The following is a 230,686-nucleotide window of genomic DNA, read 5'->3' as shown; positions in this document are numbered from 1 at the left end:
TATTAGAGACCTTTAAGCCATATTCAGTGAAAAAAGAATAGCTTGATACCGAAAACAGGCTGATGGAACAACATCAGCCTGTTTTTTTGATTTAAAAGTTGTATTTTTGACGTTTTATTTGCGATTTTTTTCGTTTTATTTGCGAATCCAGCGGATTTATTTGCGAATTTCATGATTCTATTTGCGAATCTAACTATCTTATTTGCGAATCGAATCTTTCCGCCCTGACATACTGAATTATTCGACTTTTTTCTAAAAAGCGATTTTCTTCAACTCCCAACTTTACTTATGATAAAATGAAAGATAGCCTGAATTTTCACAGCGGTCCAATCGATGTGGGTTCAATTAGGGAGAGAATACGATTGTATGAATTTATAAAAGGAAACGTTGAGTTTGTCGGACCTGAATACATTGTCATTGAAAATAATGGGATCGGATATCAAATCTCAACACCTAATCCGTTTATTTATACGGGTAAGATGGAAACAATGGTCACAGTATATACTTATCATTACGTGCGAGAAGATATTATCGCTTTATATGGATTCGAAACAAGAGAAGAGAAGCGATTGTTTACAAAATTATTAAATGTCTCTGGAATCGGTCCTAAAGGAGCTTTAGCGATCCTTGCTTCCGGTGAAGTACAACAAGTGGTCAATGCGATTGAAAATGAAGATGAGAGCTTTTTGGTGAAATTCCCTGGAGTCGGCAAAAAGACGGCCCGGCAAATGATCCTTGACCTTAAGGGGAAATTGCAGGATATCGTTCCAGATTTCTTTCCCAATCTATTCAATGCTGATCAACTTCCGCTGCATACACAAGCTGGCAATACAGCCCTTGAAGAAGCCATCTTGGCTTTAAAAGCGCTGGGTTATTCGGATAAAGAAATTAAAAAGATTTCCCCTGAATTACGAAAAGAACAGCTTTCAACGGACCAATATATTAAGAATGCACTTAAGCGGCTTTTAAAATAGGCGGTGATGATGGATGGAAGAGCGGATTATTTCAAGTGAAGTAAACGAAAGTGAGATTAGTATTGAACAAAGCCTGCGTCCGCAAACCTTAAAACAATACATTGGACAAAATCAGGTGAAAGAGAACCTTGAAATTTTTATACAGGCGGCAAGGCTTCGAAAGGAAACCCTCGACCATGTTCTTCTCTATGGTCCCCCTGGTTTGGGAAAGACGACGCTTGCTGTCATTATTGCCAATGAAATGGGTGTAAATATTCGTACTACCTCAGGTCCAGCGATTGAACGGCCTGGTGATTTAGCGGCTATTCTCACCGCTCTTGAGCCAGGGGATGTCTTATTTATTGATGAAATTCATCGTCTGCCGCGAACGATCGAAGAGGTATTGTATCCGGCAATGGAGGATTTCTGTCTTGATATCGTAATCGGGAAGGGGCCAAGTGCCAGGTCTGTCCGCCTCGACCTCCCGCCGTTTACACTTGTCGGTGCCACGACGAGAGCAGGCTCCTTATCCGCCCCGCTTCGGGACAGATTTGGTGTTTTAAGCAGGCTTGAGTATTATAAAGAAGATCAGTTGAAGAGCATAGTGATGAGGACCTCTGATTTGTTTGATACGGAAATTGATGAACCCTCAGCAGCAGAAATTGCAAGAAGAGCAAGGGGAACCCCTCGGGTAGCCAATCGGTTGCTTCGCAGGGTGAGAGATTTTGCACAAGTAAAGGGAAATGGTACAATTGACCTTAAACTTGCTAGAGAAGCATTAGAACTGTTACAGGTTGACCGTCTCGGGCTTGATCATATTGATCATAAGCTTCTAAAAGGAATTATTGAAAAATTCCGCGGCGGTCCGGTTGGTCTTGATACCATAGCTGCATCCATTGGTGAAGAGGCAGAGACAATCGAAGATGTATACGAACCCTATTTATTACAAATTGGCTTTTTGCAGCGAACCCCTCGTGGAAGGGTGGTAACGGGAGCGGTTTATCACCATTTTGGCATGGAGGTGCCGATGGAATAACCACTTTCCTATTTTTTATTTTAGTAAGATATCAATAAAGTAAGGTGTGTTTTAGATGAAAGTAGATTTATTTGATTTCCATTTACCAGAAGAATTAATTGCACAAGTTCCGCTTAAAAATCGGACAGACAGCCGGTTAATGGTTTTAGATAAACAAACTGGCGAAATTAAGCATGAAGTGTTTAAAAATATAACGGAATATTTGCGTGAAGGGGATTGCCTTGTATTAAACGATACAAAGGTATTGCCAGCACGCCTTTTTGGTGTCAAAAAAGAGACTGGTGCCAAAATTGAAGTCCTATTGTTAAAGCAGCTTGAAGGAGATCAGTGGGAAACACTTGTTAAACCGGCAAAACGAGTGAAGGAAGGAACCGAGCTTGATTTTGGCGACGGCCTTCTTACCGCTGTTTGCACAGGGACGTCCGATCATGGCGGCCGAGTCTTCGAATTTAAATATAAAGGGATATTCTACGAGGTGTTAGACCAGTTAGGGGAAATGCCGCTGCCGCCATACATAAAAGAGCAGTTAGAAGACAATGACCGTTACCAAACAGTCTATGCGCGTGAACCTGGATCAGCTGCAGCTCCAACGGCTGGACTTCACTTTACCGAAACTTTGTTAGATGAAATCCGAGCAAAAGGCGTCCATGTTGCGTTTATTACGCTTCATGTGGGGCTTGGTACGTTCCGCCCTGTAAGTGTGGATGACGTGTTAGAGCACGATATGCACGCTGAATTTTATATGGTAACGGAAGGAACGGCCCAATTATTAAATGATGTAAGAAGCAAGGGCGGCAGAATTATAACCGTTGGGACGACATCAACGCGGACCCTAGAGACCATCGCTTCCGCAAATGATGGGAAGTTTACGGAGGGAAGCGGCTGGACAAGTATATTTATCTATCCTGGTTACGAATTTAAAGCGATTGATGGAATGATTACCAATTTCCATCTGCCAAAATCAACCTTGATTATGCTCGTCAGCGCTTTGGCCGGAAGAGAACATATTTTAAACGCCTACAATACCGCTGTTGCTGAGCGCTATCGCTTTTTCAGCTTTGGCGATGCCATGTTTATTGTCTGAGTTAGTTAGGCTTTGCAGAAGGAAGGAGACAAAAATTTGACTGCGATTCGTTATGAATTAATTAAAACTTGTAAACAAACGGGGGCCAGGCTTGGCAGAGTCCACACTCCGCACGGATCATTTGATACACCTGCTTTTATGCCGGTTGGGACATTGGCAACCGTTAAAACGATGTCACCAGAAGATCTAAAGGAGATGGGTGCAGGTATTATTTTAAGTAATACCTACCACTTATGGCTTAGACCAGGACATGAAATTATCAAGGAGGCTGGCGGCCTTCATAAATTCATGAATTGGGACCGGGCTATCCTAACAGATTCCGGCGGTTTTCAGGTGTTCAGTTTAAGTGAATTCCGTAAAATTGAAGAAGAAGGGGTTCATTTCCGTAACCACATGAGCGGTGAGAAATTATTTTTATCACCAGAGAAGGCCATGGAAATTCAGAATGCCCTCGGTTCAGATATTATGATGGCGTTTGATGAGTGTCCGCCATATCCTGCAGAATTCGAATATATGAAGAAATCCGTTGAGCGGACTTCCAGATGGGCTGAACGTTGTTTAAACGCCCATCAACGTCCAGAGGATCAAGGTTTATTTGGGATTGTCCAAGGGGGAGAATACGAAGAACTTCGCAGACAAAGCGCTAACGACCTTGTATCCCTCGATTTTCCTGGTTATGCCGTTGGCGGATTATCTGTTGGTGAGCCAAAGGATGTCATGAATCGGATGCTTGAGTTTACAACACCATTATTACCAACCAATAAACCTAGATATTTAATGGGGGTTGGTTCTCCAGACTCGTTAATAGATGGCGCCATTCGCGGAATTGACATGTTTGACTGTGTGCTGCCAACAAGGATTGCAAGAAATGGTACATTGATGACTAGCACGGGTCGTCTTGTCGTGAAAAATGCCCAATATGCGCGGGATTTTGGACCGCTCGATCCAGATTGCGATTGCTACACTTGCCGAAATTACAGCAGAGCCTATATTCGTCACTTAATTAAATGTGATGAAACCTTTGGAATTCGTTTAACGTCTTATCATAATCTCTATTTTCTGTTAAGATTAATGGAGAAGGTCAGACAAGCCATTATGGAAGACCGGCTTGGTGATTTCCGTGAAGAGTTTTTTGAACGTTATGGTTTTAATAAACCTAACGCGAAAAATTTCTAATAGAACCATTTTGGAAAGGAGGGAAACAAGATGCAAGGTTTTGGTACAATCATTCCATTGATTTTAATGTTTGTGTTATTTTACTTCTTATTGATTCGCCCGCAGCAAAAACGTCAAAAGGCGGTTGCTAACATGCAAAGCGAATTAAAAAAAGGTGATAAGATTGTCACGATTGGCGGTCTTCATGGTTTCGTAGATTCCATTGACGAATCCAAAGTAGTGATTAAATGTGGTGACGGCAGCCGTCTCACCTATGATCGCTCTGCCATTCGTGAAGTGACTGAATCTAGCCCCAGCTCAAGCGCTAGTGAGGGAAGCGTAAACTTAACAAAATAATGCCAAAAGAGGAAGCCAGCAAAAAGGCTTCCTCTTTTTCGTAAGGTAAGAAGTTCCAGGGCGCTTCCGCTTTTCTAAGCAGATCTCCGTGAATTGTTGGTGGAAATATTCACCCCTAAAATACCACCCATCATTGCGATTAAGGTGTAACAGGTGTGATAAATGACTTGCTCTGCATCAAACAGACGGTCATATCCAAGGTATTGAAACAAAAAGACAACGATGGAATAAATGAGCCCTGTTAAGCCGCCGATAAGCCAGCCTCTTTCCTTTCGTTTTCCCCCAGAAAGAAAGCCTCCTCCAAATAGTCCAATAAATGATAAAGCTGTAATCACATATTGAAGTGATCCTTCCCGAGCGGCTGTGAATCTAAGAATAAATGCAAAAATTAAGCTGCATAGGACGGCAAAAACAAAGATGAATAGCAATCCATACAGAATGGATGTCCCAAAACTTTTCGATTCGATTTTAACTCTCCCCCTCCTGTGTCTTTAATACTGAACTTCTGTCCTTTTTTACATCTGAGACAGTTTGTTCCTAGTACAAGCGTATTCAAGGTTAGCGAAAGTTAGAATATAAATTTGCTTCCTTACCCATTTGAAAACCAGCTTGGATTTTTTTCCCTTTCATTAAAAGATCTCAAATGCAAATACTATTTTTGAATGCAAAAAAAGGGGCGACTAATAGTGGAGTTTGTATCGATTGTATTTCGGACCATATTCTTTTATATCCTCATCATAGTTATTTTCCGTATTATGGGGAAAAGAGAAATTGGCGAATTGAGTATCCTCGATCTAGTGGTGTTCATTATGATTGGTGAAATGGCGGTAGTCGCAATTGAAAATAATCGTACGCCCATGCTGCACACAATGGTCCCAATGTTGGTCTTAATGGCCATTCAAATTACCACAGCCATTATTTCATTAAAAAGTAAGAAGTTCCGTGATCTCATGGACGGGCAGCCGATCATCATTATTAATAGGGGGAAGATTGATGAAAATGCCATGCGAAAGCAGCGATATAATTTTGATGATTTAATGACTCAACTTAGAGAGAAGGATATACGTAGTATTGCCGACGTAGAATTTGCCATTTTAGAATCGTCAGGAAGTTTGTCAGTGATAGAAAAATTAGAGACAAGCCAGGATGAAGCAAAACAAGGTGATATTACGATACCTTTAATCATGGATGGAGAAATTAATGAGGAAAATCTAAAAAGAATAAATAAAACGAATCTATGGCTTCGGCAGGAACTGAAAAAAAAGGGATATCGAGATATTAAAAGAATTTCCTTCTGCAGCTATGAAAATGGGAAATTCTACATTGACCTATTGGACGAACATTAAGAAGAAGACACGCCATCAAGTGCATGTCTTCTTTTTCATTTCATGTGCATTTGGTCTTTAAAAAGCAAAAATATGACCTATCCATGGAATGCGTTTAAGCTCGTCTTTTTTTATCAGTCGGAATAAAATCAGCATAATGAAATAAGAAATGGTCATGGCTAATGTCGTGGTAATGACTCGGATGATTAAACTTTCGCTTAATAAGATGTGGTTATATACCCAATAACCGATCCAACCGGATGCCCCCATCACTAGAAACCCTTTGATATAATCCCGAATAATGAAGGAAAATGAAACCTTTTTTAACACGGTGGCAAAATGAAGTCCAGTCACCAACACAAAACCAACTATTATGCCTAACGCTACGCCAGTAATCCCGAAAGAGGCTTGGGAGGCTAGTAAAAAAATGACCGCTGTTTTCACAACCGCTCCAATCAGACTATTAATCATTGCCGCCCGGGCTAAATTTAAAGCTTGTAAAACAGCTTGTAAGGGACCTTGATAGTAATAGACAATAAAGAACGGAGCCATGAGGCGGATAAAGAAGGAGCCCTTTGTTGAGCCGTACATGAGCTGCATGAGTGGATCTGCCAATACATAAAGGACAATAACAGCAAGCCCGCCTGATAAAAATACAAATCGTAATGCCTGCTGGAGGCGGTATTCAATCAATTTAAAATTTCTTTGGGAATTAGCCTCACTGATTGCAGGAACAAGTGAGGTCGCCAGAGAAAAAGTAACAAACGATGGAAGCATTAACAGCGGCATGGCATATCCAGTTAGGGCACCGTATTGTTTTGTGGCATTCACGGCAATTACTCCTGCCAAGGCTAAACTGTGAGCTACTACAATCGGCTCAAAAAACCAAGAAATAGAACCAATCATTCTGCTTCCCATTGTAGGTAAGGCAATTTCCAATAGATCTTTGAGCGTCCGTTTTCCTTTATGAATGTGTTGAAAGAAATTTTTTCTGAGCCTAAAGCGCTTTTTTAATTTAAACATAGTTAATAGGTAAATGAGTGAGAGTAATTCCCCTAGGACAGATGCGCCCATTGCCGCTGCTGCACCATATTCCACCCCATAGGGAAGAAATGTTTTTGTGGCAGTTGCGATTAAGGTGATTCTCACAAATTGCTCTAGAACTTGCGATATCGCGGATGGTCGCATGTTTTGCCGCCCTTGGAAGTACCCTCGTAAAACAGACGAGATGGCGATAATCGGGATTGCCGGTGCAATCGCAATTAATGGGTAATAGGTCCGTGGGTCGGTAAAGAGTGTCGTGGATAGAATGGGTGCAAGTAAAATCAAGGCAGGTGTAATGATAATTGATAAGCCCACCGTGATGGAAAGGGAAACAACCAGTATTTTTTTAATTTCTGCATAATCCCCTTTGGCTTCTGCTTCGGCTATATTTTTAGAAATGGCGACTGGAAGACCTAACTGCATAATCGTTACCATTAGAATAAACGTTGGGTATGCCATCATATATAAGCCGACGCCTTCCTCACCAATGCTGCGGGCTAAAACGATTCGATAAATAAACCCTAGGACTCTCGTAATAAAGCCAGCCACTAACAGGATGAAAGTCCCTTTTAAAAACTTTGACATTTAGGTTCCCACCTTCTCAAATAAGAAGAATTCATATACAATTAACTATATGCCTTAAGGTGGACAAAGCATGACAAGTACTATTAGCTTTTTGGAAATGGCTCAATTAAAAGAGGACCTTATTGGGTTCTAGGAGGCAGAGAGATGGATTATAGTCACGTAAACGAACAATTTCGTACCCAAGTTCAACCTGCAATTGCGAGTAAACTTAGAGAATTTCGCCTGTTAGGGATTGATTCTGTGTCAGAAGGGGCTTTTTGGGAATTCTTAGTAAAGAAAAAGTGGAAAAAGGTAAAAAGTGAAATGAGACTTTACGAAATTATCCAGGATATTCTCTCGATAAAGGCAAGTGATTATGTGAGCTTTGCGACCATTGAGGCCTATAAAACGACGGAGTTTTCTTTTGATAATGAGGATGAATTAAAAGAACTTTTAAAATAAGTAAGAATATATTCATTTTTTGTAAATTGACAGCCTATCCAACTTATTTCATAATAATAACAGCGACTTTTTTTATTATTTATATATAATGCTTTTTACGTTAAGTGCTAAGGCACGTGCATTAAGGAGGAACATTACATAATGGTAAAGCGTAGTAGAATTATTGCTTTCTTTCTTATTGTCCTTATTATAGGAAGTACAATAGGAGCAACAACAAAGAACATCCTGAACAACATTAAGCTGGGATTAGATCTCCAGGGTGGTTTCGAAGTTTTATATGATGTAAAACCAGCCAAGAAAGGTCAAAAGATTGACAAAAATGTAATGGCAAGTACGGCTGAAGCGCTTGATAAGCGGATTAACGTCCTTGGGGTAAGTGAACCAAACATCCAGATTGAAGGAAATAAACGGATTCGTGTTCAACTTGCTGGTGTTACGGATCAAAATAAAGCGCGTGAGATATTGTCTACTCAGGCTAATTTAACTTTCCGTGATGCTAATGACCGTCTGATGATGGACGGTTCTGACTTGAAACAAGGCGGAGCAAAGCAAACTTTCGATGAAAGTGGTGCACCAAGTGTCTCATTAACATTAAAGAGTGCCGATAAATTCCGTAAAGTCTCCGAAGAAATTATGAATATGGCACCAAACAATGTCCTTGTCATTTGGCTGGATTTTGAAGAAGGCAAAGACTCCTTTAAGGAAGAGGTAACGAAACCAAATCCTAAATTCTTATCAGCTCCAACTGTAAAACAAATTTTTAATCAAGATACGGTCTCAATCGTTGGTAGTTTTAAGACAACTGAAGCCCAATCCTTGGCATCACTTTTAAATGCCGGTTCTTTACCAGTTAAGCTGGATGAAGTGTATTCAACTTCTGTTGGCGCTAAGTTTGGGGAACAGGCATTAACTGAAACTGTTACAGCAGGAATTATCGGCGTTGCCATCATTTTCTTGTTTATGATTTTCTACTACCGTTTCCCTGGGTTTATTGCAACGATTACGTTATCAATCTTTACTTATCTAGTTCTATTAATTTTCGATTGGATGAATGGATCCCTGACCTTGCCGGGTATCGCGGCGATTATCCTCGGGATTGGAATGGCCGTCGATGCCAACATCATCACCTATGAACGGATACGAGAAGAAATTAAGGTTGGGAAATCGATTAAATCAGCTTACCAAGCTGGTGAAAAAAATGCCTTTACATCGATTCTGGATTCTAACTTAACCACAATTCTTACAGCAGCTGTGCTCTTCTTCTATGGGACAAGCTCTGTAAAAGGATTTGCGACGATGTTAATTATTAGTATTCTGATGAGCTTTTTAACTTCAGTTTACGGTGCACGTCTACTGTTAGGCTTATGGGTTCACAGCAATCTCTTTAAAAATAAACCAAGTTGGTTTGGAGTGAAACAATCCGATATCCATGATATTGCTGAAAATTACGATACATTAGATCTGCCTACTCGCTTTGATAAATTGGATTTTGTCAAACCTAGAAAGAAATTTTTCCTTATTTCAGGTATATTGATTGCTGCAGGTTTAATTATTCTTATTGTCTTCCGTTTGAACCTTGCAATCGATTTTACAAGTGGAACGCGTGTTGAAGTATTATCTGATAAACCATTGACTACTGAAAAAGTACAAGCAGCTTTTGAGGACCACAATTTAAAAACCGATGACATTGTGATATCTGGGGATAACAAGGAACGTGGCTCGGCTCGTTTTGTTGGTGTTCTCAAAAAAGATGAAATCGCTAAGTTAAAATCGGATTTTAAAAAGGAATTTGGTTCCGAACCAAACGTAAGTACGGTTTCACCTGTGGTCGGAAAAGAATTAGCCAAAAACGCTTTTATCGCCTTATTACTTGCCTCAATTGGAATCATTATTTATGTCAGTGTTCGTTTTGAATTCTCGATGGCGATTGCAGCAATTGCTTCACTATTGCACGATGCTTTCTTCATGATTGCGTTCTTCAGTATTACAAGACTAGAAGTAGACTTGACCTTTATTGCGGCCGTTTTAACAATTGTCGGTTACTCGATTAACGATACCATCGTTACATTCGACCGGATGCGCGAAAATATGCATAAGAAAAAACGTCTTAAAACAGATTCTGATATTGCCGATGTGTTAAATACAAGTATCCGTCAAACCCTGACCCGTTCTGTTAATACTGTATTAACGGTTCTAATCACGACCGTGGCACTGATGATTTTTGGGAATGAATCCATTTTCAACTTCTCAATCGCCTTATTTATCGGCTTATTGGTTGGTGTCTACTCTTCCATTTGTATCGCTGGACCGCTTTGGTATGTGTTAAAAACCCGCGAGCTTAAAAAGAAAGGCACTATTAAAACGGTCAAAGAAAAGAAAAAATACTCTGACCAACCACAAGTCTAGAAAAGCGTAAGTGCCCGTTTAGCAGCGTATGGACTGGAGCGCTTCGACTGAGATAAAGGAAACACGGAGAGCGATAGCGATCCGATGTTGACTTATCGTAGGGAGAAGAGCGAAGTACACTAGCTGCTGGGCACTGGAGCTGGACATTTCTTAAAGTTGAATCTAATATTTTTATACTGTGAAAAAACCGCAGAAAGTCTGCGGTTTTTTCTTTTTATTGAATAGTGGAATCTGCTCCTGTATAATTAGAAAGTCTGAGGGGTGAACGTGCCAATGTTAAAATCAAAAACAAAATGGATTGTTCGCAGTTCTGATCACAACCTGGTAAAGAAATTTGCAAATGAATTAAATATTACACCTCTAGTTGCATCATTACTTGTTAACCGTGGATTGGATACCGTTGATACTGCACGGTATTTTTTATTTGGAAAAGGTGAATTCCATGACCCTTATTTGTTAAAAGGGATGGATCTTGCTGTTAATAGAATTCGCGATGCCATCGAAAAGCAGGAACCCATTCTCATTTATGGGGATTATGACGCGGATGGTGTCAGCAGTACGTCTGTGTTAATGATTACCCTTCGTGATTTGGGTGCGAATGTGCAATTTTATATTCCCAATCGATTTACAGAAGGATATGGTCCGAATGAACCTGCATTCCGTCAGGCGGCAGAATCAGGAATTAAATTAATCATTACGGTGGATACAGGAATAGCAGCGGTCCATGAAGCTGCGGTGGCGAAAGAACTTGGTTTGGACCTGATTATAACCGATCACCATGAACCAGGCCCTATCTTACCTGAAGCACTAGCTATTATCCATCCAAAACATCCTGAAAGTATTTATCCATTTCGGGAATTGGCAGGAGTTGGAGTTGCCTTTAAACTTGCCCATGCCTTATACGGGGAAGTTCCCGAGCATTTGTTTGAAATAGCGGTAATTGGTACTGTCGCTGACTTAGTATCATTAAAAGGGGAAAATCGTCTCATCGTCAAAAATGGCCTTGAAAAGCTGAAGATGACTAAGAACATTGGTCTTAAAGCTATTTTAAAACTAGCTGGTGTTGACCTGATGTCGATCAATGAAGAAACGATTGGATTTACCCTTGCTCCGAGAATTAATGCGGTGGGCAGATTAGAAGATGCTGATTTAGCAGTTCAACTGATCTTAACGGAAGACCCGGAGGAAGCTCGAACCTTAGCTGAGGAAATGGATCAATTAAATAAGACAAGACAAGCTATTGTCAATACGATTACAAAGGAAGCAATGGAAGAGGTTGAAAGAAACTTCCCGATTGACCGTAATAAGGTTCTCGTCATTGGCAAAGAGGGCTGGAATCCCGGCGTGATTGGAATCGTAGCTTCGAGACTGGTTGAAAAATATTATCGGCCAACGATTGTGTTAAATTTTGACCCAGAAAAAGGCCTTGCAAAGGGTTCAGCCAGGAGTATTGCGGGGTTTGATCTTTTTAAAAACTTATCAACCTGCCGAGAAATCCTTCCCCATTTTGGCGGGCATCCAATGGCTGCCGGAATGACGTTAAAGCTGGAAGATGTGGTGGAGCTTCGAACACGTTTAAATCATTTGGCAGAGGAACAGCTGACCGCTGACCATTTAATTCCGATTACCCATCTTGATGAGGAAATCCATCTTAACGAGATTAGTTTATCCACTTTAGATGAAATCAATCTGCTCGCTCCGTTTGGTATGGATAATCCAAAACCTAAAGTGTTAATTAATCAGGTGGAGATTGCCACGATGAGGAAAATTGGCAGTGAACAAAACCATATAAAGTTGGTAGTCAATGAAGATGGTGCCAATCTTGATGGAGTCGGCTTTGGATTGGGGTCATTAGTTGACCATATTTCACCAGCTTCGAAAATTTCATTAATAGGAGAATTATCTATTAATGAATGGAACAATATACGTAAACCACAAATTTTTATCCAGGATATCGCTGTTGATTCATGGCAATTATTTGATTATCGCGGCCAAAAACGGATCCATAATCTTAAACAAGCAGTCCCTGTTGAAAATAGAAAACTGGTTGTTTTTAATAAAGAACATCTAGATTTCCTAGCGCCTGACTTGCGAGCAGATGCCAATCTCATCCAAGAAATTGAGGAAGCAAAAGAATTTGATGGAGATCAAGCCAATATTGCTTTAATTGATATGCCGCCATCAAAGGAACTGCTTCAGGTTTTATTAGAAGGAAAACAACCATCAAGGATTTATGCTTATTTTTATAAAGAATCCAGTGATTTCTTTACTATGATACCGACTCGCGATCATTTTAAATGGTTCTATGCTTTTCTTTTGAAAAAAGGCCCTATTGACCTGAAACGCCATGGGGAGCAAATAGCTAAACATCGCGGCTGGTCAATGGAAACGATTATCTTTATTTCAAAGGTGTTTTCTGAACTGGATTTTGTTACAATAAACAATGGATTTATAACTTTAAAAACTGGAGCGCAAAAGCGTGATCTAACAGACTCAAGAACTTATCAATTAAAACAAGCTCAGTATGCACTCGAAAGAGATTTATTATTTTCATCCTTTCAGGAATTAAAAAGCTGGTTCGATCAAGTTATTCAAGAGTCGGTTAAAACTGAGGAGGCAATTGAAGAATGGATTTAAAAGAATTTATTACGATCGTACCTGATTATCCAAAGCCTGGAATTAAGTTTAAAGACATTACACCTTTAATGAATAATGGTGATGCCTATAAATATGCAACAGATCAAATCGTTTCCTATGCTCAAGAGAAACAAATTGATATTATTGTAGGACCTGAAGCACGCGGCTTCATTATCGGCTGTCCAGTTGCTTACGCATTGGGAGTAGGATTTGCTCCCGTTCGTAAAGAAGGCAAACTCCCACGGGAAACCATCAAAGTGGGCTACGGACTTGAATATGGGAAAGATGTCCTGACTATTCATAAAGATGCGATTCAACCAGGACAACGTGTTTTAATCACAGATGACTTGTTAGCAACAGGCGGCACGATCGACGCTACCATTCAATTGGTGGAACAGCTTGGCGGTGTAGTTGCTGGTATCGCTTTCTTAGTTGAGTTAAGCTACTTAGAAGGACGTAAAAAACTAGACGGCTACGATGTATTAACATTGATGCACTATTAAAAGGTAAAGAGGGCACTCAAAATAGAGTGCTCTCTTTCATATAAATAAATAGTCCTGAATTTGTTATTTTTGCGGTTAAATGTAGCCATAATAGATGGAAAAATCGACAAAATTATCGTAATTTCTAGAAAAAAGGCAGAATCTCTTTACATCTTCGTTATTTTTTTCGATAATAGTAACAATCATTCTAATTTAGGAACGATTTTTTAAACTATAACATTTATATCCTTATAGAGAATTCTATAAGTGGTTTACACAATAGAGGAAAAAATTTTGGTTTGATTTTGTTAAATAAAAATGAGATGAAAATAAAGGTGATTTCATGGCGAATGATCAAGTGTTAACAGCCGACCAAGTCATCGACAAGACGCGGAAATATTTAAATGAAGAGCATGTTGATTTAGTTAAGAAAGCATATGAATATGCCAAACATGCTCATCGTGAACAATATCGAAAATCGGGAGAGCCGTATATAATTCATCCGATACAGGTTGCAGGAATTCTTGCAGACCTCGAGATGGATCCAGCTACGGTCGCTGCAGGTTTTCTCCATGACGTTGTAGAAGATACGAATATATCCTTAAAGGATATTGAAGAGGCTTTTAACAGCGAAGTGGCCATGCTTGTCGATGGGGTTACAAAGTTAGGGAAAATTAAATATAAATCTCACGAGGAACAGCAGGCGGAGAATCACCGCAAAATGTTTGTGGCGATGGCTCAAGACATCCGTGTCATCTTAATTAAGCTTGCCGACCGTTTGCATAATATGCGGACACTTAAACATCTTCCGGTTGAGAAACAGCGTCGGATTTCAAATGAAACACTTGAAATTTTTGCACCTTTAGCTCATCGTCTTGGTATTTCTAAGATTAAATGGGAGTTGGAAGATACCGCATTAAGGTATTTAAATCCACAGCAATATTACCGGATTGTAAACCTTATGAAGAAAAAACGCGCGGAACGGGAGCAATATTTAGAAGACGTGATCGAAGAAGTGAAGCACCGAATGGGTGAAGTTTCGATTAAAGCGGAGCTTTCAGGCCGGCCTAAGCATATTTATAGTATTTATCGAAAAATGGCTCTGCAAAACAAGCAATTCAGTGAAATTTATGACTTGCTTGCGGTTCGTATTGTCGTGAACAGCATAAAAGATTGCTACGCTGTCCTTGGCATTATTCATACCTGCTGGAAGCCTATGCCTGGCCGTTTTAAGGATTACATTGCCATGCCTAAGCCCAATATGTATCAGTCCTTGCATACAACGGTGATTGGTCCTAAAGGGGACCCGCTCGAGGTCCAAATTCGAACGTATGATATGCACCGAATTGCTGAATTCGGGGTTGCGGCTCACTGGGCATACAAAGAAGGCAAAACGATTAGTGATACATCAACCTTCGAACAAAAATTAACCTGGTTTAGGGAAATTCTTGAGTTTCAAAACGATACAGCTAATGCCGAAGAGTTTATGGAATCTTTAAAAATTGATCTGTTCTCCGACATGGTGTTTGTGTTTACGCCAAAGGGTGAGGTTATTGAATTGCCGTCTGGTTCTGTCCCGATTGATTTTGCCTACCGAATTCACTCTGAAATAGGCAATAAAACGATCGGTGCAAAAGTGAACGGCAAAATGGTGACACTTGACTATAAACTGAAGACCGGGGATATTATTGAGATTCTCACATCGAAACATTCCTACGGTCCAAGTATGGATTGGTTAAAGCTCGCCCAAACCTCACAAGCGAAAAATAAAATTCGCGCCTTTTTCAAGAAACAACGTCGTGATGAAAATGTGATTAAAGGCAAAGAGCTAGTCGAAAAAGAAATCCGGAGCATGGAATTCGATATTAAAGAAATTTTAACTCTGGACAATCTGAAAAAAGTTGCCGAGAAATTTAATTTTTCAAACGAAGAAGATATGTATGCGGCCGTCGGTTATAATGGCGTCACAGCCTTGCAAGTGGCTAACCGCTTAACAGAAAAGTGGCGGAAGAAACGGGATAAGGAACAGGAGGCAAGCATTACCAATGCCATTACCGATCTTAAAACCTTCCCATCTGCTAAAAAGCGGGAATCCGGCGTACGTGTCCAAGGGATTGATAATTTATTAATCCGCTTATCACGTTGTTGTAACCCGGTTCCTGGCGATGAGATTGTTGGTTTTATTACCAAAGGCCGTGGTGTCTCTGTCCACCGTTCAGATTGTACGAATATTGATTCCAATGACGCTCAGAACAGATTGATTCCAGTTGAGTGGGAATCAGCCTTAAACGACCGTAAAGAATATAATGTTGATATCGAAATCAGCGGCTTTGACCGAAGAGGATTGTTGAATGAAGTTCTCCAGGCCGTTAATGAGACTAAAACAAATATTAATGCCGTTACGGGTAAAACGGATCGAAATAAAATGGCCACGATTAGTATGACCATTGCTATTCATAATGTTAATCACCTCCATAAAGTGGTGGAGCGGATTAAGCAAATCCCAGATATTTATTCGGTTCGCCGAATTATGAACTAAGGAGTCTCAGGGTATGAGGGTAGTAGTACAACGCAGTAAAGCGGCTAAGGTTACCGTTGACGGTGAAATAACCGGCAGTATTACCAAGGGTTTTGTCCTGCTGGTTGGTGTGACACATGAGGATACTGAAGCGGATGCTGCCTATTTAGCGGATAAAATTGTGAACCTTAGGGTCTTTGAAGATGACGCTGGAAAAATGAACTTGTCATTATTGGATGTGGGAGGGGAAATTCTTTCCGTCTCCCAATTTACCCTTTACGGAGATTGCCGAAAAGGAAGAAGACCTAACTTTATGGCTGCCGCAAGGCCCGAACAAGCTGTCGAGCTTTATGAAGCTTTTAATCAATTGCTTCGTGAAAAAGGGGTCCATGTGGAAACAGGTGTGTTCGGTGCGATGATGGACGTCGAATTGATTAATGACGGTCCGGTTACCCTAATTGTGGACAGTAAATAAGGTATATGGGGCTCAGCATCTTGTTTTGGATGCTGAGCCCTTTTTTAGTGCCTTTTTAGAGTGTAGGGAGTGTGGGGTCTATGAATTGTAGAATTAGTCTTGATTTTTGTAGAATAACTCTAAAAATTGTAGAATGCCTTTCAATGTTTGTAGAATAACTCTAAAAATTGTAGAATCCCACCTAATGTTTGTAGAATAACTCTAAAAATTGTAGAATCCACCTTAATGTTTGTAGAATCCAAACTTTGCACACGTAAAATCCACCATCACTTTTGCAAGAAACCGCATAAAAAAGCCCCAGAAGGTTGTACAAACCCTCTGGAGCTAGATGATATTAGTTGCTTTTAAAATAGCGTGCTAGACCATTATATAAACCTGACGCGGCATTTTCCTGATATAAACCGGAATTTAGAGTAATTTCCTCTTCCGGGTTACTTAAATATCCAAGTTCGATGAGGACTGCTTTTTGACTATTTTCTCGAATCACGTGAAAATCCCCCAATCGCACACCACGGTCATTCAATTTGGTTTGCGCGACTGCCGAAGTATAGACAGAATCAGCAAGGGATCTTTGATAATCATGATAATAATAGCCTGTCATCCCACGCACACTACGGTCTGTATTACTGTCGTAGTGAAGGCTTATAAAGGCATCGGCATCGTACGTACGAGCCGCATTTACACGGGACGGAAGCGTGATAAAGGAATCACTGGTCCGTGTAAGATAGACAGTGGCGCCGGCGGCTTTTAGTTTATCATACAATAGCCTTGCGGTTCGAAGTGTCAATTCCTTCTCCAATGTCCCATTTGCACCTGTTGTTCCGTTATCCCCGCCGCCATGGCCAGGGTCGAGTACAATCGTCTTATTTTTTAGATAGTCTTCTGCTCCCGCTTTTTGAATCTGCGGTTTTGTCCCATCAATTGAAACAATCCAGCCTGCAACATATCCAGTTTTTCCATTCTTAAGCTTTACTTCATACCAGTCATTGACAATTCGTATAACGGAAAGAGTTTCTCCTTCGTTAGCCAATTGTACGACATTCGATTGCACATTTGCCTCTTTACGGATGTTTGTCCCGTTATGTAAGATGGTAATCGTGTTTTCTTTCACTGCTTGTCCCGTCGGTGATTTAGCTTGCACTGCATTTTTTTCAAGATACCATCCCGAAACCCATCCAAATCTACCAGACTTAAACTCTATTTTTGCCCAATTATTCACTTCTTCCAAAATGACAAAATTCTCCCCATTTGAAACGGAGCCAATAATAGGGTAGTTTAACGATGACCCTGAGCGGACACTAAGACTGTTCGCGGTTACCGTTCCTTTCGTTCCTGACAATTCTTTTTTAACTGTTTCCTTTACTGTCCCGGTACCAATAAACTCCGAACTTACCCATCCTCTAAGGTTAGAAAAACCAATCTCCAGCCAATTATTTTGCTTTGAATAAATGGTTACGCTTGTTCCATTTGATAGTTTTCCAATAACTGCACTCTTAGTAGAAGGATCTTTCCTCACATTTATGGTATCAGCATTGACCATCCCTAATTCCGTTTGATTGGAAGACGTTGGAGCCTTTTTCTCTTGTTTACTTGCTGTAAGCTCTAAAAAATCTCGTATAACCCAGCCATCACCAAAAGCTGAGGTGATTTTATACCAATTTTCATTTTGTTCTAGGACGGTTACTGTTTGTCCCTTATTTAAGAATCCAATAATTTGAAAACTTGTCCCAGGTCCTGAGCGAACCCTTAATTGGTCGGTATTGGCCACAGCATTGGTATTATTACTGTTAGCCGATGATGAGGCAACAGCCTTCTTTGACTCGTTTTCTTTTGTCACAAGCCAGTTAACTACCCAGCCCGTTTTGTTCAATGAAAGCTTAATTTCTATCCATTCGCCTTTTTCCTTTACAATCGAATAGCCTTCGCCTCGTTTGGCAACTTTGACGAGGGGATAAGTTAATCCCGGTCCGCTGCGGACATTGGCCGTTTCACTAGAAATGGTTAGTGTGCCACTTGCAGCATTGCCTTTTTCTATTGGCAGAAAAGCTCCGAAAAATAGAATGATAGATAATAGCAGAAAACTATACTTTTTGAGCATTGTCACCCTCCTTCTCTTGTTGTCTATCAAAGTGCTGGGACAAGGCACTTCCATTTTTCTATTATATTTTAACGTAAATAGGAGAGAAATACATTCCTTAATTGTTAAAAAAGTCCAAGTGAATGTAAAAAGTCATGCAAGTTTTTTTGTCATAATGGAAATAATAGAAGAAAAGATAGAGGTGAATGGGTATGAGACTAAGCGAAAAAGGGATGAACATTCAATCAATGGAAGGACGCCTGTTTGGTGTGGATTTTCATGATTTTATTCAAAAAGAACAACATGCCACCACTTTTGAACTGGCATCTGAATTTGGTTTAACGATGGGCGATGTCAGAAAGTTAAAAAAACATTTAGAAAGGTCGTAAAACACTCTTGACATTGCCTTCAATGCTCCGTATCATTATATAAATATAAAACAATATCCATATAACCAATGATGGAGAATAGTAATTAAGCTACCCATGAAAAGAGAGGAAATGTCTTAGGCTGAAAACATTTCTACATGTGCCTTAATGAATGAACACTCCGTAGGCTTCACTCTGAAAAGGCTTAAGGCATTAGTAGGAGAAGAACGTGAGCAGGCGTTAACTGTTTAAGAGGAAGAGCATTCATGAATGATACATGCTTTTCAACTAGGGTGGCACCGCGGGAATATGAAAAACTCTCGTCCCTTGTATGAACATACAAGGGATGGGAGTTTTTTATTTGTAAAATAATAATTTTTTTACATAAAAGTACATTTTTTAAGAGGAGGTTTACCACTATGTCAATTAGCATTCCAAGAGGCACGCAAGACATTCTGCCTGGAGAGGTAGAGAAGTGGCAACTAATTGAAGCCAAAGCGCGGGAGCTTTGTGAGAAATATCAATATCAAGAAATTCGCACCCCAATTTTTGAACATACTGACCTTTTTTCAAGAGGTGTAGGTGATAGCACAGATATCGTGCAAAAAGAAATGTATACCTTTGAAGATCGTGGAAAACGCAGTATCACATTAAGACCAGAAGGTACAGCAGCAGTTGTTCGCTCCTTTGTGGAGAAAAAGATGTTCGGACTTGCCAATCAGCCCGTCAAGCTTTATTACATGGGACCGATGTTCCGTTATGAACGTCCGCAGGCAGGCAGGTTCCGTCAGTTTGTCCAATTTGGTGTAGAAGCTTTAGGCAGTAACGATCCAGCCATTGATGCTGAGGTCATTTCACTTGCGATGAACTTGTACAAAGAGATGGGCTTACAAAAACTAAAATTGATTGTAAACAGCCTTGGTGACAAGGAAAGTCGGACAGCTCATCGTGAAGCGCTAGTGAATCATTTTAAACCTCGGATTGGCGAGTTTTGCCATGATTGTCAAAATCGTCTGGAGAAAAATCCGCTTCGTATTCTAGATTGTAAGCAAGATCGGGATCATGAACTAATGAAATCAGCACCATCGATCCTTGATTATCTTAATGATTATTCCAAAGCGTATTTTGAAAAATTACAGCATTACTTAACGGTGCTCGATATTCCGTTTGAAGTGGATGCTAATTTAGTCCGCGGTTTGGATTATTATAATCACACGGCTTTTGAGATCATGAGTGATGCGGAAGGGTTTGGAGCGATCACCACTCTTTGCGGCGGCGGCCGGTATAATGGTTTAGCAGAAGAAATTGGTGGACCAGAGACACCAGGAATTGGCTTTGCCTTAAGTATTGAACGCTTTATCGCCGCACTGAACGCAGAAGGAATCGAGTTAGAAGTTAATCAGGGGATTGATTGCTATTTAGCTGCACTTGGTGAGGAAGCAAAAGATTACACGGTTGGACTATTACAGCAATTGCGAATGGCTGGTTTTTCAGCAGAGCGTGATTATTTGGATCGTAAAATTAAGGCTCAATTTAAAGCCGCAGACCGTTTAAAGGCCAAGTTTGTTGCGATTCTCGGTGAAGATGAGCTTAAAAATAATAAAATAAACGTGAAAAATATGGCATCAGGCGAACAAGTGGAGGTAGACCTAGCCACGTTCATTCAACAATTTCAGGAAATGCAATCTTAAGGGGGATTAATAATGTTTGGCAGATCGTATTTTTGTGGTGATGTTCCAGAATCAGCAGTAGGTGAAAAAGTTTCCTTAAAAGGATGGGTCCAGAAACGCCGTGACCTTGGCGGATTAATCTTTATTGATTTGCGCGACCGTTCGGGTATTATTCAAGTTGTGTTCAATCCGGATGTATCAAACGAAGCGTTACAAACAGCCGAGAAAATTCGTAATGAATTTGTTTTAGATGTAGTCGGAACAGTGGTTGCTCGTGAGCCAGGAACGGTCAACGACAACTTGAAAACAGGTAAAATTGAAGTCCAAGCAGAAAACGTAACGATTATCAATGAATCAAAGACACCACCGTTTATGATTTCTGATAAAACGGATGCGTCAGAAGACGTACGCTTAAAATACCGTTATTTAGATTTCCGCCGTCCCGTTATGTTTGAAACATTAAAAATGCGTCATCAAGTGACACAGTTTGTTAGAAATTTCCTTGATGGAGAAGGCTTCTTAGATATTGAAACCCCTATTTTAACAAAAAGCACTCCAGAAGGTGCCAGGGATTATCTAGTTCCAAGCCGTGTTCACCCAGGCGAATTTTATGCTCTTCCCCAATCACCACAATTGTTTAAACAATTACTTATGGTAGGCGGAATTGAACGGTATTATCAAATTGCCCGCTGTTTCCGTGATGAAGACCTACGTGCAGACCGGCAGCCTGAATTTACACAAATTGATATTGAAACCAGTTTTCTGGATCAAGATGACATTATCTCCATGATGGAAAGAATGTTGTCACAGCTGATGAAGGATGTAAAAGGCGTGGAAGTACCAAAAGTTTTCCCACGTATGACATATGATGAAGCAATGCGCCGCTATGGTTCGGATAAACCAGATACTCGATTTGGTTTAGAGCTTGTTGACCTGTCCGAAATCGTGAAAGACTCTGGCTTTAAAGTTTTTGCTGCAGCAATCGCAAATGGTGGTCAAGTAAAAGCCATTAATGTAAAAGGCGCAGCTGACAAGTATTCGCGTAAAGATATTGATGCATTAACTGAATTTGTTGCTGTATATGGTGCAAAGGGTCTTGCTTGGCTAAAGGTGGATGCAGAAGGCTTAAAAGGACCAATTGCAAAGTTCTTTGCTGAAGACGATGCCCAGGCACTTAAAACAACCCTTGAGGCAGCTGAAGGGGACTTACTCCTCTTTGTAGCCGATAAGAAGAGTGTTGTCGCAGATGCGCTTGGAGCCCTCCGCTTAAAGCTTGGTAAAGAATTAGGATTAATTGATCAAAGCTTGTTTAATTTCCTTTGGATCACAGATTGGCCGTTATTGGAGTATGATGAGGAGGAAGGCCGTTATTACGCTGCGCATCATCCATTTACGATGCCGTTCCGTGAAGATTTAGAATACCTTGATTCCGATCCTTCAAAAGTACGTGCCCAAGCATATGACATTGTCCTTAACGGGTATGAACTTGGCGGTGGATCACTCAGGATTTTTGAGCGTCCAATTCAAGAAAAAATGTTCAGTGTCTTAGGATTTACTCCTGAGCAGGCAAGGGAACAGTTTGGATTCCTATTAAATGCATTTGACTATGGAACACCGCCGCATGGCGGGATTGCGATTGGCCTTGACCGCTTAATTATGCTCCTTGCTGGCAGCTCTAACCTCCGTGATACGATTGCATTTCCAAAGACAGCTAGTGCTAGCTGCTTGTTAACGGACGCACCTGGGGAAGTTTCTGAAGCTCAATTGCAGGAATTAAATTTGTCATTAAATGTTAAAAAATAACAGGAATTCGCTTACATGATTTCTTGATGCGCTCTGCCAATTGTGTTATAATAAGAGCAAGTAAAGAAGAGTCCTGAAATGTTCGTTGTATTACCTAAAGTTTTGACCAACATTAATGATTCGGGAGTCTGGAGTTTTCTGATTGCGTAAATGCCTCGCCTTCAACGGTATGGGGACTTACAATATCGGGAATAGGACACCCACCTGCAAAAGTTGCGGGATCAAAACTAAGGATCTAAAGCGACGGCACCATTGGGACTCTTCGCTTTATTTTATTCTCAATAACCTTCGGCCTAAGGCTGGAGGTTTTATTTTGTTTTTAATAAGATAATTCCTATCATAATACTTGTTTTTATAAGCGTGTATGATATATTTTTATGGTGAAAATATAAATATAAATTGATTATAATATGGAGTGAATGTCATTGTTACACCAATTTTCCCGCAATGAGCTTGCAATCGGTAAAGATGGATTAACTATTATGAAGAACAGCACGGTCGCCGTTTTAGGTATTGGCGGTGTCGGCTCATTTGCTGCTGAGGCCTTAGCACGCTCTGGTGTTGGCCGCTTAATATTAATTGATAAAGATGATGTAGATATCACCAACATTAACCGCCAGTTAATTGCCCTATTATCAACCGTTGGAAGGCCAAAAGTAGACATCATGCAAGAGCGGATTAAAGATATTAATCCTGATTGTGAAGTTATCTCATTAAAGATGTTTTATACAGAAGAAACGTACGAAGAAATATTCAGTCATAAACTAGACTTTGTCGTTGATGCTTCTGATACAATCGTTTATAAAATTCATTTAATGAAAGAATGTCTAAAAAGAAACATACCCATTATTTCGAGCATGGGAGCAGCCAATAAAATGGATCCTACTCGCTTCCAAATCGCAGATATTTCCAAGACGCATACTGATCCGATTGCCAAGGTAATCCGTACACGGCTTCGCAAGGAACGAATTCATAAAGGAATTCCGGTTGTTTTTTCAGATGAAAGCCCCATTGTCATTCGCGAAGATATTAAAAAAGAAGTCGGAAACGAAAATGCACCCATTCGTAAAGCACAAATGCCGCCTGCATCCAATGCCTTCGTCCCATCTGCCGCAGGTTTAATAATGGCGAGCTACGTGGTAAGACAATTACTAAAAGATATTAAAATCCAGCGCGTTTCAGATGAAAAATAATTGGCAGAGCCCTTAACTTTTTCAAGTTGAGGGCTTTTTTAATCGGGAAACGAAAGGAATATTTTTCTAAAATAAGGTACACTTAAATGAGTAAGTTTGATTAAAAAAGGAGAGAGACTTTGGAAACGATTGTAGAATTAAAAGACGTAACGAAGGTCATCAAAGGAAGAACCATCATAGATCATATCAGCTTCCAAGTAAATAAAGGGGAAGTCTTTGGATTTTTAGGTCCCAATGGGGCGGGAAAAACAACGACGATTAGGATGATTGTTGGTTTGATGGGCATTACCTCTGGAGATATCATTGTTGGCGGCGCAAGTATCAAATCCCAGTTTGAAGAAGCAGTAGGTCATATTGGTGCCATCGTTGAAAATCCGGAAATGTATAAATTTTTAACAGGTTATCAAAACCTTGTTCATTATGCCCGAATGGCTAGAGGAATAACAAAGGAAAAAATTGCCGAAACGGTGGAATTGGTGGGATTAACGGAACGGATTCATGACAAAGTAAAAACCTACTCATTAGGGATGAGGCAAAGATTGGGACTAGCACAATGTCTCTTGCATGATCCGGATGTATTAATCCTTGATGAACCTACGAATGGCCTGGATCCTGCCGGAATTAGAGAAATTCGTGATTATGTCCGACGGCTGGCTCGAGAAAAGAATATGGCGGTGATTGTTTCCAGTCACTTGCTGTCGGAAATGGAAATGATGTGTGATAGAATCGGCATTATTCAAAATGGGCGATTAATTGATGTCCAGCTTGTCCAGGAATTTGTCCAAGACACTAAAGTATCATTTGAGCTGGAGGTCATTCCTAGTGAAAAGGCCATAGCCCTTGTCGAGATGAACTATCCTAATGTTAATGCAAACCATTCGAGAAATGGAATTACGGTTGAACTTACAAAAGAAGAAATACCAGCCTTAGTAAAAAGGTTCGTCGAAGCGGATATATCCGTTTTTGGGATTAAAGAAGTCGCGAAAACATTAGAGGACCGCTTCCTTGAAGTAACATCAGAAAAGGGGGCGGCAATTCGTGGGTAATTTAATTAAAAATGAATGGATGAAAATATTTAGAAGGCCTGGAACATTTGTGATGATTGCTATTCTACTAGTGGCTGTGACCCTAATGGGGATTATCATTAGGTCGGAACAAAATGATATGGATGTGGTTCAAGATAAAAATTGGAAGCAAGTTTTACAAGAGGAAAACAATGCCTTAAAGCATCAAATGGACCAGAGTCAATCAAACATGGAAAAACAATTTTTTAAAAAAGAAATCGCTATTAATGACTATCGAATGGCTCATGATATTCCGACCCGTGAAAAATATTCCATTTGGACCTTCGTGAAAGATACGTCTCAACTGATTATATTGGCGGGTTTATTTATCATAATCATTTCTGCTGGAATTGTGGCAAGTGAGTTTAACTGGGGAACGATCAAATTATTGTTGATCCGTCCTATTAACCGAAGCAAAATCTTATTATCTAAATATTTAACGGTGCTATTATTTGCCTTGTTCATGCTGGCCATCTTGTTTATCTTTTCAGCCCTCTTAGGCGTTATTCTATTTGGTATTCCTGATCAAGCCGTTCCATACTTAAATTATAATAATGGTCATGTCACTGAGCAGAATATGGGGGTCCATTTGTTGATTTATTATGCATTAAATTCAATTGACACGATTATGCTTGTGACAATGGCGTTCATGATTTCATCTGTTTTTCGAAATAGTTCCCTTGCCATCGGATTATCATTGTTTTTATTGTTTACAGGTGCCCAATTTACCGCCTTATTGTCCATGAAGTTTAGCTGGGCCAAATACATCTTATTTGCCAACACAGATTTAATGCAATATTTTGAAGGTACACCAATGGTGGAAGGGATGACGTTAGGTTTTTCCGTTATGATGCTATTGCTTTACTTTGCCCTATTCCAATTCTTAGCCTTTTCCGTCTTCAAAAAACGTGATGTTGCAGCATAGTAGAACCTCAAAAAAAATTGCTGGTCGAAACAGGCCAGCAATTTTTTTCATGCATATAGAGCCAATCCAAAGCGGAAATAAAAGGTTTGAAAAATATTCAGTTTATCGATAAACTGTCTACAAACCCCCAAAATATATGTAAATATCAGAATAAAAAGTTTACTGCCTGCGTTCTAAAAGGAGAAGGATTAAATGGAAAAAATCAAGCAAATCTCCAGTGAATTAATGGATTGGATTACCAATACTTTGAAAAGTGGGGTAAGCCCGGAAGCCATTGTAAAAGCCATGATCAAAAAGGGGTTTGATACAACCTTTGCATATAGCACGCTTTTACGTATTGTCGGAAATCAATCCATTACTACGAATAATCATCATAGTCATAGCCCCTATTACTATGAAGTTCCTGAAATGGGTCAAAAGGGTAATGAAATTGTGACGAATGATCGGAAAATTAAAGTCCTCTCTAGGGTAGATCAGCCATTTATCCTTCATTTAGATCATGTATTAAGTTACGAAGAATGTGATCAGCTAATCAGTCTATCAAAGGACAGGTTACAGCCTTCCCAAATTATAGATTCCCTTACTGGGGAGGAAAAGGCAGCATCCGGCAGAACGAGTAAAGGGATGTATTATCAACTCGGCGAGAATCATTTGGTATCAACCATTGAGAAAAGAATTGCTGAATTAACAAATTATCCAATCGAAAATGGCGAAGGACTACAAGTGTTGAACTATAAGGTGGGGGAAGAATATAAACCTCATTTTGATTATTTTCCGCCCGCAAAGGTGAGAGCAGACAAAGGTGGTCAGCGTATTGGTACACTATTAATCTATCTAAATGATGTACCTAGTGGAGGAGAGACCGTTTTCCCGAAAGCCGGAATATCGATCGTCCCGAAAAAAGGAACGGCCGTTTATTTTCACTATGGAAATAATAAAAGTCAAGTTGACCGCAAGTCCTTACATACCAGTCTGCCTATCCAGGCCGGGGAAAAATGGGTTGCAACCAAATGGATTAGGCAATGGGAGATATGTTAGCAAGGGTGTTTGTACTTTTTAAAGCTTCTTAGTGGAATAGGATCTAATGGCAATGGTATAGTATAGTTGTTTTCTAAATGTTATGCTTATTAAGTTGTTTTACATATACAAATTAGGTAAAAAGAAAGGTGAAGTAAATATGGAGAAAAATAACATAGAACTCTTTAAAGAAGTAATGGGCAATTACCCAACAGGTGTTACCGTTGTTACAACCGTTGAAGAGAACGAGCAGCCACTTGGTCTTACCGTCAATTCATTTGCATCCGTTTCCATTGACCCCTTATTAATTCTATGGTCGATTGACAAACGGGTTGGAACGTATCAGACGTTTACTGGAACTGAAAAATTTGCTGTCAATATATTAGCTGGAGATCAAAGTGATATTTGTTCTTTATTTGCTTCTAGAGGGATTGACCGGTTTAAGAATTGTGAATGGAGCCTTTCTGAACATAAACTGCCGATAATTGCTGGTGCAGCGGGTGTATTCCAGTGTAAAACCTATAAAACGATTGAAGCAGGGGATCATACGATTTTAATTGGAGAGGTCATTGACATACAGAGTGCAAACAGCGACCCTCTACTCTATCATCGTAGAAAATTCGGGAAAATCCCTGGAGAATTTTATCTATAGTCTTAAAAAAATATCCCTGCGTAAAGGCATTTACGCAGGGATATTTTATGTTATTTTTTAGTTAACCTTTCATACACAGATGCGAGTGCCTGTTCAAATTTTCCTGTTTTTTTCGGCTGATAGTATTTTTTGTTCTTTAATTTATTCGGTAAATACTGCTGCGGCACCCAGCCATTTTCATAGTCGTGGGGATACAAGTAACCAATTCCTCGGCCAAGATCCTTGGCTCCTTTATAATGGGCATCTTTAAGATGGTCGGGAACCTCGCCGACGATCCCTTTTTGAATATCCTCAAGTGCTGCTGAGATGGCTAAAACGGCTGAATTTGATTTTGGTGATAAGCATAGTTCAATTACAGCATTTGCAAGTGGAATCCTTGCTTCGGGAAAGCCAATTCTTTCAGCTGTTTCAATAGCTGCCAATGTCCGCGCACCTGCTTGTGGATTGGCCAGTCCGATATCCTCATAAGCAATGACAATTAATCGACGGGCAATACTCGGCAAATCGCCCGCTTCAATTAATCTGCCGAGATAATGTAGGGCTGCGTTAACATCACTGCCGCGAATTGATTTTTGAAAGGCCGATAGGACATCATAGTGGCCATCCCCGTCTTTATCCGCGACCAAGCTCTTCTTCTGTAAACATTCTTCCGCTGTTTTAACATCGATATGAATCGTACCCGTTTCATCTTGATCGGTTGAAAGAATCGCTAACTCTAGTGCGTTTAAGGAGCTCCTTACGTCACCATTGGCTCCCTGAGCAAAATGCATCAAGGCCTCTTCAGTTATATCAACCTTTATTTTTCCAAAGCCACGTTCGTCGTCTTCGAGAGCACGCAATAACGCCAGCTTTACCTCATCAGGGGAAAGCGGCTTTAGTTCAAAAATTTGACAGCGGCTGCGGATAGCTGGGTTAATAGCATGGTAGGGATTACTGGTTGTTGCCCCAATTAATACAATCATTCCATTTTCCAAAAAAGGAAGTAAAAAATCTTGCTTTGCTTTATCTAAACGGTGGACTTCATCAAGAAGCAGGATTACTTTTCCTGACATCTTTGCCTCGGCAGCGACAATTTCCATATCCTTTTTATTATTGGTGACTGCATTCAGTGTGCGAAAAGCATATTTAGTGCTGCCTGCTATTGCACTTGCAATAGAGGTTTTTCCAATGCCTGGAGGTCCATATAAAATCATCGATGCCAGCTGTTTGGCTTTCACCATTCTAGCTATAATTTTTCCGTCCCCAACCAGATGCTCCTGACCGACGATTTCGTCAATCGTTCTTGGCCGCATTCGATAGGCTAATGGTTTTTGCTGCATAATCATCTCTCCAAAAATGAACTGAACTTTGATTTTTTTATCAGTACCCAGTGGTTAATGAACACCTCAAAAGGGCGTTTCTTCTTTTAACAATACCATTTTCGCTTGAAAAAGCATATTAAAGAAGAATATGATATAATTTTAATGCCTATAAAATTACTAAGAATTTATTGTTTAAAAATAGATAGATCTATGAATAGGGGTGCAATAAATGAAAATCTCAACTAAAGGCCGTTATGGCCTTACCATTATGATTGAGCTTGCTAAGAAACACGGAGAGGGTCCTACCTCATTAAAGACTATTGCTCAGGCAAACGACTTATCAGAACATTATTTAGAACAGTTGATTGCCCCGCTTCGGAATGCTGGTCTAGTAAAAAGTATTCGGGGAGCATACGGCGGTTATATTTTAACAGATGAGCCTTCTAAAATTACGGCAGGCGACGTCATCCGTGTCCTAGAAGGTCCGATTACACCGGTAGAGGGAATTGAAGAAGAAGAGCCAGCTAAACGCGAACTATGGATTCGAATTCGCGATGCCATTAGAGACGTATTGGAAAATACAACGATTGAGGACCTGGCTAATCATAGTGATGATCAAGAAATAGAAGGTTATATGTATTATATTTAATGTTAAATGGAATAATAGAGAATTATTTTGATTGAAGGTGTAACAAATGGAACGAATTTATCTCGATCATGCAGCGACAACACCCATGCACCCTAAAGTGATTGATAAAATGATTAATGTTATGAATGCTACGTTCGGAAATCCCTCTAGCATTCATTCTTTTGGCAGGGAAGCCCGCCATCATATTGATTTAGCGCGGGCTGCCCTTGCACAAAGTATTGGTGCAAAGGAAAACGAAATTATTTTTACAGGCGGAGGAACGGAAGCTGACAATATGGCCTTATTTGGTGCAGCTGAAAGTTACCAGAAGAACGGTAAACATATTATTACAACCGAAGTGGAACATCATGCCGTACTTCACGCTTGCAAAAAGTTAGAAAAAATGGGCTTTGAGGTAACGTATTTGCCTGTTGATGAAACAGGGAGAATCTCCATCTCGGAACTCCAAGCGGCATTAAGAGACGACACGATTCTCGTATCTGTGATGTACGGAAACAATGAAGTAGGAACGCTTCAGCCTATTACAGAAATAGGGCAGCTATTGCAAAATCATCAAGCCCTTTTTCATACAGATGCTGTTCAAGCCTATGGAATTGAACAGATTGATGTTAATCAGAGCAACGTTGATTTATTATCTGTTTCAGCACACAAAATTAATGGCCCGAAAGGTATGGGCTTTCTTTATGTCCGATCAACAGTAAAAATAGTTCCGCGGTCTTTTGGCGGCGAGCAGGAAAGAAAAAGACGGGCAGGAACGGAAAATGTTTCGTCTATCGTTGGATTTCATGAAGCAGTCCTTATAGCGAGTGAAGAACGGGCAGTTAAAAGTGAACGGTATAAGGAATTCAAGGAAGTATTGATGCAAACACTTCGTGAACAGAATGTAGAATTTTTCCTAAACGGATCGCTTGAATATTCGCTGCCACATGTATTAAACTTAAGCTTTCCCGGGACAAGTGTGGAGGCGATGCTGGTCAATCTTGATTTAGCAGGTATTGCTGTTTCTAGCGGTTCTGCGTGCACGGCCGGCTCCATCGAACCATCCCATGTCCTTGTTGCAATGTTTGGTAAACAATCAGAGCGAATCTCCAATTCCATCCGATTTAGTTTTGGTCTCAACACGACAACAGAAGAAGTCATCAAGACAGCGGAGGAAATTGCGAAGGTGGTCTCGCGGCTGAAAAAATAAATCTTCTTATGATGCAGCAAGAAGAGAGAGGTGAAACAAATGGAAAGAAAAGACCCAAAAGATACGAGAGTTGTTGTTGGGATGTCTGGCGGCGTGGACTCCTCTGTTGCGGCGCTTTTATTAAAACAACAGGGTTATGACGTAATCGGCATATTTATGAAAAACTGGGATGATACCGATGATAACGGTGTTTGTACGGCAACAGAAGACTACGAAGATGTCATTCGTGTTTGCAATCAAATTGGCATCCCTTATTATGCCGTGAATTTTGAAAAACAATATTGGGATAAGGTATTTACCTACTTCCTTGATGAATATAAAGCTGGTCGTACCCCGAACCCAGATGTCATGTGTAATAAAGAAATAAAATTTAAAGCATTCCTCGAGCATGCCGTGAATTTAGGGGCGGATTACCTTGCCACAGGGCATTATGCGCGTGTCGAATACCGTGACGGCGAATATAAAATGCTTCGCGGACTGGATGAAAATAAAGACCAAACGTACTTCTTGAACCAGTTGTCTCAAGAACAGCTAAGTAAGGTCATGTTCCCAATCGGCGACCTTGAAAAACCTCGAGTACGGGAAATTGCCAAGGAAGCAAACCTAGCTACAGCTGCGAAAAAGGACAGCACCGGTATTTGCTTTATTGGAGAACGGAACTTTAAGGAATTCTTAGGTCAATATTTACCGGCTCAGCCTGGTAATATGGAAACCTTTGAAGGGGAAATTAAAGGTAAACACGAAGGGCTCATGTATCATACCATCGGACAGCGCCATGGCTTGGGCATTGGCGGTTCCGGTGAGCCGTGGTTTGCCATCGGTAAGGATCTAAAAAGAAACATCCTATATGTTGGTCAAGGTTTTCATCATGAAAAGCTATATTCTGATGCGATCACCGCTGTCAATGTAAGTTGGGTTTCAAATCGAGAAAAGCCTGCCGAGTTTGATTGTACGGCCAAATTTCGTTACCGTCAGGAGGATCATAAGGTGACAGTTCGTCTCTTGGAAGATGATAAAGTCCAAGTGATTTTCCATGATCCCATCCGGGCTATTACCCCAGGACAAGCAGCTGTTTTTTATCATGGCGACGAATGTCTTGGCGGCGGAACGATTGATGAAGTTTATAAAAATGGTGAACGGTTAACATATGTTGGTTAAGTGAGACCCTGATTCCTTCATTGGAGTCGGGGCTTTTTTCTGTTTGGCGGAATAAATGAAAAAGTGCGCGGGAATAACTGGGATTTACGCGGGAAAACCGAGAAAGTGCGCGGGAAAAGTCCAGATTCACGCGGGAAAACAACCAGCCCGCAATTCCCTCAAGATGCTAAGATAATTTCCAACAAAAATATGGTATACTTTCTGATAGGATTGGAGTTGGAAAAATGGATAAAAACCAATTAGGTGTACAATACATGCAAGAAGGCAACTGGGAAGAGGCCGCAAAAGCCTTTAATGAGGCCATTGAAGAAAATCCGAATGATCCAGTTGCATTCATTAATTTTGGCAATGTTCTATCTGCTGTCGGCGATGATGAAAAAGCCTTGAAATTTTACCAAAAGGCCATTGAAGTCGATGAAAACGCCGCTGCAGCTTTCTATAGTATAGGTAATGTCTTATTCAGTCACGATCGTTTCACTGAAGCACAAAAAATGTTTGAAACAGCGATGAAAAAAGGACTGCAATCTAGTGACAATTTCTTTATGTTAGGGTTAACACTTGTTCAACAAGATCAAGGCCGTTTTGCCCTTCCGTACTTACAAAGAAGTGTCGAATTAAACGAAAATGATGCAGAAGCCCGTTTTCAATATGGACTATGTCTGGCTCAGCTCGAACTGATTGACGAAGCTATTACTCAATTGCAAGCCTGTATTGAGCTAGACCCAGATCATTCCGATGCTTATTATAATTTAGGGGTTTCCTATGCGTTTAAAGAAGATGCACAAAAGGCCCTAGAAATGCTAAATAAAGCACTCGAGATTCAACCAGACCACCTGCTTGCCGGTCATGCTAAGAATTTACTTGAAAGTAACTTGTAATTATAAAATCTTTGTTGAAGGGAGGGAGCCAAATGGAAAAGCAAGACACGCTGGATCTATTTGCGGAACAAGGTAAGTTTGTTAAGGGAAGGCCGATTGTAACCATTTTTCACAATGAACAAAATCTATATACCGTTTTGCGCATCCGAGTGGATGAAACAAATGATCAATATGACGATAAAGAAGCCGTAGTAACTGGCTATTTTCCCAAAATCCATGATCAAGAAACCTATATCTTTTTTGGTGAATTTAAGGAGCATCCAAAGTTTGGAGTACAATTTCATACCAACCATTTTCGGAAAGATATGCCTCAAACCAAACAAGGGGTGATTGCCTATCTTTCTGGAGAAATGTTTAAAGGAATTGGGAAGAAAACAGCGGAGAGCATTGTTAATACCTTAGGGGATAATGCGATTTCAAAAATTCTTAATCAGCCTTCCTTACTCGACTCCATTCCTAAGCTTCCTCCTGAAAAAGCAAAAATGCTTTATGATACCTTGATGGAACATCAAGGGCTTGAACAAGTCATGGTCGCCTTAAACCAATATGGCTTTGGCCCCCAAATTTCGATGCGGATTTATCAAGCCTATAAAGAAACTACCCTTGATATCATTCAAAAAAATCCGTATAAACTCGTTGAAGATATTGAAGGAATCGGTTTTGGCCGCGCTGATGATCTTGGATACCAGCTTGGACTTTCCGGCAGCCATCCCGACCGAATAAAAGCTGCCTGCCTTTATACGCTCGAAAATGAAAGCATGCAAACAGGTCATGTATACATGCATGTGGAAGACTTGCTAGAACAGGTCAAATCACTTCTCGAGAATAACAAAAGCGAGGAAGTTCCTTTCGCGGATATCGCAAATGAGCTTGTTAAACTTGAAGAAGAGGGTAAATTAATTGGTGAGGAAAAACGAGTTTACCTGCCTTCCTTATTTTTTGCGGAAAAAGGACTTGTCACAAGTATCAGCCAGATCTTACAGCAAACAGAATATAAGGATCAATTTCCTGAATCGGAATTTCTCCTGGCTTTAGGTGGACTCGAAGAACGGCTCGGGGTTCAATATGCCCCCACACAGAGAGAAGCGATTCAAACGGCACTTATGTCGCCAATGCTGATTTTAACAGGTGGACCGGGTACTGGGAAAACAACTGTAATTAAAGGGATTGTCGAACTTTATGCAGAATTGCATGGGTGTTCACTGGAGATTAAGGACTATTACAAAAAGGATGAACCCTTCCCATTTTTACTTGCGGCACCAACCGGAAGGGCCGCCAAACGAATGACAGAATCGACAGGATTACCGGCGGTCACCATCCATCGTCTTCTTGGCTTTAATGGCTCAGAAGGTTTTGACCACGATGATGCCAGCCCGCTTGAAGGAAAAATCTTAATTGTCGACGAAACCTCAATGCTTGATATATGGCTTGCCAACCAATTGTTTAAAGCATTGCCAGAACATATTCAAGTCATCATGGTGGGGGATGAGGACCAGCTCCCCTCTGTCGGACCAGGTCAAGTCTTAAAAGACTTACTACAATCAGAGCGGATTCCAACTGTTCGTCTGACCGATATTTACCGTCAGGCACAAGGTTCTTCCATTATTGAACTAGCGCATGATATTAAAAAGGGGTATCTCCCTGCTAACGTTACGGCCAAACAAGCTGACCGCTCCTTTATTAAATGTTCAACCGCACAGGTAGCACAAGTGGTCGAAAAGGTGGCTCTAAATGCCAAAAATAAGGGCTATACGGCAAAAGATATACAAGTGTTAGCACCAATGTACCGTGGGCCAGCCGGTATTGATCGTTTAAATGTACTGCTGCAGGAAATTTTTAATCCCAACCCTGACGGCAAACGGAAGGAAATTGCTTTTGGTGATGTAAAATATCGCATTGGTGATAAAGTGCTTCAACTAGTGAATAAACCAGAAAACAATGTTTTTAACGGAGATATTGGTGAAATTATTTCGATTATTTATGCGAAGGAAAACACTGAAAAACAAGATATGATTTATCTTTCCTTTGAAGGAAATGAAGTGGAATATACGAAGCAGGACTTGAACCAAATCACGCATGCTTACTGTTGTTCGGTACATAAGTCGCAGGGCAGTGAATTTCCAATTGTTATTCTGCCGATTACAAGAAGCTATTACCGCATGCTGCAAAGAAATTTAATTTATACAGCCATCACAAGAAGTAAACAATCGTTGATTATTTGTGGTGAAGAAGATGCGCTTAGGATGGGGATTGAAAGGGCAGACGAATTGAGCAGACAGACGACACTCTGCTTAAAATTACAAGAGTCCTTGCCAAGTATAAACGAAAAAAAGGAAATTCCTGTACTGGAAACAAAAGCAACAGGTGAATTATCCTACGAGGAGGAATTGATGCTAGTGAATCCGATGGTAGGAATGGAAAACGTTACACCTTATGATTTCATGGTAAATGACTGAAACTATAAATGTTCACAGGAGGTGACACTCTTTGCGGACATTTTCTCTATTGAAAGGGCAGCCGGTCTTTGACACTAAAAGTGGAACGAAGATTGGTGAAATAAGTGATCTATGCATTTCTAGCACCGGCAAAGTTCAGGGCCTCTTAGTGAAAAAAGGCGTATTCTTTAAACAAACTTTTTTTCTGGACATTCAAAAAGTGGCCTCCTTTGGCTTGGATGGGGTGATGGTCGAGGATACCGACCATTTAAAAAAGTTAGCGGAGAGCCCTGAATTTACATTAAATCATCAACATTCGTTAGATGGAATGATGATGCTCTCAAAGAGCGGTGAGTCACTCGGATTGTTAAAAGATGTATATTTTCAGGAAGAATTGGGCACAATCGTAGGGTACGAAATCACGGATGGCTTCTTTTCGGATATATCGGAAGGTAAACAAGTCATTCAATCCGGGAAGCCCTTAGCGATCGGAAAGGATGCCATTATCGTAGATGTAGAAATACGTGAGGTGTCCTTTTATGTTAAAGTGTCCCAATTGTCAAAGTAAAGATATCGGTAAAATTGGTATCAGCCAATATTATTGTTGGAATTGTTTTATTGAACTCTCCGTAAATAAAGGTCTAATCAACACCCATCAGGTCGAAGAAGACGGGTCACTTAGTTCCTTAGATGATTTGTTTGAAGAAGAAGAACGTCGTTACACCCTATAAAAATTTTTATAAGAGGTGAGACGGATGAATAAAATGATGACGACAATGATCGCTTTTGGTGCTGGGATGGCAGCATATAATATTGCACAAAGAAATAATATGATGTCAGCCCGTCAAATGAAAAGAATGCAAAAAAAGGTAAAGCGAGCGATATTTTAAGGTTATCCCCCTCAAAAATGAGGGGGATTTTTGACTATCAGCCTGTATATTTCCAAGGTCAGTCTCGAACACTAACTGTCGAGGAGGCTGTGAAGTGGATATTCGATTGAAATGGTATTATCGGATTGGATTTTTGCTCCTTTTATTAATCGCGATTTTTGTATTTTTGAAAATAAATTCTTTATGGATGCCAATAGTAAAATTAGCAGCAACGATTATACTCCCTTTTTTTATCGCTGGGTTTATTACTTATTTACTCCATCCCATTGTGGAGGGATTACATGAAAAGGGTCTTCATAGAGGACTAGCTATTTTTCTCATTTATTTTATTTTTTTTGGCGGGTTAGGTTTTGTTTTATATAAAGGTATACCGGTTGTGATTGATCAAATAAAAGATTTATCAGAAAGTGCGCCTGTCTTTGCTGAGCAATATCGTAATTGGATTGACTCACTACAATCACATACAAGAGAATGGCCAGATGGACTTCAAGCAAGAATGGATGAAGGTATAGATGCCTTTGAAACGAAATTAGATTCACTATTGACCATTATTGTAAATATTTTAATTGGTTTTTTAAATTCAGCGTTACTGTTGATGATTATTCCGTTTATTACTTTTTATTTGCTAAAGGATTTTCCTTTAATAAAAAGGACGGCATGGTATCTAACCCCAAAGAAGTGGCGAAAAAAAGGAACGCTATTTTTAAGGGATGTAGATCAATCATTAGGGAGCTACATTCGAGGTCAACTCCTTGTATGTGTCATCATCGGTACGCTTTCGTCCCTTTTATTCTGGATTTTTCATTTGAAATATCCTTTACTCTTAGGGCTCATTGTTGGTGCTACCAATGTCATCCCATATTTTGGACCGATAATTGGAGCAGTTCCTGCTATCATTATTGCAGCCACCACTTCAACCAAATTAGTGATTGTCACAGTCATCATTGTCTTTGGTCTGCAATTTATCGAAGGAAATATATTATCGCCGTATATTGTCGGAAAAAGTTTGCATATGCATCCATTATTAATTATGGCGGCGTTAACAGCTGGTGGTGAAGTCGGAGGGGTTATTGGGCTAATCGTGGCAGTTCCTGTTTTGGCCGTCCTTAAAGTTGGTATTATTCATGCAAAAAATCATTTCATATCACAATAATATTAAATAGCCTCTGTCATTTAAACAAATCAAATTGACAAACGTTTTTTTGGTGGCTATAATTCGTCATATACTATATTTGTTTAAACATGTAGAAGGATCAAGTATGTTGTAGTCCATCTGTAACGCATTAAGGCGTATAAGAGAGGAGCTTTCAAGGCTGAAAAAAGCTCTAGATGAAGGATGACAGAAAGCTAATCCGGAGTGCAGCTAATCACTGCCGTCACAGCCGCGTTAAGGCGATGATTGAGAGATGGATATGCTTTTTGTATCCATAATCAGGGTGGTACCGCGAGATTAGCTCTCGTCCCTGTTTTTGGGATGAGGGCTTTTTTGTATGCTTTTTTAGTGTCTAGCTCCAGCACCCAGCGGCTAGTGTACTTCGCTTTTCTAATTAAAAGGAGGTTTTATAGATGAAAAACTTAACAGGATCACAAATCCGCTCGATGTTTCTACAGTTTTTTAAAGAGGAAAAAGGGCATACAATTGAACCAAGTGCCTCACTTGTTCCGCATGATGATCCATCATTATTGTGGATCAATAGTGGTGTAGCAACACTAAAGAAATACTTTGATGGCCGAGTTGTGCCAGAAAATCCACGGATTACAAATGCGCAAAAATCAATCCGGACTAATGACATTGAAAATGTTGGTAAAACAGCTCGCCATCATACATTTTTTGAGATGCTGGGGAACTTTTCAATCGGTGAATATTTCAAAGATGAAGCGATTGTTTGGGCATGGGAATTTCTTACCTCTGACAAATGGATTGGTTTTGAGCCTGAACTCTTAAGTGTTACTGTTCATCCGGAGGACCATGAAGCCTATGAAATTTGGAATAAAAAAATCGGCATCCCTGAAGAACGTATTATCCGGCTTGAGGGGAACTTCTGGGACATTGGGGAAGGCCCAAGTGGTCCAAATACGGAAATCTTCTATGACAGAGGACCAGAATATGGAAATGACCCTAGTGATCCTGAATTATATCCTGGCGGTGAGAATGAGCGTTACCTTGAAGTCTGGAACCTTGTGTTCTCTCAATTTAACCATAACCCGGATGGTACTTATACACCGCTGCCAAAGAAAAACATTGATACTGGCATGGGATTAGAGCGGATGGCATCAGTTGTTCAAAATGTCCCAACTAACTTTGATACTGATTTATTTATCCCTATTATTCGGGCAACAGAAGAAATTTCTGGCCAAAAATATGGAGTAGATAAAGAGATAGATGTAGCCTTTAAAGTAATCGCTGACCATATTCGTACGGTTGCCTTTGCGGTGGGTGATGGAGCATTGCCATCAAACGAAGGCCGTGGCTATGTGCTGCGCCGCTTACTTCGCCGAGCAGTTCGCTATGCAAAACAAATCGATATTAATCGGCCATTTATGTTTGAACTTGTTCCGGTTGTCGGCGAAATTATGCAGGATTTTTATCCGGAAGTAGTCAACAAGACAGAATTTATTCAAAAAGTTATTAAAAATGAAGAAGAGCGTTTCCATGAAACTCTTCATGAAGGCCTGGCAATTTTAGAAAGTGTCATTAAAAAGGAAAAGGAAAATGAAAGTGATACGATCACGGGCGCAGATGTTTTCCGTCTTTATGACACGTACGGATTTCCAGTAGAATTAACAGAAGAATATGCCGAAGAAGAAGGCATGAAGGTAGATCATGAAGGCTTTGAAGTGGAGATGGAGCAACAGCGTGAACGTGCACGGAAAGCCCGTCATGATGTTGATTCCATGCAAGTTCAAGGTGGTGTCCTTCGTGATGTCACGGTCAAAAGTAAATTCATTGGATATGACGAACTAAAGTCACAATCCACTGTAGCAGCTATAATTAAAAACGGTGAACTCGTAGACGAAGCGGTTAGTGGTGAAGAGGTACAGCTTATTCTTGATGTAACCCCATTTTATGCTGAAAGCGGCGGACAAATTGCTGACCGTGGCTTAATAGAAGGGGAAGGCGGAAGCGCAGCGGTTAAGGATGTACAAAAAGCACCGAATGGTCAAAACCTTCATAGTGTTGTAGTGAAGAGTGGCACCTTAAAGACGAATCAACAGGTAACCGCAACAGTTGACGCTAAAAGCCGCGTTAAAATTATTAAAAACCATACAGCAACCCATCTGCTTCAAAGAGCATTAAAAGATGTACTTGGAGAACATGTAAACCAAGCTGGCTCCCTTGTTGAACCAGATCGTCTTCGTTTTGACTTTTCTCATTTTGGACAAATAAAACCCGAAGAACTTGAACAAATCGAGAATATCGTAAACGAACAAATTTGGAAAAACATCGAAGTGGACATCAGCTTAAAACCAATCGCTGAAGCAAAAGCAATGGGGGCTATGGCGCTTTTTGGTGAAAAATATGGTGAAATTGTCCGTGTAGTAAAAGTTGGAGATTTTAGTCTTGAGCTTTGTGGCGGCTGCCATGTACCGAATACATCTGTTATTGGTTTATTTAAAATTGTTTCAGAAGGCGGAATTGGTGCTGGAACAAGAAGAATTGAGGCCGTAACAGGGGAGGCAGCTTATCGCTCATTAAATGAACAAGTTAGTTTGTTAAAGGATGCTGCAGAAAAATTAAAAACAAATCCTAAGGAGATTGTAAATCGGATTGAAGGTTTAATGGCTGAAATGAAGCAGCTTCAACGAGAGAATGAATCTCTAGCAGCCAAGCTTGGAAATATTGAGGCTGGTAATCTTGTATCCAATGTAAGGGATATTAACGGCATCAAGGTTTTAGCAGCAAGAGTTCAAGGTGCCGATATGAACAATTTAAGAAATATGGCCGATGATCTCAAACAAAAACTCGGCTCAGTTGTACTTGTTCTCGGTAGTGCTCATGAAGGAAAGGTAAATTTAATTGCTGCAGTAACGAAGGACTTAATTGAAAAAGGCTTCCATGCAGGCAAATTAATTAAAGAGGTGGCCACTCGTTGCGGCGGAGGCGGTGGAGGCCGTCCTGATATGGCTCAAGCCGGTGGTAAGGATCCTGAAAAATTAGATACTGCCCTGCAATTCGTGGAAGAATGGGTAAAATCAATTTGATAATGAGACAAAGTAGTGTAAAATATAGGTAACTAAACTAGAAAAGCTGCAGCAGCTTGCCTTGGGTGGCAGCAAGACAATATATTTCTCGTCAACAAATAAGCGAGGTGCATGAAATGAGCTCATTTGACAAAACAATGCGATTTAATTTTCCGGAAGAACCGTTTGAACATGATGTAACTGATGTTCTTTTGCAGGTCTATGAAGCGTTACAGGAGAAGGGCTATAACCCTATTAATCAAATAGTTGGATACCTTTTATCTGGAGATCCTGCCTATATCCCTCGTCATCGCGATGCCCGAAACATTATTCGCAAGCTTGAACGGGATGAAATTATTGAGGAACTAGTCAAATCATATCTTAAACAACAACGTGAGGTTAAGTAATGCGTGTAATGGGGTTAGATGTAGGCTCAAAAACTGTCGGCGTTGCCGTTAGTGATGAGTTAGGATGGACCGCACAAGGTCTGAAAACTCTCAAGATCAATGAAGAAAAACAGGAGTTTGGTTTTGAGGAAATTGGGCAATTAATAAAGGAGTATCAAATTGATACTGTTGTCATCGGCCTTCCTAAAAATATGAATGGGACGATTGGACCCCGCGGAGAAGCGAGTAAGCAATTTGCGTCTGAAATTGAAAGTAAATTTGCTGTCCCTACTGTTTTATGGGACGAGCGTCTTACAACAATGGCAGCTGAGCGTGTATTGCTTGAAGCAGATGTGAGCCGAAAAAAACGTAAAAAGGTCATTGATAAAATGGCAGCAGTGATGATACTTCAAGGATATCTTGATAGCAAAAATTAATGAGGTGTAGGAAATGACAAACGAACACGATCACAACCATAATCATCAACACGATGAAGAAGATCGCTATATCACACTTGTAGATGAAAATGGCGATGAGCAATTATTTGAAATACTTTTCACCTTTGACTCAGATGAGTTTGAAAAGTCCTATGTTTTCTTTTATCCAGTAGGTGCAAATGAAGATGAGGAAGAAGAAATTGATATTCTTACTTATGCGTATATTCCTACAGAAGATGGCGGTTTCGGAGAATTAATGGAAATCGAAACGGAAGAAGAATGGGATATGGTTGAAGAGGTATTTAATACGTTTAACGAAGAAGAAGAATAATAATCTGAAGGAACCGGTCAAATAATGGCTGGTTCCTTTTTTTGAAAAAAATGAGTATAATTGACATATTCGCTGATAAATTGACATTTTTCTTACTATATGCTGAAATTATTACAATGTCGATTTTTATATTATTTAAAAAGGTTGACCAAATTGGTTCCAACCTTGTTTTAGGGGAAAGGGGGAAAATGATGACAACAGATGATAAAGGTACAAAGAAAGATGTTATTCAAAAAAAAATGCTAGAACAACATAACGAAGCTAAACTTGTCCGTAAGATTGTTTTAATTATTTCTATTTTATTGCTATTATTCATCGTTATAGTTGGCGGTGGCGGTTATCTCTACATACAATCAGCACTTAACCCTTTAGATTCTAACAGTAAAAAGCAGAAGACAGTGGAAATTCCTTTAGGATCATCGGTAACGGGAATTGCTGAGACTTTAGAAGCAAAGGGAATTATTAAGAATGCAAAGGTATTTAAGTATTATGTTAAATTGAAAAATGAAGGCGGATTTATGGCGGGAGATTATCAACTGAGTCCGTCGATGGATGTTCCTGAAATTGTTACCCGTCTGAAAACAGGCAAGGTTTTAGCAAAAGCAAGTTTCAAAATAACTATTCCCGAAGGCAAACAGCTTATCGAAATAGCTGCTATTATGGCAAAAGCTACTAACCAAAACGAAGATCAAGTATTTGCAAAATTGAATGATAAAGAATTTATCAAATCACTTATGCTCAAATACCCAGACATCTTGACAGAAGAAATTATGCATTCCACTGTAAAATATCCATTGGAAGGATATCTATTTCCAGCAACTTATCCATTTTATAAACCAAATCCTTCTGTAGAGGAAATGGTCACGGCTATGCTAGATCAAACACGGACCGTCTTAGCAGAATATACAGATGAGAGTAAGGAAAAGAAACTGTCCGTTCATCAATTATTAACAATGGCATCTTTGGTAGAGGAAGAAGCGACCAACAAGGCTGACAGGAAAACGATTGCTAGTGTATTTTATAATCGGATGGATAAAGGAATGCCATTACAGACTGATCCGACTGTTTTATATGCACAAGGAAAACATAAAGATAAGGTCTTATATGAGGATTTAGAAGTCAATTCACCCTATAATACTTATAAAAATACGGGACTGCCTCCTGGACCGATAGCCAATTCTGGAAAAATTTCAATTGAAGCAGCTCTTGAGCCTAAGAAAACGGATTATTATTATTTTCTTGCAACGTCAGAAGGCGATGTTATTTTCACAAAGACACTGGAAGAACATAATCAACAAAAAGCAAAGCATATCACTAGTAAAAAATAATGTAAAATTCTCGGGGGAAGAGTTAGCATTCCCCTGTTTTTTATGGTAAAATAGTTCAGGTGTTTTAATAAGTATCTTATAGCGTAACACACAGTAAGGGACTTTTGCGGCTATGCCCAAAGGTGCACCAAGTTGAATTCTTCAGCTTGCTGAAGCTTTCCATATCTGTGAACGCTATTTTTTCATGTCTAAAGTTCGTTTATTTGTGAGAAAATAAATGTATTTGACTCTTTGGACGAATTTTATCAAACCATGCTTTATACAGGATAGAGGTGAGGGCAGCTTGTTAAACGAGAAGCTGCATTCTTATATTGAAGGCCTTATACCAGAGCGTAACCAACTGTTATCAGAAATGGAGCACTACGCACACGAGCATCAGGTTCCCATCATGGAACTAGCCGGTATCGAAACCATGCTCCAATTGTTACGGATCCAACGTTCAAAAAAAATCCTAGAGGTAGGAACAGCCATTGGCTATTCGGCACTGCGTATGGCTGTAGCAATTCCTGACGCGGCAATTGTCACTATTGAGCGGGATGTTGAACGAATTCTAGCAGCAAAAGAGTTTATTAATCGCTCTGAAAATGGTGCGCAAGTTACACTTATCGAAGGTGATGCCTTAGAGGTTGAGGAAATTGTTAGTGGACATGCCCCGTTTGATGCTATTTTTATTGATGCTGCGAAAGGGCAATATAAAAAGTTCTTTGAGATTTATGAAAAATACCTGAATCGTGACGGAATTATTATTACCGATAATGTCTTGTTTAAAGGTCTTGTTGCTGAACAAGAGATCGAGTCAAAAAGAACCCGTAATCTTGTTAAGAAAATTGCTGATTTTAACCAATGGCTGATGAACCATCCAGAATATAACACAGTTATACTTCCAGTCGGGGACGGGGTAGCCATCAGCAAAAGGAGAGGTGAAAGGAAATGAAGAAACCAGAATTGCTTGTCACTCCACTGACAGTTGACGATATATTGCCACTTGCCGAGGCTGGGGCGGATGCCTTTGTTGTTGGGGAACAACGCTACGGGTTACGGCTTGCAGGTGAATTTAATCGCGAAGACGTTCAAAAGGCTATTGAGCTAGCACATAGCAAGGGGAAAAAAGTATATGTGGCGATGAATGCTATTTTTCACAATGAAAAAATAGCAGAACTTGACAACTATATTCAATTTGCGGCAAAAGCAAAGGCGGATGCTATTATCTTCGGTGATCCTGCTGTTTTAATGACAGCACGAGAAGCAGCTCCGGAGATGAAGCAGCATTGGAATACAGAGACAACTGGAACCAACTGGTTCACATGTAACTATTGGGGTACAAAGGGTGCAAAAAGGTCTGTTTTAGCTCGAGAGATTAATATGGAGGCCATCGTAGAAATAAAGGAAAAGGCTGAAGTAGAAATCGAAGTTCAGGTCCATGGCATGAGCTGTATGTTCCAATCCAAGCGTTCGTTACTTGGTAACTATTACGAGCATCAAGGTAAAGTTATGGAAATTGAAAATCGCAAAATGGAAAAAAATATGTTTTTACACGATAAAGAGCGGGCTAATAAATACCCGATATTTGAGGATGAAAATGGAACGCATATTATGAGCCCTAACGATATTTGTATTATTGACGAGCTTCAGGATATGGTAGAAGCAGGTGTCGACTCCTTTAAAATCGATGGAATCTTAAAGAGCCGAGAATATATTCTTGCTGTTACAAAAGCATATCGTGAAGCCATTGATTTATGTGTGGAAGATCCAGATGAATATGAAGATAAAAAGGACGAATTATTATCGGCTATTGAAGACATTCAACCTGCCAATCGTCCGTTAGATACAGGGTTCTTTTTCAAAGAAACAGTTTACTAAGGGAGGGGTTCACTCGTGAATACAGTTAAAGACAAAATCTCAGAAATAATTGATGGGAAACGTGTCATTGTAAAGAAGCCGGAACTCCTTGCACCAGCAGGCAATCTTGAAAAATTAAAAATTGCTGTTCATTATGGCGCGGATGCGGTTTTTATTGGCGGGCAGGAATATGGCCTCCGTTCAAATGCCGATAACTTCACTTTCGAAGAAATGAAAGAAGGAGTGGAGTTTGCTAAGAAATATGGAGCTAAAATTTACGTGACCACCAATATTTTTGCTCATAATGAAAATATGGATGGTCTTGAAGAGTATATTCTTGGGTTGAAGGAGACAGGAATAGCTGGAATAATTGTCGCTGATCCACTCATTATTGAGACCTGTCGCCGACTTGCTCCTGAGATCGAAATTCATATTAGTACCCAGCAATCACTATCAAACTGGAAAGCGGCCGAGTTTTGGAGAGAGGCTGGGGCATCTCGTGTTGTTTTAGCACGTGAAGTTGGTGCGGAAGAAATTAGAGAAATGAAGGATAAAGTTGATATTGAAATTGAAACCTTTGTCCATGGTGCAATGTGTATTGCTTATTCTGGCCGCTGTACATTAAGTAATCATATGACCGCTCGGGATTCTAACCGCGGGGGCTGCTGTCAATCATGCCGCTGGGATTACGATCTTTACAAGCTTGAAGAGAGTGACCAGGAAACAGCTCTATTTGAAGACACGGATGCACCGTTTGCCATGAGTCCTAAAGATCTTAATTTAATTCAAGCGATTCCGAAAATGATTGAACTCGGCATTGATAGCTTGAAAATCGAGGGCCGAATGAAATCGATTCATTATATTGCGACTGTTGTCAGTGTTTATCGAAAAGTGATCGATGCCTATTGTGCTGATCCTGAGAACTTTGTCATTAAGAAAAGTTGGTTAGAGGAACTTGATAAATGTGCAAACCGGGAAACGGCACCAGCATTTTTCGAAGGTGTTCCTGGGTATAAAGAGCAAATGTTTGGTAATCATAGCAAGAAGACAAAGTTTGAATTTGTGGGTCTTGTGTTGGATTATAATGAAGAAACACAAATGGTAACATTACAGCAGCGAAATCATTTTAAACCAGGGGAAGAAGTAGAATTCTTCGGTCCAGAAATTCAAAACTTTACACATGTGGTTGATAAAATTTGGGATGAAAAAGGTAATGAATTGGATGCAGCCAGACATCCGCTTCAGATTGTGCAATTTAAATTGGACAAACCGGTATACCCTAACAACATGATGCGAAAGGAGAACGCATAATGCGCAAACCGGTTGTTATTGGAGTAACCGGCGGCTCCGGCTCCGGAAAAACCAGTGTAACGAAAGCCATTTATGAAAGCTTGAAGGATCATTCTATCTTAGTGATTGAACAAGATTATTATTATAAAGACCAGCATGAATTGCCATTTGAGGAACGATTAAAGACGAATTATGATCATCCGCTGGCTTTTGATAATGATTTATTGATTGAACATATTGGAAAGCTTTTACGCTATGAACCAATTGAGAAACCTGTATACGATTATTCTATCCATACTCGTTCAAACAAGGTAATCCCAGTTGACCCGAAAGATGTAATTATTTTAGAAGGAATACTTGTGCTAGAAGATGAACGTCTACGCAATCTAATGGACATTAAATTGTACGTTGATACCGATGCGGACTTAAGAATTATCCGCCGGCTTACACGTGACATTAGAGAACGGGGACGGACGTTTGATTCTGTCATTGATCAATATTTAAATGTGGTCCGCCCTATGCATAATCAATTTATTGAACCAACGAAACGTTATGCAGATATTATCATTCCAGAAGGCGGACAAAACCATGTTGCCATTGATTTAATGGTCACAAAAATTCAAACAATTCTTGAACAAAAGTCGTTTTTGTGACACAATAGCAAAAGAATAGCCTTAAATAAATAGTACTTGTGCGCGACCTTACAACCTAAGGCCGCGCAACTATATATTTAGCTGGTTTTATATCTACATACATTACATACACAATTCTAATGGGGGATTGTGAAGACTAGAAGGAGTGAGGATTTTGGCTACTGAAAAAGTATTTCCAATGACACAAGCAGGTAAAGAGAAATTAGTCCAAGAGCTAGAATACTTAAAATCAGTAAAACGTAAAGAAGTAGTAGAAAGAATTAAAACAGCTCGCAGCTTCGGAGATTTATCGGAGAACTCTGAGTATGATTCTGCGAAAGAAGAGCAAGCATTTGTGGAGGGTCGAATTACAACATTAGAAAATATGATCCGAAATGCTAAAATTATTGCTGAAAGTGAAATGGCTGGCGACTCTGTTACTTTGGGCAGTTCAGTTACTTTTGTTGAGCTTCCAGATGGTGAAGAAGAGACGTATTCCATTGTTGGTAGTGCTGAGGCTGATCCATTCGAGGGGAAAATCTCGAATGACTCTCCTATTGCAAGGAGTCTCTTAGGTAAAAAAGTTGGCGATCAAGTTTCCGTTCAAACACCAGGTGGGGAAATGAGCGTACGAATCGTCAGTATTAAATAATCAATTAAATATTGTTTGAAATGAAGAAACCTCGTCAAAACTTTTGACGAGGTGTTTTTTATGTGGAAAAAACGGGCTCTTGGCTGGCTTTTTATTTGTATAACAGGTTTCGTATTGCTATTGGTACGGTTAATGCAAATACAATTAATCGAAACAAAGACCTTTTCTAAGCATAATGTTAATTTACTTGAGGAAAGTGTTAAACAAAGAACACAAGAAATCGTCATTGATAATGGCCGCGGGAACTTTCTTGACCGGAACGGGCAGTTGCTTACACATAAGAAAGTATCAGTGCTAGTGCTGTTTCCATTTTTAAAAAAGATGGACTGGGATGCAGGTAAAGTTTCTTCCATTTCAGGAATACCAGTGAATGCACTTAAACTAGCTGTCGAAGCAGCCAAGAAGCCATTTGCCTATGGTAATTCACAGCCTGTTGAATTGACCACTTCCCAAATGGAGAGAATTAATCAGTTAAAAATTCCTGGTGTTTTTGCGATTGAAAGAAAGTTTGAACGTTCAGATGTGCCAGCGGAACAGCTAATAGGACTGACAGGGGAAAACGTAAAAGAATTAAAGAAGCGCTATCCGAATAAAGAGTTATCAGAGAAAACCTTGCTTGGCGTTTCAGGGCTTGAGGAAAGTTTTGACGAATTCTTGCTGCCTGAAGGTAAATCAAAGCTCGTTTATCATGTTGATGGGACTGGCTCCCCCTTGTTTGGCATAAACGTGAAATATGTAGATCCTGCGAACCCTTTTTACCCAGTTAATGTTCGAACGACTATCGACAAAAATCTTCAGCAAAAAGCCGAGGACTTAGTTGATCAGTACCAAATAAAAAAGGGCGGTTTAGTCCTATTGAATATTCAAGACAATAGTGTGCTGGCGATGGTTTCACGGCCAACGATTAATAAAAAAGACCCTTATAGTGGTGCAGGAATTACAAATATCATGCTTAAACAACAGATTATAGGTTCTGTATTTAAAACGGTGGTTGCTGCAGCTGCTATTGAAAATAATCTCGATGACCCCACCCGCCGATTTGATTGTAGTAAAAAAATCAATGGTCAGCCGGAAATAAAATATGATTATGGAATGCTCGATTTTACATCAAGCTTTGCAAGAAGTTGTAATCGAACTTTCGGGGAACTAGCCAAAGATCTGCAAAAAAAGAATCAACATGCTTTAGAGGATTATGCCACGAAGTTGTCGTTAACAGGTTCTGTTGGCTGGCAAGGGGATGTATACCACACAAGTGACTTTAAACAGCTTGTAGATGAAGATCATGGCCGAGTATTTGTAACCGATCAAGCAAGAAAAGATAGAAACTTTGTGGCCATGTCAGGAATTGGGCAGCATGAGGTTCGGGCTACACCTTTAGCCGTGGCCAATATGATGGCAACCATCGCTAGAGGGGGTCAAAAAGAAATGGTCAGGGCCGTCTCAAAAATTGAATACAAAAATGGAACGACCATGGTCGATTTTCCAGAGGAAAGTTTAAAAGGGGATCCGATTTCTCCTTATACTGCAATGAGGCTGCAAAAATTACTGAGAGAAGTTGTGTTAAATCCTAATGGTACTGGCAGGTGGTTTAAAGATTTACCATATGAAGTTGCTGGTAAATCGGGCACAGCTGAAACTGGGAAATATGCAGATGGCAAGCAGCTTCATAATAAATGGTTTGCGGGATATTTCCCCTATCAAAATCCCAAATATGCCTTGGTTGCCGTAAATTTAGATGTACTGGATTCTGAGGGCGGGGTCAACTTATTATTTGGCGATATGGTTAAAATGCTCTATGAAAATGATCATAGCAGTAAACAATGAAATTGTTTTTTCCTTCAAGTTCTCCTGAAATCATGTTAGAATATTGAGAGCCTGATTTATACGGAGGGATAAATTTGAGTAATGATTTCAAGCCGAATTCTCGTTCGGGTTACCGGGCGAAAAGGAAAAAAACAAATATTGTCTTAAATAGTTTAATTGTCATTGTCTTGTTATTAATTATTTTCGTGGCTTACAATATTTTTGCATCTGGGGATGACAATGCATCACCAAAGAAGGAAAGTCCAAAAACAGAACAAAAAGAAACAGTAAATAAAGACGCTAAGGCCAAAAAAGATCAACAAAAGAAAACCACTGACAAATCTTCATCTGAAACTAAAGATAATGCGGCAGAGGAAGAGCAAAAAAGTCAGGAAGCCTCTAGCTCTGAAACGGAAGCGGCAGATGAATCACAGGCAGTGGTATCTGATGGAGGCAGTTCTTCTAATGTAGTGAAAACCATTGAGAATCCTAGCTGGAAACCTGTTGGGACCACCCAAACAGGTGAGCATACGCCAACATTTGATGGAGTGGATTGGGATGAAATGCTTCAGGCCATTTCATATGCTACTGGTCTCGAACAAAGTAATATGAAGGTATATTGGCTGGGCAGTGATAAATCTACAACTAATGCAGCAATTGGCACTGTATATTCACCCGATCAACAACAAAAGTATAGAGTGTTCATTCAATGGGTAGATGGTGAAGGCTGGAAGCCGACAAAGGTAGAAGAATTAACACAACTTGAAAGATAAAGGCTGTGTTAATGATTAATGGTGATTTTAAAGCACGTTGATTGGAGCGGAAGGCACGAAGACTCCTGCGGGAGTACGGGACAGGGGAGACCCCGCAGGAGCGAAGCGACGAGGAGGCTCCACGTACCGCCCTAAGGTCCGCGAAGTGCCTGGAGCGGAAATCAATAAGAAAGTTTAAAAGAGCAAAAATAAAAGAAATAGGATGAGGCTAAAAGTAAATCGCCTCATCCTATTTCTTTTTAAAATGAACTACAGCAGAAAAATAGGTTTGTCCATTTTCGTTTACATGCATCTGGTGGGTAACAGAGTGCACTCCTAATAGGATGGCTCTATTCTCATCAATCTGCGATTCAATTTTCTTTTGCAATGTTTTTAAATCATTAGCTTCAAAAAACTCTACTTTATCCTCAATTAGTTCAAATTGAAAATTCATTTCAGCATCCTTCCTTTCACTAAATTCATTTTAATTAAATTCAATGAGGCTTACAATCTAAATGAAACAAAGTATGAATTATGATAACAGGACAGCTCAGTAAATCATACTATATTTCTAGGGATTCAAAGAAAACTAAATATTCATCCATGTGTGAGGAAATAAACCATGAGGCAGCATGGCAGGTACCACTTAAATGATGGTAGAATAGTGATTGCGGATATGAAGGTAGAATCCGAGGAAGAGTATAAAACATAAAAGGAAAACAAACAGAAAGAGGTTAAAGCATGAAGATCGCCATCATCGGAGCAATGGAAGAAGAAGTTACCTTACTAAGAGACAATATAGAGGACAGGACACAAGAAACAGTTGCAGGCTGCGAATTTACATTCGGCAGCATGCATGGTGCAGAGGTCATTTTGCTGCGTTCTGGAATTGGTAAAGTAAATGCAGCCATGTCTACTACGATTTTGCTTGAAAAATATAAACCAGATTGCATTATCAACACCGGTTCAGCAGGAGGCTATAACCCTTCTCTAAATGTCGGGGATGCAGTTATTTCTACGGAAGTTCGTCATCATGATGTTGATGTCACAGCATTTGGTTATGAATATGGTCAGGTTCCACAACTTCCTGCTGCATTTTTAGCAAATGAAAAATTGATTTCTACAGCAGAAGCAGCCGCAAAAGAACTGGATAATTTCCAAATAGTGAAGGGGCTTATTGTAACAGGTGATTCATTTATGGAAGACCCGGCACGTGTAGAGTTTGTTCGTTCCAAATTTCATGATTTGCAAGCTGTCGAAATGGAAGCGGCTGCGATTGCGCAAGTTGCTCACCGTTTCGGAGTGCCCTTTGTAATCATTCGTTCTCTTTCGGACATCGCTGGAAAAGAGTCTGAAATCTCATTTGATCAATTTATTGACAAGGCAGCAACTAATTCTGCCACGTTAGTCATGAAAATGGTAGCAGCCATTAAATAGTATGTAGAGGTGGAGTCATGCAAGTTTACAAAAATGTACATGCATTAATAGGGCAGACACCAATCGTTGAAATCACACAATTTTTTTTGCCTAAAGGCGTTCGTATTTTTGCAAAGCTTGAATTCATGAATCCGGGTGGCAGTGTCAAGGACCGGCTTGGAATAGAACTACTAAAAGAGGCATTTTCGAGCGGAAAACTAAAAAAAGGCGGTACAGTCATTGAGCCGACCGCTGGAAATACAGGAATTGGCTTGGCACTTGCTGCCATTAACACAGGTGTAGAGGTTATTTTATGTGTCCCCGAAAAGTTTAGTATTGAAAAACAGGAATTGATGAAAGCCCTAGGTGCAAGGGTAGTTCATACGCCAACAGAGCAAGGGATGAAAGGGGCGATCGCTAGGGCAGAGGAGCTTTTGCAAGAAATCCCTGAATCCTATTGCCCGCAACAATTTGGTAACCCAGCTAATCCTGAAACCTACTACAAAACACTTGGACCAGAAATTTGGGAGCAAATGGATGGAAAAGTGAATATCTTTATTGCTGGGGCGGGCACAGGTGGAACGTTCATGGGTACAGCCCGTTTTTTAAAGGAAAAAAGCCAATCCGTAAAAACAGTCATTGTTGAACCAGAAGGCTCCATTTTAAACGGTGGAGAATCAGGTCCTCATAAAACAGAAGGCATTGGAATGGAATTTTTACCAAATTATATGGATCGCTCCTATTTTGATGCCATTCATACGGTTTCGGATGAAAATGCTTTCGCACTCGTAAAAGAATTAGCGAGAAAAGAGGGTCTTCTAGTTGGAAGTTCTTCTGGGGCAGCATTTTATGCTGCATTAGAAGAGGCCAAAGCGGCTAAGCCAGACACCAATATCGTGGTTGTTTTTCCTGACGGGAGCGAACGTTATTTAAGCAAGAAGATCTTTGAAGGAGGTATTTAGGTTGAGAAGAAAAACCAAATTAATTCACGGTGGAATTAGTGAAGACCCCCTAACAGGTGCAGTTTCGTTCCCAATATATCAAGTCAGCACCTATAAACAAGAAGGTGTCGGCGGCCACAAGGGTTACGAGTATTCTCGAACAGGTAATCCCACCAGACATGCTCTAGAAGAGCTTATTAAAGATATTGAGGGTGGCAGTGCTGGTTTTGCATTCGGTTCCGGTATGGCGGCCATTACGGCGGTATTTATGTTATTTAATAGCGGTGATCATGTTATTCTAACAGATGATGTGTATGGTGGAACCTTCCGTATAATGACCAAGGTCCTAAATCGACTTGGCATCGATTCAACCTTCGTTGATACTACCAATTTAGAAAACATCAAAAAGGAAATCAGACCCAATACAAGAGCTATTTATATAGAAACACCGACCAATCCACTGTTAAAGATAACAGATATTGAAGCGGCAGCTAAGCTTGCTAAGGAACATGAACTGTTAACCATCGTCGATAACACTTTTTCCACACCGTACTGGCAAAATCCATTAGAGCTGGGTGCTGATATTGTACTGCATAGTGCAACAAAGTATATTGGTGGTCATAGCGATGTCGTGGCAGGTCTAGTGGCCGTTAATAATGACCAGCTGGCTAGTGACCTTCATTTCGTTCAAAACTCAACAGGAGGGGTTTTAGGACCGCAGGATTCATGGTTGCTCATCAGGGGAATCAAAACATTAGGGGTCAGGATGGAGGAAACAGAATCCAATACGAAGGCGATAATAGAATTTCTCCAAGGACATCCCCGTGTTAGAAAGGTGTTTTATCCAGGATTAGAAGACCATCCCAATCATGATATTGCAAAGAAGCAGGCTAGAGGGTATGGCGGCATGGTTTCCTTTGATGTTGGAAGTGCAGAAAATGCTGACCAATTGCTAAGTAAAATCCATTACTTTACCTTGGCTGAAAGTCTTGGCGCCGTTGAAAGCCTCATTTCCGTACCCGCTAGAATGACCCACGCATCAATTCCTGCTGAACGAAGAGCAGAATTAGGGATAACTGACGGGTTAATTCGGATCTCCGTCGGTCTCGAAGACATCGAAGATTTAATCGAAGATCTATCACAAGCATTACAATAGTGTTAGAGTGAAAAAGGGTGTCAGGCACCGAGATGGTGCCTGACACCCTTTTTCTAATATTTACATACTGTTTAGTCGTAAATATTATGATAAAGTAGGGGAGTAGATTTTTTAGAAGGTGCAGGTGATAAGATTGGAACAACAAATGAAAAATTTGTATGAAAAAATGGTTGATTTTAAACGGTTTGGAACTGTCTTATTAGCTGTAGGTGTATTTTTTTATTTAGGCGTGATTATCCCAATGAATGTAAAAAGTGAATGGGATACCAATATAATGGTGATTTCCTCAACGTCTTTTTTTGCCCTTTCAATCTTATTTTTTATTCAATCAAAGATATATCAAATAAAGCTCTCCAATATGGAAGATAGTGAAGATTATTTCATGAAAAAGTAAGCGCCCCGATTTTGTCGGGACGCTTATTTTTTTACCTTCTTGGCGGGCTTTTTAATTATTTATTATAAAATTTCAGTAAAAAGGTTTACAAAACATGATTGCGTGGATATAATTACCAGTGTAAACGAAAAATTCCAAAAAAGGAGGTCGAAGAACATGATGTTATTATTAATTGGAGCACCTGCATCCGTAACAGCTGGCATTGGTATGAATAATGTTTTGAAAACTGTATATGGGAATATCACGCATTCGACCAGACTGGAATGGATCGCTTAAATTAAGTGACAATACATATCCATGCCGCAAGGGAGAATGACGCCTTGCGGTATTTTTGTGCCTTCTTTTAGGTGTGCCGCAGGGAGCCTTCTTCTTGCGGCCTTTTTGTGCCCTTTTTACTCGCCATTTGGATATGTCTTGCATAAAGTGAAACTGCATGCAGTGATCGTACAACTTAATATTCACACTTAAGGAGGTGGTAAACCATGACCCTAAATATTTTGTTTCTTTCCATTACCATAAAAAAGCGCAAAATTAGCTTGCAGGAAGCAGCAGCACAAGAACGAGTTGAAAAGCTTTATGAAAAAAGCAAGGATCGGCAAATTAGTATGCACCGTCTCATGTAATAATGGTATTAATAAAAAAGGAAGTGAATGAAAGTGACCTTAAATATATTATTTTTCTCGATTACGATAAAAAAACGAAACATCAGTCTTCAGGAAGCAACAACACAAGAACGAGTGGAAAAGCTCTATGAACAAAGCAAAGATCGGCAAATTTCCATGCATCGACTCATGTAATCAGCTTTAAGTAAAGGAAGTGAAAACAACATGACCCTCAATATATTTTTTTTAACGATTACCATTCAGAAACGGAAAATGAGCCTTGAAGAAGCTGCCCATCAAGATATGGTCAAAAGGCTTTATGAAAAGAACAAGGATCGTCAAGCAAGTATGTATCGAATGATGTAAAGGGTTTTACTATTAACAATAAAGAAAGGTGGTTTTATTATGGTGTTTTTATTAATGCAAGGTCGAGGAGCTAGCTTATGGGATATGAAGGATACCACCTAGCCGGACTTTGAAAATAGGAGGAACCTAAATGCCGCTGCATATATTATTACTATCATTACTCTTTAAACCAAAGAAAACGATTAAGAATTAAGCATTTTATCTAAACATAAAATTATCTTTTTGAAAATAACTTTAACTTATTGTTAACAAAATGTTCATTTTTCCCTTAGATAGATACGGTGAAAATATGATAAATTCATAGTAGAAGATATCAGAATCTCTCTAAGGGGTGGAGAAAATGTTCATGGTTGTAATGGCTCTCGTTATTACTGGGGTTATAGGCTTTGTTATCTTAGCTGAATTAAGTGCAGAACAATGAAATGAGCATCGGCCATAAGTGGTCGATGCTCATTTGTATTAATAAAGATTATTTCTCTTCTGTAAGTGCAAGAAATTCATTAATATCCTCAAGACAAATGCCAACTGCTTTTTCCCAGAAGTCTTTTTGAGTTAAATCGACCTGCAAATGTTTCATCGCTAGCTCTTCAACAGACATCGAGGCGGTATCTCTTAACAAAGCCATATATTTTTCCTCATAGCCTTTCCCCTCTTCTAGTGCCCGGGCATAAATACCAAGGGAGAATAAGTAGCCAAAGGTATACGGGAAGTTGTAGAATGGAACACCAGTAATAAAGAAATGTAGTTTGGAAGCCCAAAATAATGGATGATATTCTTCTAAAGCATCTCCATAAGCCTCTTTTTGGGCGTCTAACATTAATTCATTTAATCTTTCAGGCGTGACCGTACCTTGTTTTCTCTCATCGTAAAACCGGGTTTCAAATAAGAAACGGGCATGAATATTCATAAGAAGGGCAACGGTCCGTTGAATTTTATCATCTAATAGAACAAGCTTTTCTTCTTCATTCGCAGCATTTTTAACAGCGGCATCGGCCACAATCATTTCAGCAAATGTTGAAGCCGTTTCAGCCACGTTCATCGCATAGTTACAATTAAGGAACGGAACTCCGTTCATCGCGTAAGAATGGAAGCCGTGGCCAAGCTCATGAGCAAGGGTTGAAACATTCGATGGTGTACCAGAATAGGTCATAAAGATGCGAGATTGTTCACTTTCGGGAAGATAAGTACAGAATCCGCCAGGTGCCTTTCCTGGGCGGTCCTCAGCTTCTATCCACTGTCCTTCAAATGCATTCTTTGCAAAAGCAGCTAATTTTTCACCAAACAGTCCAAAGTTCTTTTCGATAAACGCTGCACCTTCTTGATAGGATACCTTTGATTCTGTTTTCCCATATGGTGCATCAAGGTCAAACCAGCTTAACTTCTCTAGACCTGAAAGTTTGGCTTTTCGTGCTAGATAATCTACAAGTTTTTGTTTATTATCTGCAATAACCGCCCACATCGTATCGAGTGTTTCTTTTTTCATACGGTTTATACTAAGCGGTTCCTTTAATACATCTTCCCAGCCGCGTTTTTGGTACACATTTAAACGGAAGCCTGAAAGATGATTTAATGTTTTAGCAAGGAAATCAGCTTGGTTACCCCATGCTTTTTCCCAGCTTTTAAAAACTGCTGACCGGATTTCACGATTTGGACTTGAAAATTTATTGAAGGCCTGCCCAACAGATAATTGTTTCTCTTCACCGTTTTCGACAAATGGAACTTTAATTTTACTGACAATGACATCGTACAATTGCCCCCAGCTATGGTAACCATCGACTTCTAAAGCGCTGATTAACGCTTCTTCTTCCTTAGACAGTTTTTCCTTTGCTTTCTCTCGGCTTTCTGTCAATACAAAGGATAGCTCCTTTAATGATTCGGCCGCAACAATCTGTTGCCATACTACATCATCAAACGTGGTCAACAGATTATCAAATGAGCCAAGAGCGCTTTGGAAGACGGCGTTCAAACTGGTTATTCTTGCATCAAGGGAATAGGCTTTTTTATCATCAGTATTTTGTGCCAATAAACACCCAACAAAAGCTCCAGCTTGGATTAATTTTTTTGCAGCACTTTCTAAATCTGATAGCAATTCTTGCAAGACCGCGGAATCAGCAAGAGAATTAGCTGGTTTCCAGTTATTTACTTTTGATTCGAATTGTTTAATACTTTCCTCTGTTTGGGATAGATAATCCTGTAATTGTGGAGAATCACTGCCCCCAGGGAAAAATACGTCAAGATTCCATACTTCTGAATATGTAGTGGCTGTCATCCTTGAACCCCCTTTTATGTATCTATTAATTATAATCTATTTTTCGAAAAATTCTATATGTTACGCTTTTCGAAATAGAGAAAATGGAGTGTTGATCCCTGGAGTATGTAGTGGAGGAAAACGCAGGTTCATTACTACTTTAGTAAAAATTTTGAGTTCGCTCATTGTCGAATATTTGACATTTCCAGTGGGACTGGGTTATAAGTGGATGGGAAAGAATACGTAAAGTGAATCTCATCGACTGCAGATGTTATTCAGGAGGAGAAAAATGAAGGTAAATTTAAAAACGTTATTAGCACTTATTTTAGGAGTATTTCTTATAGTCTCTGGATGTACTAAAAAGGAACAAGATCAAAAAACCACTAATCGAGAAAATCACACGAAATCCGAAATCCCCTTTCAAATGGTTGAGGCAAAATCAATGAAGATGAAAAATATCCGTGGTATTGGCTACCCTGGCAATGACACGGGTTTGTATGTGGCAAGTAATAATGGCCTGAAAATATTTAAGGATTCCAAATGGTACGAAACAACCTCTCTTCAACATGATTATATTGGCTTTCAAGCAGTTGAGGCGGGTTTTATTGCGAGCGGCCACCCACAAAAAGGCTCCGGCTTAAAGGACCCATTGGGTCTTATCCAGAGCAATAATAAAGGCGAAACTATAAAAAAATTAGCTTTTTACGGAAAGGTAAACTTTCATTTCACTGCTGCCAGTTTTTCAGGAAATGGCCTTTATGTCATAAGTGAACAGCCCAATGAACAATTAAGCTTAGGCGTAAACTATACTACCGATGGTGGGGAAACTTGGAATAAAAGTGAGTTCAAGGAGTTTAATGCTGACTCCCTGGGGATGATTGCCGTGCACCCGATAAAAGGGGAAACGATCGCCATGTCAACAAGGTCAGGGATCTATTATTCTAATGATCACGGCAATACCATGAAGTTGACCACCAATCCCATAATGGTAACAGCCTTAACATTTAGAGGGGATTCCATTTTATACTCAAGTGTTGAAAATGAGAAAATAATGTTAAAGATACTAAACCCAGCAACAGGTGAACAAGCCAATCTTGCTTTCCCGTTTTTAGATTATGATAATCCCATTACGTACCTTGCTGTTAATCCAAAGAATATAAATCAAATAGCCTTTACGACCTATAAAAATGATGTATTTGAAACGGTAGATGGCGGAAAAAGCTGGAACAATCTTCTGAGCGAAGGAAAATAGTTAAGAGCGGGATGAAACTCCCGCTCTTTTTCAATTCTTTTTCTTTTTTTCCTTCTCAGCTCGATAAAATTCATGGAACATTTTCATCAGGGCCCGTTTTTCAATTCTTGAAACATAACTCCTCGAGATACCTAGTTCTTTGGCAATCTCCCGCTGTGTTTTTTCTTTTTGTAAATCAAGGCCAAATCTGCCTATAATGACTTCTTTTTCACGATCATCTAGGACTTCGATGTACTTTTTAATCTTCTCAAGTTCCATATTAAGCTGAATCGTATCGACTACATCTTCAGATTCGGATTTTAGTACATCAATAAGGGAAATCTCGTTTCCTTCCTTATCTTGACCAATCGGGTCGTGCAGTGAAACATCTTTTTTTGTCTTTTTTAGTGCTCTTAAGTGCATTAGGATCTCATTTTCAATACAGCGAGCGGCATATGTTGCCAGCTTTGTTCCTTTTCCTTCTGAGTAGCTTTCAATCGCTTTAATTAATCCAATGGTTCCAATCGAAATTAAATCTTCCGAATCCTCTCCGGTATTTTCAAATTTTTTGACGATATGCGCGACGAGACGTAAATTGTGTTCAATCAACATATTTCGTGCATGGGCATCTCCTTCAGCCATTAAACGTAAATATTTTCTTTCTTCGGCTGCAGATAAGGGCTGCGGAAATGCATTATTTTTTACATATGAAACGAGGAATAAAAACTCTTTCATTAAATATCCGAGAGCTGTTAAGATTCCAGACATCCACATCCACCCCCGTGTTTTCTTAGGACTATAACCTATTTACTAATTCCTATGTAGAAAACAAGAAATTGTGTCTGTCCTGTTAACTTTTAAAAAAAAATAAATAAAATGACCTCCCCTGCCGTAAAACCAGCTAGTAAGAAGGTCATTCGTTTTTTCATTTGAAAGAATTATACTTTTTTCAGTTTAAATGAACTAACCATTAGAAAGGATAGAATCAACATTATAAATATGAAGGTTTGAGCTGGAAAGTAGGGAATAGCTAAATAACTTAGCGTTGCTAAACAGCCTGCAGCTGTAATCGGCAGTCCGGTAAAGTACCCGTTGCTTTCAGTAATATTGAAACGAGCTAATCTAAATGCTCCACATCCAATGAAAAACACAGTAAAAAATGAGCCAGGTCCACCAAATTCAAATAAAATTCCTTGATATAGTAATAGTGCAGGAGCAACTCCAAATGATATAATATCACTCATGGAATCCAATTGTTTGCCAAGCTCGGATTCAATATTAAATTTTCGGGCGATCATTCCATCAAATCGGTCAGCTAAGGCGGCAATAAATATAAGCAGGAGACTTAAACGTAGATTTCCATGTATACCAAACACAATGGCAAATCCGCCTAATGATAAATTTGTTAAGGTGATGACATTTGCTGTTTGCGATTTTAGTTTTTTTATTGTTTGATCTAAAACTTCCAATAAAAACATTCTCCACATCACTCCTTTTTCAAAACAAGAAGGAAATCATTTTGTTAAGTTTATTCTATACTATTTAATTCTAAGGGTTTTATGCCATTCCGTAAAGAGTATTTTTACACTATTTGGGGGTCTTTCTATGATACAAGGGATATATCAACTAGTAATAGAGTTAACGAATGGGAGGTGGTCATCTGCCATTTTAAAAAGATTTGCACGTTCTCGTCTTAGCCGTTTTTTCGTACCGTCCTTCGCCAAGGTCTATCATTTAAATCAAGATGAAATGGAAAAGGAATTAACTGAATATCCAACCTTGCATGATTTGTTTATCAGGACATTAAAAATAGATGCCAGGGAAATTGATCGGAGTCAGGATTCTGTTGTCAGCCCTGTAGACGCTGTTATTGAAGATGTGGGGACAATTCGTGAGACTAGTGAGATTACCGTTAAAGGGAAAATATACTCAATTGAAGAGATGCTTGGCGATCGAGAGGTTTTAGACAAATATTTAAATGGCAGCTATATGATTCTATATTTGAGTCCCAGTCATTATCACCGGATCCACAGTCCTGTAGATGGGGTTGTTACTAAACAATGGACTCTAGGGACCAAATCATATCCAGTAAATAAGTGGGGATTAAAATACGGACGTCAAACCCTTTCAAAAAATTACCGGGTCATTACAGAAGTACGAACATCATACGGCCATGTCGCCATTGTAAAGGTCGGGGCGATGTTTGTGAATTCGATTGAAACCACACATAAAGGTTCAGAATTAGAAAAAGGTGGAGAAATGGCTTATTTTAGCTTCGGTTCGACTGTGGTTCTGTTATTTGAACAGAATATATTCCAAATTGATTCCACCATTTCTACACCTAAAGAGATAAAGGTAGGGGAGAAATTAGGGGTATTACGAAAGTAGTTCAAAGAGGGACTACTTGTTTCGTTCCAAAAAGAAAAGCCCTCAAGGGGCAGGATCCAATTTACGAAGATATTTTTATTTTATTGAATAAAGAGCGTCGGTGTATTTCGGACTCAATCAGACTGATAAATTCTGGGCTTAAGTTAAGTTCCCTTGCTTTATAGTATGATTCAATTAATAATTCATCTGACAGTTTTCGCATGACAGTGTCCTCCTTCTACTAAATAAAATTGTTCTATTTTATAGTTAAAATACATAAAATGGTATGTTCAATGGTGTACCCTAAATCTACCAAATTTATTCCTATAGAACAATCGTTCTATTTATCCACAGTCTCTAGTGGATAACTTGTGATTAAATTGTTTATAAAGGAGATAAATCTAAAGTCTTCAATGGGTAAAATGTTAATAAGGTTATCCACAACTGTTCGGAAAGAAGAAGTTTGTCGAAAAATATTTTTCATATTTCCTAAAACTGTCATATTTCTGATCCATTTTTATTTTTATAAATTGTTTCATTATAAAAATTTCATGGATTGTCAAGTTTTGAAGAACAATAAATGTATGGGATGAATGGATTAAGCCTTGGAATTACCTAACCTGTTTCGCTTTTCTTTTGAAACGAAGGGTAAAATTGGTTATGATGGTACAAGAAAAGATGTGTGATTGCTTTCATTGCTCCAAGCACCATTTTTATTTAGAAATTAATGAGGTGTAAGCTTAGTGTTAAAACAATTTTTACCAAATGAACATGTAAAAAGCATTCTGGATATATCTCCTGAAGAGTTAAAATCAAGAGGGATTAAAGGAATTATTACAGATCTTGATAATACTCTAGTGGAATGGGATCGCCCTTTGGCTACCCCTCAATTGATAAAATGGTTTGAAGAAATAAAAAAACATAATATCAAGGTAACGATCGTTTCTAATAATAATGAAAATCGGGTAAAGGCTTTTTCGGACCCGCTTCAAATTCCGTTTATTTTTAAGGCACGGAAACCTCTGGGGCCAGCATTTCGTCGAGCCATTGCGCAAATGGGCATAACAAAAGACGAGGCCGTAGTTATTGGTGATCAATTATTAACGGATGTGCTCGGTGGAAACCGAAGTGGCTTTCATACCATCCTTGTTGTGCCTGTCGCACAAACGGATGGATTTTGGACAAAGTTTAATCGCTTTGCCGAACGAAGAATTTTAAATTGGTTCCGTAAAAAGGGTATGCTTCAATGGGAGGATTAATCTGTGAGTGAACAACAATATATATGCATGGGCTGTGGTGTCACGGTTCAAACTGAAAACCCGAGTGAATTAGGCTATGCTCCTGCTTCTGCTTTAGAGAAGGAAGCTATTATCTGCCAGCGGTGTTTTCGCCTTAAACATTACAACGAAGTTCAAGATGTAAATTTAACAGATGATGATTTTTTAAAAATACTAAATGAAATAGGCAAGACTGATGCTCTCATTGTGATGATTGTCGATATCTTTGATTTCAACGGAAGCTGGCTTCCTGGATTACATCGATTTGTTGGCAGCAATAAAGTCGTCCTTGTTGGAAATAAGGTTGATCTATTGCCAAAGTCAGTCAAGCAGAACAAATTGATCAATTGGATGAAGCATGAGTCGAAGGAATTGGGATTAAGGGCGGAAGAAGTCTTCCTAGTTAGTGCAGCTAAAGGGATGAATATTAGAGAAACTGCCGCAGCCATTGATGAATTGCGGAATGGTAAAGATGTTTATGTGGTCGGGTGTACCAATGTTGGAAAATCTACATTCATTAATCGAATTATTAAAGAAGTAACGGGGGAAGAAGAAGTGATTACGACCTCCCACTTCCCAGGTACGACATTGGATATTATTAAAATTCCCCTAGATGATGAAAAATCTTTAATGGATTCACCAGGAATTATTAATCATCATCAAATGGCCCACTTTATTAATAAGAAAGACCTTAAAGTGATCACTCCTAAAAAAGAAATCAAGCCAAAGGTCTTTCAATTAAATGAAGGACAAACCTTGTTCTTTGGGGGACTGGCTCGCTTTGATTATATTAGCGGAGGCAGGAGATCGTTTGTTTGTTATGTTTCCAATGAATTGACGATTCATCGAACGAAGATGGAAAACGCTGACGACCTTTATGACAAGCATGTTGGGGAAATGTTAACACCCCCAGGACCTGATGAGCTAGAAACATTTCCAGAGCTTGTAAGACAAGAATTTACTGTGAAAGATGCGAAAACAGATATTGTTTTTTCAGGACTTGGCTGGATCACAGTAAATGAGCCAGGGGCAAAAGTGGCAGCCTATGTACCAAGGGGCGTTCAAACATTAATGCGTAAATCATTAATTTAAATAATAGAGAAGAATAGGGAATGGTGGGGAAAATAAATGAAAAAGTTATTTGGAGTTGTGGGGAACCCGATCGGGCACACGATGTCTCCGGTCATGCATAATAATTTGTTTTCATTTTATAACCTTGATGCCATATACCTTCCTTTTCAAGTCGAGGAAGATCATTTACAGGATGCAGTCAATGGTTTTAAAGCAATTGGGGTGGGGGGCTTTAATGTTACCGTTCCATATAAAAGTAAAATCATTCCCTTTCTTGATGAAATAGATGATCTTTCCGCTAGTATTGGTGCTGTAAATACAGTAGTGAACACTGGTGGGAGGTTGGTTGGCTATAATACGGACGGGCCGGGATTTTTAAGAGGACTTCCTCATAATTATGTATCAGAGGCTGCAGAAAAAAAGGTATTGGTAATTGGAGCAGGTGGTGCCGCTCGAGCAATCTATTTTACGATCGCTAAAGAAAATCCACAGGTAATCGATATTGCTAATCGTACTGTTGAGACGGCAGTTAGTTTAATTGAGGCATGTCCATATTCCACTTCTTCGAAGGCGTTGACGTTGGAAGAGGCGAGTAAAAGATTAGGTGATTATGATTTAATTGTGCAAACGACCATGGTAGGGATGTCACCGAAAACCATGGAAATCCCATTGGAGTTGAAAAATCTTAGCCAACATGCACTAGTATGTGATATTATATATAATCCACTTGAGACAAAGTTTCTACATGAAGCAAAAGCAAAAGGGGTAATGGTTCAAAACGGCATTGATATGTTTGTCTACCAGGGCGCACTTGCTTTTGAAAAATGGACGGGAATTTTTCCAGATGTGGAAAGAATGAAAGAAAATGTATTGGGACAATTAGGAGGAAATAAATAGATGTTAACAGGAAAACAAAAAAGATTTTTACGCTCAAAAGCACATCACCTGGACCCTATTTTTCAAGTGGGAAAGGGCGGCGTAAATGAGAATATGATTAAACAAATTGCGGAAGCCCTAGAAGCGAGGGAACTTTTTAAGGTCAGCATTCTGCAAAATTGTGAAGAAGATAAATCAGAAATTGCCGAACAGTTGGCAAACAGCACGGGTGCCGAAATTGTTCAAATCATCGGCAATACCATTGTCCTTTATAAAGAGTCTGTCGAAAAGAAAACGATCGTATTACCATAGCTAAAAAACATCAACATAGAAGGATGGCGAATGCATGAAGAAAGTTGGAATATTGGGAGGAACTTTTAATCCCCCGCATTATGGACATCTTTTGATTGCGAATGAAGTATTGTCCACACTTCAGCTTGATAAAATTTGGTTTATGCCAAACCATGAGCCGCCACATAAGAAAAAACCTGAATCGGTTATGGATGAGGAACGCCTGCACATGTTAGAGCTGGCCATTGAGGGGAATCCAGCTTTTTCTATCCAGCCTATTGAACTGCATCGGGAAGGTCCATCGTACACAGTAGATACGATCAAAATACTGAATAACCAATACCCTGACCACCAGTTTTTCTTTATTATCGGGGCAGATATGATTGAATATTTACCAAAATGGCATGATATTGATGTTCTCGTCAACCTTGTTCAATTTGTAGGAGTGGCGAGACCATCCTACAGTACAACTTCAAACTTTCCTGTCTTATCTGTCGATGTTCCTTCAATAGATGTATCATCAAGTATGATCAGGGAACGATTGAAAGGCAGGAGAACAGTTCGTTATTTATTACCCGATTCGGTAATTGAATATATTGAGGGGAAGCATTTATATGGAACGTGAAAAGGCTTTACAATTGGTTAAGCTACAATTAACGGAGCATCGTTATCAGCATACATTAGGTGTGATGGATACGGCGATTTCCTTAGCGAAACAATACGGTGCCGATCCAAAGAAGGCTGAAATTGCGGCGATTTTTCATGATTATGCAAAATTTCGTCCAAAAGAGGAAATGAAGGAAATTATTGCAAAGCAGGATTTTCCACAAGATTTGCTCAGCTTTAATGCGGAATTATGGCATGCACCTGTTGGAGCCTATTTGGTAGAAAAGGAAGCCGGCATAACCGATCGTGAAGTATTGGATGCAATCCGCTACCATACCTCGGGCAGACCGAATATGAGTGTGTTGGAAAAAGTCATCTATTTAGCTGATTATATAGAACCTGGAAGACATTTCCCAGGAGTCGAGGAAGTAAGAGAAATGGCAAAGGTAAATTTGGATCAAGCCCTAATTCAAGCAGTTCAAAATACCATCCTTTTCCTAATGAAAAAGAAGCAAACGATCTACCCAGAAACATTTTTTACCTACAATGACTTGATCGATAAACTGGAGGACTGATGAATGGATACTCAAGAACTGTTAAAAATCGCCGTAAAAGCGGCCGACGATAAACGAGCAGAAGATATTTTGGCCTTAAATATGAAGGGAATTTCTTTAATTGCGGATTATTTTATTATTTGCCATGGTAATTCTGATAAACAGGTACAGGCAATTGCACGGGAAATGAAAGAAAAAGCTCAGGAATTGGGTTATGATGTAAAAAGAATGGAAGGCTTTGATGAGGCAAGATGGATATTAATTGACTTAGGCGATGTGGTGGCCCATGTATTCCATCGTGATGAAAGAAGCTACTATAATTTGGAGCGCTTATGGGGCGATGCACCGCTTGAAGACCTTCGTAGTGAGCTGAATTCATGAGTTATCAGCAGTTTGCCTATTTGTATGATGAGCTGATGAAGGAAGCTCCATATGATCAGTGGGTTCAATTTGTTAATGAAATCCTTATAAAGTACGATGTGAAAGAAAAAAACATGTTGGATTTAGCGTGTGGCACAGGCGAGCTCTCGATTCGTTTTGCCAAAGAAGGATTTCACGTTACGGGTGTTGATTTATCAGAAGATATGTTAGCTGTTGCTCAAGCAAAGGCAGAAAATGAAGGGGTTAAAATTCCATTTTTTCAACAAGATATGGCGGATTTAGAAGGCCAAGATATTTTTGATGTTGTTGGCATCTTTTGTGATTCTTTAAACTATCTGCAAACAGAGCAGGAGGTCCAAGCTACTTTTTCAAACGTATTGGATCATTTACAACAAGATGGAATATTCATTTTTGATGTTCATTCTGTTTTTAAAATCAACGAAGTTTTTATAAATCAGACTTTCGCCTTAAATGAGGATGAGGTTTCCTATATTTGGAACAGCTTCCCTGGTGATTTTCCTGATAGTGTTGACCATGAACTAAGCTTTTTTGTTTTGGATAAACGGGCTGGGAAGTATGATCGGTTTGATGAATTTCATTATCAGCGTACCTATTCCATCCAACAATATACCGCATGGTTAGAAGCAGCTGGCTTTGATTTGTTGGAAGTTACCGCAGACTTCAAGCATTCTGCACCAGAACCACAGTCAGAACGAATCTTTTTTACAGCTAAGAAGAGAAAATAAAAACTGCCATCTTTTTTAAAAAAAGATGGCAGTTTTTTTATGATAGTATGAAGGAATTTGTCATAAAAAAGCGAATTATTGTTTAGAGAATTGAATTTCTACTTTTTCTAGGTCCTCTTTGAACTTTGCATGGGTTGCTTGAAATAAGTGTTCAAATACCTTGCCGAGTTCTTTGTCTAATACTTTAATCCCTTCTCCCGTAATTCCACCTTTCACAATCACTTTTTCTTGCAATGAAGGCAATGTGTAATGCCCTTGTTTAATTAATTCTCCGAGTCCAACCACCATTTCACTTGCAAAAATAGTAGCTGTCTCCTTGTCTATTTCTGTCTCTTTTACGGCGGCTTCAATAAAATTTTGGAGGAGATAACTAAAGAAGGCAGGCCCGCAACTAACGATATCAGAGGCAACCCGGGTTATCTTTTCATCGATACAAACAGGAACAGAGATTTTTGAAATTAACTTTCCTACTTTTGATCTCCAATGCTCAGTGCAATTTTCTCCATAGGTAATCAATGAAACCCCTGCGAGTGCCCGATTGGTAATACTAGGGATAACTCGGATTGTTGAACATGAAACCTTTTGTTCAATTTGACTGGTACTTACCGGACTGGTGATTGAAATCAGACATTTTTCGGGACCTAAATGTGGATTGATTTCATCAAGTATACTGATAATTTCTAACGGTTTCACACAGATGAAAATTAGATCAGATTGCGCAGCCACTTCCCCTGTATTTGCACCTATTCGTAGTTCTTTATATTTATCCTTGAGCAGCAGGGCTTTTGATTTAGTTCTATTAGTAATGATCATTGAAGAAGGGGAAGTGGCCTTTCCTTCAATCAAAGCCTCCACCAAGATTCTTCCCATATTCCCGGTACCAATGACCCCTATTTTCATTCTCCCGACCTCCTTCACATGCAAGATTCTTCTTTAACCATATGAAAATCGTTAGTGAAATATACCTTAAGAAAGGATGGATATGCTTGAAAAGCTGGATAATGGAATATAAAATTTATCTTCTTGTTACTATTTTTGTTGCTTTGGGCGGTGCATATTATTTTTATGGGCAAAAGGATGCGGAGCCTGCTCCCCTAAATGCAGTAAGTGAAGAAATTAAACCTCAAGGAGAGACCGACGAAGCAGGAACGAATAAACAATCCAAGCAGGCTTCTGAGCCAGAAAAGATCATGGTCGATGTGAAAGGACAGGTAAACCAACCAGGAGTTTATCAATCCAACACAGGGGAACGTGTTATGGATGTGATTGGTCGTGCGGGAGGATTAACGGAGCAAGCAGATCAAACGCAAGTGAATTTTGCTGAACATGTGCAGGATGAGATGGTGATTTACATCCCTGCCAAAGGGGAGGAAGGAATGGTTCCCTCAGGCACGTCAGGAGGCAGTGCAACGTCATCCAGCAGCGGGAGTAAGGGAGAGAAGCAAATTAATATTAATAAGGCAGACGAGCTTGAACTTCAAAATCTGCCAGGTATTGGTCCTGCTAAAGCTGCTGCCATTATAGAATATCGAAATACTAGTGGTCCTTTTAAAGCGATTGAAGACTTAAAAAATATTAGTGGAATCGGGGATAAAACATTTGATAAATTAAAAGATTTAATTGTTGTAAAATGAAACAGTTGTTGCTGAAATGGACAGACACAAGTAAACTAAAAAGAAAAGTTTGTTAGGGAGTGGTGAAGTGGAGAGGATATCTTGGGATCAATATTTTATGGCACAAAGCCATTTGCTTGCACTAAGAAGTACTTGTACTCGGTTAACAGTAGGGGCAACAATTGTTAGAGACAAACGAATGATTGCTGGCGGATACAATGGTTCCATTGCCGGTGGTGACCATTGTATTGATAAGGGATGTTACGTGATTGATCATCACTGTGTAAGGACCATCCATGCCGAAATGAATGCTCTCTTACAATGTGCCAAGTTTGGAGTTCCGACCTCTGAGGCTGAGATTTATGTTACACATTTTCCGTGTCTTCAATGCTGTAAGGCCTTAATCCAAGCAGGAATTAAATCAGTCTATTATGCTGAGGATTATAAGAATCATCCATACGCCATTGAACTTTTTGAACAGGCAAAGGTAAAGGTAGAAAAAGTGGAGTTAACTTCAACCTTTATTGATTTCAAACAGATGGATTAATATTAATATTTTTTACGGCGCCGGGCCTCAACCGGCGTCTCCCTCAATCGAATAAAATCCTCTGAAAATGATTTTTTTATAAATGGAGAAGAAAATATGAATGGAAAATATATTTACTTTGCATTTGCTGCCTTACTGGGTGTTCTTTGTGCTTTAGTAACTTTTCCCCCGTTTTTTATATTATCCCTTTTTTATTTTTTATTTTTAATGAAATTTAAAGAATTTAACCATAAAAAGCTTTTCATCATAGTGGTGATGGTTGTTACCTACTTTCTCATTGGATCCCAAACTGAATTAGGCCATCACTCTGTTATTCCGGCGACTCAAACTCATTTTAAAGTTGAATATACTCAAGATCCGAAAATCGATGGTGATTTGTTTCAAGTACAGGCCATTGAAACACAATCTAAGGAAAAACTTCTGATCCGTTATAAAATAAAGACTGAGGAAGAGAAAAAAGAATTACAAGGGAGAAGCTTTTATAATTATGTATGTGCAATTACAGGTGTGATGAAGCAGCCATCCATAGCTAAAAATCCAAATGGCTTTAATTACCACCGTTATCTGGCCAATAAACAAATTTATTGGTTAATTGAAATTCAAGAAAGTCCACTCCAATATTGTACCCCTACAAAATCTTCTCCACTCGTCTTTATTAAACAACTACGATTCTTTGGTATTAAGTATCTAGACCAACACTTTCCACGTGAAGTAGCCGCACTTTCCGCTGCGTTGATTTTTGGGGATAGAAGTATGATTGATCCAACTGTATTAGCCGATTATCAAAAAACAGGAATCGTTCATTTGTTAGCTATTTCCGGCCTGCATGTTTCCTTATTTATTGGAATGATTTTTTATCTGGGAATTCGAGCCGGTTTAACCAGGCAGTTTATGACGAATTTCCTGCTCATGTTGCTCCCTGTTTACGTGATCCTTACGGGAAGTTCACCATCTGTCATACGATCCGCTTTAATGATATTCCTTGTCCTGATAACTGAGAAGTGGAAGAATCAGCTTAAACTATCAACACTTGATGCGATTAGTTTGGCGATGATGTTTTTTTGCTCAGTTTCTCCATTGGTTATCTTTGATGTGGGATTTCAGCTCTCCTTTACAGTCAGTTTTGCTATTATCTTATCTTCTCCCAACATTTTGCAGGGAAAGGGAAATGGGGCTGCCATGTTGTTGACATCGCTGACGGCTCAGTTAGCTGCAATCCCCTTATTGCTTTATCATTATTTTGAAATTTCCTTGTTAGGCATTGCAGCCAATATGATTTATATCCCACTTTTTTCCTTTGTCTATCTTCCAGGTTTGTATTTCATTTTTCTTATCGAAATCATTTTTCGTAAAACTCCCCAACTCTTTATATTCCTTCTATTAAAAATTATTGAACTTTCCAATTCATTGATTAATTTTCTGGCTAATCTTTCGTTTGGCAAATTTACGCCTGGAAGGCCGGCAATTGGCCTGCTCCTCCTTTACATCGTTCTCATCATTATTATTTTTTACCAATGGGAGAGTATCAAGGCTAAGAAGGAGAAAGTCCATTTGCTGCTATCGGTGCTCATATTGTTTAGTTTTCAAACAGGTTGGAATTGGCTGGATCCCTATGGTGAGGTGACTATGATTGATGTTGGTCAAGGTGATAGTATTCTCATTCATCTTCCCCATCGAGAGGGAACCTACCTTATCGATACGGGAGGAACAGTCGGCTTTGGAGAGGAAAAGTGGCGGCAGCGGATGAAACCATACGAAGTGGGAAGGGACGTAGTGGTTCCCTATCTAAAGGGAAAAGGAATTACTCAAATAGATAAATTAATTCTTACTCATGGAGATATGGACCACATTGGCGGAACCATTGCTATTTTATCGAGTTTAGACGTGAAACAAATTCTGATGCCTTCGGTCGCTGAACCATCTGATACCGAATTGCATATACTCAAGGAGGCAATGAAGAGAAAAATTCCTGTCATAAAAGTATCAACCGGGGACCAATGGGAGATCAAGGGCAATGATTTCTTAATCTTATCTCCAGAAAGTAACTTTTCGGGTGAACGAAACAGTGGATCAATTGCCTTATATGCAAAAATAGGCGGCGTTAGCTGGTTTTTTGGAGGGGATCTTGATCAAGAAGGGGAAGAGAACATCTTAAAAAAATATCCTTATTTAACGATTGATGTACTAAAGGCCGGACATCATGGCAGTAAAACGTCGAGCTCAAATTTATTCATTAACCAAGTTCAACCAAAAGTCGCCTTGATATCTGTGGGTGAAAATAATCGCTTTGGCCATCCCCATTATGAAGTGCTTAATCGCTTAAAAGAAACCCATACTATTATTTACCGAACTGATTTGCAAGGGGCGATTACCTATCGTTTTTATCATGATAAAGGAACCTTTTCGACCTATTTACCATAAGATAAAGTACTTACCACATAAAGAAAACTCGCCGATGGGCGAGTTGTTAGGCGGTTCATGAGGCGTAGTTGCAAATTACGGAAAATAGAAAAGTTAATACTGTCCTATCTGCTAAAAAGACTGCACCAGTAGCTGCAGCCTCTTTGTTACCCATATGTAGCCATTCCTTAGGAACCAATTAACTTAATTACAGTAGCAATAATAAACATTGTTGCAAAAAATCCAAAGGAAACCATAAATCCTACTCCAGAATCAATCGCATCATTACGGTTGTCTCGCACTTCTTTTTCAAAATGATTCACAATATACCCCTCCTATTTTCAAGTATAGTATAAGCTATTTAATTGAAAAAATCCAGCATACCTTTCCGGACAGTTGTGGGTCTAAAAGGAGAATTTCTGGTGAACCAAATGGAAAAAGCTGAAAGGGCGTGAACCATTCTGGCAGAAAGGCTATTTCCGTTTCCTGTACTGACAAGAGTTGTCAAAATAGTTGTACTAGTGAAGGGCTACACTATACTTACAAAGGAACTCCGCCAGGCAATATAAGATCCTAGGGCTGATTATTGCTGGCGTTCATTATAGATCGGGAATTAGTGCTACTTAAATTAGTGATGCTAATTCCCTTTAAGTACTTGTCAAATCGTCCAAGCTTCATTACGATAAGATGTGAGTGAAAATGAAGGGGAGCGCAGGACAAGATGGTATTAGATATTTGGAAGAAAATCAAAAAAAAGCAATTTGCTCCTATTTATTTATTATATGGAACAGAAGCATTTTTAATTAATGAAACAAAACAATTACTTCTGGACCGTATTCTAGACGAAGAAGAGAAAGATTTTAATTTTGCTGCATATGATTTAGAGGAGACACCAATCGATGTAGCCCTTGAAGACGCTGAGACATTTCCTTTTTTAGGGGAGAAAAAAGTTGTTTTTTTACATAATCCTACTTTTTTAACAGCCGAAAAAACAAAAGATAAAATAGATCATAATTTAGTGAAGTTCGAAGCCTATCTTAAGGAACCAGCTCCATTTACCGTTTTGGTTATTTCCGCACCGTATGAGAAGCTGGACGAGCGAAAGAAAATAACAAAAGAATTAAAAAGAAATGCAGAAATCGTTGAGGCCAAAAAATTAAATGAGCATGAATTAAAGAATTGGATAAAGGAAAGGGCAACCAGCAATGGCATTGAATTTGAAACAAATGCAATTGACCAATTGCTTGCCCTAGTAGGAACTAATATGTTTATGCTTACAAGTGAAGTCGATAAATTGAGCTTGTACGCGGCTGAGCAAAAACGAATTGATCGTGACTTAGTGGAGAAATTGGTGGCCCGGTCATTGGAGCAAAATATTTTTGTTTTAATCGAAAAAGTGGTGCAGCGGAAATTAGCTGAGGCTCTTCGTATTTATTATGACTTGTTAAAGCAAAATGAAGAACCTATTAAAATTTTAGCATTACTTTCAGGACAATTTCGACTCATTTACCAAGTAAAGGAACTTTCCAGAAGAGGATATGGTCAGCAGCAAATTGCTGGATATTTAAAGGTACATCCATTTCGAATAAAACTAGCATTAGGTCAGTCTAATAATTTTACTGATGAAGAATTATCACACTTAATTGAACTCCTTGCTGAGGCAGATTATCAAATGAAAACAGGCGGAATGAATAAATCATTATTAATCGAGATGTTATTGTTTCGCTTAAACAAATAAAAAACGATTCCTTAAACGGGAATCGTTTTTTTTACTCTTATAGAGCGTTTGATTTTTTCATTAGACGTGATTTTTTACGAGCAGCAGCATTTTTATGGATAAGACCTTTTGCAGCAGCCTTGTCTAATTTACTAGCAGCAGCAACTAATGCTTCTTTTGCAGCAGCAGCGTCGTTAATAGTAACAGCAGCTTCTACTTTCTTAACAGCCGTACGCATTGCAGATTTAGCAGTTGTATTTTGAGCATTTTTAGCTTCAGTTGTTTTTACACGCTTAATAGCAGATTTAATGTTAGGCATTCTTTCACCTCCTACAAAGAATCGAGACTATATGAACTCGACTTTACATTCATCAATAATAATTCAGAACAAGAAGTATTTTATCAAACGATAAGCTATTTTGCAATACACAATTCTTTCACGGTAAGAAATTACGTGTATGTTTTACGGTTACCCGGGAAAAATAGGGAATAGTTTCTATCTTTGAGCTATTTTATCCAAGGGGTGATTAGGTATGGATCAGTCTATTGATTTAAGTAAATACTCGGTTCGAACAGATTTAGCAATTGAAGCGAGAGAAATGGTACTTGCAGGAAAGTCTGTCGGTCAAGAGGAGAACCTTTCGCAAATTGAAGGGGTCATTATAAAAGAAAAAGATGTTGATGATATAAAAGTATCTTTAGTTGAAGTAACAAAACAAGGTGAGGAGCAGCTAGGCAAAAAGGCGGGACGATATTTAACGATTGAAGTACAAGGGATTAGAGAACAAAACACAGAGGTCCAACAAAAAGTGGAAGAGATTTTTGCTCAGGAGTTTGCTTATTTTCTAGCCGGTACGGGAATTAAAAAAACAGACTCATGTCTTGTGGTTGGATTAGGCAACTGGAATGTTACACCGGATGCATTGGGACCAATGGTGTGTGAAAACCTCTTGGTGACCAGGCATTTGTTTGAACTTCAGCCGGAAAATGTCCAGGAAGGCTATCGTTCAGTGAGTGCTCTGGCGCCAGGCGTCATGGGACTGACCGGCATTGAGACTAGTGATATTATTTTTGGTGTTGTCGAACAATCTAAACCAGATTTTGTCATAGCGATAGATGCTTTAGCATCCAGGTCAATTGAAAGAGTCAATTCTACTATCCAAATTTCGGATACAGGTATCCATCCTGGTTCAGGAGTTGGTAATAAAAGGAAAGAGTTGAGTAAGGAAACACTAGGTATACCTGTTATTGCCATTGGGGTACCAACAGTCGTCGACGCAGTGTCGATCACGAGTGATACCATTGATTTTATTTTAAAACATTTTGGAAAAGAGCTTAGGGAAGGTGATCGTCCTTCACGAGCGCTGGCACCAGCTGGTATGACTTTTGGGGAAAAACGGAAGTTAACGGACGAGGACCTTCCTGAAGAACAGCAACGAAAGACATTTCTCGGTATTATTGGCACACTGCCTGAGGATGAAAAGAGAAAATTAATTTATGAAGTACTATCTCCGATTGGACATAATTTGATGGTCACACCAAAAGAAGTAGATGTCTTCATCGAGGACATGGCCAATCTCATTGCTAATGGGTTGAATTCTTCGCTTCATAACGCTATTGACCAAGAGAATGCTGGTTATTATACAAAATAAGTAATGGCAGGGGCGAAGCGCTGAAAAGGCGTTTCGCTTTTATCTTTTAGTTCTACCAATTCTAGTAATGTCATAAGATTTACTAGAATCGTTGATGCGGGGTGGAACTATGAAAAATGCTAGAACATCTGATACATTTTTAAGCATTCAAGGTACAAGCTTATTAAAAATTGTTGCGGCTCTATCACTTTTTATTATCTTAATTTTTTCAATAAGTGGGCTGTTAACCTCATTAAAACCACAATACCGACTAATGTCATCATCCGTCAATCAGGCAGCAACCAATGTGAATGGCGAATTGCTTTATCAATTAATGGGGTGGGAAAATCACCATTTTCTCAAGGTGAAGAAGGATTCGGATGCGGCTCCTAAGCTTACTAATATAGTGTTTAAACTATCTAGTAATATTAACTTGGATGATCCTAGAAGTCTTCTTGGGCGGGAACTGCCTGGCTTCTTTCAATTTGATGGAAAGATTCTTGTTGCGGGTGAAGGGACGAATTACACAAATATGCCAATTGAGTCATCACCGCCGATCGAAATTATGAAGGCTGAGCGCGAAGCTGCACTCCAGAATTTAGAGGGCTTAGATAAACCCTCTGAAGAAAATCACTCTCCGTCACCGGGCCAAACAACGGGTGATCGCAAGGTTGTCTATGTTTATTTCTCTCATAATCGGGAATCCTATTTACCATATTTGAAAGGTGTAACCAACCCGAATCTTGCTTACCATTCCCAAATCAATGTAACTAAAATTGGTGATCAACTAAAAACAAGCTTGGAAGATAGGGGTATTGGAACAGTTATTGATAAAACTGATGTAATGGGGAATTTAACGAAAAAAGGTTTAAAAATGCCAAGTGCTTACAAGGAATCTGGCAGTGTCGTCCAAGCGGCTATGACCTCGAACCGTGATTTGGCCTACCTTATTGATATTCATAGAGATGCAAAACGGAAGGATCAAACAACTGTCACCATTAATGGAAAACCTTATGCGAAACTTTCATTTATCATTGGCGGGAATAATCCGAATTATGAAAAGAATGCAGGGTTAGCTACCGATCTCCATAATCTTTTACAGAGTAAATATAAAGGTTTAAGCTGGGGGGTAAAAATCCAGAATGGAGCAGGTCATAATGGTGTGTACAATCAAAATCTATCGGATAAAGCCATTTTAATTGAATTTGGCGGGGTTGATAATACGTTTGAAGAACTAAATAATTCAGCTGATGCACTTGCAGATGTGTTTAGTGAATATTATTGGCAGGCAGAAAAGGTAAACCAGGATGAAGGGCAGCCTGCGGATAAACAATAGTAGTAAGGGGCATTTTTATGAAAATGTTTATGCTGAAAAGTCTTTGTTTAGCTGCTTTGTTGTTAATAACGGCACTAGCCGGAATGCAGCTGGCTTTTAATGGGATTCATAAAATGAAGGGTTATGACGATCCAAACTTTCAAACTGCTGTCAGTTTAGATGGAACCGACAAAGAAGTAAGAGCTTCGTTTCTAGGAAATGAAATTTCTAGTCACGACATTGAGGCAAAAAGGAAACGGCTCGAGGAAATAAATGCCTATAATTTCTTCTCGTCAATGGGAAAGAAATTGTCGGAAGGGATTACAGGTGTTTCAGAAAGAATCATTCATCTTCTTGCAGACTAATGTGGAAAACGGCACTCTTAAGGTGCCGTTATTTTTATGGTAGAAATTATCCAATTTACTTTTGATTGAATCTTGAAAGTGGTGCTGATATAATCAAAAATAGTGTACATGTGCGAGTATAGTAGGAGTGAAAGACCATGAACAGAGAAGAACGACTGAAACGACAATCAAAAATAAGAAATTTCTCGATTATTGCCCATATCGACCATGGAAAATCGACATTGGCAGACCGTATATTAGAAAAAACCAATGCTTTGACATCGCGTGAAATGAAGGACCAGCTTTTAGATTCGATGGACCTTGAAAGAGAACGCGGAATTACTATTAAGTTAAATGCCGTCCAATTAAAATACAAAGCAAAAGATGGGGAAGAATATATTTTCCATTTAATTGATACACCAGGACATGTTGATTTTACGTATGAGGTATCAAGAAGCCTCGCTGCTTGTGAAGGGGCTGTCTTGGTCGTGGATGCGGCGCAAGGAATTGAAGCACAGACACTAGCGAATGTTTACCTTGCCCTCGATAACGACCTTGAAATTTTACCTGTCATTAATAAAATTGACTTGCCAAGTGCGGATCCCGAACGCGTTCGGAATGAAATTGAGGAAGTCATTGGTTTGGATGCTTCAGAAGCTGTGTTAGCATCAGCCAAAGCTGGCATAGGGATTGAAGAGATTCTTGAACAAGTCGTTGAAAAAGTACCGGCACCTACTGGTGACCCTGAAGCGCCTTTAAAAGCCCTAATTTTCGATTCCATCTATGATGCCTATCGTGGAGTTGTAGCTTACATTCGTGTTGTTGAAGGAACTGTTAAAGTTGGCGACAAAGTAAGAATGATGGCAACTGGGAAAGAATTTGAAGTAAATGAAATTGGAGTCTTTACACCAAAAGCTACGATGATGGATGAGCTTACAGTTGGGGATGTTGGCTTTTTATCAGCATCTATTAAACATGTCGGCGACACCCGTGTCGGTGATACCATTACAAATGCAAAAAATGGGACAACTGAAGCACTTCCTGGTTACCGGAAGCTCAATCCTATGGTCTATTGTGGGGTATATCCAATCGATACAGCGAAATTTAATGACTTACGAGAAGCACTTGAAAAGCTTCAGTTAAATGATTCTTCCCTTCAATTTGAACCAGAAACATCCCAAGCACTTGGATTTGGATTCCGCTGTGGATTCTTAGGTCTTCTTCATATGGAAATCATTCAAGAGCGGATTGAGCGTGAATTCAAAATCGATTTAATTACAACTGCACCAAGTGTTATCTACCATGTTCATATGACTGATGGTTCAGAAGTAAAGGTAGATAACCCATCGGATTTACCAGAGCCGCAAAAAATAGAACGTGTGGAAGAACCATATGTAAAAGCAACAATGATGGCACCAAACGATTATGTGGGTACCATTATGGAGCTTTGCCAGCAAAAACGTGGTATTTTTGTTACAATGGAGTACCTGGCAGAAAATAGAGTGAGCATTATTTATGAAATGCCACTAGCAGAAATCGTGTATGATTTCTTTGATCAATTGAAATCAAGTACGAGGGGCTATGCGAGCTTCGATTACGAGTTAATTGGTTACAAACCATCCAAGCTGGTAAAAATGGATATATTGCTAAATGCTGAAAAAGTGGATGCCTTAAGCTTTATCGTTCATAATGATTTTGCCTATGAACGTGGAAAAATCATTGTGGAGAAGTTGAAGGAACTTATTCCAAGACAGCAGTTTGAGGTACCTATTCAGGCGGCGATTGGACAAAAAATAGTTGCTCGTTCTACGATAAAAGCAATGCGCAAAAACGTTTTGGCCAAATGTTACGGCGGAGATATTTCCCGTAAACGTAAGTTGTTGGAGAAACAAAAAGAAGGTAAGAAGCGGATGAAACAAGTTGGTTCTGTTGAAGTGCCGCAAGAAGCATTTATGGCAGTTCTAAAAATGGACGATAATAATTCAAAAAAATAAAAACAATTGGAGGTTAGGGATTGCCTGGCAACAGGCTTTTCTAGCCTCTTTTTGTTAAAGAATGGAGGGAGAAAATGATAAAAGCAGCCTATCTTCATATCCCATTTTGTGAGCATATCTGCCATTATTGTGATTTTAATAAAGTATTTCTAAAGGGTCAGCCAGTGGACGATTATTTAGTTGCGTTAGACAAAGAAATGAAAATGACACTAAGTGAATTTCCAACTAAGGAGCTAAATACAATATTTGTGGGAGGTGGTACCCCTACCTCATTAAATGAACAACAGCTCTATACTTTTTGTGAAAGTATTCGTCATAACTTACCGAGAAATGAGCAGCTGGAATTTACTTTTGAGGCCAATCCGGGTGATTTATCGAAGGAAAAATTACAAATATTAAAAGATGCTGGGGTAAACCGCCTAAGTCTAGGGGTGCAAACCTTTAACGAAGACCTACTAAAAAAAATCGGTCGTGTTCATAAAGCAAAGGATGTTTATCAAACAATAGAAAATGCTAGAAGGGTGGGTTTTGATAATATCAGTATTGATCTGATTTTCAGTCTGCCTACCCAAACAGTCCAAGATTTTAAAGAAACACTTACAGAGGCGTTTTCACTTGAATTGCCCCATTTCTCGGCCTACTCATTAATTATTGAGCCTAAAACGGTCTTTTATAATTTATTAAAAAAAGGCAAGCTTCCAACCCCAGGTGAGGACATCGAGGCCAATATGTATGAAATTTTAATGGAAGAAATGGAAAAACACGGGTACACACAATACGAAATTAGTAATTTCTCTAAACCTGGCTATGAGAGTAAGCATAACTTAATCTATTGGAATAATGAATACTATTATGGATTTGGAGCGGGGGCACACAGCTACCTTAACGGAATAAGGCGATCCAATATTGGACCCTTAAAAAAATACATGGATCAAATAAACGAACGGAAGCTGCCAATCCTTGAGGACCACATGGTGACGAAAGCTGAACAGATGGAGGAAGAAATGTTCCTCGGCCTTCGCAAAAACAAAGGAGTGTCTATTTCTCATTTTAACGAGAAATTTGGACTCGATCCGTTAAAATTGTTTGCTCAAGAGATAAACGATTTAATCGTAAAACAATGGATAGAAGTGAAGAATGATAATATATATTTAACTAAAAAGGGGCGTTTATTAGGGAATGAAGTTTTCCAAGCCTTCTTAGGCGTTGTTTAGTTCTTTTTGATTGACACCATCCCCCTTTTTTTGATAATTTATTAGTATAATTAGCACTCGGTAACCAGGAGTGCTAACAGAGGTGATGAAAGTTGCTAACAGATCGTCAATTGTTGATTCTTCAGGTTATTGTTGATGACTTTATTCGATCTGCCCAACCAGTCGGCTCAAGAAGTTTGTCGAAAAAAGAGGAGATTTCCTTTAGTTCAGCCACTATTCGGAATGAAATGGCTGACCTTGAAGAGTTGGGGTATATTGAAAAGACACATACCTCATCGGGGCGTGTGCCTTCTGAAAAAGGGTATCGGTATTATGTCGATCATTTACTGTCCCCGCAGGTTTTAAATCAGCGAGATGTCTCGATCATTCAATCAATTTTTGCTGAGAAAATTTTTGAGTTTGAAAAAATCATTCAAAGATCTGCAAAAATATTATCAGAACTGACCAATTACACATCCATTGTACTTGGGCCAGCTGTAAGTATTAATAAGCTAAAAAAAATTCAAATCATTCCGTTAAACAAGGAAACGGCTGTTGCTATTTTCGTGACAGATACCGGTCATGTGGAAAATCGAACTTTTTCATTACCACCAGCTGTCGATGCCGGTGACATTGAAAAAACGGTAAATATATTAAATGACCGTTTATCAGGGGTTCCTCTCGAAGATTTGAACGATAAGATTTACAAGGAAGTAGCCATGCTTTTACGTCAGCATATTCATAATTACGATTTTATGCTGCACACGATTGCAGACTCCTTAAAAATGCCGATTACAGAGAAATTATTTTTCGCTGGAAAAACAAATATGTTAAGTCAGCCAGAATTCCATGATATTACAAAAATTCGCAGTCTTTTAACCATGATTGATCATGAAGAATGGATTTACAATTTAATCCGAAATGATTCTGCCGGAATTCATGTCAAGATTGGCAGCGAAAACAAAAATAGTGCCATGGATAATTGCAGCTTAATTACGGCTACCTATTCTGTCGGTGTTGAGAATTTAGGGACTATCGCTATTTTAGGACCTACTAGAATGGAATATTCACGGGTGATAAGCTTGCTCCAATTTTTAAGCAGGGATCTTACTATGGTTTTAACAAAGCTGTATCAAAATAAGTAAGGCGGGTAATATTGAGTAAGGGTGAAATGTCTTAAAATGCTTCACCCCCTTTTCCTTGCAAATTGAATGTTTAAAATAAACAAATCCTTTAAGGGAGGTGAGTAAGTTGACAAATGAAAAAAACACAATAAATGAAGCAGTGGATATCGAAAGCACAGATCAAGTTGAACTTACCGAAGAAAATGCGGTTGAGGCTGAAACAGCTGAACAGGCTGACGTCAACCCTGTTGAGGAACAACAACTTCAAGAAATTCAACAGCTGAAGGAGAAATTAGAGGAAGCAGATAATCGCTATCTACGACTTCAAGCTGATTTTGATAATTTCCGCCGTCGCACTAGATTAGATCTAGAGGCGAGTGAAAAATATAGAGCTCAAAAATTAATAACGGATTTATTGCCGGCATTAGACAATTTTGAACGAGCTATGAAAGTTGAAACTTATAACGAACAGACCAAAGCCTTGCTGCAAGGTATGGATATGGTGTACCGTGGGTTGGTAGATGCCTTGAAAAAAGAAGGTGTTGAACCAATTGAAGCAATTGGTCAGGAGTTTGATCCGCATCGCCATCAGGCAGTCATGCAGGGTGAAGATGAGAATTATGGTTCAAACATTGTTACCGATGAATTTCAAAAAGGGTATATATTAAAGGACAGAGTAATTCGCCCTTCAATGGTGAAAGTAAATCAATAATTCTACATATAATTAGGAGGAAAAGGCAATGAGTAAAATAATTGGTATTGACCTTGGAACAACAAACTCTTGTGTGTCCGTACTTGAAGGCGGAGAACCAAAAGTAATTCCAAATCCAGAAGGAAATCGTACAACTCCATCTGTTATTGCATTTAAAAATGGAGAACGCCAAGTTGGGGAAGTGGCAAAGCGTCAAGCAATTACTAACCCTAATACAATTATCTCGATTAAACGTCATATGGGTACGAACCATAAAGAAAATATTGAAGGAAAGGATTATACTCCTCAAGAGCTTTCCGCTATTATCCTTCAATACCTAAAATCATATGCTGAAGATTATCTTGGTGAGCCAGTTACAAAGGCAGTTATCACTGTACCGGCATATTTTAATGATGCAGAGCGTCAAGCTACTAAGGATGCAGGAAAAATTGCTGGTCTTGAAGTAGAACGGATCATTAATGAGCCAACAGCTGCTGCTTTGGCATATGGCTTAGATAAGACAGACCAAGATCAAACGATTCTTGTTTATGACCTTGGTGGTGGTACTTTTGACGTTTCTATCCTTGAACTAGGTGACGGGGTGTTTGAAGTAAAAGCAACTGCTGGTGATAATCGCCTTGGTGGGGATGATTTCGACCAAGTTATTATTGATTATTTAGTAGAGCAATTTAAAAAAGAAAATGGCATTGACCTTTCTCAAGATAAAATGGCATTACAACGCTTAAAAGATGCTGCAGAAAAAGCGAAAAAAGATTTATCAGGAGTAGCTTCCACGCAGATTTCCTTGCCATTCATCACTGCAGGAGCAGCTGGACCGCTTCACCTTGAAGTATCACTAACTAGAGCAAAATTCGATGAAATCACTGCTCACCTTGTAGAACGGACGATGGGTCCTGTTCGTCAATCATTAAGCGATGCAGGATTAACACCATCTCAAATTGATAAAGTTATTCTTGTCGGTGGTTCAACAAGAATCCCAGCCGTACAAGAAGCTATTAAAAAAGCAACTGGTCAAGAACCACACCGTGGGGTTAATCCAGATGAGGTAGTAGCCATGGGAGCTGCCATTCAGGGCGGCGTTATCACAGGAGATGTAAAGGATGTCGTCCTACTTGACGTTACACCATTGTCCCTTGGTATTGAGACTATGGGTGGGGTATTTACGAAGTTAATTGATCGAAATACAACGATCCCAACCTCTAAATCACAAGTATTTTCAACTGCGGCTGATAACCAAACAGCTGTTGATATCCATGTTCTTCAAGGTGAACGTCCAATGGCTGCCAATAACAAAACGTTGGGCCGTTTCCAATTAACAGACATTCCACCAGCACCACGTGGAATTCCGCAAATTGAAGTTACTTTTGATATCGATAAAAACGGTATTGTAAATGTACGTGCAAAGGATCTTGGAACAAATAAAGAACAGCAAATTACGATTAAGTCATCTACTGGCCTTTCTGATGAAGAAATTCAAAAAATGGTTAGAGAAGCTGAAGAAAATGCTGAAGCAGATAAACAACGTAAGGAAGAAGTGGAGCTTCGTAATGAAGCAGACCAACTTGTCTTTACAACTGAAAAAACATTAAAAGACCTTGAAGGCAAGGTCGATGATGCAGAGGTTGCAAAAGCAAATGAAGCTAAAGATGCATTAAAACAAGCAATTGAAAGTAACGATTTAAATGAAATCCGTACTAAGAAAGATGCGCTTCAAGAAATTGTTCAGGCTTTAACTGTGAAGCTTTATGAACAAGCAGCTCAAGCTCAGCAAGCTCAACAGGGCGGTCAAGAAGGTGCTGCTCCTAAAGATGATGTAGTTGATGCAGAATTTGAAGAAGTAAAAGACGACAAATAATACCATCGGTTAAGCTTAGCGATACACTCATTATCTTACGGAAAAAGTCAAAGTCAGAGCTACGGGCTTTGGCTTTTTTCGCGAAAAAGAAAGAACTTAAACAAACAGCTTAGCCCTAATGCATATTATTTCCTAAGAAGTGAGCCAAACAATGATTCTTCTTTATTGCAAGAGTCCTATAATGGGTGGTACAATAATCTTTATGTGACAGATTCGGGAGTGGGTAATCATGAGTAAACGGGATTACTATGAGGTACTGGGTGTCAGTAAGAGTGCCTCAAAGGATGAAATTAAAAAAGCGTATCGTAAGTTATCTAAACAATATCATCCAGATATTAATAAAGAACCAGATGCCGCAGATAAATTTAAGGAAATAGCTGAAGCATATGAAGTGTTAAGTGACGACCAAAAGAGGGCTCAGTATGATCAATTCGGGCATACAGACCCTAACCAAGGTTTTGGCGGTGGAGATTTCGGTGGTGGTTTTGGCGGATTTGAGGATATCTTTAATACGTTCTTTGGCGGTGGCGGTGGAGCAAGACGGCGCGACCCTAACGCACCAAGGCAAGGAGCCGACCTGCAGTATACCATGACGGTATCGTTTGAAGAAGCAGCCTTTGGCAAAGAAACAGATATTGAAATCCCTCGTGAAGAAACATGTACAACATGTAATGGCTCTGGTGCAAAACCAGGTACTAAACCAGAGACATGTCAGCACTGTCATGGTACAGGACAGTTAAATGTTGAACAAAATACGCCGTTTGGCAGAATTGTAAACCGTCGTACATGTAATCACTGTAATGGAACAGGTAAAGAAATTAAACAAAAATGTTCAACCTGCGGTGGTAGAGGAAAAGTCCAAAAACGTAAAAAAATTCATGTTAAGATTCCAGCCGGTATTGATGACGGTCAACAGCTGCGTATGGCTGGACAAGGCGAAGCAGGTACAAACGGTGGTCCTGCAGGGGATCTTTATGTAGTATTCCATGTTCGCCCGCATGAATTCTTTGAACGAGATGGCGATGATATTTATTGTGAAATGCCAATTACGTTCGTCCAAGCCTCACTTGGTGATGAAATTGAGGTCCCTTCATTAAACGGAAAAGTTAAGTTGAAGATTCCTGCCGGTACTCAGACAGGTAAGAAGTTCCGTTTGAAAGGGAAAGGAATACCAAATGTACGTGGATATGGTGTAGGGGATCAATACATTATTGTTCGACTCATTACACCAACGAAGCTAACAGAAAAACAAAAGCAGCTGCTGAAAGAATTTGCAGAACTTAGTGGAAAATCACCCATTGGTGAACATGAAGAAGGCTTCTTCTCAAAAGTAAAACGAGCATTTAAAAGCGAGTAAGGATGGAGTTGGTAGTATGAAGTGGTCAGAAATTAGTATCCACACAACAAACGAAGCGATCGAACCTATTTCTAACATATTGCATGAAGCTGGGGCGAGCGGTGTAGTCATTGAAGATCCATTTGAATTGACAAAGATTAGGGAAGATCAATTCGGAGAAATCTACCAACTTAATCCAGACGATTATCCAGACGAAGGTGTCATCGTAAAAGCATATTTGCCAGTTAACAGTTTTTTAGGAGAAACGGTTGATGCTATTAAAGAATCAATTAATAACCTTATCATTTATGATATTGATTTAGGGTTAAACCATGTAACCATTAGTGAAGTGAACGAAGAAGAATGGGCCACAGCATGGAAAAAATATTATCATCCTGTTAAAATTTCAGAGAGGTTCACCATTGTTCCTACCTGGGAGATTTATGAACCGGTTAACAGTGATGAATTAATCATTGAATTAGACCCGGGGATGGCGTTTGGCACGGGGACACATCCAACAACCGTTATGTGTATCCAAGCCCTAGAACGGACGGTTAAGCCTGGTGATCGTGTGATTGATGTGGGAACGGGGTCTGGCGTACTCAGTATTGCTGCTGCAATGCTGGGTGCAGAAGATGTTAGAGCCTATGATCTTGATGAAGTGGCTGTTAAATCAGCAAGACTTAATATTAAGCTAAATAAGGTTAATAACTCAATATCTGTTTCCCAAAACAATCTTTTAGATGGTGTCGAAGAACAATCGGCTGATGTGGTTGTTGCCAATATTTTAGCTGAAGTCATTTTAAGATTTACCGACGACGTTTCCCGTGTTGTTAAACCTGGTGGAACCTTCATTGCATCCGGGATAATTCAGCCAAAGAAAGATCAGGTAAAAGAAGCCCTTATCGGAGTGGGCTTTGAAATTTCCGAAACTATTCAAATGGAAGATTGGGTTGCCCTAATTGCTAAAAAGAAATAGTGTTTTTTAAAAGGGGGATAAAAAACCCCTTTTTATTTTATGCAAGAAAAAAATATAGATATTTACTTTGAGAAATGTCCAGCCAGCGGCGCCTCGCTTTTCTCTTTTTTTAACTTTCTTTCATGACCTATCTTTAGTAAAATAAAGAGTAAAATATTTTTGAGAGGGTGCAGTCGTGTGCAACGTTACTTTGTGAACAAAAAAGCAAATGATAATCAGTTCATTATTAATGAAGAAGATCGCCATCATATTGTGAAGGTTATGCGGATGCAAATAGGCGATCAAATCATTTGCGTTGACCCGGACGGCAGTCAGGCTGTTTGCCGGCTTGCAGAAATTACCGATTCAAGTGTCGTTGTGCACGTTGTACAATGGAAAGATGAGGTTACTGAGCTGCCCATCTTCATTACGATTGCTAGTGGTCTTCCTAAGGGGGACAAGCTGGAGTGGATTATCCAAAAAGGTACGGAACTTGGGGCACATCAGTTTCTTCCGTTTACTGCCGCCCGTTCGGTTGTGAAATGGGACGAAAAGAAAAGTGCAAAAAAATTAGACCGATGGCAAAAAATTGCCAAAGAAGCTGCGGAACAATCCCATCGTGCCTATTTGCCTAGGATTATCAATCCCCTAAGCTTTAAAGCAATGCTGGCAGAAAGTAAGGTTTACGATTATAAATTAGCTGCCTTTGAGGATGAAAGTAGAAATGGTGAAACGTCTATTTTTTCCTCAACCCTTCAAAAAATAAAAAGTGGTGAATCACTATTATTGGTTTTTGGACCTGAAGGCGGGTTAGCAGAAGAGGAAGTACAGCTTTTAAAGGAACATGGTTTTGATTTATGTGGATTAGGACCAAGAATTTTAAGAACGGAAACGGCTCCATTGTATTCGCTTGCGGCCATTTCCTACCATTTTGAACTATTGAGGTGAGATTCCAATGGCAACAGTTGCGTTTCATACACTAGGATGTAAAGTGAACCATTATGAAACAGAGGCCATCTGGCAGTTGTTTAAACAAGAAGGTTACGAACGGGTTGATTTTGAATCAATTTCCGATGTTTATATTATTAATACTTGTACCGTTACAAATACAGGTGATAAGAAAAGCCGCCAAGTAATCCGGCGTGCGGTCAGGAAAAATCCTGATGCGGTTATATGTGTAACCGGCTGCTATGCGCAAACATCACCAGCAGAAATTATGGCTATTCCTGGTGTTGATATTGTTGTGGGCACGCAGGATCGGGTGAAAATGCTTGATTACATTGAACAATTTAAAGCTGAACGTCAACCAATAAATGGCGTCGGGAATATTATGAAAAACCGTGTTTACGAAGAGCTTGACGTACCATCCTTTACAGACAGAACACGGGCATCCTTGAAAATTCAAGAAGGATGTAATAATTTCTGTACCTTCTGTATCATTCCATGGGCTCGTGGATTAATGAGATCTCGTGATCCCAAAGAGGTCATTCACCAAGCCCAGCAACTCGTGGATGCAGGTTATAAGGAAATCGTACTAACTGGTATTCATACTGGCGGATATGGAGAAGACCTTAAGGAATATAATCTTGCCGCATTGCTTCGAGATTTGGAAGCAGGGGTAAAAGGTCTAGAACGCTTGCGTATTTCCTCGATTGAAGCTAGTCAAATAACAGATGAAGTTATTGGGGTTATAAACCAATCCAATATTGTAGTCCGTCATTTGCATATCCCGATTCAATCTGGTTCAAATACTGTGTTAAAAAGAATGCGTCGGAAATATACAATGGAATTCTTTGGGGAAAGATTAGAGCGTTTGAAGGAAGTCTTGCCAGGTCTAGCCGTTACTTCAGATGTAATTGTCGGGTTTCCTGGGGAAACAGAAGAAGAGTTTATGGAGACTTATAATTTTATTAAAAAGTATAAATTCTCTGAACTCCATGTCTTCCCGTATTCAAAACGTACTGGCACACCTGCCGCACGTATGGAAGATCAAGTAGACGAAGAAGTGAAGAATGAACGTGTTCACCGCTTGATTTCTCTTTCAGATCAGCTTGCGAAGGAATATGCTTCACTTTTTGAAGGGGATGTTTTAGAAGTCATTCCTGAAGAAGAATACAAAGAACAACCAGAGTCAGGGCTGTATATGGGTTATTCAGATAACTATTTGAAAGTAGTTTTCCCAGCTACGGAAGAAATGATTGGTAAAATTGTCAAAGTTAAAATTACTAAAGCAGGTTACCCATATAATGAAGGGGAATTTGTACGTGTAATTGAGGATTCAGCGTCAATTAAACAAGAAGTATTTTCAAAAGAAGAAGCTGCTATATAAGGAGAAAGGACCCAAAAAGGGTCCTTTTTATGTTATCGGTTTTTTTGGCTTTCGATCATGTAAAAATAAAATCATTTCCCCGAACTTTGTTGCAAAAGGTAAAATAAGTAAGGAGGTTGCTACATTAAAAATAACACTTATATGCGCTAACTGAACATCTGTTTTACTAGCAAGGAATCTGGCATTTTCCGTAAGGAACGGAATCAAAGGAATGAAAATCAATACCCCAAATACATTAAGCCATATATGGGCAAAGGCAGCTAGTCTGGATTCTTTTCCTCCACCGACCGAAGCGATAACAGCAGTAATGCAGGTGCCGATGTTCGCACCAAGGACGATGGCAATACCGGCATCAAGCTGAAGCAGACCAGCTGTTAAAAACCCCATAGCAATCCCAGTCATTGCTGTACTTGATTGAATAATCGATGTAATGATGGTTCCAGTTAAGAGACTTAAGACAATATTATCATTAATAGATAAAATGAATTTGTTAATGAAAGGCATTGTGGTTAATGGCTGAGCCAGCAATTCGAACCCTTTCATCGCAGTAAACACAGAGGCAATCCCGAATAGCAGCATGCCAATACTTCTTGCTTTTTTATTTTTAAATAAGATAAGCAACGCACCAGCAACAGCGAGGGGAACGAGAATGGCATCCAAATCAAACGTAATTAATTCGGTTTTAAAGGTTGTGCCAATATTGGTCCCAAGTATTATTCCGATGGACTGCGGGAAAGTCATGATTCTGGCTGAAATTAACCCTATTGTAATCACCATAACCGCAGAACTGCTCTGCAACAGAGCTGTGATAAACGTCCCCGTGACCATTCCTTTTAAGGGTGTACTTGTTAATTTAATTAGCCATGTCTTCAATTTATTAGCAGATAAATTAAATAGTCCAAATCTAATGATCGTCATTCCAAAAACAAATAATAATATGCAAAGTATAAATAATAATATGTAGAGCATTGAATTGTCCCCCCTCATTCATTGTATGGTCAAGGGAGCACGGACATGCTATTTATTTAAACAAGCATTAAATGAATAAATAATGGCTCGTTTCGTTAATCATGAAGAAATACAGTTGACCTTGTTTCAAGGTTATATTATAATTGCATGGTACATGGATTGAATGTTAGTGTGTTGTGTTTCGGAGGGAGGGAAAGAGAATGTCTAAAACCGTCGTTCGTAAAAACGAATCGCTTGAAGATGCTCTTCGTCGCTTCAAACGTACAGTATCAAAAACTGGTACTTTGCAAGAGGCAAGAAAGCGCGAATTTTATGAAAAACCAAGTGTAAAACGTAAGAAAAAGTCTGAAGCAGCTAGAAAACGTAAGTTTTAAGAGAGGGTGTATTACATGAGTCTTCTCGAGCGTTTGAACAATGATATGAAACAAGCGATGAAAAGTAAGGAAAAAGACAAACTTTCGGTTATTCGGATGGTGAAAGCTTCGTTGCAAAATGAAGCTATTAAGCTCGGTACAAAAGAGCTTTCCGATGATGCAGAGTTAACAGTCCTTTCTCGCGAAGTAAAACAACGCAAAGACTCCCTCCATGAATTTGATAAGGCTGGTCGTCAAGACCTAGTTGATAAATTGCGTACGGAACTCTCGATTGTAGAGCTATATTTACCGAAACAGCTTACCGAAGAGGAGCTTTCAGATATCGTGAAAGAAACGATTGAGGAAGTCGGCGCAAAATCAAAAGCAGATATGGGAAAAGTGATGGCTGCTATTATGCCTAAAGTAAAGGGTAAAGCAGATGGTTCGCTCGTAAATAAATTTGTACAACAACACCTTTCATAGTATTCTGACATAAAGACTATAGGTTTTATTACCTATAGTCTTTTTACATTTATTATGAGAAATGAAACCTTTTTGTCTGTTAGACGTAATACCTATAGTCAGATAGAATAGGAAGGGGGGCCTTTACATGATTCAATTTCTTACTGACCCAATTGTTGTAACCGTTCTTTTAACGATTGCGGGAGTTGGAATTGTTATTGAGCTTTTTTCGGCAAAGTTTGGTGTGGCAGGGTTTATTGGAATATTAGCGCTGATTGTTTTCTTTTATGCACATTTTCAAGCAGGGCTGGCAGGGTATGGAACCTTATTTTTGTTTGTGGCGGGACTTCTGTTGATTTTCTTGGAATTCTTTTTGCCTGGAGCTGTTTCAGGAACACTTGGGATAGCTGCCCTGATTCTTAGTCTCTTTTTAGCAGGAGAAAATGCCATCCAAATGAGTGTTTCAATCTTAATCGCGCTTTTCCTTTCAATTACGGTTTTCTTTATGATGATTAAGATATTTGGCAAAAAGCTTGTTCTTTTCAATAAAATGGTGTTATCAGATTCAGCTAGAAAAGAAGATGGGTATGTTTCAAATATTAATCGGACTGATCTTTTAGGAAAAGAAGGCATTGCCATTACCATTCTTCGTCCGGCTGGGACTATCATTATGAATAATGAGCGAGTTGACGCTGTAAGTGAAGGAGGCTTTATCAGCCAATATGCTAAAGTGAAGGTCATTAAGGTGGAAGGGGCTCGTATTGTCGTTAGAGAGGTTAAATAAATTCACTAGGAGGTTTGAGTAAATGGATATAGTATCTGGTGGAACTATTTTTATTATTGCAGTTGTGGTAATTGCCCTAATCTTTTTTGGTATTTTATTATCGTTTGTACCAGTCATGCTATGGATTTCTGCACTTGCTGCAGGAGTGCGCATAAGTATTTTTACATTAGTGGGTATGAGACTTAGAAGGGTAACACCAAGCAGAGTTGTTAATCCGCTTATTAAGGCACATAAAGCAGGCTTAAACGTTACGACTAATCAGCTCGAGAGCCATTACCTTGCAGGAGGAAATGTTGACAGGGTGGTTAATGCTCTAATTGCGGCACACCGCGCTAATATTGAATTATCCTTTGAACGCTGTGCTGCCATTGACCTTGCAGGCCGGGATGTTTTAGAAGCAGTCCAAATGAGTGTAAATCCAAAGGTTATTGAAACACCATTTATTGCAGGTGTTGCCATGAACGGTATTGAGGTAAAAGCAAAAGCAAGAATTACAGTCCGTGCCAATATAGAACGTCTCGTCGGTGGTGCAGGAGAAGAAACGGTTGTGGCTCGTGTAGGTGAGGGGGTCGTCTCAACGATTGGTTCATCGGACAGTCATAGTAAAGTATTGGAAAATCCGGATCTGATCTCACAAACAGTTCTTTCAAAGGGACTCGATGCCGGTACAGCCTTTGAAATTCTGTCGATTGATATAGCGGATGTGGACATTGGTAAAAACATAGGGGCAGAATTACAAACAGAGCAAGCAGAAGCTGATAAGAAGATTGCTCAGGCTAAAGCGGAGGAACGAAGAGCAATGGCCGTGGCTCTAGAACAAGAAATGAAAGCGAAGGTACAGGAAATGAGGGCAAAAGTTGTGGAATCAGAAGCAGAGGTTCCGCTTGCCATGGCTGAAGCACTTAAATCAGGTAATATTGGTGTAATGGACTATATGAATTTTAAAAACATTTCTGCTGATACAGAGATGAGAGGATCAATTGGTAAAATCACCGGTGACAAGAAGGATGAAAAGTAAAACCCACTTTGAAATAAAAAGGAGGGTATAAGTGTTTTGGAAACAATATTATTCTTGATTATTGCCGGCGTCCTTTCAACAATTTTTAGCAAAGGAAAGAGCAAAGGAACCACATCGGCAAAAAAACCATTTTCAACTAAAAGCATGAAGGAAATTCGAAACCTCTTTACAGAGTTTACTAATAATGAGATGAATAAAACAAGACCAATTAAATCAGATATAAAAGCAGATTCGCACATAAACAACTTAAAAACTCTTGAACAAGAATATCAGCAAGTTAGGCAAGAGTCTGAATCCAGCCGAATGGGAATCGCCGCTTCACGTCAACAAGCAGAAAAGACTAATGAGAGGTCAATCAAGAGTAAGCTCGAAGAAAATGAAGCAGTTAACTTAGAAAAACCAGATGCCAATACATTAGTGAATGGAATTATTTGGTCGGAAATTCTAGGGGAACCTCGCTCGAAAAATCCTTATAGGGCAAAAAGACGCTAATTTAATCAATAATTCAATTCCGAAAAGTGTGCTAGAACCCTCTTTCATTTCATAAATATGAGATGAAAGGGGGTTCTTTTTTTATGGCAAAAAAATGGAGCCAGCGCGTTCGAAACTGGATGGCTGTTAAAATGGATCTTCCTCAAGATGTCATGATGGATTTGCCGCGCATTACGATGATTGGTCAAATCCACATTTATGTTGAAAATCACCGAGGCCTGTTGGCATTTACTGATAAAGAACTCCGTTTATTGTTAAAGCAGGGACAACTATTAATTAAAGGCAAATCATTTGTCATCAAAACCATATTACCCGAGGAGATCTTACTGGAAGGAAAAATTGATCAGGTCATTTACATAAATGATAATGCGGGAGGAGCAAAATGAAGAACCAATGGATTGAATTTATATTTGGCAGGGTTACTGTTAAAGTATCAGGAAGGGGGATAGAGCGTTTTTTAAATGTTTTAACAAGAAACGGCCATCATATTTGGAATGTTAAACGGCATGGCACAGAAACGATTACATTTAAAATGCGACTTCAGGACGCTTTGAAGATCAGGCAGTATGCAAGAAAAAGTGAATGTTCTATTTCTTTTTTACAACGCAGTGGTGCACCGTTTTTAATAAAAAGACTATTGAAAAATAGTGGCTTTATGCTGGGAGCTGCCGCTTTTTTATGTACCATTTTAGTTTTATCAAATATGATTTGGGGGATTGAAATAAAAGGGGCAAAGCCTGATACAGAATACCAAATTCGCAAAGAATTGGACAAGATGGGTGTGAAAATTGGCAAAGTACAATTCTTTGTAGAAAATGTTGAGGGCATTCAAAGACGGTTAACCAATAACATTAATGCCTTAACATGGGTTGGGGTGGAATTAAAGGGGACAACCTACCATCTTCAAGTGGTAGAAAAGAATGAGCCTAAAAAGGCTGAGCAATTATCACCACAAAATCTAGTCGCGAAAAAGAAGGCCATCATTGTCAAAATGTTTGTTGAAACAGGGCAAAAGGTTGTTGATATTAATGACCATGTTGAACCTGGTCAATTATTGGTATCAGGTGCTTTTGGTCAAGAGGATAACCCAGAATTGACTGCAGCTAGGGGTGAGGTTTGGGGCGAAACTTGGTATAAAAGCCATGTCGAGCTCCCCTTGGTCACCAATTTTAAGGTTTATAACGGCAAAGAAGAACAAAAACAATCATTGTTAATAGGTAAACTGGAAATTCCCGTTTGGGGGTTTGGAAAAACTGATTTTAAGAAATTTGAAACGGAAGAGTACATTCATAAAATCCATTTTTTAAAGTGGGAATTGCCGATTTCTTACGTTAATAAAACAATTCGGGAGCGGGAAGAGTATCAACGTACTTATACAAATAAAGAAGCAGAAGAATTAGCAATAGAGCTAGCAAAAAAACAAATAAAAAACAACTTAGATGAAGATGCTATCATTAAAGATGAAAAAATTTTACACAAAGCAATTGAAAATGGTAAAGTTATACTAGATATCCATTTCAAAGTAATTGAAAATATTGCAGTCGGACGACCAATATCCAAGGAGACTCCTGAATGACAGAAAAATTAACTACCATAAATGTGCAACTAGAAAATCCGGCAGAGGCCATAAACCTGCTTGGGAATTCTGACCAAAACTTAAAGATCATTGAACAAGAACTTAGTGTTTCCATTATTACTAGAGGAGAATCTGTAAGTCTGTCAGGTGATGAAGAAAAGGTCACCATGGCCGAACAGATTATCGATCGATTAATCTTTGTCATCCGGAAAGGAATTAACATTGGACAAAGAGATGTGCTATATGCGATTCAAATGGCACAAAAAGGAATGCTTGATTATTTCGTGAATCTATATGATGAAGAAATCGCCAAAAATGTCAAAGGGAAAGCTATTCGTATTAAAACACTTGGTCAAAAACAATATGTAACGGCTATAAAGAAAAATGATTTAGTTTTCGGCATTGGACCTGCTGGGACAGGTAAAACCTATCTTGCCGTTGTAATGGCTGTAACGGCCCTTAAAGGTGGACAGGTAAATAAAATTATTTTAACAAGGCCTGCTGTAGAAGCTGGGGAAAGTTTAGGTTTTTTACCTGGCGATTTAAAAGAAAAGGTCGATCCTTATTTAAGACCCTTGTACGATGCTCTCAATGACGTTCTAGGGGCTGAGCATACCCAAAGGTTAATTGAACGTGGCACAATTGAAATCGCACCGCTTGCTTATATGAGGGGGCGTACATTGGATGATGCATTTGTTATCTTAGATGAGGCTCAAAATACAACACATGCACAGATGAAGATGTTTTTGACTAGGCTTGGCTTTGGCTCAAAAATGGTGATTACCGGAGATCAAACGCAGGTTGATTTACCTAAGGGTGCTAAATCTGGTTTAATAATGGCAGAAGAAATTTTGCAAAATGTTAATGGTATTTCATTCATCTTTTTAGAACAAAGCGACGTTGTCCGTCATCCGCTTGTCGGTAGAATTATTGCAGCCTATGAGAAAAGGGATAACCAACAAGGACACAAGGGGTAAACCTGAATGGTTTATCCCTTTTTTCCATATGTAAATGTCGTTTTTTTAAAAGATGAAACTTTTTATTAAAACTGTTATCATTTTACATAAAGTACTCTTTCAGTAATAATAGGAATATTTGCTGCATAGGGGTTTAAGGGCCGTGTTTGGAGGGATATAGTTGGATAAACTACAGCAGTACTTCATACGGATACGGAAGTTACTCGATATTATCTTTTTTCGAATACTTTTTTTTCTTGTATTAGGGATTGTTCTGTTTGGAGCCATGTACAGTAACGTAAAACCTGAAAAGTTGGAATTGAGTTTGTTTTCTGTTGCTGAAAAAACAATTCGCTCTCCTGGCACTGTGGAGGATAAAGAAAGTACTGAAAATAAGCGAAAAGATGCACTTGATCAAGTACAGGATGTTTATACCTTAAAAAAAGAATATACACAAAACAGAGTTGATTTAATCACTTCTATATTTCAATCAGCGATAGAGGTAAATGATGAGATTAAAGAAGAATTAAAGAAACAGGAAGAGCTGGCTGCTGAAGAAACCCATGTTAAATCGGAACCGAGCGCAACAGAAAAAGTAACAAGGTTAAAAGCAAAATTGACTTCAAGTGTTTCGAAAGACGTATCTGATCAGGTGTTTTCAGCTTTGGTCCAATCCAGTAATGATGAATTGTCGATTGCAAAGGATTTGACGGTTACAGCCATTAATAATGTAATGTCGTCAAGGATTTCTGCTGATGATGTTGAAAATGCCAAAAAAAAGGTCGAAGAAGAATTAAAATTTAACAGCTTAAATGATAATTTAAGATTGGCTGCCATTGATTTAGGCAGGTATGCAGTTATTCAAAATGAGTTTTATGATCCTAATGCAACAGAAGAGCTTAGGCAGCAGGCCTCAGAAAGTGTCGAGCCGGTAAAAATTCTCCAAGGTCAAATTATTGTTGAAGAAGGAGAATTAATTAATCAGGACATTTATCGACAATTAAAATTGGTCGGTCTGTTAAATAATAATAAATCTTATAAGCCATTTATCGGTTTAATCGCCATGATTACCATCTTACTTGCAGGGATCTATTATTACTTTTACCAAATGAAATCTCTTCCAGAGCAAAGGCAAACTTCCTTGCTGCTATTTGGGCTGATTTTCATTCTTTCAATCTTCATAATGAAAATCATTAGCATGTTACAAATTTTTAATTTTGCTGGTATTGGATACATATTTCCCGCGGCAATGGGAGGAATGCTGATTAAGATTTTGATTGATGAAAAACTTGCTATCCTTATGTCAATCGTCATGGCGGTTTGTGGGAGCATCCTATTCAATGAGGGGATAACCGGTACTTTCAACTTTTCAATCGGCATATACATTATCTTCAGCGCCCTAGCAGCGATCTTGTTTTTGAATAAACATAATCAACGTTCGAAAATTTTACAGGCTGGTACATTCGCGGCAATTGTAAATGTGTTGTCAATTGGTGCCTTGATTTTGTTGCCAAATGGACAGTTTACAGGGATTGAGTACGGTTACTATGTTATTACTGCGCTTGTATCGGGTATCGGGTCTGCTGTTTTAACGATTGGACTACTGCCATTTTTTGAGGCTAGTTTCGGAATTCTATCAACTATGAGGTTAATAGAGCTATCAAATCCTAACCATCCACTACTGAGAAAAATTTTAATGGAGTCTCCAGGTACGTATCATCATAGTGTTATGGTGGCAAATTTAGCTGAATCTGCCTGTGAAGCGATAGGGGCAAATGGTCTATTAGCAAGAGTTGGCAGTTATTATCATGATATTGGAAAAACGAAAAGACCAAACTTCTTTATTGAAAACCAAATGCACCATGATAATCCCCATGACCGCTTGCCGCCGGATAAAAGTGCTCATATCATTATTGCTCATGTCACAGATGGATCGGCTATATTAAAGAAATATCATATGCCAAAAGAAATTATTGATATTGCGGAGCAGCATCATGGGACAACATTGTTAAAATTCTTTTATCACAAAGCACTGCAAAATAATCCTGAAACAAAGGACGAAGATTTTCGTTATCCAGGACCAAAGGCGCAAACGAAGGAGTCGGCAGTCGTTGGAATTGCAGATAGTGTGGAAGCAGCAGTACGTTCCTTATCACAGCCTACCCCTGAATTAATTGAATCGCTAGTGAAGAAAATTGTGGCCGACCGACTTCAAGATGATCAATTAAATGAATGTGATATTACCATTAAAGAGATTGAAACAGTGTCTCACACATTATGTGAGACATTAAAGGGAATATTTCATTCAAGAATTGAATACCCAGAATTGACAAAAACAAAGAAGGTGAAGCAAGCATGACATTACTAATAGATTGTATCGATGAAACAAATGAAGTATCTGAACAACAAATGCTTGAAATTGAAAGGTTAATAAATTTTGCGGCAAAGAAATTAAACATTGAGGAACAAAGTGAAGTATCTGTCACCTTTGTTTCCAATGAAAGAATTCAGGAAATTAACCGAGAATATCGGGATAAAGATGCGCCAACAGATGTCATTTCATTTGCTATGGAAGAGCTTGGTGAAGGCGAAGTGGCCTTAACTGGGGTTGAAATGCCCCGTGTTTTGGGGGATATTATTATTTCTATCCCCAGAACAAAGGAACAGGCAGAGGAATATGGTCATTCTTTTGAGCGAGAATTGGGTTTTTTAGCGGTTCATGGTTTTCTCCACCTTTTAGGTTATGACCATATGACTCCTGAAGATGAGAAGGAAATGTTCACATTGCAAAAGGAAATTTTAAATGATTATGGACTCACAAGATAAACGTCCAATATTTTCGTTTATTCATTCATTTAAGTTTGCTTTAATGGGCATCTTAACGGCACTTAAAAAGGAACGAAACATGCGGTTCCACCTAGTATGTTCAATGCTTGTGCTGATGATTTCCTTTTATTTATCTATTACAAAAATAGAGTGGGTCCTCATCCTTTTCGCCATTGGAGGGATGTTTGTTCTGGAATTAATCAATACCGCTATTGAACGAGTGGTGGATCTCGTTACAAGCGAATATCATCCACTTGCCAAACAGGCTAAGGATATTGCAGCAGGAGCTGTATTGGTTTATGCTGTTATCTCAGTGGTAATTGGAATTATCATCTTTTTACCATATCTTCACCACTTGTTTTAAAGGAAATCCTAGGTCTAATTTGAAAAAGGAAATCAAATTAGATAAAATGACATAATTAACTTTTAGTTAAAGATGGTAATTATGAGAAAATTCTAATTTTTAAAAATTTTTATATTACTTTTTTGCTACAACTAATGATTTTCTCTTAATTATGCTGTAAAATAAAGAAACAGCAGAACCTTGCTGGAAGGGAAGAGTTTTTGTGAATATCGAAAGATTAATTGAAGAAGCAAAAAAAGCAAGAGAAAGAGCATATGTTCCATATTCAAGGTTTGGTGTTGGAGCAGCCCTTTTAACAACAGATGGAAAAGTATATCACGGCTGTAATATTGAAAATGCCGCATATAGTATGTGCAACTGCGCTGAGCGAACCGCCCTTTTTAAGGCATACTCAGAAGGTGATCGCGATTTTCAGATGCTAGCAGTTATTGCCGATACTGATCGCCCTTGTTCCCCTTGTGGTGCGTGCAGACAAGTAATTTCAGAATTATGCCCAAGTGACATGAAGGTCGTCCTAACAAACCTTAAAGGTGATACGAAAGAACTGACAGTAGCAGAGTTATTGCCAGGTGCCTTTGCACCGGAGGATTTACATGGTGAATAATGGGAATGGAAACGCATACAAGTCAGGATTTATTTCGATCATCGGACGGCCAAATGTGGGGAAATCCACCTTTTTAAATCGAGTAATTGGTCAAAAAATAGCCATTATGAGTGATAAACCGCAGACCACACGCAATAAAATTCAAGGTGTATTATCACAAACAGACGCTCAAATGATTTTCATTGATACACCTGGTATCCATAAACCAAAACATAAACTGGGCGATTTTATGATGAAGGTTGCACAAAATACACTAAAAGAAGTTGATTTAATTTTATTTATGGTAAATGCGGAAGAAGGATTTGGCCGTGGTGAAGAATTTATCTTAGAAAAATTTAAAACAGTAAACACACCAATCTTTCTTGTAATTAATAAAATTGATCAAATTCATCCAGATAATTTGTTGCCTATTATAGAATCGTATAAAGAAAAATATGATTTTAAAGAAATCGTTCCTATATCAGCCCTTGAAGGAAATAATGTGGATCGTCTTTTGGAGCAAATAAAAGGCTTTCTACCAGAGGGACCGCAATATTATCCCGCTGACCAGGTAACCGATCATCCAGAGCGATTCATTATTACAGAATTAATAAGGGAGAAAGCGCTGCACTTAACTAGGGAAGAAATCCCCCATTCATTAGCGGTTGTTCTTGATAAAATGGAGCGGCGAGAAGATAAAGATATTATTAATGTTATGGCAACAATTATTGTGGAGAGAGATTCACAAAAGGGTATCATAATTGGAAAGCAAGGCAGCATGCTGAAAGAAATCGGTAAGCGGGCCCGGACCGATATTGAAAATCTACTAGGGTCAAAAGTGTTTTTAGAACTATGGGTTAAAGTTCAAAAGGATTGGCGTAATAAGATGTCCCAACTCCGTGATTATGGCTTTAATGAAGATGAATATTAAAAATCAACCCTAATTACAATATTATCTGACAGATAAGATTATGCATGGACAACATTAACAATTATTTCGTCTTATGATTTTAGCTAAGGCAGGCTATGATATTAATAAGGTTTGGGAGTAACTTTAGGCTAGTCTAAATAATGAAAGGTGGGGTTTTCGATGATGGATTTTACGTGGAAAGTATTCCTTCAGACAGGTAATATTGACACATATCTTCTCTTCAAAGAACTTGAGAAGGAAAACCAAGAAATACCCGGAAATCAGAGTGAAGAGCTAGCACAAATAGATTTTCCCGTTTCATAAGTTTGTTTTTGCGTAATTTAAGAAGGTGACAATGATGCTTCAGAAATGTGAAGGCATCGTGATTAGAACGACAGATTATGGTGAAAATAATAAAATAGTGACCCTATATACAAGGGAATGGGGAAAGATTGGTGTAATGGCTCGTGGAGCCAAAAAGCCTAATAGCCGTCTTTCCGCCATTACCCAGCTTTTTACACATGGATATTTTCTATTGCAAAGAGGGTCTGGCCTAGGGAGTTTACAGCAAGGGGAAATTAATACTTCTATGCGTTCAATAGGGGAAGATATCTTTTTAACGGCGTATGCAAGTTATATTGTTGAATTAACCGATAAATGTACAGAAGATCATAAGCCCAATCCCTACCATTTTGAATTGCTTTTTCAAACATTACATTACATGAATGAAGGCTACGACCCGGATATTCTCATGAATATATATGAGATGAAAATGTTAAATGTAATGGGTATGCACCCTATTTTAAATCAGTGTTCCGTTTGTGGGAGTACAGACGGACATTTTTCTTTTTCGATTCGTGAAGGTGGATTAATTTGCCATCGTTGTCTAGGTAAGGATCCTTATCATTTTAAATTATCACCAGCTGCAGTAAAATTATTACGGCTCTTTTATCATATTGATCTTTCAAGGTTAGGAAATATTTCTGTTAAAGAAGAAACAAAGGCTGAATTAAAAAAAGTTATAACAGCCTATTATGAAGAATACTCAGGTCTTCATCTCAAAACAAAGAAGTTTTTAGATTCAATGGATCAATTTCGAAATCTCTTATAACCAACTTGTTGACAATGTTTGGAGTTTTCGTTACTATTTCTTTAATTAATAAAATAGTTGCTGTGACGGAAAGTAGTAATTGGTCCTCTCTATAGAAGCGAACCTAGGATGGTGTGAGCTAGGGTATAGAGTCCCAATGAAGGCGTTCCTGAGCGATAAGTTGTTGTTTTGACACAACACATTCAAGGAGGCTGCTTTTTTAGCAGCAAATAGGGTGGAACCGCGGGTAACTCTCGTCCCTATGCTTAAATTTAAGCATAGAGGCGAGAGTTTTTTATTTTTAATGAAAAGGAGCAAAAAAAATGAATGTAACAATGGATCAAATTGTTTCGCACGCCAAGCACAGAGGATTTATCTTTCCAGGTTCAGAGATATATGGAGGTCTTGCAAACACTTGGGATTACGGCCCTTTAGGCGTCGAATTTAAAAATAATATAAAGCAAGCTTGGTGGAAAAAATTTGTTCAAGAGTCCCCTTACAATGTGGGCTTAGATGCAAGTATCCTAATGAACCCAAGAACTTGGGAAGCATCTGGCCATATTGGTAACTTTAATGATCCGATGATTGATTGTAAAAATTGTAAAGCTCGTCACCGTGCAGATAAATTAATTGAAAATGCACTTGAAGCAAAAGGAATCGAAATGGTTGTTGATGGATTACCATTTGAAAAAATGGAAGAACTCATTAAAGAACATCAGATTGCCTGCCCTGATTGTGGCAGCCATGATTTTACAGGGATTCGTCAATTCAATTTAATGTTTAAAACTTTCCAAGGCGTAACAGAAACTAGTACAAACGAAATCTTCCTTCGCCCAGAAACGGCACAAGGTATTTTTGTTAATTTTAAAAATGTACAACGGACAATGAGAAAGAAATTACCATTTGGGATTGCACAAATAGGAAAAAGTTTCCGTAATGAAATAACTCCAGGTAATTTTACCTTCCGTACTAGAGAGTTTGAACAAATGGAACTTGAATTTTTCTGTAAACCAGGTGATGAGCTAAAATGGTTCGATTACTGGAAGCAATATGCAGAACAATGGTTACTGTCATTAGGACTGACAAAAGAGAATTTAAGACTTCGCGATCATTCCGAAGATGAACTTTCCCATTATAGTAACGCAACGACGGACTTTGAATTTAAATTCCCATTCGGCTGGGGAGAATTATGGGGTGTGGCATCAAGGACTGATTATGATTTAAAACAACATATGGAGTTTTCAGGTGAAGATTTCCATTACCTTGACCCAGAAACAAACGAAAAGTATGTCCCATTCTGTATTGAACCATCACTTGGTGCAGATCGCGTCACACTTGCATTTTTAATAGATGCCTACGATGAGGAGCAATTAGAGGATGGTACATCAAGAACTGTTATGCATTTCCACCCAGCCTTGGCGCCGTTTAAAGCAGCCATTCTTCCTTTATCAAAAAAATTGTCTGAGGAGGCAAAAGAGGTATTTGCCACTTTATCTAAGTATTTCACTGTGGATTATGATGAAGCGGGTTCAATTGGTAAACGGTACCGCCGCCATGATGAAATTGGCACACCATATTGTATTACGTATGACTTTGATTCAAAAGAAGACCATATGGTTACGATACGTGATCGGGACACGATGGAACAAAAACGGGTTGCCATTTCAGAGCTTGTAAACTTCCTTCAAGAGAAGATGGCTTTCTAAGAAGAGGCGCGGGTAACCGCGCCTTTTGTTTATAGTGAACAGGAAATAGATTTCAAATAGTTAGTAGTATATAATTACCCTATAGACAATTATATATTTATTTTGTTAAAAGGTATTTTAAGGTGGTGAGGACAATCGAACTGACTAAACGCCAAGAACATATATTGCAAATAGTTAAAGATAACGGTCCGATTACAGGGGAGCAAATTGCTGAACAATTGAGTTTAACTAGGGCGACCTTAAGGCCGGATCTTGCTATTTTAACGATGGCTGGATTTTTGGATGCAAGGCCGCGAGTTGGTTATTTCTATACGGGTAAGTCTGGTACTCAACTATTAACAGAAAATTTGCAAAAAATTTATGTGAAAGATTATCAGTCTATTCCTGTAGTAGTAAGTGAGAATGTATCTGTTTACGATGCGATTTGCACCATGTTTCTTGAGGATGTGGGAACATTATTTGTAGTTGATCAAAACTCCAGCCTTGTTGGTGTTTTATCAAGAAAGGATTTACTTCGTGCAAGCATTGGAAAACAAGAGCTTATAAGTATTCCTGTCAATATCATTATGACTAGGATGCCCAACATAGCAATGTGTGAACGGGAAGATTTATTAATTGATGTTGCCAAAAAGCTAATTGAAAAACAAATCGATGCCTTACCGATTGTTAAAAAGTCAGAAAATGGGTACGAAGTAATTGGCCGAGTAACCAAAACCAATATTACCAAAGCCTTTGTAGCTCTTGGCGATGAATAAAAAAATATCTTGATAGAGGAGCTGTTTTGGGAGAATGAGTTTGCCTATCATCTATGTTGTATCAGATTCAGTGGGGGAGACGGCTGAATTAGTGACAAAAGCTGCAATAAGCCAGTTTAATGGTTCAGGTATGACATTAAAAAGATTTCCCTATGTAGAGGACAAGGAACATATTGATGAAGTAGTGTCCCTTGTTTCAAATGATAAAGGCATGATTGCTTATACACTAGTCAAACCGGAAATTCGTACATATTTGAAGGAAAAAGCAGATGAAGAAGGTATCCAAGCAGTTGATTTAATTGGTCCTATCATCGATCAAATTCAAGTTTTTAGCGGGAAAACACCATTATGTGAACCAGGCTTGGTTAGAAAGCTGGATGAAGATTACTTTAAAAAAATCGAAGCAATTGAATTTGCGGTAAAATATGACGATGGACGTGACCCGAGAGGGCTTTTAAAGGCGGATATTGTTCTAATTGGAGTGTCAAGAACCTCCAAGACACCACTATCACAATACTTGGCCCATAAACGCTTAAAAGTGGCAAATGTTCCACTTGTCCCAGAAGTGGACCCACCTGAAGAACTTTATAAGATTCCAGTCAATAAATGTTTTGGATTGAAAATCAGTCCTGAAAAGTTAAACAATATCAGAAGAGAACGATTAATTTCATTAGGATTAAATGATCAAGCAAGCTATGCTAATATCGAAAGAATCAAAGAAGAGCTAACTTTTTTTGAAAAAGTGGTCAATAAGATTAATTGTCCAGTAATTGATGTAACAAATAAGGCGGTGGAAGAGACTGCCAATGTTATCTTAAATTATATTTATAAGGGCAGACCTTGACACATAATCTTGATTATGTGTCTTTTATGTTTGAAAAAAAGAAGAAAAAAATTATGGCAAAATGATAATAAATGTACTATAATAAAAAATTGTGATAAAAAAATATCTTTTTAGGTTTAGAGTTGCATTGGAACGAATAAACTATTTATTGTTAGATGTCAAGGCAGCCCTATAAAAAAAATTCGACATAAATCCTTTTATAAAAGTTATCTCTTTAAGAAGGAATATGCGGAGTGATGTAGAATTAATACTTATGTAAAAGGCAAATCGACTATTTTGTCGATACAGATTCTTGCCCGATTAAAAGAGGAGATTGTCGAAAGTTCTTCCGAGTTTCCCGTTGAAGTTTTTTTATTGCTTCCTATGATCACCATGTCAAAAATAAGACGACTACATATGCAACATGGAAATATGTTGATACTGGGAAGGAAGCAGCTGAATTGTTCATTTTGAACCATGCAAGTAAGGAGATATTGTCACTGAAAAGGCCCAAAATCTCTTTCACTCTAAAGATCGAGTAAGTTTTATGACAAAATTAACAAAAAATTTGTCGAAATTTGCAGGAATATAATGATTGCCTGCCGAATACGTGTAATACAAATGGAGATGTTTTCATGGCAGATCGTATTGCCGAAGAAAAGATTGACCAAATTCGTCAGGCTGTTGATATAGTTGAAGTTATCAGCGACTATGTTCAACTGAAGAAACAAGGGCGAAATTACTTCGGACTATGTCCTTTCCATGGAGAGAGTACACCATCCTTTTCAGTATCACCTGACAAACAGATTTTCCATTGCTTTGGATGCGGAGCTGGGGGGAATGTATTTTCTTTTTTGATGGAGCTAGAAGGAATATCATTTCAAGAGGCCGCCATCAAACTCGCTGAGAAGGTAAATATTGAACTTGAAATTAGTTTATCTTCAGCTGTTGGCGGGAAAAAGGTTTCCAAAGAGTATCAATCCATGCTGGACGCACATGAGCTGTTAAGGAAATTTTATCATCACCTTCTTGTAAATACAAAAGAAGGACAGCATGCTTTAGAGTATTTATTAGGAAGAGGCTTTACCCAGGAATCGATTGATAAGTTTCAAATTGGCTATTCCTTAAATTCATGGGATTTTGTCGTGAAGTTCCTAACTAAAAGGGATTTTTCACCAGAATGGATGGAGAAAGCTGGATTAATTATCAAACGAGAGAGGGACGAGACGTATTTTGATCGATTTAGGGATCGAATTATGTTTCCAATTTTTGACCGTCATGGTAATACGATTGCTTTTTCAGGGAGATCACTAGGGGCTGAAGAACCCAAATATTTAAATAGTCCCGAAACAGCAATCTTTAATAAAAGTAAAATTTTATATAATTATCACTTGGCTAAACCAAGTATAAAAAAAATGCAGCACGCTGTTTTATTTGAAGGTTTTGCTGATGTTATTGCTGCAGACCGGTCTGGCGTAGAAAATGGCATTGCAACAATGGGGACCTCCTTGACCGATGAACATATTGCCCTTTTACGGCAAAGCGTCCAATCCATAACGATTTGTTATGATTCCGATAAAGCCGGAATTGAGGCAGCCTATCGAGCGGGTAACCATCTTCATGATGCTGGTTTTCAAATAAAGGTTGCCATGATGGCGGATGGACAGGATCCTGATGAGTATATCAAAAAAAATGGTGCTGATAAATTCCGTAAAGAAGTGATGGATGCAAGTTTAACTTGGATGGCCTTCAAATTTCTATACTTTCGAAGAGGAAAAAATCTTCAATTTGAAGGAGAACGGCTTGCATACATCGAAAAGATAATTAAAGAAATCAGCAAACTAGATAAAGCTGTTGAAAGGGATCATTATTTACGACAGCTGGCTGCTGAATTTTCTCTTTCTTTAGAAGCATTACAGCAAACTTTACAACAACAGCAGAAACAAATGTTTTTTGAAGAAAAAAGAAAATCGAAGGGTAAAAATGACCCTGAGCCTAAACCGTTGGTGATTGTTAAGCGTGTGGATGAATTAAAACCTGCCTATTATACAGCGGAAAGATGTTTAATTGCCCATATGCTAAAAAATCGGGATGTGGCTTATAAGGTTCAGGATTTACTTGGAGAAAGCACGTTTAATAGCGATGAGCACCAAGCAATAATAACATATCTATTAGGGTTTTATGAAGACCACTTTGAACCAGATACTAGTGCGTTTTTAACCTATATTCAAGATGACAATCTTAGAAGAATGGTTGCCAACATCGAAATGATGTCGATCAATGATGAAGTAACAAATCAAGAATTAACTGATTATATCAAACAGGTGTTGAATTATCAAAAGATGTTAAAGATAAAAGAAAAAGAAGTGGAATTAAAAGAAGCAGAGCGACAAAATGATTTTCACAGGGCTGCTGCAATTGGTAATGAAATTAACCAATTGCGTAAGTTGTTATAAATTTATTTTAAGTTTCTTTAATGCTGGAAGGAGGGGGACATATGGCTGCTGAAAAATCAGCCCGTTCAAAAGAGGTTGAAAATGAATTAACCCTTGAACAAGTAAAAGACCAGTTAACTGAGCTGGGTAAAAAAATCGGTGTCCTTGCCTATGATGATATTGCTGAGAAGATGGCTATTTTTGAATTAGACTCGCACCAAATGGATGAATTTTACGAGTTCCTTGGAGACCAAGGAATTGAATTAGTCGGTGACGGTGATGAGGAAGACCCAGATATTAAAAAAATAGCCAAAGAAGAGGAAGAAGAATTTGATTTAAATGATCTTAGCGTTCCGCCTGGAGTAAAAATCAACGATCCAGTTCGTATGTACTTGAAAGAAATTGGCCGAGTAGATTTGTTATCGGCTGACGAAGAAAAGAATTTGGCGCTTCGTATTGAACAAGGTGACGAAGAAGCTAAACGGCGCCTTGCAGAGGCAAACCTAAGATTGGTTGTCAGTATCGCCAAACGTTATGTGGGCCGTGGCATGTTATTCCTTGATTTAATTCAAGAAGGAAATATGGGTTTAATTAAAGCCGTTGAGAAATTTGATTACCAAAAAGGCTTTAAATTTAGTACCTATGCAACGTGGTGGATTCGACAAGCGATTACACGTGCGATTGCTGACCAAGCAAGGACCATTCGAATTCCTGTACACATGGTTGAAACAATTAATAAACTTATCCGTGTTCAACGTCAGTTACTTCAAGATCTTGGCCGCGAACCAACACCAGAAGAAATTGGTGAGGATATGGATTTAACACCAGATAAGGTAAGAGAAATTTTAAAAATTGCTCAAGAACCTGTCTCACTTGAAACTCCAATAGGTGAAGAAGATGATTCCCACTTAGGAGATTTTATTGAAGATCAGGATGCCACATCTCCATCTGAACACGCTGCATATGAATTGTTAAAAGAGCAACTAGAGGATGTACTTGATACCTTAACAGATCGTGAAGAGAACGTGCTTAGGCTTCGTTTTGGACTGGATGATGGCCGAACCCGTACCCTTGAAGAGGTGGGGAAGGTCTTTGGTGTAACTCGTGAGCGTATTCGCCAAATTGAAGCGAAGGCATTGCGTAAATTACGTCATCCAAGCCGCAGTAAACGACTTAAGGACTTCTTAGAATAATGATGAATTTATAGTTTACTTCTTAACAGGGGTAGACTATTTTTTTTGTAAATTTCTTGCTTTTTCATTATTTTACTGAATTGTCTCTCATTTTGCAAATGCACATTTAAATCGTAGGTAATCTTCCACTCAAAATTATTTTTGCGGAAAAGAGAATTCTAAATGGATCGCTTTTGTTAAGAGTAGTAAAATGTTCTAATAAAAATATAAAACAAAAAATGGTAAATGGCCATCCCTATGTTTAAATAATAATTTATTTTTTAAAATTTTTTTAATCTTGAGAATTTATCATAAACCCTCGTATAATTAATAAAGAAAGCGTATACAGTGCTTCTTTAGGGGGGGATGGATATGAACTTTGATTTAACTTCAGAACAAGAAATGATCAAACGGACCATACACCAATTTGCGGATGAAGTAGTTGCACCAGGGGCAATCGAACGGGATCGGTTAAAGCAATTCCCTGTTGAAATATTTAAGGAACTAGCAGACATGGGAATAATGGGATTGCCTTTTCCAGAACAATATGGCGGCAGCGGTGCCGATACAATTAGCTTTGCAATTGTTGTAGAAGAGTTAAGCAGGGTGTGCGGCTCCACTGGCATCACCTACTCTGCTCATATTTCTTTAGGTGGAGCACCGCTTTATTTGTTTGGCACCGAAGAGCAAAAACAAAGATATTTAACGCCAATTTGTACAGGTGAATCGCTAGGGGCTTTTGGGTTAACAGAGCCAAATGCAGGCTCAGATGCTGGTGGTACAAAAACATATGCAACTGAGAAAAATGGGGAATTTTTGATTAATGGTAGTAAATGCTTTATTACGAATGCCAGCTATGCCAGCCATTTAGCCATAACTGCTGTGACAGGTGAAAAGGATGGAAAAAAAGAAATTAGCGCCATCATTGTCCCGACAAAGACGGCAGGTTTTACGGTCATTGATAACTATGAAAAGATGGGATTACATTCATCGAATACTACAGAACTAGTGTTAGAAGATGTCAGAGTCCCTGTTGAAAACCTTCTAGGAAAGCGTGGGGAGGGCTTTAGACAGTTTTTAATTACACTTGACGGCGGTCGTATTGGAATTGGTGCAATGGCTGTAGGGATTGCACAGGGAGCGTATGAGAAGGCACTAGCCTATGCAAAGGAACGAAAACAATTTGGTCGATCCATTTCTTCTTTCCAGGCAACTCAATTTAAGCTTGCAGATATGGCATTAAAAATTGAGTTAGCACGAAATATGGTACTTAAGGCTGCATGGTTAAAAGATAAGGGGAGACCATTCTCAAAGGAAGCAGCCATGTGTAAGCTATACGCCTCGGAAATTTGTATGGAAGTAACTAATCAAGCCGTGCAAATTCATGGCGGATACGGTTATATGAGGGAATACCATGTGGAAAGAATGATGCGGGATGCAAAGCTGCTTGAAATTGGTGAGGGAACCTCTGAAGTGCAAAGACTGGTAATTTCTCGTTTAATTGGATGTTAACAAAAAAATATGGGAAACTAATGTGAGGCTAAGGGGTCGTTATTACACCCAATTCGCCTCTTTTTTCTTTTTTATAAAGATTATAGTGATAAAATAAGTTTAGGGCTTTTCCTTCTGTTCATTTTAAAGTAAAATAATAGTTGTTTGTAAACATTTAATTTTGACTGTTCGTACATAAGGGAGGTTATTTCATGAATCGGAATCCGGTAATACCTTACATCCTAGTCATGGTTTTTGGAATCGTGTTAGTATTTATTCTATCTTTCAAAGGCGTTGGAGATATGAAAGAAGTGGCTAAGGAGAATGGTGAAGGTAAAGGTAGTGAAAAAACAGAGGTTGCTGCATCTAAACCAGAGGATATTTATAAAACTACATGTATTGGATGCCATGGTGATCAGTATCAAGGGGTAGTAGGACCTTCATTAAAAGGTGTTGGTGATAAGTATTCCAAGGAAGAAATTATGACCATTATCACAAAAGGTAAAGGCACAGGCATGCCAGCTGGTCTTGTTACGGATGAACAAGCAGGCGCTATGGCAGATTGGTTAGCAAAAATTAAATAAGCAGTATGGTCCTTTGCATCTGTGAAGGACTTTTTTTATACTATTTTTATACTATTTAAATACATAACTAAAAAGTGGTGGAATTTTTGAATACAGAAAAATTATCAGTTCGATTGATGAAAGTTGCAAAATATGTGCCGGAAGGGTCAAAAATGGCCGATATTGGCTCAGATCATGCCTATTTGCCATGTTACCTGGCAAAAAACTTAAAGATTTCTTTTGCGGTTGCGGGTGAAGTAGCAAAAGGACCCTACCAATCCGCAGAAAGAAATGTGAAGTCAGAAGGGTTAATAGAGACGATTTCTGTACGGATGGGGGATGGTCTTGAGGTGATTCAATCCGGTGAGGTAGATTGTATTACGATCGCAGGAATGGGTGGTGCCTTAATTTCCACTATTCTTGAAAATGGAAAAGAAAAGCTGACTTCAGTTCGGCGCCTTATTTTACAACCGAATATTAGTGCGATATCTGTCCGAAAATGGCTTTTGGTAAATAACTGGGAAATTATTGAGGAAGAAATTATTGAAGAAGACGGAAAAATTTATGAGATTGTTGTTGCTGAAAAAGGTAATCCTGATAAGCCCTATCAAACAAACAAGGACACGGGTCTTTTATTAGGTCCATTTCTTCTGCAAAGAAAAGAAGAAACATTTAAGAAAAAATGGACGGCTGAGAAGAAAAATTGGCAGCGGATCTACGAGGCTCTCGAAGATGCAACTGAAACAGCAGATACAATTGAAAAGAGAAAAGAACTTCTTGATAAAATTAGAATAGTGGAGGAGGCTTTAAAAGATGAAGAATCCTAATGGCCATGAAATCATCCAATTGTTTGAACAGTTCGCACCTAAAGGGTTAGCCATGGAAGGTGACAAGATTGGTTTGCAAATCGGCCGTTTAAATAAAAAGGTTGATCGTATGATGATAGCTCTAGATGTACTAGAAAATGTCGTTGATGAAGCGATAGAAAAAGATGTTCAGCTAATTATTGCTCATCACCCCATCATTTATCGTCCGCTGAAAAATTTGCTGACCGACACGACACAAGGGAAAATGATTGAAAAATTACTTAAACACGATATTGCCGTCTATGCTGCCCACACCAACCTTGATGTTGCAAAAGGCGGAGTGAATGATCTGCTGGCTGCTGCTTTAGGTCTTGAAGATGCTGAAGTGCTCGTACCTACGTTTGATACGAAGCTTAAGAAGTTAGTTGTTTATGTCCCTGCCAGCCATTCTAATGAGATTAGAACTGTCTTGGGAAAAGCAGGGGCAGGATTTATTGGTAATTATAGTCATTGTTCGTTCTCTGCAAATGGGACAGGGCGATTCATGCCAGGCGAAAATACAGATCCCTTTATTGGCCAAGCAGGACGATTGGAAGAGGTAGACGAAGTGAAAATTGAGACGATTGTACCTGAACCTCTTCTTAAGAAGACCGTCACAGCCATGATTAAAGCCCATCCATATGAAGAGGTGGCATATGATGTATATCCTCTAGAAAATAAAGGGGAAACGCTTGGTCTCGGCAGAATTGGCCGCGTCAACGAAATGACCTTAGGAGAATTTGCAGAAAAGGTAAAAACTGCGTTAGAGGTACCAACAGTGCGCGTGGTTGGTGATGTAACTGCCAAGATTAAAAAGGTTGCTGTTTTAGGCGGGGATGGGAATAAATATTTTATGAATGCTAAGTTTAGAGGGGCTGATGTGTATATTACGGGTGATATTTATTATCACACGGCACATGATGCTTTGATGCAAGGATTAAATATGATTGATCCAGGTCACAATGTAGAAAAAGTGATGAAAAAGGGATTATCAAAAGTATTAGAGAAGCTGTGTCAAGAAGCAGGCTTTGAAGTAGAGGTTTTTCCATCCGAAGTCAATACTGAGCCATTTCAATTTATTTAAAAGTTCATAAGCGGCCGTAGAGGAAATATTTCAAAAAAGAACGGTCGATTTTAAGGATTCTAAATTTGAAAACATCAATGAAAAGAACCGCTATACAAAATATAGCGGTTCTTTTCCATTTATACTTCAGTTTTTTTAACTTTAGGTAATATTTTACTTAACTGAACTTGTTTACGACGTTCCCATGTTGCTTCATTGTTCGGATCAAATTGTTCAAGGAAGGTAATAACTTCTTTGGTGATTGGAGTGGGTGTAGATGCTCCTGACGTTACAGCGACATTTTTAGCATCCTTAATCCATTCAATTTCCAATTCTGTTATATCAGCAATACGGTAGGCCTTGGTGCCGGCAATTTCCTGCGAAACCTGAGCTAGCCTGTTGGAGTTATTGCTTTTTGGGTCACCAACGACAATGGTCACATCTGCTTCAGTTGCTTGGTTCGCAACCGCTTCTTGACGAATTTGTGTGGCATGGCAAATTTCATTATACACTTCAACGTGTGGAAATTTTTCTTGCACTTTTTTCATAGTATCGGCAACGTCCCATTGGCTCATTGTGGTTTGATTGGTGACTAATAGTTTTTCACAGTCAATTGTTAATGCCTCTACGTCACTAGGAGTTTCCACAAGGTGAACCATACCTGGGGCGACCCCGATGGCACCTTCGGGCTCTGGATGTCCTTTTTTACCAATATAAATAACTTGATAACCCTGTTTTGTTTTTTCTTCGATTAGGACATGTGTTTTTGTTACATCAGGGCAAGTGGCATCAATCGTTACAAGACCACGCTCTTTGGCAAGCTCGCGAACTTCTGGAGAGATACCATGGGCAGTAAAAATTACAGTTCCAGATTTTACTTTATCAAGGATATCTTTGCGATTTTTACCATCAAGGGTAATAATACCTTCTTCTTCAAAAGCATCCGTAACGTGCTTATTATGGACGATCATTCCTAAAATGTAGATAGGCCGAGGTAATGTTTTATCTAAAGCGGCATTTCTCGCAATAACCATGGCATCGACAACACCATAGCAATAACCGCGTGGAGAAATTTTAATTACTTGCATATATTAAGTCCCCCTAAAAGACATGATTTAGTAGTCTATGTATTGATTATATAAAACTATGAGATATATTACAAAGATACATTTTTCCTGTTGAGTTTTCGAAAAATTAAAAAGAATGCTGTCTCCAGCATTCTCTAATCAAATATACATTTTAGGTACTGAACTCCCTCTCTGGTGTGAGCTGATCCGCTTGGAACCATCGGATTGAGTTTCTTTTCTTGAACTAACCTTTTGGCTTTTTTGCGCGGAGGTCGTTTTTTTTGAAGTTGACACATGTTTTGTTTCATTATTTGATGACTCTGCTGAATGATCGGATGAATCCGTGCTTTTTGATGCATTTTTAAAACCTCGATAGATTTTCCAGATAGCAGGAAGATTCTTGACCATTGGCCCATACTGTTGAATCATGGGTCCAATTGATTGAGCAGTCTTTAATACTTGTTGGGTATTATTTAAGACATTTGTAAGTCCGCCCGGATTGCTTAAAGACTGAAGTAAACCGCCTCCACCCCCTCCTGAAGCTCGAGCTGCCCCTGGCATTCCCATAATTCCACCTGTTTGGTTTCCTCTTCCAAGTATTTTTGAAAGTAAACCACCGCCTGCCCTGTTCATTTGTGGTGGTCCCATTCTTGAGCCCATCATCGGATTTCCTCCGCCAAAGGGACCTTGGGGCTGCCCCATCATCGGGTTCCTTCCGAAAAATGGATTTGTCCCAGAGCCCATCATCGGATTTCTCCCCGCAAACATACCTGGTCCCATTCCATTGTTCATGGGTACTCTTGGTCTTGGTAGCATTCTAAAACATCCTTCCAACATAACTTAATACAATAAAATATGCATTTTTCCTAATTTGGTTTAGGTATTCTACACAAGGAAAAAACTATATTTTGATTTTAAAAAGTGGATAAAAAGTAAAAGCTGAAATATAAGGACTTGTAAGCTGGTTATTTAAGAGGATTTTTACTATAATTACAGGATGGAAATAAAAGTGGAAACTCTTACTAAGGAAAGAAAACTACTCCATAAACAAAAGATTTTTTAAAATAAGGAGCCATTATATGAAAGTAAATCGATTTGAACGTTTTAAGTTTCAGCCTTTTATTATAGAATCTCTCAATCAGTTCGGTTTTTTTGAACCAACTGAAATACAGGAACGGATGATTCCGTTAGTTCTAAAAGGGGAAAGTGCCATTGGACAGTCGCAAACAGGAACAGGGAAAACATTTGCTTATGTATTGCCTATCCTCGAAAAGATTGATCCAAAGCGCCAAGAGGTACAAGCTGTAATTACTGCGCCAACACGAGAATTAGCATCACAAATTTACCATCAAATACTGAAGGTAATTGAGTATTGCAGTCCTGAGAGCCCAATTATGGCAAGATGTTATATTGGAGGAACGGACAAACAGCGAACAATTGAAAAACTTAAAGTACAGCCACAGATTGTGATTGGTACACCAGGAAGAATTAAAGATTTAATGGTGGATCAAGCGCTGTTTATTCATACATCTACCATGCTTGTGGTCGATGAAGCCGACATGATGCTTGATATGGGCTTTATTGAAGATGTTGACCAGATTGCAGCTAAAATGCCGGAAAAACTACAAATGCTCATCTTTTCAGCAACTATTCCAGAAAAATTAAAGCCATTTCTTAAAAAATATATGGAAAACCCTAAAACGGTACAAATTGAGTCAAAAAACAAAGCAGCTGAAAATTTACAACACTATCTTCTCCCTTCAAGACATAGAAGTAAAAAACAATTGGTTTACGATGCCCTTTTGGCTTACAATCCTTATTTAGCGATTGTGTTTACAAATACGAAAAAAATGGCGGAAGAGGTTGCTTACTTTTTAAATGAAAAAGGATTAAAGGTTGGCAGAGTACACGGCGATTTAAATCCGCGTGAACGAAAGAAAATGATGAAACAGATTCAAGATTTAGAGTATCAATATATCGTCGCGACCGATCTTGCATCGCGGGGCATTGATATTGAAGGAGTCAGCCACGTTATCAATTATGAGCTTCCATCTGACTTGGATTTTTATATCCACCGGGTTGGAAGAACAGCGCGAGCAGGAAATTCTGGAATTGCGCTTACCGTATATGAGAGTTCTGATGAGGATGCATTGAACCGTTTGGAAAAGATGGGAATTCAGTTTAAACATGTTGACCTGGGCAAAGAGGGATTTGTTGAGATTGATCCTCGAAATAAAAGGAAGACCCGTGTGAAAAAGGAAGATGAGGCAGCGAAAACCGCAAAATCCATGGTGAAAAAACCACAAAAGGTAAAGCCTGGCTATAAAAAGAAAATGCAATGGGAAATGGATAAAATAAAAAAACGGCAAAGAAAAATAGAAAATAGAAAAAACAAATAAGGTGAGAGGGGACAAAAGCGATGTTAAAAATAGGCTCACATGTCTCTATGAGCGGAAAGGATATGCTGCTGGCCGCTAGTGCGGAGGCTGTATCCTATGGTGCAAATACCTTTATGGTCTATACCGGTGCACCACAAAACACAAGAAGAAAGAAAATTGAAGACCTTAACATTGATGCAGGGCGACAACATATGGAGTTGAACGGAATCTCAGAAATTGTGGTCCATGCTCCCTACATTATTAATATTGGCAATACCACTAACCCTGACACCTTTGAATTAGGGGTTAGGTTCCTTCGCAGCGAGATTGAGAGAACTGAGGCAATTGGTGCTAAGCAAATTGTGCTTCATCCAGGAGCTCATGTTGGGGCAGGAACTGAGGAAGGAATCAAGAAAATTATCGAAGGTTTGAACGAAGTTTTAACAGGTAAGGAACAGGTGCAAATTGCCTTGGAAACAATGGCTGGGAAAGGCTCTGAGTGCGGAAAATCATTTGAAGAGCTTGCGATGATTATCGATGGGGTCACCTATAGTGATAAATTATCGGTATGCTTTGATACATGCCATACCCACGATGCCGGCTATAACATTGTGGACGATTTTGACGGGGTCTTAAATGAATTCGATAAAATTGTTGGATTAGATAAACTTAAAGTTCTGCATATTAACGACAGTAAAAATGAAATAGGGATGAGAAAAGACCGCCACGAGAATATCGGATTCGGCCATATTGGCTTTAAGGCAATTAACTATATTGTTCATCATCCACAATTGATGGATGTGCCCAAAATATTAGAAACTCCCTTTGTCGGTGAAGATAAGAAAAACAAAAAGGCGCCTTATAAATTCGAAATAAATATGCTTCGTGAACAAACGTTTAATGAAGACCTTTTAGATCAAATTATGCAATCATAAGATGAAAGCTGTGCCTTAGGCACAGCTTTGTTTTTATTTAGTTAACTCAAGAAATAATTTATTTACTTTCCGGGCCGTTTCAGGCCCAGCGGTCTTGGCAATTTTTTTTACTAGCTGTGAACGCTGTGTATCGTCGAAAATATTAACATTTTTTCCTCTTAAGTATTCAGCGATTTGCTGTGCTTGTTGTTGATTAACTGCTATATTAAACTGATTTGCATACTTTATCAGCTCTTCAGCTGTAATTGTATTGATTTTATGATTAATGACGCTTTCAAATATTTTCACCCTCATCACTCCTCCATGCTAATGTATGAAGAAGTGAAGGGAGTGTTACAACGATTTCAAATTGATCATGAACCGGTTAACTCTTTGATTGCTTTACAATCAGGATTTCCTATTGTATACTACTTGAAGTTAAATCGGAATGATTCTTATAATTAAGGGTGAGATTAAGACTATGCAATCAATAATTGAATTAAGAAATCTTTTCTATCGTTATGAACAGGATCTTGTCCTTGAGAATATTAATATGTCCGTGCCTGATGGTTCCTTTTTGGCAATTGTCGGACCAAATGGATCTGGTAAATCAACGATGCTCAAGTTGATTTTAGGTTTATTAAAGCTTCAAAAGGGTCAAATCTTGTTATTCGGTCAGGAAATTAATAAATTTAAGGACTGGGAACGAATTGGATATGTGTCGCAAAAGGCAAATTCCTTTAACACTGGTTTTCCAGCAACTGTATTTGAGGTAGTTTCAAGTGGGTTAACTAAAAAGTTAGGCCTGTTTACGTTTTTTAATAAAGAACATGAAAAAAGGGTTATCGAGGCATTGGATGCAGTTGGAATGAAGGCATTTAGTCATAGAAATATAGGCGAACTCTCTGGGGGTCAACAGCAGCGTGTGTTTATTGCTCGTGCCCTTGTAAGTGAACCAAAGTTGCTAATTTTAGACGAGCCAACTGTTGGTGTAGATGCTGAGAATGTTAATTCCTTTTACCAAATGCTTGTTGATTTAAATAAGAGCCGAGCGATTACTCTTTTATTGGTCACACATGATATCGGAACAATATCGGATAAGGTTACTCATGTTGCCTGTTTGAATAAACATTTGTATTTTCATGGAGAATCCAAGGATTTTGAACAGTTTAATTCTAGTGGTTTGTCTCAAGTTTATGGTCATGATGTTCACATGCTGGCACACCACCATAATACGGAGGAGTTATAAATGATTGAAGGGATTTTTCATTATGAATTTTTACAAAATGCGTTCTTAACAGGGATATTGATTGGAATTATTGCTCCGTTGCTCGGCGTTTTTGTTGTAGTAAGACGTCTATCGTTAATTGCCGATGCCCTCAGCCATGTTACATTAGCAGGAATTGCCGCAAGCCTCTTAATTGAGAGGAAACTTTCAATAATGTCAGGATTGAACCCACTTTATTTAGGAATGGTGTTTTCGGTTGGAGGATCGTTGTTTATTGAAAAATTAAGAGCGGTATATAAACACTATCAGGAATTAGCTATTCCCATTATTCTTTCTAGCGGGATAGGGTTATCAGTTATTTTTATTTCGCTTGCTGATGGTTTTAACCAAGACTTGTTTAGCTATCTTTTTGGCAGTGTATCTGCTGTTAGTCGAACGGATTTATGGGTTATTTTAATCACAAGTGTGCTTGTTATATTGGTTATTATCATGTTATATAAAGAACTTTTTTTACTTTCCTTCGATGAAGAATACGCAAAAGCTTCAGGTATTGCAGCCAAGAGTATCCATTTCATCTTTATTGTTATGGTTGCCCTTGTTATTGCTGCTTCCATGAGGATTGTTGGAATATTGTTAGTGTCTTCATTAATGACGTTACCCGTTGCAGCTAGTATTCGAATTGCAAAAGGTTTTAAACAGACGATTCTTTTATCAGTAATATTTGGTGAGGTCTCTGTATTAGGAGGGTTATTTTCTGCCTATTATTTGGACCTTGCACCAGGTGGAACTATTGTCATGCTAGCCGTTCTTATTTTAATCGTAACGATTTTTTATAAAAAAGTTAAGGTTGGCTATGGAGGTAATGCTCAGTGAATGTAAATGAAGCCATTCAATACTTAAAGGAAAATGGATTTAAACAGACTGGGAAAAGAGAAGATATGCTTCAATTATTTGCTGATAGTGATAAATATTTAACAGCAAAAGATGTACTTGATCAATTAAAGGATGATTATCCTGGGTTAAGTTTTGATACTATTTATCGAAATCTTTCCTTATTTGCCAACATGGGTATTTTAGAAATGACGGAATTATCTGGTGAAAAACACTTTCGCTTCGCTTGTTCTAGAAGCCATCATCACCATCATTTCATATGTTTAGAATGCGGAAAAACGAAAGAGATTGAAACATGTCCGATGGATGGATTAAGTGAAAATTTAAAGGGATACGAGATATCAGGGCATAAATTTGAGATTTACGGACGTTGTCCTAATTGCCATTAAAAAAACAGCTTGTGTATGCTTACACAAGCTGTTTTCTTATTCAAACCAATTTTCAACCCAATTATAGGCTTCGCGCCAATCTTTTACACGGATAACTCCATTAGGCAGAGGATCCTGATTATAGGGTGTATCAAATAATATCACTGGTATTTGGCACTCATTATGGATCATTACGGCATTATCATGTTTATCTTCAAAAAAGATGTCAATTCTTTGTTTTCTTACCGTCTCTACCTTATCATGGGAACCAACTAATTCAATTTGATGAGACGATAACCCTTGGCGTTGAAACCATTCCTCAGTAACATCAAGTAAATAAGGCTTGCGTGCACTAATAAAAATTAAATCATGTTTCTTTTTCCACATCGAAAGTATCTGTATGGCATCTTTTGCTGGTGGTGAATCTCTATAAATAACGGGTTCGCTTTCCACAAACCATTTGGCAAAATCAGCTTCGGGAACGTTAACAAAAGGTGTTAATTCATATCGATTAACGTCCTCATACAATAAGTTTAAGTTAAAAGCCTTATTAATAAAAGTAACCATTGAAGTAGGGCAGGTTACAGTTCCATCAATATCTATTCCTAATCTTTTTTTCATTATGCAGTCACCTTCATTTGAATATCTCTTTATATTTTACCAAATACAAAGGAACAAGAATGTAAATTTTTTAAAAGTATTTGAAATAGAAACCTATTAGTGACAAACATTAACATATTAAAAAACGGTAAGACGCAAACAATAATTAATGCTCCTATAACTGAAAGCGAGGGATTAGGATGGCAGATGAAAGAGACACAAAAGTACAAGAAGCTCTTCGAAGTTCAATTATTGGTGAGCAAATACCAAATTCTCCTTCACAATATAGGGAGGAAACAGCGTCAGAAGTTGCTTCACCAATAAAGACTTCTTATTCATTGAAAAAAGATGCGAATGTACCTCAGGTTGGTGCATCTGTTCCACTCAGAACTTCTCAATACCGGGAAGAGTCAGCGGCTGAGATCGCTGCACCTGTTTCTGTCTCACGTCCAAAGAGTCAAAACAATACGCAGGGAAATGCAACCGCTGGAACAGGTTTGGGAACACTTGCATTAGCATTATCCATTTTGTCGCTGTTTGTAATGCCTATTCTATTTGGTATCGCAGGTATTGTGTTAGGCTTCGTTGCCAGAAAAAGGGGTGCCACAGGCCTTGGTGCTTGGGCAATTGGAATTGGTGCGATATCGCTAATCGTCGGTATCTTTATTCTCCCGTTCTTTTAACATAACCTGCTTAGGAGCAGAATGTCAAAAGGGTCTGACTTCACGATATGTGAGTCAGACCCTTTGTTTTTTGCTGTTTATTTAGTTATCTTTTCTTCTTCAGCTTTTTTGCGAAAATATTCCTCTGCCACTTGATCAATTTCCTTTTTCAATTCTTCGACCATTTGTGCTTCAGGGACCTTACGGACGATTTCGCCTTTTCTAAATAATAATCCTTCCCCGCGTGCACCGGCAATACCGATATCGGCTTCGCGAGCTTCACCAGGACCATTTACTGCACACCCAAGAACTGAAACCTTGATAGGAGCTTTAATTTTTGAAATGTACTCTTCCACTTCATTTGCAATACTAATGAGGTCGATTTCAATTCTACCGCAGGTTGGACAAGAAATTAACGTTGCGGCATTGGAGGATAGTCCAAAAACCTTTAATAGTTCTTTTGCTACTTTAACTTCTTGTACGGGATCTGCACTTAGTGAGATTCGCAATGTGTTTCCAATACCTTTATTAATGATGGCTCCTAATCCTGCCGCACTTTTTACCGTACCTGAGAACAGTGTACCGGATTCGGTAATTCCCAAATGCAGTGGATAATCAAAAGCACGGGCAGCCTTGTCGTATGCTTCAATAGCTAGGTTAACATCCGATGCTTTCATGGAAACAATAATATCGTGAAAATCCAAATCTTCGAGAATTTTAATATGATGGAGGGCACTCTCAACCATTCCATCTGCTGTAGGGTAACCGTATTTCTCAAGAATCTTTTTCTCAAGTGATCCTGCATTTACCCCGATTCTAATCGGAATCCCCTTTGCTTTGGCTGCTTTCACAACAGCTTCAACCTTTTCACGTTTTCCAATGTTGCCCGGATTGATTCTGATTTTATCAGCTCCGCCTTCAATTGCTTTTAATGCTAATTTATAGTCAAAGTGGATATCAACTACAAGCGGAATATTGATTCTCTTTTTTATTTCTGGGATCGCATTCGCTGCACGTTCATCTGGACACGCGACTCGAACAATCTGACATCCAGCATCTTCAAGTCTTTTTATTTCAGCAACGGTTGCATCCACATCATGGGTTTTCGTTGTTGTCATGCTTTGTATAATAATTTCATTGCTCCCGCCAATTGTTAAATTACCCACTTTAATTGGACGGGTATTTGTGCGATGTATAATTTCACTCACGTGTAATTCGCTCTCCTTTAAAATGGATTCGAATAAAAGGTTCTAAAAGACAATCTGGTATAATTGTATCAGTCTTCTACTATTTTTGACAAGAATAAGTGTCTATCCTCTTTATTTTGAGTAATCTGGAAAATGATATGTAGCCCCAATTTGAATTTTTTCAGGAGACTTGCCAGGATTTAATTTTTGAAAGTCAGTAATTAAAGCAGATATGGAAACTGGTAAGGGTTTATCAATTTGATGTTCAACAATTGAAATGACGGTTTCACCAGGTTTCACCTTTGCTTCAAAAGAGGGAATGCTTGGTTCAGCTTGCGGCCTGACCGTCTCTATTTTTGCGTCAACTTGCTTTGAATTAGCGGAGGGAAGGGTGCCGACTGTGAGGTCGAAATAAATAACATATATGACTAAAATTGCAAATAGTAGACCAAATAGTTTTTTCATCGGAAAAGCCTCCAAATAGACGTTTGTACATTCGTATGCTTGTCCAACTTATTTTAGAACAAAAAAACCTACACCGTTTTCGGTGTAGGTTAGCTTGCCTTCTTAGGTTTAGGTACTTCCTTAATAGCGAGGGCTAATACAATAATAATGACAAACCAATTTAGCAGTGAACTTTGAGGTACAGAAGTTTTTAACGCAGTCATGATCGTAAAAAACAGAGTTGGTAATGTTTCGCAGTAAGCAGCCATTCGCCATAATTGCCCATATTTCAGCTTTCTTCCAAAAAGATTTTTCAATGCTAAGCCAAATAAGGCCAATATGGTTACCTCGATAAAACCCCAAGCACTTGAAAACAAATAAATAAACAAGGCCATCACAGGAATGATGATTCCTTTCATACCTTCAATTGTGTCGATAAACTGAAGCAACTCTGTGTTTGTTATATTCATGCCTTCTAACATAGAATAAGGGTATGTATCAATTCTACCGCCTGTAGATAAGGCAAATTCATCCTTCAATAAAGCTAATGTATTATCCGTTTCCTCAACATCTGTTTTAGAAATGGCACCTGTTGGGTCAATTATAATGGTAAAGTCATTTTTATTTATTGTAACCGGAACATCCGTATTTGCTGATAATTGTCCGTTCTGAATTGAAAATTCAGGCGCTTGATCTTTAATAAACGATTGTGCAGCATCTATCCCTGTAGAGAGGGCTGTACTAACATAATAAATAGAGGGTAAAATTGAAATGAAGGTAAGGAAAAAAACGTATAAAATTGTCTTTCCAATGCCCTGAAAACGAAATGTAGCAATATCCTTTGGAGAATAAATACTTCTGTAAAATTGTTTAAAAATATTCATAATGACCACCTTTATGTATAAAACAAAATATTACTTGAACTTTGAAACATTATGCATGGAGTTTCCTTTAAATAGGAGATCTTACATTTCAAGTTCCGCTATTCTATTGTAGCCTGTGGAAACTAGATATACAAGAAGGATGAAGAATGAAAACATGTTGATTATTAAATCGTAGGAAGGGTATATTTTCTGTAAAGGATGGGGATAGATGGAGATTTTGTATTGGCTGATCATTGGTATTCTATTTATTGTTGCGTTCGTTGGATTGGTGTACCCAATTATTCCAAGTGTATTATTTTTATTAGCAGGTTTTTTATTATATGGAATGTTTTTTAGTTTCGAACCATTTAACTGGCTGTTTTGGCTAGTCCAAGGATTATTTATCGTCCTTTTATTTATTGCAGATTACCTAGCCAATTTGTTTGGGATAAAAAAATATGGAGGTTCAAAGGCAGGTGTATGGGGAAGTACAATTGGTCTTTTAGTTGGCCCATTTGTCATCCCTATTTTAGGAATAGTAATTGGGCCTTTTATTGGGGCTGTTGTGGCGGAGTTAATTTTTAATAAAAGGAGTTTTACTGAGAGTCTTAAAGTCGGTTTTGGCTCTGTTCTTGGTTTTATTGGCAGCGTTTTTACAAAGACTGTGATCCAACTCATTATGATTGGTTACTTTTTGATCGTTGTTTTTTAACAGTCCGAAAAGCCGCCAAAAACGGCGGCTTCTTACTATTTAAGATTAATAAAGGAATGGAGAAGGGGACTATGGCTGTTCTAATTTAATCCGCAAATCTCTGATGAGCAGTTTTGGCAATCTACTTCTTCTTTTAAATAATTTATATCCTTCACGGTAAACATTTGGTTTTCATATAAGATAATATCCAATTCGCGCAGCTCCTTTAAAGCGCGCTGGATCACTTCTCTAGTCCCAAATGTTAAATTAGCTAACTCCTGATGTGTTAATGGCAAATCTATAAGAATACCGTTTTCTGTCTTTACGCCATACGAATTACATAAACGGATTAGGATCGAGTAGAGCCCGCCTTTTTTACCATTCATAATTAAGTCCTGGCATTTCATTTGTGCTTTTAAATAACCTGTGCTTAACCATGCGACCAGTGCATTCATGGCTTCAGGTTCTGCTGAAATAAACTCTTCAAAAAGTTCTTTTTTAACAAGCAGAAGTTCACAGTCCGTTAGAGCTTTGGCATAGAACTGATAATGAGGATTTGCTTTAAATAACTGGTATTCCATTATGAATTCCCGGTCGTTTAAAATTTTAAGAATAAAGTCTTTTCCACGTACATGAACCCTCCCAAGTGCGATACTGCCTTTGAGCAATAGGTATACATATTCTACTAGATCCTTTTCATGAAAAAGAACAGTACCAGCTTTGAATTTTTGTATGGGTTCATTTTTTTCAAAAAACTGAGCCATTAAATTATATATGGAAATGCTGCTAGTTTGCATGTTTTGTCACTCCCTTTATACCCTTACTTCTGATTTAAATGAAATAATAACTGCCTGTCAATATAGCGATTTTAATTTTTGGGATATATTCCATGGGGTTATGACATAAATCGTTGACAGAATGCTGGTTTGATGAAACATGACAATTTTTCGAAAAATGAAACTGTAAACAAATATTTATCCTATTAAGGATCAACAGGAATATAATTCATTGAAAAGGGAATTGTATTTATGTTGGATATAAGCATTTTAATTGAATCCACCATCCAACTTTGGTATCTTAAAAGTAAAGCTTTAGAAATATTCTTATAAATTAAGGTATAGCTAAGGCCTAAAAAAATAATACGTACATAGGAGGAATTATCATGGCATTTGAATTACCACAATTACCTTATGCAGAGGATGCACTAGAACCACATATTGACAAAGAAACAATGAATATTCACCACACTAGACACCACAACACATATGTAACAAACTTAAACAACGCTCTAGCAGGGAACGAAGAGTTACTATCTAAATCAGTAGAAGAAGTTATTTCTAATTTGGATGCTGTTCCAGAATCAGCTCGTACAGCTGTGAGAAACAACGGCGGCGGTCATGCAAACCACTCTTTATTCTGGCAAATTCTTTCTCCTAATGGCGGCGGCGCACCAACTGGTGAATTAGCAGACGCAATTAACAGCAAGTTTGGCAGCTTTGAAAGCTTTAAAGATGAGTTCGCTAAAGCAGCAACTACTCGTTTCGGCTCTGGCTGGGCTTGGTTATCTGTAAACAACGGAGAGTTAGAAGTTTCAAGCACTCCAAACCAAGATTCACCATTAATGGAAGGTAAAACTCCAATTCTTGGCCTTGATGTTTGGGAGCACGCTTACTATCTTAAATACCAAAACAAACGTCCAGATTATATTTCTTCTTTCTGGAATGTTGTTAACTGGGATGAAGTTTCTAAACGTTATAGCGCAGCAAAATAATTGAATGGAAAAAGACAGCTTTCAGAAGCTGTCTTTTTTTCATTTTTACTATATTGAATAATTCCTTTGCCCTTGTTAAAGACTACCCTTAAGAAAAAGGGGAGTTTTTAATGGCAAAAAAATTTAAACTTTTAGGTGATGTAGTATTAACCAAGGATTTATCACTATTGTTGATTATTGGCGGCTTATATTCTCTAAGCGTTGCCTTATCAAACACATTTGTGAATATTTATCTTTGGAAACAGACCGGCAGATATACAGATATTGCTCTTTTTAACCTCTCAATAGTGATCCTGCAACTAGTAACGTTCATATTAGCAGGACGTTGGGCAAAGAAAATCGACCGGGTAATTGTGCTTCGAATAGGTGTTATCTTTTTGGCGATATTTTATTTAGCCGTTTTGGTAACAGGTACAAACGCTTCTACTTTTTTGCTTGTATTGGGCAGCCTGCTTGGAATTGGTTATGGCTTTTATTGGCTGGCCTATAACGTATTAACCTTCGAGATTACTGAGCCTGAGACTAGGGATTTTTTTAACGGGTTTTTGGGGATTCTTTCCTCTGCTGGCGGAATGATTGGACCGATTGCAGCTGGATTCATCATCACGAGATTTGAAAAATTTACTGGATATACGTTTGTCTTTGGTTTGTCACTAGGATTATTCGCGCTTGCCGTTTTCATGAGTTTCTCTTTAAAACCAAGGCCAGCAACAGGAAGATATTGCTTTAAACGTATATTGGAGGAAAGAAAACAAAATGAGAATTGGCGTCTGGTTACAAACGCCCATTTTCTACAGGGCTTAAGAGAAGGGACTTTTGCCTTTGTCATATCTGTCTTTGTTTACATTTCAACGGGAAGTGAATTGTCTTTAGGGACATTTGGACTTATTAACTCGGGAATATCGTTTCTTGCTTATTATTTTGCATCTCGGTTAATTAAGAAAAATCATCGTAAAAAATCCATTCTTATTGGCGGGATTATTCTTTACGCTGCTGTCCTTCTTATTGTATGGGATGTGAATTTTATAAAATTGTTAATATATGCAGGAATGATTGCAATCGCTTATCCTCTTCTGTTAGTTCCCTATATGTCAACTACATACGATGTGATTGGATTAGGCTGGAAAGCAGCTGAAATGAGGATTGAATACATTGTGGTGCGCGAAATTTTCTTGAATTTCGGGAGAATTGTCTCCATTCTAGCCTTTATTGCTGCTATAACCTGGTTTAATGAGGACAAGAGTATTCCTTTTTTGCTGCTTGTTTTAGGTGCGGGTCATTTATTAATTTATTTCTCCATAAGGAAGGTCCAATTACCTGCATCATAATGCGATGAGATTAAACTCATCGCATTTATTTTTAAAATTGGTAAGTGTTATTCATAGATAAATAGAACATTTTCTTATAAAATAGAAAAGGTTATGTTATGCCTTGAAAAAAGGAAGTGTATAAATCTTGAATAACAAAAAGAAAAAGAAGAAGACACATGTCCCTTTTCGATTGAATATGGTATTTTTTGTTGTTTTTGTCCTATTTTCAGTTCTTATCCTCCGACTTGGAGAGCTGCAAATCGTTTTTGGCGATGATTTTAAACGTGAAATTGAACGGACAGAGGATATTACAGTAAATAACCCAGTTCCACGAGGGAAAATGTTTGATCGGAATGGAAAAACGATTGTAGATAATAGCCCGCTTAACGCAATTACGTACACAAAATACCAGAATGTTACCGCAGAGGAGATGCTCGATACTGCGGGAAAATTAGCAAAGTTAATCACTAAAGACACTTCTAAAGTACCTGAACGGGAAATAAAAGATTATTGGCTTACTAAACATCCAAAAGAAGCAAAAGCCAAGATTACGAAAAAAGAGTGGGATTTATATAAACAGAAAAAGCTAGATGATAAACAAATATATAAATTGCAGGTTGATCGTGTAACTGAGGGTGAAATGGCGAGTATTCAAGGAGAAGAGCTTGAAACAGTAGCCATTTATCATGAATTTAATAGTGGATACGCGTTAACTCCGCAAATTGTAAAAAATAAAGATGTAACTCCTGAGGAATTTGCAATAGTCAGTGAAAACTTAGAAAATCTTCCAGGTGTCGATACAACTACAGATTGGGAAAGAATGTATACGTATGGTGATACCTTGAAGTCGATATTGGGGGATGTTACTACATCAGAAGCAGGTATTCCAAAGGAACAACTTGAAAAATATCTTGCTCGCGATTACAGCCGAAATGACCGCGTCGGAAAAAGTTACCTTGAACTGAAATACGAGGATGTCCTTCATGGTCAGAAGGCAAAGGTTAAAAATGTTACAGACAAAGCAGGAAAAATTCTATCTACAGAAGTGGTTTCCGAAGGGAAACGGGGTAAGGATTTAGTCCTTACTATTGATATGGATTTGCAAAAACAGGTAGAAACGATAATTGAAGAAGAAATGCTTTCAGCTAAGAGTAAGCCAAACACTGGTATCATGGACCGTGCATTTGTCGTGCTGATGAATCCCAATACTGGAGAAATATTATCCATGGCCGGTAAGCAAATAGGCAAGGATAAGAATGGTAAAACCGTCATGAAGGATTTTGCGGGAGGAAATATTACGACCTCTTATAACGTGGGTTCTGCTGTCAAGGGAGCTACCATTCTCACAGGCTATCAAACTGGTGCTATTAGTCCGGGGCAAACCCTATTGGATGAACCTATTGTAATCAAAGATACACCTGTGAAAAAGTCATGGAAGACATTTGGCGCTATCAATGACCTTAGAGCGTTACAGGTTTCATCTAACGTATATATGTTTAAAACAGTAATAGCGATGGCAAATGGACACTATGTACGTAACGCACCGATTCACTTAGAAATTGATAAGACCTTTAATACTTTACGACAATCCTTTAGCCAATTTGGTCTTGGGACACGAACTGGGATTGACCTTCCAAATGAGATGAACGGTTTTCAAGGCACCGAAAAAATACCTGGTAAACTTATGGACTTTGCAATTGGGCAGTATGATACCTACACACCAATGCAGCTTGCACAATATGTCTCTACTATTGCCAATGGCGGAAACCGTGTGCAGCCGCATATTGTGAAAGAAATTCGGGAGCCCGTCATGGAAAATAATGAATTAGGACCGATCGTTGAAGAAATTCAACCGAAGGTGTTAAATCGGGTCGATATGAAAGAAGAATGGATCAAGCGGGTTCAAGAAGGGTTTAGAATGGTTATGCAGGTTGGTGACGGTACGGCAGTTGGTTCCTTTAAAGGGGCTGCTTATAATCCTGCTGGGAAAACAGGAACAGCCGAGGCCTTTTATGATGGTGGAGATAAATCAAAACGCGGCACAGATGTTATGAACTTAAGTCTTGTCAGCTTTGCTCCATTCGATAATCCAGAAGTGGCCATGGCTGTTGTGGTTCCATGGGCATATACCGGCAGTACTGGCCCAAGTATTAATAGTTTAATTGGAAAAAGGGTAATGGATGCCTATTTTGAGTTGAAAAAGACTCATCAAAATACTCCTGGAACAGCAGGAACTGAACAACCAGCAGAAAATGCTGAAACTACTCCGAGCAACTAAATAAAACAATGTAAAAGACCTGTCTCACTACTGAGGCAGGTCTTTTACATATGAATCAAAAGATAGGTGCATCATATTCCTAAGGATATTTTTCAGAAATTCATCAAAAATTATAAGGTGAAGATGTTTTGCAATTTACAATAATGCAACATAACTTTACAAAACCTTTACATTCCATTAAAACGTGGTTTACAGTCTTCCTTTATTCTTATTCATGTAAGGCAGACAAACATTCGTTATCTCAACCAATTTTCTTAGGGGGAATACAGGAAATGAAACAATTAAAGAAATTTAGCCTACTTACATTATTTGCAGCACTAATGGTGTTCACTGCAGCTTGTGGGGGCGGGGCATCTACAGATAAAAAAGATGATACTAATAAATCAACAAAAGAACTATCTGGCTCATTATCTATTTCTGGTTCCTCAGCAATGCAGCCATTAGTAGCTGCTGCTGCCGAAGAGTTTATGGCGGAAAATCCAAATGTGGATGTTCAAGTCCAAGCTGGTGGTTCCGGTACTGGATTATCTCAAGTTGCCGAAGGTTCAGTTCAAATTGGGAACTCAGACGTTTTCGCTGAAGAAAAAGAAGGGATTCCAGCTGATAAGCTTGTGGATCATAAAGTAGCGGTTGTCGGGATGACTGCAGCGATTAACCCTAAAGTTGGTATTAAAGATATTAAAAAAGATGATTTAATCAAAGTATTTACTGGAAAAATTACAAACTGGAAAGAACTTGGCGGTAAAGATCAAAAAATCGTACTTGTAAACCGTCCAGACTCTTCAGGTACTCGTGCAGTATTTAATAAATTTGCTCTTGATGGTGCAACACCAGCTGAAGGAATTACTGAAGATTCTTCAAACACCGTTAAAAAGATTATCAATGAAACGGAAGGTGCTGTAGGTTACCTCGCATTCTCATATTTCACTGATGATTCTGTAACACCACTATCAATCGATGGTGTAGAGCCAACAGAAAAAAATGTACAATCAGGTGAATTCCCAGTATGGGCGTACCAACATTCTTATACTAATGGTGAAGCTGATGGTTTAGCAAAAGCCTTCCTTGATTACTTAATGTCAGACGATATTCAAAATACCCTTTTAAAAGAACAAGGTTATCTTCCTGTTACAAAAATGAAGGTAGAACGTGACGCAGAGGGTAAGCAAAAAAATCTCTAGTAACAAGGTTCGATTAATAAACAGGGGTAAATGCCAATCTGCATTTACCCTATTATCACGTAATTTAGGAGTGATTGGTGCATTATGGAAAAGTTAGCTCCTGCAAAAGACAGGTTACTGAAATCAACCAAGAATCGAATGGATGGAGAATTACGAGGGAAAATTCTCGTTCTATTGTGTGCTGTGATTATGATATCCGCAACAATATCCATAACTATTTTCTTAGGAACAAAAGGATTGCAATCATTTATAAAAAATGGAGTAAGTATAATTGAGTTCATTACAAGTACACAATGGAATCCAACTAATAAAGCCAATCCTGAATATGGGGTTTTACCATTTATTTTTGGGTCATTTGCTGTCACCTTTCTTTCGGCACTTATTGCCGCACCGTTAGGAATTGGCGGGGCTATATTTATGACGGAGATTGCGCCGTCCTGGGGAAGAAAAATATTACAGCCGGTTATCGAACTTTTGGTTGGGATACCATCCGTCGTTTATGGATTCATCGGGTTGACAGTACTAGTTCCTTTTATTAGAGAACATGTTGGCGGATTAGGCTTTAGTTTACTCTCAGGTATGATTGTATTAGCCATTATGATATTGCCAACCATTACAACAATTGCAACTGATGCGATAAGCTCCCTTCCCAATAGTCTTAGAGAAGGTTCCTATGCTCTTGGGGCAACACGGTGGCAGACGATTAGAAAAGTACTTATTCCGGCTGCACTCCCATCCCTATTGACAGCAATTGTTTTAGGGATGGCTCGGGCATTTGGGGAAGCATTAGCTGTTCAAATGGTAATTGGAAATGTCAGGGACTTACCATCTAGTCTCTTGGATGCGTCAGCAACATTAACGACGATTATTACTTTGAATATGGGTCATACCACATATGGAAGTGTGGAAAATAATACGCTTTGGTCCATGGGATTAATTTTATTAGTTATGTCGTTTGCGTTTATTCTCCTCATTCGCTATCTTTCATCAAGGAGGAAATTATAATGAAAAGCAAAACGGCTGATCGAATTGCCACGGGAGTCTTTATTGCCATTGCCATTATCATTGTTGCCATTCTTATCGGTTTATTCTCCTATATTTTGGTGAATGGATTTAGATACATCTCATGGGATTTTCTTACTTCTCCGTCTAGTAATATTCGTGCTGGTGGAGGTATTAGAGACCAACTATTCAATTCATTATATATATTAGTTATTACCATGATCATCGCTATTCCTCTTGGGGTTGGCGGCGGTATTTATATGGCGGAGTATGCTAAGCCAGGAAAAGTAACGGATATCATTCGTTCCTGTGTTGAGGTTCTATCATCTTTGCCGTCTATCGTTATAGGCATGTTTGGACTATTGGTGTTTGTTAATACAACAGGTTGGGGGTATACCATTTTAGGTGGAGCTCTAGCGCTGACTGTATTTAATTTACCTGTAATCGTGCGTGTCAGTGAAGACGCCATCCTTGCAGTTCCACGTGATTTGAAAGAGGCTAGTCTTGCGTTAGGGATAACTCATTGGCATACGATAAAAACCGTTATCTTACCTAGTGCCTTTCCATCAATATTAACGGGTATTATCCTTGCTGCAGGCAGGGTGTTCGGTGAAGCAGCGGCACTATTATTTACAGCAGGCCTATCGACGCCACGTCTCGATTACGGAAACTGGAATCCATTTTCCGCTCAATCTCCTTTAAATATCTTTCGTCCGGCCGAAACACTTGCCGTTCACATTTGGTCCGTAAATACTCAAGGATTAATTCCAGACGTCGAAGAAGTATCAAATGGATCTGCAGCTGTGTTAGTGATATCAGTATTAATTTTCAACCTGTTAGCAAGATGGATTGGAAGACTTATTACTAAAAAAATTACTGCAACTAAATAAAGGGCAGGTGAGAACGGATGGTTACCACTTATATGGAAAAAGAAACTGTAGAACAAGTATTACAATCAACCGTCCAGTTGCAAATGGAAAATATCTTAAAAGTAAATGATTTGGAAATATTCTATGGAGATAAACGGGCTGTAAACGGAATTTCGATGGAGATAGAAAAAAATTCAATTACAGCATTGATTGGACCGTCAGGCTGCGGAAAATCTACTTTTCTACGTAGTATAAATAGGATGAATGATTTAATCCCAGGTGCAAGGGCTACAGGGGAAATCATATATGAAGATCTAAATATCTTGTCTGAAGAAATAAATGTAGTTGCCTTAAGAAAAGAAATTGGAATGGTTTTTCAAAAGCCAAACCCATTTCCAAAATCCATTTATGAAAATATTACACATGCACTTAAATTTGCTGGAATTAAAAAGAAAAGTCTCCTTGATGAAATTGTAGAGGAAAGCCTACGAAAAGCTGCCTTATGGGATGAGGTAAAAGATAGACTAAATAAATCTGCACTATCCCTATCTGGTGGTCAGCAACAACGGCTTTGTATTGCTAGGACGATTGCGATGAAGCCGGCCATCATGCTTCTTGATGAACCATCATCTGCATTGGATCCCATCTCAAATGCAAAGGTGGAAGAATTAATTGTCGATTTGAAGAAAGACTATTCGATCATTATCGTAACGCATAACATGCAACAGGCATCCAGGATTTCTGATAAAACTGCTTTCTTTTTTAAGGGAGATTTGATCGAGTATGATAAGACTGAAAAAATCTTTACAAACCCTTCGGTAAAAAAGACGGAAGAATATATTTCCGGACGGTTCGGATAAGGGGGAAATGGAATGTCAACTTCAGTATTAACCAGGCAAGTGTTTGACATCAATCATTTGAATTTATGGTATGGAGACCATCATGCATTAAAAGATATTAACTTTCCCATCAATAAAAGAGAGGTTACGGCTATGATCGGTCCGTCAGGCTGTGGTAAATCAACTTTTATCAAATCTCTAAATTTGATGATTAATATGGTACCAAATGTCAAGATGACAGGCGAAATTAACTATAATGGTCAAAATATTTTAGACGAAAAAATGGACTTAGTTGAACTTCGAAAAAACGTAGGAATGGTTTTCCAAAAGGGAAATCCTTTTCCACAAACCATCTATGATAATATTGCCTACGGCCCGAGAATTCATGGAATCAAAAAGAAGAAGCACCTTGATGAGATTGTCATTAAGTCATTAATGGATGTGGCTTTATGGGATGAAGTGAAGGATCGGTTAAATACTCCAGCCTTAGGATTATCCGGAGGACAGCAGCAAAGGGTTTGCATTGCGCGAGCACTTGCAACGAAGCCTGATGTGTTGTTAATGGACGAACCTACTTCTGCTTTAGATCCAATTTCTACCTTGAAAATTGAGGAATTGATATTAGAATTAAAAGAAAAATATACAATTGTCATTGTAACCCATAATATGCAGCAAGCATCTAGGGTTTCTGATAAAACAGCTTTCTTTTTAATGGGCGAATTAATTGAACTTGATTCAACTTCCAACATATTTTCAAACCCTACAGATTCACGTACTGAAGGGTATATTACTGGAAGATTCGGATGATGAGGTGACGTAGATGAGTACTAGAGCAAATTTCGATAATAACTTAAAAGAATTAAAAGATTTACTTCTAAACATGGCAAGTAAAGCAGAAACTGCCATTAAAAATTCAATGCTTGCTTTAATTAATCAAGATTTAGAATTGGCAAAACAAGTGGTTGATGGTGACAATGAGATTGATGATTTAGAATACGAAATAAATGATAAAGCGCTCTTATTGATTGCAAGGGAATCACCAGTAGCAACAGATCTCAGGAAAATTAGTGCAGCCTTAAAAGTATCCTCTGAAGTAGAGCGATTTGCAGACATCGCTGTAAATATCGCTAAATCGGCCATTCACATTGGTAAGGAAACGCATTTTAAAGAGATAATTGATATACCTAAAATGATGGAAATGGCTCTAGAAATGGTTTCAGAGTCGATCACTGCTTATTATTCAGAGGATATTAATTTGGCAAAGAAATGTGCTGAGAAAGACGATGAAGTGGACAAAATGTTTGGAAGGCTGATTCAGGAGCTTTTAAGCTACATCCCACAAAATCCAAATTCAACCAATCAAATTATTCAATTGGCATTTGTTTGCCGATTTATTGAAAGAATCGCAGACCATTCAACCAATATTGCTGAGGATGTTATTTACCTTGTAACAGGAAACCGTATCAATTTAAATGAATAAGAACGAAAAAAAGATGAAGTAATTCTGACTTCATCTTTTTTTATGTAGATATAGTGTCGAAAAAGAGTACAGAAGCTCATATGAATCATGATGTTTTTTGTAGAAAAAAGGGTTGCATTCATTTCCAAAAAAAATTCTCGTTCACTTCATCTAGCCGTTATATGGATATGCAAAATACGACAAAATGCGTTTATTGAATACATTCTAAACTGATGATACGATTAACATATCAATTTATAGGAATATTTAGTGATTTATTGCATATATTGATTGTTTGCAGAATGGAGGATGGAAATGATTGAGGAAATTATTAAGCTAAGAGGGGATGGATACTCATTTCGAAAAATCGCCTCGGAGCTCAATACCACAGTCGGTAAAGTACAATATCGCTGGAATAAATGGATGGAACTTGCGGAGAATGAACTTAAGGATTCTAATGAAAAAATAAGTACCATGGATAGATCCTCCTCGGATAATTCTTTTCCACAAGAACTTACCCCACTAAAAGGTGAACTGAAGGCAAAGCTTGTAACACCTCGAAAGGTACTTCTTTTCTGGGAAGTTTCAGAATTACCTAAAAAGATTATCGAAACCTTTTTTAATCTAAAATTTGAAGAACTCGTTACGGTTGCAAGAATTTATGATGTAACAGATCTAGTATTTAACGGAAAAAATGCACATCATTTTAATGAGATACCGGTACCCTACCAAAGTGGGCACTGGTTTATTAAAGGGCTTGCAGAAAATCGCAGCTATATTGCTGAATTAGGTATTTTTTCTTCAAAAAACAAGTTTTTCCCTATTTTTCGCTCCAATTGCATTCAAACACCGTCACCAGAAATTCCAACTGGACACATTTATCATCAAGACTTATTACAATTCCAACAGTATGAAGAACAGCCTCCAAAATGGATGGATCAGGTTAGCACGTACAGCTATTATTTGAAGGCAAACAACTTGGGGGAGCACGATGAATAGTAAAGGTTTAGAACATGTTGACTTGGATCGAAATCCTCTCGAGAAATGGCAATTAAATATTTTAATTCTCTGCTGGGAGTATCCACCTAATATTGTTGGCGGCCTTTCAAGACATGTGCATGGTCTTTCAAGCCATTTGGCAGATATGGGGCATGTGGTTCATGTATTAACAGCAGGAAATAATGAACTGCCTTCCTATGAAAAAATGAATGGGGTACATGTGCATCGAGTTAGACCTGTGAATGAAATGGATGACAATTTTCTTTCCTGGATTGCCGGTCTAAACTTAGCAATGGCATTCAAGGCTGAACAATTAAGCGAAGATAGTAAACTGGATTTGATCCATGCGCATGATTGGCTGGTCAGTGCAGCTTCTATCAGTTTAAAGGAGTTGCTCTCTCTGCCATTATTATCGACCATACATGCAACAGAGTACGGAAGGAATAATGGTATATATAATCAAATGCAACAATTTATACATGACAAAGAATCACAACTAGTTTCTGAATCAGATCAACTTATTGTCTGTAGTGATTACATGAAAGATGGGCTAATTTCTACTTTCCATGCCAATGCTGAAAAGATAGCTGTCATTCCTAATGGAATCGAGCCATTAACAGTAGATAGAAATATAGAGGAACTTTTTCCAGAATTGAAGTATAAAAGATACATTTTTTCGATTGGAAGAATTGTAAAAGAGAAAGGCTTTGAAACACTTATAGAAGCTGCAGCTATTGCTAAAGAAAAGGGGTTAGACTGCCATTTTATAGTGGCGGGAAAAGGTCCGATGCTTATAGCCTATCAGCAGCAAATTAGGGAAAGAAAGCTAACCAATTTTATAGCATTTATTGGCTATGTCACAGATGAACAAAGAAATGCATTGATTCAAGGAAGTGAATTGACAGTCTTTCCAAGTCTATATGAACCATTCGGAATTGTCGCTCTAGAAACAATGATACTCGGGAAAGCCACAGTTGTATCCAATACTGGTGGTATGAAAGGAATTGTAAAGCATTTCCAAACAGGAATGCTAATGGTTCCTGGAGATCCGGAGAGCCTGCTTAAACAAATAGATTATTTAATGAGTCATCCTGATGAAGCAGAAGAAATTGGCAACAAAGGACGGAAAATTGTTACAAGCTTATATGGTTGGAGACGCATTGCCTCAGAAACAAGCAGAGTCATGGCAGATACCATCTTAAATAAACGTGTAAATGAAGAAAAGCAAAAGGTAACACCAAAAAATAGTAAATTAGGTGTAAGCGATGATGAATCTATCTGAACAACAAAATTCAAGGTCAACAGTTGTACATCCATCGTGGATGGAGGTTCTCCAATTGGTTCCGGGGATTTGGGTAAACGGCAAATACTTTTGGCTGCAGAATACGATGGAAAAGGTACTTTACGATGATAAATTAATTCTCCAGGTAAAGCAGGAGCATCTCCATTCGAAAATTAGGTTGTCTAGTATGTATGTAGGAAATCATAGTAATCAGACCAAAGAAATTAAAATTTTAGCTATGCATCATTTTTCTAATGTAGATAAAGATCATTTAACATTTGTCTCCCCGATTGAAAATCATATTTTCCATCATGCAAATCAAAAGTTATTTCTGGTAAGCGGACAATTTAATCAATCGGGCATACATGAATATACAACCGTTCCTCTATGGCATGCATATACCGATCAAGTTTGGAATTCACTTGATAAAGGAACATTAAAGTATCAACCGCTAGCTAAAGGTGCTGCAGCAAGTATTATTGCCGTGAACCTGACTATACCACCTCGGGAGACCTGTAAAATAAATACTTGGATCATTATGGGTTCTACTAAAAGCGAGTTAATTACAATGGAAAAAGCACTTTACAAACATATAGAACACGTGTGAATATAAATATTATCCCTTCATCTCCATTGAGCAACGCTTTTCTGTAAAAACACTAGCATTTCTTTTTTAAAAATGATATTATAGAAAAGTCGTATGAACGAACTTGTTTAATCGTTTGGAGGGAAATAGACATGCGTGTAAATATTACGTTAGCTTGCACTGAGTGTGGAGATCGTAACTATATTTCAACAAAAAATAAACGTAACAACCCTGATCGTCTTGAGCTTAAGAAATATTGCCCAAGAGAAAAGCGTACAACAGCACACCGTGAAACAAAATAAGCAGTAGGGCTTCCTGCTGCTTTTTTTGTTGCCTAGAAACAAGCGCTTGCGCTTTTCTTATCTAGTTAGGAGGCTTATACATATGAAGAATAAACAAGAGGTCAGGAAACACGTTAAAGGATTGCTTTCGAACCTTTCCGAAACCCTTTATGAAGGTTATTCCGATAAAATTGCTAGCAGACTCTTTGAGGATGAAGACTGGTTTAATGCAGAAGTGATTGGAATAACGGTTTCAAGACAGCCCGAAGTGGATACATACCCAATAATACGAAAAGCATGGCAACAGGGAAAAAAAGTAGTTGTTCCAAAGTGTAATCCAAAAGAAAAAGCACTGACTTTTAGAACGCTAAAAGATTTTTCCCAGCTTGAAACTGTCTTTTATGGTTTATGTGAGCCGATTGAAGATTTAACCACCCAAGTGGAGGCCAACCAAATTGATTTAATGATTGTCCCTGGTTTGGCATATACTAGGGAGGGCTATCGCTTAGGTTTTGGCGGTGGATATTATGATCGGTTCTTAAAAAACTATACTGGTAAAACCATATCCCTTGCCTTTAGCGAGCAAATCATTTCGCAATTTCCAATAGAAGAACATGATATACCTGTTTCAAAAATCATTACATATTGTGAGACTATTAAATAAAATGATAAAAGTTTTAGTTATTATGATAGGAATCTTTGCTGCTGGAATTATGGGACACCATAACAAATCATTATCCAAGTCGGGAACTTTGGCTGCAATTTTTGTTGGTCTGGCTGTCTATACTGGTTTCGGTATAATGGGGTTGATTCTCCTAGGGACATTCTTTGTTTCGTCAAGTTATTGGTCAAAATATAAAAGTTCGTTTAAAATTAAGATGGAAGAAAAATTAGCAAAAGGTTCCAGAAGAGATTGGCGACAGGTGATGGCCAACGGGGGAGCAGCTGGTCTTTTCAGTATTGTTCATTATTTTCAACCAAGTACATCTTGGCTGCTGGGTTTTATGGTTTGTCTAGCCAGTGCCAATTCGGATACGTGGGCATCGGAAATTGGCAGTTTAAGCAAAAAGAATCCTATTTACATCCGAACATTTAAGCGAATTGAAAAAGGTACATCAGGTGCTATTAGTTTATTCGGAACGGTTGCAGCCATTTCAGGTACTCTTCTGATCTCCATAATCAGTTTTTGGCTTTTTCATTTAGATTTCTTTTTAACCTTCCTTGTTTTATTGTTTGGATTTGTTGGTAATATGATAGATACAATTATCGGTGCGTTTTACCAACAAGTGTATGTCTGTAGGAAATGTGGTATTACAACGGAAAAAAAGAATCATTGTCAATTATCAACCACTAGAATAAAAGGGATTACCTTTGTGGATAATGATATGGTCAATTTCCTTTCCGGCTCCATTGCTGCGGTATTAGCAATCATAACATTTCAATTTATTGGATAGCTTCTTATTTTAAAAGAAAAAAGCTATGTTTAACTATTAAGAATTCATTTTATAAGAAATTTTATTTTGTACTTTAGAGTGGAGGAATAGTCATGTTGAGACGTGTTAATCGAGTGGCGCTAATTGGAACTGGAGCTGTTGGTTCAAGTTATGCGTTTGCTTTATTAAATCAAGGGATTACTGAAGAGTTAGTATTAATTGATTTAAATAAGAACAAAGCAGAAGGCGATGCCATGGATTTGAATCATGGACTTCCCTTTGCACCATCACGGACTAAAATTTGGTTTGGCGATTACAAGGATTGCGGGGTCGCAGATCTTGTAGTAATCACTGCTGGTGCAAACCAAAAGCCTGGTGAAACTCGTCTAGATCTTTTGGAAAAAAACACAAAAATTTTCAAGGGGATTGTGGAAGAAATAATGGATAGCGGCTTTGATGGTATTTTCCTAGTTGCCACCAATCCAGTTGATATCCTCACTTATGCTGTTTGGAAATTTTCCGGCCTTCCAAAAGAACGGGTCATTGGCTCAGGGACCATATTGGACACTGCACGTTTTCGCTTTTTATTGGGTGATTATTTTGATGTTGATACTCGTAATGTCCATGCATATATTATTGGAGAACATGGTGACACCGAACTCCCAGTTTGGAGTCAAGCCGACATAGCTGGTACCTCGATATCTGACTGGACAAAGAACAAGCCTGAATACAAACCAGAAGATCTAAATCAAATTTTTATCAATGTCCGTGATGCTGCCTATCAAATTATTGACAAAAAAGGCGCTACTTATTATGGAATTGCAATGGGACTAGTAAGGTTAACCAAGGCTATACTTCAAAATGAAAACTCCGTCCTAACTGTTTCTGCCTACCTCGATGGGGAATATGATCAGAAGGATATTTATATTGGTGTTCCTGCTGTGGTCAATCGAAAAGGAGTTAGGAAAATAGTTGAATTGGATTTAAGTGAAGAAGAAAAAACAAAATTCACCCACTCTGTTAAAGTATTAAAAGATACGATGGAACCGGTATTTAAAAATCTTTAAATATAAGAGGGATGAATTTTTGAAAAAATTCATCCCTTTTTTAAGCCGATTTTATGATTCATGGATAAATCCCTTATAATTAGAACAGAATAGTAGCAGGAGGGATGATGATGTCTCGTATGTTAACATCCATATTTATGATTGGATCTATCGGTTATTTTATTTTTCGGTATAGGTATAGACTCATTAATGTTCTGCTTGGTTCCCGCTGGATTCGCCGGATGGCGGTAGGTTCTATTATGAGTTTTCCAGGGGTAAAACAAAAAATGATGAAATCGGTATTTGGAGGACCATCTGATTGGTGAAAACCACAGATGGTTTTTTTATTAAAATCATTTGTCTAAATGGTTAAATTTAAGCAATTCTGTATGCTTTTAATCAATGTAATAGAAACATTTCGTTTATAATGAAACAAACGAGTTATAAATTTATCAATACCTTGAAATAAGAAAGTAGGGGAGAAATGAATAATAGAGAGGGTTACATCTTTTGGAAGCTGGCATATTCTTTCATTTCCGAGCATGGATATCGAATAATTCAATTGTTTGAAAATCAGAAAGAACTATGGCTTGAAAAAGTAGAAAATAAAAAGGCTCCAGTCATTCGTATGCTGCTACATGATTTTGACTGGAGTAATGCAATGCAGCGTGATATCGAATTTACTGCTTCTAATGGTGAAAGAGTCCGCAATCAAATTGGAAGAAGTCAATTAAATGTGTTAAACATTTATATTAGTCAGTTCCTCCCCGTTGATGATTATGAGTACCGACTTTCAGAACCTTTTGTTTATCCAGAAGGAAATAAGACCACTGTTCGTTCGATCCTTTTGCCAAAAGAGGGGGTTGAACAAGGATTGGCACAGATCTCGGAGAGGCTCGGCAGTGTGGTTCACTTTACTTATAATGAATCCCATTCAGAACACGATGTGGAGGAAGCGAAGAAAACTACTCTAGAATATGTAAATAAAAAAATTAAAACAGAACAAGCAATCCTTTTTAACGGCAAACCATTTTTTACTTACGTGTTTATCTTCCTCCAGGCAGCTGTCTTTATTTGGCTGGAATTACATGGGGGCAGTACGAATAACGCCACACTTACTAAGTACGGTGCAAAAGTAAACTACCTAATCTATGAAGGTGAATGGTGGAGATTTATTACACCTGTCTTTCTTCATATCGGATTTTTGCATTTATTAATGAATACATTAGCTTTGTATTTTCTAGGGATGACTGTAGAACGTATATTTGGCAATGTCCGCTTTATTTTTATTTACCTGTTTGCTGGGGTAACAGGATTTATTGCGAGTTATCTTTTTAGTCCAACCTTGTCGGCGGGCGCAAGTGGTGCCATTTATGGCTGTTTCGGTGCCCTTTTATACTTTGGAATGATTTATCCAAAGTTATTTAAGCGGACAATGGGAATGAATTTATTTGTCGTTCTCGCAATTAATCTTGTATTTAGCTTTACTGCATCTGGAATTGATAATGCCGGCCACCTTGGGGGGTTAGCTGGAGGTTTTCTTGCTGCGGGGATTGTGCACTTTCCGAAAAAGAAAAAACTGTTATTGCAATTATTATTTTTGATAGCTTCTGCGGGTATTGTAGGTGGGGCATTATTTTATGGCTTCCATTCACCTACAAGAGGACTTGATGAGGAATCGCTTGTTATGACTGCTCAGGATTATATTAATCAAGGACAAAATGATCAAGCATATAAATTATTAAAGGATTTTGAGAAGAAGGCGGATCATCCGACTGAAAAAACCTATTTGATTTTAGCTTATGTGGAATATGATCAAAATCAGATTGCGGAAGCCAAAGCACATTTGAACAAAGCACTTAAATTTGATCCTAATTTGGCACCAGCATACTATCTTCTAGCATATGTAAATTTGAGCGAAAATGATGTGAAAGAAGCAAAAATAAATGCAGAAAAGGCTAATAAACTGAAACCAAATGATCAGGACTTTACCAATCTGCTTCGTGAGATTGATCAACGTCTTTCGAGTGGTCAAGGAGAATAATTTTACTCAAGTGATCCTATTTTATTTTGAGGAGAATGGATCGACGAGGTAGACTTTTTTAATAAAATCTATTACTCTAAATTTGAAACTATTATGAGGGGGAGGGTTCCCCAGATGAAAACGATTTATGATATTCAGCAATTTCTAAAACAATTTGGAACCTTTATTTATGTTGGCGATCGAGTTGGGGATCTTGAGTTAATGGAGTCTGAATTAAAAGAGTTGTATCAAGCTCAATTAATTGAACCAAGGGAATTTCAAACAGCACTATTAATTTTAAGGCATGAGATACAATTTGAAAAAGAGAAAAGTAAAAGATAGGTGAATTTAATGGAAAATCAATGGATAGCCGGAGTCGATCTAGGTGGCACCACGACAAAAATAGCCTTTATAACCTTGGATGGGAAAATGGTGGATAAGTGGGAAATCCCTACGGACAATTCCTCTCAAGGTCAACATATTACTTCTAATATTGCCAATGCAATTGATGAAAAGCTTATTGAACATAATGTATCAAAGGATAGGTTAGTTGGGATTGGTATGGGGGCACCAGGACCTGTAGATTATGAAACAGGTATTATTCTAAATGTCGTAAACTTAGGCTGGCAGGATAACTATCCTTTACAAGAAAGCCTTGAAGCAGCATCTTCACTTCCAGTTGCAGTAGAAAATGACGCAAACTGTGCAGCCTTAGGGGAGATGTGGCTGGGAGCTGGAAATGGTGCAAAGAATCTAGTTTGCGTCACTCTGGGAACCGGTGTTGGCGGTGGAGTGATTGCAAATGGGAATATTGTCCAGGGGGTAAATGGTGCAGCAGGAGAAATAGGTCATATTACTTCAATCCCCTCAGGTGGAGCTCCATGTAATTGTGGCAAGACGGGCTGCCTTGAAACCATTGCATCGGCAACAGGCATTGTACGTTTAGCCATGCAAGAGCTCAATCGTGAACAGTCTCCTGGAGAATTAAAAGCAATCTTTATAAAAAATGGAAAAATCACTGCTAAGGATGTTTTTGATACGGCTAGAAATGGTGATCCCTCGGCGAAAAAAGTTATAGATGAGGTTTCCTTCCATTTAGGTTTTGTGCTAGCAAATATCGGGAATACACTAAATCCAGAAAAAATTGTGTTAGGCGGTGGCGTATCAAAAGCAGGAGAGGTCCTATTGGATGCTGTAAGGGATAACTTCACACTATATGCCTTTTCAGCTGTAAAGGATTCCACTGAATTAGCCCTTGCGACATTAGGAAACGATGCTGGTGTCCTTGGGGCTGCTTGGCTGATAAAAAATAAATTAACAAAATAAAGATCAGATTAAAAAAGCCGATTATCTGCGGCTTTTTTCCTGTTTATGTAAAATGTTTTAAATTAGTGAAACATTTTTATTAAAAAAAACGTACTAACATTAGAAGGGAAAAAGGGGGAGGGAAATTGTTTACATCGAACGAGCACAAAATTATATTTCGAGTTTTGGTTATTTTCTTTATTTTTTTCTCCCTACTTTTAAGTGCTTGTGTAAATAAGGAAGTACCTAATCCTAAAACTCCTGAAAAAACTGAAATGCCAAAGGGTCCAACAAAACCTGCCTCGCAGGCATTAAAATGGAAGTTACCTATTGCTTTTCCAAACGGCTTAGGTGAATTTGATAAGGTGGTTGGCTGGGTTTCCGATTTTCAAATTATTTATGTAACAAATCTTGAACAAACTTCTAATGTCGTTTTATACAATCTTACTTCCGGAACGAATCAATTAATATATAAAACCGACCATCCTATTGTCAACGTACAAATAAGCCCATCAAAACATCATCTGTTAATTCATTCTGCGCCATCCTCCTACGAAGGTTTAGTGACAATTATTGATACAACAGGTAATGTGCAATGGAAGAAATCCTTTCCTTCCTACGAATTAGTGTTTGAATGGAATCCTTATAATGAATCAGAGGTTCTTGTATCAGCCTTTGAGGAGGATTGGAGTTATCAATTATTTTTAGTTGATATGAACCGAAATACAACGACCGATATTTCTTTGCCACAACCGTTTATCAAGTGGATCCATGAAGATGAGATTTCCTATTTAGCTTGGGACGAGGACACCCCTTCTTTAGTTGCGCCGCTTATTGTGAAAGGGTTAAAAAATGAAGTGGAAAAGACATTGTTGCCAGCAGCCATCCAATTTTCAACCTATCATGACTTGCTCATGACGGTCTCTGTTAATGAACAAGACAAATCGTTGGCTGATTATTCTTTTTATGATAATAAATTTAAGAGAATATTTAGTTTCTCTATACCGCAATTAACGAAGTTTTCGGATTGGTTAGTGCCTTTTTATGATTATAATCCAGAAAAGAAGCAGGTCATTACCTTTAGTCCTCATTCCAGCGGTGAGTTCGATACTTATACGGACGGTTTTCAGCTTCTATCCTTTGATTTAAAAAAGGGAAGCAAAAAACTTATTATGGATGGATTAGAGAATGAGCCAATAGCTTTTTCCCCTTCTGGGAATTTTATTCTCTATGGTAATCGATTTGAAAAAGTAATTGATCATAAGAATACCAAAATGTATGAATTGGTAAAAGAATGACCTGAATGAAAAAAGACTGTCTGATGATATTATCCCCTTTAAGTAGACAGTGTAAAAAGCCCGCTAATAACGTGGGAATGATACACTACTACTTGGAGGGGATTTTTTATGGCAAAAAAGGGGACGAAATTTCAATCCTATACAGAAGAATTTAAACGTTTAGCAATTGAAAGATATATTAATGGTGATGGTAGTTACCAAACTCTTTCTGAGGAGTTGGGATTACGTAGCCCAACCCAATTAAAAACTTGGGTAAGAAAGTTTGAGGAAGGCAATCAACTTACCGATCAAAGGGGAAAAACTTCTACTGATAACCCCCTTAAAGGGCGACAAAAAACAAAGTTCAAAAATGTAGAAGAAGAACGTGATTACTATAAGGCTCAGGTTGAATACTTAAAAAAGCAGTATCCAAATCTTCACGGGGAGGTGAAATCAGAAAATCAATAAGGTTTGAGATTATACATGAGCTAAAAGGTATATACCCCATTACCTGGTTAACTGAAATTGCTGAAGTGCAGAGATCTGGCTATTACAAATGGGTAAAAACCATTGAGATTCGTGAAAAGAAAAAGGAAAAGGATCAGGGGTTAATGGATCTAATGCTTTCCATCCACCTCAAACATAAGGAATATGGCTATCCTAGAATGGTAGTAGCCCTGAAGGAGGAAGGATTTGAGGTAAACCATAAGAAGGTTTACCGTTTAATGAAGGAGATGGAAATTCAGTCGGTAATAAGAAAGAAATGGAGATACTTTGGTAAAAAAGGTTCCAAAGTGTTCCCTAACTTGGTTAACAGGGAATTTAAAGAGAGAAAAGAAAATGAAGTCCTAGTAACAGACATAACTTACATACCTTTCCAAAACCGTTTTTATTACCTATCAGTTATTCAGGATCTATATAATAATGAAATTGTTTCTTGGAAGTTATCAGACAGGAATAACATGAAACTGGTATTGGATACTGTGGAGGACCTAAATAAAAAAAGAATCGTGCACGGAACCATTCTCCATTCGGATCAAGGATTCCAGTACACGTCTAAGAAATACAACAAACGATTAAATAAATATGGCATTAAGGGCAGCCACTCTCGCAAAGGAAACTGCCTAGATAACGCCTGTGTTGAATCGTTCTTTTCCCACTTTAAAACAGAAATGTTGTATCAAACCGATTGTAAAACAGAGGAAGAATTAATACAAGCAATAGAGACATTTATGTATGAGTACAATTATAAGAGATTCCAAAAACGACTAAACCACCGTGCTCCAGTTGAATATCGGATCACGATGGCTGCATAGTCTTTTTTAGAGCTGTCTACTTGACGGGTGTAAGTCCACTGATGACAGTCTTTTTGGTAGTTTAGGCACTAATCAAGTGTCCAATTCAGTTTTATTAATGGGCTGTAGGAAATCCAGATTCAATAAGCGTCATAACTGTAAACCAGCCAAAAACTAAGAATGACGCAACACCCCAAAATGCACCTAAGAAGTTCTTATTCTTTAATGCACTAAATCCACCATAACCAGCAAGTATGGCTACTAGAGCAAAGATAATAACTAATCCCATCATACATCCCCCTTTTCTAAGTATAAGCAGGCATAAGGCCTATCAAGGAAAAAATTATGTAACTATATTATATACATTCGTTTCCTATTTTATATTCTTTTTATCTATTTGTCGAGGACAAATATACATTGATTTCATTGACATTGCTTTCTCTGTTAGTGTGTAATAGTGTAAAATAATGATATCGTTAATGTGTACAGGAGGAATTATTTATGAAATGGCAGCAAATTCCCTTAGGGCCGATCCAAACTAATTGCTATATTGTTGAGAATCCGGATAGGACTTGTTTAATTTTTGATCCAGGGGAGGAAGGGAACAAACTAATCAACTTACTGAATCAAAGAAAGTTAAAACCAATTGCGATTCTTTTGACGCATGCGCATTTTGATCATATTGGTGCTTTAGATGTTGTAAGAGATACATATAAAATTCCTGTGTATATTCACAAACAGGAAGAAAAATGGCTTGGTGATCCCGCGTTAAATGGTTCACAGTTATTTATGCATGTAGAGCCAATCCGGGCGAATCCCGCTGAACATATCATTAATACGGAAGGTCCAATGGAAATTGGTGCATTTAAGTTTCACGTTTACCATACACCTGGTCATTCACCTGGCAGTCTTTCTTACTATTTCCAAAAGGAGGACGTTCTGATTTCGGGTGATGCTTTATTTCAAGGGAGTATTGGGCGTACTGACTTGCCTGGAGGCAATCAGGCCCAGTTATTAAAAAGCATTCATGATAAGCTGCTAATCTTACCTGAGGAGACCTATGTTTTGTCAGGTCATGGAGCGGTAACCACCATCGGAGAAGAAATGGATAGTAATCCGTTTTTAAATGGTTTTTAAAAAATAGTAATGCTCATAAATAATAGAAAGACCCATCTCAATAATGAGAAGGGTCTTTCTGGGGGATATTTCTTTTCATATAATGGGAGGGGATATTGTTAAGCTACTATCCTAACAATATAATAAAGTTAACACTATGTCAACAGTGTTAACCTGAAAAGGAGCAACAATGATTACCTATTTACAGCAGCTAATTTCCCATTCACCTAAAGAATTAATCTCCTATGCTGACTATATCGAAGCTGTCCTATATCACCCTCATTTTGGTTATTATATGAAGGATAAACAGAAAATAGGGAGACAAGGTGATTTTATTACAACCAGCAATATTTCGGATGTGTACGGCAGACTAGTAGCAAAATGGTTTTCCTACCTTTGTAAAATAAAAGGAGTTTCACCTGTTTTTTGTGAATTGGGTGCCGGTAATGGTCGATTTGCCCAAGCTTTTTTACAGGAGTGGAAGGGAATCAATCAATTTCCCATACAATACATGATTGTGGAAACGAGTCCTTACCATCGAAAATTACAAAATGAATTATTACAATCTGATTTTTCTGTTGTTCAAGTGGAAAGCATTCAAGAGCTCGAACCCTTTGAAGGGATGATTTTTTCAAATGAGCTTTTTGATGCCTTTCCAGTACATGTGATTGAAAAACGAAGTGACCGGCTTGTTGAAGTGATGATTGGGATGGATGACCACGGTAAATTATATGAACAAAATATACCGTTAACCAATCAAGATATCCTTTCCTTTATGGAAAAAAGTAACATTCAGTTACAAGAAAATCAGCGGATTGAAATTCCTTTAGCTATGACAGAGATGATTGAATCGATGGCTAAGGTTCTAAAAGAGGGCTTTGTAGTAACAGCGGATTATGGCTATTCAAATGCAGAATGGAGTGACCCTAGAAGGGCTTCAGGGAGTTTACGTGGGTATTATCAGCATAATATGATGGAGGATGTCCTGCAATATCCTGGTGAAATGGACATAACCTCACACATCCATTTTGATTCACTCATCCGAGAAGGGGAGCAGGCAGGTTTGCAAATGATAACAAAGCTAAGGCAAGATCAGTTTTTAGTAAAAGCAGGTATTTTAAAAGACTTAGAAAACCACTTTGATCCCAATCCCTTTTCAGAGGTAAGTAAACGGAATAGGGCGATTCGCAGCTTAATTATGCCGTCGGGAATTAGCTCCTATTTTCATATCATTGTACAGCAAAAAGGATTTTCCTTGGAAGAAAGAGACTTGTTTAACAGTTAAAAGAAAAAACGCCGGAAATCCGGCGTTTTTATCTTTAATACTCAGTGTCCTCCACCAAGCGGCATCATGAACGTGGTCCAATATGTGAAGCCAGCGAAGAAAACTGTTAAATATGCTCCGAACACATACATATACATACGTTCGGAAAGCTTTAAATAGCTAAGCAAAACAAAGAATCCTGTTTGTGCTAGGAATAGCATTGCTGTTTTATCCATGTCACCAAGATAAAGCATTACGGTAAAAATGCCGGTCCAAAAACCACAAACCCTGAACATGCGATCCATATGTATCCCTCCTTTTACCCTACGATACCATCATTATAATATTATAATGTAAAAGGAGGTCTAATGTAAATATTGGTTTCAAATTAGTTTTTTACAAGGACTTGATAGGAGCAATTTTCACAGCCAGAAAGCATGTTTTCCTTTTCAACTAGATCAACTGATTCAAACAATGCTCCAAACATACCTTTCAAAAATTCATGATGCATACTGCAAACTGTTTCGCTATGTTCTTCAGCCACTTCTTTGAATGGGCAGTTATAAATTTGAAAATAAATTTTTGTTTTATCGCCACTAGCTTCAAATTCTGGATAAAAGCCAGCAAGTGTCGCAGCACTTTTTAATATTGACAGCTTTTGGTCAAAATCAATTTGCTCGCCAAGCGACCTCTTAGCCATTTCTTGCTCAATCACTTCGGCACCAAAACGTTTACCTGTTAAATAAAGTGCTTCTCTGCCTGCCTCTCCAAGTGAAATCATTGTTTGAATGGCCACTTTTGATAAAAGCATATAATCACGGTATGGAAAATGAAGCTGTATTACATCTTCAGATAATCGGTATAATCGGCTAGGACGGCCGCCTTTACCAGTTTTCTTGGTTTCAGATGCTAACATATTCACATCTTCTAGTTTTGATAAGTGCAGTCTTGCTACGTTTGGATGGATATTAAAATTTTCAGCAACCTCTTGAACCGTTACTTCTTGATGACGTTTGGTAATGTATTGATAAATGTAATAACGTGTTGGATCTGACAAAACGTTTGTTATCTTTAATGTTTGTTCCATCACTGTTCACCTCGAACCCCCATAATTTATTCCATTATAATACAGCCAAAGTATCATGGGAATGAGGTTAACAATGTTAACACTATATGTTTAGAAAATGTTCACAATTACCGACTTTTTATTGTAACAATATAACATAAATGATGGGTTTGCTAGCACATTTTTAATTTTGTCAATACCCTATTAAAGGGTAATTTAGCAAAAAAAAGAAGCAACTGTTGGTTTAGCTGCTTCTTATGCTTTTCTTCTTTTCTTTATTTCAGAATATAATATATAAGGTAAAATTCCAAACCATCGATACCAGAAATCTGCTTTGGATTGTTTTCTCTCAATTCTAAGCCGTTTCCGTTCATCTTTTGGCTGGTCAACATATTTCACGATCGTTTGGGTCATGTACTTTACATAATCATTTGTTTTCATAGACACACCTGCCTTTTACTGCTACAAGTATGCCCAGTTATGATTATTTCCAATCAAGGTTAATAAAATTCCATCCATTTAATCATCTTTTTGGTCCTAGTATCAAAATAGCCTACACCAATGATTGGTTGGACTGATTTTATAGTGAGTAAAAAATTGACTTTTTGCACAGTTCCAGCAGGCGGATCTGCTTGATAGTTCATTGTCCCTTTTACATAAGTGATAGTCCCTTTTGCAGGTATGGTCCCACTTGTTAGCATTAATTGCTCAAGTTTCTTAACTGATGAAAGTATATAATACTCCTGTTGTTGTATGATGGCTGTTTCGTTTCCTAGACTTTTTTTGGAAAGTAATAGATTGATTTGCATGGAGAAGAATAAAAGGAAAAGAATAAGCAGGCACAATGTAAGAGGGTAGGTAAATCCTTGGTTTTGCTTCATCATGTGCCAGTATTCCAGTTCACTAATGAGTATGCAGTCACTGTAAATGTTTTTCCGAAAATATCTGTGATGGTAACCCTTACAGAATTATTTTCTATAGAAAAGGTATGGCTTACAACATTTTGAAGAATGATTTCATGCCCGGTTGAATTTACCCTTCTCCTTAAATTAGAATTATACTTTTCATATTGAATGGTTTCGTTGTCTTTTGTTAGTAATAAACGGCCAGAGGCAACTTCAGCATGTGTGGATAGCCGGATTTCTTTTTTAAATTGACTACAAAATACTTCCCATTCCATTGACTGTAATTCACCTTGAGTTCCTTTATGATTTAGGATGATGAAAAACATGGGTGACATAAAGTAAATAAGAGTTGAAAAAATGGAAAAGGCAATTAGGACTTCAATAAGGGTAAAAGCACGTTCATTCGAGGATACTGCAAACATTGATCTCCCTACGGTGTGAATCTTTTTCAACAGTCACACACACCTCCTTTTGTTCATTAGGACCATGGTTATTCCAGTTGATCTTATATTCAATCATATCCACTATTAGTGCATAGTTTGAAAATGGTTGGTTGTTGTTTATTAATTTTGCCTGCAGTTCTTCATACATTAGCCTTCGTGCAGTCTTTTCTATCTGGATTTGTTGTGATTGATCCCTAATTTCCATTACTAAAGGCAGCATATATAAGCAAAGTACTAAAAAAGCAGACAGCGACAGAAGTAATTCTAGCAAAAGGAATCCCTTATTGCTCCGTAACATAAAAGCGTCCCTTTCCAATCAAAACGGTAATCCGATAGCTCTTTTCCTTTGTTTGGACAAAGAATGTCCCGAACTTGTTCACATTTCCACTACTGAGAAATTTAAAATATAAGGGCATAGAACCCTCTTTAATAAAAAAGTTTGTTGAGTACGTTCTTTCGATAATTGGAGAGAACGCAGGATTTCCAAACATCCGATATTTATATTGATTGGGTAAAAAACCCACAGACACTTCTTGCTGGTGACTAATGGCATATTGCTGGGAATAAAATAGATCTGCTTGAAGCTGAGTAAGAAAGGCATTATCATCGAGGTTAGTGTACTGTGGCTGTAGGGTGAAAGCAGTGATCGTGGAAATAATCATAAAAATCGTGAGGACTAATAATGACTCAACTAATGTAAAGCCCTTTTGATTTGTTAGCATATCATTCGGTTGGAGTTACTTTTGCAGCAGCAGTGACGTTTCCCTCAGCGTCAATCGTAACATCTTGACCATTTGGACATCCTTTCGTATTTACATTTAGGTATTTTTCCGCTATAAGGTCTTCCATTTTCGGGATACTCCCTTTATCCATTTTGTATGCTTGGACTTGAGCTTCGACCATTTTTATATAAGCCTGGCAACCTTTATTATTGATATTGGAGTTATGTTTGGCAACGTTTGGAATGGTAATAATTAATAGAACCGAAATAACTAGCATAACAATCATCATTTCAATTAATGTAAACCCTTTTTCATTATTTTTCATTTCAAATACCTCCATTTTTATATGCCATCCAGAAGATGGAACATAGGTAATAAGATAGCTAAATACATGGAAACGACGAGAAATCCAATAAATAAGTAAAGGATAGGTTGAATCGTTTTTAAGTTTTTTTCAATGCTTTCCTCCATATTTATGACACAATGCTTACTAAAAAATAGTAGTTCTTGATCTAACCTTCCATTCTCTTGGCCGTGTTTCACAATCATTGGGAATTCCTTTTCGAAAAAAGTATAGTCTACTAATATGGTTTCTAACTTTTCACCGCTGACAAGCCTATTCTTTATTTCTTTCGCAATACAGCTGTAAAAAGGCTGCCTAAAATTTTCTTCAAATAGAAATAAGGCCTCAGAAATTGAAATACCACCAGATAAAAGGAAACTTAGTTGAATGGAAAAGTAGTGTGTAAACTGCAATTTGAGGAGTTTGCCGATTATAGGGATCTTAACTAGTTGTGACCTCTGCAGAAGAATGGAGAGCTTTCGAAAAACAAAATAGTAGTAGACTAACGTTAAGGAGAAAATAACCAACACGGCGCCCATTATGATTGGGAAATAGCCATCGAATGCATAAATGACATTCATGAAAAAATTAGCCTTTAAGCCGAGAGAAGAAAAGAGGGAAGTAAACCTAGGCAATAGTGTGCTCTCAATAAAAATAAACAATAAGCCAGTAATTAAAATTAACAGTACTGGATACTGTAGTAATTTGATAAGCTTTTGCCTGTCCCTATCTTTTAAAAGAGCTAGTTCACTTCCATCTAGCAGGGCATCCGCAAAGCTGCCATGTTGTTCAGCATAATAGACGTACCCAATTAAATCTTTGTTGAAGTCAAGATTGTACAAAACAACATGAAAAGGTGAGCCTTTTTTTAATTCTATTAAGCACTCATATAGTTCCTCCTTTCGCTTGGTTGATAATTGTAATGCTATGGATTCAATTGCTTCAGCAATTGCACTTATGAATACCAATTGATATAATGGTGTTACAATACTTTTATATAAATGGAGTGCTTAGTAGAAATGGAAAAACAATATCATGTTGCAATCTTTAATAGGAAATCACGTGCTGAAGGTGATACTGATGAAACACTAAGGAATCACCGACAAATCACTGAACGGTTATGTGCTGAACGTGGATTTACATTTGATTTTTATGAAGAAGTAATAAGCGGTGCATCCAAATTTGAAGAACGTAAAGAATTAATAAGGATGCTGAAAAATGTAAATAAAGGTATGTATGATGCAGTGGTTACAGTTGAATTATCACGACTTGCAAGAAGTGGGCATTATTCACAAATCATTGCCGATACACTTGCTGAAAACAATGTATTAATAATTACACCAAAAGAAGAAATTGATTTAACTATAAACTCTCAAAGGTTGCTTTATGATATACAATCAGCAGTAAATAGTAATGAGTATCGTGTAATTCGTCAAAGAATGAGAACGGGAATTATTGAAAAAGCGAAACGTGGTGAATATGTTTCAGCAAAGGCACCTTTTGGTTATAGTGCAATTATTAAGAATAAGATCCGCACACTGCAACCAAATGATGATGCTTCCACTGTAAAGCTGTGCTTTGATTTAGCAGAACAAGGTTATAGTATGAAACAGATTGTAAAAGAATTGAATCTTAAAGGATTAAAAAGCAGTAGCGGTGGTAAATTCAGCTTCAAATCAGTAAATAATATCCTTAAAAACAAACAATACACAGGTACGCTAGTATTCAGATTGTCCGATAAGAAAGGTAATGTTACTGACGAAATAGAAGTTCCTGAAGCTTTCCCTTCAATCATAACATTTGAACAATGGTTAAGGGTTCAGGATGCTATTCAGGAACGTACAAGCGGTGATAATGAGGTAAGAAATCGTTCTAGGGGTGAAGTACGAACAATCTTAAAAGACTTGGTTTATTGTTCATGCGGTGCAAAAATGGGTTTCCAGTGGAATCCAACTCGTGATCAACTAATTCTGAAAAAATGTAGGTGTGGTATGCGGGGAATGTTAGAAAGAAATCTACTATCCTACTTTTGGGAAGAATTTATAGATGTTGAAAAGCGTTTGAAAAGTGAATGGGAAAAAGCACTAGATACTTCTTCAAGTGAATCAAAAAATGATATTGAAAACCAAATTCAAGTTTTAACTTTATCAAAGGATAAGTTAAGCAAGAGACTAAAACGTGCAAGGGGTGAATATTTAGATGGTGTATTTACAAAAGAAGAATACCTATCTGATAAAGCTGATATTGAAAAAGACATAAAAGAAATTGATGCAAATATTGAAGAACTTACTAAACGATTATCAAAAGTTGATACAGCTGTTTTAAGTAAGAAGTACGAAGATAAACTAAACTGGATAGGTGAAGTGAAAAGACTTGCAACTATACGTGAAGGAAAGCTTATAAATCCAATTGGACAAATCAACATTCCAGTTATACCACCTGAAAATTATCCTGAAGTGAATCGTGTATTAAAGCTAGTAATAGATAAGATTCATTATAAACGTGATGATGAACATACATGGGTTGATGAAGCTGGAAATGTAGAAGTTGAAAAAGCTGTTTCCTTAAACGTTAGGATTACAATTCGATAAAAAACATTTTTTAAACCTTCTGTATGCTTTACAGGGGTTTTTTTGTGCCCAAGTCTGTATAATTGGTGTTTAATGATAATTTTAATTCTCAGGTTTAATTACAGCAATTTATATTTTATAATTAAAATTATGTCGAAATAAATAAAATTATGGGAAGTGTAAAAATGCAAAACTTGTATACGGAGTTATTATCTGTACTTGTACAAGACGAACGCTTATTAGTGGATGGAGAAGTTAATAAAAATAAATTAATGGAATTGGTGCTGAAATTTGATGAACAACTAATTGACCAATTAATTGCTATTGAACCAATAAAAAAACACTTTTTTGCTTCTGTTTCGAATACATTAGTTTTCGATAAATTAAAATTTGTTAATTTTATCAATAACAAAGAGTTTTTACCCGACTCATATACAACTTTCAAAAATTATGTTGGTTTAATTTCAGATAATACATATCTCAAAGGGAATAAAGATACAGTATTAGCTTGGCCGTATAAAGATTGTATCTTGGAAGGTGGACAAGATACAGAAGATAGTAAAAGAGAAGAAGTTTTTTATAATGAAATACTTGCACCAGATGATGTAGACAGACTTCTTGAACCAAAAGTATTCTCTAATATTAAAAAATATACTTCACAAGGACAAGTTGAGGTCACTGAAATTAATCCTAGTGACAATTTGATAATCAGGGGAAATAACTTAATTGCACTTCATTCACTTAAAGAAAAGTATGAAAATAGAATTAAACTAATTTACATTGATCCACCCTATAATACTGGCAGCGACAGTTTCGGGTACAATGATAAATTTAATCATTCTACATGGTTAACTTTTATGAAAAACAGACTAGAAGTTGCTAGAGAATTACTTCATGAAGAAGGTGCTATTTTTATTCATATAAGTGACCATGAACTTGCATATTTAAAGGTATTGTGTGACGAAGTTTTTAAAGGTAATTTCGTTAATCAAATAACAGTTAGAACAAAATCTCCTTCAGGATTTAAAGTTGTAAACCTTGGTGTATTTGAAACAGCCGAATATATTTTGGTTTATGCTAAAGATAAACAGAAGTGGGTTTATAATCCCCAATATGTAAAATCTCATTATGATGATAATTATAAAAATGTTGTAATAAATTTTTCCGATAACTTTGATTCATGGCAGTTTGCAAATATAAAGGATTTAGTTGTAAGGGAAAGCGGTTATGAAACTCAAAACCAATTGATTGCAGAACTTGGTGAACACATATTTAATCAATTGATTGAAAAATATGCTTTGGAAAATGCAGATAGAGTTTTTAGATTGACACAAATTAATAATGATGCTGGAAAAGAGACCGTTGAAGCAAGGGAAGTTTCAATTGTTGAACCTGAAAGGGTTTTTAAAGTGGAAAGAGAAGGAAAAGAAGATAGGTATGTAACTCGTGGGCAAGAAATGTCCTTTTATAGAAAAAAAGTAAGAGAAATTGATGGGGAACTTACTCCTTCTACATTACTAACAAATATCTGGATAGATATTGCTTGGGAAGGTATTGCTAATGAAGGCGGAGTAAGAATGAAAAAAGGTAAAAAACCTGAAAAATTGTTAAGAAGAATTATTGATATGAGTACCAATGAAGGCGATCTTGTCCTTGATTTCTTTTTAGGCAGTGGAACAACAGCAGCAGTTGCCCATAAAATGAAGAGAAAGTATATCGGTATTGAACAATTAAATTATCAGGAAAATGATAGTGTTGTTAGATTGCAAAATGTCATTAATAATGACCGAACTGGTGTTAGCAAGTTAGTTGATTGGCGTGGTGGTGGAAGTTTTGTATACGCTGAATTGCTTAAATGGAATGAAACATTTATTGAAATGATACAATCTGCTACAACCACTGATAGACTAAAGGAAATTTGGGAAAGCATGAAGGAGAAAGCGGTTCTATCATATAGAGTTGATATTCAAAAGTTCGATGATAAGATTGAGTCTTGGGAAGAATTAAATCTGGAACAACAAAGAGAATTTCTGATTGAATGCCTTGATAAAAATAGTATCTATGTTGATTTTTCTGATATAGATGATGAAGAGTATCAGATCCCCAAGAATGTTAAAGATACTAACAAGAAGTTTTATGGGGTGAATTAAATGTCTTCTTTATCTTTACTAGAAAAACTTAATGTATATGTTGAAGATGAAATTATAAAAAAGGAAATCCCCAATCATATTAGTAAAAATATAAATCAAAAATTCGATATTAGACCTTACCAAATAGAAGGTTTGGCAAGATTTATTTATTATTTGAATGGGTACCGTAATAAAATTACTCCTAGTCATTTATTATTTCACATGGCAACAGGTAGTGGAAAAACGCTAATGATGGCAGGTGCTATCCTTGAATTATACAAATTGGGATATAGAAATTTTATCTTCTTTGTTGACAGTACAAACATTATTGAAAAAACAAAAACAAACTTTTTAGACACATCATCATCTAAGTATTTGTTTGCGGACACAATAGAAATTGATGGAAAAAATATTAGTGTAAAAGAAGTAAACAACTTTGAAGTAACAAATGATGAAGAAATTAATATTTTATTTACAACTATTCAAGGATTGCATATAAAACTCAACAATCCAAGAGAAAATAGCATTACCTTTGAAGATTTTGAAGAAAAAAAAATAGTACTTATTTCAGATGAAGCCCATCATATTAATACCTTAACAAAGGCAAGGCTTAACAAAAAAGAACAAGCTGAAACAAACTCCTGGGAATTTACTGTCCAAAAGATTCTCAATTCAAATAGTGAAAATATCCTATTAGAATATACTGCTACACTTGAAGTACAGCATCCAGCAGTAAATGAAAAATATAAGGACAAAATAATTTTTGAATATACACTTAAGAATTTTAGGCTGGACAAATACTCGAAAGAAGTACAAGTGTTACAGGCTGATTTAAGTGCAAATGATAGGGTGCTTCAAGCAATATTACTAAGTCAATACAGAAAAAAAGTAGCACAGCGAAATAATATTTATCTGAAACCAGTTGTACTAATTAAGTCTAAAACAATTGATTCATCAAAAGAGTATTTTAATGAGTTCCAAAACCTAATCAATAATTTAACCATTGAAGCAATTAATGAGTTGCAACAGAAAACCAGCAGTTCTATATTAACAAAAGTATTAAACGATTTTTCTGCTAACGACATATCATTAGAAAACTTGATAATTGAATTAAAAGAAGATTTCAATGAAAGTAAATGTATTGCAGTAAATAGTCTTGAAGACAGTCAAGCGAAACAGTTAATTGTTAACTCCTTAGAAGACAAAGATAATCCAATAAGGGTTGTATTTGTTGTAGATAAGTTAAATGAAGGTTGGGATGTCCTTAATCTTTATGATATTGTTAGAATTGATGAATCTCGGGGTTCTGATGCTACGACTGTCTCAGAAGCACAATTAATTGGTAGGGGTGCAAGGTATTTCCCTTTCCAAGTTATGCCTACACAAGAAAAATATAAAAGGAAATATGATGAAGATATTACTAATGAATTAAGAATCCTTGAGGAGTTGTACTACCATAGTATAAATAATACTCGGTACATATCTGAATTGAGAAATGCACTGATACAAACAGGTATTTTGCCAACAACCCAAATTGAAGTTGATCTTATGGTTAAAGAATCATTTAAAGAATCACCTTTTTGGGGAAGTGGGTTATTGTATATCAATTCAAGAGTTTTAAATACAAGAGAATCTATCAGGAATTTCAATGACATAGAAGTGACTAGGTCTTTTGATTATGTAATCAAAACTGGATATACACAAATTACAACCATTTTGGAGAATACTGGACATATTACAGCACATGAAACAAAAGAAAAAACATACCGTCTTGGAAATTTTGGATTTAATATAATTAAAAAAGCTATAAACAAGAATCAATTTTTTAAATTTAATAACTTAAAGAAATACTTTCCATATTTAAAATCGGTTAAAGAGTTCATTACTTCAGATGAATTTTTAGCCCAAATCATTGTGGAAGTAAAAGGTGAAGAAGCATATATAAATTCTTTGCCCAATGAAGAAAAATTAAAAATTTGTTCTTTTATATTGAATAAATTAGCTTTTGAAATCGAATCAGCTACATCTGAATTTAAAGGGACTAATACATTTACTGCGGTAGCATTATCAGAAAAACTTAAGGATATGAAATTGAATATTACCCTTAATGATAATCCTAATTCAGATCAACAACGTGGTAAGTCTATGAAATACAACTCAGACCCAAACTTTGTACTAAACATTGATAACAAAGCTTGGTATGTTTACAATGATAACTTTGGTACATCAGAAGAAAAATATCTTGTAAAATACATTGACAGTATGATAAGTTCACTTGAAGAAAAATATAGTGAAATATACCTAATTAGAAATGAGAAGATGTTTCAATTATATAATTTTACTGACGGTACACCAATGGAACCAGACTATGTTATGTATTTAAAAGAGAACGATACAGATAACGAAAAGTATTACCAATTATTTATAGAACCTAAAGGTACTCAATTGTTAGAACATGATAAAAAGAAAGAAGAATTTTTATTATCAATTAAAGAAAACTATACAATTGAAACATTATTGGAAACAGAAAAATATAATATCATTGGTTTACCTTTCTATAATGAAAGCGAAAGAAAAAGGGAGTTTTCTGAGACTTTCTGCGAACAATTAAGTTTAGATATTTAAAAAAATAATGAAGAACCAACATATATTGTTGGTTCTTTTTCTTATAGTAATTACCAATTTTTTAATTTTAAACGTACCCTATCCAGTACCCGTTTTGCTTGTTGTGGGTGATTTAAATCTAGTTCTGCACATATATCTTTCAGTGTTACTTGTTCCACGTTATCAGCATTTAAATAAAGAAGGTACACTCTTAATTCTGCTTCATCAAAGGTATTTACTGCTTGTTGCAATGAATCACGCATTATAACTGATTCTTCAAGGCTGAAGGAATCAGGTTCTTCTTTGTAAGTAAGTGGTGCTGATTCATGAAAGATAGTATGCTTGTTTCCCTTCCTATCATTTGTTAAACCTTCCCTTCTCAATACATCTATGCAACTATGCTTAATATTTCGCTTCAGGTGATGGTACAACCAGTAATTACTTTGATAGTTGTAATTAATAATTGTTTTCCATGCTTTTTCATACGCACTCGATAGAAAATCATCAAGTGAAATACGTGAATGTTTTTTATGTTTGGTGTAAAAAGCATTTACCAAAGAGTCCAGTACTTCTTTCAATGGTTCAGATTGAAGTAAATCATCAATAGTAAGCTTCTTGTTGAAAAAATAAGTAATGTACAACTCTTCCAATTCAATTATCCGCTTTCTATTCTTGGAAAATATGATTCTATCAAGTTTGGAATTGTATGTTTCCTGAACTGCATCTTGAAGTGTTACTTCTTTAATTAGTGACATCTTTTCTTTCACCCTTCCATTAAAAATCTGTTATTTTTTTTTAATTTTTTTGTGATTCTTGTGAAAAATAGTAAATTTTGTCGTTCATATTATATGTAATTAATTAATCAGGGTTATATATACAGTACATACTGTAATAACTACACACACCCTGATATAGTTACACATACCAATAACAACGAAATGAATAAGAATAGACAAATATAAATGAAGGAGTATTACCTGTTTTATATTTTTTAAGTTCGTGCTGGTGAGATTGTTCAGGGGAATTAAATTTAATAGAATATGTCTGTTTTACCCTACCTTGTTGTTTATGGTTTGTAGCAGCTATTAACCAGTTGATGCAATTACAAAAAGGGAAGGGTGCAGCATGATACAGATTACAAATGATATTGATCTGGAAATTGCAACTGCTTTACTTATGAAAGAATGGGTGAAGCGATACAAGAAGGTATTTAAAATTGATTTTGATTTTAAAGCTGGTGATGAACCTAAAATTAAGGAAATGGTGAAGAAATGGGGGTATGTGAGAACCTTTATTTCAATGATGGGTGCAATACGTTTTTACCCTGATAAATGGAAGTGTAATGAATATAAATGGCTTACGATCAATCAAGTGTACACGTGGATAGGAAATTTAGTATGGGAAATGTATCAGAATAAAGAATTTAATGTAAAGATTGTTTATCCTAAAATTTAGCAATGATTTATAATTGAAATAGATATTGCTGAAGGGGATGGTGGGATAGAATGAAGGCTTTCTATTGGATATCCGGTATTTTAATTTTGATAAGCTTATTCGATTGGTTTGTTTGTAGTAAAATTCAGGTTGAAAAGAAAAAGTTTCGATTTAGAATGTTGTTATGGGGAATCACTCTTATCATTTTAATAATTTTAGATTTTCTAGGGGTATTTTAAGAATAAGAGATCAATTACTGTGGGCACTGGTGGAAGCTGGTGCTTTTCTTTATGTCTAGGTATTCTTTTGAATTTCTGTATAAGTGTGTCAAAAAGGTGAACGAAAACAGGGGAATAATTGAAAATGTACGTGTTTTGAACGGTGTAATTTACCAATGAAATGAAGCTTGTGCAAGGAAACTAAAATTATTCTCATTATTTTCTCAATTTGAATTTTGAACATTAATATTCAAGTGTATAGCATTTCCACCAGTAAATATAAAAAGAAGCCTGAACCAGCTTATTTAACCAGTTCCAGCTTCATTGTTATCTTCTAATAGGTAATTGTTTTTCATTTAGCTTCACTTGGAATAGCACTCTATAAACCTTTATACCATCTTCTATAGATTCTTTGGATGATATGTATTTTGCTTTGAAAATTCTCGCCTGACTATCCATAATATAAGTGCTTTCATCCCTTAATTCAACTGATTGTGGGTTTACCAATTTGTCAATTAATTCTTCAGCAATTTCTTTGTTCATTAGTTCATCACGAAGTATTTCTTGGGTGTACACATTCAAAAACTGCATTCTGCATTTCTTCAAAAACAACACCGCCTTCTATCAGATGAGTTAATCATAAAGTAAAAACTTTGGTTATTTTATGGTAATTATAGATATTTGGTGAACTGGAATATTTTTCTTTTCCACATGATGGATAAGGTAGAAAAGTGTTAAAGGTAAATTATCAGTTTATTCATTTTTACCCTTTTCAACTTACTTTTGAAGCACTTCACAAACTGCTGAAAACCTTGATAAATCAACAATGTATAAGAATTGTATAAACAGATAAAAAAACGTACTTATCTAATATTGTGGAAACGTTGATATAACAGCGTTTGTTAAAGGTGTATTTATTATAAAACTACGTATAATCTATATTTTACGCAGTTTTGTTTGCATACTATATTCATAATGATGTGTGTGATTAAGGGAGTACCCGTCACTTATTAAAGGGGATGGGGTTCATCTTTTTAATAGGGTGGTGGTACGGTTTAAATAATAGAAGTGTACCATGCATATGGTGTTGGGTGTACTTGGTAGGGTGTAGAGTTCACCATGGCTATCATAGAAAGTTATTAAGCTTCTCTTGGTGATTGTGTGTGGTGGCACAGTGGTGCTTACTTACATAATACCTTGATGCAGTCATACTTACTGACTTGATCCTGTTTATTTAATGCTATTATTCAGAAGCTTATGCTGGTTGTTGGCTGGTGTTGTTTGCTGAAGCTTAAAGGGAAATATTCAGAAGTAACTGGTGTGAAGTGTGCGGTCAATGGTTCGGTCTGAATCAAGGTAACAACTAAAGCTTATTAATAATGATGATTCACTGATTCAATCCAGTTTGTTCAGTGATATAAATAAACTTAATTGAATATTAATTTTCAAAAAGTCAATAGGGGGTAAAGGGTGGGGCGGTGTGCCGTTCCGTTATAGTTCGCTATTAAATAATCCGAACTGCAATTTTGCACCTGATACTTTTACAGTGGGGGCTGGTGCTTATGACCCCTATACAGCTTTTCACCTGTTACATTATCAGGAAGTGCCAAAAATAAACTTGGTAAAATTTTTTTAACTTGCTGCTTTTCCTGTTAAAGAATGTTTAATGGTACTTGTTAAAAATAACGTGTTGCTTCCGTTAAAGAATCTTTAACTTAACAATATCCATACAACAATAACCACTAATACAAGAAATATATTTAAAACTGATGCTGAACAATTACAAGTTGTCAGTGTAATAAAAAAATATGTACCTACGAGAAAATAATTCAAAATTCTTGACTTACTTTTTGTGTCTCTCAAGAACCTATATACAGGAAAGTTATACAGTGTTGTTTTTAATGTAATCACTTAAGCAACTAGATTTACTGCCTATAAAATTCCTTTTTTTGTTTGATTGTGTTCAGGGTGTGTTGGATCAAAACCAGCATACCTGTTTTTTTATTCTATTAATCAAGAAAATTGAACTTACATGAAATTACCAAAATGCAAAACTGAAAAAAGGAAGGTGTTTAACTATGCTGAATTACAAGTTACTAAAGTATTGCAGACAATTAGCAAAACTATCGCAAAATGAACTGGCAAGAGAAATTGGAGTTTCAGAATCATTAATTTGCAAGATTGAAAAAGGTGTTGCAACATTCACACCAAAATTACAAGTAAGAGTAATGAAAGTACTAGCTGATGAAGGAATTGGACAACAAGAAATTGTGCTATTACAGAATGTACTAAAAGGAAGGGAATAAAGGAAATGGAAGTAAAACACCAGCACTTATTAAACAACCTTGAATATATCAAACAAGCATTACTTACTGATACTTACAGACAACAACAACCTATTTTAAATGTACTTGTTGCTGAAACTCTTGAATCTATCAGCAAAACTCCTTTCAACTATGAAATGAAATATGATAGTGAAAAACATATGTCACATAGGGTTGCGTATATCCAGCGTATCAAGAAATCAAGAAATAAACTACTGGTGGATATGCAGGAATTACAATTCCAGCTATCAAGAAAGAATGTGAATGTGAAGCGTTCCTTGGTTCTTGTGAATCGGATGCTTGATACTAATTTGAATACTAAGGATGTACAGGAATTAATCAATAAGTGGGTAAATGTAAATCCACGTGGAACAACCAAGACAGAAATAATATATGCAAAATAAGGGTGATCAAATATGACTAAAGAAAACAAAACATTTACAGATGTACCAATTCCATATGGACTGGATGAAAGACAAGTAAGGGTTGCACAAGATTTAGTAGTTACTAGGTTGCAAGATGGTTTTACTGTTGCTGATTTTTGCAGTAAACATGGTATCTCGACTAAAACCTTTTATCAATTCAAAGAACAACCTGAATTTAATGAATATGTGAATGCACTGAATGAAGTGTTAATTCCTTCTGATGTACTATCAGCAGTTGAAAAATTCCGGATAAAAGTGATGCAGTTCGTTGAAAAAGAATCTATGAGTAAGGATGAAATGAACCAGTTTTACAACATGTTTAAACCAATTATTGATGCATCAAACCGTATGGAAGCTGAAAAGTTAGGTTTAACAGTAAATGTTGGTTCAGCTGCAAGTACTTCAGCAAAAACAGTTGAAGAAAGAAAAGCCGTATTACTTCAGCGTTTAAAAGGTACAAACAAACCTGAAGCAGAACTTGAAATTGAAGAAATGGAAAGGGAAGAAGAAAATGGACAACTATAACCCATTGATTGATATTCGTGAAGGTATTCGTTTACAAGCTGAAGAACGTGAAAGGAAATTAAGAGAAAAACAAGCTGATATTCAGAACCAGCGAGAAAAGGAAGCACAAGAAAAGGAAACAAAAGCAACTTCTGAACCAGTAAAGAAAATGAGTGCTGAAGAAATGCAAGAACATATTACTTTACTTTCAAAGGCAGTAATTGAACTTACAGAAAAATTGAATGGAAAAGGGGAATAATAACATGTTGAAAATTTTTAAAGGTATGGAGAATCTATTTAATAAAGCTGATAGCACTGAATCACGTTATCAGGAAGCACTTGAAAAGAAGCAACTGGAACTGATTGATTTACAAGCAAAACTTCAGGATCAAAATTCTATGCTGAAGGATTTACACAAGATGAAATTACTTTCAGAAGTATCAGAAGCAACCTATGAAACAGAAGCTGGAAAGGTTCAAGCACTTCAGAAGCAAGTTCAGGAACTTCAAAAGGAAATATCTTTAATTGATGCATACAAAAATGAAGATGTTAATGCAGTAATTGAAGAACTGGAAGCTGAAAGAAGTAAAGTAATGAAGAACCACCAAAAGGAGTTAAAGAAGCTTCAAATGGAACTGCTAAACAGTAAACAAGAATACTTAAATAAGATGCTGGAAGCACGTGAAAAGTATAATGAACTAGTTGAACCTGAAAGAAAACTGGACAGGCTGAAAATAAAAATGGGTATTAAGAAAAACAGCTATGTTTCAGGAAGCTTTGAAGCGTTGAACATGGTTTCAGTTGGTGCTGGATATGAAAGTTTAATCGTTCCTATAAAAGAAATTGATGATGCTTTAAGTTACGGAAAACTTCCATATCAGTTAAACAAAGCAGTATCAGAAGCACGTGAAAAAGGAATCATTGAATAATTGTTATTGAATATTAATAATCAAAAAAGCACCTTGTTCCTTTACTGGAATCAGGTGTTTTATTTTTTTGCATATTTTTCTTCAAAATAACAAAAATATTAAATTACCAATATTGTAAAATTAAGCAAAATTGTTTAAGGTTTTTTACTATATAATTGGGTGTTGAGGTGATGAATTATGGAAATGAAAACAATTCAAATTATTGATAACATCTCTAAATTAGATAGGGATGTGCTGCCGATTGTTCTACTGAAAATTAACGAAAGCATTACTTGGTTGTACGACAGATTTGATGACACCAATGAATTGGAAAGCTGTTTGGAAAAATTAGGTGTATCGATTCAAAGTAGTTCCTATACTAGTAGTATACTTGAATATTGTGGATTTTTACCTGATGACGAGATAGCAGATGATTATATTTTTGACTACTATCTTTCAAATGAAGCAGACAGAATGGAAATTCTAAAGAAGCAGTTGATTGAAAGGGCTATTGAAATAGAAGGACTTGAAAAAGTGGGAATGTAATTAAATAATTTATTAGAAAAATTTTGAAAGACAAGAAGAAGCTTTTGTTCATCTTATCTGAACCAGTTGCTTCTTTTTTGTTTATTTTTCAGATGTAGGAATACCGAAACTGATAAAGGAAAGTTGTTTGGGATTAATATGAAATTTATGGTAAAATAGTCCAAAAGACTTATAGAATACCATAGGGAAGATATTTTGTTAATAAGGTTTAAAAAAGTATACTATTAAATTTTATGGAGATGAATTTATGAGTTGTCCTGAAAGTCCAATGGATTATTTTATTGGGTGGATTCCTGCATTGGTAAACTTTGAAGTTGTTTATTCGGAATTACTAAGTATTATTAATTCTGAAAACCGCGATAAGATAAACACTTCAATAAATGAAGTTTGTTTTATTGGACTGGTTTCATACACAGAAGCTTTTTTTAAGAATCACTTTGCTTCTTTAATAAATATTTATAATCCCTTGGTACTGAAACTTAAAGAGAACAAGAGAGAAGTTAATATTGATGTTTCAGATATTATAAATCTGGGCGATGAATTAAATTTTAAGTTGGGTTCTTTAGTATCCGAACAATTTGATTTTGGTACGGCTACCAATATAAACTCCTTATTCAATCATTTATTGAAAATAACTCCTTTTTCCAAAGATCAAATAGAAAAATATAATGAAATTTTAAGAGACAGAAATTTAATTGTTCATCATGGGGGAGTATACACAAATAAGTATCTACGTCAGAAAATTAAAATGAATGGTAATTCGATGAGAGTTTATGCTGACTCAATAGTTATTACTTTGGATCATTACGTTGAATGTGCTGAATTTCTTCTATCCATTGTACGTAAAACAGTGTCATCTTCCCAAAAATCACTTATTAAAACTTTAACTGAAGATGGGGTTAATTTAACATCTAATCAAGAATATGCTATTGAAACTATGGTTCATAGCCTTTTCTCTTAAGTTAGACACAATAATCAATCTGTATCTGTTTATTCTAATTCGAAATTATTTTGATGTTAAGCAGCTTAAAAAGTACCACAAAATGGATGGGAAATAGAAGCCTTTACACCAAGTGGAACGTGTTAAATTTTATACATGATGTAATATCAATTTTATAGTGTCTGTAATTTCAATTGCTTCGGCAATTGGGTATCCCCTGGCGAGTAATTCCCCTGTTCTTTTTAAGAAACTTGCTTGCTCACTAACTGGCCATTTATGATGGTTCATCATCAAACACCAGCCGTTCGTACTCTGATTCTTGAATGTAACCAAGAGCAATACCTTTGTTAATAACATCTCTGAGCGTCCGATAATGAAAGTCGATTTTTTCTCCTTTTGCTGCTTTCATGGTCATGTTCAGATTTCTGCCTGCTAATAGTTCAAACACACTTGCTCTTTTCCAGCGGCTATAGGAATAACATAGTGGCGCGCACTCGCCCTCGCAAAATGGACATGTAAGCTCTACTAATCTTTGGGCTGTGACGGCAATCAGTGTCTGTTCGACCTCTAACCAATTCACCCCAAATTCATGGAGACGGAAAACAGCCCCTTTTGCATCCCGTGTATGCATCGTTGAAAGTACCAAATGACCGGTCAGTGCAGCCCGGACAGCTATTTTTGCTGTTTCTGCATCCCTAATTTCTCCCACCATTATAATGTCAGGATCATGGCGGAGAATAGCCTTTAATCCAGCAGCATAAGTGACACCGGCTTTTTCATTCACTTGAACTTGCAGGACGGAGTCGTAGTTTTTTTCAATTGGATCTTCGAGTGTAATGACGTTACGGTGGAATAGGTGAGCTGTTTCATTTAATAGGGAGTAGAGAGTAGTAGTCTTGCCCGAACCAGTCGGACCTGTGAATATGATTAATCCATGTGCATGTTTGAGGAGTGCTAGCAGCTTTCTGGTCATTCCCGGAAATAAAGAAAGTTGATGAAAAGGAATTTGCTCCTGTTGGGGTAATAATCGGATGACAAGGCTCTCTCTGTTGTTGGAGGGAAGAGTTGAAAGTCTGAGGCCCATTAGTTGTCCATCTACCTCACAAAAGATAGCTCCGCTTTGGGGTCTTCTTCTTTCCCCGATATCCATATTGGCGGTGAATTTAAAATGGGAAATTAATCTGTCACATTCATCTTTTGGAAGGGATAAGCGGGGAATGAGTTTGTTAGTTAAACGGATTTGAACAAGTGTGTCTTTCTTCCGAGGAATAATGTGAATATCTGTTGCTTGATTCCTAGCGGCATCTGAAATAATTCGATTTGCTAAAAGCTCAATAGAACTAACAATGAGTAACACCACCTTTTCATTTTTTCATTGCTAATTATTCGACATATTTCTATCTATTCCTCTTTTTATTTTAATAAATTTTTAAATATTTTTTTAGTGAATTTAAAAAGGGTGTCTGGCACCATTTGGTCTATTCGCATAGTGTCTAACACCTAAATATAAAGGTTCTTAAATTGCTTTTTCGGTTAAATAGAAGAGACCACCGTTGATAAAGGATATGTTGATTTTTGGTTCGTATTGTTCTTGGAGTGCCTTTTTTTCTGTTTCATAATTCTTACTTTCTTCTTCTGCATCTTCGTAAAAATGGTGTAATAATCGTAAGTCTTGGTCCCAGCGTTTCCGTGCATCGTCCGCCCATGAATGGTCATCCTCACGGATTACAGATTTTAAATACGTTTCGATTCTGCCCATCCCGCTTTTGGGTTTTACTAAAGGTGATAAGGTAAAGGAATAATCTGGAATTTTAGGTGTTAATGGGATCTTAAGTAAGCGGTTATGAAAATCCTCTACCATTTGGCCATTAATAAGCTGTAAGCCGATTGACTTAAAAATGTCACGCTTTCTGTCACATTGATAGGAGATTTTCACATTCATACACAACCAAGGCATTAATGGCGTTTGTTGATGTACATGCTGATGACTTTCATATAGACGAATGTAATTGGCTAACTTTTTTGTTGAATCAAAAATTTGATGAAGCCGCGGCGAACCAAAATGGATGACTTCCCCCTTGATCGTCTCCGGAACGTCCTTTTGATTAGTAACAAAGGTCAACTGCATCGGATTTGGAACCCCGCCTGTTTTCTCTAAATAGTGCCAATAAAAAGGGCGGTTCATCAATTCTTTGTCCAGTTCAACGGTTAGCTGAACGGTTAAATACCCTAATTTATTTTCGATGATGGGACAATCATTTGCCTGAAAATATTTCAATAAAAAATTATGAATTTCCTGCTGCTGCATGGGAATCTTCCTCCTTCATCGATTGTGCAAATTCAATCATAGAAGATAAATTGTCCATTTTAATTCGCATTTCACCCTCTGAGCTAGATTGTCCAAAAATATCAATTAAATGGTCTTCAATATTTCCAAATTCCAGTTTCGTTAGAATGTCATCTAATTCGCCAATCACTTTTTCAAATAGGTGAATCTTTTCATATAGCAATTTAAGGATATGTTCCTCAACCGTATTTTTTATGGCAAAATTATAAATCATGACATCCTTCTCCTGCCCCAGACGGTGAATCCGGCCGATCCGCTGTTCAAGTCTCATCGGATTCCATGGTAAATCAAAATTAATAATATGATTACAAAACTGTAAATTGATCCCTTCGCCGCCCGCCTCGGTGGCAATGAGTACTTGGGCGTTTTTTTGAAATAGTTCTCTCATCCAGTCTTTTTTTCCACGTTTGAAACCGCCGCGGAAAGGAACAGAGGTGATACCATGCTGCTTTAAGTACCATTGCAGGTACATCTGTGTTGCACGATATTCAGTGAAGATGATTACTTTGTCATTGATTTTTTGTATTAATTCAAGGGCTTTTTCTGCTTTGGAGTTTTGCTGAACCGCTTCGACTTTTTTAATTAAGAAGTCAATTTGTTCCTTAAAGGCAGGGGACGGATCCTCTTTTTTTTGGAGCATGTTTTTTAGCGTATAGTAAACGGCTTCCCTGCTGCTGCAAGCCTCACGCTGTAATGTCATCACAGAGAAAGCACTTGTCTGGGCCCAGTCACCCTCACTTCTTAACAATGTAATAGCCTCATAAAGTTCATTCTCTGCTGACGAACATTCGATTGGAATGGTTTCAACTTGTCGTTTTGTCCATTCAATCCCCGTATCTGCACGACGATTTCGAATCATAACCTTGTTTACTAATTCTTTTAAATGCTCATTGTCGTTTAAGGAACGAGCATCTCGTTTGTACTTTTCAAAGAAAGAGGTTTCACTGCCTAAGTGCCCTGGTTTTAATAAGGAAACTAAATTAAAGATTTCTTCCACTCTGTTTTGGATCGGTGTTGCCGTCAGTAATAAACAAAATTTCTTTTTTAAGTTCTGAACAAATTCGTAGTTTTTTGTTTTATTATTTTTAAGTTTATGGGCTTCATCAATGATAATAAGGTCATAGTCTTGTTTAAAAATAATGTCTCGATGTGGATTTCGTTTGGCAGTATCAATCGATGATACTACTACATCGCACTGTTCCCACACATAACTTTTCTTTTGGGTAATGGCTGGGATGAAAAATTTGCTATTTAGCTCGATTGCCCATTGGGTAACTAAGGAGGCAGGAACGAGAATTAACACCTTTTTGACCAACCCGCGAATCATATATTCTTTTAAAATTAAACCTGCTTCAATTGTTTTTCCTAATCCAACCTCATCAGCTAGGATGGCTTTGCCATTCATATTTTCAATTACTTGTTTAGCTGTTTCAAGCTGATGCGGGAGCGGTGTTAAGTTAGGTAAATGCTTCGGAGCTTGCAAGCCTTCAAATTCTGGTATAACCAAGTGATTTTCAACATCAATTGCTAGTTTGAAAAGCTCCCAATTTCCCCAGGGACCATCATTGTCAATTCTATGTAAAAAGTCATCTTGCCAAGACGATTCAAATTCAATTTCGACCGACATCATTTCAGCTCCTTTTTTTATACAGTTAGACTTCTGTTTAACGTTAATTTTTCCCAGAATAATGTGCTTTTACTTTTATTATAAAGTTATTGCTCAATGTATTGTTTTAATGGTAGGATGGTAATAGCTTTGAATGTTTTAAATATTTTAATAAGGTAATTTATTTTCAAGTATAGTTAGTATGACCAAATTGGAAAATATTATAATGCGAATGACAACAAGGGGAGAGACTACCTAGGTAGCGCCGAAGGAGCAAACAATTAATGTGAATCTCTCAGGCAAAAGAACTCTTGTTTGACGCTACTCTGGAGAGCGCTGATTCAGAACGAGCAGCCACCAAAGGGGAAAACCTTTTTAGGTAAACTTTCAGGTGCAAGGACAGAGACCGCCTTTAGGAATAAAGGGAGGTCCCTGTCTTTTTTTATGCCTGCTCTCATCTTACCCAATGGTTAAAAAATTTGGTAAATGATAGTAGGATAACAACTTGCCCGGATCTGTAAATGGATTCAATCTCTTATTCGTTTAAAAATATTTTGGAACAGATTGAAGGGGGACACTTGGATGACTGAATTAAAACGAACTCCGCTATTCGATGTGTATAAAGAAAATGGGGGAAGAACCGTTGACTTTGGCGGCTGGGAGCTGCCGGTCCAATTCTCAAGCATTAAGGAGGAACATGAAGCCGTCCGCACTCGTGCTGGCTTGTTTGATGTCTCCCATATGGGTGAAGTGGAAGTGAAAGGCCCAGACAGTTTAAGTTATTTGCAAAAAATGATGACTAATGACATTTCAAAACTAAAAAATGGCGGGGCACAGTACACGGCCATGTGTTATGAAAACGGTGGAACAGTTGATGATCTGCTTGTCTATAAAATGGAGGACCATCACTATTTACTAGTTGTGAATGCATCTAATATTGATAAAGATTACAAATGGCTTGAGGATCATGTTGAGGGGGATGTCAGCCTTGAAAATCTATCTGATAAGACAGCCCAGCTGGCACTTCAAGGCCCGCTTGCTGAAAAAGTCCTTCAAAAGCTAGCCGGGGAAACAAATCTAAGTGAAATAGGATTTTTTAAATTTCAGCAAGCAGTACATATAAATGGCAAAAAGGCTCTTGTATCAAGAACTGGATACACGGGTGAAGATGGTTTTGAAGTGTATTGTGATGCTAGAGATGCCGTCGGTCTTTGGAAAGCTATACTACGAGCCGGAAAAGAAGAGGGGGTTCTTCCTTGCGGGCTAGGGGCTCGCGATACTCTCCGTTTTGAATCAGTGTTAGCTCTCTATGGTCAAGAACTTTCACCGGAAATTTCACCCCTTGAAGCAGGGATTGGCTTTGCCGTGAAGTTAAATAAGGAAGCTGATTTCATCGGTAAAGAAGCCCTTAAGAAGCAAAAAGAAGCAGGCTTAACTAGAACATTAGCAGGAATTGAAATGATTGACCGAGGAATTCCTCGTCACGGTTATCCAGTTTATAAGGGTGAGGAACAAATTGGCGAAGTAACAACTGGAACACAGTCACCTACATTAAAGAGAAATATTGGACTTGCCCTGATTAAAACTGAGTTTGCCGAATTAAATTCTGAGGTAGAAGTTGAAATACGCGGTAAACGCCTAAAAGCTAAAGTAGTTCCAACACCTTTTTATAAAAGAGAAAAGTAAATCATGGAGGGAGCTAGGTTTATGAAACATCGCTATTTACCTATGACTAAACAAGATATAAAGGCAATGCTTGACACAATTGGTGTTTCTTCAATTGATGAGTTGTTTAGCGATATCCCTGAAAAAGTTAGATTCAAGGGTGAGTATAATATTAAAGCAGCTAAGTCTGAGCCGGCTTTACTGAAAGAACTATATCAATTAGCAGACCAGAATGCAGACCTAAAAAGAAATGTGTCTTTTCTAGGTGCTGGCGTTTATGACCATTACATGCCTGTGATTGTGGATCACGTTATTTCTCGTTCAGAATTTTATACCGCTTATACACCCTATCAGCCTGAGATTTCGCAAGGTGAGCTCCAAGCCATTTTTGAATTCCAAACGATGATTTGTGAGTTAACGGGAATGGACGTTGCGAACTCCTCTATGTATGATGGCGGTACAGCACTTGCCGAAGCTGCCATGCTTAGTGCAGGACACACAAAACGAAAAAAAGTGGTTGTGTCTAGTGCTGTTCATCCTGAGTATCGTGATGTTCTTAAAACCTATGCAAAGGGACAAAATCTTGAAGTAGTTGAAGTCCCCGTAAAAGAAGGCATAACAGATATTGAGGCGCTAAAGGAAATAGTAAGTTCCGATGTTGCTGCAGTGATTGTCCAATACCCAAATTTCTTTGGCAGAATTGAGCCATTAAAAGAGGTGGAGGAAATAATCCATGAGCAGAAAGGAATGTTTGTGGTTAGCAGCAATCCATTATCCCTTGGGATCTTAACTCCTCCTGGAAAGTTTGGTGCTGATATTGTGATTGGTGATGCACAACCATTTGGTATTCCAACTGCCTTTGGCGGGCCGCATTGTGGTTATTTTGCCGTAACCAACAAATTAATGCGGAAGGTACCTGGACGTTTGGTCGGTCAGACTGTTGATGACCAAGGACGCAGAGGGTTCGTTTTAACACTTCAAGCTCGTGAACAGCATATTCGCCGTGAAAAAGCGACCTCTAATATTTGTTCGAATCAAGCTCTAAATGCCCTTGCTGCATCAGTTGCGATGACGGCTTTAGGAAAAAAAGGTGTCCGAGAAATGGCCGCAGCCAACTTACAAAAAGCACACTATACCAAAACAGCGTTCAAAGAGGCTGGCTTTGAAGTTGTTTATGATGGATATTCCTTTAATGAATTCATCGTGAAATTAAACAGGCCAGTTAAAGAATGTAATCAAAAATTATTACAAAAAGGTATCATCGGAGGCTATGATTTAGGGCGGGACTATCCTGAATTGTCTAACCATATGCTGTTGGCCGTTACAGAAGTGAGAACAAAGGAAGAGATCGATACTTTAGTGAAAGAATTGGGGGATCTGCATGCATAATCAAGACCAAGCACTCATTTTTGAACGTAGTACTCCAGATCGAATCGGATACAGCCTTCCAGAAATGGATGTACCAGAGTTAGAGCTCAGCAGTCTTCTTCCAGAAGGTTATGTACGTGAAGAGGAGCCTGAACTGCCAGAAGTTTCTGAGCTAGACATCATGCGTCATTATACTGCACTGTCTAAAAGAAACCACGGCCTTGATTCGGGATTTTATCCGCTTGGTTCGTGTACGATGAAGTATAATCCGAAAATTAACGAAAATGTGGCCCGTTTTAGTGGGTTTGCCCATTTGCATCCACTACAGGACGAAAGCTCTGTCCAAGGGGCACTAGGGTTATTGTATGACCTTCAGCAGCACTTAATTGAAATTACTGGGATGGATGAAGTGACCTTACAATCAGCTGCGGGTGCACATGGTGAATGGACTGGATTAATGCTAATTCGTGCCTATCATGAAGCTAGATCTGATTTTAAGCGGACAAAAGTAATTGTTCCAGATTCAGCTCATGGAACAAATCCTGCGTCAGCTACGATTGCTGGTTTTGAAACGATTACGGTCAAATCAACTGAAAAGGGACTTGTTGACCTGGAGGATTTACAACGAGTAGTAGGAGATGATACGGCGGCCCTCATGTTAACCAATCCTAATACACTTGGACTATTTGAAGAACAAATTCTTGAAATTGCTGAAATTGTCCATGACGCAGGTGGTAAGGTTTATTATGACGGTGCTAACCTAAATGCCGTTCTTTCAAAAGCTCGTCCTGGCGATATGGGCTTTGATGTTGTGCATTTAAATCTTCATAAAACCTTTACAGGTCCACATGGCGGCGGCGGTCCTGGTTCCGGTCCTGTTGGGGTAAAAGCAGATCTTATCCCGTTCTTGCCAAAACCAGTTATTTCGAAGCGCGGCGAAGAATTTGTGCTTGATTATGATCTTCCCCAATCAATTGGCCGAGTGAAGCCTTTCTATGGTAACTTTGGTATTAATGTTCGTGCCTATACGTATATTCGTTCTATGGGACCAGATGGCTTAAAAGCCGTAACAGAGTATGCGGTTTTAAATGCGAATTATATGATGAGAAGATTAGCTGAGTATTATGATTTACCATTTGATAAACATTGCAAGCATGAATTTGTCCTTAGTGGAAAACGTCAGAAAAAACTAGGGGTAAGAACGCTCGATATTGCGAAACGACTGCTTGATTTTGGCTATCATCCACCAACCATTTACTTCCCGTTAAATGTAGAAGAATGTATCATGATTGAACCGACTGAAACAGAATCAAAAGAAACCCTTGATTCATTTGTTGATACAATGATTCAAATTGCAAAAGAGGCAGAAGAAAATCCTGAGATTGTTCAAGAGGCCCCGCATACCACGGTTGTAGGTCGTTTGGATGAAACAATGGCTGCACGGAAGCCTATTTTAAAATATCAAAGAGCCTAATGATAAAATAAAGGTCAGATTCTTAAAAGGAATCTGACCTTTCTAATTTATGAAGGGCAATTATTCCACAATAAAAGGCTCTGGAGTATTCTCCGGAGCCTTAAAATTGTGCTTTATTTCTTTGCTTTTACTTTACCTGTCCATTTTTTAAACCCGCCTTGAAGCTGGGTTAAGTCTCTATATCCTTTGCGGTATAAAAACTGTGCCGCACGAGCACTACGCATGCCGTTTTGATCATATAAGTAGACAGGCATGTCCTGTCTAATTTCTCTCATACGCATTTTCAATTGTGACATGGGGATATTTCGCGCTCCTAAAATATGACCGCCATCGAACTCATTCGCTTCACGAACATCTATAAGTTGTGCCTTTCTGTATCCCGCACGGAACTCTTCTTCTGTAACCGTTTTAACAATTCTTTTTTGATAGAAAAAGGTAAAAACGGAGTAGATAATAACTGCTGCAATAATAATTATTAATGAAATAAGTGAACTCAACTTCTTTTTGCTCCTTTCAAGCTTGCCTGCACTAGTTTATTATATAAGTCCTTTTGAGAAAGATAAAGATGAATTGGAAAAATTCTTTTGCTTTTGCTAAAGATTATTATACCAAATTCATCTTATTTTGAATTCCTATCAGATTTTGGTAGACTAAAATCGACATAAATTAATAAAAATGAGGTTTTTGAATGGAAAAAGAAGTATGGCGTTTTATTGATTCGGGTAATGGCTCACCATCTTTTAATATGGCATTAGATGAAGCGTTACTCGATTGGCATAGTGAAGGAAAATTCCCGCCAGTTATCCGGTTTTATGGCTGGAATCCGCCTACCTTATCTGTAGGTTACTTTCAAAAGGTTGAAAAAGAAATTGATATGGAGGCAGTGAAAGCTCACAAGTTAGGGTTTGTCAGAAGACCTACAGGCGGCCGTGGTGTGCTTCATGAGCATGAGCTTACATATAGTGTCATCGTATCTGAAGAACATCCAGAGATGCCTAAAACTGTTACAGAAGCCTATCGTGTAATCTCCGAAGGAATATTAAAAGGGTTTCACTTTTTAGGACTTGAAGCATATTTTGCTGTACCTAAAACAGCTGAAGAGCGTAATGCCTTGAAAAATCCACGCTCTGCTGTTTGCTTTGATGCTCCAAGCTGGTATGAGCTCGTTGTGGAAGGACGAAAGGTAGCAGGAAGCGCGCAAACAAGACAAAAAGGTGTTATTCTCCAGCATGGCTCGATTTTATTGGATTTAGATGAAGATAAGCTTTTTAGTTTATTCAAATATTCTAATGAACGGGTAAAGGAACGAATGAAGAAGGCTTTCAAGGATAAGGCTGTTGCCATTAATGCGATTAGTCCAAGGAAAATTACCCTGGAGGAAGCGAAGGAGGCCTTTTACAAAGGATTTGCTGAAGGGTTGAATATAGAACTAGAACCCTATCAGTTAACGGAAGAAGAACTAGCATATGTTAATAAAATTGCGAAAGAACGATATGAAAGTGATGAATGGAATTATAAAAGGTAGATAGAAGCAAGCAACTTCTGACACAAAATGTTAAATCACATCAGTGGTGTCCGAAGTCGAGGTAACTTCTGACAGAAAAAGGAAAAACCACATCAGTGATGTCCGAAGTTGAGGTAACTTTTGACAGAAAAAGGAAAAACCACATCAGTGGTGTCTGAAGTCGAGGCAACTTCGGACAGAAGATGGAAAAATCACATCAGTGGTGTCCGAAGTCGAGGCAAATTTTGGACAGAAGATGGAAAAATCACATCGGTAGTGTCCGAAGTCGAGGCAACTTCTGACACAAAATGTTAAATCACATCAGTGGTGTCCGAAGTCGAGGTAACTTTGGACAGAAGATGGAAAAATCACATCGGTAGTGTCCGAAGTCGGGGTAACTTTGGACAGAATATGGAAAAATTACATCGGTAGTGTCCGAAGTCGGGGTAACTTTGGACAGAATATGGAAAAATTACGTCAGTCCTGTCCGAAGTCATGAAATCCTCTTACAAATATGTGTCTGACACTTTCTAAAAATTGTTCGGTTACCAAGCGTTTTTAGTGCAAATTCACTTGCTGATTTTCGTACAAAAGCAGTGTTTATATATAGTTCAGTTTTGCATTTAAATTTTTTACTTCAAAGCAGAACTCATTGAAGCGGCCCAGCCGCTTTTTTCATTTATTCCTTTTTTTTAAAAGTGGCAAGGCTCGAATTTTGTTAAATTTTCCTGTATTTTGCGGAATTCTGCGAAAAAGCTTTTCTTTTCTTCTATTTCTAGTTTTTTTTGAGTTTGACAAAATAATGATTGTTTGCAGGTTACACAATATATAGTGGTGTCGAAAATATTTTCGGTACTATATGTTGATTTTTATGATTTAATTGTGTTAACGTATGTTTATTAAGACAACTAGATTTAGCATAGCTTACTAGAATCTAACACAAGATACAGATTTATCTTAAAAGGAGTTGTTCTCATGTCTGTAGTTTTTAGACAAAAAATGAATATTGATTTTGAAAGGCTGAATGAGGATATCCGCTTATTTCCCCAGGTGCACCCGGTAACCCCAGATATGAAAATAACTCACAAGGGCGTTTCTCGATTGGTCATGCTAGACCGCTACACCTTTAAAGACACAGCCAAAATTACTCTTACACAAGGTGACTTTGTTGTTTTAACCATTAAGGAGGATCCGAAATTTCCTGCCCGCGGTCTTGGAATCATCAAGGAAATTGATTGGGAACGAAAAAGGGCAAAAGTTTTAGTTGAAGAGGAATTTAGAGGTGTGCTTGATGATCCTGAAGAAGTAAATACGGGAATAATTGTCCGTTCTTTAGATGTCATTGAAAAGCCACTCGAGCTCTTCTATGAACAAATAGCCAAAAGGAATGCAACAGGCCTAGCCGAGGTGGAAGAAACCGAAGAAAAGCGTAAAGAGTGGACTGATAAGTTTTATCAAGAGCTTGTTAATTTGAATTTTATTCCTGCAGGCCGTGTACTTTATGGGGCAGGGGCAAATACGGACGTTACTTATTTTAACTGTTATGTGATGCCTTTTGTTCCGGATTCACGCGAAGGAATATCTGATCACCGTAAGCAGGTGATGGAGATAATGAGCCGCGGCGGCGGTGTTGGTACGAATGGCTCAACGTTGAGACCACGAAATACGTTAGCAAGAGGTGTGAATGGTAAATCCTCTGGTTCGGTTTCATGGTTGGATGATATTGCGAAATTGACACATTTGGTTGAGCAAGGCGGATCCCGTTAACTAGCTCCTAACGGCGGGATTAAAATCTCGTGAATTGCTGGAACACCCTTAGAGTCTTATCAACCACAACGTGACTGGCAACGGTGAGCGTGACGGTTAAAAAATGATAGGGATTGGGCAATCAGCAGCGAAGCGTCTCTGGAAACGGAGATGAACGTTCAACGACTATTGAAATCACCTAAAGATTCTACCTAAAACCTTAAAAAGAGGATGATAGTTTATGAAATCAAAGGTGAAAGTAAACCATACGTGTCGGAGACGGCCTTATGGGGCACGAGACAAGGAAGCTATAATTAGAGAAATTATTTACCTCCATAATAATGGCTTTAGTCAAGTAGATATTGCTAAAAAGCTAAATATTAGTCGTGGTACTATTAAAAGGTGGAATGATGAAAACCAATTCATTAATCCAAGAACTTCTGGTGAAGGTGGAAAACTTAAAAGTAAAATTTATAAATATGATGAAAACTTCTTCACTGATATAAAGAATCCCAATCAAGCATATATTTTAGGTTATATTACTGGTGACGGTACTATTTCGGATCGGGTTAAATCTAAGAGATTGGTCCTATCGTTGGCTGAAGAAGATAAACAACTTATTTATGATATTGCTAAAGAATTTAACATGGAAAACGCAGTTAAATTTCGTAAAAAAAATAAAGAGAATGAACAAAACAAATATTCTTTAGTAATAAATTCCACTAAGATGTGCAACGACTTAATTAAGCTAGGTATTGGCCCGAGGAAAACCGGATTTGAAAGTTGGATTCCTTTTGAAGAAGATAGCTTGAAATGGGCTTTTCTTAGAGGTTTTTTCGATGCAGATGGTCATATTAGAGTATATAAAAGAAATGGCTATCAAAAAGCAAGAATGGGCTTTACTGGCAATATTGAAATGTTAAAGTCAATATTATCATTTCTAAAATCAAACGGATATGCGAGGAATGTTAATTCAATTACACCTAAACAGGGTTGTGCAGATTTGTATATCAGCAGTATTGTTGAAATACGTTTGATTTCAATAGAAATGTATAAATATGGAGATATCAAATTAAATCGGAAATTTACAAAGTTTTCTTCCTTGATGATATAGTCTGATCTCATGTGAAAGCATGAGAGCTAGGCAGAAATGACCTAGCCGCTCGATATAGAGGTGTAACAAAAAAGCGTGGAGCACAGATGATAATGTTGGCGGATTAATTAAGATGCACTAGTCCGCATCATTCAGAAAATGAATGATTAGAAAATCGGGTGAATTGCAGGGAATTCCTTAGAGACTTGCAAGCTACAACGTGACTGGAAACGGTGAGCGTGAATGCTTTAAAAATTGCAAGTATTGGACAATCTGCAGCCAAGCGTCAAAGGGCATTGGTTTTGGCGAAGGTTCAACGACTAGAGGGTGAGTCCCAACAATAAACTCTCATAAGCGCCCGGCCCCTAACAGTGTAAAGCTGAGGGTGATGATATAGTCTAGACCGTCTGTTGAAAAACAGAGTAAATATCCTGAAAAGGACGGTAAGCACGTGGCATCCAGACATTATTGAATTTATTATTTCTAAAATGCAAAATCCTAGAATTTTACGATTCTTAATTGAAAATACAAAAGATGAAACGATTAAAAAGCATGCGCAAGAAAAACTCAAATTTACTCCATTAACCCTGCAGGAGACTGCTATGTACCAGGGGATTGTAAATTATAAAGACATTCCTGGAAATGGTGGGTTTGATGTTCAAATTATTGAACATGCTGAAGAAAAATTATTAGTTGGTGGAAATTACACCGTTCACAATTCTGAATTCTTAACTGGAGCCAACATTTCCGTTTGTTTAACAAAAGAGTTTATGGAAGCTGTTGAAAATGATAGTGAATATGAACTTCGTTTCCCATATGTTGAACATTATGATCAAGAGGAAATGAAAATTTACAATGAAGAATGGCATAAAGTTGGTGACGTGCGTGAATGGGAAAAACTTGGTCACAAAGTTCGTGTTTACAAAAAAATTAAAGCAAAAGAACTTTGGAATTTAATTAATATTTGTGCCACCTATTCTGCAGAACCCGGAATATTCTTTATAGATAATGCTAACGACATGACCAATGCAAAAGCATATGGACAACAAGTTGTTGCGACAAATCCGTGTGGTAAAGTGCTTGCCTCACGTTAAAAACTCGACCTAATTGACTTAGAACCTGACCACATAATGGTGAAGGCAATAGGGGCCAAGGGTAATGCCAGGCTGAGAGACTAAAGCGGTTGAGCCAGTGTGATTTTACACTGTAAGCGATAGTCCGATCCTTCTAGAAATAGGAGAGCGAGAATTGGAGCAACCTCTCGCACCATTTTCTGTATGTAACCTTGCTGCAGTAAACCTTGCAGAAATGGCAGATAAGGAAACTAAAACGGTTAATTTTGAAAAGTTAAAACACACTGTCGAGATTGGCGTAAGAATGCAAGATAACGTCATAAATGCCACACCATATTTCTTAGAAGAAAATAAAAAGCAGGCACTTGGTGAGCGCCGTGTTGGTCTAGGTGTAATGGGCTTGCACGATCTTCTTATCTATTGTGAAACAGAGTATGGTTCACCAGAGGGAAACCAGCTTGTTGATCAAGTATTTGAAACAATCGCTACAACTGCATATAGAACTTCAGTTCAATTAGCAACAGAGAAGGGTAGCTTCCCATTCTTAAATGGTGAAACACGTGAAGAAACAAATCGGTTGAGACAGGCATTCATTAACACAGGCTTTATGAAAAAAATGCCTGATGATATCCGCCAATCAATTTTAGAAAAAGGTATTAGAAATTCACATTTGCTAACCGTTGCTCCTACGGGATCCACTGGTACAATGGTTGGCGTCTCCACAGGATTAGAGCCATATTTCTCATTCTCTTATTTCCGCAGTGGACGCCTTGGCAAATTTATCGAAGTAAAAGCAGACATCGTGCAGGAATATTTAGACCAACATCCTGAGGCAGACCCAGAGAACCTGCCAAAATGGTTTGTTGCTGCTATGGAACTAGCACCAGAAGCCCATGCAGATGTTCAATGTGTCATTCAGCGCTGGATTGACAGCTCAATCAGTAAGACCGTCAATGCTCCAAAAGGATACAGTGTAGAACAAGTTGAGAAGGTATATGAGCGTCTCTACCGTGGCGGTGCAAAAGGTGGAACGGTTTATGTAGATGGTTCGCGTGATTCTCAAGTATTAACTTTGAAAGCAGAAGATAATACCAATGAGCAATTATCTATGTTTGACGAAAAGCCAAAGCAGCATGTTGTCCTTGTCGACACGATTAGTGACCTTCGTTCAACAGACGTAACGATAGGATCTGAAGTTGGCAATACTTGCCCAGTCTGCCGTAAAGGAAAAGTAAAAGAAATCGGCGGATGCAATACCTGCACAAATTGTAATGCACAATTAAAGTGTGGTTTATAGAATTACAAAAAGGAATGGGATAACTTTCCCGTTCTTTTTTTTAAAAAAAATTATATCAATATAACTTTGTAATAGGATTGTAATTTAGCTGTGACCTGGCTGTTATCCTTTCCTTGTATAGTATGAGTATCAAATCACTCCAAGGGGGAAAACAAAAATGATTAAGAAAATTATCGCAGCTTTAGTAATGACAGCTACAATAACCACTTCTTTGTTCGCCACTTCGGGTGATAAAGCAAAAGCAGCCTATTATCACACAAAAGCCATTTCAGTGGCTAAAGCCAACCTTGGTGTTCCATATCGTTGGGGAGGAATTACTCCAAGTGGATTCGATTGTTCAGGACTTGTTAAGTATTCTTTTGCTAAAGCAGGAAAAACCTTGCCACGGACAGCAGCCGACATGTTTTATACAAAAGGATACCGTGTAAGTTCTTTACAGGTTGGCGATTTAATGTTTTTTGCGCCAACAAAAGCCAGCAAACCAACCCATGTAGCGATTTATATTGGTGCCGGTAAAATGATTATGGCTTCATCTTCAAAAGGCGTCATGATTACTTATACAAACAATAGCTACTGGAAGCCAAGATATATTGGGGCAAAACGAATTTAATTAAAGATGTTATCGATCGAAAGAGTATCGCAGCCACGATACTCTTTTTTTGATCTCAATCCTTTTGGAAAAACTTCTCTCCCTTAATGTTTACTATCATTTCAAATAACAACCCATACTATAAAAAACAATTAGAAAAGAGGGAGTAAGTTTGAACCCTTTTATGCCGCAGCTTGTATATTTTGAACCCAAAGCATTGGAATATCCACTGGGCCAGGAGTTAAAAGAAAAATTCACGAATTTAGGGCTGGAAATACGTGAAACCACTTCCCATAACCAGGTAAGGGGGATTCCCGGTGATAATGAACTCCAGAAATATAGGAACGCGAAATCCACATTAGTTGTCGGAATTAGAAAAACGCTCAAATTTGACACCTCAAAGCCTTCCGCGGAATATGCGATTCCACTCGCGACAGGCTGTATGGGTCACTGTCATTATTGTTACCTGCAAACTACCTTAGGCAGCAAACCATATATACGAACTTATGTAAATTTAGACGAGATTTTTGAGCAGGCACAGAAGTACATGGATGAACGGAAACCTGAAATTACCAGGTTTGAAGCAGCCTGTACCTCCGATATCGTTGGGATCGACCATTTAACCCATTCACTAAAAAGGGCTATTGAGTTTATTGGACAAACAGAATATGGTCAATTAAGGTTTGTGACTAAATTCCACCATGTTGATCATCTCCTTGATGCCAAACACAATGGAAAAACAAGATTTAGATTTAGTGTCAATTCCCGATATGTGATTAAAAACTTCGAACCGGGAACCTCTTCCTTTGAAGAACGGCTTACGGCTGCCAGAAAGGTCGCGAATGCAGGCTACCCGTTAGGATTTATTGTTGCCCCTATTTATTTGCACGAGGGCTGGAAAGAGGGATACCGAGAATTATTTGAACGATTAAGTGAAGAATTAGCAGGACAGGAGATCCCTGATTTAACCTTTGAACTAATCCAGCACCGTTATACAAAACCAGCTAAAAATGTCATTGCCAAGCGGTATCCGAAAACAAAGCTCGAAATGAATGAAGAAAAACGGAAATATAAATGGGGCCGTTATGGGATTGGAAAGTATGTTTACCCTGATGAGCAAGCGCATGATTTAGAAAGTACGATCCGTGGCTATATAGGTGAATTATTTCCTAATGCAGTTATTCAATATTTCACTTAGAGTACTAATAAATAGCAAAAATAATATCTTAGTTTTGAAAGGAGCCAATCCCTATTTAGGAATTGGCTCCTTTCATTCATGGGATCCAAAAGCCAATAAACGTCGATAATTTGAACAATGTACCGTCTTCACATCTTCTACATCTAATTATGCTATTCTTAGCCTATTAAAATATTATTTAGGGTGATTGTATGTACAATTTATTAAGCAAAATAAGTTCTTTCTTAAGTGAACCATTTTTTAATATGGCCAATAGTTTAGAATCCTGGCCAATCATATTTGCATTAATATTGGGCCTTGTGGGAGCACTTGCACCCTGTCAACTAACCGGCAATATCAGTGCTATCACATTGTATGGGAACAGCTCTGTACAAAAGAAAATCGTTTGGAAGGATGTTCTTAGTTTTACCTTAGGTAAGATAGTGGCATTTTCTCTTTTGGGTGGAATAGTCTGGACCTTGGGAAAAGGAATTGAACAAAATTTAATCACATATTTTCCGTGGATGCGGAAAATTATGGGCCCAGTCTTAATTATGGTGGGTATTTATATGGTGGGCTTAATAAAATTGAAGGGAACCCTAAATTTATTTAAATGGTCGGAGGAATACAAACGTTATCATCGATTTGGTTCATTTATGCTTGGAGTTAGTTTTTCTTTAGCTTTTTGTCCGACCATGTTTATCTTGTTTTTCGTTACGTTAATGCCTGTTGTATTGTCAAGTCCGTATGGAGTTATTCTCCCATCCCTTTTTGCTCTTGGAACTGCGTTACCGCTATTACTATTTATTTTCATCATATGGTACCTTGGAGGAAGTGGAATGCTAATGAAAAAAGGAAGGAAGTTTGGCACGGTTGTTCAACGGGTTGCTGGTGTTTTTATGATAGTATTAGGATTTTTGGATACTTTAACTTATTGGTCATTATAAAATTGGTAGTTGAAGAGCACAGTTTGTTTAGAGTTTGTGTATTTTTTGTGAAACTATAAAATATTTAATAGAAAAACCTACCATGGTCCTTAACATAGGATGGGGGGGTATGGTAATATGAACATAAGGAGTTATTCTCCTATTCAAAATTACTTTTTAACATGAAAGGAAGTATTAAGATGGAAAAGATAACATTAAACGTACAAGGCATGTCCTGCGAGCACTGTGTGAAAGCAGTCGAAGGAAATGTTGGAGAGCTAAAAGGTGTTAATGCTGTAAAGGTAAATTTAAAAGCAAACACTGTTGACGTGGAATATAATAATCAAGAAGTTTCTTTGGACAAAATAAAAGAAACCATCGACGATCAAGGATACGATGTAGAATAATTTTTATAAGGATTATGGAGCCCAGCGAGTAATCTCGAAGGAAATAATCTTTACTTAAAAAAGGCTGACACATAATTGTCAGCCTTTTTCCCATTAAACACTATTGTTAGCTAGTATACTGAAATTACAAGGTACTGGCAAAAAACAATAAATAAGCTGGGTGAGAGAAATGAATACAATCTTATTAATTGAGGATGAGGAAAGTGTCTCCACTGTTCTAAAGGCATACTTGGAAAAAGAGGGATACCAAGTCCATTGTGCAAAAACAGGGTTTAATGGGTTAGAGGTTTTTAAACATAAAGATGTTCAATTAGTGATTCTCGATTTAATGCTGCCAGATATAAGAGGAGAAGAAGTCTGCAAAATAATCCGTACAACCTCAGATGTTCATATTTTTATGCTGACTGCCAAAGGTTCATTAAGTGATAGAATTGAGGGCTTAAATATAGGTGCGGATGAATATTTAATTAAACCGTTTAGTCCCAGAGAATTAATTGCGAGGGTCAATGCACTTTTTAGAAGAATAACCTTTGGATTTTCATCATCAAATTGCCTTTTTGATGATGGGAATTTAATGATTGATCGCGAAAAAAGGTCTGTGAAAGTAAAAAACGAAGCGATTCCTTTTACACCAAATGAATTTGATATTATTTCGACACTTGTTATAAACCAAGGAAAAGTCTTATCTAGAGAACAATTAATTGATAAAATCTTTGGGGTTGACTTCAGAGGGTACGACCGCACAATCGATGTTCACATAAAAAATATTCGTAAAAAGATAGAAGAAGATACAAAAAATCCAAAATATGTAGTTACGGTTATGAAGGCAGGCTACAAATTTGGTGGTGTTCACTAAATGCCAACTATAAACCGTCGATTAAGTATATTATTTGTCTTATGCGCATTTGCTGCCATTTTGCTTGTGACGTTATTTGTTAATATAACCGTAACAAATAAGTTTAACCAATACATGATAGACAATCAAAATAAACGATACGATAGAATTGTTTCCTATTTTGAGGAAGCATATAAACGTGAAGGTAAATGGACCAAAGATACAGGTGTAGAATTAATGCACGAGGCCTATATGGGGAATTACTGTTTAACACTCATGGATGCAAGTAAAAAGCCTGTCTGGGGAATGGACCCTGAAAATTTATCTAATCAGCTGCACATAGGTAATATGCAAGTAGAGGATCGCGGTGTTTATTCATCTAAAACCTTTAACATAAATGTCGATGGTAAGCTAGTTGGTTATGTAGATATTGGCCAGTATTCGTCCTTGCTATTATCGGAAGAAGATGTGAACTTTAAAACATCCATCAATAAAAGCATTATTGCAAGTGGTGTACTCACTCTTCTTATAATTATTAGTGTCAGTCTTTACTTCTCAAAACAGTTTTCTGCTCCCATTCGGGAAGTGGCTAAGATGTCAGTTACTCTCTCTGAAGGGAATTTTAATACCAAATCAATTGTAAAAAGTAATATTAAAGAGCTAGAAGATCTAAGAAAAAGTATCAATATATTAGCAGGGAAGTTAAAACATCAAGATGAACTTAGAAAAAGGCTAGTGTCTGATATTACCCATGAAATTAGAACTCCCTTAAATGTGTTGCAAAATAACCTTGAGGCGATGGTAGATGGTGTTATTCCGGTAAAAACAGAAACACTTATAAATCTTAATGAAGAAGTTATTAGGTTTGGCAAATTAATAAACAACTTAAATATATTAAAAGAGTTTGAGTCTCAAAGTATAAAGCTTAATTATGAACCGGTATTATTAGATGTTTTAATTTCAGACATATATAAGGATTTTTACATGGCCGCTGAAAACAAAAATATTAAAATTGATATTGATATACAGCCTAAATCAAATTATGTAATAACAGGAGATAAAGATCAATTAAAACAGGTGTTTATAAATTTAATTTCTAATGCTCTCAAATTTAATCACAGTGAGGGTAAAGTATTGATTAAACTATATGAAGATAATAAAAACCTTATTGCAGAAGTGAGCGATAATGGGATGGGAATTAAAGAAGAAGACTTACCTTTTATATTTGAAAGGCTATATCGCGGTGACAAGAGCAGGAATCAAATTGAAGGCAGCGGGATCGGCTTAACGGTTGTGAAGAATATCTTACAACTGCATTGTGCAAGCATCGAGGTTGATAGTCAAGAAGGACTGGGTACGAAGGTTAGCTTATATTTTGAAAAAAGTAAGAACAATTTTAACTAAAACATGTGAATGAAATTTGAAAATCTAGCATTCTTCATATTGTCTACATATTGTTTCCATATGATATTGTCGAAAAGCAATATAAAGGAGATGTAGTCACATGAAAAAAATGACAGCGATGATTGTTGCAATAGGCGTGGACAAGTTACTCTAGTAAGAATGAGGTGAAAAAGATGGAAAAGAGCATTAAAATCGGTGGAATGACTTGTGCTGCTTGCGCGAAAAGAATTGAAAAAGTTACTAGTAAACTAGATGGTGTAAAAAGCTCTAATGTAAACTATGCCACAGAAAAGCTAACGATCCATTTTGATGAAACACTCGTTTCAATGCCGGATATTCAATCTACGATTGAAAAGGCGGGATATGAGGCGATTATTGAGTCGAATAAAAAAGTACTCCAAATTGAAGGTATGACCTGTGCGGCTTGTGCAAAAAGAATTGAAAAAGTGACAAGTAAGATTGATGGTGTGATAGATTCTAATGTGAATTATGCTACAGAAAAACTAACAATTAGCTATGAACCCGTAAGAGTAAGAGTATCAGACATAATGAAAGCTATTGAAAAGGCTGGTTATAAGGCGATTGAGGAAGAAACAACCATTGATTCTGATAAAGAGCGAAAAGAAACAGAAATTAAGTTGCTATGGAAAAAGTTTTTGCTCTCCGTTCTCTTTACGGTGCCATTACTCATCATCACTATGGGTCACATGTTTGGCGGGCCGATTGGATTTAAGCTGCCAAAGTTTATAGATCCAATGATCCATCCATTAGCGTTTGGGATCGCGCAATTAGTATTAGTAATACCTGTGTTAATCGCAGGAAACAAGTTCTTTACAGTAGGGTATAAAAATCTAATTAGCAGAAGTCCTAACATGGACTCCTTGATTGCTATTGGAACCTCTGCTGCATTCCTTTATGGAATCTTTGCGATTTTCCAGATTTATGGTGGGAATATTGATTATGCATACGATTTATACTTTGAAGCGGCAGGGGTTATTATTACACTTATCTTGCTTGGGAAGTACCTAGAGGCAGTAACAAAGGGTAAAACCTCAGAAGCTATTAAGAAGCTGATGGGATTAGCTCCAAAAACAGCTATTATTATTCGAAACGGAGTAGAAGTAGAAACACCGATTGAAGAAGTTTTGGTCGGGGATATCATTATCGTTAAACCCGGAGAAAAGATGCCAGTTGACGGTGAAGTCATTGAAGGGACTACCTCTGTCGATGAATCGATGTTAACAGGCGAGAGCATGCCTGTTACGAAAAATATCGGCGATAACATCATCGGTGCAAGTATTAATAAAAATGGTTCAATAAAATATAAAGCTACTAGAGTAGGGAAAGATACAGCCTTAGCTCAAATTATCAAGTTAGTAGAAGATGCCCAAGGATCAAAAGCTCCTATTGCAAAAATGGCCGATATCATTTCAGGTTATTTTGTTCCTGTAGTCATCTCAATTGCTATATTAGGTGCGTTAGCATGGTATTTCTTTGCAGGGGAAACAGGAGTTTTCGCTTTAACAATCTTTATCTCTGTCCTTGTTATTGCATGTCCGTGTGCATTAGGTTTGGCAACGCCAACTGCGATTATGGTAGGGACTGGTAAAGGGGCAGAGTACGGGGTATTAATAAAAAGTGGTGTTGCCCTTGAGACTGCTTATAAGATCAATACAATCGTATTTGATAAAACTGGTACTATCACGGAGGGGAAACCAAAGGTGACAGACGTGGTGGCAACAAATGGAATAACGAAACAATTCCTTTTACAAATTGCTGCTTCGGCTGAAAAGGGTTCAGAGCATCCGCTTGGAGAGGCCATTATAAAGGGTGCCGAAGAACAAGGATTAGAGTTTAAAGAGGTTGAATTCTTTAAAGCAATTCCAGGTCATGGTATACAAGTAAAGATTGATAGTAAAGATATTTTACTAGGAAATAAAAAACTTATGGTTGAATCTAACATCTCATTAGAGAATCTTGAAGGTGTTTCGGATAAGCTTGCTGTCGATGGTAAGACCCCAATGTATGTAGCTATAGAAGGTGTCATGGCAGGGATTATTGCCGTTGCAGACACGGTTAAAGAAAATAGTAAACAAGCTATTGAACAGCTTCATAAAATGGGTATTGAAGTGGCAATGATTACAGGCGATAACAAGAGAACGGCCGAGGCAATTGCTAAGCAGGTGGGTATTGACCGAGTTTTAGCAGAAGTGTTGCCTGAAGATAAAGCAAATGAAGTAAAGAAAATTCAAGCTGAGGGTAGAAAGGTAGCAATGGTTGGAGATGGCATAAACGATGCTCCAGCCTTAGCTCAAGCAGATATAGGAATTGCCATTGGTTCAGGTACTGATGTTGCGATGGAATCGGCAGACATTGTCTTAATGAGAAGTGACTTAATGGATGTACCAACAGCCATTCAATTAAGTAAAAAGACAATCTCAAATATTAAACAAAATTTATTCTGGGCTTTTGGTTACAATACCTTAGGTATTCCTGTAGCAATGGGGGTATTATACTTGTTTGGCGGACCACTGTTAAACCCAATTATCGCAGCTGCTGCAATGAGTATGAGCTCCGTATCGGTTTTATTAAATGCATTAAGATTAAAAGGCTTTAAGCCAGCTAGATAGTTAATAATGAAAATGACTCTGGGTATAATGCCAGAGTCATTTTTCATTTAGTAGCGTATCACTTTCATTTTGCATACATGGAAGCAAGTGCCGTCTCATTGAACCCTTTAATGAGGAGCCACACTGCTAAAATCATTTCATTAGCTGCTACCGGTAGCGCCAAAATACCACCCCAAGCAGAAACTTGTTCAAATACACCAAACATAACTAACAAGGCACTAAGAAAAATACATACTGACCCTGTCATACCCAAGATGGGGATGAACTTGGGCACAAGCTTGGATTTATAAAAGATATAACTATACATCATCGTATTGATACCCAGCATGAAATTAGGTCCAAGCAAAAATGTCCAATCATGGATTGCTTTTAATGAAGTACCTGAAGCTTGAAAAGAGGCCGTATCCGTAGCTCCTGCCGCGACAAATTCCTGGCTTAAGGTTCCTAGGGACAGTATACTAACAACGCCGACAGTAATGATAATCGCTTCAAGAAATCGGAAGCAAACATGCCATAGAGCGATCGTTTCATTATATCTTCTTAATATCGGAAACATTGTTGTTGCAGTACCAACCACTGATAGGACAAGAATTAACTCCATCAGGGCTCCTAATTTCACTTGGTTGGCGTGTTCGGTCCCATTAATTAGGTAATCGGAACCGTTTAGGATCGGATTGTATAAACGAAGACCTGCTACCGCTGTAACGGCTGCCAGGATAAATAGTACCCCAACTATTTTTGCTGCTTTTTTGGCAGATAGGAAAGTATAAGCTCTCCTATCATGCATAAGTGCAACTAGGCCTCTGTCTTTATCTAACGGCTCGCCAATCGTTGAGTTTTCTTTATTTGAATTCATTTTTTATCCCCCATTTTAATAAATTCAAAAACGGTAAAGCGGTCTTACTCCTTGGTGTTGTCCCCATAAAAAAATACTTCTTCCAATGGTGAGTTAAAGGCATGAGCAATGCGAAATGCGAGTTCTAAAGATGGGGAGTAGTTTCCCTTTTCGAGAGCCACGATGGTTTGTCTTGTAACGCCTACCTTGTCAGCTAACTGTTGCTGGGTCATTTCATCATGGTTGAATCGCAATTTACGGATATGATTGCCGACAAGATGTTTGCCCACCATATTAAACTCCTCTCCTATAGTGATAAAGTTTGGTAATGGAGCCAGTCACATCGGAAAGGAATCCTGAAGTAATCAGGATCATGAACATCAGCTGTGACGGCTGTAAGATGACCAGTGATCCCATCGCAACTAGAAAGCCGACGATAAACATAAAGAAAGAATTACGGTGCGCTTTTAAGTTGATTATCTTATCCAGTTCATCTGCAAATGATGGTTCCTTTTCTCGGGTGGTAATTCTAAAGAAAATGTTAAAAATAATGCTGATTATGATATGCGCAAAAATTGAAAACAAAGTCTGAACTAGGACGAAGGAACCCCAAAAACGATAGATTTCTGTAGAATCGAGATTCCCTTCAGGGAACTGTGGGTACATGTACAAGCAATAACTCCCGAAAATGAGTATGACGCTAATCAAAGATACGATGCTTTTCTTTTCTTGGTAGGTCAAAGTTTACACCCCCTGTAACTTTACTTTTACATTGTGTAAAGTATTATATGCATGATGTATAGAAAAGTTTACATTAAGTTATGTTTAGGTTACATGAAAAAGAGGGGCAATGTCTTAGGGCAGACTTTCACCTTTTTAAAAAGCAGATAGTTCAAAAAAAAGGAATCCGGATTATATATCCAGATACCTTTTTTCTTGACTCTTAATCATTAATTTAAATACTTGCTTCTAACCTCTTCAGGATTTGCTGAATTTAAATCATCTACTGCCTCAATTACTCCAATCAAATCTTGCTCATTTAAGTAAATACCATAAGAACCTGCTTTTTCAATATTCAGCTCTACTTCAACTACTCCTTTTGTTCCTGTAAAATCCGTTACTATTTCTTTTGTATTAGAGTTCATGATTAAAAAATAACTATCAGGATTATCAAAAGAAGTTAAGTCTACTGAAAGCTTCGTACTAATTCCGCTTTTAACCACTAAGATAAGTGGCTCAAGTTCGTAACCAATCCCTCTAACAGCAATTGATTGCACATTATTTACTATTTGTGCCTTTTTCACTAACCTGTCTGTTGAAACTTTACTAATATCATCACCGTAAATACTTGCCTTTGATGGTTCAGCAGCTGGAGCAGTAGAACTGGTTGAAGAATTTACACCTTCTGAATCACTGCTTGATGCCGTTACATTGTTTAAATCATCCACGGTCTTAATAATTCCATGTTTCATTCCCATCCAACAGCTAAACGGAATTTCCTCATTGTCGGGTGTGAATTCGATAATGTTTTGTCCTTCTTGAAGCTTTTGTTCTATATTCATATCAGGTATAACAATCGTACTATTGCAGCCAGTGAGCTGCTCTGCATTTACAACTAATTTGACCGGTATACCCTTTTTAACATATAGAGTACTAGGTGTATAACCGCTGGCATTAGCCGTAATAGTTACAACCTGCACCCCATCCTTAATAGTAGCCTTTGTTGAATTTGATCCAGCAGCTTGACTATCACTAAAAGCGCCAATATTAGCGAGCATAGTAGTTGGACTTATATTCATTCCTGCAAGAGCGATTCCTCTATTACTCATAATCAATCCAAGTACCACTATAAGGATACCGCTGAATTTTAGAATTTTCTTTGTGTACCCTTTACTTAACAGACTTGATAATGCACCAAAGGTTAACATTAGTGGTACTGTTCCAACTGAGAACATAAACATGGATAGAGCGCCACTAACGGCACTTCCTGTACCTAAGGCATATAATTGCATCGTTTGCAGCGGACCACATGGCATAAATCCATTAACTAAACCAACAAAAAAAGGTGTTCTTGGTTTTTTTGTACTTATCACTTTACAGGCTGGAGTGGGTATTTTTATCTGAATTTTTCTGAAGGCCTTAAAACCAGCCATATTAAAACCCATTATAACCATGAATACTCCAGCGAAAATTTGTAAGGCAGCTTTTGCTGTTAATGAAAGAGCAATTACTGAACCAACCGCCCCAACGATTCCGCCTAAAATGGTATATGATGTCACTCTGCCAAGGTTGTATAAGATGGCAGGCTTCATTGCTTCAAATTTATTCTTACTCGCTTTCCCTATCGTTTGGGAAAGCATAATTCCTCCGCACATGCCAACGCAATGAAGGGAGGAGATGACACCGACAACAAATAATACGGCATAAGAAGCATTTTTAAGTTTATCTTCCATATTAAAACTACCAGTGTTTATCCCCAGTAAAACAATCGCAGCGACTACGATTATAATACCGATAAACTTAAATCCCTTGCCGTTTTCTGTACTATATCCGACCCGGTTAATAGCTGCCTTTATTTGTTCTATATCACACAGCTCATCATCAAACTCTAGGTCAGTATATTGCCCGCTAAAGTTTGCTTTTACATTGACAATACCATTTAATTTTTTAACCGCTCGTTCTATCCTTTTTTCACAAGATGTACAAGTCATATCATACACCTTCAGTCTTTCCTTTTTCATACTCATTATGGTTCACTACCTTTACATGTTAATAAGACTCATTAAATGATAGGTAAAGTGTATGAAATAGATGTGTTGATGATATGAAGAAAGAATGTAGCGTAGTGAACAAATTGTGGAAAATAAATTAACAATTATTGAACCAGTGGTTTTTCACAAATTTAAATAAATATTCTTCTTGTCCACCGTACTATTTTTGTATATAACCGCTTAAAAATGTAAAAATGAGTTCATCTTTAGGAGTGGCTGCCATGAAAATAGACGGCGTTTTTTCTGGAGGAGGAATTAGAGGGTTTGCACTGATTGGAGCCTATGAAGAAGTTGAAAATAGAGGGTTTCAATTTGTAAGGGTTGCTGGAACAAGTGCAGGTTCAATTGTTGCCGCCTTAATTGCAGCTGGTTATACGAGTAAAGAAATTTACCAATTAGTGGATGAATTCGATCTTCCCAAAATGCTCGATAGCCGAAAAACCATTATTCCATTTTCGATAGCCAAATGGCTGTTTGTTTATTGGAAGCTTGGTCTTTACAAAGGAAATGAACTTGAAAAATGGATGAAGGAAAAGTTGGAAGCAAAAGGGTTAAGAACTTTTTCCGATTTGCCCCCACAGGCATTAAGGGTCATTGCCTCCGATCTTTCAAATGGACAAATGGTGGTTTTACCGGATGACTTAGACAAATTTGGAATATCACCGGGGTCTTTCTCCATCGCTAAAGCCATAAGAATGAGCTGCAGTATTCCGTATTTTTTTGAACCGGTTAAATTGCGTTCAATCAATGGAACCAACATTATTGTTGATGGGGGAGTCCTTAGTAATTTCCCAATGTGGCTTTTTGATCGTGATAATGAAAAAAGAGTCAGACCAGTATTGGGTATTAAACTAAGCCCAAGTGAACATGAACATGAAAAACATCAAATTAAAAATGGCATTCAATTATTTGGAGCTTTATTTGAAACGATGAAGGATGCTCATGACTTAAGATATATTTCTAAGCATTATGTGGAAAATATTATTTTTATAAAGGCAGAAGGGGTTTCATTAACCGAATTTCATTTAACGGAAGAAAAAAAACGAAAATTATTTGAGATAGGCAGGGAACATGCGAACAAATTTTTAAAAAGTTGGGGTTATTGAAAACAAAGAAAAATCGAGTGTCTAAAATGACGCTCGATTTTTCTTTTTACCCTTTTTGCCATCAATGACGGTCAAGTGAGCAGGAGATTTCTTTTTTATCTTGGAGCTTTTCTTTAATGTTGATAACGTCCCGAGAGAAGAGCTCTTACCAGAAGAATCTCCGCTCTTTTGCTGTAATCGTCTCTTTGACTTTTTGGCTGCTTTAAGAAATGCCCGCTGCTCTTTTTTCTGAGGACTGGAATTAGAAAACCTACGAACAAGGAAAAAAATCACCAAGCCGATCAATGCGATGACAGCTATTCCCTGAATAAAACCGGCAGGATTTGCTGTTAACGAACCATAAATGCCAATTAGCGCAAGAACAATAAGTATCCCAACAACAATAGCGGATGTCCGATTTTTCAAGAAAGCCACCTCCCTATGAGCATCTTAAGCATTTTTTTAATCTTTTAAACACCTTTGAACAAAAGTTTAGACAATTTCTTCATTTTTGGTTTCGTACGCCGTTTCTTGTTCTCTTCTTAATAATTCCTTAAATGAAAGGATTGCCACTTCCACTTGATCATTTTGAGGTTCTTTGGTTGTTAGTAATTGCAGCCAAAGTCCTGGAAGCCCTAAATATTTCAAAACTGGAATATCACGAAGTTTATTGGTGACTTGCAAAACTTCAAAGGCAATTCCTAGTACTACAGGTATTAAGAGGAGACGATCGACTACCCTTAACCAAAGAGGTGAAGTAGGTACGAGCATATAGACAAAAACCCCTACAATCACGGTAAATAAAATAAAACTACTGCCACAGCGATAGTGGAGGCGGGAATGAGCCTGAACATTTTCAACTGTGAGTTCTGCCCCAGCTTCAAAGGTATTGATTACTTTATGCTCAGCACCATGATATTGAAATACTCTTTTTATTAAGGGAGTTAAGGAAACAAAATAAATATATGAAAGGAGCAGCAAGAGCTTAAAGAAGCCCTCGACGAGTACCTGTGCAAAATCAGATGGAAAAATTGGTTTCGTTAATACAGCTAGGAAAACAGGAATTAACGTAAACGCAAATTTTCCAAATAAAAAGGAAATAACCCCAATGGCTGCAACCCCTAAATACATGGTCAATTTAGAAACTTCTTTTTCTTTAATTGTTGCATCATCTTTTGGATCAACATCGTATCTCTCCGTGGAGAAATTTAAGTGTTTTGAACCATTCGCACTTGATTCAATAATGGCAATGATCCCACGAAGGAATGGGATTTTCTTTAATTTTGATAAAGATTGATTGGCTTTTCGTGGTAAATGAAAGTATTCCACAGAACGATCTTTTCTGCGAATAGCAGTAACATAATGATGTTTTCCGCCAAACATGACTCCTTCAACGACCGCTTGGCCGCCATAAACGGGTTTTTGAGATTTAGACATGGTTAATAACACCAACCTATAACAAAGTTGCACAATAGCAGAATAAGAAATCTGTTTGTACTTAAGAATATTCTACTAGAAAAATGAAAAAACCTCTAGGATGACATAATATTTCCAAAAAAATTAGAAAAAATATTTTTACATGTAAGGATTACACATCTAAGGGCATAATAATGGTGGAATTTAGCAATTATTTTCATAACCAACATTGTTGCTGAAAATAAATAATGCGCACACTTGATTAGGACGGAGGTAATCACAATGGCAAACGACCAGGAACTAAAGAAATATCCAAAACCCATGACTTTTTTAATGATGGTTTTTTGGACAGGTTTATTTGGAGGTATGTTTTGGGGGGTTATAGGATATATTGCCTATTTATTTAATTTCACTGATATTAGCCCCAATGTTATTTTAGAACCCTGGGCCTTGGGGAATTGGAAGTATGGATGGCTTGGGAAAGTGATATCACTTATTTTTCTAGGTCTCATTTCAATTGCTGTAGCATTTATTTATTATGCAGCTTTAAGAAAACTAAAAGGTATGTGGTTTGGTCTAGGTTTTGGCGTTGTTCTGTTCCTGCTGGTGTTCTTTGTTCTGAATCCCATTTTTCCTGGAATTAAACCGTTTTTTGAGTTAAGTAGGAATACCATTATAACTTCGATTTGTTTATATATGTTATATGGAATATTTATTGGTTATTCCATTAATTATGAGTATGAACTTAATAAAGTACAAGACAAAGAGGCTTCGACGTAATATTCGATTAGTAGGAATGTTAAGATTATGATAAAATATTTTTGTCCGCAATGGGATTAGAAAGGGAGAGTGGAGAATAATGGATAAATTAGAAAGACTTAGATCAGCCTTTGAAGCAAATGGAATAGATGGGATCTTAATTACCAGTCCTTATAATCGCCGCTATATATCAAATTTTACAGGTACAGCAGGTGTTGTATTAATTAGCGCTGATAAAGCGCTTTTTATTACAGACTTCCGCTATACTGAGCAGGCAGCAAGCCAATGCCAAGGTTTTGAAATTGTGAAATTTTCTGGATCCATACCAGAAGAACTTGCGCGGCTTACAAAAGAACTAGATATAAAAAAGCTTGGTTTTGAAGAGGATTATGTAACATTCTCTACATTTAAACAATATGAGAAAGCAATTTCTGCAGAGCTAGTCCCCGTTTCGGGTGTTATCGAAAAGTTACGCTTGATAAAGACGGATGCAGAGATTAAGATATTAAAGGTGGCAGCTGATATTGCTGATGCAGCATTTAAACATATTTTAGACTTTCTTCGTCCAGGTAAAACTGAGCTTGAAGTTTCAAATGAATTAGAATTCTTTATGAGAAAAGCTGGTGCCACTTCCTCATCATTTGATACAATTGTTGCTTCAGGTCACCGTTCTGCACTTCCACATGGTGTTGCAAGTGACAAAGTTATTGAGGCTGGAGATATTGTTACAATGGACTATGGCTGTTATTATAATGGTTATGTTTCTGATATTACGAGGACGGTTGCGGTTGGAGAGCCAGATGCTAAGCTTAAAGAAATTTATGAAATTGTTCTAGAAGCACAGTTACGCGGAATGGCTGGTTATAGACCAGGAATTACTGGTAAAGAAGCAGATGCATTATCACGAGACTACATAACAGAAAAAGGTTATGGGGAGTATTTCGGTCATTCTAATGGTCACGGAATCGGTCTTGAAATTCATGAAGGCCCTGGATTATCGATGAGATCCGATATTATTTTAGAGTCTGGAATGGTGGTTACCTGCGAGCCTGGCATCTATATTCCAGGTCTTGGCGGTGTCCGAATTGAAGATGATACCTTAATTACCAATGAAGGAAACGAAGCTCTTACACATTCAACCAAAGAACTAATTATCTTATAATCATTTAGGAGGATATTAAAATATGATATCTGTTAACGACTTTAAAACAGGATTAACCATTGAAGTTGATGGCGGCTTATGGCGCGTATTAGACTTCCAACACGTAAAGCCAGGAAAGGGCGCTGCATTTGTTCGTTCCAAGCTTCGTAACCTTCGTAATGGAGCAATTCAAGAAAAAACGTTCCGTGCAGGTGAAAAAGTAGAGAAAGCGCAAATTGATAACCGTAAAATGCAGTATTTATATGCAAGTGGTGATTCACATGTATTTATGGATATGGAATCTTATGAACAAGTTGAACTTCCAGCTAGCAATATTGAATATGAATTAAAGTTTTTAAAAGAAAACATGGAAGTACACATTATGATGTTTAATCATGAAACACTTGGGGTTGAACTGCCAAATAGTGTTATATTAGAAGTTGCCGAAACGGAACCTGGAATTAAAGGAGATACATCTTCTGGCGGAACGAAGTCTGCAACCTTAGAAACAGGACTTACAGTTCAAGTACCATTCTTTATCAACCAAGGTGATAAGTTAATTATCAATACAACTGATTCATCTTATGTATCTAGAGCATAACCGTGTTCGAAGCCTTAGAGCCAATTAATGGCGTCTAAGGCTTTTTTATTGGTGCCTATTTCTAATCAATTGAATCCTTTTGCTTTTTCTATCATAAAACTTCACGAAATAGTAAGAATTACAAACCATGACAATAAACATTTTTTGTTAAAATGAACTAGTATTAACTAGTTGGAAAGGAGTGACACATATAATGAAGCGGATTACTACTCTATTATTCCTTGTCTTTTCAGTAATATTAATAATTGCGGGCTGTGGTTCCAAACTTGATAGTGAAAAATGGGCACTGGATAAAAAGCACGAACCACTGCCTGATTATGTATTAAATACTTCAGAGAAAATTCAAGAAACGTACATTATGGCATCTGAATATCCATCTGTTGTTGCACAAGTTCCCTGTTATTGCGGTTGTGGAGTCTCGGACGGACATAAAAGTAATTTAGATTGCTTTATTGATCAGTTGGGTGAAGACAATGCCGTAACAGGATGGGATTCGATGGGAATCGCTTGAGATACTTGTATCGATATCGCCCGGGAGGCGATAGATATGCATCTTAATGGTAAAAGTCCTAATAAAATTTATGATCTTATCACAAAAAAATACGGAGATCTTGGGGATCCAACTCCAACACCAGAACCAAAGTAAGGAGTAGCCCATGAAAAAAATATTAATCGGAAGTTATATTTTGATTATTATTGGAATAATAGCTGTCATTAGCAATAGTCCTATTCTTCCTAATAAGAATTCTAGGGTCATTGCAGCTGGTGAAAAGATCTATATCAAGCAATGTCTTATCTGTCATGGGGAAACTGGAAAAGGTGAAGGGACAAATGCGGGGACTGCTTTAAATAACCAGCATTTTTTAAGTACGGTTTCCAATAAGGACCTGTATAATTATGTGAAATATGGCAGGGAAGGGACAGCCATGCCAGCCTATGGGCCAAGATTGTCAGAAAAAGATTTGAAAAATTTAGTAGTGTTTATAAGAGAATGGCAAACGAAAGAAATCAATATGGAAGTTCCAAAGACAGTAGCTGGAAATCCTGAAAATGGCAATAAAATGTATAATCTATATTGTATGAATTGCCATGGTGAAGCTGGAGCCGGCAAACTAAAAATGGGACCGGCCCTTGCCAATCCTCAATATTTGAAATATACAACTGATCAGCAAATATGGACAGATACAGCTTATGGACGTGAGGAAACCCGCATGGGCCCATCATTAAAAGGTCTTGAAGGTGTGCGTCAGCTGAAAAAAGAGGATATTTCAGACATTGTAAGTTATATCCGTACCATAAAAACAAAAGAAGAACCCCAAAATAATTACCTTAAGCCTTGATTTCAATAGTTGAAATCAAGGCTTATTTTTTATTGGGTTTTATAAGACTTACTTTGAGAATGGTCCAGCTCCAGCGCCCTAGCGGCTAGTGTCCTTCGCTCTCCGCCCTACGATAAGTCAACATCGAATCGCCTCCGGCTCTTCGTGTTTCCTTTATCTCAGTTGGAGCGCTCCAGGCCATACGCCGCTGAACAGGGCGCTTCCGCTTTTCTTCTAGTAAATGTGAACATTATGTGGTGGATTTTTGTCGAATTGATTACTATTTTCTTCCTTTAACAAAATGTTCAAGAGTGGTTTAACAATTAGGGGTGAAGAACGATTATATTTATTTCAAAGAGGACTATAGTGAAAATAAATACACTTTAGTGATGAGTTTGCTAAGTCAAGGAGGATCATTATGCTTAAGAAAAAGTGGTTGGCATTGTTCGTCATTGCATCATTTTTTACTAATTTCATAGGTTTAAAAGCCAGTGCTGACACAGCCTTTCAGGCTGAAAAATTTCCTTTTAAGGAAATGCAAGTCCAAGTAATGCCAGAGTTTGATTACCCTGAGGATTGGGGATCCAGAGATGTTCCCTCTTTGTTAATAGGCCAATATGGAACCATTACAAACAAGAGCGGCCAAGATTATGATGGGAAAATTGAAATTCCAGTTCCAGCAATGGAAAAGGGTTTTGAAGCCTTTTTAGTAGCTGAGTTTCCAGAGGCGAATAAACCAGAAGTACAACGTCCATTTGATATTGATAAAGAAAAGGGGATCGTCACTTGGAAGCCGCAAAAGGCAATCAAGAATAATGAAACTTACCAATTTGTCATTGAGTACTATACAAAAACGATTGAAGTAAAAGATCAAAAGAGTTTTACATACCAACTGATTAATAATGCGGAAATTGAACAATTAGATGTTGTCTTTTATGCACCAATGACTGCCAAGGAAATCAAACTGGAGCCAGCGACGGAAAATAATACTAAAAGTGACTATGGCGAAGAGTTATATTACTACGAGTATAAAAATGTAAAGGTTGGCGAAAACCCGAAGTATTCTTTTTCCTATAAGAAGTCTGGAACAGAATCTACCATGGAAGCAATCAACAAACAGGAACCGCCTAATGACAAAAATCACAGTGGTGTAACTGCAACCGACCAAGTCACAAAAAATGGTACCGACAACTCTAGTCGTCCCATAATTGGAGTCGGAGGGGCGTCCATTATTGGCATTGCCATCATCATTGCCGGGCTCTTTGTGTTCATAGGGTTGAAGGGTAATTCCCAAACAGTTCGCCGTACAGCAGTAAAGGGAAATAAACAAAAACAAAAACCGCAAACAACTACAAAAAAAGAGATCAAGTCAGACCATTCTGAAGAAAAAAAGGAACTGCGCAAGAAACTTTTAACAGGAAAAATAGATCAAGAAATGTATGAAGAAGAAATGAAAAAATTGATTTAATGGGGTGGGTTGAATGAAAAAAAATACGATTGTAATGTTGGGTGGTTTTATCATTGCCGCTGCTATTGTTTTCCTATTAATGGCAGCTACTCCAGGTTCGAGTGGTGTGGAACTGACAATGAAAGAACTTTTGGCGACACAAGCGCAGCATAAAGACGACTTTGTCACGGTGGAAGGTTTATTAATGGAAGACACGATTAAGTGGAATCCTGACAAAATTGAATTGAAATTCGATGTAAAAGACAACGATGGCAACATCATGCATGTTATTCATAACGGAACAAAACCAGATAACTTCTCAGAAGGAGTTATTACCATTCTACAAGGTGCACCCACAAAAAAAGATACATTTGTGGCTGAAACAGTAAAAACAAGGTGCCCTTCCAAATATGAAGGCAAAGATATTAAAAACTATGATCCAGAAACACATAAAGATAAGTTAAATCAACCACCGAGTGAAAAATAACAGGCTAGTTAAGAAGGTGACGAAATGTATTTATTTGCCAACGCAACAATTTATATAGGTTTAGCCATTGCCATATACACACTCCTTATTTTGACTTTGGGGATTAGCACAAAGAATCAAAAACTCATCAATAGTGGAAAAGGCGGAATGATTGCATTATTCGTTTGTGCATCGATGGCAATGATCTCCCTGTTCTACCTTTTAGCAACTTCTCAATTTCAATATGAATATGTAAATGATTATACAAGCAGTGAACTGCCAATCATTTATAAACTTACTGCCCTATGGGCTGGTAATGCTGGGTCCTTGTTATTATGGACATTCTTCTTAACGCTTTACATGGTTATGATTGCTTTTTCTAGGAAGATGAAGGGAAACCCTATGGTTCCTTACATTTCAGCCATTTTAATGGCCAATGGGGTTTTCTTCTTCTTTATTCTCGGATTTGTGGCAAAACCATTTGTTTTAATGGATACCATACCGATTGAAGGTAAGGGTCTTAATCCAATGCTTCAAAACCCTGGAATGATCATTCACCCAGTTACCCTATACCTCGGATATGTAGGGCTTGCCGTTCCATTTGCCTTTGCAATGGCAGCGCTAATTTTGAAAAATGTTGATGATTTTTGGATTAAAATGACGAGACGTTGGACGATCGTCGCATGGTTGTTCCTTAGTTTAGGTAATATTTTTGGCGGGCAATGGGCATATGTTGAACTTGGCTGGGGCGGCTATTGGGCTTGGGATCCAGTTGAAAATGCTTCATTTATGCCATGGCTGACAGCTACTGCGTTCCTGCATTCCGTAATGATTCAAGAACGGAAAAACATGTTAAAAATATGGAATATCAGCTTAATTATTGTTTCCTATGCTTTAACACTATTTGGAACATTCCTTGTCCGAAGCGGCGTATTAACATCCGTGCATGCATTTGCCAACTCTAATCTAGGATTATACTTCTTAATTTTCATGGGCGTTGCTGTTATTCTAGCACTTTATGTATTAATGAGCCGTTACAATCTCCTTAAACGGAGTGCAGGGGAATTCAACTCCTTTGTTTCAAAAGAAAGCAGCTTTTTAGTAAATAATTTATTACTAGTTGGTGCAGCGTTTGCTGTGTTCTGGGGTACCATCTTCCCGCTAGTTTCGGAAGCAGTTCGTGGTACAAAAGTAACGGTCGGTCTCCCATTCTTTAATAAGGTTGAAGCACCAATATTATTATCAATGATGTTTGTCATGGCAGTGTGTCCGATGCTTGCTTGGCAAAAATCGACCGTAAAAAATCTTAAGAAAAACTTCATGATTCCAGCCATACTTGCTGTCGTTGGAATGATCTTAATGGTTGTATTAGGAATTCAAAAAGCCTGGGCAGTCATTGGTTATGGGGTCATTATTCTATTATTAATTACTCACTTCTTAGAGTTTTATCGCGGCGTTAAAGCAAGAAGGAAAATGACAAAAGAATCACCACTTGTTGCTTTATATCGTTTAATGATTCGTAACCGCCGCAGATATGGCGGATATATTGTTCACTTAGGGATTGCTTTTATTACGATGGGCATCATCGGTTCACAAAACTATGACGTAGAGACAATGAAAACAGTGGCTCTCGGACAGTCTATTGAATTGCAAGATTACCGTATCAATTACGATCGTCTTGATCAAAAGAAAGAGGGCATCAACGATATCGTTTATGCTGATGTAACGGTATTTAGAAATGGAAAAAAATTAGGCACTTTCCAACCGGAGAAAGTATTTTATGGTAACTGGGAACAACCATCATCAGAAGTGGCAATCATTTCCTCTGTTAAGGAAGACTTATATATTGTCTTAAGTGCCTGGGAAGATGATGGCAAAGCTACATTTGTTGTTAAGGTTAATCCAATGATGAACTGGCTATGGTTTGGATCGTTCATGATTGTTATTGGCGCATTGTTTGCTGTTTGGAACGGAAAATATGGAAATGTCACTCCGAGATACACAGGAGTTCGCAAAGAGGTGTCATGATATGAGGAATAAAATTTATCTTGCGCTCCTTATCATTGCGTTTATCTTTCAAGGTTCTTTCATTCGAGTAGAAGCAAAACAAATTGACTACAAATCTGCTGAATTTAAAGCAGTTGCCCAACAATTTGCCTGTACTTGCGGATGTGGTCAAGATCATTATGAATGTGATCCTAATACCTGTAATCTCACCACTGAATTTAAAAAAGACCTGGTGGGGATGATGAACAAAGGCTGGGATAAGGATAAAATCCGTGAATACTATGTCAATATTTATGGCGAAGAAATCCTAACCTCACCAGAAAAGAGCGGTTTTAGTTTAACCGCTTGGGTGCTTCCCTTTGTTGTATTGGGGGTAGCTGCTATAGCGGTATTTATCATTATTCGCAAATGGGTGAAGAAAAAAGGTAAAGAAGAAATAGTCACAGAAAATGTAAGCACAGAGGATGAAGTAGAAGGAGAGATTCTTTCTTCTATTATCGAAGAAGAACGCAAAAAGTATCTTTAGGATGTGAACAAAAATGCAGGATATTACAATCATTTCGATGATTTTTACGGCAGCATTAGCGCTTGTTTGTCTATTTCTACTATTAGCACCTCTATTTAAATGGGACACTTATTTACAAGGAAATGTGCATCATCAAGATTTGGTTTCAACAAAAGAAGCACTGTTAACCACTCTTAATGAAATAGAGTTTGAGTATAAAATGGATAAAATCTCTCATGCAGATTATAAAAATTTAAAAAGACAATATGAGATAGAAGTCGCTAAGATCATGAAAGAAGAGGAACAGCAGGTAGATTTGGGTGTCGACCAGGATTTATTGAAAGAAGTGGAAAAAGAAATTGAAGCTCAAATGAAAAGTTACAAAAACAAAAAGGGGGAAGGAAAGTGATCAAGAAAATCACAGTCTTCTTCCTCGGGCTATTACTGTTATTCCCATTTCAGGGGCTAGCAGCGGAAACCAATATTACAGTTGATATGCATTACATTGTTGTAAGTCCAGCTGAAGACGGCTCAACCAATATGATGAATATGGTTAATTATACAAATACAGCAGCTGAAGAATATAAGGGTGATGAAAAGAGTGAAGCGGTTTTAACTGTCACCCTGCCAAAGGAAGCAGAAGCCCTTAACTTTTTAGACAACAAAATCGCCTTTAAGCAGGTTGATAATGGTTTTATTACCACAACCCCTGTACCGGGGAATCAAACAACCGTTTTACCTTATAGTTATCGGATTCCAAAAGGAAAAGAGATTAATCTAACCGTCGATTATCCAGTTCAAATCATGCAAATTCTCGTGCCTGAGGGCATGGGGAGTATTGAAGTAAAAGGTGTTGAATCTACTAGTCAGGGACTCTTTAAATTCGACGACCAAAATTACAATGGATACAGTATTGAAGGATTAAAGGAAGGCCAGTCATTTACACTTGTTTACAATAAAGACGTTCAACCTGCAGCAGATCAAAGCAAACAGACTGAATCAACTAAAAATGTAAATAATAGTGCAGTAACCCACACAGCACCAGCGTTTCATAATCCAGGACATTTAAGGATGTGGTCACAATCGCCGTTGCATTCCTTTAACCCACACATCTTCTTGATTATAATCGGTGCAATCATCATTGCAGGAATTTCTTACTTTGTCTACTTTAAGCGAAAAGCTAGATTGGAAGAGGAAAGACTTGGAGCCGATAAAGAGGAAAAGGCCTTTAAACAATTAATGGCGAAGCAAGCAGCAATAATGGATAAAATCATTGAATTGGAAGAAACCTTTGGGGATGGAAAACTCTCCGAGTCAGAATACCAAGCCAAGCTTGCTGCCTATAAACAGCATCTAGTTCAAGTTAAATTAAATTTACGTAATTTTGTTGAGTAGCAAGCTGTGAGGGGAGGGACTGCAAATGATAGAAATAACAAAACTGATGAAACAAGCTGATAATAAGCAGATCTTACGTAGTGTAAACCTCTCAATTAAAAAAGGAGAAACAATTGCCATTTTGGGACCAAACGGTGCAGGTAAAAGTACTCTTCTAAAGGTCATCGCAACTTTAATAAAACCAACATCAGGACAGGTATTAATCAAAGGTTACGATTTAAAAAAGAACCCGATTGAAATTAAGAAACTATTGGGTTATTTACCCCATTCCAGCTTGCTTTATGATCATTATTCTCCATTAGAAAATCTCGTTTTCTATGGAAATATCTATGGAGTTAAAGGGGTAGAACAACGGGCAATGGAGCTCATAAAAGAGGTAGGACTATCATTCTTTTTAAATGAACCAGTCAAAAACTTCTCACGAGGTATGATTCAAAGGATTGCCATTGCTCGTGCAATAATCCATGATCCAGAAATTCTTCTGTTAGATGAACCACATACAGGATTGGATCAAGGTGCGATCGCGATTTTAAACAATGTCATTTTAGCAATGAAGGCAAAAGGAGCAACAACGTTGATGGTAACCCATGATTTCAAGCAAGCAGCAGAAATTTGTGATCGGGTTATTATTGTGAAAAATGGGAAGATTGTAGATGATTTTATGGTTGACAATCGGAACATAGATGTACTTTCTAAAAAATATGAACAGCAAGTGGAGGGTGTATCATGAATCTACTACGCACGGCCCTCTTCCTAGCAAAAAAGGATTTATACTCAGAATTAAAGACAAAACAAATCATGGTAACGCAAATGATCTTTGCTGGATTAGTAATTGTCGTTTTCAGCTTTGCATTTGATCCAGCTAATAATACGACAAAAGCAGTCATACCTGGAGTTATCTGGGTGATCATCGTCTTCGCCGGTATTCTAGGGCTTAACAGGTCGTTTATCTCCGAGCAGAGAAATGATACGATTCAAGGTTTGTTGGTTGCACCGATGGATTCAGCAAGTATTTACTTAGGAAAGTTCTTTGCTAACTTTACGATGATGCTTTTGGTTGAAGTAGTTTCAATTCCGTTTTTATTTCTATTATTCGACTTTAAATTTTTTGGCAGCATTCCATACTTTATCTTAGTAGTATTTCTGGGCACTTTTGGATTTATTGCGATTGGCACATTTTTAGCAGCCCTGGCAGCTAATTCTAAGAGTAGTGAAATGCTTCTGCCACTCCTGTTATTTCCAATTACTACACCCATTTTAATTGGTGTGGTACAGGCAACTCGAATAATCTTGACAAATATGGAAAAGTTCTCAAGTGCATTGGCATGGATTCAGTTGGTTACTGCCTATGATGTTATCTTTTTCGTTGTATGTTTCTTATTAATTGATTATGTATTGGAGGTTTAAATATGAGTATGAATCTCGAGCAAGCGAAAGTGGTGCTCCCTGGATCACAGGCAAGGGATACAAAGCGAATCAATCTTTCTGCTATATTGTTTGGCAGTACGGTTATTTCCATGTTAGTTGCGATCTATTTTATCTTTATCTTTGCAGCAGAGGAAAAAACAATGGGCGCTGCCCAAAAGATTTTTTATTTTCATGTAAGTTCAGCCTGGCTGGCTTTTATGGCGTTTTTTGTGACTTTTGTATTCAGTATTTTGTTCTTAGTCAAGCGAAAAAGAATATTTGACACTTATGCCTATGTATCTGCTGAGATTGGTATTGTCTTTACCATTATAGTGTTAACAACCGGTCCTATTTGGGCAAAATCATCCTGGAATACATGGTGGGTATGGGAACCACGGTTAATTACCACGTTAATCTTATTCTTTATCTATATTGCTTACATTATGATTCGGCAAATGGATGGCGTTTGGGATAAAAAAGCTCGACTAGCTTCTGTATTTGGAATTATTGGATTTGCAGATGTTCCAATTGTATTTTTCGCCATCCGCTGGTGGCAAACTAAGTTCCACCCAATTGTCTTTGGTGAAGGTGCTTCTCAAACCGGCGGCGGTATTGAAGGAACCATGCTAACCGCACTATTTGTCTCATTAGCAGCTTTTACCATTCTTTATTCCTACCTTCTTCATAAGGGTGTTTCTTTTGAAAATATGAGAATTAAGGTTGAACGGTACAAAGAAAAATTAAGAGAAAAAATGGATCATTAGGAGGAGTTTATCATGGGTTTTGAATTTATGTATGGTGCTTATTCTGTTGCCTGGGTTGTCATTTTTGCTTATGTGTTAATTTTAGGAAAAAGACATACAAAGCTTAAAAAAGAAATTGAATTTTTGAAGCAGCTGGATAAATAGTATCCTTGTTGTGGATGTCCCAGGGGGGAATCACGATGAACCAGCGAGTCATCAAATTACTTGTATTGATTCTGATTGTTGGTATGTTTGGATTTTTTGGGTATAGCATGGTTACAAAAGGCAAAAACACTGATGTGGGTGATAAAGCATACAAGTTTGAATTACCAAATTATGAGGGTAAGACCACTAAACTCTCTGATTACAACGGTGAAGTTGTCATATTAAACTATTTTGCGACTTGGTGTGCACCATGTAAAGAAGAATTCCCTGAACTAGCTGCGTTTCAAAAGGACTATGGTGATAAGTATCCACTTCTTATGATCAACCGAGGAGAAACGATCGATCGGATTAAAAAAGCTACTGATAATAACAAAGAGGGAATGATTTATTTATTTGATTATAATGCTAAGGTGGCCAAACGGTTTAACGTAACGGGCCAGCCTGAAACATTTGTAATCGATAAACAGGGTGTCATTAGAGAGCATTTTAATGGTGCTATTACTGAAATGCAATTATATAACTGGGCAAAAAAGTATGATAATTAACTATTTAAAGAAGAAGGATGGAACCTTTTCAATAGGTTCCATCCTTCTTCTTCTTTCTTCATGTCCCTTGGAATTTAGGTTGATAGTGAAAATCAGCAGTAAGTGTAGCTTTCACCTTAATTTGTCCCGGTTCGATTTGTGTAGAACTGACTCCTTTGACAAGTGCTTCAGCATGAGGATATAAAGGCAAGCTTGTATTTACATCTTCCACCACTAAAATGGGTGTAGGATTTAAAGTAACATTTAATGTTGAAGCAATTGTCTTTGCCTTTTCTAAAGCATGTTGAAGGGCAACTTCTAATGCTTGTAAGTAAACAGCCTCCTTATTTTCAATTATGAATTGTATGTTAGAAACAAAATTTGCCCCGTTTTGTACTGCAGTATCTACTACTTTCCCTACCAATGATAAATCTTTTATGATCACCCGTAACAGATGCGTGACTTTATATGCCCTAAATAACTGTTTTCCTTGTTCATAATCATATTCTGATTCAATACGATAATCGAATGTCTGAATGTGCGGCTGTGCAATTCCTAGTGTGTGGAGGGCATTGATCACCTTTGTTATTTCACTAGAATTTTGCTGCTGTGCTTTAATCAATTCCTTATTTTCAGTGATCACCCCTACGTTTACTGAGGCGGAATCAGGTGGCGTGGCTAGTTCTCCTTCACCCGTCACTTTTATTAGCGGGCCTTTTGGAGGGTGGCCATTTCGATGAGGGTGCAGATAATTATACAAATTCATTCCTCCTTATATTTATTGCCTTCTATAAATTATGGATGTCCTCAATAAATGTTCCTTTTTCTTCGCTAACTCATATATCAATGATGGCTCTATTAAAGTACTGAAAAAAATAGAAAGGATTAAACAGATTTGAAAGTCATAATGTGTCCAAGCAGGCATACATTTAAAATAATGAGAAAGGCAAAAGGAGGAAGCGTCCGTGGAAACAATCCTAAACTTTTTACCAAAAAATATTGCAGACCAAATGAGCAAAATCCCTCCTGCAGAAAAAGAAGAATTAGAGGAAATCAGGATTCGTATTAATCGCCCCATTGAGATGACTTTAAAGGGAGTACCCAAGTTTTTATCGTATATTATTCAGCCTGAGGATACGTTTCATCTTCTGAATAAAATCAGTCAATTTTCCATTTATACGCTAGAAGAAGAACTAAAACGCGGATATATAACAGTGTCTGGCGGTCATCGCATCGGATTAGCGGGAAAAGTTATTCTTGAGGATGGTAAGGTTAAGGCGATAAGGGATATTTCGTCTTTTAACATTAGAATTGCTAGAGAAAAAATAGGGATTGCAGAACCAATCATTCCATTTATCTTTCAGGGAAAATGGAAGCACACCATGTTGATTGGACCGCCACAAACAGGAAAAACAACCCTTTTGAGAGATATTGCTAGAATTATATCTTCTGGGAACAGGGCAAGAGGCATAGAGGCGAGTAAGGTAGGAATTGTGGATGAGCGTAGTGAAATTGCAGGCTGCTTAAACGGTGTACCCCAATTGACCTTTGGTCCTAGGCTGGATGTCTTGGATGCTTGTCCTAAAGCAGAAGGTATGATGATGCTGATTCGCTCCATGAGCCCAGATATATTGATTGTCGATGAAATCGGACGCAGGGAGGATGCTGAGGCCATTCAAGAGGCCGTCCATGCTGGTATAAAACTCATCATGACCACCCACGGTTCAAATCTAGAAGAAATAAAAAAACGGCCATCGCTTAAGGAGATCATTGACCAGAGAATATTTGAAAGGTTTGTGATTCTTAGCAGGTCATCAGGTCCTGGTACCATTACCCGAATACTTGATGCAAATGGACAGGAAGTGCATCGAAAAGTGAGTGTGACCTAAATGATCAAGTTACTAGGTGCCATTATCATTATTGTTGCAACAACATGGACAGGGTTCGAAGCAGCCCGGAATTTTAGTGAACGTCCGAAGCAACTTAGAGCCCTAAGGTCTGCATTACAATCCCTTGAGGCAGAAATCATGTATAGTCATACACCTTTACATGAAGCAGCAAGGAGGTTAGCTGCACAGCTTTCAAGGCCACTATCAGGCTTTTTTGAGGACTTTGCAAAAAGGTTGACTGATACGGAGACAACCGTTAAAGCTGCATGGGAAACTAGTTTAAAAGAAGTTTGGAAGTCCACTGCCTTAAAACAGGGAGAATTTGAAATTATGAAGCAGTTTGGGGAAACTCTTGGCCGTCATGATCGCTTTTCCCAGCAAAAACATATTATGCTAACTCTTTCCCATCTTGAGAGAGAAGAAGCTGATGCCATCGACAGACAGGCAAAATATGAAAAAATGATGAAGAGTCTTGGATTCTTATCAGGATTATTACTGATTATTTTATTATTTTAGGGGGAAAAGCAATGGGTTTAGAAGTGGATATTATTTTTAAGATAGCTGGTGTTGGTATCGTTGTTGCTTTTTTGCATACTGTGCTTGACCAAGTCGGAAAGAAAGAATACGCACAATGGGTTACATTATTTGGGTTCATTTATATTTTATTCCAGGTTGCAACTATTGTAGATGATCTTTTTCAGAAAATAAAATCAGTTTTCTTATTTCAATAGAGAGGGGGGCTCCGCCATTGAAATCATTAAAATAGTCGGTGTAGCTCTCATCGCCACCTTTCTTGCCTTAATCATCAAGGAGCAGAAGCCTAATTTTGCTTTCCTTTTAGTAGTTTTTGTGGGCTGTACAATTTTTCTGTTTTTGGTCGATAAGATCTTTGAAATCATTCATATGCTAGAAAAACTTGCAGTAAATGCCAAAGTAAATATGGTTTATGTAGAAACCATTCTCAAGATTATAGGCATTGCTTATATTGCTGAATTCGCAACACAAATTACAAAAGATGCTGGTCAAGGTGCGATTGCTTCTAAGATTGAATTAGCAGGGAAAATTATCATTCTCACTATGGCTATACCTATTTTAACTGTGTTAATTGAGACAATACTAAAATTAATTCCTAGCTGAGGAGACCTTAAAAGAGGTGTGAATGTGTATGAAGCAAAAGTTGCAGTTTATTCCTATTATGATATTCCTAATCTTATTTTTTACAATGCCCATTGTCCAAGCGGCAGAAGAGACAAAAGGTACTTCTCCAATCCTATCACCTCAGGACATGGTTGACCAACAGTTAGAAACATTGGATTTAACAGAGATGAAGCAATTTTGGGAGGATGTTACTAATAAATATGGCGGCTTTCTTCCTGAAAGTCAAAAAGGCAGCCTGTACGATTTTGTGAAGGGAGATAAGAAGTTTTCCTTAAAAGAATGGGGAAAGGGAGCTTTGAAATTTGCCTTTCATGAATTTGTAGCCAACGGTAAATTACTAGGCTCGTTAATCATGTTGACCATTTTTAGTATGTTTCTTCAATCTATGCAAAACGCTTTCGAAAAGAGTTCAATCAGTAAGGTTTCCTACTCCATTGTGTATATGGTATTAGTTATTCTTGCCCTTAACAGCTTTCATATTGCTATCAGTTATACAAATGAAGCAATCGGTACGATGATCTCCTTTATTCTTGCCCTTGTTCCCCTGCTTTTAGCCCTAATTGCTGCTTCGGGTGGACTAGTATCGGCTGCTTTTTTTCATCCCGTTATCTTATTTTTAATGAACATGAGCGGACTATTTATGCAGTATATTATCCTCCCACTCCTCTTTTTAGCTACCTTGCTAAGCATTGTGAGTACCATGTCAGAGCAGTACAAAGTTTCACAATTAGCTGCTTTATTAAGAAACTGGAGTATTGGTTTAATGGGTCTCTTCTTAACCGTATTTCTAGGAGTTATTTCTGTTCAAGGTGCAAGTGCGGCTGTAACCGATGGAGTAGCGATCAAAACGGCAAAGTTTGTTACAGGAAACTTCATTCCTGTGATTGGACGAATGTTTACTGATGCCACTGATACAGTGGTAAGTGCATCTGTCCTCTTAAAAAACACGGTTGGGATTGCAGGCGTTGCCATTCTATTACTAATCGTAGCTTTTCCTGCTATTAAAATATTAATGATCGCGTTCATTTATAAATTTGCAGCAGCCATCTTACAGCCATTAGGCGGAGGCCCCATAATAAAATGCCTTGATATTATCAGTAAAAGTGTTATTTATGTCTTCGCTGCCCTAGGGATTGTGTCTTTGATGTTCTTTTTAAGTATCACGGTGATTGTTGCCGCTGGAAATTTAACGATGATGGTGAGATAGGGGGTATGAGAGATGGATTTTTTAACAGAATGGGTTACAAATATAATCCTCTTTATTTTGTTAGCAACTGTCATCGATATGCTGCTTCCGAATTCCAGCATGCAGAAATATACCAAAATTGTTACCGGTCTACTCTTAATTGCCATTATTCTTACTCCCATCCTCAAGCTAATCACCAAAGATTTTGAATCAGTACTTGATTCGATCCCAACCTACCATGCACCTGGAGAAAAAAATATGAAAAATTCCATAGATTTAAAGAAAAAAGAAATACAAGCCTCACAACATGCATATATTTTAAAAGAAATGGCTGTCCAGCTAAAAAAGGATGTTAATGAGGAGTTGATGGAACAATACGGATTGGAGATTGAAAAAATTGATCTAGCCATAAATGAAGAAAGTGACCAAGCATTTCCCGAAAACCTCCAAAAGGTAATGGTTCTTCTAAAACAGCCAGAAAAAGGCCTGAAGACAGTCGAAGCAGTAAAACAAATCGAAATTAATACAGAGAAACCTCTTCCTTCTGGTGGATCAACTAAAGAAACAGAAAAGATTGCCTCATTTCTTTCACAGAAATGGAATGTAACAGAAGAAGCTGTGGAAGTTTCGATTGAAGGAGGGATTAAAAACAATAATGGATAACAACCAAGGACCATTATCATGGCTCAAAAAAATACTTAAACTTGATAATAAGGGTGAGAAAAAACCCGGTAAATACCAGTATATGATTCTTGTCCTCTGTATTGGTGCAGCGTTTATGCTTGCAGGAAACATATTATTTAAAAAGGACAGCAGCCTTGCAACAGTCCCAGCAGCAACAAGTGAAAAAGTGAATTCTGAGGATGTACCTGCATTTGGCCTGAAGAAAAGTTCAGGCAATAAGGCCATTGCGGAATATGAGGAAAAGTACGAAAGTCAAATGAAAAAGGCTTTGCAAGAAATGCTGGGTGTTAGTGATGTCACCGTTCTCGTAACGATTGATTCAACCGATAAGAAAGTACTTGAGAAAAATAGGGTGACCAAATCGCAAACAACAGATGAGACGGACCGCGAAGGTGGACAGCGGAAAGTAGTTGATTCCTCAACGGATGAACAACTGGTCATTATCCGTGAAGGAGAAAAAGAAGTTCCTATTATTGTAGAAACCAAGAAACCAGAGATTCGCGGAGTACTAGTAGTTGCCAAGGGAGCAGATAATATTGAGGTAAAAAAATGGATTAAGGAAGCAGTTACAAGGGCTTTAGGAGTACCAAGCCATAGAGTCGCTGTCATGCCTAAAAAATAAAAGGGGGATTTCATTTATGCTATTGAAAAAACAAACTGTTTGGTTATTAACAATGTTAAGTTTAGTGGTGGTGTTATCGGTTTACTATATTACTTCACCAGAACAAAAGAGCAATGACCTTACAGCCCTGCAGCAAAAAGCGAAAGATCAAAATCAAGGTAAAACGAAAACAGAGACCAAGGACGGAAAAACAGTTGTTTCAAGCGTAGCAGGTGATTTAGCATTCGAAGAACTTCGAATGAAGCTTGAAGATTTGCGCAGTGAACAGCAAGAGGAGTTAACGACTCAGCTGGCATCCACCGATCTTTCCGCAGATGAAAAAAGTAAAGTAAAAGATCAAATGGATCAATTGCATAAAATTGCTCAAAGTGAAGAATTGTTAGAAACATTTATTAAAACAATGGGATATGACGATGTACTTGTAAGAGCAGATGGACAAAAAGTCATCGTAACAGTTAAAGCTAAAAAGAAGCCTTCCGCTTCCGAAGCAAACAAAATAATGCTAGAAGTGAAAAAAGAAATTGACGAAACCAATTATGTAGCTGTGGAATATCAACCAGCAAAATAATTCCGTTTAAAAGGAAAGTTCGAAGCTTTCCTTTTTTGCTTTGTTTACGGAGATAAAGAAAAGGGAAAACTAATATTTTGAATTGAAATAACCGTTAAAATTCCCTTTTTATCCGAAAGATATTAAGATAAGTATAGATTGGAGCAGGCAAATGTGGGCTGAATATTAATAAGATGATTGAACTTTTACTAGATATTATCGTATAGTATTAATAGTTAGTACTAATTTAAGTCGTACAAGGAGTGTTACTTAATGTTAAAAGTACAGGAAATTCGCGAACTGATTAAATTGGTTGACCAATCGAGCATTGATGAATTTGTTTATGAAATTGATGGGTCCAAAATAAAAATGAAGAAAAATACTACTTCAACAGTTGTTTCAAATGTTAGTCCAGTTGTTCCTGAAACTGCAATTGTTCCAGCGGCTCCAGTTACTACAGTTCAAACAGCACCTCCGACGGTTCAGGAAGTGACACAAGAAACAGCTAATTCAGAAGTTAGCAGTCAAACAAACACTGCGAATTTACACAAAATTACTTCACCAATGGTTGGAACTTTTTATTCTTCACCTACACCAGATGCTGATAATTATGTTAAAGCGGGAGATAAAGTTTCACAGGATTCCATTGTTTGTATTGTTGAAGCAATGAAGTTATTTAATGAAATTGAGGCAGAGGTAAATGGAGAAATTGTTGAAGTACTTGTTAAAAATGGCCAATTAGTAGAATACGGACAGCCTTTATTTTTAGTAAAGCCTGAGTAAGGAGCGTACAGGATGATAAAAAAACTGTTAATTGCAAACAGAGGAGAGATTGCAGTAAGGATCATACGTGCCTGCCGGGAAATGGGCATTGAATCTGTAGCTGTTTTCTCAGAAGCAGACCGTGAAGCACTGCACGTTCAACTGGCAGATGAAGCGTACTGTATAGGACCAACGTCGTCAAAAGACAGTTATTTAAACGTAACTAATATAATTAGTGTTGCAAAGCTCACAGCATGTGATGCTATCCATCCGGGTTATGGTTTCCTCGCTGAAAATGCCGATTTTGCGGAACTATGCCGAGAATGCAATATTACATTTGTTGGCCCAAGCCCTGAAGCAATTTCAAAGATGGGAACAAAGGATATTGCTAGAGAAACGATGCGTGAAGCAGGAGTGCCGATTGTTCCAGGTTCAACAGGTATCATTAATGATATTGAGGAAGCACTAGAACTTGTAAAAAAAATAGAGTACCCAGTCATTATTAAAGCTACGGCTGGAGGCGGCGGTAAAGGGATCCGCGTCGCCAAGAATGAACAGGAGCTAATTAAAGGAATTTCAATTACACAGCAGGAAGCCATGACGGCATTTGGGAACCCTGGCGTCTACATAGAAAAATATATTGAGGATTTCCGCCATGTTGAAATTCAAGTCCTTGGTGATAATTATGGCAATACGATTCACCTAGGTGAAAGAGATTGTTCGATTCAGCGCAGACTCCAAAAACTGCTTGAAGAATCACCATCACCTGCTTTAGATGGAGAAATTCGTGAAGAAATGGGAAATGCAGCAGTAAAAGCTGCAAAAGCAGTTGATTATTCGGGTGCAGGAACGGTAGAATTTATATATGACTACCGCAATCGAAAATTTTATTTTATGGAAATGAATACAAGGATCCAAGTGGAGCATCCCGTAACAGAAATGATCACTGGAATTGATTTAATAAAAGCACAGATTCGTGTTGCTAACGGTGAAAAGCTTATGTTAAGCCAGCAGGATGTTACTTTTACCGGATGGGCAATTGAATGCAGAATTAATGCAGAAAATCCTGAAAAGAATTTCATGCCTTCTGCCGGAAAAATTAAAATGTACTTACCGCCTGGCGGGTTAGGTGTTCGCATCGATTCTGCGGCATATCCAGGATATACGATACCTCCTTATTACGATTCCATGATTGCGAAGGTTATCACGTATGGCAGCAGTAGGGAAGAAGCAATCTCAAGAATGAAACGTGCATTAAGTGAGTTTGTTGTTGAAGGCATTCACACAACGATACCGTTCCACTTAAAACTGCTAGAGCATGACAAATTTGTGGAAGGCAGTTTTAATACTAAGTTCTTGGAGCTGCACGATGTGATGAAGTCTAAATAAATATCCGGAGGTGTTTTGGATGAGTGAATATAACGTCTTGGAAATGGATCAAGGAAACAATGGACATGGAAAAATTGAAATTGCCCCTGAAGTTATTGAAGTTATTGCAGGGATTGCAGCATCTGAAGTTGAAGGTGTGGCTGGGATGCGTGGTAATTTTGCCGCAGGAGTTGTTGAACGGTTAGGGAAAAAAAATCACGGTAAAGGTGTAAAGGTAGAACTTACCGAATCAGGAATAAAAGTAGATGTGTACTGCTTAATGAAGTTTGGCACATCCATTCCGACTGTTGCAGGTAAAATCCAGGATAACATTCGGCAGGCATTGCTTAATATGACGGCATTGGATGCAGAAGAAGTCAACATCCACGTGGTTGGAATTCAATTTGAAACTCAAAAGAACGAAGTCGAGATTGAATCTGAAATCTAATCAAGAAAACTCGCCGTTAGGCGAAGGCAGAGGCGTAGTCACTTTTTCAAAGTAGGAAAGTTCATACTATCCTATCTGCCAAGAAAAACCAAAGGAATATTCCTTTGGTTTTTCTGTTTTTTTGAAAAAGCGTTTTCATTTGCATAATATATTTGGGATATCGTGCGAATCCATTTTAGTTATGCTATTATCTTTTTATGTGCAAAAGATTCGCATGTTTTCTTTTTTATGTACGAAAAATAGACAAAATAATTTTAATATAACTAAAGGAGTTAACGGTATAATGAAGAGAAGAACTGCAAGAGAAAAGGCGCTGCAAGCCCTTTTTCAAATTGATGTAAGCAATGCAGAGGCAACCGACGCGATTCAACATGTTCTAGATGGTGAGTCAGGGGACGAATACCTTTCAAACCTAGTATCAGGGGTCGTGGAACAAAAAGAAGAAATTGATCAACTAATTGTGAATCATCTCGAAAAATGGACGTTAGATCGTCTAGCAACGGTTGACCGAAATTTATTAAGAATGGCCGTTTATGAATTGAAATTTTCTCAAAATGAAGTGCCAGAAAATGTTATTTTAGATGAAGCGATTGAGATAGCTAAAATTTATGGAGATGACCAATCAAGTAAGTTTATCAATGGTGTTCTTTCCAAAATTAAATAAACTCCTGAATAAATTAATTGATTAGGTACTCTCACTAAGGGAGAGATATTTACGATGACTGCTCATATCATTAATGGCAAAGAAATTGCTGCGAAAAAAAGATTAGAGATAGCCGGACAGGTTGAAAAAATAAAAAGTCACGGGGTCACACCTGGATTAGCAGTTATTCTTGTAGGGGATAATCATGCTTCTCAGACCTATGTAAAAAATAAAGAAAAAGCCTGTAATGAACTCGGAATGTACTCGTTATTGATTGAAATGCCAGAGGAAGTTTCCGAGCAGGAATTACTTCAAAAAATTGAAGAATTGAATGAAGCTCCTGACATACATGGAATCCTGGTTCAACTTCCATTGCCAAAACATATTGATGAAAAAAAGGTAATAGAATCAATCTCCCCACTGAAGGATGTTGATGGTTTCCATCCCATAAATATTGGCAGGATGATGACAGGGCAAAATGCCTTCCTTCCTTGTACACCATATGGAATAATGGTGTTACTTGAAGAATCAGGAATTTCAATTGCGGGAAAAAATGTTGTAGTTGTTGGAAGAAGTAATATTGTTGGTAAGCCTGTAGGACAATTATTCTTAAACCGTGATGCGACCGTAACATATTGTCACTCCAAAACAAAAGATTTATTGTTACATACTAGACAAGCAGATATTCTTGTTGCAGCTGTTGGGATTGCCAATTTTATCAAAGCGGAGCATGTTAAAGAGGGTGCAGTTGTCATTGATGTTGGAATTAACCGCAATGAAGCTGGGAAACTTTGTGGGGATGTGGCTTTTGAAGAGGTAAGTGAAAAAGCTGGTTACATTACTCCAGTTCCTAAAGGCGTTGGACCAATGACAATTACGATGCTCATGTATAATACCTTAAAATCCGCTGCTGAAAGCATTGACCGTGATTAAGTAGGAAATTGTCCTTATCATATTACATGGTTGGTTCCATCTGTCAATAAAGACAATCAAGTGGGCTAATTATAAATAGATAAGGACAGTTTTATGCTCTTTGCTAAGAGAGATTGACGGGACCCCGCACATAACCTTTGGTCCCAAAAGGAGTTCTATATGCAGGAACAAAGATATTTAACTGTAAATGCTTTAACTAAATATATTAAAAGAAAATTTGATGTCGATCCCCATTTACGAGAAGTTTTCGTAAGAGGAGAAATTTCAAATTTCAAGCAGCACTCAAGCGGCCATATGTACTTTACATTAAAAGATGAAAAAGCTAGGATTCTCGCCGTTATGTTTTCCAGTCAGTCACGTTTTATGAAATTTTCTCCGGAAAATGGTATGAAGGTTATTGTAAAAGGTGATGTGTCTGTATATGAACCGAGTGGTCAATATCAAATATACATAAAAGAAATGCAGCCGGACGGGATTGGGGAATTGTTTTTAGCATATGAACAATTAAAACAAAGACTGGAAGCAGAGGGATTATTTTCTCCAGAAGCAAAAAAGGCAATTCCATTGTATCCCAGAACAGTTGGCGTGATTACTTCTCCCACAGGTGCAGCGATTCGGGATGTTATTACGACTATTAAGAGACGGTATCCTATTGCCAATATCCTTGTATTCCCTGCACTCGTCCAGGGGGATAACGCTGCTCCATCCATTGTTAAAGCAATTGAGAAAGCAAATACAATGAAGGACATAGATGTTTTAATTGTCGGACGTGGTGGAGGTTCAATTGAAGAGTTATGGGCCTTTAATGAAGAAGTTACTGCTCGTGCCATTTATTCATCCGCCATTCCCATTATCTCAGCGGTTGGCCATGAAACGGACTTCACCATTGCTGATTTTGTTGCCGATTTACGTGCTCCAACGCCAACGGGGGCAGCAGAACTGGCCGTTCCACATATTGACGAGCTGGTGGACAGAATCCTCCAGCGTCAAACCCGTCTCCTCCGTGCCATGAATGGGAAGTATCAGTTTGAAAAAGAACGGTTAATTCGTGTTCAAAAGTCATATGCGTTTCGTTATCCACACCGGTTATACGAACAAAAGCTGGAGCAACTTGATAAATTAACAGAATCACTAGTTCGCGGAACGTCTCGTTTAACCCAATTAAAAAAAGGTCAACATGAGATTCTATTTAAACGGTTGCAGCGAAACCATCCAAAAGAAGCTTTGCAGGATGCGAAAAACAGCCTTGGCCGACTCGAAAAAGACATGAATCGCTCAATGGTCCAGATACTCGCAAAGAAACAAACAGAATTTGACAGAATCGTTTCAACCTTACAAGCGTTGAGTCCACTAAAAATTATGGAGCGCGGCTATAGTTTGGCTTATTCGGAAGATAACCACCTAGTGAAAAGTGTAAAACAGGTAAAGGTTCAGGAACAAATTCAGATCCAATTACAAGATGGCAGCCTATTCTGTAATGTTGAGACAATAAAGGAGAGAGACAATAGTGGCGACTGAAAAAACAATAACCTTTGAAGATGCAATGAAGAAGCTTGAACAAATTGTAGAAAAGCTTGAGGAAGGCGATGTTCCTTTAGAAGAGGCAATTCTTAGCTATAAAGAAGGGATGGAACTTTCAAAATTATGTCATGATAAATTGAAAAATGTAGAAGAACAGTTAACACAGATCATCACGGAGGATGGACGGGCTGAAAGTTTTTCTATTGCTGAGGAGGAATAGACTTGGAAACCGGATTACTTGAGACATTTGCAAAAAAATATAAACAACTGCTTGATTTCGAACTACGAGCGCTAGTTGAAAAGCTGGATGCTCCTTCAGTGATCAAGGAATCCATGATTTATTCCCTTGAAGCAGGCGGTAAAAGAATTCGTCCATTATTATTATTCGCAACATTAGATGCATTTGGAATAGATCCTCAAAAAGGGCTGCATGCTGCTTGTGCAATTGAAATGATTCATACTTATTCATTAATTCATGATGATTTACCAAGTATGGATAATGATGACCTGCGGCGGGGGAAACCGACGAACCATAAGGTGTTTGGTGATGCCATTGCTGTATTAGCTGGTGATGCCTTGTTAACCTATAGTTTTGAAGTTATGGGAAAGCTGTCAAATGAATTTGCTTCGTCTGCTGCGAAGCTAAAATTAGTAATCGAAATGGCGAAGGCTGCAGGAACGGAAGGAATGGTCGGCGGACAAGTAGCTGATATGCAGGGGGAAGGAAAGAACCTCACCATTGAAGAACTAGAGTACATCCATGTACATAAAACTGGAAAGCTGCTCATGTTTAGTGTGGCTGCGGGAACGATTTTGGCGGAGGCTAATCAAAGTCAAATAGAAAACCTTTCTGCCTTTGCACATCACCTTGGTCTTGCTTTTCAAATCCAAGATGATATTCTAGACTTGGTAGGTAATCAACAAATCATTGGTAAGCCTGTAGGAAGTGATACAGTCAACAATAAAAATACCTACCCATTGTTATTATCCTTGGATGGTGCAAGAGCGGCATTGTATAACCATATTAACCTTTCGAAGGACTACCTAAAAAAAACTGGTTTAAATACCACCTTGCTTAGGGAAATAACGGATTTAGTTGCTTCAAGGGACCATTAAGGGTGTTTGAGGCAATGAAGGAAGTGTGTTATAATTGTTTTCAATGTAGAGAACGTTGTTAATGCCGTTATCACTTATCGTGTTAGCGGCTATTTTTTCAAAAGCAGAAGTGTAGACTAGCCGTGTGTGCTAGACCATTCGAAAAGTTAAAATAGACAGAATCAGTATGAAAGTGAGTGGTCCATAATGGATTTGTTATCAATAAAGGACCCATCCTTTTTAAAAGGGATGTCGAATAATGAGTTGGAGGCATTAAGTAAGGAGATCCGCCAATTTTTAGTTGAAAAGTTATCTGTAACTGGAGGCCATATTGGACCGAACCTAGGCGTAGTGGAATTAACTATTGCTTTACATAAATGTTTTGATAGTCCAAAAGATAAAATTATCTGGGATGTTGGCCATCAATCGTATGTTCATAAAATCCTAACTGGCAGAGCAGCTGAGTTTGATACATTAAGACAATTTAAAGGCTTATGTGGTTTCCCAAAACGAATTGAAAGTGAGCATGATGTATGGGAGACAGGTCATAGTTCTACTTCGCTTTCAGCTGCAATGGGAATGGCAATTGCTAGAGATTTGAAGAAAGAAAAGTCTTTTGTTGTACCTGTTATTGGTGATGGTGCTTTAACTGGCGGGATGGCATTGGAGGCTTTAAATCATATTGGCCATGAAAAGAAAGACATGATTGTTATCTTAAATGATAATGAAATGTCGATTGCACCAAATGTTGGAGCCTTGCATAATATTCTTGGCCAATTGCGGACTGCTGGTAAATACCAGTGGGTTAAAGATGAACTCGAAGTATTGCTGAAAAAAGTACCAGCTGTGGGTGGTAAATTAGCAGCAACTGCTGAGCGAATAAAGGATAGTTTAAAATACCTGTTTGTTTCAGGAATGTTTTTTGAAGAGTTGGGGTTCACTTACTTAGGTCCAATCGATGGACATAATTTTGAGAACTTATTCGAAACGCTAAGTTTTGCAAAAAAAACTGAAGGTCCTGTTATTATTCATGTTATCACAAAAAAGGGAAAAGGATACCAGCCTGCGGAAAGTGATAAAATTGGAACTTGGCATGGGACTGGTCCATATAAAATGGATACGGGTGCCTTTGTTAAACCAGCTAAAAAGCAGCCCCCTGCATGGAGTAGTCTTGTAAGTGAAACTGTTCGTAAGTTGGCGAGAGATGACGAACGAATAGTCGCCATAACTCCAGCAATGCCGGTTGGTTCCAAGCTAGAAGGGTTTGCTGCGGAGTTTCCCGACCGAATGTTTGATGTAGGAATTGCAGAACAGCATGCCGCTACGGTTGCCGCTGGGTTAGCAACACAAGGAATGAAACCTTTCTTGGCGATTTATTCAACATTTTTACAACGGGCATATGACCAAGTTGTACATGATATTTGCCGTCAAAATTTAAACGTCTTTATCGGCATTGACCGTGCCGGTCTTGTGGGTGCAGATGGGGAAACACATCAAGGTGTGTTTGATATTGCTTTTTTAAGACACATTCCTAATATTGTACTTATGATGCCTAAGGATGAAAACGAAGGTCAGCATATGGTATATACAGCCATAAATTACGATGATGGTCCAATTGCCATGAGGTTCCCGCGTGGAAATGGTATGGGTGTTAAAATGGATGAGAACCTTCACCGTATACCAATAGGCACGTGGGAAGTCTTAAAAGAAGGCAATGACGCAGCCATTTTAACCTTCGGTACAACCATCCCAATGGCACTCGAAGCAGCCGAGATTCTTGAAAAGCAAGGGCTTTCCATAAGAGTGATAAATGCTCGATTTATTAAACCGTTAGATGGAAAAATGCTGACGAGCTTGTTGGAATATGATATTCCGCTTCTCACCATTGAGGAAGCTGTCCTTCAAGGTGGTTTTGGCAGTTCTGTCCTTGAATATGCACAAACACAAGGTCAAAGCAAAACCCCAATTGATCGAATTGGAATCCCAGACCAATTTATTGAACATGGGGATGTTGGTTCATTATTAGAAGAAATTGGTTTAACAACCGAAGAAGTTGTTAAAAGAGTATCAGTATTAGCTAGGAAAAAACGACAAAGGGCTTTAATCAATGAAAAATAAAGAACGGGTAGATGTATTATTAGTCGAACGAGGCTTAATTGAGACACGAGAAAAGGCAAAAAGGGCTATTATGGCTGGGCAAGTCTATACAAATGAAGAGCGGTTAGATAAACCAGGGGAAAAAGTATTGGTGGATATTCCTCTTACTATTAAAGGAAAAATGCTTCCCTATGTCAGTCGAGGAGGTTTAAAACTAGAAAAGGCCTTAAAGGTCTTCGATGTGAATGTCTTGGACAAGGTATTGCTTGACATAGGTTCATCAACGGGAGGATTTACCGATTGTGCACTGCAAAATGGGGCGAAAATGTCATATGCCCTGGATGTTGGCTACAATCAGCTTGCTTGGAAGTTGAGGCAGGATGAACGAGTGGTAGTAATGGAAAGAACCAATTTTCGTTATGTCACACCTGCAGACTTAAAAAGAGAAATGCCTAATTTTGCAACCATAGATGTGTCATTTATCTCCTTAACCTTAATATTGCCTGTGTTAAAAACACTACTCATACCTGGCAGTGATATTGTTGCTCTTGTGAAGCCGCAATTCGAGGCAGGTCGTGAGCAAGTAGGGAAAAAGGGCATTGTTCGGGATGAAAAAGTCCATTTACAAGTAATCGAAAAAATTATTAATTTCTCTATTCAACAAGGTTATATTGTAACCAATCTGTCTTACTCTCCCATTACAGGTGGAGATGGAAATATAGAGTTTTTACTTCACTTAAAATGGGAAGGCGAACGGGAAATAGGGATCAACCGATTACCTGTTCAACCTAATGACATAGTGAAGGAATCACATCTTGAATTTCATACGAAACGGGAAGAAGGGTAGGCGAAAGCCTATCCTTCTTTTGTATATTCTTGTATAATTATAAATAAAAAAATGTACATTACGACAAAAATGGGCTAAGATATGGGTAGATGCGACATTTTAGTACATAACATACTAATGTTTTTATCATTATGGGGTGAAAAAATGAATAAAGGCCAACGCCATATCAAAATAAGAGAAATCATTGCAAGCAATGATATTGAAACGCAAGATGAGTTAGTGGATGAATTAAAAAGTGCAGGCTATAATGTAACTCAGGCAACTGTGTCACGGGATATTAAAGAATTACATCTTGTAAAAGTACCTTTAACCGATGGCCGCTATAAATACAGCCTGCCTGCTGACCAACGATTTAATCCGCTTCAAAAACTAAAAAGATCATTAATTGATGCGTTTGTTAGAATTGATTCTGCTGGTCATTTATTAGTCATGAAATGCCTGCCAGGGAATGCAATGGCAATTGGTGCACTCATTGACAATCTGGATTGGGAAGAAATTTTAGGAACAATATGTGGTGATGATACTATGTTAATTATTTGTCGAACACCTGAAGACACTGAAATCATCACCAATAGGTTCCTTGATATGCTGTAAATTGGGGGAATGTTCCTTGTTAGCAGAATTATCAATTAAGAATTTTGCCATTATTGAAGCCTTATCCATCTCTTTTGAAAAGGGTTTAACCGTTTTGACAGGAGAGACAGGGGCAGGAAAGTCAATTATTATCGATGCCATTCATTTACTTGTTGGAGGAAGAGGATCTGCTGAATTTGTCCGTCATGGTGAAGATAAAGCAGAAATCGAAGGGTTATTCCAAATAGATGACTCTAACCATCCGGTGTTCATGAAGGCAATGGATTTTGGTATCGATATTGAAGAGGGAATGGTCGTTTTACGACGCGATATTTCCCGAACTGGAAAAAGTATTTGTCGGGTTAATGGAAAACTTGTTACGATCTCTACCCTTCGTGAAATTGGTGCAACGCTTGTCGATATTCATGGCCAGCATGAACACCAAGAACTGATGGATGAAACGAGACATTTACCACTGCTGGATCAGTTTGGGGCTGAAGATATTTTCCCTTCTCAGCATGAATATACACAAGTATTTCGACGTTATGAACATACTTTACATAAGTTGAAATCACTAAGTGAAAATGATCAGCAGACCGCTCATCGTCTTGATTTAATTCAATTTCAATTAGATGAAATTCAAAAGGCTAACCTAAAACCTCATGAGGATGAAGCGTTATCCGAGGAAAAAAGAAAATTAGGGAATTTTGAAAGGGTGTTTGAAGCTATTCAAGCTGGTTATACAGCCTTACGAGGGGAACAGAAGGGCTTAGATTGGATTGGACTAGTGATGGGCTATCTTGAAGATGCAGCAACACTAGACTCGAATTATAAAGACCTCTTTGATTCCGTCTCCAACAGTTTTTATCTGTTGGAGGATGCTGCACATTCGTTACGGAATGAGTTAGACATACTTGAATATGATCCTAAAAGGTTAAATGAAATTGAAGAGCGACTAAATGAAATCAATCAACTTAAACGTAAATATGGAAAGACCATTGATGAAATTTTGGAATATGCTGCAAAGATTGAAGAAGAAATTGAAACATTACAAAATAAAGAAACACATATTAGCGAGCTGGAGAAAGAATTAGCTTCCATACGAAAGGACTTAGTACTTGAGGCCAAACAATTAACGGAACTTCGACATAAATGGGCGGATAAATTGACAAAATTAATCCATAAGGAATTAAAAGAATTGTATATGGCCAAAACCATATTTGAAATCCGGTTTGAATCCGATTTAAATCATTTTTCTAAAAATGGGGTCGATCATGTAGAATTTTATATTTCTACAAATCCTGGTGAACCATTAAAACCTCTTTCAAAGGTGGCATCTGGGGGGGAACTGTCGAGGATTATGTTAGCTTTAAAGAGCATTTTCTCTAAGCACCAAGGGGTTACTTCCATTATTTTTGATGAAGTAGATACGGGGGTTAGCGGCCGAGTGGCTCAATCAATTGCTGAAAAGATTTATAAAGTGGCTGTTGGTTCACAGGTACTTTGTATATCACATTTGCCACAAGTAGCTGCTATGGCTGACACGCATTTATTTATAGCTAAGATTGTTAAGGGTGGACGAACAAAAACCTCTGTTACGTCACTGACTATGGAAGAGAAAATTAAGGAAATAGGCCGGATGATTTCTGGTACGGAAATTACGGATTTAACTAAGAAACATGCAGAGGAATTATTACAATTAGCAGTAAAAACTAAGTGAATTTGAAAAGCTATCCAAATTGGGTAGCTTTTTTATATTGAACTAAGTTATAAATGATTGTCAAGGAGGCAAAATTAAAGATGTAGCCATTTATTAAAGTGCAGTGAAAAGAAGCGAGGAGAGTGAAGAATGTGAATTTAGATATAATTAGAAAGTTTATTGGTGGAATTCTCCTTGTTTCATTAATTAGCCTAAGTTTTTTTCAACCTATACAACAGTACCTTTCAATGCCTAAAACGATTACTGTTTTTGAAGGGCAAAATTACACATTTCAAAAGGCTGCACCGGTATCAGCCACAATAGCTTCTCATCAAGCGAATATAACCCTTAATCAGGAAAAGCATTCGGTATCAGTTAAAGCAAGTGGAAATGGCAAAAATGAAATGCTGTTAGAATATGCAGGTATCCCCATTAAAAAGGTCGATGTACATGTTTTAAAAGATTTCCGAGTCCTGCCAGGCGGTCAATCAATTGGTGTAAAGTTAAATACCGTAGGTGTTTTAGTGGTGGGGCACCATTTAATCAACACCGAAAATGGAAAAAAATCTCCGGGTGAAATTGCAGGAATAAAAGTTGGAGATATAATAACAGAAATTAATGGTAATAAAATTGAAAAAATGACTGACGTAGCTCCATTTGTACAAACAGCGGGTCAAGATGGTAAAGCCCTTAATATGGTAATAAGCAGGGAAAGCGGCAAATTTACCACTAAACTTACCCCATTAAAAGACAAAGGTGAAAGCAGCTATAAGCTTGGCCTGTATATTAGAGATTCGGCTGCTGGAATTGGAACTATGACATTTGTCCATCCCCAATCTAAAAAATATGGTGCCCTGGGACATGTCATTTCAGACATGGATACCAAGAAGCCGATTGTAGTTGAAGATGGTCAAATTGTCCGTTCAACCGTGACTTCTATTGAAAAAGGAAGTAATGGTGACCCTGGTGAAAAACTTGCACATTTTTCTACAGATCGTGAAATTGTAGGCAATATACAAAAGAACAGCCCGTTTGGAATTTTTGGAGAATTAAATAAAGAATTAAAAAATGGTGTAATGGATAAACCATTGCCAATTGCTTTATCACATCAGGTTAAAGAAGGACCTGCGAAAATTTTAACAGTAGTTAATGATGACCGAGTTGAAGAATTTGATATTGAAATTGTCAGCACAATTCCGCAAAAGTTTCCAGCTACAAAAGGCATGGTCATAAAAGTAACAGACCCAAGACTCCTTGAAAAAACAGGAGGAATTGTTCAAGGGATGAGTGGCAGTCCGATTATACAAAATGGTAAATTAATCGGAGCCGTTACACATGTTTTTGTCAATGATCCTACATCAGGGTATGGGGTCCATATTGAGTGGATGCTTAATGAAGCTGGAATTAATATATATGAAACACCAAAAAATAAGGCAAGTTAAAAAAGAGCAAAATAGGTGAAGTGGCCTATTTTGCTTCTTTTATTTCCCCAAGATTAATCGACAAAATTAAGTAATATATTAATTAAAAAGCGAATTACGTCGAAAAAAGAAGGAAAACAAAGAAAAAATAAGATTTTATCACTAATTTAAGAAATATTAAAAAATTGAGAGGAATTTTTGTTGCATTGTCGAATTTGTACTTTAGAATAGAATTAAAAGATAAACTGAATAATCGTAAAATGAAATAGAGATGGATTTGAATGAGGAGGAACTGAAATTGAAAAAAATAAAAGTGTGTGTGGTTGATGATAATAGGGAACTTGTAGGACTTTTAGAGGATTATATTTCTTCCCAGGATGATATGGAAGTCGTAGGAATTGCTCATAATGGACAAGAATGTTTAGATATGTTATCTGCAACAGAAACAGATGTTCTTGTTTTAGATATAATAATGCCTCATCTTGATGGGTTAGCAGTACTTGAACGTTTGCGCGATGTAAAAAAAGGAATCCTTCCTAATGTCATTATGCTTACAGCATTTGGACAGGAAGATGTGACAAAAAAGGCAGTTGAACTTGGGGCTTCTTACTTTATTTTGAAACCGTTCGATATGGAAAACCTAGGAAATCACATCAGACAGGTAAGCGGCAATACGAATACATTTACAAGGAAGACGTCAACAACTAGTTACCGCTCACAATCTGAACAAAAGCCCAAAAACTTGGATGCAAGCATTACCAGTATTATTCATGAAATTGGTGTACCAGCCCATATTAAAGGGTATTTATACTTACGAGAAGCCATTTCAATGGTTTACAACGACATCGAGCTTTTAGGTTCCATTACAAAGGTATTGTATCCGGATATTGCAAAAAAGTATAACACAACAGCAAGCCGAGTAGAACGTGCCATCCGTCATGCCATTGAAGTTGCATGGAGCCGAGGGAATATTGATTCTATTTCATCCTTATTTGGTTACACGGTCAGTATGTCAAAAGCGAAGCCTACAAATAGTGAATTTATTGCAATGGTTGCCGATAAATTACGACTTGAACATAAGGCTTCTTGAAAGGATCAGTAAACATAAACAAAGTCTTCATTTTAAGAAAATGAGGGCTTTTTCTTTTTTTGGCGGGTAGAGACGCTAAAGATTCTTTTACGTACATATAATGATAAAAAAGGATAAAGCAGGAGTGAGATTATGACGCAGATTTTTGCGCACCGTGGGTATTCGGCGTTGTTCGCTGAGAATACAATGGGTGCCTTTATTGAAGCAGAAAAAGAAGGTGCAGATGGAATTGAATTAGATGTTCAATTGACAAAAGATGGGGAGATTGTTGTCATTCATGACGAAAAAGTTGATCGAACAACCAGTGGGAATGGATTTGTAAAAGATTTTTTATTTAAAGACATAAGAAAATTAAATGCCAATAAAAAGGGATTAAAAAAAGAGCCGATTCCAGCATTAACGGAAGTGCTGGAATGGATGAAAACAAATAAGGTAGTCTGTAATATTGAGCTTAAAAATGGTCTGTTGCCGTATGAAGGAATGGAAGAAAAAGTGATCCAACAAATTCAGAGGTATGATTTGATGGAACGAGTGATTATTTCCTCTTTCAACCACTATAGTATTGTATACTGCTACAGGATTGCTCCAGATGTGGAAACAGCTCCTCTATTTATGGAGGCGATCTATATGCCTTGGGTTTATGCACAATCCATAAGAGCAAAAGGCATTCATCCTAAGCATTCGTCCATGTCAGATAATATATTTATCAATGCTATGGAAAATGGAATTGCCGTTCGCCCCTATACGGTTAACAAAGACGTGGATATGCATAGATTCTTTAATATTAATTGTACATCCATCATTACGGATGATCCTGTTAAGGCACTCCGGATAAGAAAACAATTTGAAAAGAGGCCCTAAGCAGGCCTCTTATTTCAATAGAGTATTTATGGACTTCGAATCAATGAATATGAACGCTTAGTGCCTATAATAGCGTCGTGTCATTTTCTGAATTTGGTTTGAACCTTGTTTTTTTTACGATCACGGTGAAAAATAAATCCTGCTACAAATCCTAATCCCCCGATAAACAGGATCAAGCCAATAAGAAATTGCAGCCATAAATTTGGAAATGGCGCTTGTAGAATACCAAAAGTCATATCTCTCATTAATTTGATGCCTAGGGCCGCCAATGCCCCTGGAATCACTAAAATAATGAGGGCAATAATTCTTATCATCACTAAATCATCCTTTATTCAACAGCCTATTTTGATTATACCAAAAAATTATGAGGACATCGTGAAAATTTGTCAAGATTGTCGTTCCATACTAAAATGAGTATTGAAGAAATTTGCATGGTTCTATAAAAAGGTGTGAAAATTATTTCAGATATTAAAGGGGCAAAAAAATGCAAAGGATTATGATTGTTGGGGCGGGTAAAGGTGGAACTGCCATCCTTAAAATTTTAATGGAATCAGAAGTGCTTAAGGTTGATGTGGTGATTGATCGGAATTTGGATGCACCGGGGATATTATTAGCACAAACAGAAGGGATTAAAACCGGGACAAGCTGGGAGCCTTTTTTAACAGAAGACATTGATATCATTATTGAAGTAACAGGCAATGATGCTGTATTCCAAAAAATAAGGGAAACGAAAAATAAGAAAACGGTATTAATTCCAGGCAGTGTTGCTTTTTTAGTTTCAAAATTGATGGAGGAAAAGGAGGAACTTGTTGCCAAGCACAAAAATGAATCCTATCAACAGGAGCTCATCTTTAACTCTACAAACGATGGGATGTTGGTCATTGACCACCATGGCAAGGTCATATTGTTTAATAAGAGAGCCGAAGAGATCATGGAAGTAAAAAAACATCAGGCAATTGGGAAAGATGTTCAAGAAGTGATTCCGACGAGCAGACTTCCATTGATATTGGAAACAAGAAGAATTGAGGCAAATCAAGAAATGGTGTTACGTAATGAAAGGAAAATCATTACGACCCGTATTCCAATTATAGAGGAAAATGGAACATTAATCGGTGCTTTTGCTGTATTTAAAGATATTACGGAAGTTGTTAATTTAGCAGAGGAAATTACAGATTTAAAGGAAATTCAAACCATGCTCCAAGCTATCATTCATTCCAGTGATGATGCTATTTCTGTTGTCGACGAGAATGGGAGGGGAATCCTCATCAATCCAGCATATAGCCGCCTTACTGGATTAACACAGGAACAAGTCATTGGCAAGCCTGCTACAACAGACATTTCTGAAGGTGAAAGTATGCACATGAAGGTATTAAATACAAGAAGGGCTGTTCGTGGTGTGCCTATGAGGGTCGGGCCAAACAAAAAGGAAGTAATCGTGAATGTCGCTCCAATCATTGTAAAAGGAAAATTAAAGGGTAGTGTTGGGGTTATTCATGATATGTCTGAAATGAAGTCATTAAGTAGAGAATTGACCCGTGCAAGGCAAATCATTCGCACTCTTGAGGCTAAATACTCCTTTGAGGATATTATTGGTGAGTCTGAAGAAATGCTGCTCGCTATAGATCAGGCAAAACTAGGAGCAAAAACACCAGCTACTGTTCTGCTTCGGGGTGAATCTGGAACTGGTAAAGAGTTGTTTGCCCATGCTATACATAATGCTAGTGACCGTAAATACAATAAATTTATCCGCGTTAATTGTGCGGCCATTTCGGAATCATTGCTAGAGAGTGAATTATTTGGTTATGAGGAAGGGGCTTTTTCTGGGGCAATAAGGGGAGGTAAACGCGGGTTCTTCGAGGAGGCTAATAATGGCAGTATCTTTTTGGATGAAATCGGGGAACTTTCAGCAAATACACAAGCAAAACTATTAAGAGTGCTGCAGGAAAAGGAAATTATTCGAGTAGGTGGAACAAAACCAATCACTATTAATGTTCGAGTTATTGCAGCTACCAATGTAAACTTAGAGAAGGGTATTGCGAATAGTTCCTTTAGGGAAGACTTATATTATCGATTAAATCGTATGCCTATTCAGATTCCGCCGTTAAGAAATCGTAAAAGTGAAATCCCATTATTATGTGAGCGATTAATTGAAAAAATTAATCGGGACTATGGCCGGAATGTGGAAGGAATTACACATGCGGCATTACATTTGCTGATGGGTTATGATTGGCCGGGAAATGTCCGTGAATTAGAAAATATTCTTGGCAGGGCGATTATTTTTATGAATTATTCCGAAACACTCATCGATTTGCAACATTTACCTGAATTAAAAAATAAAAAGCCCGCTAATATACTTTCTCATATAAAAGATAGTGAAAATGGGGTATTTGAACGTTCTTTAACAGACATGATGGATGAATACGAAGCGAAAATTATAAAACAAACGCTAAGACGCTTAAATGGGAATAAAACTTTAACAGCCAAAACACTGGGTTTGTCCGTAAGGAATTTATATTACAAACTTGATAAATACAACATTGAAAAAAACAGCATGCAATAAATTGCATACTATGAAAAATATTGCAGATAAAAATAATAAATTAAAGCGTTTTCAAAACAAATTATTTGGCATGAAATATGCATATTAACATAATGGAAGTTTCAAGCAGATGAAAGAGGGTTGATGACAACTTGTTGTTAGATTCACTGTTTAACTCAGCAACCCATGAAAGAATTCATACGGTTGCAATTGCGGCAGCAGATGATGCAGAAGTCATTGAAGCAGTGTTCAATGCATTAGAATTAAATCTTGCTCATTTTATTTTGTTCGGAGATCAAGAAAAAATATCTTCTTTGATTGAAAAGAAAAATCCAGGTGAGTTTGACAGGAATGCAATAAAAATAATTCATGCCAGTACGAAGGAAACTGCAGCAAAATTAGCAGTGATGGCTGTTTCTAATCATGAAGCAAAAGTATTAATGAAAGGTAATGTTCCAACCCAAGTACTATTAAAAGAGGTATTGAATAAGGAATATGGGCTTAGAACAGGAACAGTTTTATCGCATACAGCCTTTTTTGAAGTGCCAGGCTATGAACATTTTATCATTGTAACGGATGCAGGAATGAATATTGCCCCGAACCTTGAACAAAAAGTTCAAATTATTAACAATGCCGTTTCGCTGGCAAAGTCAGTAGGGATTGACCATCCAAAAGTTGCTCCGATTGCTGCTGTGGAGGTTGTCAACCCAGCTATGCAAGCAACGGTGGACGCTGCATTATTGACCATGATGAATAAACG

The 230,686-nt window shown here is 37.8% G+C and carries 241 protein-coding genes, 1 other RNA gene, 4 pseudogenes, 1 riboswitch and 2 other annotated features (2 of these 249 running past the window's edge); of the genes and pseudogenes, 200 read left to right on the top strand and 46 right to left on the bottom strand.

All coding sequences use genetic code 11. From position 1 onward, the window contains the following. The 6 genes from AC4E8C_RS17475 to yajC form a co-directional block, all read left to right on the top strand. A protein-coding gene (locus AC4E8C_RS17475; protein ID WP_490207933.1) for a BofC C-terminal domain-containing protein crosses the window boundary here: on the top strand, positions 1-41 show its 3' end. It extends 514 nt beyond the left edge of the window; 41 of the gene's 555 nt are visible here — the last part of the coding sequence; its start codon lies beyond the left edge, outside the window; its stop codon occupies positions 39-41. A gap of 321 nt (positions 42-362) precedes the next feature. Further along, positions 363-974, top strand: coding sequence for a Holliday junction branch migration protein RuvA (gene ruvA, locus AC4E8C_RS17470; RefSeq protein ID WP_490207932.1), 612 nt, complete (start codon positions 363-365; stop codon positions 972-974). A gap of 13 nt (positions 975-987) precedes the next feature. Next, positions 988-1,989: a Holliday junction branch migration DNA helicase RuvB gene (ruvB, locus tag AC4E8C_RS17465; protein WP_490207931.1), complete on the top strand. Its 1,002-nt coding sequence runs from the start codon at positions 988-990 to the stop codon at positions 1,987-1,989. 55 nt (positions 1,990-2,044) lie between these two features. Beyond that, positions 2,045-3,073 carry a tRNA preQ1(34) S-adenosylmethionine ribosyltransferase-isomerase QueA gene (queA, locus tag AC4E8C_RS17460; protein WP_490207930.1) on the top strand — a complete coding sequence of 343 codons (1,029 nt, stop codon included), beginning with the start codon at positions 2,045-2,047 and terminating at the stop codon, positions 3,071-3,073. 36 nt (positions 3,074-3,109) lie between these two features. Next, a complete protein-coding gene (gene tgt, locus AC4E8C_RS17455; protein ID WP_490207929.1) occupies positions 3,110-4,249 on the top strand; it encodes a tRNA guanosine(34) transglycosylase Tgt in 1,140 nt (379 codons plus the stop codon). A gap of 30 nt (positions 4,250-4,279) precedes the next feature. Further along, a complete protein-coding gene (gene yajC / locus AC4E8C_RS17450) occupies positions 4,280-4,585 on the top strand; it encodes a preprotein translocase subunit YajC (protein WP_490207928.1) in 306 nt (101 codons plus the stop codon). A 74-nt stretch (positions 4,586-4,659) separates the two neighbouring features. Here yajC and AC4E8C_RS17445 read toward each other — a convergent pair whose 3' ends face one another. After that, positions 4,660-5,022: a TIGR04086 family membrane protein gene (locus AC4E8C_RS17445; RefSeq protein WP_490212601.1), complete on the bottom strand. Its 363-nt coding sequence runs from the start codon at positions 5,020-5,022 to the stop codon at positions 4,660-4,662. 246 nt (positions 5,023-5,268) lie between these two features. Here AC4E8C_RS17445 and AC4E8C_RS17440 point away from each other — a divergent pair, with 246 nt between their 5' ends. After that, positions 5,269-5,931 carry a DUF421 domain-containing protein gene (locus tag AC4E8C_RS17440; protein WP_490212600.1) on the top strand — a complete coding sequence of 221 codons (663 nt, stop codon included), beginning with the start codon at positions 5,269-5,271 and terminating at the stop codon, positions 5,929-5,931. A 57-nt stretch (positions 5,932-5,988) separates the two neighbouring features. Here AC4E8C_RS17440 and spoVB read toward each other — a convergent pair whose 3' ends face one another. Then, complete coding sequence (gene spoVB / locus AC4E8C_RS17435; RefSeq protein ID WP_490207927.1) at positions 5,989-7,539, bottom strand: stage V sporulation protein B; 1,551 nt, start codon at positions 7,537-7,539, stop codon at positions 5,989-5,991. A gap of 144 nt (positions 7,540-7,683) precedes the next feature. Here spoVB and AC4E8C_RS17430 point away from each other — a divergent pair, with 144 nt between their 5' ends. From AC4E8C_RS17430 to dtd, 6 genes are all read left to right on the top strand, one after another. Next, entirely contained in the window at positions 7,684-7,980 is a 297-nt protein-coding gene (locus AC4E8C_RS17430) for a post-transcriptional regulator (RefSeq protein ID WP_490207926.1), read from the top strand. A 141-nt stretch (positions 7,981-8,121) separates the two neighbouring features. Beyond that, the gene (gene secDF, locus AC4E8C_RS17425; RefSeq protein WP_490207925.1) at positions 8,122-10,386 is read left to right on the top strand and encodes a protein translocase subunit SecDF; all 2,265 of its coding nucleotides are present in this window, start codon (positions 8,122-8,124) and stop codon (positions 10,384-10,386) included. A gap of 273 nt (positions 10,387-10,659) precedes the next feature. Continuing rightward, positions 10,660-13,023, top strand: a complete 2,364-nt coding sequence (recJ, locus tag AC4E8C_RS17420; protein ID WP_490207924.1) for a single-stranded-DNA-specific exonuclease RecJ — start codon at positions 10,660-10,662, stop codon at positions 13,021-13,023. Continuing rightward, the gene (locus tag AC4E8C_RS17415; protein WP_490207923.1) at positions 13,014-13,526 is read left to right on the top strand and encodes an adenine phosphoribosyltransferase; all 513 of its coding nucleotides are present in this window, start codon (positions 13,014-13,016) and stop codon (positions 13,524-13,526) included. Before recJ ends, AC4E8C_RS17415 begins: the two co-directional genes overlap by 10 nt. A gap of 322 nt (positions 13,527-13,848) precedes the next feature. Continuing rightward, entirely contained in the window at positions 13,849-16,044 is a 2,196-nt protein-coding gene (locus AC4E8C_RS17410; protein WP_490207922.1) for a RelA/SpoT family protein, read from the top strand. Positions 16,045-16,057: 13 nt separating this feature from the next. After that, the gene (gene dtd / locus AC4E8C_RS17405) at positions 16,058-16,498 is read left to right on the top strand and encodes a D-aminoacyl-tRNA deacylase (RefSeq protein WP_490207921.1); all 441 of its coding nucleotides are present in this window, start codon (positions 16,058-16,060) and stop codon (positions 16,496-16,498) included. 334 nt (positions 16,499-16,832) lie between these two features. On the opposite strand, the gene AC4E8C_RS17400 is transcribed toward dtd, so the two are convergent. Further along, positions 16,833-18,596, bottom strand: coding sequence for an N-acetylmuramoyl-L-alanine amidase family protein (locus tag AC4E8C_RS17400; protein ID WP_490207919.1), 1,764 nt, complete (start codon positions 18,594-18,596; stop codon positions 16,833-16,835). Positions 18,597-18,787: 191 nt separating this feature from the next. On the opposite strand from AC4E8C_RS17400, the gene AC4E8C_RS17395 reads away from it, so the two are divergent. From AC4E8C_RS17395 to AC4E8C_RS17355, 9 genes are all read left to right on the top strand, one after another. Then, positions 18,788-18,964 (top strand): hypothetical protein, encoded by a 177-nt coding sequence (locus AC4E8C_RS17395; protein WP_490207917.1) that lies wholly within the window; start codon positions 18,788-18,790, stop codon positions 18,962-18,964. 59 nt (positions 18,965-19,023) lie between these two features. Beyond that, positions 19,024-19,274 (top strand) — a binding site (T-box leader). A gap of 88 nt (positions 19,275-19,362) precedes the next feature. After that, positions 19,363-20,634, top strand: coding sequence for a histidine--tRNA ligase (gene hisS, locus AC4E8C_RS17390; protein ID WP_490207915.1), 1,272 nt, complete (start codon positions 19,363-19,365; stop codon positions 20,632-20,634). Between the two features lie 12 nt (positions 20,635-20,646). Continuing rightward, on the top strand, positions 20,647-22,416 hold the full coding sequence (gene aspS / locus AC4E8C_RS17385; RefSeq protein WP_490207913.1) for an aspartate--tRNA ligase: 1,770 nt from the start codon (positions 20,647-20,649) through the stop codon (positions 22,414-22,416). A gap of 67 nt (positions 22,417-22,483) precedes the next feature. Next, positions 22,484-22,679: non-coding RNA, 6S RNA (ssrS, locus tag AC4E8C_RS17380), on the top strand. A gap of 162 nt (positions 22,680-22,841) precedes the next feature. After that, the gene (locus AC4E8C_RS17375; protein ID WP_490207911.1) at positions 22,842-23,609 is read left to right on the top strand and encodes a tRNA threonylcarbamoyladenosine dehydratase; all 768 of its coding nucleotides are present in this window, start codon (positions 22,842-22,844) and stop codon (positions 23,607-23,609) included. Positions 23,610-23,728: 119 nt separating this feature from the next. After that, the gene (locus tag AC4E8C_RS17370) at positions 23,729-24,655 is read left to right on the top strand and encodes an ABC transporter ATP-binding protein (RefSeq protein WP_490207909.1); all 927 of its coding nucleotides are present in this window, start codon (positions 23,729-23,731) and stop codon (positions 24,653-24,655) included. Then, positions 24,648-25,598: an ABC transporter permease gene (locus tag AC4E8C_RS17365; RefSeq protein ID WP_490207907.1), complete on the top strand. Its 951-nt coding sequence runs from the start codon at positions 24,648-24,650 to the stop codon at positions 25,596-25,598. The genes AC4E8C_RS17370 and AC4E8C_RS17365 overlap by 8 nt, the downstream gene beginning before the upstream one ends. A gap of 192 nt (positions 25,599-25,790) precedes the next feature. Continuing rightward, positions 25,791-26,636 (top strand): 2OG-Fe(II) oxygenase, encoded by an 846-nt coding sequence (locus AC4E8C_RS17360; protein WP_490207905.1) that lies wholly within the window; start codon positions 25,791-25,793, stop codon positions 26,634-26,636. A 139-nt stretch (positions 26,637-26,775) separates the two neighbouring features. Next, a complete protein-coding gene (locus AC4E8C_RS17355) occupies positions 26,776-27,267 on the top strand; it encodes a flavin reductase family protein (RefSeq protein ID WP_490207903.1) in 492 nt (163 codons plus the stop codon). Between the two features lie 50 nt (positions 27,268-27,317). Here AC4E8C_RS17355 and AC4E8C_RS17350 read toward each other — a convergent pair whose 3' ends face one another. Next, positions 27,318-28,586, bottom strand: a complete 1,269-nt coding sequence (locus AC4E8C_RS17350; RefSeq protein WP_490207902.1) for a replication-associated recombination protein A — start codon at positions 28,584-28,586, stop codon at positions 27,318-27,320. Between the two features lie 211 nt (positions 28,587-28,797). Between AC4E8C_RS17350 and cymR the strand changes: the two genes are divergently transcribed. From cymR to AC4E8C_RS17245, 21 genes are all read left to right on the top strand, one after another. After that, a complete protein-coding gene (cymR, locus tag AC4E8C_RS17345; RefSeq protein ID WP_490207900.1) occupies positions 28,798-29,217 on the top strand; it encodes a cysteine metabolism transcriptional regulator CymR in 420 nt (139 codons plus the stop codon). A 46-nt stretch (positions 29,218-29,263) separates the two neighbouring features. After that, on the top strand, positions 29,264-30,406 hold the full coding sequence (locus AC4E8C_RS17340; protein WP_490207898.1) for a cysteine desulfurase family protein: 1,143 nt from the start codon (positions 29,264-29,266) through the stop codon (positions 30,404-30,406). A gap of 39 nt (positions 30,407-30,445) precedes the next feature. Beyond that, complete coding sequence (gene mnmA, locus AC4E8C_RS17335; protein ID WP_490207897.1) at positions 30,446-31,564, top strand: tRNA 2-thiouridine(34) synthase MnmA; 1,119 nt, start codon at positions 30,446-30,448, stop codon at positions 31,562-31,564. Between the two features lie 224 nt (positions 31,565-31,788). After that, entirely contained in the window at positions 31,789-32,442 is a 654-nt protein-coding gene (locus AC4E8C_RS17330; protein ID WP_490207895.1) for a tetratricopeptide repeat protein, read from the top strand. Between the two features lie 32 nt (positions 32,443-32,474). Beyond that, the gene (gene recD2, locus AC4E8C_RS17325) at positions 32,475-34,898 is read left to right on the top strand and encodes an SF1B family DNA helicase RecD2 (protein WP_490207894.1); all 2,424 of its coding nucleotides are present in this window, start codon (positions 32,475-32,477) and stop codon (positions 34,896-34,898) included. A gap of 31 nt (positions 34,899-34,929) precedes the next feature. Then, positions 34,930-35,445 carry a PRC-barrel domain-containing protein gene (locus tag AC4E8C_RS17320; RefSeq protein ID WP_490207893.1) on the top strand — a complete coding sequence of 172 codons (516 nt, stop codon included), beginning with the start codon at positions 34,930-34,932 and terminating at the stop codon, positions 35,443-35,445. Beyond that, positions 35,417-35,608 (top strand): hypothetical protein, encoded by a 192-nt coding sequence (locus AC4E8C_RS17315; protein ID WP_490207892.1) that lies wholly within the window; start codon positions 35,417-35,419, stop codon positions 35,606-35,608. Before AC4E8C_RS17320 ends, AC4E8C_RS17315 begins: the two co-directional genes overlap by 29 nt. A 24-nt stretch (positions 35,609-35,632) precedes the next feature. Then, on the top strand, positions 35,633-35,767 hold the full coding sequence (locus tag AC4E8C_RS17310; RefSeq protein ID WP_490207891.1) for a YrzQ family protein: 135 nt from the start codon (positions 35,633-35,635) through the stop codon (positions 35,765-35,767). 94 nt (positions 35,768-35,861) lie between these two features. Beyond that, positions 35,862-36,920 carry an AI-2E family transporter gene (locus AC4E8C_RS17305; RefSeq protein WP_490207890.1) on the top strand — a complete coding sequence of 353 codons (1,059 nt, stop codon included), beginning with the start codon at positions 35,862-35,864 and terminating at the stop codon, positions 36,918-36,920. 413 nt (positions 36,921-37,333) lie between these two features. Further along, positions 37,334-39,970, top strand: a complete 2,637-nt coding sequence (gene alaS, locus AC4E8C_RS17300) for an alanine--tRNA ligase (RefSeq protein ID WP_490207889.1) — start codon at positions 37,334-37,336, stop codon at positions 39,968-39,970. A 116-nt stretch (positions 39,971-40,086) separates the two neighbouring features. Then, the gene (locus AC4E8C_RS17295; RefSeq protein WP_490207888.1) at positions 40,087-40,356 is read left to right on the top strand and encodes an IreB family regulatory phosphoprotein; all 270 of its coding nucleotides are present in this window, start codon (positions 40,087-40,089) and stop codon (positions 40,354-40,356) included. Beyond that, a complete protein-coding gene (gene ruvX / locus AC4E8C_RS17290) occupies positions 40,356-40,772 on the top strand; it encodes a Holliday junction resolvase RuvX (protein ID WP_490207886.1) in 417 nt (138 codons plus the stop codon). The genes AC4E8C_RS17295 and ruvX overlap by 1 nt, the downstream gene beginning before the upstream one ends. A gap of 13 nt (positions 40,773-40,785) precedes the next feature. Beyond that, on the top strand, positions 40,786-41,103 hold the full coding sequence (locus AC4E8C_RS17285) for a DUF1292 domain-containing protein (protein ID WP_490207885.1): 318 nt from the start codon (positions 40,786-40,788) through the stop codon (positions 41,101-41,103). Positions 41,104-41,294: 191 nt separating this feature from the next. Then, positions 41,295-42,431: an endolytic transglycosylase MltG gene (mltG, locus tag AC4E8C_RS17280; protein WP_490212599.1), complete on the top strand. Its 1,137-nt coding sequence runs from the start codon at positions 41,295-41,297 to the stop codon at positions 42,429-42,431. A gap of 283 nt (positions 42,432-42,714) precedes the next feature. Further along, positions 42,715-43,365 (top strand): O-methyltransferase, encoded by a 651-nt coding sequence (locus AC4E8C_RS17275; protein WP_490207884.1) that lies wholly within the window; start codon positions 42,715-42,717, stop codon positions 43,363-43,365. Next, positions 43,362-44,291, top strand: a complete 930-nt coding sequence (locus tag AC4E8C_RS17270) for a peptidase U32 family protein (protein WP_490207883.1) — start codon at positions 43,362-43,364, stop codon at positions 44,289-44,291. The genes AC4E8C_RS17275 and AC4E8C_RS17270 overlap by 4 nt, the downstream gene beginning before the upstream one ends. 15 nt (positions 44,292-44,306) lie before the next feature. Next, on the top strand, positions 44,307-45,581 hold the full coding sequence (locus AC4E8C_RS17265) for a peptidase U32 family protein (protein ID WP_490207882.1): 1,275 nt from the start codon (positions 44,307-44,309) through the stop codon (positions 45,579-45,581). Beyond that, the gene (udk, locus tag AC4E8C_RS17260) at positions 45,578-46,213 is read left to right on the top strand and encodes a uridine kinase (protein WP_490212598.1); all 636 of its coding nucleotides are present in this window, start codon (positions 45,578-45,580) and stop codon (positions 46,211-46,213) included. Before AC4E8C_RS17265 ends, udk begins: the two co-directional genes overlap by 4 nt. Before the next feature lie 154 nt (positions 46,214-46,367). After that, positions 46,368-46,844 carry a transcription elongation factor GreA gene (gene greA / locus AC4E8C_RS17255; protein WP_490207881.1) on the top strand — a complete coding sequence of 159 codons (477 nt, stop codon included), beginning with the start codon at positions 46,368-46,370 and terminating at the stop codon, positions 46,842-46,844. Positions 46,845-46,904: 60 nt separating this feature from the next. Next, positions 46,905-48,668: a peptidoglycan D,D-transpeptidase FtsI family protein gene (locus AC4E8C_RS17250; RefSeq protein WP_490207880.1), complete on the top strand. Its 1,764-nt coding sequence runs from the start codon at positions 46,905-46,907 to the stop codon at positions 48,666-48,668. Between the two features lie 74 nt (positions 48,669-48,742). Beyond that, entirely contained in the window at positions 48,743-49,420 is a 678-nt protein-coding gene (locus AC4E8C_RS17245) for a YrrS family protein (protein WP_490207879.1), read from the top strand. Between the two features lie 229 nt (positions 49,421-49,649). Here the strand turns inward: AC4E8C_RS17245 and AC4E8C_RS17240 are convergent, their stop codons facing one another. Next, positions 49,650-49,853 carry a DUF2536 family protein gene (locus tag AC4E8C_RS17240; RefSeq protein WP_490207878.1) on the bottom strand — a complete coding sequence of 68 codons (204 nt, stop codon included), beginning with the start codon at positions 49,851-49,853 and terminating at the stop codon, positions 49,650-49,652. 287 nt (positions 49,854-50,140) lie between these two features. Here AC4E8C_RS17240 and mtnN point away from each other — a divergent pair, with 287 nt between their 5' ends. The 7 genes from mtnN (at position 50,141) to AC4E8C_RS17205 (ending at position 54,274) form a co-directional block, all read left to right on the top strand. After that, positions 50,141-50,836, top strand: a complete 696-nt coding sequence (gene mtnN, locus AC4E8C_RS17235; RefSeq protein ID WP_490207877.1) for a 5'-methylthioadenosine/S-adenosylhomocysteine nucleosidase — start codon at positions 50,141-50,143, stop codon at positions 50,834-50,836. A gap of 17 nt (positions 50,837-50,853) precedes the next feature. Next, positions 50,854-51,777 (top strand): cysteine synthase A, encoded by a 924-nt coding sequence (gene cysK / locus AC4E8C_RS17230; RefSeq protein ID WP_490207876.1) that lies wholly within the window; start codon positions 50,854-50,856, stop codon positions 51,775-51,777. Position 51,778: 1 nt separating this feature from the next. Next, entirely contained in the window at positions 51,779-52,912 is a 1,134-nt protein-coding gene (locus AC4E8C_RS17225) for a bifunctional cystathionine gamma-lyase/homocysteine desulfhydrase (RefSeq protein ID WP_490207875.1), read from the top strand. A gap of 133 nt (positions 52,913-53,045) precedes the next feature. Then, the gene (locus AC4E8C_RS17220) at positions 53,046-53,306 is read left to right on the top strand and encodes a YrhC family protein (protein ID WP_490207874.1); all 261 of its coding nucleotides are present in this window, start codon (positions 53,046-53,048) and stop codon (positions 53,304-53,306) included. Positions 53,307-53,788: 482 nt separating this feature from the next. Beyond that, positions 53,789-53,929, top strand: a complete 141-nt coding sequence (locus AC4E8C_RS17215) for a YrzI family small protein (RefSeq protein ID WP_490207873.1) — start codon at positions 53,789-53,791, stop codon at positions 53,927-53,929. A gap of 33 nt (positions 53,930-53,962) precedes the next feature. Further along, positions 53,963-54,103: a YrzI family small protein gene (locus AC4E8C_RS17210; protein WP_490207872.1), complete on the top strand. Its 141-nt coding sequence runs from the start codon at positions 53,963-53,965 to the stop codon at positions 54,101-54,103. A 30-nt stretch (positions 54,104-54,133) separates the two neighbouring features. Further along, on the top strand, positions 54,134-54,274 hold the full coding sequence (locus AC4E8C_RS17205) for a YrzI family small protein (protein WP_490207871.1): 141 nt from the start codon (positions 54,134-54,136) through the stop codon (positions 54,272-54,274). Positions 54,275-54,743: 469 nt separating this feature from the next. Here AC4E8C_RS17205 and AC4E8C_RS17200 read toward each other — a convergent pair whose 3' ends face one another. Continuing rightward, the gene (locus AC4E8C_RS17200; protein WP_490207870.1) at positions 54,744-56,543 is read right to left on the bottom strand and encodes a M3 family oligoendopeptidase; all 1,800 of its coding nucleotides are present in this window, start codon (positions 56,541-56,543) and stop codon (positions 54,744-54,746) included. A 268-nt stretch (positions 56,544-56,811) separates the two neighbouring features. On the opposite strand from AC4E8C_RS17200, the gene AC4E8C_RS17195 reads away from it, so the two are divergent. Next, positions 56,812-57,774: a F510_1955 family glycosylhydrolase gene (locus AC4E8C_RS17195; RefSeq protein ID WP_490207869.1), complete on the top strand. Its 963-nt coding sequence runs from the start codon at positions 56,812-56,814 to the stop codon at positions 57,772-57,774. A gap of 30 nt (positions 57,775-57,804) precedes the next feature. Here the strand turns inward: AC4E8C_RS17195 and sigK are convergent, their stop codons facing one another. Continuing rightward, positions 57,805-58,521 carry an RNA polymerase sporulation sigma factor SigK gene (sigK, locus tag AC4E8C_RS17190; RefSeq protein ID WP_490207868.1) on the bottom strand — a complete coding sequence of 239 codons (717 nt, stop codon included), beginning with the start codon at positions 58,519-58,521 and terminating at the stop codon, positions 57,805-57,807. 170 nt (positions 58,522-58,691) lie between these two features. Next, a complete protein-coding gene (gene pssA, locus AC4E8C_RS17185) occupies positions 58,692-59,231 on the bottom strand; it encodes a CDP-diacylglycerol--serine O-phosphatidyltransferase (RefSeq protein WP_490207867.1) in 540 nt (179 codons plus the stop codon). 127 nt (positions 59,232-59,358) lie between these two features. On the opposite strand from pssA, the gene AC4E8C_RS17180 reads away from it, so the two are divergent. Continuing rightward, positions 59,359-60,141, top strand: a complete 783-nt coding sequence (locus AC4E8C_RS17180) for a phosphatidylserine decarboxylase (RefSeq protein ID WP_490207866.1) — start codon at positions 59,359-59,361, stop codon at positions 60,139-60,141. Between the two features lie 61 nt (positions 60,142-60,202). Here AC4E8C_RS17180 and AC4E8C_RS17175 read toward each other — a convergent pair whose 3' ends face one another. Beyond that, the gene (locus AC4E8C_RS17175; protein WP_490207865.1) at positions 60,203-60,343 is read right to left on the bottom strand and encodes a sporulation histidine kinase inhibitor Sda; all 141 of its coding nucleotides are present in this window, start codon (positions 60,341-60,343) and stop codon (positions 60,203-60,205) included. A gap of 520 nt (positions 60,344-60,863) precedes the next feature. Here AC4E8C_RS17175 and AC4E8C_RS17170 point away from each other — a divergent pair. Genes AC4E8C_RS17170 through AC4E8C_RS17135 form a run of 8 tightly spaced genes read left to right on the top strand, consistent with a single transcriptional unit; the run spans position 60,864 to position 65,922 of the window. Beyond that, a complete protein-coding gene (locus AC4E8C_RS17170; protein ID WP_490207864.1) occupies positions 60,864-61,379 on the top strand; it encodes a YqeG family HAD IIIA-type phosphatase in 516 nt (171 codons plus the stop codon). Between the two features lie 3 nt (positions 61,380-61,382). Beyond that, positions 61,383-62,489 (top strand): ribosome biogenesis GTPase YqeH, encoded by a 1,107-nt coding sequence (yqeH, locus tag AC4E8C_RS17165; protein WP_490207863.1) that lies wholly within the window; start codon positions 61,383-61,385, stop codon positions 62,487-62,489. A gap of 36 nt (positions 62,490-62,525) precedes the next feature. After that, positions 62,526-63,365, top strand: a complete 840-nt coding sequence (gene aroE, locus AC4E8C_RS17160) for a shikimate dehydrogenase (RefSeq protein ID WP_490207862.1) — start codon at positions 62,526-62,528, stop codon at positions 63,363-63,365. Then, on the top strand, positions 63,366-63,656 hold the full coding sequence (yhbY, locus tag AC4E8C_RS17155; protein WP_490207861.1) for a ribosome assembly RNA-binding protein YhbY: 291 nt from the start codon (positions 63,366-63,368) through the stop codon (positions 63,654-63,656). A 34-nt stretch (positions 63,657-63,690) separates the two neighbouring features. Continuing rightward, positions 63,691-64,260 carry a nicotinate-nucleotide adenylyltransferase gene (locus tag AC4E8C_RS17150; RefSeq protein WP_490207860.1) on the top strand — a complete coding sequence of 190 codons (570 nt, stop codon included), beginning with the start codon at positions 63,691-63,693 and terminating at the stop codon, positions 64,258-64,260. Further along, complete coding sequence (gene yqeK, locus AC4E8C_RS17145) at positions 64,250-64,816, top strand: bis(5'-nucleosyl)-tetraphosphatase (symmetrical) YqeK (RefSeq protein WP_490207859.1); 567 nt, start codon at positions 64,250-64,252, stop codon at positions 64,814-64,816. The genes AC4E8C_RS17150 and yqeK overlap by 11 nt, the downstream gene beginning before the upstream one ends. A 3-nt stretch (positions 64,817-64,819) precedes the next feature. After that, positions 64,820-65,176 (top strand): ribosome silencing factor, encoded by a 357-nt coding sequence (rsfS, locus tag AC4E8C_RS17140; RefSeq protein ID WP_490207858.1) that lies wholly within the window; start codon positions 64,820-64,822, stop codon positions 65,174-65,176. Further along, positions 65,173-65,922 (top strand): class I SAM-dependent DNA methyltransferase, encoded by a 750-nt coding sequence (locus tag AC4E8C_RS17135; RefSeq protein WP_490207857.1) that lies wholly within the window; start codon positions 65,173-65,175, stop codon positions 65,920-65,922. Before rsfS ends, AC4E8C_RS17135 begins: the two co-directional genes overlap by 4 nt. Before the next feature lie 75 nt (positions 65,923-65,997). Here the strand turns inward: AC4E8C_RS17135 and comER are convergent, their stop codons facing one another. Beyond that, positions 65,998-66,822 carry a late competence protein ComER gene (gene comER, locus AC4E8C_RS17130; RefSeq protein WP_490207856.1) on the bottom strand — a complete coding sequence of 275 codons (825 nt, stop codon included), beginning with the start codon at positions 66,820-66,822 and terminating at the stop codon, positions 65,998-66,000. 86 nt (positions 66,823-66,908) lie between these two features. On the opposite strand from comER, the gene AC4E8C_RS17125 reads away from it, so the two are divergent. From AC4E8C_RS17125 to AC4E8C_RS17115, 3 genes and pseudogenes are all read left to right on the top strand, one after another. Beyond that, positions 66,909-67,556: a helix-hairpin-helix domain-containing protein gene (locus AC4E8C_RS17125; RefSeq protein ID WP_490207855.1), complete on the top strand. Its 648-nt coding sequence runs from the start codon at positions 66,909-66,911 to the stop codon at positions 67,554-67,556. A 67-nt stretch (positions 67,557-67,623) separates the two neighbouring features. Beyond that, positions 67,624-68,079, top strand: a pseudogene (locus AC4E8C_RS17120) (ComE operon protein 2); the annotation flags it as partial. A gap of 99 nt (positions 68,080-68,178) precedes the next feature. Then, positions 68,179-70,503, top strand: a complete 2,325-nt coding sequence (locus AC4E8C_RS17115; protein ID WP_490207854.1) for a DNA internalization-related competence protein ComEC/Rec2 — start codon at positions 68,179-68,181, stop codon at positions 70,501-70,503. A gap of 167 nt (positions 70,504-70,670) precedes the next feature. Here the strand turns inward: AC4E8C_RS17115 and AC4E8C_RS17110 are convergent, their stop codons facing one another. Further along, a complete protein-coding gene (locus AC4E8C_RS17110) occupies positions 70,671-70,805 on the bottom strand; it encodes a YqzM family protein (RefSeq protein WP_490207853.1) in 135 nt (44 codons plus the stop codon). A 398-nt stretch (positions 70,806-71,203) separates the two neighbouring features. Between AC4E8C_RS17110 and holA the strand changes: the two genes are divergently transcribed. Beyond that, on the top strand, positions 71,204-72,220 hold the full coding sequence (gene holA, locus AC4E8C_RS17105) for a DNA polymerase III subunit delta (RefSeq protein ID WP_490207852.1): 1,017 nt from the start codon (positions 71,204-71,206) through the stop codon (positions 72,218-72,220). A gap of 37 nt (positions 72,221-72,257) precedes the next feature. Here the strand turns inward: holA and rpsT are convergent, their stop codons facing one another. Further along, the gene (gene rpsT, locus AC4E8C_RS17100; RefSeq protein WP_490207851.1) at positions 72,258-72,518 is read right to left on the bottom strand and encodes a 30S ribosomal protein S20; all 261 of its coding nucleotides are present in this window, start codon (positions 72,516-72,518) and stop codon (positions 72,258-72,260) included. Between the two features lie 214 nt (positions 72,519-72,732). Here rpsT and gpr point away from each other — a divergent pair, with 214 nt between their 5' ends. The 12 genes from gpr (at position 72,733) to mtaB (ending at position 86,990) form a co-directional block, all read left to right on the top strand. Beyond that, positions 72,733-73,851: a GPR endopeptidase gene (gpr, locus tag AC4E8C_RS17095; protein ID WP_490207850.1), complete on the top strand. Its 1,119-nt coding sequence runs from the start codon at positions 72,733-72,735 to the stop codon at positions 73,849-73,851. A 109-nt stretch (positions 73,852-73,960) separates the two neighbouring features. Beyond that, positions 73,961-75,166 (top strand): stage II sporulation protein P, encoded by a 1,206-nt coding sequence (gene spoIIP / locus AC4E8C_RS17090; RefSeq protein WP_490207849.1) that lies wholly within the window; start codon positions 73,961-73,963, stop codon positions 75,164-75,166. 17 nt (positions 75,167-75,183) lie between these two features. After that, positions 75,184-75,510, top strand: coding sequence for a DUF3679 domain-containing protein (locus tag AC4E8C_RS17085; RefSeq protein ID WP_490207848.1), 327 nt, complete (start codon positions 75,184-75,186; stop codon positions 75,508-75,510). 137 nt (positions 75,511-75,647) lie between these two features. Then, on the top strand, positions 75,648-77,483 hold the full coding sequence (gene lepA, locus AC4E8C_RS17080) for a translation elongation factor 4 (RefSeq protein ID WP_490207847.1): 1,836 nt from the start codon (positions 75,648-75,650) through the stop codon (positions 77,481-77,483). A 74-nt stretch (positions 77,484-77,557) separates the two neighbouring features. Continuing rightward, complete coding sequence (gene hemW / locus AC4E8C_RS17075; protein ID WP_490207846.1) at positions 77,558-78,697, top strand: radical SAM family heme chaperone HemW; 1,140 nt, start codon at positions 77,558-77,560, stop codon at positions 78,695-78,697. A 92-nt stretch (positions 78,698-78,789) separates the two neighbouring features. Further along, positions 78,790-79,821, top strand: a complete 1,032-nt coding sequence (gene hrcA, locus AC4E8C_RS17070; protein WP_490207845.1) for a heat-inducible transcriptional repressor HrcA — start codon at positions 78,790-78,792, stop codon at positions 79,819-79,821. A gap of 106 nt (positions 79,822-79,927) precedes the next feature. Continuing rightward, positions 79,928-80,512, top strand: a complete 585-nt coding sequence (grpE, locus tag AC4E8C_RS17065) for a nucleotide exchange factor GrpE (RefSeq protein WP_490207844.1) — start codon at positions 79,928-79,930, stop codon at positions 80,510-80,512. A 28-nt stretch (positions 80,513-80,540) separates the two neighbouring features. Further along, positions 80,541-82,367, top strand: a complete 1,827-nt coding sequence (gene dnaK / locus AC4E8C_RS17060; protein WP_490207843.1) for a molecular chaperone DnaK — start codon at positions 80,541-80,543, stop codon at positions 82,365-82,367. 229 nt (positions 82,368-82,596) lie between these two features. After that, positions 82,597-83,724, top strand: coding sequence for a molecular chaperone DnaJ (dnaJ, locus tag AC4E8C_RS17055; protein ID WP_490207842.1), 1,128 nt, complete (start codon positions 82,597-82,599; stop codon positions 83,722-83,724). 16 nt (positions 83,725-83,740) lie between these two features. Further along, a complete protein-coding gene (prmA, locus tag AC4E8C_RS17050) occupies positions 83,741-84,682 on the top strand; it encodes a 50S ribosomal protein L11 methyltransferase (RefSeq protein WP_490207841.1) in 942 nt (313 codons plus the stop codon). A 177-nt stretch (positions 84,683-84,859) separates the two neighbouring features. Then, on the top strand, positions 84,860-85,609 hold the full coding sequence (locus AC4E8C_RS17045) for a 16S rRNA (uracil(1498)-N(3))-methyltransferase (RefSeq protein WP_490207840.1): 750 nt from the start codon (positions 84,860-84,862) through the stop codon (positions 85,607-85,609). A gap of 7 nt (positions 85,610-85,616) precedes the next feature. Continuing rightward, a complete protein-coding gene (mtaB, locus tag AC4E8C_RS17040; protein ID WP_490207839.1) occupies positions 85,617-86,990 on the top strand; it encodes a tRNA (N(6)-L-threonylcarbamoyladenosine(37)-C(2))-methylthiotransferase MtaB in 1,374 nt (457 codons plus the stop codon). A gap of 27 nt (positions 86,991-87,017) precedes the next feature. On the opposite strand, the gene AC4E8C_RS17035 is transcribed toward mtaB, so the two are convergent. Continuing rightward, on the bottom strand, positions 87,018-87,959 hold the full coding sequence (locus tag AC4E8C_RS17035; protein ID WP_490207838.1) for a Na/Pi symporter: 942 nt from the start codon (positions 87,957-87,959) through the stop codon (positions 87,018-87,020). A 200-nt stretch (positions 87,960-88,159) separates the two neighbouring features. Between AC4E8C_RS17035 and rpsU the strand changes: the two genes are divergently transcribed. From rpsU to AC4E8C_RS16915, 24 genes are all read left to right on the top strand, one after another. After that, positions 88,160-88,333, top strand: coding sequence for a 30S ribosomal protein S21 (gene rpsU / locus AC4E8C_RS17030; protein ID WP_007087607.1), 174 nt, complete (start codon positions 88,160-88,162; stop codon positions 88,331-88,333). A 15-nt stretch (positions 88,334-88,348) separates the two neighbouring features. After that, positions 88,349-88,795: a GatB/YqeY domain-containing protein gene (locus tag AC4E8C_RS17025; protein ID WP_490207837.1), complete on the top strand. Its 447-nt coding sequence runs from the start codon at positions 88,349-88,351 to the stop codon at positions 88,793-88,795. 127 nt (positions 88,796-88,922) lie between these two features. Beyond that, the gene (locus tag AC4E8C_RS17020; RefSeq protein ID WP_490207836.1) at positions 88,923-89,558 is read left to right on the top strand and encodes an NfeD family protein; all 636 of its coding nucleotides are present in this window, start codon (positions 88,923-88,925) and stop codon (positions 89,556-89,558) included. A 22-nt stretch (positions 89,559-89,580) separates the two neighbouring features. Continuing rightward, positions 89,581-90,576, top strand: coding sequence for a flotillin-like protein FloA (gene floA / locus AC4E8C_RS17015; protein ID WP_490207835.1), 996 nt, complete (start codon positions 89,581-89,583; stop codon positions 90,574-90,576). 36 nt (positions 90,577-90,612) lie between these two features. Beyond that, entirely contained in the window at positions 90,613-91,068 is a 456-nt protein-coding gene (locus AC4E8C_RS17010) for a YqfB family membrane protein (protein WP_490207834.1), read from the top strand. Positions 91,069-91,151: 83 nt separating this feature from the next. Further along, on the top strand, positions 91,152-91,454 hold the full coding sequence (gene yqfC / locus AC4E8C_RS17005) for a sporulation protein YqfC (RefSeq protein ID WP_490207833.1): 303 nt from the start codon (positions 91,152-91,154) through the stop codon (positions 91,452-91,454). Beyond that, entirely contained in the window at positions 91,451-92,644 is a 1,194-nt protein-coding gene (yqfD, locus tag AC4E8C_RS17000) for a sporulation protein YqfD (RefSeq protein WP_490207832.1), read from the top strand. The genes yqfC and yqfD overlap by 4 nt, the downstream gene beginning before the upstream one ends. After that, positions 92,641-93,621: a PhoH family protein gene (locus AC4E8C_RS16995; RefSeq protein ID WP_490207831.1), complete on the top strand. Its 981-nt coding sequence runs from the start codon at positions 92,641-92,643 to the stop codon at positions 93,619-93,621. The genes yqfD and AC4E8C_RS16995 overlap by 4 nt, the downstream gene beginning before the upstream one ends. Before the next feature lie 160 nt (positions 93,622-93,781). Beyond that, a complete protein-coding gene (locus AC4E8C_RS16990; protein WP_490207830.1) occupies positions 93,782-95,959 on the top strand; it encodes an HD family phosphohydrolase in 2,178 nt (725 codons plus the stop codon). Then, positions 95,956-96,426: an rRNA maturation RNase YbeY gene (gene ybeY, locus AC4E8C_RS16985; protein ID WP_490207829.1), complete on the top strand. Its 471-nt coding sequence runs from the start codon at positions 95,956-95,958 to the stop codon at positions 96,424-96,426. The genes AC4E8C_RS16990 and ybeY overlap by 4 nt, the downstream gene beginning before the upstream one ends. Beyond that, positions 96,404-96,790: a diacylglycerol kinase family protein gene (locus AC4E8C_RS16980; RefSeq protein ID WP_490207828.1), complete on the top strand. Its 387-nt coding sequence runs from the start codon at positions 96,404-96,406 to the stop codon at positions 96,788-96,790. Before ybeY ends, AC4E8C_RS16980 begins: the two co-directional genes overlap by 23 nt. 202 nt (positions 96,791-96,992) lie before the next feature. Next, positions 96,993-97,394: a cytidine deaminase gene (locus tag AC4E8C_RS16975; RefSeq protein WP_490207827.1), complete on the top strand. Its 402-nt coding sequence runs from the start codon at positions 96,993-96,995 to the stop codon at positions 97,392-97,394. Continuing rightward, positions 97,384-98,304 (top strand): GTPase Era, encoded by a 921-nt coding sequence (gene era / locus AC4E8C_RS16970; RefSeq protein WP_490207826.1) that lies wholly within the window; start codon positions 97,384-97,386, stop codon positions 98,302-98,304. The genes AC4E8C_RS16975 and era overlap by 11 nt, the downstream gene beginning before the upstream one ends. Before the next feature lie 159 nt (positions 98,305-98,463). Then, a complete protein-coding gene (locus AC4E8C_RS16965) occupies positions 98,464-98,607 on the top strand; it encodes a YqzL family protein (protein WP_490207825.1) in 144 nt (47 codons plus the stop codon). Between the two features lie 34 nt (positions 98,608-98,641). Then, complete coding sequence (gene recO / locus AC4E8C_RS16960; protein ID WP_490212597.1) at positions 98,642-99,394, top strand: DNA repair protein RecO; 753 nt, start codon at positions 98,642-98,644, stop codon at positions 99,392-99,394. Positions 99,395-99,447: 53 nt separating this feature from the next. After that, positions 99,448-99,638: a binding site (T-box leader), on the top strand. A 58-nt stretch (positions 99,639-99,696) separates the two neighbouring features. Beyond that, the gene (locus AC4E8C_RS16955; protein WP_490207824.1) at positions 99,697-101,079 is read left to right on the top strand and encodes a glycine--tRNA ligase; all 1,383 of its coding nucleotides are present in this window, start codon (positions 99,697-99,699) and stop codon (positions 101,077-101,079) included. Positions 101,080-101,201: 122 nt separating this feature from the next. Beyond that, entirely contained in the window at positions 101,202-101,834 is a 633-nt protein-coding gene (ccpN, locus tag AC4E8C_RS16950) for a transcriptional regulator CcpN (RefSeq protein WP_490207823.1), read from the top strand. 34 nt (positions 101,835-101,868) lie between these two features. Next, a complete protein-coding gene (locus tag AC4E8C_RS16945) occupies positions 101,869-102,678 on the top strand; it encodes a pyruvate, water dikinase regulatory protein (RefSeq protein WP_490207822.1) in 810 nt (269 codons plus the stop codon). Between the two features lie 614 nt (positions 102,679-103,292). Next, the gene (gene dnaG / locus AC4E8C_RS16940) at positions 103,293-105,113 is read left to right on the top strand and encodes a DNA primase (RefSeq protein ID WP_490207821.1); all 1,821 of its coding nucleotides are present in this window, start codon (positions 103,293-103,295) and stop codon (positions 105,111-105,113) included. Between the two features lie 41 nt (positions 105,114-105,154). Then, positions 105,155-106,285, top strand: a complete 1,131-nt coding sequence (rpoD, locus tag AC4E8C_RS16935; protein WP_490207820.1) for an RNA polymerase sigma factor RpoD — start codon at positions 105,155-105,157, stop codon at positions 106,283-106,285. Between the two features lie 351 nt (positions 106,286-106,636). Further along, positions 106,637-107,776, top strand: coding sequence for an acyl-CoA dehydrogenase family protein (locus AC4E8C_RS16930; RefSeq protein ID WP_490207819.1), 1,140 nt, complete (start codon positions 106,637-106,639; stop codon positions 107,774-107,776). A gap of 191 nt (positions 107,777-107,967) precedes the next feature. Next, complete coding sequence (gene cccA, locus AC4E8C_RS16925) at positions 107,968-108,339, top strand: cytochrome c550 (RefSeq protein WP_490207818.1); 372 nt, start codon at positions 107,968-107,970, stop codon at positions 108,337-108,339. Positions 108,340-108,425: 86 nt separating this feature from the next. Continuing rightward, positions 108,426-109,145, top strand: coding sequence for a tRNA (adenine(22)-N(1))-methyltransferase (locus AC4E8C_RS16920; RefSeq protein WP_490207817.1), 720 nt, complete (start codon positions 108,426-108,428; stop codon positions 109,143-109,145). Then, positions 109,132-110,247, top strand: coding sequence for a Nif3-like dinuclear metal center hexameric protein (locus tag AC4E8C_RS16915; RefSeq protein ID WP_490207816.1), 1,116 nt, complete (start codon positions 109,132-109,134; stop codon positions 110,245-110,247). Before AC4E8C_RS16920 ends, AC4E8C_RS16915 begins: the two co-directional genes overlap by 14 nt. Before the next feature lie 119 nt (positions 110,248-110,366). On the opposite strand, the gene AC4E8C_RS16910 is transcribed toward AC4E8C_RS16915, so the two are convergent. Beyond that, a complete protein-coding gene (locus tag AC4E8C_RS16910) occupies positions 110,367-111,314 on the bottom strand; it encodes a 4-hydroxy-3-methylbut-2-enyl diphosphate reductase (RefSeq protein ID WP_490207815.1) in 948 nt (315 codons plus the stop codon). 138 nt (positions 111,315-111,452) lie between these two features. Next, the gene (gene vrrA / locus AC4E8C_RS16905) at positions 111,453-112,109 is read right to left on the bottom strand and encodes a VrrA/YqfQ family protein (RefSeq protein WP_490207814.1); all 657 of its coding nucleotides are present in this window, start codon (positions 112,107-112,109) and stop codon (positions 111,453-111,455) included. Positions 112,110-112,372: 263 nt separating this feature from the next. Between vrrA and AC4E8C_RS16900 the strand changes: the two genes are divergently transcribed. Both AC4E8C_RS16900 and AC4E8C_RS16895 read left to right on the top strand, forming a co-directional pair. After that, on the top strand, positions 112,373-113,692 hold the full coding sequence (locus AC4E8C_RS16900; RefSeq protein WP_490207813.1) for a DEAD/DEAH box helicase: 1,320 nt from the start codon (positions 112,373-112,375) through the stop codon (positions 113,690-113,692). A gap of 20 nt (positions 113,693-113,712) precedes the next feature. After that, on the top strand, positions 113,713-114,606 hold the full coding sequence (locus AC4E8C_RS16895; protein WP_490207812.1) for a deoxyribonuclease IV: 894 nt from the start codon (positions 113,713-113,715) through the stop codon (positions 114,604-114,606). A gap of 33 nt (positions 114,607-114,639) precedes the next feature. Here AC4E8C_RS16895 and AC4E8C_RS16890 read toward each other — a convergent pair whose 3' ends face one another. Beyond that, positions 114,640-114,900 carry a DUF2624 domain-containing protein gene (locus AC4E8C_RS16890; RefSeq protein WP_490207811.1) on the bottom strand — a complete coding sequence of 87 codons (261 nt, stop codon included), beginning with the start codon at positions 114,898-114,900 and terminating at the stop codon, positions 114,640-114,642. A 166-nt stretch (positions 114,901-115,066) separates the two neighbouring features. On the opposite strand from AC4E8C_RS16890, the gene AC4E8C_RS16885 reads away from it, so the two are divergent. Genes AC4E8C_RS16885 through zur form a run of 3 tightly spaced genes read left to right on the top strand, consistent with a single transcriptional unit; the run spans position 115,067 to position 117,093 of the window. After that, positions 115,067-115,834, top strand: a complete 768-nt coding sequence (locus AC4E8C_RS16885; protein WP_490207810.1) for a metal ABC transporter ATP-binding protein — start codon at positions 115,067-115,069, stop codon at positions 115,832-115,834. Next, complete coding sequence (locus tag AC4E8C_RS16880; protein ID WP_490207809.1) at positions 115,835-116,686, top strand: metal ABC transporter permease; 852 nt, start codon at positions 115,835-115,837, stop codon at positions 116,684-116,686. Next, positions 116,683-117,093 (top strand): zinc uptake transcriptional repressor Zur, encoded by a 411-nt coding sequence (gene zur, locus AC4E8C_RS16875; RefSeq protein ID WP_490207808.1) that lies wholly within the window; start codon positions 116,683-116,685, stop codon positions 117,091-117,093. Before AC4E8C_RS16880 ends, zur begins: the two co-directional genes overlap by 4 nt. A gap of 36 nt (positions 117,094-117,129) precedes the next feature. Here zur and AC4E8C_RS16870 read toward each other — a convergent pair whose 3' ends face one another. Further along, complete coding sequence (locus AC4E8C_RS16870; protein ID WP_490207807.1) at positions 117,130-117,693, bottom strand: 5' nucleotidase, NT5C type; 564 nt, start codon at positions 117,691-117,693, stop codon at positions 117,130-117,132. Positions 117,694-117,872: 179 nt separating this feature from the next. Here AC4E8C_RS16870 and AC4E8C_RS16865 point away from each other — a divergent pair, with 179 nt between their 5' ends. Continuing rightward, the gene (locus AC4E8C_RS16865; RefSeq protein ID WP_490207806.1) at positions 117,873-118,355 is read left to right on the top strand and encodes a hypothetical protein; all 483 of its coding nucleotides are present in this window, start codon (positions 117,873-117,875) and stop codon (positions 118,353-118,355) included. 77 nt (positions 118,356-118,432) lie between these two features. Here AC4E8C_RS16865 and ispG read toward each other — a convergent pair whose 3' ends face one another. From ispG to AC4E8C_RS16850, 3 genes are all read right to left on the bottom strand, one after another. Next, entirely contained in the window at positions 118,433-119,542 is a 1,110-nt protein-coding gene (gene ispG / locus AC4E8C_RS16860) for a flavodoxin-dependent (E)-4-hydroxy-3-methylbut-2-enyl-diphosphate synthase (RefSeq protein WP_490207805.1), read from the bottom strand. A gap of 111 nt (positions 119,543-119,653) precedes the next feature. Continuing rightward, positions 119,654-119,986: a LysM peptidoglycan-binding domain-containing protein gene (locus AC4E8C_RS16855; RefSeq protein ID WP_490207804.1), complete on the bottom strand. Its 333-nt coding sequence runs from the start codon at positions 119,984-119,986 to the stop codon at positions 119,654-119,656. A gap of 89 nt (positions 119,987-120,075) precedes the next feature. Then, positions 120,076-120,849, bottom strand: coding sequence for a DUF1189 domain-containing protein (locus tag AC4E8C_RS16850; protein WP_490207803.1), 774 nt, complete (start codon positions 120,847-120,849; stop codon positions 120,076-120,078). Between the two features lie 208 nt (positions 120,850-121,057). Here AC4E8C_RS16850 and AC4E8C_RS16845 point away from each other — a divergent pair, with 208 nt between their 5' ends. Beyond that, positions 121,058-121,540, top strand: coding sequence for a DUF456 domain-containing protein (locus tag AC4E8C_RS16845; RefSeq protein ID WP_490207802.1), 483 nt, complete (start codon positions 121,058-121,060; stop codon positions 121,538-121,540). Positions 121,541-121,620: 80 nt separating this feature from the next. On the opposite strand, the gene AC4E8C_RS16840 is transcribed toward AC4E8C_RS16845, so the two are convergent. Next, positions 121,621-122,316, bottom strand: coding sequence for a Crp/Fnr family transcriptional regulator (locus AC4E8C_RS16840; protein WP_490207801.1), 696 nt, complete (start codon positions 122,314-122,316; stop codon positions 121,621-121,623). Between the two features lie 365 nt (positions 122,317-122,681). On the opposite strand from AC4E8C_RS16840, the gene AC4E8C_RS16835 reads away from it, so the two are divergent. The 23 genes from AC4E8C_RS16835 to AC4E8C_RS16725 all read left to right on the top strand — a co-directional run bounded on the left by AC4E8C_RS16835 (position 122,682) and on the right by AC4E8C_RS16725 (position 143,776). Next, positions 122,682-123,290 (top strand): superoxide dismutase, encoded by a 609-nt coding sequence (locus tag AC4E8C_RS16835; protein WP_490207800.1) that lies wholly within the window; start codon positions 122,682-122,684, stop codon positions 123,288-123,290. Positions 123,291-123,400: 110 nt separating this feature from the next. Next, positions 123,401-124,618 (top strand): MFS transporter, encoded by a 1,218-nt coding sequence (locus tag AC4E8C_RS16830; RefSeq protein WP_490207799.1) that lies wholly within the window; start codon positions 123,401-123,403, stop codon positions 124,616-124,618. A 178-nt stretch (positions 124,619-124,796) separates the two neighbouring features. Then, the gene (locus AC4E8C_RS16825; protein WP_490212596.1) at positions 124,797-126,878 is read left to right on the top strand and encodes a peptidoglycan D,D-transpeptidase FtsI family protein; all 2,082 of its coding nucleotides are present in this window, start codon (positions 124,797-124,799) and stop codon (positions 126,876-126,878) included. Between the two features lie 272 nt (positions 126,879-127,150). Further along, positions 127,151-128,059, top strand: coding sequence for a phosphate ABC transporter substrate-binding protein (locus AC4E8C_RS16820; RefSeq protein ID WP_490207798.1), 909 nt, complete (start codon positions 127,151-127,153; stop codon positions 128,057-128,059). An 84-nt stretch (positions 128,060-128,143) separates the two neighbouring features. Next, positions 128,144-129,064, top strand: coding sequence for a phosphate ABC transporter permease subunit PstC (pstC, locus tag AC4E8C_RS16815; protein ID WP_490207797.1), 921 nt, complete (start codon positions 128,144-128,146; stop codon positions 129,062-129,064). Then, complete coding sequence (gene pstA / locus AC4E8C_RS16810) at positions 129,064-129,951, top strand: phosphate ABC transporter permease PstA (RefSeq protein WP_490207796.1); 888 nt, start codon at positions 129,064-129,066, stop codon at positions 129,949-129,951. Before pstC ends, pstA begins: the two co-directional genes overlap by 1 nt. A gap of 32 nt (positions 129,952-129,983) precedes the next feature. Continuing rightward, on the top strand, positions 129,984-130,790 hold the full coding sequence (pstB, locus tag AC4E8C_RS16805) for a phosphate ABC transporter ATP-binding protein PstB (protein WP_490212595.1): 807 nt from the start codon (positions 129,984-129,986) through the stop codon (positions 130,788-130,790). 12 nt (positions 130,791-130,802) lie between these two features. Then, positions 130,803-131,576 (top strand): phosphate ABC transporter ATP-binding protein PstB, encoded by a 774-nt coding sequence (gene pstB, locus AC4E8C_RS16800; RefSeq protein ID WP_490207795.1) that lies wholly within the window; start codon positions 130,803-130,805, stop codon positions 131,574-131,576. Positions 131,577-131,589: 13 nt separating this feature from the next. Next, entirely contained in the window at positions 131,590-132,249 is a 660-nt protein-coding gene (gene phoU / locus AC4E8C_RS16795; RefSeq protein ID WP_490207794.1) for a phosphate signaling complex protein PhoU, read from the top strand. Positions 132,250-132,543: 294 nt separating this feature from the next. Beyond that, the gene (locus AC4E8C_RS16790) at positions 132,544-133,227 is read left to right on the top strand and encodes a DUF4912 domain-containing protein (protein ID WP_490207793.1); all 684 of its coding nucleotides are present in this window, start codon (positions 132,544-132,546) and stop codon (positions 133,225-133,227) included. Beyond that, entirely contained in the window at positions 133,220-134,509 is a 1,290-nt protein-coding gene (locus AC4E8C_RS16785; protein ID WP_490207792.1) for a glycosyltransferase family 4 protein, read from the top strand. The genes AC4E8C_RS16790 and AC4E8C_RS16785 overlap by 8 nt, the downstream gene beginning before the upstream one ends. After that, positions 134,493-135,116 carry a hypothetical protein gene (locus tag AC4E8C_RS16780; protein ID WP_490207791.1) on the top strand — a complete coding sequence of 208 codons (624 nt, stop codon included), beginning with the start codon at positions 134,493-134,495 and terminating at the stop codon, positions 135,114-135,116. The genes AC4E8C_RS16785 and AC4E8C_RS16780 overlap by 17 nt, the downstream gene beginning before the upstream one ends. Before the next feature lie 131 nt (positions 135,117-135,247). Continuing rightward, on the top strand, positions 135,248-135,397 hold the full coding sequence (gene rpmG, locus AC4E8C_RS16775) for a 50S ribosomal protein L33 (protein ID WP_015594975.1): 150 nt from the start codon (positions 135,248-135,250) through the stop codon (positions 135,395-135,397). Positions 135,398-135,479: 82 nt separating this feature from the next. Continuing rightward, entirely contained in the window at positions 135,480-136,040 is a 561-nt protein-coding gene (locus AC4E8C_RS16770) for a 5-formyltetrahydrofolate cyclo-ligase (RefSeq protein ID WP_490207790.1), read from the top strand. Between the two features lies 1 nt (position 136,041). After that, positions 136,042-136,830, top strand: coding sequence for a DUF92 domain-containing protein (locus tag AC4E8C_RS16765; RefSeq protein ID WP_490207789.1), 789 nt, complete (start codon positions 136,042-136,044; stop codon positions 136,828-136,830). A gap of 92 nt (positions 136,831-136,922) precedes the next feature. After that, the gene (locus AC4E8C_RS16760) at positions 136,923-137,876 is read left to right on the top strand and encodes an L-lactate dehydrogenase (RefSeq protein ID WP_490207788.1); all 954 of its coding nucleotides are present in this window, start codon (positions 136,923-136,925) and stop codon (positions 137,874-137,876) included. A gap of 110 nt (positions 137,877-137,986) precedes the next feature. Further along, positions 137,987-138,181 (top strand): hypothetical protein, encoded by a 195-nt coding sequence (locus tag AC4E8C_RS16755; RefSeq protein ID WP_490207787.1) that lies wholly within the window; start codon positions 137,987-137,989, stop codon positions 138,179-138,181. A 158-nt stretch (positions 138,182-138,339) separates the two neighbouring features. Next, positions 138,340-139,899 carry a rhomboid family intramembrane serine protease gene (locus tag AC4E8C_RS16750; protein ID WP_490207786.1) on the top strand — a complete coding sequence of 520 codons (1,560 nt, stop codon included), beginning with the start codon at positions 138,340-138,342 and terminating at the stop codon, positions 139,897-139,899. A 114-nt stretch (positions 139,900-140,013) separates the two neighbouring features. Then, the gene (locus tag AC4E8C_RS16745; RefSeq protein WP_490207785.1) at positions 140,014-140,220 is read left to right on the top strand and encodes a YqgQ family protein; all 207 of its coding nucleotides are present in this window, start codon (positions 140,014-140,016) and stop codon (positions 140,218-140,220) included. A 9-nt stretch (positions 140,221-140,229) separates the two neighbouring features. Beyond that, a complete protein-coding gene (locus AC4E8C_RS16740; protein WP_490207784.1) occupies positions 140,230-141,204 on the top strand; it encodes an ROK family glucokinase in 975 nt (324 codons plus the stop codon). Between the two features lie 125 nt (positions 141,205-141,329). Beyond that, the gene (locus tag AC4E8C_RS16735) at positions 141,330-142,481 is read left to right on the top strand and encodes a YqgU-like beta propeller domain-containing protein (protein WP_490207783.1); all 1,152 of its coding nucleotides are present in this window, start codon (positions 141,330-141,332) and stop codon (positions 142,479-142,481) included. Between the two features lie 108 nt (positions 142,482-142,589). Further along, positions 142,590-142,928 (top strand): transposase, encoded by a 339-nt coding sequence (locus AC4E8C_RS16730; RefSeq protein WP_490207782.1) that lies wholly within the window; start codon positions 142,590-142,592, stop codon positions 142,926-142,928. Then, positions 142,871-143,776 carry an IS3 family transposase gene (locus AC4E8C_RS16725; protein WP_490212454.1) on the top strand — a complete coding sequence of 302 codons (906 nt, stop codon included), beginning with the start codon at positions 142,871-142,873 and terminating at the stop codon, positions 143,774-143,776. Before AC4E8C_RS16730 ends, AC4E8C_RS16725 begins: the two co-directional genes overlap by 58 nt. A gap of 94 nt (positions 143,777-143,870) precedes the next feature. Here AC4E8C_RS16725 and AC4E8C_RS16720 read toward each other — a convergent pair whose 3' ends face one another. Beyond that, a complete protein-coding gene (locus tag AC4E8C_RS16720) occupies positions 143,871-144,044 on the bottom strand; it encodes a DUF2759 domain-containing protein (protein WP_490212594.1) in 174 nt (57 codons plus the stop codon). Between the two features lie 212 nt (positions 144,045-144,256). Between AC4E8C_RS16720 and AC4E8C_RS16715 the strand changes: the two genes are divergently transcribed. Together AC4E8C_RS16715 and AC4E8C_RS16710 are read left to right on the top strand one after the other, a co-directional pair. Beyond that, the gene (locus tag AC4E8C_RS16715) at positions 144,257-144,892 is read left to right on the top strand and encodes an MBL fold metallo-hydrolase (protein WP_490207781.1); all 636 of its coding nucleotides are present in this window, start codon (positions 144,257-144,259) and stop codon (positions 144,890-144,892) included. A gap of 169 nt (positions 144,893-145,061) precedes the next feature. Then, positions 145,062-146,156 carry a class I SAM-dependent methyltransferase gene (locus tag AC4E8C_RS16710; RefSeq protein WP_490207780.1) on the top strand — a complete coding sequence of 365 codons (1,095 nt, stop codon included), beginning with the start codon at positions 145,062-145,064 and terminating at the stop codon, positions 146,154-146,156. Between the two features lie 41 nt (positions 146,157-146,197). Here the strand turns inward: AC4E8C_RS16710 and AC4E8C_RS16705 are convergent, their stop codons facing one another. The 9 genes from AC4E8C_RS16705 to comGB all read right to left on the bottom strand — a co-directional run bounded on the left by AC4E8C_RS16705 (position 146,198) and on the right by comGB (position 150,582). After that, positions 146,198-146,440 carry a DUF2626 domain-containing protein gene (locus AC4E8C_RS16705; RefSeq protein WP_490207779.1) on the bottom strand — a complete coding sequence of 81 codons (243 nt, stop codon included), beginning with the start codon at positions 146,438-146,440 and terminating at the stop codon, positions 146,198-146,200. An 83-nt stretch (positions 146,441-146,523) separates the two neighbouring features. After that, a complete protein-coding gene (locus AC4E8C_RS16700) occupies positions 146,524-147,222 on the bottom strand; it encodes a helix-turn-helix transcriptional regulator (RefSeq protein WP_490207778.1) in 699 nt (232 codons plus the stop codon). A 234-nt stretch (positions 147,223-147,456) separates the two neighbouring features. After that, positions 147,457-147,642, bottom strand: a complete 186-nt coding sequence (locus AC4E8C_RS16695; RefSeq protein WP_490207777.1) for a YqzE family protein — start codon at positions 147,640-147,642, stop codon at positions 147,457-147,459. A gap of 59 nt (positions 147,643-147,701) precedes the next feature. Next, the gene (comGG, locus tag AC4E8C_RS16690) at positions 147,702-148,085 is read right to left on the bottom strand and encodes a competence type IV pilus minor pilin ComGG (protein WP_490207776.1); all 384 of its coding nucleotides are present in this window, start codon (positions 148,083-148,085) and stop codon (positions 147,702-147,704) included. Further along, positions 148,082-148,528 carry a competence type IV pilus minor pilin ComGF gene (gene comGF / locus AC4E8C_RS16685; RefSeq protein WP_490207775.1) on the bottom strand — a complete coding sequence of 149 codons (447 nt, stop codon included), beginning with the start codon at positions 148,526-148,528 and terminating at the stop codon, positions 148,082-148,084. Before comGF ends, comGG begins: the two co-directional genes overlap by 4 nt. Then, positions 148,506-148,847 (bottom strand): competence type IV pilus minor pilin ComGE, encoded by a 342-nt coding sequence (gene comGE, locus AC4E8C_RS16680; protein WP_490207774.1) that lies wholly within the window; start codon positions 148,845-148,847, stop codon positions 148,506-148,508. Before comGE ends, comGF begins: the two co-directional genes overlap by 23 nt. Then, complete coding sequence (gene comGD, locus AC4E8C_RS16675) at positions 148,831-149,271, bottom strand: competence type IV pilus minor pilin ComGD (protein WP_490207773.1); 441 nt, start codon at positions 149,269-149,271, stop codon at positions 148,831-148,833. The genes comGE and comGD overlap by 17 nt, the downstream gene beginning before the upstream one ends. A 1-nt stretch (position 149,272) precedes the next feature. After that, complete coding sequence (gene comGC, locus AC4E8C_RS16670) at positions 149,273-149,596, bottom strand: competence type IV pilus major pilin ComGC (RefSeq protein WP_490207772.1); 324 nt, start codon at positions 149,594-149,596, stop codon at positions 149,273-149,275. Positions 149,597-149,613: 17 nt separating this feature from the next. After that, complete coding sequence (comGB, locus tag AC4E8C_RS16665) at positions 149,614-150,582, bottom strand: competence type IV pilus assembly protein ComGB (protein ID WP_490207771.1); 969 nt, start codon at positions 150,580-150,582, stop codon at positions 149,614-149,616. A gap of 51 nt (positions 150,583-150,633) precedes the next feature. Between comGB and AC4E8C_RS16660 the strand changes: the two genes are divergently transcribed. The 3 genes from AC4E8C_RS16660 (at position 150,634) to AC4E8C_RS16650 (ending at position 156,938) form a co-directional block, all read left to right on the top strand. Continuing rightward, the gene (locus AC4E8C_RS16660) at positions 150,634-152,205 is read left to right on the top strand and encodes a recombinase family protein (protein ID WP_490207770.1); all 1,572 of its coding nucleotides are present in this window, start codon (positions 150,634-150,636) and stop codon (positions 152,203-152,205) included. Between the two features lie 164 nt (positions 152,206-152,369). Further along, positions 152,370-154,334, top strand: a complete 1,965-nt coding sequence (locus tag AC4E8C_RS16655) for a DNA methyltransferase (RefSeq protein WP_490207769.1) — start codon at positions 152,370-152,372, stop codon at positions 154,332-154,334. Then, a complete protein-coding gene (locus AC4E8C_RS16650; RefSeq protein ID WP_490207768.1) occupies positions 154,335-156,938 on the top strand; it encodes a DEAD/DEAH box helicase family protein in 2,604 nt (867 codons plus the stop codon). A gap of 50 nt (positions 156,939-156,988) precedes the next feature. On the opposite strand, the gene AC4E8C_RS16645 is transcribed toward AC4E8C_RS16650, so the two are convergent. Further along, the gene (locus tag AC4E8C_RS16645) at positions 156,989-157,672 is read right to left on the bottom strand and encodes a sigma-70 RNA polymerase sigma factor region 4 domain-containing protein (RefSeq protein ID WP_490207767.1); all 684 of its coding nucleotides are present in this window, start codon (positions 157,670-157,672) and stop codon (positions 156,989-156,991) included. Positions 157,673-158,042: 370 nt separating this feature from the next. Here AC4E8C_RS16645 and AC4E8C_RS16640 point away from each other — a divergent pair, with 370 nt between their 5' ends. After that, the gene (locus AC4E8C_RS16640) at positions 158,043-158,372 is read left to right on the top strand and encodes a hypothetical protein (RefSeq protein ID WP_490207766.1); all 330 of its coding nucleotides are present in this window, start codon (positions 158,043-158,045) and stop codon (positions 158,370-158,372) included. 524 nt (positions 158,373-158,896) lie between these two features. On the opposite strand, the gene AC4E8C_RS16635 is transcribed toward AC4E8C_RS16640, so the two are convergent. After that, positions 158,897-159,175, bottom strand: coding sequence for a hypothetical protein (locus AC4E8C_RS16635; RefSeq protein WP_490207765.1), 279 nt, complete (start codon positions 159,173-159,175; stop codon positions 158,897-158,899). 1,472 nt (positions 159,176-160,647) lie between these two features. Between AC4E8C_RS16635 and AC4E8C_RS16630 the strand changes: the two genes are divergently transcribed. From AC4E8C_RS16630 to AC4E8C_RS16600, 7 genes are all read left to right on the top strand, one after another. Then, complete coding sequence (locus tag AC4E8C_RS16630; protein WP_490207764.1) at positions 160,648-160,875, top strand: helix-turn-helix domain-containing protein; 228 nt, start codon at positions 160,648-160,650, stop codon at positions 160,873-160,875. Between the two features lie 5 nt (positions 160,876-160,880). Next, complete coding sequence (locus AC4E8C_RS16625) at positions 160,881-161,297, top strand: hypothetical protein (RefSeq protein ID WP_490207763.1); 417 nt, start codon at positions 160,881-160,883, stop codon at positions 161,295-161,297. 12 nt (positions 161,298-161,309) lie between these two features. After that, positions 161,310-161,843, top strand: coding sequence for a hypothetical protein (locus tag AC4E8C_RS16620; RefSeq protein ID WP_490207762.1), 534 nt, complete (start codon positions 161,310-161,312; stop codon positions 161,841-161,843). After that, entirely contained in the window at positions 161,830-162,081 is a 252-nt protein-coding gene (locus AC4E8C_RS16615) for a hypothetical protein (RefSeq protein WP_490207761.1), read from the top strand. The genes AC4E8C_RS16620 and AC4E8C_RS16615 overlap by 14 nt, the downstream gene beginning before the upstream one ends. A 4-nt stretch (positions 162,082-162,085) precedes the next feature. Further along, a complete protein-coding gene (locus AC4E8C_RS16610; RefSeq protein WP_490207760.1) occupies positions 162,086-162,751 on the top strand; it encodes a hypothetical protein in 666 nt (221 codons plus the stop codon). Between the two features lie 177 nt (positions 162,752-162,928). After that, a complete protein-coding gene (locus AC4E8C_RS16605; protein ID WP_490207759.1) occupies positions 162,929-163,276 on the top strand; it encodes a hypothetical protein in 348 nt (115 codons plus the stop codon). A 247-nt stretch (positions 163,277-163,523) separates the two neighbouring features. Next, positions 163,524-164,237: a hypothetical protein gene (locus AC4E8C_RS16600; RefSeq protein ID WP_490207758.1), complete on the top strand. Its 714-nt coding sequence runs from the start codon at positions 163,524-163,526 to the stop codon at positions 164,235-164,237. 129 nt (positions 164,238-164,366) lie between these two features. On the opposite strand, the gene AC4E8C_RS16595 is transcribed toward AC4E8C_RS16600, so the two are convergent. The 4 genes from AC4E8C_RS16595 to AC4E8C_RS16580 all read right to left on the bottom strand — a co-directional run bounded on the left by AC4E8C_RS16595 (position 164,367) and on the right by AC4E8C_RS16580 (position 168,190). Next, a complete protein-coding gene (locus AC4E8C_RS16595) occupies positions 164,367-164,507 on the bottom strand; it encodes a hypothetical protein (protein ID WP_490207757.1) in 141 nt (46 codons plus the stop codon). After that, on the bottom strand, positions 164,491-165,573 hold the full coding sequence (comGA, locus tag AC4E8C_RS16590; protein WP_490207756.1) for a competence type IV pilus ATPase ComGA: 1,083 nt from the start codon (positions 165,571-165,573) through the stop codon (positions 164,491-164,493). Before comGA ends, AC4E8C_RS16595 begins: the two co-directional genes overlap by 17 nt. A 159-nt stretch (positions 165,574-165,732) precedes the next feature. Next, positions 165,733-166,524 (bottom strand): YqhG family protein, encoded by a 792-nt coding sequence (locus AC4E8C_RS16585; protein WP_490207755.1) that lies wholly within the window; start codon positions 166,522-166,524, stop codon positions 165,733-165,735. Then, complete coding sequence (locus AC4E8C_RS16580; protein ID WP_490212593.1) at positions 166,502-168,190, bottom strand: DEAD/DEAH box helicase; 1,689 nt, start codon at positions 168,188-168,190, stop codon at positions 166,502-166,504. Before AC4E8C_RS16580 ends, AC4E8C_RS16585 begins: the two co-directional genes overlap by 23 nt. A gap of 211 nt (positions 168,191-168,401) precedes the next feature. Then, positions 168,402-168,490: riboswitch (glycine riboswitch) on the top strand. Between the two features lie 261 nt (positions 168,491-168,751). Here AC4E8C_RS16580 and gcvT point away from each other — a divergent pair. From gcvT to gcvPB, 3 genes are read left to right on the top strand one after another with little or no spacing between them, the layout of a single operon-like run. Next, complete coding sequence (gcvT, locus tag AC4E8C_RS16575) at positions 168,752-169,855, top strand: glycine cleavage system aminomethyltransferase GcvT (RefSeq protein ID WP_490207754.1); 1,104 nt, start codon at positions 168,752-168,754, stop codon at positions 169,853-169,855. Positions 169,856-169,876: 21 nt separating this feature from the next. Continuing rightward, positions 169,877-171,223 (top strand): aminomethyl-transferring glycine dehydrogenase subunit GcvPA, encoded by a 1,347-nt coding sequence (gene gcvPA / locus AC4E8C_RS16570; RefSeq protein WP_490207753.1) that lies wholly within the window; start codon positions 169,877-169,879, stop codon positions 171,221-171,223. After that, positions 171,216-172,676, top strand: coding sequence for an aminomethyl-transferring glycine dehydrogenase subunit GcvPB (gene gcvPB, locus AC4E8C_RS16565; RefSeq protein ID WP_490207752.1), 1,461 nt, complete (start codon positions 171,216-171,218; stop codon positions 172,674-172,676). The genes gcvPA and gcvPB overlap by 8 nt, the downstream gene beginning before the upstream one ends. Before the next feature lie 113 nt (positions 172,677-172,789). Here the strand turns inward: gcvPB and AC4E8C_RS16560 are convergent, their stop codons facing one another. Continuing rightward, positions 172,790-173,173: a rhodanese-like domain-containing protein gene (locus AC4E8C_RS16560; protein ID WP_490207751.1), complete on the bottom strand. Its 384-nt coding sequence runs from the start codon at positions 173,171-173,173 to the stop codon at positions 172,790-172,792. 191 nt (positions 173,174-173,364) lie between these two features. Here AC4E8C_RS16560 and AC4E8C_RS16555 point away from each other — a divergent pair, with 191 nt between their 5' ends. The 12 genes and pseudogenes from AC4E8C_RS16555 (at position 173,365) to AC4E8C_RS16500 (ending at position 187,357) form a co-directional block, all read left to right on the top strand. Further along, a complete protein-coding gene (locus AC4E8C_RS16555) occupies positions 173,365-174,201 on the top strand; it encodes a lipoate--protein ligase family protein (RefSeq protein WP_490207750.1) in 837 nt (278 codons plus the stop codon). A 954-nt stretch (positions 174,202-175,155) separates the two neighbouring features. Further along, positions 175,156-175,944, top strand: a pseudogene (locus tag AC4E8C_RS16550) (ribonucleotide reductase N-terminal alpha domain-containing protein); the annotation flags it as partial. Between the two features lie 223 nt (positions 175,945-176,167). After that, on the top strand, positions 176,168-177,040 hold the full coding sequence (locus AC4E8C_RS16545) for an LAGLIDADG family homing endonuclease (protein ID WP_490207749.1): 873 nt from the start codon (positions 176,168-176,170) through the stop codon (positions 177,038-177,040). A gap of 422 nt (positions 177,041-177,462) precedes the next feature. Then, positions 177,463-178,092, top strand: a pseudogene (locus AC4E8C_RS16540) (vitamin B12-dependent ribonucleotide reductase); the annotation flags it as partial. Positions 178,093-178,270: 178 nt separating this feature from the next. Next, positions 178,271-179,389 (top strand): annotated as a pseudogene (locus tag AC4E8C_RS16535) (vitamin B12-dependent ribonucleotide reductase); the annotation flags it as partial. A 157-nt stretch (positions 179,390-179,546) separates the two neighbouring features. Continuing rightward, on the top strand, positions 179,547-179,999 hold the full coding sequence (locus AC4E8C_RS16530; RefSeq protein ID WP_490207748.1) for a C40 family peptidase: 453 nt from the start codon (positions 179,547-179,549) through the stop codon (positions 179,997-179,999). Positions 180,000-180,150: 151 nt separating this feature from the next. Then, entirely contained in the window at positions 180,151-181,176 is a 1,026-nt protein-coding gene (gene splB / locus AC4E8C_RS16525) for a spore photoproduct lyase (protein WP_490207747.1), read from the top strand. A gap of 191 nt (positions 181,177-181,367) precedes the next feature. Then, positions 181,368-182,102: an urease accessory protein UreH domain-containing protein gene (locus AC4E8C_RS16520; protein ID WP_490207746.1), complete on the top strand. Its 735-nt coding sequence runs from the start codon at positions 181,368-181,370 to the stop codon at positions 182,100-182,102. Between the two features lie 179 nt (positions 182,103-182,281). After that, on the top strand, positions 182,282-182,488 hold the full coding sequence (copZ, locus tag AC4E8C_RS16515; protein ID WP_490207745.1) for a copper chaperone CopZ: 207 nt from the start codon (positions 182,282-182,284) through the stop codon (positions 182,486-182,488). A 169-nt stretch (positions 182,489-182,657) separates the two neighbouring features. Then, positions 182,658-183,344 carry a response regulator transcription factor gene (locus AC4E8C_RS16510; RefSeq protein ID WP_490207744.1) on the top strand — a complete coding sequence of 229 codons (687 nt, stop codon included), beginning with the start codon at positions 182,658-182,660 and terminating at the stop codon, positions 183,342-183,344. Further along, the gene (locus tag AC4E8C_RS16505) at positions 183,345-184,727 is read left to right on the top strand and encodes a sensor histidine kinase (RefSeq protein ID WP_490207743.1); all 1,383 of its coding nucleotides are present in this window, start codon (positions 183,345-183,347) and stop codon (positions 184,725-184,727) included. It begins immediately after the preceding gene. A gap of 173 nt (positions 184,728-184,900) precedes the next feature. Then, positions 184,901-187,357, top strand: a complete 2,457-nt coding sequence (locus AC4E8C_RS16500; protein ID WP_490207742.1) for a heavy metal translocating P-type ATPase — start codon at positions 184,901-184,903, stop codon at positions 187,355-187,357. A gap of 64 nt (positions 187,358-187,421) precedes the next feature. Here the strand turns inward: AC4E8C_RS16500 and AC4E8C_RS16495 are convergent, their stop codons facing one another. From AC4E8C_RS16495 to AC4E8C_RS16480, 4 genes are all read right to left on the bottom strand, one after another. Further along, positions 187,422-188,213: a DUF4386 domain-containing protein gene (locus AC4E8C_RS16495; RefSeq protein ID WP_490207741.1), complete on the bottom strand. Its 792-nt coding sequence runs from the start codon at positions 188,211-188,213 to the stop codon at positions 187,422-187,424. Positions 188,214-188,257: 44 nt separating this feature from the next. Beyond that, a complete protein-coding gene (locus tag AC4E8C_RS16490) occupies positions 188,258-188,482 on the bottom strand; it encodes a helix-turn-helix transcriptional regulator (RefSeq protein ID WP_490212592.1) in 225 nt (74 codons plus the stop codon). A gap of 4 nt (positions 188,483-188,486) precedes the next feature. Then, positions 188,487-188,933 carry a hypothetical protein gene (locus AC4E8C_RS16485; RefSeq protein WP_490207740.1) on the bottom strand — a complete coding sequence of 149 codons (447 nt, stop codon included), beginning with the start codon at positions 188,931-188,933 and terminating at the stop codon, positions 188,487-188,489. A 209-nt stretch (positions 188,934-189,142) separates the two neighbouring features. Continuing rightward, on the bottom strand, positions 189,143-190,939 hold the full coding sequence (locus AC4E8C_RS16480) for an urease accessory protein UreH domain-containing protein (protein WP_490207739.1): 1,797 nt from the start codon (positions 190,937-190,939) through the stop codon (positions 189,143-189,145). Positions 190,940-191,184: 245 nt separating this feature from the next. On the opposite strand from AC4E8C_RS16480, the gene AC4E8C_RS16475 reads away from it, so the two are divergent. Further along, positions 191,185-192,069, top strand: a complete 885-nt coding sequence (locus tag AC4E8C_RS16475; RefSeq protein WP_490207738.1) for a patatin-like phospholipase family protein — start codon at positions 191,185-191,187, stop codon at positions 192,067-192,069. Between the two features lie 21 nt (positions 192,070-192,090). Here AC4E8C_RS16475 and AC4E8C_RS16470 read toward each other — a convergent pair whose 3' ends face one another. After that, entirely contained in the window at positions 192,091-192,483 is a 393-nt protein-coding gene (locus AC4E8C_RS16470; protein ID WP_490207737.1) for an SA1362 family protein, read from the bottom strand. 57 nt (positions 192,484-192,540) lie between these two features. After that, positions 192,541-193,485: a DUF1385 domain-containing protein gene (locus AC4E8C_RS16465; protein ID WP_490207736.1), complete on the bottom strand. Its 945-nt coding sequence runs from the start codon at positions 193,483-193,485 to the stop codon at positions 192,541-192,543. A 261-nt stretch (positions 193,486-193,746) separates the two neighbouring features. Here AC4E8C_RS16465 and AC4E8C_RS16460 point away from each other — a divergent pair, with 261 nt between their 5' ends. From AC4E8C_RS16460 to AC4E8C_RS16385, 16 genes are all read left to right on the top strand, one after another. After that, on the top strand, positions 193,747-194,244 hold the full coding sequence (locus AC4E8C_RS16460; protein WP_490207735.1) for a YqhR family membrane protein: 498 nt from the start codon (positions 193,747-193,749) through the stop codon (positions 194,242-194,244). A gap of 79 nt (positions 194,245-194,323) precedes the next feature. Then, positions 194,324-195,385: a M24 family metallopeptidase gene (locus AC4E8C_RS16455; protein ID WP_490207734.1), complete on the top strand. Its 1,062-nt coding sequence runs from the start codon at positions 194,324-194,326 to the stop codon at positions 195,383-195,385. A 22-nt stretch (positions 195,386-195,407) separates the two neighbouring features. Beyond that, a complete protein-coding gene (gene efp, locus AC4E8C_RS16450; protein WP_490207733.1) occupies positions 195,408-195,965 on the top strand; it encodes an elongation factor P in 558 nt (185 codons plus the stop codon). Between the two features lie 193 nt (positions 195,966-196,158). Next, positions 196,159-196,611 (top strand): PCYCGC motif-containing (lipo)protein, encoded by a 453-nt coding sequence (locus AC4E8C_RS16445; protein WP_490207732.1) that lies wholly within the window; start codon positions 196,159-196,161, stop codon positions 196,609-196,611. A gap of 10 nt (positions 196,612-196,621) precedes the next feature. After that, positions 196,622-197,305 (top strand): c-type cytochrome, encoded by a 684-nt coding sequence (locus AC4E8C_RS16440; RefSeq protein ID WP_490207731.1) that lies wholly within the window; start codon positions 196,622-196,624, stop codon positions 197,303-197,305. 397 nt (positions 197,306-197,702) lie between these two features. After that, positions 197,703-198,752 (top strand): hypothetical protein, encoded by a 1,050-nt coding sequence (locus AC4E8C_RS16435; RefSeq protein WP_490207730.1) that lies wholly within the window; start codon positions 197,703-197,705, stop codon positions 198,750-198,752. Positions 198,753-198,765: 13 nt separating this feature from the next. Continuing rightward, positions 198,766-199,218, top strand: coding sequence for a cytochrome c maturation protein CcmE (locus AC4E8C_RS16430; RefSeq protein ID WP_490207729.1), 453 nt, complete (start codon positions 198,766-198,768; stop codon positions 199,216-199,218). Positions 199,219-199,242: 24 nt separating this feature from the next. Next, the gene (locus tag AC4E8C_RS16425) at positions 199,243-201,225 is read left to right on the top strand and encodes a heme lyase CcmF/NrfE family subunit (RefSeq protein ID WP_490207728.1); all 1,983 of its coding nucleotides are present in this window, start codon (positions 199,243-199,245) and stop codon (positions 201,223-201,225) included. 1 nt (position 201,226) lies between these two features. Beyond that, the gene (locus tag AC4E8C_RS16420; RefSeq protein ID WP_490207727.1) at positions 201,227-201,730 is read left to right on the top strand and encodes a cytochrome c-type biogenesis protein; all 504 of its coding nucleotides are present in this window, start codon (positions 201,227-201,229) and stop codon (positions 201,728-201,730) included. A 13-nt stretch (positions 201,731-201,743) separates the two neighbouring features. Beyond that, complete coding sequence (locus AC4E8C_RS16415; RefSeq protein WP_490207726.1) at positions 201,744-202,118, top strand: hypothetical protein; 375 nt, start codon at positions 201,744-201,746, stop codon at positions 202,116-202,118. Continuing rightward, complete coding sequence (locus tag AC4E8C_RS16410) at positions 202,115-203,104, top strand: hypothetical protein (protein WP_490207725.1); 990 nt, start codon at positions 202,115-202,117, stop codon at positions 203,102-203,104. Before AC4E8C_RS16415 ends, AC4E8C_RS16410 begins: the two co-directional genes overlap by 4 nt. 25 nt (positions 203,105-203,129) lie before the next feature. Further along, positions 203,130-203,834 (top strand): ABC transporter ATP-binding protein, encoded by a 705-nt coding sequence (locus AC4E8C_RS16405; protein ID WP_490207724.1) that lies wholly within the window; start codon positions 203,130-203,132, stop codon positions 203,832-203,834. Next, the gene (locus AC4E8C_RS16400) at positions 203,831-204,511 is read left to right on the top strand and encodes a heme exporter protein CcmB (protein WP_490207723.1); all 681 of its coding nucleotides are present in this window, start codon (positions 203,831-203,833) and stop codon (positions 204,509-204,511) included. Before AC4E8C_RS16405 ends, AC4E8C_RS16400 begins: the two co-directional genes overlap by 4 nt. A gap of 2 nt (positions 204,512-204,513) precedes the next feature. After that, positions 204,514-205,275, top strand: a complete 762-nt coding sequence (locus tag AC4E8C_RS16395; RefSeq protein WP_490207722.1) for a cytochrome c biogenesis protein — start codon at positions 204,514-204,516, stop codon at positions 205,273-205,275. 12 nt (positions 205,276-205,287) lie between these two features. Further along, a complete protein-coding gene (locus AC4E8C_RS16390) occupies positions 205,288-205,419 on the top strand; it encodes a CcmD family protein (protein ID WP_490207721.1) in 132 nt (43 codons plus the stop codon). Positions 205,420-205,454: 35 nt separating this feature from the next. Then, on the top strand, positions 205,455-205,964 hold the full coding sequence (locus AC4E8C_RS16385) for a TlpA family protein disulfide reductase (RefSeq protein WP_490207719.1): 510 nt from the start codon (positions 205,455-205,457) through the stop codon (positions 205,962-205,964). A gap of 58 nt (positions 205,965-206,022) precedes the next feature. Here the strand turns inward: AC4E8C_RS16385 and AC4E8C_RS16380 are convergent, their stop codons facing one another. Then, entirely contained in the window at positions 206,023-206,703 is a 681-nt protein-coding gene (locus AC4E8C_RS16380) for an SIMPL domain-containing protein (protein WP_490207718.1), read from the bottom strand. A 205-nt stretch (positions 206,704-206,908) separates the two neighbouring features. Here AC4E8C_RS16380 and spoIIIAA point away from each other — a divergent pair, with 205 nt between their 5' ends. From spoIIIAA to AC4E8C_RS16265, 23 genes are all read left to right on the top strand, one after another. Beyond that, on the top strand, positions 206,909-207,832 hold the full coding sequence (gene spoIIIAA, locus AC4E8C_RS16375; protein ID WP_490207717.1) for a stage III sporulation protein AA: 924 nt from the start codon (positions 206,909-206,911) through the stop codon (positions 207,830-207,832). After that, positions 207,833-208,348 carry a stage III sporulation protein SpoIIIAB gene (gene spoIIIAB / locus AC4E8C_RS16370; protein ID WP_490207716.1) on the top strand — a complete coding sequence of 172 codons (516 nt, stop codon included), beginning with the start codon at positions 207,833-207,835 and terminating at the stop codon, positions 208,346-208,348. Between the two features lie 11 nt (positions 208,349-208,359). Then, entirely contained in the window at positions 208,360-208,563 is a 204-nt protein-coding gene (spoIIIAC, locus tag AC4E8C_RS16365; RefSeq protein ID WP_026572556.1) for a stage III sporulation protein AC, read from the top strand. A gap of 16 nt (positions 208,564-208,579) precedes the next feature. Beyond that, positions 208,580-208,969 (top strand): stage III sporulation protein AD, encoded by a 390-nt coding sequence (gene spoIIIAD / locus AC4E8C_RS16360; protein ID WP_490212591.1) that lies wholly within the window; start codon positions 208,580-208,582, stop codon positions 208,967-208,969. Between the two features lie 28 nt (positions 208,970-208,997). Further along, positions 208,998-210,197: a stage III sporulation protein AE gene (spoIIIAE, locus tag AC4E8C_RS16355; protein ID WP_490207715.1), complete on the top strand. Its 1,200-nt coding sequence runs from the start codon at positions 208,998-209,000 to the stop codon at positions 210,195-210,197. A 12-nt stretch (positions 210,198-210,209) separates the two neighbouring features. Further along, positions 210,210-210,839 carry a stage III sporulation protein AF gene (gene spoIIIAF / locus AC4E8C_RS16350; protein WP_490207714.1) on the top strand — a complete coding sequence of 210 codons (630 nt, stop codon included), beginning with the start codon at positions 210,210-210,212 and terminating at the stop codon, positions 210,837-210,839. Then, positions 210,832-211,482 carry a stage III sporulation protein AG gene (gene spoIIIAG / locus AC4E8C_RS16345; RefSeq protein ID WP_490207713.1) on the top strand — a complete coding sequence of 217 codons (651 nt, stop codon included), beginning with the start codon at positions 210,832-210,834 and terminating at the stop codon, positions 211,480-211,482. Before spoIIIAF ends, spoIIIAG begins: the two co-directional genes overlap by 8 nt. A 16-nt stretch (positions 211,483-211,498) precedes the next feature. After that, complete coding sequence (locus tag AC4E8C_RS16340; RefSeq protein WP_490207712.1) at positions 211,499-212,050, top strand: SpoIIIAH-like family protein; 552 nt, start codon at positions 211,499-211,501, stop codon at positions 212,048-212,050. Positions 212,051-212,302: 252 nt separating this feature from the next. Further along, the gene (gene accB / locus AC4E8C_RS16335; protein ID WP_490207711.1) at positions 212,303-212,812 is read left to right on the top strand and encodes an acetyl-CoA carboxylase biotin carboxyl carrier protein; all 510 of its coding nucleotides are present in this window, start codon (positions 212,303-212,305) and stop codon (positions 212,810-212,812) included. Between the two features lie 12 nt (positions 212,813-212,824). Beyond that, the gene (gene accC, locus AC4E8C_RS16330) at positions 212,825-214,180 is read left to right on the top strand and encodes an acetyl-CoA carboxylase biotin carboxylase subunit (protein ID WP_490207710.1); all 1,356 of its coding nucleotides are present in this window, start codon (positions 212,825-212,827) and stop codon (positions 214,178-214,180) included. 19 nt (positions 214,181-214,199) lie between these two features. Then, entirely contained in the window at positions 214,200-214,607 is a 408-nt protein-coding gene (locus AC4E8C_RS16325; RefSeq protein ID WP_490207709.1) for an Asp23/Gls24 family envelope stress response protein, read from the top strand. A gap of 283 nt (positions 214,608-214,890) precedes the next feature. Further along, positions 214,891-215,271 carry a transcription antitermination factor NusB gene (gene nusB, locus AC4E8C_RS16320; protein WP_490207708.1) on the top strand — a complete coding sequence of 127 codons (381 nt, stop codon included), beginning with the start codon at positions 214,891-214,893 and terminating at the stop codon, positions 215,269-215,271. Positions 215,272-215,325: 54 nt separating this feature from the next. Next, positions 215,326-216,183, top strand: coding sequence for a bifunctional methylenetetrahydrofolate dehydrogenase/methenyltetrahydrofolate cyclohydrolase FolD (folD, locus tag AC4E8C_RS16315; RefSeq protein ID WP_490207707.1), 858 nt, complete (start codon positions 215,326-215,328; stop codon positions 216,181-216,183). Positions 216,184-216,342: 159 nt separating this feature from the next. Beyond that, positions 216,343-217,701, top strand: a complete 1,359-nt coding sequence (gene xseA, locus AC4E8C_RS16310; RefSeq protein WP_490207706.1) for an exodeoxyribonuclease VII large subunit — start codon at positions 216,343-216,345, stop codon at positions 217,699-217,701. Next, complete coding sequence (locus tag AC4E8C_RS16305; protein WP_490207705.1) at positions 217,691-217,924, top strand: exodeoxyribonuclease VII small subunit; 234 nt, start codon at positions 217,691-217,693, stop codon at positions 217,922-217,924. The genes xseA and AC4E8C_RS16305 overlap by 11 nt, the downstream gene beginning before the upstream one ends. A gap of 2 nt (positions 217,925-217,926) precedes the next feature. After that, entirely contained in the window at positions 217,927-218,820 is an 894-nt protein-coding gene (locus tag AC4E8C_RS16300; RefSeq protein ID WP_490207704.1) for a polyprenyl synthetase family protein, read from the top strand. Between the two features lie 186 nt (positions 218,821-219,006). After that, a complete protein-coding gene (gene dxs / locus AC4E8C_RS16295; protein ID WP_490207703.1) occupies positions 219,007-220,917 on the top strand; it encodes a 1-deoxy-D-xylulose-5-phosphate synthase in 1,911 nt (636 codons plus the stop codon). Next, positions 220,907-221,743, top strand: coding sequence for a TlyA family RNA methyltransferase (locus tag AC4E8C_RS16290; RefSeq protein WP_490207702.1), 837 nt, complete (start codon positions 220,907-220,909; stop codon positions 221,741-221,743). Before dxs ends, AC4E8C_RS16290 begins: the two co-directional genes overlap by 11 nt. A 144-nt stretch (positions 221,744-221,887) precedes the next feature. Then, positions 221,888-222,337, top strand: a complete 450-nt coding sequence (gene ahrC, locus AC4E8C_RS16285; RefSeq protein WP_490207701.1) for a transcriptional regulator AhrC/ArgR — start codon at positions 221,888-221,890, stop codon at positions 222,335-222,337. 16 nt (positions 222,338-222,353) lie between these two features. Next, positions 222,354-224,036, top strand: a complete 1,683-nt coding sequence (gene recN / locus AC4E8C_RS16280) for a DNA repair protein RecN (RefSeq protein ID WP_490207700.1) — start codon at positions 222,354-222,356, stop codon at positions 224,034-224,036. Positions 224,037-224,167: 131 nt separating this feature from the next. Next, entirely contained in the window at positions 224,168-225,457 is a 1,290-nt protein-coding gene (spoIVB, locus tag AC4E8C_RS16275; RefSeq protein WP_490207699.1) for a SpoIVB peptidase, read from the top strand. A 277-nt stretch (positions 225,458-225,734) separates the two neighbouring features. Further along, positions 225,735-226,526, top strand: a complete 792-nt coding sequence (spo0A, locus tag AC4E8C_RS16270; protein WP_490207698.1) for a sporulation transcription factor Spo0A — start codon at positions 225,735-225,737, stop codon at positions 226,524-226,526. 132 nt (positions 226,527-226,658) lie between these two features. Beyond that, positions 226,659-227,387 carry a glycerophosphodiester phosphodiesterase gene (locus AC4E8C_RS16265; protein WP_490207697.1) on the top strand — a complete coding sequence of 243 codons (729 nt, stop codon included), beginning with the start codon at positions 226,659-226,661 and terminating at the stop codon, positions 227,385-227,387. An 80-nt stretch (positions 227,388-227,467) separates the two neighbouring features. Here AC4E8C_RS16265 and AC4E8C_RS16260 read toward each other — a convergent pair whose 3' ends face one another. Then, a complete protein-coding gene (locus tag AC4E8C_RS16260; protein ID WP_490207696.1) occupies positions 227,468-227,701 on the bottom strand; it encodes a DUF2627 domain-containing protein in 234 nt (77 codons plus the stop codon). A gap of 170 nt (positions 227,702-227,871) precedes the next feature. Here AC4E8C_RS16260 and AC4E8C_RS16255 point away from each other — a divergent pair, with 170 nt between their 5' ends. After that, on the top strand, positions 227,872-229,947 hold the full coding sequence (locus tag AC4E8C_RS16255; protein ID WP_490207695.1) for a sigma-54 interaction domain-containing protein: 2,076 nt from the start codon (positions 227,872-227,874) through the stop codon (positions 229,945-229,947). Positions 229,948-230,078: 131 nt separating this feature from the next. Beyond that, positions 230,079-230,686 carry the 5' portion of a phosphate butyryltransferase gene (gene yqiS / locus AC4E8C_RS16250; RefSeq protein WP_490207694.1) on the top strand. Its footprint extends 304 nt past the window's final position, so the window shows 608 of its 912 coding nt (coding positions 1-608); it begins with the start codon at positions 230,079-230,081; its stop codon lies beyond the right edge, outside the window.

The sequence above is a fragment of the Neobacillus sp. SRL179 genome, assembly GCF_984799095.1.
This window is presented reverse-complemented; position numbering and strand designations above follow the sequence as displayed.

Coding starts and splice junctions, on each gene's coding strand:
- ruvB (WP_490207931.1), top strand. CDS start 988: ATGGAAGAGCGGATTATTTCAAGTGAAGTAAACGAAAGTGAGATTAGT.
- queA (WP_490207930.1), top strand. CDS start 2,045: ATGAAAGTAGATTTATTTGATTTCCATTTACCAGAAGAATTAATTGCA.
- yajC (WP_490207928.1), top strand. CDS start 4,280: ATGCAAGGTTTTGGTACAATCATTCCATTGATTTTAATGTTTGTGTTA.
- spoVB (WP_490207927.1), bottom strand. CDS start 7,539: ATGTCAAAGTTTTTAAAAGGGACTTTCATCCTGTTAGTGGCTGGCTTT.
- AC4E8C_RS17430 (WP_490207926.1), top strand. CDS start 7,684: ATGGATTATAGTCACGTAAACGAACAATTTCGTACCCAAGTTCAACCT.
- secDF (WP_490207925.1), top strand. CDS start 8,122: ATGGTAAAGCGTAGTAGAATTATTGCTTTCTTTCTTATTGTCCTTATT.
- recJ (WP_490207924.1), top strand. CDS start 10,660: ATGTTAAAATCAAAAACAAAATGGATTGTTCGCAGTTCTGATCACAAC.
- AC4E8C_RS17415 (WP_490207923.1), top strand. CDS start 13,014: ATGGATTTAAAAGAATTTATTACGATCGTACCTGATTATCCAAAGCCT.
- AC4E8C_RS17410 (WP_490207922.1), top strand. CDS start 13,849: ATGGCGAATGATCAAGTGTTAACAGCCGACCAAGTCATCGACAAGACG.
- dtd (WP_490207921.1), top strand. CDS start 16,058: ATGAGGGTAGTAGTACAACGCAGTAAAGCGGCTAAGGTTACCGTTGAC.
- AC4E8C_RS17400 (WP_490207919.1), bottom strand. CDS start 18,596: ATGCTCAAAAAGTATAGTTTTCTGCTATTATCTATCATTCTATTTTTC.
- AC4E8C_RS17395 (WP_490207917.1), top strand. CDS start 18,788: ATGAGACTAAGCGAAAAAGGGATGAACATTCAATCAATGGAAGGACGC.
- hisS (WP_490207915.1), top strand. CDS start 19,363: ATGTCAATTAGCATTCCAAGAGGCACGCAAGACATTCTGCCTGGAGAG.
- aspS (WP_490207913.1), top strand. CDS start 20,647: ATGTTTGGCAGATCGTATTTTTGTGGTGATGTTCCAGAATCAGCAGTA.
- AC4E8C_RS17360 (WP_490207905.1), top strand. CDS start 25,791: ATGGAAAAAATCAAGCAAATCTCCAGTGAATTAATGGATTGGATTACC.
- AC4E8C_RS17355 (WP_490207903.1), top strand. CDS start 26,776: ATGGAGAAAAATAACATAGAACTCTTTAAAGAAGTAATGGGCAATTAC.
- AC4E8C_RS17350 (WP_490207902.1), bottom strand. CDS start 28,586: ATGCAGCAAAAACCATTAGCCTATCGAATGCGGCCAAGAACGATTGAC.
- cymR (WP_490207900.1), top strand. CDS start 28,798: ATGAAAATCTCAACTAAAGGCCGTTATGGCCTTACCATTATGATTGAG.
- AC4E8C_RS17340 (WP_490207898.1), top strand. CDS start 29,264: ATGGAACGAATTTATCTCGATCATGCAGCGACAACACCCATGCACCCT.
- mnmA (WP_490207897.1), top strand. CDS start 30,446: ATGGAAAGAAAAGACCCAAAAGATACGAGAGTTGTTGTTGGGATGTCT.
- AC4E8C_RS17330 (WP_490207895.1), top strand. CDS start 31,789: ATGGATAAAAACCAATTAGGTGTACAATACATGCAAGAAGGCAACTGG.
- recD2 (WP_490207894.1), top strand. CDS start 32,475: ATGGAAAAGCAAGACACGCTGGATCTATTTGCGGAACAAGGTAAGTTT.
- AC4E8C_RS17315 (WP_490207892.1), top strand. CDS start 35,417: ATGTTAAAGTGTCCCAATTGTCAAAGTAAAGATATCGGTAAAATTGGT.
- AC4E8C_RS17310 (WP_490207891.1), top strand. CDS start 35,633: ATGAATAAAATGATGACGACAATGATCGCTTTTGGTGCTGGGATGGCA.
- alaS (WP_490207889.1), top strand. CDS start 37,334: ATGAAAAACTTAACAGGATCACAAATCCGCTCGATGTTTCTACAGTTT.
- AC4E8C_RS17295 (WP_490207888.1), top strand. CDS start 40,087: ATGAGCTCATTTGACAAAACAATGCGATTTAATTTTCCGGAAGAACCG.
- ruvX (WP_490207886.1), top strand. CDS start 40,356: ATGCGTGTAATGGGGTTAGATGTAGGCTCAAAAACTGTCGGCGTTGCC.
- AC4E8C_RS17285 (WP_490207885.1), top strand. CDS start 40,786: ATGACAAACGAACACGATCACAACCATAATCATCAACACGATGAAGAA.
- mltG (WP_490212599.1), top strand. CDS start 41,295: ATGACAACAGATGATAAAGGTACAAAGAAAGATGTTATTCAAAAAAAA.
- AC4E8C_RS17270 (WP_490207883.1), top strand. CDS start 43,362: ATGAAGAAACCAGAATTGCTTGTCACTCCACTGACAGTTGACGATATA.
- AC4E8C_RS17250 (WP_490207880.1), top strand. CDS start 46,905: ATGTGGAAAAAACGGGCTCTTGGCTGGCTTTTTATTTGTATAACAGGT.
- AC4E8C_RS17240 (WP_490207878.1), bottom strand. CDS start 49,853: ATGAATTTTCAATTTGAACTAATTGAGGATAAAGTAGAGTTTTTTGAA.
- mtnN (WP_490207877.1), top strand. CDS start 50,141: ATGAAGATCGCCATCATCGGAGCAATGGAAGAAGAAGTTACCTTACTA.
- cysK (WP_490207876.1), top strand. CDS start 50,854: ATGCAAGTTTACAAAAATGTACATGCATTAATAGGGCAGACACCAATC.
- AC4E8C_RS17215 (WP_490207873.1), top strand. CDS start 53,789: ATGACCCTAAATATTTTGTTTCTTTCCATTACCATAAAAAAGCGCAAA.
- AC4E8C_RS17205 (WP_490207871.1), top strand. CDS start 54,134: ATGACCCTCAATATATTTTTTTTAACGATTACCATTCAGAAACGGAAA.
- AC4E8C_RS17200 (WP_490207870.1), bottom strand. CDS start 56,543: ATGACAGCCACTACATATTCAGAAGTATGGAATCTTGACGTATTTTTC.
- AC4E8C_RS17195 (WP_490207869.1), top strand. CDS start 56,812: ATGAAGGTAAATTTAAAAACGTTATTAGCACTTATTTTAGGAGTATTT.
- sigK (WP_490207868.1), bottom strand. CDS start 58,521: ATGTCTGGAATCTTAACAGCTCTCGGATATTTAATGAAAGAGTTTTTA.
- pssA (WP_490207867.1), bottom strand. CDS start 59,231: ATGTTTTTATTGGAAGTTTTAGATCAAACAATAAAAAAACTAAAATCG.
- AC4E8C_RS17180 (WP_490207866.1), top strand. CDS start 59,359: ATGATACAAGGGATATATCAACTAGTAATAGAGTTAACGAATGGGAGG.
- AC4E8C_RS17175 (WP_490207865.1), bottom strand. CDS start 60,343: ATGCGAAAACTGTCAGATGAATTATTAATTGAATCATACTATAAAGCA.
- aroE (WP_490207862.1), top strand. CDS start 62,526: ATGAAAAAGTTATTTGGAGTTGTGGGGAACCCGATCGGGCACACGATG.
- yhbY (WP_490207861.1), top strand. CDS start 63,366: ATGTTAACAGGAAAACAAAAAAGATTTTTACGCTCAAAAGCACATCAC.
- AC4E8C_RS17150 (WP_490207860.1), top strand. CDS start 63,691: ATGAAGAAAGTTGGAATATTGGGAGGAACTTTTAATCCCCCGCATTAT.
- yqeK (WP_490207859.1), top strand. CDS start 64,250: ATGGAACGTGAAAAGGCTTTACAATTGGTTAAGCTACAATTAACGGAG.
- rsfS (WP_490207858.1), top strand. CDS start 64,820: ATGGATACTCAAGAACTGTTAAAAATCGCCGTAAAAGCGGCCGACGAT.
- AC4E8C_RS17135 (WP_490207857.1), top strand. CDS start 65,173: ATGAGTTATCAGCAGTTTGCCTATTTGTATGATGAGCTGATGAAGGAA.
- comER (WP_490207856.1), bottom strand. CDS start 66,822: ATGAAAATAGGGGTCATTGGTACCGGGAATATGGGAAGAATCTTGGTG.
- AC4E8C_RS17115 (WP_490207854.1), top strand. CDS start 68,179: ATGAATGGAAAATATATTTACTTTGCATTTGCTGCCTTACTGGGTGTT.
- holA (WP_490207852.1), top strand. CDS start 71,204: ATGGTATTAGATATTTGGAAGAAAATCAAAAAAAAGCAATTTGCTCCT.
- rpsT (WP_490207851.1), bottom strand. CDS start 72,518: ATGCCTAACATTAAATCTGCTATTAAGCGTGTAAAAACAACTGAAGCT.
- gpr (WP_490207850.1), top strand. CDS start 72,733: ATGGATCAGTCTATTGATTTAAGTAAATACTCGGTTCGAACAGATTTA.
- spoIIP (WP_490207849.1), top strand. CDS start 73,961: ATGAAAAATGCTAGAACATCTGATACATTTTTAAGCATTCAAGGTACA.
- AC4E8C_RS17085 (WP_490207848.1), top strand. CDS start 75,184: ATGAAAATGTTTATGCTGAAAAGTCTTTGTTTAGCTGCTTTGTTGTTA.
- lepA (WP_490207847.1), top strand. CDS start 75,648: ATGAACAGAGAAGAACGACTGAAACGACAATCAAAAATAAGAAATTTC.
- hemW (WP_490207846.1), top strand. CDS start 77,558: ATGATAAAAGCAGCCTATCTTCATATCCCATTTTGTGAGCATATCTGC.
- dnaK (WP_490207843.1), top strand. CDS start 80,541: ATGAGTAAAATAATTGGTATTGACCTTGGAACAACAAACTCTTGTGTG.
- dnaJ (WP_490207842.1), top strand. CDS start 82,597: ATGAGTAAACGGGATTACTATGAGGTACTGGGTGTCAGTAAGAGTGCC.
- prmA (WP_490207841.1), top strand. CDS start 83,741: ATGAAGTGGTCAGAAATTAGTATCCACACAACAAACGAAGCGATCGAA.
- mtaB (WP_490207839.1), top strand. CDS start 85,617: ATGGCAACAGTTGCGTTTCATACACTAGGATGTAAAGTGAACCATTAT.
- AC4E8C_RS17035 (WP_490207838.1), bottom strand. CDS start 87,959: ATGCTCTACATATTATTATTTATACTTTGCATATTATTATTTGTTTTT.
- rpsU (WP_007087607.1), top strand. CDS start 88,160: ATGTCTAAAACCGTCGTTCGTAAAAACGAATCGCTTGAAGATGCTCTT.
- AC4E8C_RS17025 (WP_490207837.1), top strand. CDS start 88,349: ATGAGTCTTCTCGAGCGTTTGAACAATGATATGAAACAAGCGATGAAA.
- AC4E8C_RS17020 (WP_490207836.1), top strand. CDS start 88,923: ATGATTCAATTTCTTACTGACCCAATTGTTGTAACCGTTCTTTTAACG.
- floA (WP_490207835.1), top strand. CDS start 89,581: ATGGATATAGTATCTGGTGGAACTATTTTTATTATTGCAGTTGTGGTA.
- yqfC (WP_490207833.1), top strand. CDS start 91,152: ATGGCAAAAAAATGGAGCCAGCGCGTTCGAAACTGGATGGCTGTTAAA.
- yqfD (WP_490207832.1), top strand. CDS start 91,451: ATGAAGAACCAATGGATTGAATTTATATTTGGCAGGGTTACTGTTAAA.
- AC4E8C_RS16995 (WP_490207831.1), top strand. CDS start 92,641: ATGACAGAAAAATTAACTACCATAAATGTGCAACTAGAAAATCCGGCA.
- ybeY (WP_490207829.1), top strand. CDS start 95,956: ATGACATTACTAATAGATTGTATCGATGAAACAAATGAAGTATCTGAA.
- AC4E8C_RS16980 (WP_490207828.1), top strand. CDS start 96,404: ATGATTATGGACTCACAAGATAAACGTCCAATATTTTCGTTTATTCAT.
- era (WP_490207826.1), top strand. CDS start 97,384: ATGGTGAATAATGGGAATGGAAACGCATACAAGTCAGGATTTATTTCG.
- AC4E8C_RS16965 (WP_490207825.1), top strand. CDS start 98,464: ATGATGGATTTTACGTGGAAAGTATTCCTTCAGACAGGTAATATTGAC.
- recO (WP_490212597.1), top strand. CDS start 98,642: ATGCTTCAGAAATGTGAAGGCATCGTGATTAGAACGACAGATTATGGT.
- AC4E8C_RS16955 (WP_490207824.1), top strand. CDS start 99,697: ATGAATGTAACAATGGATCAAATTGTTTCGCACGCCAAGCACAGAGGA.
- AC4E8C_RS16945 (WP_490207822.1), top strand. CDS start 101,869: ATGAGTTTGCCTATCATCTATGTTGTATCAGATTCAGTGGGGGAGACG.
- dnaG (WP_490207821.1), top strand. CDS start 103,293: ATGGCAGATCGTATTGCCGAAGAAAAGATTGACCAAATTCGTCAGGCT.
- rpoD (WP_490207820.1), top strand. CDS start 105,155: ATGGCTGCTGAAAAATCAGCCCGTTCAAAAGAGGTTGAAAATGAATTA.
- AC4E8C_RS16930 (WP_490207819.1), top strand. CDS start 106,637: ATGAACTTTGATTTAACTTCAGAACAAGAAATGATCAAACGGACCATA.
- cccA (WP_490207818.1), top strand. CDS start 107,968: ATGAATCGGAATCCGGTAATACCTTACATCCTAGTCATGGTTTTTGGA.
- AC4E8C_RS16915 (WP_490207816.1), top strand. CDS start 109,132: ATGAAGAATCCTAATGGCCATGAAATCATCCAATTGTTTGAACAGTTC.
- AC4E8C_RS16910 (WP_490207815.1), bottom strand. CDS start 111,314: ATGCAAGTAATTAAAATTTCTCCACGCGGTTATTGCTATGGTGTTGTC.
- vrrA (WP_490207814.1), bottom strand. CDS start 112,109: ATGCTACCAAGACCAAGAGTACCCATGAACAATGGAATGGGACCAGGT.
- AC4E8C_RS16900 (WP_490207813.1), top strand. CDS start 112,373: ATGAAAGTAAATCGATTTGAACGTTTTAAGTTTCAGCCTTTTATTATA.
- AC4E8C_RS16895 (WP_490207812.1), top strand. CDS start 113,713: ATGTTAAAAATAGGCTCACATGTCTCTATGAGCGGAAAGGATATGCTG.
- AC4E8C_RS16890 (WP_490207811.1), bottom strand. CDS start 114,900: ATGAGGGTGAAAATATTTGAAAGCGTCATTAATCATAAAATCAATACA.
- AC4E8C_RS16885 (WP_490207810.1), top strand. CDS start 115,067: ATGCAATCAATAATTGAATTAAGAAATCTTTTCTATCGTTATGAACAG.
- AC4E8C_RS16880 (WP_490207809.1), top strand. CDS start 115,835: ATGATTGAAGGGATTTTTCATTATGAATTTTTACAAAATGCGTTCTTA.
- AC4E8C_RS16870 (WP_490207807.1), bottom strand. CDS start 117,693: ATGAAAAAAAGATTAGGAATAGATATTGATGGAACTGTAACCTGCCCT.
- AC4E8C_RS16865 (WP_490207806.1), top strand. CDS start 117,873: ATGGCAGATGAAAGAGACACAAAAGTACAAGAAGCTCTTCGAAGTTCA.
- AC4E8C_RS16855 (WP_490207804.1), bottom strand. CDS start 119,986: ATGAAAAAACTATTTGGTCTACTATTTGCAATTTTAGTCATATATGTT.
- AC4E8C_RS16850 (WP_490207803.1), bottom strand. CDS start 120,849: ATGAATATTTTTAAACAATTTTACAGAAGTATTTATTCTCCAAAGGAT.
- AC4E8C_RS16845 (WP_490207802.1), top strand. CDS start 121,058: ATGGAGATTTTGTATTGGCTGATCATTGGTATTCTATTTATTGTTGCG.
- AC4E8C_RS16840 (WP_490207801.1), bottom strand. CDS start 122,316: ATGCAAACTAGCAGCATTTCCATATATAATTTAATGGCTCAGTTTTTT.
- AC4E8C_RS16835 (WP_490207800.1), top strand. CDS start 122,682: ATGGCATTTGAATTACCACAATTACCTTATGCAGAGGATGCACTAGAA.
- AC4E8C_RS16830 (WP_490207799.1), top strand. CDS start 123,401: ATGGCAAAAAAATTTAAACTTTTAGGTGATGTAGTATTAACCAAGGAT.
- AC4E8C_RS16825 (WP_490212596.1), top strand. CDS start 124,797: ATGGTATTTTTTGTTGTTTTTGTCCTATTTTCAGTTCTTATCCTCCGA.
- AC4E8C_RS16820 (WP_490207798.1), top strand. CDS start 127,151: ATGAAACAATTAAAGAAATTTAGCCTACTTACATTATTTGCAGCACTA.
- pstC (WP_490207797.1), top strand. CDS start 128,144: ATGGAAAAGTTAGCTCCTGCAAAAGACAGGTTACTGAAATCAACCAAG.
- pstA (WP_490207796.1), top strand. CDS start 129,064: ATGAAAAGCAAAACGGCTGATCGAATTGCCACGGGAGTCTTTATTGCC.
- pstB (WP_490212595.1), top strand. CDS start 129,984: ATGGAAAAAGAAACTGTAGAACAAGTATTACAATCAACCGTCCAGTTG.
- pstB (WP_490207795.1), top strand. CDS start 130,803: ATGTCAACTTCAGTATTAACCAGGCAAGTGTTTGACATCAATCATTTG.
- phoU (WP_490207794.1), top strand. CDS start 131,590: ATGAGTACTAGAGCAAATTTCGATAATAACTTAAAAGAATTAAAAGAT.
- AC4E8C_RS16790 (WP_490207793.1), top strand. CDS start 132,544: ATGATTGAGGAAATTATTAAGCTAAGAGGGGATGGATACTCATTTCGA.
- AC4E8C_RS16785 (WP_490207792.1), top strand. CDS start 133,220: ATGAATAGTAAAGGTTTAGAACATGTTGACTTGGATCGAAATCCTCTC.
- AC4E8C_RS16780 (WP_490207791.1), top strand. CDS start 134,493: ATGATGAATCTATCTGAACAACAAAATTCAAGGTCAACAGTTGTACAT.
- rpmG (WP_015594975.1), top strand. CDS start 135,248: ATGCGTGTAAATATTACGTTAGCTTGCACTGAGTGTGGAGATCGTAAC.
- AC4E8C_RS16770 (WP_490207790.1), top strand. CDS start 135,480: ATGAAGAATAAACAAGAGGTCAGGAAACACGTTAAAGGATTGCTTTCG.
- AC4E8C_RS16765 (WP_490207789.1), top strand. CDS start 136,042: ATGATAAAAGTTTTAGTTATTATGATAGGAATCTTTGCTGCTGGAATT.
- AC4E8C_RS16760 (WP_490207788.1), top strand. CDS start 136,923: ATGTTGAGACGTGTTAATCGAGTGGCGCTAATTGGAACTGGAGCTGTT.
- AC4E8C_RS16755 (WP_490207787.1), top strand. CDS start 137,987: ATGTCTCGTATGTTAACATCCATATTTATGATTGGATCTATCGGTTAT.
- AC4E8C_RS16750 (WP_490207786.1), top strand. CDS start 138,340: ATGAATAATAGAGAGGGTTACATCTTTTGGAAGCTGGCATATTCTTTC.
- AC4E8C_RS16745 (WP_490207785.1), top strand. CDS start 140,014: ATGAAAACGATTTATGATATTCAGCAATTTCTAAAACAATTTGGAACC.
- AC4E8C_RS16740 (WP_490207784.1), top strand. CDS start 140,230: ATGGAAAATCAATGGATAGCCGGAGTCGATCTAGGTGGCACCACGACA.
- AC4E8C_RS16730 (WP_490207782.1), top strand. CDS start 142,590: ATGGCAAAAAAGGGGACGAAATTTCAATCCTATACAGAAGAATTTAAA.
- AC4E8C_RS16720 (WP_490212594.1), bottom strand. CDS start 144,044: ATGGGATTAGTTATTATCTTTGCTCTAGTAGCCATACTTGCTGGTTAT.
- AC4E8C_RS16715 (WP_490207781.1), top strand. CDS start 144,257: ATGAAATGGCAGCAAATTCCCTTAGGGCCGATCCAAACTAATTGCTAT.
- AC4E8C_RS16710 (WP_490207780.1), top strand. CDS start 145,062: ATGATTACCTATTTACAGCAGCTAATTTCCCATTCACCTAAAGAATTA.
- AC4E8C_RS16705 (WP_490207779.1), bottom strand. CDS start 146,440: ATGGATCGCATGTTCAGGGTTTGTGGTTTTTGGACCGGCATTTTTACC.
- AC4E8C_RS16700 (WP_490207778.1), bottom strand. CDS start 147,222: ATGGAACAAACATTAAAGATAACAAACGTTTTGTCAGATCCAACACGT.
- AC4E8C_RS16695 (WP_490207777.1), bottom strand. CDS start 147,642: ATGAAAACAAATGATTATGTAAAGTACATGACCCAAACGATCGTGAAA.
- comGG (WP_490207776.1), bottom strand. CDS start 148,085: ATGATGAAGCAAAACCAAGGATTTACCTACCCTCTTACATTGTGCCTG.
- comGF (WP_490207775.1), bottom strand. CDS start 148,528: ATGTTTGCAGTATCCTCGAATGAACGTGCTTTTACCCTTATTGAAGTC.
- comGE (WP_490207774.1), bottom strand. CDS start 148,847: ATGTTACGGAGCAATAAGGGATTCCTTTTGCTAGAATTACTTCTGTCG.
- comGD (WP_490207773.1), bottom strand. CDS start 149,271: ATGCTAACAAATCAAAAGGGCTTTACATTAGTTGAGTCATTATTAGTC.
- comGC (WP_490207772.1), bottom strand. CDS start 149,596: ATGAAAAATAATGAAAAAGGGTTTACATTAATTGAAATGATGATTGTT.
- AC4E8C_RS16660 (WP_490207770.1), top strand. CDS start 150,634: ATGGAAAAACAATATCATGTTGCAATCTTTAATAGGAAATCACGTGCT.
- AC4E8C_RS16655 (WP_490207769.1), top strand. CDS start 152,370: ATGCAAAACTTGTATACGGAGTTATTATCTGTACTTGTACAAGACGAA.
- AC4E8C_RS16650 (WP_490207768.1), top strand. CDS start 154,335: ATGTCTTCTTTATCTTTACTAGAAAAACTTAATGTATATGTTGAAGAT.
- AC4E8C_RS16645 (WP_490207767.1), bottom strand. CDS start 157,672: ATGTCACTAATTAAAGAAGTAACACTTCAAGATGCAGTTCAGGAAACA.
- AC4E8C_RS16640 (WP_490207766.1), top strand. CDS start 158,043: ATGATACAGATTACAAATGATATTGATCTGGAAATTGCAACTGCTTTA.
- AC4E8C_RS16630 (WP_490207764.1), top strand. CDS start 160,648: ATGCTGAATTACAAGTTACTAAAGTATTGCAGACAATTAGCAAAACTA.
- AC4E8C_RS16625 (WP_490207763.1), top strand. CDS start 160,881: ATGGAAGTAAAACACCAGCACTTATTAAACAACCTTGAATATATCAAA.
- AC4E8C_RS16620 (WP_490207762.1), top strand. CDS start 161,310: ATGACTAAAGAAAACAAAACATTTACAGATGTACCAATTCCATATGGA.
- AC4E8C_RS16615 (WP_490207761.1), top strand. CDS start 161,830: ATGGACAACTATAACCCATTGATTGATATTCGTGAAGGTATTCGTTTA.
- AC4E8C_RS16610 (WP_490207760.1), top strand. CDS start 162,086: ATGTTGAAAATTTTTAAAGGTATGGAGAATCTATTTAATAAAGCTGAT.
- AC4E8C_RS16605 (WP_490207759.1), top strand. CDS start 162,929: ATGGAAATGAAAACAATTCAAATTATTGATAACATCTCTAAATTAGAT.
- AC4E8C_RS16600 (WP_490207758.1), top strand. CDS start 163,524: ATGAGTTGTCCTGAAAGTCCAATGGATTATTTTATTGGGTGGATTCCT.
- AC4E8C_RS16595 (WP_490207757.1), bottom strand. CDS start 164,507: ATGATGAACCATCATAAATGGCCAGTTAGTGAGCAAGCAAGTTTCTTA.
- AC4E8C_RS16585 (WP_490207755.1), bottom strand. CDS start 166,524: ATGCAGCAGCAGGAAATTCATAATTTTTTATTGAAATATTTTCAGGCA.
- AC4E8C_RS16580 (WP_490212593.1), bottom strand. CDS start 168,190: ATGTCGGTCGAAATTGAATTTGAATCGTCTTGGCAAGATGACTTTTTA.
- gcvT (WP_490207754.1), top strand. CDS start 168,752: ATGACTGAATTAAAACGAACTCCGCTATTCGATGTGTATAAAGAAAAT.
- gcvPA (WP_490207753.1), top strand. CDS start 169,877: ATGAAACATCGCTATTTACCTATGACTAAACAAGATATAAAGGCAATG.
- gcvPB (WP_490207752.1), top strand. CDS start 171,216: ATGCATAATCAAGACCAAGCACTCATTTTTGAACGTAGTACTCCAGAT.
- AC4E8C_RS16555 (WP_490207750.1), top strand. CDS start 173,365: ATGGAAAAAGAAGTATGGCGTTTTATTGATTCGGGTAATGGCTCACCA.
- AC4E8C_RS16545 (WP_490207749.1), top strand. CDS start 176,168: ATGAAATCAAAGGTGAAAGTAAACCATACGTGTCGGAGACGGCCTTAT.
- AC4E8C_RS16530 (WP_490207748.1), top strand. CDS start 179,547: ATGATTAAGAAAATTATCGCAGCTTTAGTAATGACAGCTACAATAACC.
- AC4E8C_RS16520 (WP_490207746.1), top strand. CDS start 181,368: ATGTACAATTTATTAAGCAAAATAAGTTCTTTCTTAAGTGAACCATTT.
- copZ (WP_490207745.1), top strand. CDS start 182,282: ATGGAAAAGATAACATTAAACGTACAAGGCATGTCCTGCGAGCACTGT.
- AC4E8C_RS16510 (WP_490207744.1), top strand. CDS start 182,658: ATGAATACAATCTTATTAATTGAGGATGAGGAAAGTGTCTCCACTGTT.
- AC4E8C_RS16505 (WP_490207743.1), top strand. CDS start 183,345: ATGCCAACTATAAACCGTCGATTAAGTATATTATTTGTCTTATGCGCA.
- AC4E8C_RS16500 (WP_490207742.1), top strand. CDS start 184,901: ATGGAAAAGAGCATTAAAATCGGTGGAATGACTTGTGCTGCTTGCGCG.
- AC4E8C_RS16495 (WP_490207741.1), bottom strand. CDS start 188,213: ATGAATTCAAATAAAGAAAACTCAACGATTGGCGAGCCGTTAGATAAA.
- AC4E8C_RS16480 (WP_490207739.1), bottom strand. CDS start 190,939: ATGAGTATGAAAAAGGAAAGACTGAAGGTGTATGATATGACTTGTACA.
- AC4E8C_RS16475 (WP_490207738.1), top strand. CDS start 191,185: ATGAAAATAGACGGCGTTTTTTCTGGAGGAGGAATTAGAGGGTTTGCA.
- AC4E8C_RS16465 (WP_490207736.1), bottom strand. CDS start 193,485: ATGTCTAAATCTCAAAAACCCGTTTATGGCGGCCAAGCGGTCGTTGAA.
- AC4E8C_RS16460 (WP_490207735.1), top strand. CDS start 193,747: ATGGCAAACGACCAGGAACTAAAGAAATATCCAAAACCCATGACTTTT.
- AC4E8C_RS16455 (WP_490207734.1), top strand. CDS start 194,324: ATGGATAAATTAGAAAGACTTAGATCAGCCTTTGAAGCAAATGGAATA.
- efp (WP_490207733.1), top strand. CDS start 195,408: ATGATATCTGTTAACGACTTTAAAACAGGATTAACCATTGAAGTTGAT.
- AC4E8C_RS16440 (WP_490207731.1), top strand. CDS start 196,622: ATGAAAAAAATATTAATCGGAAGTTATATTTTGATTATTATTGGAATA.
- AC4E8C_RS16435 (WP_490207730.1), top strand. CDS start 197,703: ATGCTTAAGAAAAAGTGGTTGGCATTGTTCGTCATTGCATCATTTTTT.
- AC4E8C_RS16430 (WP_490207729.1), top strand. CDS start 198,766: ATGAAAAAAAATACGATTGTAATGTTGGGTGGTTTTATCATTGCCGCT.
- AC4E8C_RS16425 (WP_490207728.1), top strand. CDS start 199,243: ATGTATTTATTTGCCAACGCAACAATTTATATAGGTTTAGCCATTGCC.
- AC4E8C_RS16420 (WP_490207727.1), top strand. CDS start 201,227: ATGAGGAATAAAATTTATCTTGCGCTCCTTATCATTGCGTTTATCTTT.
- AC4E8C_RS16415 (WP_490207726.1), top strand. CDS start 201,744: ATGCAGGATATTACAATCATTTCGATGATTTTTACGGCAGCATTAGCG.
- AC4E8C_RS16405 (WP_490207724.1), top strand. CDS start 203,130: ATGATAGAAATAACAAAACTGATGAAACAAGCTGATAATAAGCAGATC.
- AC4E8C_RS16400 (WP_490207723.1), top strand. CDS start 203,831: ATGAATCTACTACGCACGGCCCTCTTCCTAGCAAAAAAGGATTTATAC.
- AC4E8C_RS16395 (WP_490207722.1), top strand. CDS start 204,514: ATGAGTATGAATCTCGAGCAAGCGAAAGTGGTGCTCCCTGGATCACAG.
- AC4E8C_RS16390 (WP_490207721.1), top strand. CDS start 205,288: ATGGGTTTTGAATTTATGTATGGTGCTTATTCTGTTGCCTGGGTTGTC.
- AC4E8C_RS16385 (WP_490207719.1), top strand. CDS start 205,455: ATGAACCAGCGAGTCATCAAATTACTTGTATTGATTCTGATTGTTGGT.
- spoIIIAB (WP_490207716.1), top strand. CDS start 207,833: ATGATCAAGTTACTAGGTGCCATTATCATTATTGTTGCAACAACATGG.
- spoIIIAC (WP_026572556.1), top strand. CDS start 208,360: ATGGGTTTAGAAGTGGATATTATTTTTAAGATAGCTGGTGTTGGTATC.
- spoIIIAE (WP_490207715.1), top strand. CDS start 208,998: ATGAAGCAAAAGTTGCAGTTTATTCCTATTATGATATTCCTAATCTTA.
- spoIIIAF (WP_490207714.1), top strand. CDS start 210,210: ATGGATTTTTTAACAGAATGGGTTACAAATATAATCCTCTTTATTTTG.
- spoIIIAG (WP_490207713.1), top strand. CDS start 210,832: ATGGATAACAACCAAGGACCATTATCATGGCTCAAAAAAATACTTAAA.
- AC4E8C_RS16340 (WP_490207712.1), top strand. CDS start 211,499: ATGCTATTGAAAAAACAAACTGTTTGGTTATTAACAATGTTAAGTTTA.
- accB (WP_490207711.1), top strand. CDS start 212,303: ATGTTAAAAGTACAGGAAATTCGCGAACTGATTAAATTGGTTGACCAA.
- accC (WP_490207710.1), top strand. CDS start 212,825: ATGATAAAAAAACTGTTAATTGCAAACAGAGGAGAGATTGCAGTAAGG.
- AC4E8C_RS16325 (WP_490207709.1), top strand. CDS start 214,200: ATGAGTGAATATAACGTCTTGGAAATGGATCAAGGAAACAATGGACAT.
- nusB (WP_490207708.1), top strand. CDS start 214,891: ATGAAGAGAAGAACTGCAAGAGAAAAGGCGCTGCAAGCCCTTTTTCAA.
- folD (WP_490207707.1), top strand. CDS start 215,326: ATGACTGCTCATATCATTAATGGCAAAGAAATTGCTGCGAAAAAAAGA.
- xseA (WP_490207706.1), top strand. CDS start 216,343: ATGCAGGAACAAAGATATTTAACTGTAAATGCTTTAACTAAATATATT.
- dxs (WP_490207703.1), top strand. CDS start 219,007: ATGGATTTGTTATCAATAAAGGACCCATCCTTTTTAAAAGGGATGTCG.
- AC4E8C_RS16290 (WP_490207702.1), top strand. CDS start 220,907: ATGAAAAATAAAGAACGGGTAGATGTATTATTAGTCGAACGAGGCTTA.
- ahrC (WP_490207701.1), top strand. CDS start 221,888: ATGAATAAAGGCCAACGCCATATCAAAATAAGAGAAATCATTGCAAGC.
- AC4E8C_RS16265 (WP_490207697.1), top strand. CDS start 226,659: ATGACGCAGATTTTTGCGCACCGTGGGTATTCGGCGTTGTTCGCTGAG.
- AC4E8C_RS16260 (WP_490207696.1), bottom strand. CDS start 227,701: ATGATAAGAATTATTGCCCTCATTATTTTAGTGATTCCAGGGGCATTG.
- AC4E8C_RS16255 (WP_490207695.1), top strand. CDS start 227,872: ATGCAAAGGATTATGATTGTTGGGGCGGGTAAAGGTGGAACTGCCATC.